The organism is Micromonospora sp. WMMC250, assembly GCF_027460215.1.
GTDB classification, from domain to species: domain Bacteria; phylum Actinomycetota; class Actinomycetes; order Mycobacteriales; family Micromonosporaceae; genus Micromonospora; species Micromonospora taraxaci.
This window is the reverse complement of the sequence record NZ_JAPZBJ010000002.1, coordinates 3,835,511-4,064,520: the sequence shown is the minus strand read 5'-3', so window position 1 is coordinate 4,064,520 and position 229,010 is coordinate 3,835,511. Positions and strand designations below refer to the sequence as shown.

The 229,010-nt window shown below is 71.1% G+C and carries 216 protein-coding genes, 1 tRNA gene and 1 other RNA gene (2 of these 218 running past the window's edge); 140 read left to right on the top strand and 78 right to left on the bottom strand.

What is annotated here, in order from left to right:
- The 4 genes in view from O3438_RS18100 to O3438_RS18085 are tightly spaced (at most 20 nt apart) and all read right to left on the bottom strand, a layout consistent with a single transcriptional unit that may run on beyond the window.
- Window positions 1–73 carry the 5' portion of a hypothetical protein gene (locus O3438_RS18100; RefSeq protein ID WP_269681072.1) on the bottom strand. It extends 1,319 nt beyond the left edge of the window, so 73 of the gene's 1,392 nt are visible here — the first part of the coding sequence; it begins with the start codon at window positions 71–73; its stop codon lies off the left edge, out of view.
- Window positions 70–870, bottom strand: a complete 801-nt coding sequence (locus O3438_RS18095) for an ABC transporter ATP-binding protein (protein WP_269683673.1) — start codon at window positions 868–870, stop codon at window positions 70–72. Before O3438_RS18095 ends, O3438_RS18100 begins: the two co-directional genes overlap by 4 nt.
- Window positions 871–890: 20 nt before the next feature.
- Entirely contained in the window at window positions 891–1,688 is a 798-nt protein-coding gene (locus O3438_RS18090) for a zf-HC2 domain-containing protein (RefSeq protein ID WP_269681071.1), read from the bottom strand.
- Window positions 1,685–2,239, bottom strand: coding sequence for an RNA polymerase sigma factor (locus tag O3438_RS18085; protein WP_269681070.1), 555 nt, complete (start codon window positions 2,237–2,239; stop codon window positions 1,685–1,687). The genes O3438_RS18090 and O3438_RS18085 overlap by 4 nt, the downstream gene beginning before the upstream one ends.
- Window positions 2,240–2,575: 336 nt before the next feature.
- Between O3438_RS18085 and O3438_RS18080 the strand changes: the two genes are divergently transcribed.
- A complete protein-coding gene (locus O3438_RS18080) occupies window positions 2,576–3,796 on the top strand; it encodes a multidrug effflux MFS transporter (RefSeq protein WP_269683672.1) in 1,221 nt (406 codons plus the stop codon).
- A gap of 58 nt (window positions 3,797–3,854) precedes the next feature.
- On the opposite strand, the gene O3438_RS18075 is transcribed toward O3438_RS18080, so the two are convergent.
- Complete coding sequence (locus O3438_RS18075) at window positions 3,855–4,526, bottom strand: hypothetical protein (protein ID WP_269681069.1); 672 nt, start codon at window positions 4,524–4,526, stop codon at window positions 3,855–3,857.
- Between the two features lie 23 nt (window positions 4,527–4,549).
- Here O3438_RS18075 and O3438_RS18070 point away from each other — a divergent pair, with 23 nt between their 5' ends.
- Together O3438_RS18070 and O3438_RS18065 are read left to right on the top strand one after the other, a co-directional pair.
- A complete protein-coding gene (locus O3438_RS18070; RefSeq protein ID WP_269681068.1) occupies window positions 4,550–5,068 on the top strand; it encodes an acyl-CoA thioesterase in 519 nt (172 codons plus the stop codon).
- A gap of 142 nt (window positions 5,069–5,210) precedes the next feature.
- Entirely contained in the window at window positions 5,211–7,181 is a 1,971-nt protein-coding gene (locus O3438_RS18065; RefSeq protein ID WP_269681067.1) for an acetoacetate--CoA ligase, read from the top strand.
- 126 nt (window positions 7,182–7,307) lie between these two features.
- On the opposite strand, the gene O3438_RS18060 is transcribed toward O3438_RS18065, so the two are convergent.
- A complete protein-coding gene (locus O3438_RS18060; RefSeq protein ID WP_269681066.1) occupies window positions 7,308–7,997 on the bottom strand; it encodes a TIGR03089 family protein in 690 nt (229 codons plus the stop codon).
- Between the two features lie 154 nt (window positions 7,998–8,151).
- Between O3438_RS18060 and O3438_RS18055 the strand changes: the two genes are divergently transcribed.
- The gene (locus O3438_RS18055; RefSeq protein WP_269681065.1) at window positions 8,152–9,297 is read left to right on the top strand and encodes a glycosyltransferase family 4 protein; all 1,146 of its coding nucleotides are present in this window, start codon (window positions 8,152–8,154) and stop codon (window positions 9,295–9,297) included.
- A gap of 61 nt (window positions 9,298–9,358) precedes the next feature.
- A complete protein-coding gene (locus O3438_RS18050) occupies window positions 9,359–10,450 on the top strand; it encodes a mannose-1-phosphate guanylyltransferase (RefSeq protein ID WP_269681064.1) in 1,092 nt (363 codons plus the stop codon).
- On the opposite strand, the gene O3438_RS18045 is transcribed toward O3438_RS18050, so the two are convergent.
- Entirely contained in the window at window positions 10,419–11,036 is a 618-nt protein-coding gene (locus tag O3438_RS18045) for an NUDIX hydrolase (RefSeq protein WP_269681063.1), read from the bottom strand. The genes O3438_RS18050 and O3438_RS18045 overlap by 32 nt on opposite strands.
- A 350-nt stretch (window positions 11,037–11,386) precedes the next feature.
- Here O3438_RS18045 and O3438_RS18040 point away from each other — a divergent pair, with 350 nt between their 5' ends.
- Window positions 11,387–12,385: an ArsR/SmtB family transcription factor gene (locus O3438_RS18040; RefSeq protein ID WP_269681062.1), complete on the top strand. Its 999-nt coding sequence runs from the start codon at window positions 11,387–11,389 to the stop codon at window positions 12,383–12,385.
- Window positions 12,386–12,441: 56 nt separating this feature from the next.
- Here the strand turns inward: O3438_RS18040 and O3438_RS18035 are convergent, their stop codons facing one another.
- Together O3438_RS18035 and cofD are read right to left on the bottom strand one after the other, a co-directional pair.
- Entirely contained in the window at window positions 12,442–13,527 is a 1,086-nt protein-coding gene (locus O3438_RS18035; protein WP_269681061.1) for a coenzyme F420-0:L-glutamate ligase, read from the bottom strand.
- Window positions 13,524–14,471 (bottom strand): 2-phospho-L-lactate transferase, encoded by a 948-nt coding sequence (gene cofD, locus O3438_RS18030; RefSeq protein ID WP_269681060.1) that lies wholly within the window; start codon window positions 14,469–14,471, stop codon window positions 13,524–13,526. Before cofD ends, O3438_RS18035 begins: the two co-directional genes overlap by 4 nt.
- Window positions 14,472–14,569: 98 nt before the next feature.
- On the opposite strand from cofD, the gene O3438_RS18025 reads away from it, so the two are divergent.
- The 6 genes from O3438_RS18025 to O3438_RS18000 all read left to right on the top strand — a co-directional run bounded on the left by O3438_RS18025 (window position 14,570) and on the right by O3438_RS18000 (window position 21,459).
- Window positions 14,570–15,592, top strand: coding sequence for a hypothetical protein (locus O3438_RS18025; protein WP_269681059.1), 1,023 nt, complete (start codon window positions 14,570–14,572; stop codon window positions 15,590–15,592).
- Window positions 15,593–15,875: 283 nt separating this feature from the next.
- Window positions 15,876–18,509: a bifunctional FO biosynthesis protein CofGH gene (locus O3438_RS18020; RefSeq protein WP_269681058.1), complete on the top strand. Its 2,634-nt coding sequence runs from the start codon at window positions 15,876–15,878 to the stop codon at window positions 18,507–18,509.
- Window positions 18,510–18,667: 158 nt separating this feature from the next.
- A complete protein-coding gene (locus O3438_RS18015; RefSeq protein WP_088986258.1) occupies window positions 18,668–18,946 on the top strand; it encodes a hypothetical protein in 279 nt (92 codons plus the stop codon).
- A gap of 51 nt (window positions 18,947–18,997) precedes the next feature.
- Complete coding sequence (locus tag O3438_RS18010) at window positions 18,998–20,392, top strand: DUF4331 domain-containing protein (RefSeq protein ID WP_269681057.1); 1,395 nt, start codon at window positions 18,998–19,000, stop codon at window positions 20,390–20,392.
- A 20-nt stretch (window positions 20,393–20,412) separates the two neighbouring features.
- Window positions 20,413–20,742, top strand: coding sequence for a phospholipase (locus tag O3438_RS18005; protein ID WP_269681056.1), 330 nt, complete (start codon window positions 20,413–20,415; stop codon window positions 20,740–20,742).
- 459 nt (window positions 20,743–21,201) lie between these two features.
- Window positions 21,202–21,459, top strand: a complete 258-nt coding sequence (locus O3438_RS18000) for a WhiB family transcriptional regulator (RefSeq protein ID WP_088986255.1) — start codon at window positions 21,202–21,204, stop codon at window positions 21,457–21,459.
- Between the two features lie 113 nt (window positions 21,460–21,572).
- On the opposite strand, the gene O3438_RS17995 is transcribed toward O3438_RS18000, so the two are convergent.
- The gene (locus O3438_RS17995) at window positions 21,573–22,022 is read right to left on the bottom strand and encodes a metallopeptidase family protein (protein ID WP_145786394.1); all 450 of its coding nucleotides are present in this window, start codon (window positions 22,020–22,022) and stop codon (window positions 21,573–21,575) included.
- A gap of 152 nt (window positions 22,023–22,174) precedes the next feature.
- On the opposite strand from O3438_RS17995, the gene O3438_RS17990 reads away from it, so the two are divergent.
- From O3438_RS17990 to O3438_RS17920, 15 genes are all read left to right on the top strand, one after another.
- Window positions 22,175–22,549 (top strand): DUF3499 domain-containing protein, encoded by a 375-nt coding sequence (locus O3438_RS17990; protein ID WP_088986253.1) that lies wholly within the window; start codon window positions 22,175–22,177, stop codon window positions 22,547–22,549.
- Window positions 22,550–23,096: 547 nt separating this feature from the next.
- A complete protein-coding gene (locus O3438_RS17985) occupies window positions 23,097–23,840 on the top strand; it encodes a DUF5753 domain-containing protein (protein WP_269683671.1) in 744 nt (247 codons plus the stop codon).
- Complete coding sequence (locus O3438_RS17980) at window positions 23,831–24,025, top strand: DUF397 domain-containing protein (protein ID WP_269681055.1); 195 nt, start codon at window positions 23,831–23,833, stop codon at window positions 24,023–24,025. The genes O3438_RS17985 and O3438_RS17980 overlap by 10 nt, the downstream gene beginning before the upstream one ends.
- A gap of 243 nt (window positions 24,026–24,268) precedes the next feature.
- A complete protein-coding gene (locus O3438_RS17975) occupies window positions 24,269–24,415 on the top strand; it encodes a hypothetical protein (protein ID WP_269681054.1) in 147 nt (48 codons plus the stop codon).
- Window positions 24,415–25,599 carry a polyamine ABC transporter substrate-binding protein gene (locus tag O3438_RS17970; protein ID WP_269681053.1) on the top strand — a complete coding sequence of 395 codons (1,185 nt, stop codon included), beginning with the start codon at window positions 24,415–24,417 and terminating at the stop codon, window positions 25,597–25,599. Before O3438_RS17975 ends, O3438_RS17970 begins: the two co-directional genes overlap by 1 nt.
- Before the next feature lie 5 nt (window positions 25,600–25,604).
- Complete coding sequence (locus tag O3438_RS17965) at window positions 25,605–26,702, top strand: ABC transporter ATP-binding protein (RefSeq protein WP_269681052.1); 1,098 nt, start codon at window positions 25,605–25,607, stop codon at window positions 26,700–26,702.
- A complete protein-coding gene (locus tag O3438_RS17960; protein WP_269681051.1) occupies window positions 26,699–27,556 on the top strand; it encodes an ABC transporter permease in 858 nt (285 codons plus the stop codon). The genes O3438_RS17965 and O3438_RS17960 overlap by 4 nt, the downstream gene beginning before the upstream one ends.
- Window positions 27,553–28,368 (top strand): ABC transporter permease, encoded by an 816-nt coding sequence (locus O3438_RS17955; RefSeq protein WP_269681050.1) that lies wholly within the window; start codon window positions 27,553–27,555, stop codon window positions 28,366–28,368. The genes O3438_RS17960 and O3438_RS17955 overlap by 4 nt, the downstream gene beginning before the upstream one ends.
- 269 nt (window positions 28,369–28,637) lie before the next feature.
- Complete coding sequence (locus tag O3438_RS17950; RefSeq protein WP_269683670.1) at window positions 28,638–29,420, top strand: G5 domain-containing protein; 783 nt, start codon at window positions 28,638–28,640, stop codon at window positions 29,418–29,420.
- A 372-nt stretch (window positions 29,421–29,792) separates the two neighbouring features.
- Window positions 29,793–30,458 (top strand): response regulator transcription factor, encoded by a 666-nt coding sequence (locus tag O3438_RS17945; protein ID WP_269681049.1) that lies wholly within the window; start codon window positions 29,793–29,795, stop codon window positions 30,456–30,458.
- Window positions 30,455–31,519 carry a sensor histidine kinase gene (locus O3438_RS17940; RefSeq protein WP_269681048.1) on the top strand — a complete coding sequence of 355 codons (1,065 nt, stop codon included), beginning with the start codon at window positions 30,455–30,457 and terminating at the stop codon, window positions 31,517–31,519. The genes O3438_RS17945 and O3438_RS17940 overlap by 4 nt, the downstream gene beginning before the upstream one ends.
- Window positions 31,520–31,589: 70 nt before the next feature.
- Entirely contained in the window at window positions 31,590–32,615 is a 1,026-nt protein-coding gene (locus O3438_RS17935) for a threonine ammonia-lyase (RefSeq protein ID WP_269681047.1), read from the top strand.
- Entirely contained in the window at window positions 32,612–33,742 is a 1,131-nt protein-coding gene (locus tag O3438_RS17930) for a D-alanine--D-alanine ligase family protein (RefSeq protein ID WP_269681046.1), read from the top strand. The genes O3438_RS17935 and O3438_RS17930 overlap by 4 nt, the downstream gene beginning before the upstream one ends.
- On the top strand, window positions 33,739–34,416 hold the full coding sequence (locus O3438_RS17925; protein WP_269681045.1) for a M15 family metallopeptidase: 678 nt from the start codon (window positions 33,739–33,741) through the stop codon (window positions 34,414–34,416). The genes O3438_RS17930 and O3438_RS17925 overlap by 4 nt, the downstream gene beginning before the upstream one ends.
- Window positions 34,417–34,472: 56 nt before the next feature.
- Complete coding sequence (locus O3438_RS17920) at window positions 34,473–35,147, top strand: hypothetical protein (RefSeq protein ID WP_269681044.1); 675 nt, start codon at window positions 34,473–34,475, stop codon at window positions 35,145–35,147.
- Window positions 35,148–35,207: 60 nt separating this feature from the next.
- Here O3438_RS17920 and O3438_RS17915 read toward each other — a convergent pair whose 3' ends face one another.
- Entirely contained in the window at window positions 35,208–36,464 is a 1,257-nt protein-coding gene (locus tag O3438_RS17915; RefSeq protein ID WP_269681043.1) for an SUKH-3 domain-containing protein, read from the bottom strand.
- 79 nt (window positions 36,465–36,543) lie between these two features.
- On the opposite strand from O3438_RS17915, the gene O3438_RS17910 reads away from it, so the two are divergent.
- The 14 genes from O3438_RS17910 (at window position 36,544) to ahcY (ending at window position 52,007) form a co-directional block, all read left to right on the top strand.
- Window positions 36,544–36,966: a YbaB/EbfC family nucleoid-associated protein gene (locus tag O3438_RS17910; RefSeq protein WP_269681042.1), complete on the top strand. Its 423-nt coding sequence runs from the start codon at window positions 36,544–36,546 to the stop codon at window positions 36,964–36,966.
- Window positions 36,963–37,295 (top strand): hypothetical protein, encoded by a 333-nt coding sequence (locus O3438_RS17905; RefSeq protein ID WP_269681041.1) that lies wholly within the window; start codon window positions 36,963–36,965, stop codon window positions 37,293–37,295. The genes O3438_RS17910 and O3438_RS17905 overlap by 4 nt, the downstream gene beginning before the upstream one ends.
- Window positions 37,296–37,311: 16 nt before the next feature.
- Entirely contained in the window at window positions 37,312–41,718 is a 4,407-nt protein-coding gene (locus tag O3438_RS17900) for a toxin glutamine deamidase domain-containing protein (protein ID WP_269681040.1), read from the top strand.
- On the top strand, window positions 41,718–42,152 hold the full coding sequence (locus O3438_RS17895; protein WP_269681039.1) for a hypothetical protein: 435 nt from the start codon (window positions 41,718–41,720) through the stop codon (window positions 42,150–42,152). The genes O3438_RS17900 and O3438_RS17895 overlap by 1 nt, the downstream gene beginning before the upstream one ends.
- A gap of 68 nt (window positions 42,153–42,220) precedes the next feature.
- On the top strand, window positions 42,221–42,388 hold the full coding sequence (locus O3438_RS17890) for a hypothetical protein (protein WP_269681038.1): 168 nt from the start codon (window positions 42,221–42,223) through the stop codon (window positions 42,386–42,388).
- Window positions 42,389–42,397: 9 nt separating this feature from the next.
- A complete protein-coding gene (locus O3438_RS17885; protein WP_269681037.1) occupies window positions 42,398–42,697 on the top strand; it encodes a hypothetical protein in 300 nt (99 codons plus the stop codon).
- 236 nt (window positions 42,698–42,933) lie between these two features.
- A complete protein-coding gene (gene nfi, locus O3438_RS17880) occupies window positions 42,934–43,623 on the top strand; it encodes a deoxyribonuclease V (RefSeq protein ID WP_442929728.1) in 690 nt (229 codons plus the stop codon).
- Between the two features lie 424 nt (window positions 43,624–44,047).
- Window positions 44,048–45,088, top strand: coding sequence for a hypothetical protein (locus O3438_RS17875; RefSeq protein ID WP_269681035.1), 1,041 nt, complete (start codon window positions 44,048–44,050; stop codon window positions 45,086–45,088).
- 70 nt (window positions 45,089–45,158) lie between these two features.
- Window positions 45,159–46,544 carry a phosphomannomutase/phosphoglucomutase gene (locus O3438_RS17870; protein ID WP_269681034.1) on the top strand — a complete coding sequence of 462 codons (1,386 nt, stop codon included), beginning with the start codon at window positions 45,159–45,161 and terminating at the stop codon, window positions 46,542–46,544.
- Window positions 46,545–46,605: 61 nt separating this feature from the next.
- Entirely contained in the window at window positions 46,606–46,794 is a 189-nt protein-coding gene (locus O3438_RS17865; RefSeq protein ID WP_088986235.1) for a Trm112 family protein, read from the top strand.
- Entirely contained in the window at window positions 46,791–47,987 is a 1,197-nt protein-coding gene (locus O3438_RS17860) for an SIS domain-containing protein (RefSeq protein ID WP_269681033.1), read from the top strand. The genes O3438_RS17865 and O3438_RS17860 overlap by 4 nt, the downstream gene beginning before the upstream one ends.
- Before the next feature lie 67 nt (window positions 47,988–48,054).
- On the top strand, window positions 48,055–49,062 hold the full coding sequence (locus tag O3438_RS17855) for a cation diffusion facilitator family transporter (RefSeq protein WP_269681032.1): 1,008 nt from the start codon (window positions 48,055–48,057) through the stop codon (window positions 49,060–49,062).
- A gap of 3 nt (window positions 49,063–49,065) precedes the next feature.
- A complete protein-coding gene (gene manA, locus O3438_RS17850) occupies window positions 49,066–50,229 on the top strand; it encodes a mannose-6-phosphate isomerase, class I (protein WP_269681031.1) in 1,164 nt (387 codons plus the stop codon).
- 278 nt (window positions 50,230–50,507) lie between these two features.
- The gene (ahcY, locus tag O3438_RS17845) at window positions 50,508–52,007 is read left to right on the top strand and encodes an adenosylhomocysteinase (protein ID WP_269681030.1); all 1,500 of its coding nucleotides are present in this window, start codon (window positions 50,508–50,510) and stop codon (window positions 52,005–52,007) included.
- 64 nt (window positions 52,008–52,071) lie between these two features.
- Here the strand turns inward: ahcY and O3438_RS17840 are convergent, their stop codons facing one another.
- Entirely contained in the window at window positions 52,072–52,230 is a 159-nt protein-coding gene (locus tag O3438_RS17840) for a hypothetical protein (protein ID WP_167524990.1), read from the bottom strand.
- A 168-nt stretch (window positions 52,231–52,398) separates the two neighbouring features.
- Between O3438_RS17840 and efeU the strand changes: the two genes are divergently transcribed.
- The 8 genes from efeU (at window position 52,399) to hpf (ending at window position 61,809) form a co-directional block, all read left to right on the top strand.
- Window positions 52,399–53,301 carry an iron uptake transporter permease EfeU gene (efeU, locus tag O3438_RS17835; RefSeq protein ID WP_269681029.1) on the top strand — a complete coding sequence of 301 codons (903 nt, stop codon included), beginning with the start codon at window positions 52,399–52,401 and terminating at the stop codon, window positions 53,299–53,301.
- A gap of 22 nt (window positions 53,302–53,323) precedes the next feature.
- Window positions 53,324–54,457: an iron uptake system protein EfeO gene (gene efeO, locus O3438_RS17830; RefSeq protein WP_269681028.1), complete on the top strand. Its 1,134-nt coding sequence runs from the start codon at window positions 53,324–53,326 to the stop codon at window positions 54,455–54,457.
- A 19-nt stretch (window positions 54,458–54,476) separates the two neighbouring features.
- A complete protein-coding gene (efeB, locus tag O3438_RS17825; RefSeq protein WP_269681027.1) occupies window positions 54,477–55,754 on the top strand; it encodes an iron uptake transporter deferrochelatase/peroxidase subunit in 1,278 nt (425 codons plus the stop codon).
- A 130-nt stretch (window positions 55,755–55,884) separates the two neighbouring features.
- Window positions 55,885–56,574 carry an MtrAB system response regulator MtrA gene (gene mtrA / locus O3438_RS17820; protein ID WP_088986230.1) on the top strand — a complete coding sequence of 230 codons (690 nt, stop codon included), beginning with the start codon at window positions 55,885–55,887 and terminating at the stop codon, window positions 56,572–56,574.
- A gap of 12 nt (window positions 56,575–56,586) precedes the next feature.
- Window positions 56,587–58,398, top strand: a complete 1,812-nt coding sequence (mtrB, locus tag O3438_RS17815) for an MtrAB system histidine kinase MtrB (protein WP_269681026.1) — start codon at window positions 56,587–56,589, stop codon at window positions 58,396–58,398.
- Complete coding sequence (locus O3438_RS17810) at window positions 58,395–60,212, top strand: LpqB family beta-propeller domain-containing protein (protein ID WP_269681025.1); 1,818 nt, start codon at window positions 58,395–58,397, stop codon at window positions 60,210–60,212. Before mtrB ends, O3438_RS17810 begins: the two co-directional genes overlap by 4 nt.
- Before the next feature lie 4 nt (window positions 60,213–60,216).
- Window positions 60,217–60,924, top strand: coding sequence for a ComF family protein (locus O3438_RS17805; protein WP_269681024.1), 708 nt, complete (start codon window positions 60,217–60,219; stop codon window positions 60,922–60,924).
- Between the two features lie 246 nt (window positions 60,925–61,170).
- The gene (gene hpf, locus O3438_RS17800; RefSeq protein WP_145786423.1) at window positions 61,171–61,809 is read left to right on the top strand and encodes a ribosome hibernation-promoting factor, HPF/YfiA family; all 639 of its coding nucleotides are present in this window, start codon (window positions 61,171–61,173) and stop codon (window positions 61,807–61,809) included.
- A 69-nt stretch (window positions 61,810–61,878) separates the two neighbouring features.
- On the opposite strand, the gene O3438_RS17795 is transcribed toward hpf, so the two are convergent.
- Window positions 61,879–62,991, bottom strand: coding sequence for a GNAT family N-acetyltransferase (locus O3438_RS17795; RefSeq protein ID WP_269681023.1), 1,113 nt, complete (start codon window positions 62,989–62,991; stop codon window positions 61,879–61,881).
- Window positions 62,988–64,139 (bottom strand): GNAT family N-acetyltransferase, encoded by a 1,152-nt coding sequence (locus O3438_RS17790; RefSeq protein WP_269681022.1) that lies wholly within the window; start codon window positions 64,137–64,139, stop codon window positions 62,988–62,990. The genes O3438_RS17795 and O3438_RS17790 overlap by 4 nt, the downstream gene beginning before the upstream one ends.
- Window positions 64,140–64,307: 168 nt before the next feature.
- Here O3438_RS17790 and secA point away from each other — a divergent pair, with 168 nt between their 5' ends.
- Window positions 64,308–67,235 carry a preprotein translocase subunit SecA gene (gene secA, locus O3438_RS17785; RefSeq protein WP_269681021.1) on the top strand — a complete coding sequence of 976 codons (2,928 nt, stop codon included), beginning with the start codon at window positions 64,308–64,310 and terminating at the stop codon, window positions 67,233–67,235.
- Between the two features lie 620 nt (window positions 67,236–67,855).
- On the opposite strand, the gene O3438_RS17780 is transcribed toward secA, so the two are convergent.
- Both O3438_RS17780 and O3438_RS17775 read right to left on the bottom strand, forming a co-directional pair.
- Complete coding sequence (locus O3438_RS17780) at window positions 67,856–68,449, bottom strand: Rv3235 family protein (RefSeq protein WP_269681020.1); 594 nt, start codon at window positions 68,447–68,449, stop codon at window positions 67,856–67,858.
- Window positions 68,450–68,738: 289 nt separating this feature from the next.
- A complete protein-coding gene (locus O3438_RS17775) occupies window positions 68,739–68,966 on the bottom strand; it encodes a helix-turn-helix domain-containing protein (RefSeq protein ID WP_088986222.1) in 228 nt (75 codons plus the stop codon).
- 215 nt (window positions 68,967–69,181) lie between these two features.
- Here O3438_RS17775 and O3438_RS17770 point away from each other — a divergent pair, with 215 nt between their 5' ends.
- Entirely contained in the window at window positions 69,182–69,691 is a 510-nt protein-coding gene (locus O3438_RS17770; protein WP_269681019.1) for a DUF6912 family protein, read from the top strand.
- A gap of 64 nt (window positions 69,692–69,755) precedes the next feature.
- Here the strand turns inward: O3438_RS17770 and O3438_RS17765 are convergent, their stop codons facing one another.
- Window positions 69,756–70,856 (bottom strand): hypothetical protein, encoded by a 1,101-nt coding sequence (locus tag O3438_RS17765; RefSeq protein WP_269681018.1) that lies wholly within the window; start codon window positions 70,854–70,856, stop codon window positions 69,756–69,758.
- 336 nt (window positions 70,857–71,192) lie between these two features.
- On the opposite strand from O3438_RS17765, the gene pruA reads away from it, so the two are divergent.
- The 10 genes from pruA (at window position 71,193) to O3438_RS17715 (ending at window position 79,986) form a co-directional block, all read left to right on the top strand.
- On the top strand, window positions 71,193–72,821 hold the full coding sequence (gene pruA / locus O3438_RS17760) for an L-glutamate gamma-semialdehyde dehydrogenase (protein WP_269681017.1): 1,629 nt from the start codon (window positions 71,193–71,195) through the stop codon (window positions 72,819–72,821).
- A gap of 173 nt (window positions 72,822–72,994) precedes the next feature.
- Entirely contained in the window at window positions 72,995–73,510 is a 516-nt protein-coding gene (locus O3438_RS17755) for a PadR family transcriptional regulator (RefSeq protein WP_269681016.1), read from the top strand.
- A 121-nt stretch (window positions 73,511–73,631) separates the two neighbouring features.
- Complete coding sequence (prfB, locus tag O3438_RS17750) at window positions 73,632–74,753, top strand: peptide chain release factor 2 (RefSeq protein ID WP_269681015.1); 1,122 nt, start codon at window positions 73,632–73,634, stop codon at window positions 74,751–74,753.
- 118 nt (window positions 74,754–74,871) lie between these two features.
- A complete protein-coding gene (ftsE, locus tag O3438_RS17745) occupies window positions 74,872–75,552 on the top strand; it encodes a cell division ATP-binding protein FtsE (protein WP_030331491.1) in 681 nt (226 codons plus the stop codon).
- Between the two features lie 67 nt (window positions 75,553–75,619).
- The gene (gene ftsX, locus O3438_RS17740; RefSeq protein WP_088986216.1) at window positions 75,620–76,495 is read left to right on the top strand and encodes a permease-like cell division protein FtsX; all 876 of its coding nucleotides are present in this window, start codon (window positions 75,620–75,622) and stop codon (window positions 76,493–76,495) included.
- Window positions 76,496–76,644: 149 nt separating this feature from the next.
- Complete coding sequence (gene smpB, locus O3438_RS17735) at window positions 76,645–77,124, top strand: SsrA-binding protein SmpB (protein ID WP_145786434.1); 480 nt, start codon at window positions 76,645–76,647, stop codon at window positions 77,122–77,124.
- A gap of 104 nt (window positions 77,125–77,228) precedes the next feature.
- Window positions 77,229–77,604, top strand: a transfer-messenger RNA (tmRNA) gene (gene ssrA / locus O3438_RS17730).
- A gap of 68 nt (window positions 77,605–77,672) precedes the next feature.
- On the top strand, window positions 77,673–78,347 hold the full coding sequence (locus O3438_RS17725) for a hypothetical protein (protein WP_269681014.1): 675 nt from the start codon (window positions 77,673–77,675) through the stop codon (window positions 78,345–78,347).
- A 150-nt stretch (window positions 78,348–78,497) separates the two neighbouring features.
- Complete coding sequence (locus O3438_RS17720) at window positions 78,498–78,995, top strand: hypothetical protein (RefSeq protein WP_269681013.1); 498 nt, start codon at window positions 78,498–78,500, stop codon at window positions 78,993–78,995.
- A 46-nt stretch (window positions 78,996–79,041) separates the two neighbouring features.
- On the top strand, window positions 79,042–79,986 hold the full coding sequence (locus tag O3438_RS17715) for a hypothetical protein (protein WP_269683669.1): 945 nt from the start codon (window positions 79,042–79,044) through the stop codon (window positions 79,984–79,986).
- Window positions 79,987–79,996: 10 nt separating this feature from the next.
- On the opposite strand, the gene mdlC is transcribed toward O3438_RS17715, so the two are convergent.
- Window positions 79,997–81,592 carry a benzoylformate decarboxylase gene (mdlC, locus tag O3438_RS17710; protein ID WP_269681012.1) on the bottom strand — a complete coding sequence of 532 codons (1,596 nt, stop codon included), beginning with the start codon at window positions 81,590–81,592 and terminating at the stop codon, window positions 79,997–79,999.
- Window positions 81,593–81,913: 321 nt separating this feature from the next.
- Here mdlC and O3438_RS17705 point away from each other — a divergent pair, with 321 nt between their 5' ends.
- Window positions 81,914–82,504, top strand: a complete 591-nt coding sequence (locus O3438_RS17705; protein ID WP_088986211.1) for a YqgE/AlgH family protein — start codon at window positions 81,914–81,916, stop codon at window positions 82,502–82,504.
- An 89-nt stretch (window positions 82,505–82,593) separates the two neighbouring features.
- Window positions 82,594–82,666: transfer RNA gene (locus O3438_RS17700), tRNA-Ala, on the top strand.
- Window positions 82,667–82,726: 60 nt separating this feature from the next.
- Here the strand turns inward: O3438_RS17700 and O3438_RS17695 are convergent.
- From O3438_RS17695 to O3438_RS17665, 7 genes are all read right to left on the bottom strand, one after another.
- Window positions 82,727–83,935, bottom strand: a complete 1,209-nt coding sequence (locus O3438_RS17695; RefSeq protein WP_269681011.1) for a sensor histidine kinase — start codon at window positions 83,933–83,935, stop codon at window positions 82,727–82,729.
- Window positions 83,932–84,588, bottom strand: a complete 657-nt coding sequence (locus tag O3438_RS17690) for a response regulator transcription factor (protein WP_269681010.1) — start codon at window positions 84,586–84,588, stop codon at window positions 83,932–83,934. Before O3438_RS17690 ends, O3438_RS17695 begins: the two co-directional genes overlap by 4 nt.
- A gap of 63 nt (window positions 84,589–84,651) precedes the next feature.
- Window positions 84,652–85,911, bottom strand: coding sequence for a cation:proton antiporter (locus O3438_RS17685; protein ID WP_269681009.1), 1,260 nt, complete (start codon window positions 85,909–85,911; stop codon window positions 84,652–84,654).
- Window positions 85,908–87,161 carry a cytochrome P450 gene (locus tag O3438_RS17680; protein ID WP_269681008.1) on the bottom strand — a complete coding sequence of 418 codons (1,254 nt, stop codon included), beginning with the start codon at window positions 87,159–87,161 and terminating at the stop codon, window positions 85,908–85,910. Before O3438_RS17680 ends, O3438_RS17685 begins: the two co-directional genes overlap by 4 nt.
- Window positions 87,158–88,147: an alpha-hydroxy acid oxidase gene (locus tag O3438_RS17675; protein ID WP_269681007.1), complete on the bottom strand. Its 990-nt coding sequence runs from the start codon at window positions 88,145–88,147 to the stop codon at window positions 87,158–87,160. Before O3438_RS17675 ends, O3438_RS17680 begins: the two co-directional genes overlap by 4 nt.
- A 1-nt stretch (window position 88,148) precedes the next feature.
- The gene (locus tag O3438_RS17670) at window positions 88,149–89,714 is read right to left on the bottom strand and encodes an NAD(P)-binding domain-containing protein (protein WP_269681006.1); all 1,566 of its coding nucleotides are present in this window, start codon (window positions 89,712–89,714) and stop codon (window positions 88,149–88,151) included.
- Entirely contained in the window at window positions 89,704–91,218 is a 1,515-nt protein-coding gene (locus tag O3438_RS17665; protein ID WP_269681005.1) for an aromatic amino acid ammonia-lyase, read from the bottom strand. The genes O3438_RS17670 and O3438_RS17665 overlap by 11 nt, the downstream gene beginning before the upstream one ends.
- 63 nt (window positions 91,219–91,281) lie before the next feature.
- Between O3438_RS17665 and O3438_RS17660 the strand changes: the two genes are divergently transcribed.
- Together O3438_RS17660 and O3438_RS17655 are read left to right on the top strand one after the other, a co-directional pair.
- The gene (locus O3438_RS17660; RefSeq protein WP_269681004.1) at window positions 91,282–92,820 is read left to right on the top strand and encodes an NAD(P)-binding domain-containing protein; all 1,539 of its coding nucleotides are present in this window, start codon (window positions 91,282–91,284) and stop codon (window positions 92,818–92,820) included.
- Window positions 92,810–94,201, top strand: a complete 1,392-nt coding sequence (locus O3438_RS17655) for a class I adenylate-forming enzyme family protein (protein ID WP_269681003.1) — start codon at window positions 92,810–92,812, stop codon at window positions 94,199–94,201. Before O3438_RS17660 ends, O3438_RS17655 begins: the two co-directional genes overlap by 11 nt.
- 81 nt (window positions 94,202–94,282) lie before the next feature.
- Here O3438_RS17655 and O3438_RS17650 read toward each other — a convergent pair whose 3' ends face one another.
- Window positions 94,283–94,405: a 50S ribosomal protein L36 gene (locus tag O3438_RS17650; protein WP_030331473.1), complete on the bottom strand. Its 123-nt coding sequence runs from the start codon at window positions 94,403–94,405 to the stop codon at window positions 94,283–94,285.
- Between the two features lie 124 nt (window positions 94,406–94,529).
- On the opposite strand from O3438_RS17650, the gene O3438_RS17645 reads away from it, so the two are divergent.
- Window positions 94,530–94,874 carry an SdpI family protein gene (locus O3438_RS17645; RefSeq protein ID WP_269681002.1) on the top strand — a complete coding sequence of 115 codons (345 nt, stop codon included), beginning with the start codon at window positions 94,530–94,532 and terminating at the stop codon, window positions 94,872–94,874.
- 58 nt (window positions 94,875–94,932) lie between these two features.
- Window positions 94,933–95,862: a lytic polysaccharide monooxygenase auxiliary activity family 9 protein gene (locus tag O3438_RS17640; protein WP_269681001.1), complete on the top strand. Its 930-nt coding sequence runs from the start codon at window positions 94,933–94,935 to the stop codon at window positions 95,860–95,862.
- A 27-nt stretch (window positions 95,863–95,889) separates the two neighbouring features.
- On the opposite strand, the gene mgrA is transcribed toward O3438_RS17640, so the two are convergent.
- Window positions 95,890–96,885 (bottom strand): L-glyceraldehyde 3-phosphate reductase, encoded by a 996-nt coding sequence (gene mgrA / locus O3438_RS17635; RefSeq protein ID WP_269681000.1) that lies wholly within the window; start codon window positions 96,883–96,885, stop codon window positions 95,890–95,892.
- Window positions 96,886–96,955: 70 nt separating this feature from the next.
- Here mgrA and O3438_RS17630 point away from each other — a divergent pair, with 70 nt between their 5' ends.
- From O3438_RS17630 to O3438_RS17595, 8 genes are all read left to right on the top strand, one after another.
- Entirely contained in the window at window positions 96,956–97,936 is a 981-nt protein-coding gene (locus O3438_RS17630) for an aldo/keto reductase (protein WP_269680999.1), read from the top strand.
- Between the two features lie 5 nt (window positions 97,937–97,941).
- Window positions 97,942–98,439: a hemerythrin domain-containing protein gene (locus O3438_RS17625; protein ID WP_167524992.1), complete on the top strand. Its 498-nt coding sequence runs from the start codon at window positions 97,942–97,944 to the stop codon at window positions 98,437–98,439.
- A gap of 55 nt (window positions 98,440–98,494) precedes the next feature.
- Entirely contained in the window at window positions 98,495–99,739 is a 1,245-nt protein-coding gene (locus tag O3438_RS17620) for a sensor histidine kinase (protein WP_269680998.1), read from the top strand.
- Window positions 99,736–100,386: a response regulator transcription factor gene (locus O3438_RS17615; protein WP_269680997.1), complete on the top strand. Its 651-nt coding sequence runs from the start codon at window positions 99,736–99,738 to the stop codon at window positions 100,384–100,386. The genes O3438_RS17620 and O3438_RS17615 overlap by 4 nt, the downstream gene beginning before the upstream one ends.
- A gap of 76 nt (window positions 100,387–100,462) precedes the next feature.
- Window positions 100,463–101,539, top strand: a complete 1,077-nt coding sequence (locus O3438_RS17610) for a hypothetical protein (protein ID WP_269680996.1) — start codon at window positions 100,463–100,465, stop codon at window positions 101,537–101,539.
- 275 nt (window positions 101,540–101,814) lie between these two features.
- Entirely contained in the window at window positions 101,815–101,985 is a 171-nt protein-coding gene (gene fxsA, locus O3438_RS17605; protein WP_269680995.1) for an FxSxx-COOH cyclophane-containing RiPP peptide, read from the top strand.
- Entirely contained in the window at window positions 101,967–103,187 is a 1,221-nt protein-coding gene (locus O3438_RS17600; protein ID WP_269680994.1) for an FxsB family cyclophane-forming radical SAM/SPASM peptide maturase, read from the top strand. The genes fxsA and O3438_RS17600 overlap by 19 nt, the downstream gene beginning before the upstream one ends.
- On the top strand, window positions 103,184–105,094 hold the full coding sequence (locus tag O3438_RS17595) for an HEXXH motif domain-containing protein (protein ID WP_269680993.1): 1,911 nt from the start codon (window positions 103,184–103,186) through the stop codon (window positions 105,092–105,094). The genes O3438_RS17600 and O3438_RS17595 overlap by 4 nt, the downstream gene beginning before the upstream one ends.
- Here O3438_RS17595 and fxsT read toward each other — a convergent pair.
- A complete protein-coding gene (gene fxsT, locus O3438_RS17590; RefSeq protein ID WP_269680992.1) occupies window positions 105,063–109,106 on the bottom strand; it encodes an FxSxx-COOH system tetratricopeptide repeat protein in 4,044 nt (1,347 codons plus the stop codon). The genes O3438_RS17595 and fxsT overlap by 32 nt on opposite strands.
- Window positions 109,090–110,370, bottom strand: coding sequence for a TIR-like protein FxsC (locus O3438_RS17585; protein ID WP_269680991.1), 1,281 nt, complete (start codon window positions 110,368–110,370; stop codon window positions 109,090–109,092). Before O3438_RS17585 ends, fxsT begins: the two co-directional genes overlap by 17 nt.
- Before the next feature lie 208 nt (window positions 110,371–110,578).
- On the opposite strand from O3438_RS17585, the gene O3438_RS17580 reads away from it, so the two are divergent.
- Genes O3438_RS17580 through O3438_RS17570 form a run of 3 tightly spaced genes read left to right on the top strand, consistent with a single transcriptional unit; the run spans window position 110,579 to window position 114,490 of the window.
- Entirely contained in the window at window positions 110,579–112,039 is a 1,461-nt protein-coding gene (locus O3438_RS17580; RefSeq protein ID WP_269680990.1) for a sigma 54-interacting transcriptional regulator, read from the top strand.
- 2 nt (window positions 112,040–112,041) lie between these two features.
- Window positions 112,042–113,994: a VWA domain-containing protein gene (locus O3438_RS17575; RefSeq protein WP_269680989.1), complete on the top strand. Its 1,953-nt coding sequence runs from the start codon at window positions 112,042–112,044 to the stop codon at window positions 113,992–113,994.
- Window positions 113,995–114,022: 28 nt separating this feature from the next.
- On the top strand, window positions 114,023–114,490 hold the full coding sequence (locus tag O3438_RS17570; protein ID WP_269680988.1) for a hypothetical protein: 468 nt from the start codon (window positions 114,023–114,025) through the stop codon (window positions 114,488–114,490).
- A gap of 185 nt (window positions 114,491–114,675) precedes the next feature.
- Here O3438_RS17570 and O3438_RS17565 read toward each other — a convergent pair whose 3' ends face one another.
- Complete coding sequence (locus O3438_RS17565) at window positions 114,676–115,683, bottom strand: GlxA family transcriptional regulator (protein WP_269680987.1); 1,008 nt, start codon at window positions 115,681–115,683, stop codon at window positions 114,676–114,678.
- Window position 115,684: 1 nt separating this feature from the next.
- On the opposite strand from O3438_RS17565, the gene O3438_RS17560 reads away from it, so the two are divergent.
- On the top strand, window positions 115,685–117,040 hold the full coding sequence (locus tag O3438_RS17560) for an MFS transporter (protein WP_442929615.1): 1,356 nt from the start codon (window positions 115,685–115,687) through the stop codon (window positions 117,038–117,040).
- Between the two features lie 10 nt (window positions 117,041–117,050).
- Here O3438_RS17560 and O3438_RS17555 read toward each other — a convergent pair whose 3' ends face one another.
- Both O3438_RS17555 and O3438_RS17550 read right to left on the bottom strand, forming a co-directional pair.
- Window positions 117,051–117,752, bottom strand: a complete 702-nt coding sequence (locus O3438_RS17555; protein WP_269680985.1) for an RICIN domain-containing protein — start codon at window positions 117,750–117,752, stop codon at window positions 117,051–117,053.
- Between the two features lie 59 nt (window positions 117,753–117,811).
- On the bottom strand, window positions 117,812–118,282 hold the full coding sequence (locus O3438_RS17550) for an aminoacyl-tRNA deacylase (RefSeq protein ID WP_269680984.1): 471 nt from the start codon (window positions 118,280–118,282) through the stop codon (window positions 117,812–117,814).
- A gap of 93 nt (window positions 118,283–118,375) precedes the next feature.
- On the opposite strand from O3438_RS17550, the gene O3438_RS17545 reads away from it, so the two are divergent.
- The 4 genes from O3438_RS17545 (at window position 118,376) to O3438_RS17530 (ending at window position 122,633) form a co-directional block, all read left to right on the top strand.
- Window positions 118,376–119,773 carry an FAD-binding oxidoreductase gene (locus O3438_RS17545; RefSeq protein ID WP_269680983.1) on the top strand — a complete coding sequence of 466 codons (1,398 nt, stop codon included), beginning with the start codon at window positions 118,376–118,378 and terminating at the stop codon, window positions 119,771–119,773.
- Complete coding sequence (locus O3438_RS17540; protein WP_269680982.1) at window positions 119,770–121,113, top strand: class I SAM-dependent methyltransferase; 1,344 nt, start codon at window positions 119,770–119,772, stop codon at window positions 121,111–121,113. Before O3438_RS17545 ends, O3438_RS17540 begins: the two co-directional genes overlap by 4 nt.
- A 100-nt stretch (window positions 121,114–121,213) precedes the next feature.
- Window positions 121,214–121,771 (top strand): winged helix-turn-helix domain-containing protein, encoded by a 558-nt coding sequence (locus O3438_RS17535; RefSeq protein ID WP_269680981.1) that lies wholly within the window; start codon window positions 121,214–121,216, stop codon window positions 121,769–121,771.
- Window positions 121,764–122,633: an SRPBCC family protein gene (locus O3438_RS17530; protein WP_269680980.1), complete on the top strand. Its 870-nt coding sequence runs from the start codon at window positions 121,764–121,766 to the stop codon at window positions 122,631–122,633. The genes O3438_RS17535 and O3438_RS17530 overlap by 8 nt, the downstream gene beginning before the upstream one ends.
- Window positions 122,634–122,743: 110 nt before the next feature.
- On the opposite strand, the gene O3438_RS17525 is transcribed toward O3438_RS17530, so the two are convergent.
- Complete coding sequence (locus tag O3438_RS17525) at window positions 122,744–123,061, bottom strand: helix-turn-helix domain-containing protein (protein WP_269680979.1); 318 nt, start codon at window positions 123,059–123,061, stop codon at window positions 122,744–122,746.
- Window positions 123,058–123,420: a type II toxin-antitoxin system RelE/ParE family toxin gene (locus O3438_RS17520; RefSeq protein WP_269680978.1), complete on the bottom strand. Its 363-nt coding sequence runs from the start codon at window positions 123,418–123,420 to the stop codon at window positions 123,058–123,060. The genes O3438_RS17525 and O3438_RS17520 overlap by 4 nt, the downstream gene beginning before the upstream one ends.
- Window positions 123,421–123,530: 110 nt before the next feature.
- Here O3438_RS17520 and O3438_RS17515 point away from each other — a divergent pair, with 110 nt between their 5' ends.
- From O3438_RS17515 to O3438_RS17495, 5 genes are all read left to right on the top strand, one after another.
- Window positions 123,531–123,764 carry a zinc-ribbon domain-containing protein gene (locus O3438_RS17515; protein WP_269680977.1) on the top strand — a complete coding sequence of 78 codons (234 nt, stop codon included), beginning with the start codon at window positions 123,531–123,533 and terminating at the stop codon, window positions 123,762–123,764.
- Between the two features lie 7 nt (window positions 123,765–123,771).
- Complete coding sequence (locus tag O3438_RS17510; protein WP_167524920.1) at window positions 123,772–123,948, top strand: hypothetical protein; 177 nt, start codon at window positions 123,772–123,774, stop codon at window positions 123,946–123,948.
- A gap of 167 nt (window positions 123,949–124,115) precedes the next feature.
- The gene (locus O3438_RS17505; RefSeq protein WP_269680976.1) at window positions 124,116–126,437 is read left to right on the top strand and encodes a putative bifunctional diguanylate cyclase/phosphodiesterase; all 2,322 of its coding nucleotides are present in this window, start codon (window positions 124,116–124,118) and stop codon (window positions 126,435–126,437) included.
- Between the two features lie 50 nt (window positions 126,438–126,487).
- Window positions 126,488–127,246 (top strand): MerR family transcriptional regulator, encoded by a 759-nt coding sequence (locus O3438_RS17500; RefSeq protein ID WP_269680975.1) that lies wholly within the window; start codon window positions 126,488–126,490, stop codon window positions 127,244–127,246.
- Window positions 127,247–127,300: 54 nt separating this feature from the next.
- On the top strand, window positions 127,301–128,074 hold the full coding sequence (locus O3438_RS17495; RefSeq protein WP_269680974.1) for a hypothetical protein: 774 nt from the start codon (window positions 127,301–127,303) through the stop codon (window positions 128,072–128,074).
- Between the two features lie 7 nt (window positions 128,075–128,081).
- Here O3438_RS17495 and O3438_RS17490 read toward each other — a convergent pair whose 3' ends face one another.
- Window positions 128,082–129,437 (bottom strand): serine hydrolase, encoded by a 1,356-nt coding sequence (locus O3438_RS17490; RefSeq protein WP_269680973.1) that lies wholly within the window; start codon window positions 129,435–129,437, stop codon window positions 128,082–128,084.
- 129 nt (window positions 129,438–129,566) lie between these two features.
- Window positions 129,567–131,120: a gluconokinase gene (locus O3438_RS17485; protein WP_269680972.1), complete on the bottom strand. Its 1,554-nt coding sequence runs from the start codon at window positions 131,118–131,120 to the stop codon at window positions 129,567–129,569.
- Between the two features lie 170 nt (window positions 131,121–131,290).
- Between O3438_RS17485 and O3438_RS17480 the strand changes: the two genes are divergently transcribed.
- The 3 genes from O3438_RS17480 (at window position 131,291) to O3438_RS17470 (ending at window position 134,506) form a co-directional block, all read left to right on the top strand.
- Window positions 131,291–132,436 carry a hypothetical protein gene (locus O3438_RS17480; RefSeq protein ID WP_269680971.1) on the top strand — a complete coding sequence of 382 codons (1,146 nt, stop codon included), beginning with the start codon at window positions 131,291–131,293 and terminating at the stop codon, window positions 132,434–132,436.
- A 45-nt stretch (window positions 132,437–132,481) separates the two neighbouring features.
- Window positions 132,482–133,015: a WapI family immunity protein gene (locus tag O3438_RS17475; RefSeq protein ID WP_269680970.1), complete on the top strand. Its 534-nt coding sequence runs from the start codon at window positions 132,482–132,484 to the stop codon at window positions 133,013–133,015.
- A gap of 282 nt (window positions 133,016–133,297) precedes the next feature.
- Window positions 133,298–134,506 (top strand): hypothetical protein, encoded by a 1,209-nt coding sequence (locus tag O3438_RS17470; RefSeq protein ID WP_269680969.1) that lies wholly within the window; start codon window positions 133,298–133,300, stop codon window positions 134,504–134,506.
- 22 nt (window positions 134,507–134,528) lie between these two features.
- Here the strand turns inward: O3438_RS17470 and O3438_RS17465 are convergent, their stop codons facing one another.
- Complete coding sequence (locus tag O3438_RS17465; protein ID WP_269680968.1) at window positions 134,529–134,966, bottom strand: VOC family protein; 438 nt, start codon at window positions 134,964–134,966, stop codon at window positions 134,529–134,531.
- Between the two features lie 84 nt (window positions 134,967–135,050).
- Here O3438_RS17465 and O3438_RS17460 point away from each other — a divergent pair, with 84 nt between their 5' ends.
- The 3 genes from O3438_RS17460 (at window position 135,051) to O3438_RS17450 (ending at window position 138,456) form a co-directional block, all read left to right on the top strand.
- Complete coding sequence (locus O3438_RS17460; RefSeq protein ID WP_269680967.1) at window positions 135,051–135,350, top strand: helix-turn-helix domain-containing protein; 300 nt, start codon at window positions 135,051–135,053, stop codon at window positions 135,348–135,350.
- 41 nt (window positions 135,351–135,391) lie between these two features.
- Window positions 135,392–136,156, top strand: a complete 765-nt coding sequence (locus O3438_RS17455) for an alpha/beta fold hydrolase (RefSeq protein WP_269680966.1) — start codon at window positions 135,392–135,394, stop codon at window positions 136,154–136,156.
- A gap of 179 nt (window positions 136,157–136,335) precedes the next feature.
- Window positions 136,336–138,456: an MMPL family transporter gene (locus O3438_RS17450; RefSeq protein ID WP_269680965.1), complete on the top strand. Its 2,121-nt coding sequence runs from the start codon at window positions 136,336–136,338 to the stop codon at window positions 138,454–138,456.
- A gap of 26 nt (window positions 138,457–138,482) precedes the next feature.
- Here O3438_RS17450 and O3438_RS17445 read toward each other — a convergent pair whose 3' ends face one another.
- Window positions 138,483–141,566: a DUF3427 domain-containing protein gene (locus tag O3438_RS17445; RefSeq protein WP_332367461.1), complete on the bottom strand. Its 3,084-nt coding sequence runs from the start codon at window positions 141,564–141,566 to the stop codon at window positions 138,483–138,485.
- A 317-nt stretch (window positions 141,567–141,883) separates the two neighbouring features.
- Here O3438_RS17445 and O3438_RS34330 point away from each other — a divergent pair, with 317 nt between their 5' ends.
- Window positions 141,884–142,414: a cell division protein SepF gene (locus O3438_RS34330; RefSeq protein WP_442929614.1), complete on the top strand. Its 531-nt coding sequence runs from the start codon at window positions 141,884–141,886 to the stop codon at window positions 142,412–142,414.
- 15 nt (window positions 142,415–142,429) lie between these two features.
- Window positions 142,430–143,269 carry an SLATT domain-containing protein gene (locus O3438_RS17435; RefSeq protein WP_269680962.1) on the top strand — a complete coding sequence of 280 codons (840 nt, stop codon included), beginning with the start codon at window positions 142,430–142,432 and terminating at the stop codon, window positions 143,267–143,269.
- A gap of 55 nt (window positions 143,270–143,324) precedes the next feature.
- On the opposite strand, the gene O3438_RS17430 is transcribed toward O3438_RS17435, so the two are convergent.
- Both O3438_RS17430 and O3438_RS17425 read right to left on the bottom strand, forming a co-directional pair.
- On the bottom strand, window positions 143,325–144,239 hold the full coding sequence (locus tag O3438_RS17430) for a phosphotransferase (RefSeq protein ID WP_269680961.1): 915 nt from the start codon (window positions 144,237–144,239) through the stop codon (window positions 143,325–143,327).
- Window positions 144,236–145,384: an XRE family transcriptional regulator gene (locus O3438_RS17425; RefSeq protein WP_269680960.1), complete on the bottom strand. Its 1,149-nt coding sequence runs from the start codon at window positions 145,382–145,384 to the stop codon at window positions 144,236–144,238. The genes O3438_RS17430 and O3438_RS17425 overlap by 4 nt, the downstream gene beginning before the upstream one ends.
- A gap of 473 nt (window positions 145,385–145,857) precedes the next feature.
- Between O3438_RS17425 and O3438_RS17420 the strand changes: the two genes are divergently transcribed.
- Both O3438_RS17420 and O3438_RS17415 read left to right on the top strand, forming a co-directional pair.
- Window positions 145,858–146,304 (top strand): glycine-rich domain-containing protein, encoded by a 447-nt coding sequence (locus O3438_RS17420; RefSeq protein ID WP_269680959.1) that lies wholly within the window; start codon window positions 145,858–145,860, stop codon window positions 146,302–146,304.
- Window positions 146,305–146,370: 66 nt separating this feature from the next.
- On the top strand, window positions 146,371–147,258 hold the full coding sequence (locus O3438_RS17415; RefSeq protein WP_269680958.1) for a hypothetical protein: 888 nt from the start codon (window positions 146,371–146,373) through the stop codon (window positions 147,256–147,258).
- Here O3438_RS17415 and O3438_RS17410 read toward each other — a convergent pair.
- On the bottom strand, window positions 147,224–147,742 hold the full coding sequence (locus tag O3438_RS17410; RefSeq protein ID WP_269680957.1) for a flavoprotein: 519 nt from the start codon (window positions 147,740–147,742) through the stop codon (window positions 147,224–147,226). The genes O3438_RS17415 and O3438_RS17410 overlap by 35 nt on opposite strands.
- Window positions 147,743–147,965: 223 nt before the next feature.
- On the opposite strand from O3438_RS17410, the gene O3438_RS17405 reads away from it, so the two are divergent.
- Window positions 147,966–149,039, top strand: a complete 1,074-nt coding sequence (locus O3438_RS17405) for an FAD-binding oxidoreductase (RefSeq protein WP_269680956.1) — start codon at window positions 147,966–147,968, stop codon at window positions 149,037–149,039.
- 62 nt (window positions 149,040–149,101) lie between these two features.
- Here the strand turns inward: O3438_RS17405 and O3438_RS17400 are convergent, their stop codons facing one another.
- A complete protein-coding gene (locus O3438_RS17400) occupies window positions 149,102–149,758 on the bottom strand; it encodes a TetR/AcrR family transcriptional regulator (RefSeq protein WP_269680955.1) in 657 nt (218 codons plus the stop codon).
- 96 nt (window positions 149,759–149,854) lie between these two features.
- On the opposite strand from O3438_RS17400, the gene O3438_RS17395 reads away from it, so the two are divergent.
- Window positions 149,855–150,085, top strand: coding sequence for a hypothetical protein (locus O3438_RS17395; protein ID WP_269680954.1), 231 nt, complete (start codon window positions 149,855–149,857; stop codon window positions 150,083–150,085).
- A 42-nt stretch (window positions 150,086–150,127) separates the two neighbouring features.
- Here the strand turns inward: O3438_RS17395 and O3438_RS17390 are convergent, their stop codons facing one another.
- A complete protein-coding gene (locus O3438_RS17390) occupies window positions 150,128–151,015 on the bottom strand; it encodes a fibronectin type III domain-containing protein (protein ID WP_269680953.1) in 888 nt (295 codons plus the stop codon).
- Between the two features lie 207 nt (window positions 151,016–151,222).
- Between O3438_RS17390 and O3438_RS17385 the strand changes: the two genes are divergently transcribed.
- Window positions 151,223–152,113, top strand: a complete 891-nt coding sequence (locus O3438_RS17385) for a hypothetical protein (protein ID WP_269680952.1) — start codon at window positions 151,223–151,225, stop codon at window positions 152,111–152,113.
- Between the two features lie 60 nt (window positions 152,114–152,173).
- On the opposite strand, the gene O3438_RS17380 is transcribed toward O3438_RS17385, so the two are convergent.
- Both O3438_RS17380 and O3438_RS17375 read right to left on the bottom strand, forming a co-directional pair.
- On the bottom strand, window positions 152,174–152,788 hold the full coding sequence (locus O3438_RS17380; protein ID WP_269680951.1) for a hypothetical protein: 615 nt from the start codon (window positions 152,786–152,788) through the stop codon (window positions 152,174–152,176).
- Complete coding sequence (locus O3438_RS17375; protein ID WP_269680950.1) at window positions 152,785–153,876, bottom strand: helix-turn-helix domain-containing protein; 1,092 nt, start codon at window positions 153,874–153,876, stop codon at window positions 152,785–152,787. The genes O3438_RS17380 and O3438_RS17375 overlap by 4 nt, the downstream gene beginning before the upstream one ends.
- Before the next feature lie 174 nt (window positions 153,877–154,050).
- Between O3438_RS17375 and O3438_RS17370 the strand changes: the two genes are divergently transcribed.
- Window positions 154,051–154,668, top strand: a complete 618-nt coding sequence (locus tag O3438_RS17370; RefSeq protein WP_269680949.1) for an 8-oxoguanine DNA glycosylase OGG fold protein — start codon at window positions 154,051–154,053, stop codon at window positions 154,666–154,668.
- Here O3438_RS17370 and O3438_RS17365 read toward each other — a convergent pair.
- Both O3438_RS17365 and O3438_RS17360 read right to left on the bottom strand, forming a co-directional pair.
- Window positions 154,651–155,019 (bottom strand): DUF4180 domain-containing protein, encoded by a 369-nt coding sequence (locus tag O3438_RS17365; RefSeq protein ID WP_269680948.1) that lies wholly within the window; start codon window positions 155,017–155,019, stop codon window positions 154,651–154,653. The two genes, O3438_RS17370 and O3438_RS17365, sit on opposite strands and share 18 nt — an antisense overlap.
- On the bottom strand, window positions 155,012–155,464 hold the full coding sequence (locus tag O3438_RS17360; RefSeq protein ID WP_269680947.1) for a helix-turn-helix domain-containing protein: 453 nt from the start codon (window positions 155,462–155,464) through the stop codon (window positions 155,012–155,014). Before O3438_RS17360 ends, O3438_RS17365 begins: the two co-directional genes overlap by 8 nt.
- Before the next feature lie 158 nt (window positions 155,465–155,622).
- Here O3438_RS17360 and O3438_RS17355 point away from each other — a divergent pair, with 158 nt between their 5' ends.
- Window positions 155,623–158,937: an ATP-binding protein gene (locus O3438_RS17355; RefSeq protein WP_269680946.1), complete on the top strand. Its 3,315-nt coding sequence runs from the start codon at window positions 155,623–155,625 to the stop codon at window positions 158,935–158,937.
- Between the two features lie 53 nt (window positions 158,938–158,990).
- Here the strand turns inward: O3438_RS17355 and O3438_RS17350 are convergent, their stop codons facing one another.
- The 3 genes from O3438_RS17350 to O3438_RS17340 are packed head-to-tail and all read right to left on the bottom strand — an operon-like array spanning window position 158,991 to window position 161,441.
- Window positions 158,991–159,851, bottom strand: coding sequence for an ABC transporter permease (locus tag O3438_RS17350; protein WP_269680945.1), 861 nt, complete (start codon window positions 159,849–159,851; stop codon window positions 158,991–158,993).
- Complete coding sequence (locus tag O3438_RS17345) at window positions 159,848–160,861, bottom strand: ATP-binding cassette domain-containing protein (protein WP_269680944.1); 1,014 nt, start codon at window positions 160,859–160,861, stop codon at window positions 159,848–159,850. The genes O3438_RS17350 and O3438_RS17345 overlap by 4 nt, the downstream gene beginning before the upstream one ends.
- Before the next feature lie 25 nt (window positions 160,862–160,886).
- Entirely contained in the window at window positions 160,887–161,441 is a 555-nt protein-coding gene (locus tag O3438_RS17340; RefSeq protein WP_269680943.1) for an NADPH-dependent FMN reductase, read from the bottom strand.
- 131 nt (window positions 161,442–161,572) lie between these two features.
- Here O3438_RS17340 and O3438_RS17335 point away from each other — a divergent pair, with 131 nt between their 5' ends.
- Window positions 161,573–162,088 carry a GNAT family N-acetyltransferase gene (locus tag O3438_RS17335; RefSeq protein ID WP_269680942.1) on the top strand — a complete coding sequence of 172 codons (516 nt, stop codon included), beginning with the start codon at window positions 161,573–161,575 and terminating at the stop codon, window positions 162,086–162,088.
- Window positions 162,089–162,113: 25 nt separating this feature from the next.
- Here O3438_RS17335 and O3438_RS17330 read toward each other — a convergent pair whose 3' ends face one another.
- Window positions 162,114–162,866, bottom strand: a complete 753-nt coding sequence (locus tag O3438_RS17330; protein ID WP_269680941.1) for an SDR family oxidoreductase — start codon at window positions 162,864–162,866, stop codon at window positions 162,114–162,116.
- A 103-nt stretch (window positions 162,867–162,969) separates the two neighbouring features.
- On the opposite strand from O3438_RS17330, the gene O3438_RS17325 reads away from it, so the two are divergent.
- Window positions 162,970–163,812, top strand: coding sequence for a helix-turn-helix transcriptional regulator (locus tag O3438_RS17325; RefSeq protein ID WP_269680940.1), 843 nt, complete (start codon window positions 162,970–162,972; stop codon window positions 163,810–163,812).
- A 159-nt stretch (window positions 163,813–163,971) separates the two neighbouring features.
- On the opposite strand, the gene O3438_RS17320 is transcribed toward O3438_RS17325, so the two are convergent.
- Entirely contained in the window at window positions 163,972–164,823 is an 852-nt protein-coding gene (locus O3438_RS17320) for an aldo/keto reductase (protein ID WP_269680939.1), read from the bottom strand.
- A gap of 100 nt (window positions 164,824–164,923) precedes the next feature.
- Entirely contained in the window at window positions 164,924–165,889 is a 966-nt protein-coding gene (locus O3438_RS17315; RefSeq protein ID WP_269680938.1) for a LysR family transcriptional regulator, read from the bottom strand.
- A 52-nt stretch (window positions 165,890–165,941) separates the two neighbouring features.
- On the opposite strand from O3438_RS17315, the gene O3438_RS17310 reads away from it, so the two are divergent.
- Both O3438_RS17310 and O3438_RS17305 read left to right on the top strand, forming a co-directional pair.
- Window positions 165,942–166,868, top strand: a complete 927-nt coding sequence (locus O3438_RS17310; protein WP_269680937.1) for a serine hydrolase — start codon at window positions 165,942–165,944, stop codon at window positions 166,866–166,868.
- Between the two features lie 153 nt (window positions 166,869–167,021).
- Window positions 167,022–167,999, top strand: a complete 978-nt coding sequence (locus O3438_RS17305; protein WP_269680936.1) for an MBL fold metallo-hydrolase — start codon at window positions 167,022–167,024, stop codon at window positions 167,997–167,999.
- 41 nt (window positions 168,000–168,040) lie between these two features.
- On the opposite strand, the gene O3438_RS17300 is transcribed toward O3438_RS17305, so the two are convergent.
- The 3 genes from O3438_RS17300 to O3438_RS17290 are packed head-to-tail and all read right to left on the bottom strand — an operon-like array spanning window position 168,041 to window position 170,435.
- Window positions 168,041–168,583: a DUF1697 domain-containing protein gene (locus O3438_RS17300; protein WP_269680935.1), complete on the bottom strand. Its 543-nt coding sequence runs from the start codon at window positions 168,581–168,583 to the stop codon at window positions 168,041–168,043.
- Window positions 168,584–168,612: 29 nt separating this feature from the next.
- Complete coding sequence (locus O3438_RS17295; RefSeq protein WP_269680934.1) at window positions 168,613–169,281, bottom strand: response regulator; 669 nt, start codon at window positions 169,279–169,281, stop codon at window positions 168,613–168,615.
- The gene (locus O3438_RS17290; protein ID WP_269680933.1) at window positions 169,278–170,435 is read right to left on the bottom strand and encodes a sensor histidine kinase; all 1,158 of its coding nucleotides are present in this window, start codon (window positions 170,433–170,435) and stop codon (window positions 169,278–169,280) included. Before O3438_RS17290 ends, O3438_RS17295 begins: the two co-directional genes overlap by 4 nt.
- Window positions 170,436–170,604: 169 nt before the next feature.
- Between O3438_RS17290 and O3438_RS17285 the strand changes: the two genes are divergently transcribed.
- From O3438_RS17285 to O3438_RS17275, 3 genes are read left to right on the top strand one after another with little or no spacing between them, the layout of a single operon-like run.
- Window positions 170,605–171,354, top strand: coding sequence for an ABC transporter ATP-binding protein (locus tag O3438_RS17285; protein WP_269680932.1), 750 nt, complete (start codon window positions 170,605–170,607; stop codon window positions 171,352–171,354).
- Complete coding sequence (locus O3438_RS17280) at window positions 171,348–173,777, top strand: FtsX-like permease family protein (RefSeq protein WP_269680931.1); 2,430 nt, start codon at window positions 171,348–171,350, stop codon at window positions 173,775–173,777. The genes O3438_RS17285 and O3438_RS17280 overlap by 7 nt, the downstream gene beginning before the upstream one ends.
- A gap of 41 nt (window positions 173,778–173,818) precedes the next feature.
- Window positions 173,819–174,808, top strand: a complete 990-nt coding sequence (locus tag O3438_RS17275; RefSeq protein ID WP_269680930.1) for a hypothetical protein — start codon at window positions 173,819–173,821, stop codon at window positions 174,806–174,808.
- 6 nt (window positions 174,809–174,814) lie between these two features.
- Here O3438_RS17275 and O3438_RS17270 read toward each other — a convergent pair whose 3' ends face one another.
- The 4 genes from O3438_RS17270 to O3438_RS17255 are packed head-to-tail and all read right to left on the bottom strand — an operon-like array spanning window position 174,815 to window position 177,835.
- Window positions 174,815–175,378 (bottom strand): SOUL family heme-binding protein, encoded by a 564-nt coding sequence (locus O3438_RS17270; RefSeq protein ID WP_269680929.1) that lies wholly within the window; start codon window positions 175,376–175,378, stop codon window positions 174,815–174,817.
- A gap of 32 nt (window positions 175,379–175,410) precedes the next feature.
- On the bottom strand, window positions 175,411–176,148 hold the full coding sequence (locus O3438_RS17265; protein WP_269680928.1) for a YqeB family protein: 738 nt from the start codon (window positions 176,146–176,148) through the stop codon (window positions 175,411–175,413).
- Between the two features lie 2 nt (window positions 176,149–176,150).
- Complete coding sequence (locus O3438_RS17260) at window positions 176,151–176,942, bottom strand: ABC transporter permease (protein ID WP_269680927.1); 792 nt, start codon at window positions 176,940–176,942, stop codon at window positions 176,151–176,153.
- A complete protein-coding gene (locus tag O3438_RS17255; protein WP_269680926.1) occupies window positions 176,939–177,835 on the bottom strand; it encodes an ABC transporter ATP-binding protein in 897 nt (298 codons plus the stop codon). Before O3438_RS17255 ends, O3438_RS17260 begins: the two co-directional genes overlap by 4 nt.
- A gap of 132 nt (window positions 177,836–177,967) precedes the next feature.
- Between O3438_RS17255 and O3438_RS17250 the strand changes: the two genes are divergently transcribed.
- The 3 genes from O3438_RS17250 (at window position 177,968) to O3438_RS17240 (ending at window position 180,679) form a co-directional block, all read left to right on the top strand.
- Entirely contained in the window at window positions 177,968–179,218 is a 1,251-nt protein-coding gene (locus O3438_RS17250) for a sensor histidine kinase (RefSeq protein WP_269680925.1), read from the top strand.
- Window positions 179,197–180,006 carry a response regulator gene (locus O3438_RS17245; RefSeq protein WP_269683668.1) on the top strand — a complete coding sequence of 270 codons (810 nt, stop codon included), beginning with the start codon at window positions 179,197–179,199 and terminating at the stop codon, window positions 180,004–180,006. Before O3438_RS17250 ends, O3438_RS17245 begins: the two co-directional genes overlap by 22 nt.
- Window positions 180,007–180,247: 241 nt before the next feature.
- Window positions 180,248–180,679 carry a hypothetical protein gene (locus tag O3438_RS17240; RefSeq protein WP_269680924.1) on the top strand — a complete coding sequence of 144 codons (432 nt, stop codon included), beginning with the start codon at window positions 180,248–180,250 and terminating at the stop codon, window positions 180,677–180,679.
- 99 nt (window positions 180,680–180,778) lie between these two features.
- Here the strand turns inward: O3438_RS17240 and O3438_RS17235 are convergent, their stop codons facing one another.
- Window positions 180,779–181,567 (bottom strand): D-Ala-D-Ala carboxypeptidase family metallohydrolase, encoded by a 789-nt coding sequence (locus O3438_RS17235; RefSeq protein ID WP_269680923.1) that lies wholly within the window; start codon window positions 181,565–181,567, stop codon window positions 180,779–180,781.
- Window positions 181,568–181,871: 304 nt separating this feature from the next.
- On the opposite strand from O3438_RS17235, the gene O3438_RS17230 reads away from it, so the two are divergent.
- Both O3438_RS17230 and O3438_RS17225 read left to right on the top strand, forming a co-directional pair.
- Window positions 181,872–182,510 (top strand): DUF6642 family protein, encoded by a 639-nt coding sequence (locus O3438_RS17230; protein ID WP_238645255.1) that lies wholly within the window; start codon window positions 181,872–181,874, stop codon window positions 182,508–182,510.
- 42 nt (window positions 182,511–182,552) lie between these two features.
- Window positions 182,553–183,017: a PPOX class F420-dependent oxidoreductase gene (locus O3438_RS17225; protein ID WP_269680922.1), complete on the top strand. Its 465-nt coding sequence runs from the start codon at window positions 182,553–182,555 to the stop codon at window positions 183,015–183,017.
- A gap of 331 nt (window positions 183,018–183,348) precedes the next feature.
- On the opposite strand, the gene O3438_RS17220 is transcribed toward O3438_RS17225, so the two are convergent.
- A complete protein-coding gene (locus tag O3438_RS17220) occupies window positions 183,349–184,581 on the bottom strand; it encodes a serine hydrolase domain-containing protein (protein WP_269680921.1) in 1,233 nt (410 codons plus the stop codon).
- Between the two features lie 85 nt (window positions 184,582–184,666).
- On the opposite strand from O3438_RS17220, the gene O3438_RS17215 reads away from it, so the two are divergent.
- The 3 genes from O3438_RS17215 to O3438_RS17205 all read left to right on the top strand — a co-directional run bounded on the left by O3438_RS17215 (window position 184,667) and on the right by O3438_RS17205 (window position 186,852).
- Complete coding sequence (locus O3438_RS17215; RefSeq protein ID WP_269680920.1) at window positions 184,667–185,260, top strand: pentapeptide repeat-containing protein; 594 nt, start codon at window positions 184,667–184,669, stop codon at window positions 185,258–185,260.
- 198 nt (window positions 185,261–185,458) lie between these two features.
- Window positions 185,459–186,412, top strand: coding sequence for a hypothetical protein (locus O3438_RS17210; protein WP_269680919.1), 954 nt, complete (start codon window positions 185,459–185,461; stop codon window positions 186,410–186,412).
- A gap of 113 nt (window positions 186,413–186,525) precedes the next feature.
- Window positions 186,526–186,852, top strand: coding sequence for a hypothetical protein (locus O3438_RS17205; protein ID WP_269680918.1), 327 nt, complete (start codon window positions 186,526–186,528; stop codon window positions 186,850–186,852).
- A gap of 48 nt (window positions 186,853–186,900) precedes the next feature.
- Here O3438_RS17205 and dacB read toward each other — a convergent pair whose 3' ends face one another.
- Window positions 186,901–188,484 (bottom strand): D-alanyl-D-alanine carboxypeptidase/D-alanyl-D-alanine endopeptidase, encoded by a 1,584-nt coding sequence (gene dacB, locus O3438_RS17200; protein ID WP_269680917.1) that lies wholly within the window; start codon window positions 188,482–188,484, stop codon window positions 186,901–186,903.
- 66 nt (window positions 188,485–188,550) lie between these two features.
- On the bottom strand, window positions 188,551–189,267 hold the full coding sequence (locus O3438_RS17195; RefSeq protein ID WP_269680916.1) for an MIP/aquaporin family protein: 717 nt from the start codon (window positions 189,265–189,267) through the stop codon (window positions 188,551–188,553).
- 44 nt (window positions 189,268–189,311) lie between these two features.
- Here O3438_RS17195 and O3438_RS17190 point away from each other — a divergent pair, with 44 nt between their 5' ends.
- The gene (locus O3438_RS17190) at window positions 189,312–190,445 is read left to right on the top strand and encodes an NAD(P)-binding domain-containing protein (protein ID WP_269680915.1); all 1,134 of its coding nucleotides are present in this window, start codon (window positions 189,312–189,314) and stop codon (window positions 190,443–190,445) included.
- Window positions 190,446–190,641: 196 nt separating this feature from the next.
- Window positions 190,642–190,923 (top strand): adhesin, encoded by a 282-nt coding sequence (locus O3438_RS17185; protein WP_269680914.1) that lies wholly within the window; start codon window positions 190,642–190,644, stop codon window positions 190,921–190,923.
- 9 nt (window positions 190,924–190,932) lie between these two features.
- Here the strand turns inward: O3438_RS17185 and O3438_RS17180 are convergent, their stop codons facing one another.
- Window positions 190,933–192,000, bottom strand: a complete 1,068-nt coding sequence (locus O3438_RS17180; protein WP_269680913.1) for a beta family protein — start codon at window positions 191,998–192,000, stop codon at window positions 190,933–190,935.
- 91 nt (window positions 192,001–192,091) lie between these two features.
- Between O3438_RS17180 and O3438_RS17175 the strand changes: the two genes are divergently transcribed.
- The 3 genes from O3438_RS17175 (at window position 192,092) to O3438_RS17165 (ending at window position 195,519) form a co-directional block, all read left to right on the top strand.
- Window positions 192,092–192,970 carry a sulfotransferase domain-containing protein gene (locus O3438_RS17175; protein ID WP_269680912.1) on the top strand — a complete coding sequence of 293 codons (879 nt, stop codon included), beginning with the start codon at window positions 192,092–192,094 and terminating at the stop codon, window positions 192,968–192,970.
- A 308-nt stretch (window positions 192,971–193,278) separates the two neighbouring features.
- Complete coding sequence (locus tag O3438_RS17170) at window positions 193,279–193,671, top strand: cupin domain-containing protein (RefSeq protein ID WP_145785287.1); 393 nt, start codon at window positions 193,279–193,281, stop codon at window positions 193,669–193,671.
- Between the two features lie 48 nt (window positions 193,672–193,719).
- On the top strand, window positions 193,720–195,519 hold the full coding sequence (locus O3438_RS17165; RefSeq protein WP_269680911.1) for a glycoside hydrolase family 15 protein: 1,800 nt from the start codon (window positions 193,720–193,722) through the stop codon (window positions 195,517–195,519).
- A 10-nt stretch (window positions 195,520–195,529) separates the two neighbouring features.
- On the opposite strand, the gene O3438_RS17160 is transcribed toward O3438_RS17165, so the two are convergent.
- Window positions 195,530–196,720 (bottom strand): threonine synthase, encoded by a 1,191-nt coding sequence (locus O3438_RS17160; protein ID WP_269680910.1) that lies wholly within the window; start codon window positions 196,718–196,720, stop codon window positions 195,530–195,532.
- Between the two features lie 14 nt (window positions 196,721–196,734).
- Window positions 196,735–197,784 carry a DNA polymerase ligase N-terminal domain-containing protein gene (locus tag O3438_RS17155; protein WP_269680909.1) on the bottom strand — a complete coding sequence of 350 codons (1,050 nt, stop codon included), beginning with the start codon at window positions 197,782–197,784 and terminating at the stop codon, window positions 196,735–196,737.
- A gap of 95 nt (window positions 197,785–197,879) precedes the next feature.
- Here O3438_RS17155 and O3438_RS17150 point away from each other — a divergent pair, with 95 nt between their 5' ends.
- The 4 genes from O3438_RS17150 to O3438_RS17135 all read left to right on the top strand — a co-directional run bounded on the left by O3438_RS17150 (window position 197,880) and on the right by O3438_RS17135 (window position 200,590).
- The gene (locus tag O3438_RS17150; RefSeq protein WP_269680908.1) at window positions 197,880–198,668 is read left to right on the top strand and encodes an aldo/keto reductase; all 789 of its coding nucleotides are present in this window, start codon (window positions 197,880–197,882) and stop codon (window positions 198,666–198,668) included.
- A gap of 126 nt (window positions 198,669–198,794) precedes the next feature.
- Entirely contained in the window at window positions 198,795–198,947 is a 153-nt protein-coding gene (locus tag O3438_RS17145) for a hypothetical protein (RefSeq protein WP_269680907.1), read from the top strand.
- On the top strand, window positions 198,947–199,912 hold the full coding sequence (locus O3438_RS17140; RefSeq protein WP_269680906.1) for a golvesin C-terminal-like domain-containing protein: 966 nt from the start codon (window positions 198,947–198,949) through the stop codon (window positions 199,910–199,912). The genes O3438_RS17145 and O3438_RS17140 overlap by 1 nt, the downstream gene beginning before the upstream one ends.
- A gap of 84 nt (window positions 199,913–199,996) precedes the next feature.
- Window positions 199,997–200,590, top strand: a complete 594-nt coding sequence (locus O3438_RS17135) for a hypothetical protein (RefSeq protein WP_269680905.1) — start codon at window positions 199,997–199,999, stop codon at window positions 200,588–200,590.
- 80 nt (window positions 200,591–200,670) lie between these two features.
- Here O3438_RS17135 and O3438_RS17130 read toward each other — a convergent pair whose 3' ends face one another.
- Together O3438_RS17130 and O3438_RS17125 are read right to left on the bottom strand one after the other, a co-directional pair.
- The gene (locus O3438_RS17130) at window positions 200,671–202,236 is read right to left on the bottom strand and encodes a SulP family inorganic anion transporter (RefSeq protein WP_269680904.1); all 1,566 of its coding nucleotides are present in this window, start codon (window positions 202,234–202,236) and stop codon (window positions 200,671–200,673) included.
- Between the two features lie 176 nt (window positions 202,237–202,412).
- Window positions 202,413–203,537: a GH12 family glycosyl hydrolase domain-containing protein gene (locus O3438_RS17125; RefSeq protein ID WP_269680903.1), complete on the bottom strand. Its 1,125-nt coding sequence runs from the start codon at window positions 203,535–203,537 to the stop codon at window positions 202,413–202,415.
- A gap of 317 nt (window positions 203,538–203,854) precedes the next feature.
- Here O3438_RS17125 and O3438_RS17120 point away from each other — a divergent pair, with 317 nt between their 5' ends.
- Complete coding sequence (locus O3438_RS17120) at window positions 203,855–204,961, top strand: FAD-dependent monooxygenase (RefSeq protein ID WP_269680902.1); 1,107 nt, start codon at window positions 203,855–203,857, stop codon at window positions 204,959–204,961.
- 130 nt (window positions 204,962–205,091) lie between these two features.
- Window positions 205,092–206,852 carry an aa3-type cytochrome oxidase subunit I gene (gene ctaD, locus O3438_RS17115; protein WP_269680901.1) on the top strand — a complete coding sequence of 587 codons (1,761 nt, stop codon included), beginning with the start codon at window positions 205,092–205,094 and terminating at the stop codon, window positions 206,850–206,852.
- Window positions 206,853–207,378: 526 nt separating this feature from the next.
- On the opposite strand, the gene O3438_RS17110 is transcribed toward ctaD, so the two are convergent.
- From O3438_RS17110 to O3438_RS17095, 4 genes are read right to left on the bottom strand one after another with little or no spacing between them, the layout of a single operon-like run.
- The gene (locus O3438_RS17110; protein ID WP_269680900.1) at window positions 207,379–208,629 is read right to left on the bottom strand and encodes an MFS transporter; all 1,251 of its coding nucleotides are present in this window, start codon (window positions 208,627–208,629) and stop codon (window positions 207,379–207,381) included.
- Window positions 208,630–208,669: 40 nt separating this feature from the next.
- Window positions 208,670–209,251, bottom strand: a complete 582-nt coding sequence (locus O3438_RS17105) for an isochorismatase family protein (RefSeq protein ID WP_269680899.1) — start codon at window positions 209,249–209,251, stop codon at window positions 208,670–208,672.
- A gap of 36 nt (window positions 209,252–209,287) precedes the next feature.
- On the bottom strand, window positions 209,288–210,574 hold the full coding sequence (locus O3438_RS17100) for a nicotinate phosphoribosyltransferase (protein ID WP_269680898.1): 1,287 nt from the start codon (window positions 210,572–210,574) through the stop codon (window positions 209,288–209,290).
- A 16-nt stretch (window positions 210,575–210,590) separates the two neighbouring features.
- Window positions 210,591–213,269 (bottom strand): LuxR C-terminal-related transcriptional regulator, encoded by a 2,679-nt coding sequence (locus O3438_RS17095; protein WP_269680897.1) that lies wholly within the window; start codon window positions 213,267–213,269, stop codon window positions 210,591–210,593.
- A gap of 196 nt (window positions 213,270–213,465) precedes the next feature.
- Here O3438_RS17095 and O3438_RS17090 point away from each other — a divergent pair, with 196 nt between their 5' ends.
- The 11 genes from O3438_RS17090 to rdgB all read left to right on the top strand — a co-directional run bounded on the left by O3438_RS17090 (window position 213,466) and on the right by rdgB (window position 222,660).
- Window positions 213,466–215,016, top strand: coding sequence for a hypothetical protein (locus tag O3438_RS17090; RefSeq protein ID WP_269680896.1), 1,551 nt, complete (start codon window positions 213,466–213,468; stop codon window positions 215,014–215,016).
- Between the two features lie 148 nt (window positions 215,017–215,164).
- A complete protein-coding gene (gene clpS / locus O3438_RS17085) occupies window positions 215,165–215,455 on the top strand; it encodes an ATP-dependent Clp protease adapter ClpS (RefSeq protein WP_030487198.1) in 291 nt (96 codons plus the stop codon).
- A 2-nt stretch (window positions 215,456–215,457) separates the two neighbouring features.
- Window positions 215,458–215,952: a DUF2017 domain-containing protein gene (locus tag O3438_RS17080; protein ID WP_197699390.1), complete on the top strand. Its 495-nt coding sequence runs from the start codon at window positions 215,458–215,460 to the stop codon at window positions 215,950–215,952.
- A 52-nt stretch (window positions 215,953–216,004) separates the two neighbouring features.
- Window positions 216,005–216,493, top strand: coding sequence for a Mov34/MPN/PAD-1 family protein (locus O3438_RS17075; RefSeq protein WP_145785271.1), 489 nt, complete (start codon window positions 216,005–216,007; stop codon window positions 216,491–216,493).
- 65 nt (window positions 216,494–216,558) lie between these two features.
- On the top strand, window positions 216,559–216,939 hold the full coding sequence (locus O3438_RS17070) for a MoaD family protein (RefSeq protein WP_269680895.1): 381 nt from the start codon (window positions 216,559–216,561) through the stop codon (window positions 216,937–216,939).
- 11 nt (window positions 216,940–216,950) lie between these two features.
- Window positions 216,951–217,916, top strand: coding sequence for a PLP-dependent cysteine synthase family protein (locus tag O3438_RS17065; protein WP_269680894.1), 966 nt, complete (start codon window positions 216,951–216,953; stop codon window positions 217,914–217,916).
- 228 nt (window positions 217,917–218,144) lie between these two features.
- Window positions 218,145–218,888, top strand: coding sequence for an MBL fold metallo-hydrolase (locus O3438_RS17060; protein WP_088986111.1), 744 nt, complete (start codon window positions 218,145–218,147; stop codon window positions 218,886–218,888).
- Between the two features lie 111 nt (window positions 218,889–218,999).
- Complete coding sequence (locus tag O3438_RS17055) at window positions 219,000–220,145, top strand: glycosyltransferase family 4 protein (RefSeq protein WP_269680893.1); 1,146 nt, start codon at window positions 219,000–219,002, stop codon at window positions 220,143–220,145.
- Entirely contained in the window at window positions 220,142–221,311 is a 1,170-nt protein-coding gene (locus O3438_RS17050; protein WP_269680892.1) for a glycosyltransferase, read from the top strand. Before O3438_RS17055 ends, O3438_RS17050 begins: the two co-directional genes overlap by 4 nt.
- Window positions 221,312–221,320: 9 nt before the next feature.
- Window positions 221,321–222,046, top strand: coding sequence for a ribonuclease PH (gene rph, locus O3438_RS17045; protein WP_269680891.1), 726 nt, complete (start codon window positions 221,321–221,323; stop codon window positions 222,044–222,046).
- On the top strand, window positions 222,043–222,660 hold the full coding sequence (gene rdgB / locus O3438_RS17040; RefSeq protein ID WP_269680890.1) for an RdgB/HAM1 family non-canonical purine NTP pyrophosphatase: 618 nt from the start codon (window positions 222,043–222,045) through the stop codon (window positions 222,658–222,660). The genes rph and rdgB overlap by 4 nt, the downstream gene beginning before the upstream one ends.
- Window positions 222,661–222,722: 62 nt before the next feature.
- Here rdgB and hutH read toward each other — a convergent pair whose 3' ends face one another.
- The 5 genes in view from hutH to hutU are tightly spaced (at most 58 nt apart) and all read right to left on the bottom strand, a layout consistent with a single transcriptional unit that may run on beyond the window.
- Window positions 222,723–224,261 carry a histidine ammonia-lyase gene (gene hutH, locus O3438_RS17035; protein WP_269680889.1) on the bottom strand — a complete coding sequence of 513 codons (1,539 nt, stop codon included), beginning with the start codon at window positions 224,259–224,261 and terminating at the stop codon, window positions 222,723–222,725.
- Window positions 224,258–225,442, bottom strand: a complete 1,185-nt coding sequence (gene hutI / locus O3438_RS17030) for an imidazolonepropionase (RefSeq protein ID WP_269680888.1) — start codon at window positions 225,440–225,442, stop codon at window positions 224,258–224,260. Before hutI ends, hutH begins: the two co-directional genes overlap by 4 nt.
- Before the next feature lie 58 nt (window positions 225,443–225,500).
- Window positions 225,501–226,868, bottom strand: coding sequence for a formimidoylglutamate deiminase (locus tag O3438_RS17025; RefSeq protein WP_269680887.1), 1,368 nt, complete (start codon window positions 226,866–226,868; stop codon window positions 225,501–225,503).
- The gene (locus O3438_RS17020) at window positions 226,859–228,061 is read right to left on the bottom strand and encodes an allantoate amidohydrolase (protein WP_269680886.1); all 1,203 of its coding nucleotides are present in this window, start codon (window positions 228,059–228,061) and stop codon (window positions 226,859–226,861) included. The genes O3438_RS17025 and O3438_RS17020 overlap by 10 nt, the downstream gene beginning before the upstream one ends.
- A protein-coding gene (hutU, locus tag O3438_RS17015; protein WP_269680885.1) for a urocanate hydratase crosses the window boundary here: on the bottom strand, window positions 228,058–229,010 show its 3' portion. Its footprint extends 706 nt past the window's final position; the window shows 953 of its 1,659 coding nt (coding positions 707–1,659); its start codon lies off the right edge, out of view; its stop codon occupies window positions 228,058–228,060. Before hutU ends, O3438_RS17020 begins: the two co-directional genes overlap by 4 nt.

Sequence of the window (229,010 nt, the reverse complement as noted above, 5' to 3'; positions counted from 1 at the left end):
TCACCAGCATCAGCAGGGCGATCGCCACCGCCGCCGAGCGGCGTAGTTCGATGCGCAGAATTCGTCCGGTCACGCCGACACCCGCCCACGGTAGGCGCGCAGCACCGACGAGTAGCCGCGTTCGGTGGCGCTGTCGCCGGCGTCGTCGGCGCCGCCCTGCTCGGCCAGCTCACCGGTGCTGCCCTGCCACACCAACCGGCCCTCGCTGACCAGCACCACGTCGGTGCAGGCCACAGCGACGTCCTCGACCAGGTGGGTGGAGACGAGTACGCAGCTGTCCAGGCCGATCTCACGCAGCAGCTCACGGAAGTCCAGGCGTTGCTCCGGGTCCAGACCGACCGTCGGCTCGTCGAGCAGCAGCACCGCCGGGTCGTTGACGATCGCCTGGGCGATGCCGGCGCGGCGCAGCATCCCGCCGGACAGCGTCTTCATCCGGGAGTCGGCGCGGTCGGCCAGACCCACCCGTTCGATGGCCCGTTGCACCGCACCGGGGATGACCGATTTCGGCATCTCCTTGAGCCAGGCCAGGTACTCGACGAACTCCCGGACCGTGAAACGCGGATAGAAGCCGAAGTGCTGCGGCAGGTAGCCCAGGCCACGTCGTACCCGGCGCAGGTCCGCGCCGGAGGTGACGTCCTCGCCGAGCAGTGTGAGTCGACCGGCGGACGGCTTCACCACGGTGGCCAGGGCCCGCATCAACGTCGTCTTGCCGGCGCCGTTGGGGCCGAGCAGCCCGTGTACGCCGATGCCCAACGCCAGGTCCAGACCGTTGACCGCCAGGTGTCGGCCGGCCTTCACCTGCAACGTCTCGGCGTGCACCGCCCACGGGTAGGTGGACGGCGCGGTCTCCGCCACGCTGACCGTACGCATCATCATGTCTCCGTATCTCGTCATCGGAACGTGCTGGTGGGTAGCTGCGACCGCCATCGGGCCTGGACGAGGACCACGGCCAGCAACAGCACCGTGGTGAGCGCCCAACCGGTCAGGCTGCTGCCCGCGAGGACGGCCGGGAGTCGCCCGCCGACCAGGCTCGGGGCCACCACACCCACGGACCAGGTGAGCGCCAACGTGAGTGCGGCCCGGTCGATCCCGACCACGGTGCCGAGCGCCAACGCCCCGGCGGTGAAGCCCAGGGCCGGCAGCAACCAGAGACCGGGGGAGTGCCCGGTGCCCCAGCCGGCCACCGCCAGCACCGGCAGGACCGTGAGCAGCACCCCCAACGTGCGGCGCATGAGGAGCGGCAGGCCGGTACGAGGTGTGGTGGCCGCCAACTCCCAGGCCGGGTCGACGCGCCGGCTCCAGACGGCGGCCACCGGCAGCAGCGGCGCGACCGGCGCGACAAGCAGCACCAGTGACGGCAGGGTGGCGAAGGTCTTCTCGAACAGGACCGCGGCCAGCATCAGCCCGGCGGCGGTGGCGAGCCACGGCAGGATCCGGGCGGCGACCCCGGTGCGCCGTAGCCGCCGCCGTCGCACCGGCCCCGGACCGTTGGCGATCCCGGCGGCGACGGTGCCGGCGACCCGGTCCAGCAGGTCACGTGTGCCGGGGTCGACAGCAGTCGTCAGCAGCGCCCGGCAGTCGGCGCAGGTCTCCAGGTGCGCCTCCACCGCCCAGATGGTCGCGTCGTCGACGCCCACACCGCCCGAGGCGTAGTGGGAGATGAGCGCGGGTGCGGGGTGAGTGATCATGACAGCGCCTCCCGGAGTGCGATTCGGGCCCGTCGCGCGCGGGTTTTCACGGTCCCCTCCGGCATGCCGAGCAGCAGCGACGTCTCCCGGGCGGTCAGCCCGTCGAGGACCATCGCGCGGAGTACCTGTCGTAGCTCCGGGGGCAGCGCGTGTAGGGCCTTTTCGAGGTTGGCGTCCAGCCCACCGGCCAGCGCCTCCTCCTCGGCGGCCGGGGCCACCGTCTCGAAGGTCTGTACCGTCGGGATCCGCTCGCGTCGAGCCCGGTGGCGGAACGCGTCGACCAGCCGGTGGGCGGCGATCGTCCACAGCCAGCCCACGGCGCTGCCGGACGCGGAGGACGACTGCGCCTGACTGCCGGCCGACCGCCACACCGCCAGGTACGTCTCCTGCAACACCTCGGCCACCACGTCCTCGTCGGCGCAGCGCCGACGCAGGCGTGCGGTCAACCAGGGGGCGGTACGCCGGTACAGCGCGTCGAACGCGCGTCGGTCGCCCCGAGCGACCCGGCGGAGCAGTTCGCCCTCGTCGAGCCCGTCCAGACTTCGTCTCACGAAAGGCAAGACGACGCGTACCCCCGCTTCGGTTCTCGTTCTGCCGTGACCGCCGTCACATCCGGCATTCGTCGATGTCGAACTGTCAGGGCGTGACACCCCACACACTGGGAACGCTGTACGCCTTCCGGGCGTTCACCTCCACCACGACCCCTGCTCGTCATGTCCGTCACCATGCCCGCTGCTCCCGCGGGTGCGGGGACGCCCCGCACCGCGTGTGACGACACCCGCTTCCGCAGAGAGATCGAGATGATGAAGCAGTCCGTGGAAGAGGCCGGAGCGGGCACCCGCACGGCAGAGCCGACGATCACCGAGGGCGTCCTGCCCGGCGATCTGATGACCAACCGTCAGCGGGTGCAACTCGTCCTCGTGCTGGGCGCGTTGATCGCGATCGGGCCGCTGACCATCGACATGTACCTTCCCGCGCTGCCCGCCATCACGGCAGGTCTCCAGACCACCGAGACCGCTGTGCAGCTGACGCTGACCGGCACGCTCGTCGGTCTCGCCCTGGGCCAGCTGCTGATCGGTCCGCTCTCCGATGTGGTCGGACGGCGGATTCCGCTGCTGGCCGGGCTGGCCGCGCACATCGTTGCCTCCGTGCTGTGCGTCTTCGCGCCCACCATCGCGGTGCTCGGCACACTGCGGGTGCTCCAGGGGCTCGGCGTCGCGGCCGCCACAGTGGTCGCCACGGCCGTCGTCCGCGACCTGTTCAGCGGGGCGTCCTTCGCCCGGATCTTCTCGCGGTTGATGCTCGTCATGGGTCTCGCGCCGATCCTCGCGCCGACGCTGGGCAGCGGCCTGCTGCGCTGGACCGAGTGGCGGGGCGTCTTCGCGGCGCTGGCGGTGCTCGGCGCGCTGCTGATCGTCGTTGCCGCGCTCCGGCTCCAGGAGACCCTTCCGGTGACGCGTCGGCGGCACGGAGGGGTGGCCGCGACCCTGCGCGACTACCGGGGGCTGTTCAACGACCGGGCGTTCGTCGGCCTGGTGCTGGTCGCCGGGCTGGCGATGGCAGCCCTGTTCGCGTACGTCTCCGGGTCGTCCTTCGTCCTTCAGCAGGAGTACGGCCTCGACGAGCAGGAGTTCGGCGTGGCCTTCGGGGCCGGTGCGGTGGGCCTGATCGCGGCCACCCAGTTCAACGTTCGGCTGCTGCGCCGCTACACCCCGCAGCAGATCCTGGTCAGCGCCCTGATCGCCGGCACGGCGGCCGGGTTGCTGCTGGTCCTGTTCGCGGCGACCGGCTTCGGTGGTCTGGGCACCCTGCTCGCCGCGCTGTGGCTCGTGTTGGCCGCCGCCGGGCTGGCCCTACCGAACGCCCCGGCGTTGGCCATGAGCCGGCACAGCGAGGCGGCGGGCACCGCCGCGGCGCTGCTCGGCGCCGTGCAGTTCGGCATCGGCGCGTTGTCCGCGCCGCTGGCCGGTCTGTTCGGCACCGGAAGCGTGCCGATGGCGATCGTCATCGCGGGCGGCATGGCCGCCGCCCTGGTGGTCATGCTCGTCGTCGTCCCCCGTGCCAGCCTCGGCACCGTCGACCCGGACCTCGCGGTCGTTGTGCACTAGGGCCGGGTTTCTCCGTGGGAGACAGCGGGCGGGCCGGGTGACCGGCCCGCCCGACGATTCAGCGGATCTCGGTGGTGTCCTCCGGGCGCGGTTGACCGCGCGGCGGAGCGGACCAGGGCGACTCGCCACCGACCCGCCGCGGCAGCGGCTCGGTCGGCGTCGAATCAGCCGGGTAACCCAGAGTGAGGGGCGCGGTGTCCCGATCCGCCGGCGTGGTCGGCGGCCAGTCGGTGAGGGTGAAGTCGTCGTTGCGGGGGCCTCCGTCCGGCACGGGGGCCGGAGTCGCGGCCGGCTCGGTCGCCGGGTGGGGCCACTGCCGCCACCGCTGCATGCTGAAGGTCGCCATCAGCAGCAGCAGGCCGACCAGGAAGAGTGTGCCGTTCTCCACGGGCAGTCGCAGCGGCAGCGGATCGCCGAACACCTTCCACTCGTGCGGGATCGCGTCCCGCACCGTGAAGGGCGCCACGAACATCCCGATGTACGGGGTGACCAGCAGCAACCCGGCCACCAGCGGGCCCAGCGGTGAGAAACGCAGCGTGCCGAGCAGGCCCAACAGGACACCGCCGACAGCGAGGTACACGGCCGGCTCGATCAGGTTGGCGGTGTTGAACGTGCCGATCTCCACCCAGCGGTCGACCGTCCGGCTCGACCCGTCCTGCCCCAGTGTGACCAGCACCCAGGTGATGGGCGCCACCACCAGCCCGGCGAGGAAGCTCCAGAGATGTCGCATCCGCGCACCGTACCGTTTTCGACATGACTGAGCACCTCTCCGCCGCACCGGTCGGCAAGCCGACGTCGTACTCGCGCGTCACGCTGAGCAAGATCATGACCGCCGTGGACGTGAACCTCTACGGCACCGTGCACGGCGGGGTCCTGATGAAGTTCGCCGATGACGTGGCGGGTGCCGCAGCGGCCCGGCACAGCGGAGGCACGGCGGTGACCGCCGCGATCGACGAGATCGTCTTCTCCGAGGCGGTCCGGGTCGGTGACCTGGTGCACGCGCACGCGCAGGTGAACTGGACCGGCCAGACCTCGATGGAGGTCGGCGTGCGGGTCGTCGCCGAACGGTGGGACTCGGCCGAGGACGCGGCGGTCCGGGTGGCCACCGCGTACCTGGTCTTCGTCGGCGTCGACGTCGGCGGGGCGCCGCGGGCGGTCCGCCCGGTGCTGCCGGAGACCGCGGAGGACGAGCGCCGGTACAAGGAGGCGGAGATCCGCCGGGCGCACCGGCTCGCCCGCCGTCGCGCCATCCAGGCCCACCGCGCGGGCTGACCCACATGGGTCGGCGGGGTGGAGTGTGGGACGGGCACGCATCGGTCGGCGTACCCGGTGCGCAGAATGGCGCTTCGAGGTAGGGCAAGATGGCGCCACGGCCCAAACACAACGTCGTGCCGGGCCAGGGGAGGGTGGACCAGTGGGTGACATGCTGTGGGCGCCGCCGGCGGACGTACGCGAGCGGTCCCGGATCGGCGGCTACCTGCGCTGGCTGCGGGAGCACCGAGGGCTGGACTTCGCCGACTACGACGCGCTGTGGCGTTGGTCCACCACCGATCTGGACGCGTTCTGGCGCTCGGTCTGGGATCACTTCGAGGTGATCGCGCACACCCCGCCGACCGCCACCCTGGCCGAGCGGGGGATGCCCGGGGCCCGCTGGTTCCCCGGGGCCACTCTCAACTACGCGGAGAACGTGCTGCGGATGCCGGGGCGGGTCGACGACGACCCGGTGGTGATCGCACACGGGCAGACCCGACCGCCGGTCACGCTGACCGCCGGGGAGCTGCGTGAGCAGGTACGCCGGGTGTCGGCAGGGCTGCGCCGGCTCGGCATCACCGCCGGTGACCGGGTGGCGGCCTACGCCCCCAACATCCCGGAGACGTACGTCCTCCTGCTGGCCACCGCCAGCCTGGGCGCGGTCTTCTCGTCCTGCGCGCCCGAGTTCGGCACCCGCAGCGTCACCGACCGGTGGCAGCAGATCGAGCCGACAGTGCTGGTCGCCGTGGACGGTTACCGCTACGGCGACAAGCCGGTGGACCGGCGCGCCGAGGTGGCAGCGATCCGGGCCGCCCTGCCGTCGCTGCGGCACACCGTCAGCATCCCCTACCTCGACCCGCTGGCCACGCCGCCGGACGGCGCGCTGGGTTGGGCCGAGCTGGCCGCGCCGACCGACGAGCCGTCGACGTTCACGCCGGTGCCGTTCGACCACCCGCTGTACGTTCTCTACTCCTCGGGCACCACCGGGCTGCCCAAGCCGATCGTGCACGGCCACGGCGGCATCCTGCTGGAACACCTGAAGATGCTCGCCCTGCACCACGACCTGGGCCCGGCGGACCGCTTCTTCTGGTTCACCACCACCGGCTGGATGATGTGGAACTTCCTGGTCTCCGGCCCGGCGGTGGGCGCGACCATCGTGCTCTTCGACGGCAACCCCGGCCACCCCGACCTCGGTGGGCTGTGGCGGCTGGCGGCGGAGACCGGCACCACGTACTTCGGCACCTCCGCCCCCTTCCTGCTGGCCTGCCGCAAGGCCGGGCTGGTCCCCCGGGAGATCGCCGACCTGTCCGCGCTGCGCGGGGTGGGTTCGACGGGTGCGCCGCTGCCCGCCGAGGGCTTCCACTGGGTGTACGACACCGTCGGCGACCACCTCCAGCTCCAGTCGCTCTCCGGTGGCACCGACGTGTGCACGGGTTTCGTCGGTGGGGTGCCGCTGCTGCCGGTGTACGCGGGGGAGATCGCCTGCCGTGCGCTGGGCGCGAAGGTGGAGGCCCGCTCCGCCGACGGCACCCCGGTCATCGGTGAACTGGGCGAGTTGGTGATCACCGAGCCGATGCCGAGCATGCCGGTGGGCTTCTGGAACGACACTGACGGCGTCCGCTACGCCGAGGCGTACTTCGACGTCTACCCCGGGGTGTGGCGGCACGGCGACTGGATCACCATCAACGAGCGGGGCGGCTGCGTGATCACCGGACGCTCCGACGCCACGCTCAACCGTGGTGGGGTGCGGCTGGGCACCGCCGAGTTCTACTCGGTGGTCGAAGGGCTGGACGAGGTGCTCGACTCCGTCGTCGTGCACCTGGAGGACGACGAGGGTGGTGCTGGTGAGCTGCTGCTCTTCGTGGTGCTCGCCGAGGGTCTGACCCTTGACGACGCGATGCGCGCGACGATCTGTCGCGAACTGCGTACCGCCCTCTCGCCCCGACACGTGCCCGACGAGATCCACCAGGTGCGTGCGGTGCCCCGCACCCTGTCGGCGAAGAAGCTGGAGGTGCCGGTCAAGAAGATCCTCACCGGCACCCCGGTCGACCAGGCCGCGGCCAAGGGCGCGCTGGCCAACCCGGAGTCCCTGACCGCGTTCGCCACCTTCGCCCAGTCGAGGACCTCCGCCTAGGTCGGCTGCCCGTCGTCGATGACGCTCGCCCCACACTCCGGTCGATCATGGAATTGTGGTGCTCGTAAAGGGGCATAGCCGCAGGAGTTCCCCACCACCACTCCATGATCGACCGCAGAGGTGGGGTTACGGGAGGGGGTGGGTGACTTTTTCCGTTGTTACTCGGGCGTCCAGGCGGGCTGGGTCCTGGTTGGCGCAGAGGACCACTGTGGCGGCCCGGCTCAGCGGGGCCAGGAGCCAGTCCACCGGGTCCGGGTAGCGGGCGGCGTCGACCAGGACACGCGCCCCACGCTCGATGCCCAGTTCGTCGGCGCGGGCCTCCGCCCGGGTCAGCAGACGTTCGTCGGCGGGGCCCGGACCGGGCTGCGGCGTGAAGTGGTCGCCGTGCCGGCGTACCTCCACCACGTAGTCGGCGAACCCGGGCGGCACCTGCCGTAGTGGGGCGGCGAGCGGGGCCAACCCGAGGGCGTACCGCTCGTCGGCCGCCCAGGACTGCGCCTCGTCGAACCGGTCGACGGCGGCGAACAGCACGTCCACGTCTCCCGGCGTGTCGACGACGTTCAACTTGGCCGACCAGCAACCCAGCAGCACCGCGGCGGCCTGCCAGTGTGGCGGCAGCAACACGCCGGCCGGGGTGCCCGGGGCGAGGCCGACCTCGTCGACGAGAAGATTGGCGGTCTTCGCCACCCAGTTCGCCAGGGTGGCGCCGGACAGTTCGGTGCGGTCCCCGCTGGCGTCGTCGTACCAGGTGAGCAACGGTCTGGTCGGGTCGGTAGCGATCGCATCGGCGAAGACCCGGGCAATATTGTCGGCCATCGGCGCGAACGATACGCCCCTGCCGGCCGTACTCGATGGCGATGACAAGTCGGCGTACCGTCGGGTCGCAGTCAGCGCCGCCCCCGCGCTCCGGCGTAGGCTTGGCCCCCGGAGTGTTTTTCCCCACAGACCCGCCAGTGCAAGGAGTCGCCCCGTGACCGCCGGTCGCCCGCCCCGCGTGCTCATCGACGCCACGAGTGTCCCCGCCGACCGTGGTGGTGTCGGTCGCTACGTCGACGGTCTGCTCGGTGCCCTCGGCAAGGTGTGCGGGTCGGGGGTGGAGCTGGCGGTGGTCAGCCTCCGCACCGACCTGGAGCGCTACACCCGCATGCTGCCCGGTGCGGAGATCATCCCCGCCCCGGCCGCCGTGGCCCACCGCCCGGCCCGGCTCGCCTGGGAGCAGACCGGCCTGCCGCTGCTCGCCCAGCAGGTCGGTGCGGAGGTGCTGCACTCGCCGTTCTACACCTGCCCGCTGCGGGCCGGCTGCCCGGTCACCGTCACCGTGCACGACGCGACGTTCTTCACCGAGCCGGAGCACTACGACAAGTCCCGCCGCACGTTCTTCCGCAGCGCCATCAAGACCTCGCTGCGCCGCGCCGACCGGGTGATCGTGCCCAGCAAGGCCACCCGGGACGAGCTGATCCGCCTGCTCGACGCCGACCCGACCCGGATCGACGTGGCCTACCACGGCGTCGACCAGGCTGCCTTCCACGCTCCCACCGAGGAGGAGAAGGCCCGCGTCCGCGCTCGGCTGGGGCTCGGCAACAGCAGCTACGTCGCGTTCCTCGGGGCCAAGGAGCCGCGGAAGAACGTACCCAACCTGATCCGTGGTTGGGCGCGCGCGGTGGCCGAGCGGTCCGACCCGCCGGCCCTGGTGATCGCCGGCGGGCAGGGGCACGACGACGACATCGACCGGGCCGTCGCCGAGGTCCCGTCGCACCTGCGCCTGCTGCGCCCCGGCTACCTGCGCTACGGCGACCTCCCGGGCTTCCTCGGTGGCGCCCTGGTCGCCGCCTATCCCTCCTACGGCGAGGGGTTCGGCCTGCCGATCCTGGAGGCGATGGCGTGTGCCGCCCCGGTGCTGACCACTCCCCGGCTGTCGCTGCCCGAGGTCGGTGGCGACGCTGTCGCGTACACCTCGGAGGACCCGGAGCAGATCGGCACCGACCTGGCCGCCCTCCTCGACGACGAGCAGCGACGGTTGTCGCTGGCGAAGGCGGGCTTCGACCGGGCGAAGGAGTTCACCTGGGCGACCAGCGCCGAGGTGCACATCGCCGCCTGGAGCAGGGCCCGATCCTGACTCTCCGACCCAAGTGGTGACCCGTGCCACTCCGGGCAGGCTCGTCGGGCATGATGTGCGGATGCTTTATGCGGTCATTCCTGCAGGTGGCAGCGGCACAAGGTTGTGGCCGTTGTCTCGTGCCGGCCACCCCAAGTTCCTCCATCCGCTGACCGGCACCAGCGCCTCGCTGCTGCAGGCGACCGTGGAACGGCTCGCGCCGCTGACCACACCGGACCGCACCCTTGTGGTCACCGGTGCCGCGCACGTCGCGGCGGTGGCCCGGCAGCTGACCGGTCTGCCCGAGGAGAACATTCTGGTCGAGCCGTCCCCTCGGGACTCCTGCGCGGCGATCGCGTTGGCGGCGGCGGTGATCGCGGTACGCGACCCGAACGCGGTGATGGGCAGCTTCGCGGCCGACCACCTGATCCGCGACCCGGACAGCTGGGTCCGTACGGTCCAGGAGGCGGTCCGCGGGGCCGAGCAGGGCATGCTGATGACCGTCGGAATCACCCCGACCCGGCCGGAGACCGGCTACGGCTACCTGGAGACCGGCGAGGAGACCGACGGCTCGCCGTGGCGGCAGGTGGCCGAGTTCAAGGAGAAGCCGGGCGCCGAGGTCGCCGAGGCGTACGTCCGTTCGGGCCGGCACCTGTGGAACGCGAGCATGTTCGTGTGGCGGGTGGACGTCTTCCTCGCCGAGTTGGCCCGTCAGCAGCCGGCGTTGCACGCGGGCGTCGTCGCGATCGCCGCCGCCTGGGGCACCCCGGAGCAGGACGAGGTTCTCGGCGCGATCTGGCCGACGCTGCCGAAGATCTCGGTGGACTACGCGGTGATGGAGGGCGCGGCCACCGCGGGTCGGGTGGCGACGGTGCCGGGCGACTTCGGTTGGAACGACGTCGGCGACTTCCACACCCTGGGCGACGTGCTGCCGGCCGACGACGCGGGCAACGTGGTGCTCGGCACCGACGCGAAGCCCGGTGTGCTGCTGCGGGACAGCAGCAACCTGGTCGTCGTGCCGCAGTCGGGACGATTGGTGGCGGTCCTCGGGTTGCAGGACCTGATCGTGGTGGACACCCCGGACGCGGTGCTGGTCTGCCCGCGTGACCGGGCGCAGGACGTCAAGGCCCTGGTCGACGAGCTCAAGGAGCGAGGCGAAGAGGGTTACGTCTGAGGGCGGCGAGGGCCGGCGCGACCAGTTGCACGGTCCCGCCGGCCAGCGGCTCGGGCAGGTTGTCCGGCGGGAACCAGCCCAGCTCTTCGGCCTCGTCACTGACCTCCTCCACCGCCCCGGGCGGGGCGAGCACGGCGAACCGGACGTCGTGGTGCAGGGAGCCACCCTGGCACTGCACCGGGTGCACGTCCACGTCGATCGGCACCGGGTCGATGCGCAGGTCGGCGATCCCGGACTCCTCGGTGGCCTCGCGGAGCGCTGCGGCCACCAGAGTCTGGTCGACCGGCTCGCAGTGCCCGCCGAGTTGCACCCACCGCCCGAACTTGCCGTGCAGGCAGAGCAGCACGCGCGAGCCGGTGGCGTCGAGGACCAGCGCGCTAGCGGTGATGTGCCCGGGGCGGTGTTGCCTGCTCATCGCGATCGGGCCGGCGTCGAGCAGACGGAGGGTGCGGTCCCGTGCGCGGGCCGCGTCCGGGCTGGTGGGCTGCCAGTCGCCGAGCAACGCGGTGGCGTCGGCGTGCAACGCCGTGAACGTCGCGGCATCGGTCGGGTGAGCGGTCGGTCCGGGGATCGCGGTGTCAGGCACCCCGACACTGTACGAGCGTGTGCTCCATAGGCTGGCTCGGTGACGCCGCGACTCGTCGAATTCGGCTGGCCGGGTGATGTGTGCGGTGGGTGACCGGGCGGCACCTCTGCGGAGCAAGGGCCGCAGACCCTCGTGGTGCCGCCCGATCACCGGGGCCTCCCCGGTCCCGGTGCCCTGGGGGCGGGATGTCGAGGACACGCCGGCACCCTGTTCGAGCACTGGAAGCATGCCTAACCGGCCCCCAGGACGTCGAGGTTTTTCAGCTCAGGCTTAAAGATGGAGATTAGTGCCGTCCAGGTAGAGTCGAACGGTCTACCGGCACCCCCCTGCCGGCGACACGGGAGCGCACCATGCTGAAGATCCATTTTTCTGGGGAGGACATCCTCCGGACCCGGGTGGCACCGGCTGCGGACCCGATCTGGGAGCTGGTCCTCAGCCTGCACGTGCTCCAGGGCCGAAACCGCGATCCGTTGACGGCACACTGGCGGCGCTCCGTGTCCCGGGGGCTGCGTCAGGACGTCGCCTCCGAGCAGCTCCGGTTGCTGTTCGCGCTCAACCCGCCACGCGGCTACTTCCCCGACTTCCTCACTCCGTACGCCAGCGTCGACGGTTTCGAGTCCGGGCTGGACGCGCTCCGCCGAACCCCCACCTCGCTCCTGCATCGGGACCTGAGCGTGCTGGCCGCCGAGAACCAGCTGCCCTCCTCGGCCGCCGCGCTGGCCCGAGGCGAGGTGGCGGTGCTGCATCACCTCGCCGAGTCGATGAAGCAGTACCAGTCGTTGGCGATCAGCCCGTACTGGAACCGGATCCAGGCCGCGGTGGCGGCGGACCGGGCCCGCCGGGCCCGAGCGCTGCTCGACGGCGGTGTCGAGGGTCTGCTCACCAGCCTCCGGCCGGCCATGCGCTGGGAGGGCGGGGTGCTCGAGGTCCGGGACTACCCGCACAGCCGGGAGATGCACCTGGACGGTCGAGGGCTGCTGCTGGTGCCGTCGTTCTTCTGCGCGAGCACCCCTGTCGCGCTACTCGACCCGGCGTTGCCGCCGGTGCTGGTCTACCCGGTCGACCGGCTGGGCGGGCTGGCACCGGCCGACGGCATCGGGGCCGCCCCGTCCGGTGCTACCCGCGACTCACTCGCCGCGCTGCTCGGCCGCACCCGCGCGGCGGTGTTGCAGGCCAGCGACGAGGGCTGCACCACCGGCGAGGTAGCCCGCCAGCTCAACATCTCGCCCGCCGCGGCGAGCCAGCACGCCACAGTCCTGCGCAACGCCGGCCTGCTGGTCAGCCACCGGGAACGCAACAGTGTGCTGCACACGTTGACGCCGCTCGGCCGGGCCATGCTGGACGCCTGACCCGGCCCGTCTCGTACAGAGCGAGCGCGGCGCTCGCCGGGCTGCCCGGCCGTTTCTCACAGAGCGAGCGCGGCGCTCGCCGGGCTGCCCGGCGGTGGCGGCAACAGAGTGGACTCGACACCCTCGGCGGCCAGGGCGACGCGCAGCCGGTGCAGGTCGGCGCCGAAGCGGACCAGACCGATCGGCTCGACCGGCGTCGGGGCCGAGCCCAGCAGCAGAGCCGCTCCCTCTGGCCATCCCGGCATCTCGGCGACCAGTCCGGCGCGTACCTCCGCCTCGTCGACCAGCGTGAAGACCGTGCCGGGGGCGACGACATCGGCGATCGCTTCGATCGCCCGTCGCACCGCGCCCAGGTCCGCGGGCGTCGAGCCGAGCGCGTCGCTCAGGGTGGCGGCGTCGGCGAGCCCGGCGGCCCGGGCCTCGGCGGTGCCGAGCGAGAAGAGGTCCTGTGCGGCGTCGCGGACCAGCGCCCGTGCACCGGCGGTGTCCTCCGGGTCGGTGCCGGACAGATAGCCCCGAACCACAGCGACCGGAACCTGGTCGCACTTCCCCTTGATCAGCTCACCGGCGCCCGCCAGCTCGTCCACCACGGCCATCTGGGTCAACTGCAGCTCGTTGCCGTACGGGTCGATTTCGCCCCGGTGGTCACGGATGGCGGGCATCCCGGCCACGCCGAGCGCCACATCGGTGAGCCCGTTGCGCCAGGGTCGCCCCATGGTGTCGCTGATGATCACCGCGACATCCAGCTCGTAGCGTTCCCGCAGCGCCTCGCGCAACGCCCGCGCCGAGGCGTCCGGGTCGACCGGCAGCAGCACCAGTTGGGTCTTGTCCACGTTCGACGCGTCGATGCCGGCCGAGGCCATCACGAAGCCGTGGTGGGTCTGCACGATCCGGGTCGGCCCGCGACTGGCGACCACCCGTACGGTCTCACCGGCCAGCACCTCGTCGCGTGCGGCCAGCCGCTCCGGCCCGTCCGCCGGGACGTCGACCAGCCGCCCCTCCGCCTTCGAGACGATCTTGCTGGTCACCACCAGCACGTCGCCGTCACGAAGCCACGGTGCCGCAGTCGCGATCACCGCCGGCAGATCATCACCCTCGGTCACGTGGCCGATGCCGAGCACCGGCAGGATTTCCAGCCTCACGTCAACTCCACCGCGGCGCGGACCATCGCCGCCGTCGCCGCCTCGTCGGTCATCCGCAGCGGCACCGCGCGGACGGTCACATCGGGCACCAGCGTGCCGGCGTCCTCCTCGGCCACCAGCCACCCGTCCAGCAGGCCGCCGTCCGGCCGGCCTCCGTACAGGCGACCCACCCCGGCGGCGCTGCACTCGACGCCGAGCACGTCGAGGCACCGGTCGGCCATCCCGCGTACCGGAGCGCCGCCGATGATCGGCGAGACACCCACCACCGGCGCCGGGCCGTCCACGACCGCCTCGCGCAGCCCCGGTACGGCCAGCACCGGCGCCACGCTCACCACGGGGTTGCTCGGCGCGACGAGCACCAGGTCGGCCGAGCCGATCGCCTCCAGCACCCCGGGTGCCGGCTTCGCGGTCTCCGCGCCGACGAACACGAAGCGCTGGGTCGGGATGTCAGCCCGGTACCTGACCCACCACTCCTGGAAGTGGATCGCCCGCTGCCCCTGCTCGTCCTCGACGACAGCGTGGGTTTCGAGCCGGTCGTCGGTGGCCGGCAACAGGCGTACCCCCGGCTCCCAGCGGGTGGACAGCGCCTCGGTGACCGCGCTCAACGGGTAACCACCGTTGAGCATGGTGGACCGCACGAGGTGCGTGGCGATGTCCTTGTCGCCGAGGCCGAACCAGGTCGGCTGTGCCCCGTACGCGGCCAACTCGTCCTTGACCGTCCAACTCTCACCAACCCGACCCCAGCCCCGTTCCGGGTCGGCGCCGCCGCCGAGCGTGTACATGACGCTGTCCAGGTCAGGGCAGATCTTCAACCCGTGCAGCCACAGGTCGTCGCCGACGTTGACCACGGCGGTCACCTCCGCGCCGACGTCCCGGGCGTACGCCCGGACGCCGAGCAGGAACCGGGCGCCACCAATGCCGCCGGCCAGAACCACGATGCGCATGTCGACCATCCTCGCTCACGTGACGCCTCCGGTCGGCCGGTGGCCGTAGAGACTAGGCTCACGTGCGCCCTGTTCGTTCCTGCCCCGAGGGGGAGCTCGTGACCAGCCCCGCCGAGCCCGCGTCGACCGACGCGAAGCAGGCCCGTCAGCTGACCAAGCCACTACGCGAGCTCGCTGCGCTCGCGCTGCTCGGCGCCAACGCCGTGTTCCTCTTCGTGGGCCTGCTCCGCCTGATCGCCCCGAACGACTACAGCACCTTCACCGACCGGGCGGGCAGCGCGTTCTACTCGTTCGTCGGGGTGGAGGCGGTGGGTCTGCCGCTGCTGGCCGTGTTGCTGGCCACGCACATCTCGCCGGTGCTGCCGAAAGCGAAGCTGATCACGCAGGTGGCCCTCGTCGAGTACGCGGTCAGCGCCTTCTTCGGCACGTTGACCATGCTGATCTGGACGGTCGGACGCCTGGCCCAGGCCGAGATCCTCGACGCGCTCCTCGGGGTGCTCACCCGGTTCGCCTGGATGGTCGTCTTCGCGGTCGCCGCGTGGGTGGTCTACACGGTCTGGCGTGCCCACTACTACGTGCCGCGTCCCAAGCCGCAGCCCGGCGTCTACGGTCAGCCGCAGCCGGGTCAGCCGCATCCTGGTTGGCCGCAGCAGCAGGGTGGTTGGCCGGCGCCGGGGCAGCCCGGTGGTCAGCCGCAGGGTGGATGGCCCTCCGCCGGGCAGCCGGGCGGATACCCGCCGGCGCAGTACCCGGGCCAGTTCGGTCAGCCGTCGCCGCCGTTCCAGGCGCCCCAGTCGGCACCGCCGCACCCGCAGTCCGCGCCCCCGTTCCAGGCTGCTCCCCAGTCGTCGCCGCCGTTCCCGCAGTCCGCGCCGCCGGTCAACCCCGCGCCGCCGTCCCCTGCCGCGCCGCCGTTCGGGCAGCCACCGTCGGCAGATCCCACGCAGACCATCCCGCGTCAGCCCGCCGACTCGGCTGCCGCCGACCGGACGCAGGCCATCGCGCACCCCGCCGACTCGGCCCCCGCAGACCCGACCCAGGCGATCACCCGTCCCACCGACCCGGACGACGACCGCACCCAGCACATCAAGCCTGGAGAGCACCCCGACCAGCCCCGCTGAATCGGACTCCATGATCAGGTGATGAAAAGTAGTTCCACAGCCGCTCTCGCAGCTACTTTTCATCACCTGATCATCACGTTGACGGATCGCCAGCGCCCGGCACGGCGAGATCAGCGCGCACTGTCACCACGCCGGTGGGTCGCCGACGTGCTGGCGCAGCGGGATGACTGCGGGCACTGTCGCCCCCGCTGGTGCTGAGCCAGGCGCGAGGCGAGGTGGGCCGTTTCTCACGGTGCGGGCACTGGTCGGTCGAACGGGCTCGCGCTGCGCATAGGCTGAGCGAATGGTTGATCGCATCCACTCCGGGCCGAGCGGCAACTCTGGCCCGGGCGGCGACGTCGGGCCGAGCGGCGACTCCGGCCTGAGCGGCGACGTCGGCCCGAGCCACCGCTCCGGCCCGAGCGACGCGAGCGTGCGGCGGGCCCTGGGCCGGGCCGCTACCGGGCGGGCGTTGGATGTCGACGAGGCGACCGCGCTGCTGTCCGCCCGCGGTGACGCGCTCGACGAGCTGCTCCGGGTGGCCGGGGGGATCCGGGACGCCGGGCTGCGCGACGCCGGGCGGCCGGGCGTGGTCACGTACTCGAAGAAGGTCTTCATCCCGCTGACCCGGCTCTGCCGGGACCGCTGCCACTACTGCACGTTCGCGACGGTGCCGCACCGGCTGCCGGCGCCGTTCCTGGACCGCGACGAGGTGCTGGCCATCGCCCGGGAGGGTGCCGCGCAGGGCTGCAAGGAGGCTCTGTTCACCCTGGGTGACCGGCCGGAGGAGCGGTGGCCGGCGGCCCGGACGTGGTTGGACGAGCGCGGCTACGACTCCACACTGGACTTCCTGCGTGCCTGCGCGGTAGCGGTGCTGGAGGAGACCGGGTTGTTGCCGCACCTCAATCCGGGGGTGCTGTCCTGGTCGGAGCTGCAACGGCTGAAGCCGGTCGCGCCGAGCATGGGCATGATGTTGGAGACGACGGCGACGCGGCTGTGGTCCGAGCCGGGTGGGCCGCACTTCGGCTCGCCGGACAAGGAGCCGGCGGTCCGGTTGCGGGTGCTGGACGACGCCGGCCGGGTGGGGGTGCCGTTCACCACGGGCATCCTGATCGGCATCGGGGAGACCCCGGCGGAGCGGGTGGACGCGCTCTTCGCGATCCGCCGCGCGCAGCGGGAGTACGGGCACCTCCAGGAGGTGATCGTGCAGAACTTCCGCGCCAAGCCGGACACGGCGATGCGCGGCATGCCCGACGCGGAGTTGCACGACCTGGCCGCCACTGTGGCGGTGGCCCGGCTGCTGCTCGGCCCGAAGGCCCGGATCCAGGCCCCGCCGAACCTCATCGCCGGCGAGTACGACCTGCTGTTGCGGGCCGGCATCGACGACTGGGGTGGCGTCTCCCCGCTCACCCCGGACCACGTCAACCCGGAGCGCCCGTGGCCGCAGATCGAGGAGTTGGCGAAGCACACCGAGCTGGCCGGGTTCACGCTGCGGGAGCGCCTGACGATCTACCCGGAGTACGTGCGCGCGGGTGACCCGTGGCTCGATCCTCGGCTGCTGCCGCACGTGAGTGCGCTCGCCGATCCGGCGACGGGCATGGCTGTCGAGTCGGCGGTGCCGCGGGGGCGCCCCTGGCAGGAGCCGGAGGAGACGTTCGGCGGGCGGGTCGACCTGCACGCCACCATCGACACCACCGGTCGGACCGACGACCGGCGGGGTGACTTCGACAGCGTCTACGGGGACTGGGCCGAGGTGGCCGGCAAGGTCGCCCCCGAGGCGGTCGCGCGTCGCGCGGGCGTACCCCCGACGCCGGCGGGGAGCGGCGCGGACCATGACCTGGCGGCCGGGCTGCGGCTCGCCGCCGACGATCCGGCGGCGCTGCTCGACCCCCGGCACACCGACGCGGCGTTGGCGTTGTTCGGCGCGGACGGGCGGGCGCTCGACGAGCTGTGCCGTCTGGCGGACGACGTGCGCCGTGACGTGGTCGGCGACGACGTGACCTACGTGGTCAATCGCAACATCAACTTCAGCAACGTCTGCTACGTGGGTTGCCGGTTCTGTGCCTTCGCGCAACGTGAACGGGACGCCGACGCGTACCGGCTCTCCGTCGACCAGGTCGCCGACCGGGCCGAGGAGGCGTGGGCGGCCGGCGCCAGCGAGGTGTGCCTCCAGGGCGGGATCGATCCGAAGATGCCGGTCACCGGGTACGCCGACATCGTGCGCGCGATCAAGGCCCGGGTGCCCGAGATGCACGTGCACGCGTTCTCGCCCATGGAGATCGTCACCGCCGCCGCGAAGGCCGGCGTGCCGGTCCGCGAGTGGCTGACCCAGCTGCGGGAGGCCGGGCTGGACAGCATCCCGGGGACCGCCGCCGAGATCCTCGACGACGACGTGCGGTGGGTGTTGACCAAGGGCAAACTCCCGGCCGCCGCCTGGGTCGACGTGGTCAGCACGGCTCACGAGCTGGGCATCCGGTCCAGCTCCACGATGATGTACGGGCACGTCGACCATCCCGGGCAGTGGCTGGCGCACTTCCGGGTGCTGGCCGGGGTGCAGGACCGTACCGGCGGGTTCACCGAGTTCGTGGCGCTGCCGTTCGTGCACACCAACGCCCCGATCTACCTGGCCGGGATCGCCCGACCCGGGCCGACCTGGCGGGAGAACCGGGTGGTGCACGCGATGTCCCGGCTGCTGTTGCACGGCCGGATCGACAACATTCAGTGTTCCTGGGTGAAGTTGGGCGACGAGGGCACAGTGGCGATGCTCCAGGGTGGCTGCAACGACCTGGGCGGCACGCTGATGGAGGAGACCATCTCCCGGATGGCCGGCTCCGGTAACGGTTCGGCGCGTACCGAGGAGCAGTTGCGGGCCATCGCGACGGCGGCCGGACGTCCGGCACGTAAGCGTACGACCGCGTACGGTCACGCCAGATCCTGACGTCGAACCTTTCCCCGCCTCCGGCCGTACCACGCGATGCCGGCGGCGGTCGCGGCGAGGACCGCCGCCGGTGTCCCTTCGGGGCCCGGCGTCGCTGGACGGCACCGGACCCGACCGTCTGAGCGGGCGCGTTCGCGCCGCCGCCGGAAAGGTTGCCCATGACCAGTGATCAGCGGAAGCGGCAGTGGCCGCGACTGACCCGCCGGCAGACGTTGACCGCCGCGGCCAGCGCCACCCTCGGGGCCGCCGCGCTCACCGTGCCGGGCCTGTCGGCCGCGCAGAACGCCCCCGGCGCGGCCGGGCGGGCCGACGAGCCGATCGTCGTGCATCTGCGGGACGCGAGCTCCGGAACGATGGACGTCTTCGTCGGTGAGACCCGGATCGAGGTACGCGACCGCGGCCTGGCGGATCGACTGCGGCGCGCCGCCCGGCGCTGACCCGACATCCCGCCCTGCCACCCTGTTCCCGCCCAGTGAGGTTGGTCCGCCATGTCTTCCCACCGCGAGGCCCCGGAGATAGCCAAGGATCCGGTCGCCGACAGCTCCGACCTGTACGCGTTCGTCAGCCCCGACAAGCGCGACACGGTCACGTTGATCGCCAACTACGTACCGTTGCAGCTTCCCTCCGGGGGCCCGAACTTCTTCGAGTTCGGCGACGACGTGCGCTACGAGATCCATATTGACAACGACGGTGACGGCCGCCCGGATGTCACCTACCGGTTCGAGTTCACCACCGAGATCACCAATCCGAACAGCTTTCTGTACAACACCGGCCCGATCGATTCGCTTGACAGCGAGACGTGGAACCGGCGGCAGTTCTACAGCCTGACCCGGGTGGCCGACGGTCGGGAGCACCGGCTGGCACACAAGTTGCAGTGCCCGCCGTGCAACGTCGGCCCACTGTCCACCCCGAAGTACGCCGAGCTGGTGCGGCAGGCGACCTACTCGCTGTCCACCGGGGAACGGGTCTTCGCCGGGCAGCGCGCGGACGGTTTCTTCGTCGACCTGGGGGCGATCTTCGACTTGGGCACGCTGCGGCCGTTCCAGCAGCTGCACGTCGCCGGCAAGAAGGTCTTCAAGGCCGAGGGGGAGCCGGTCAACGCCACTGACCGGATGAACGTGCACAGCATCGCCGTCCAGGTGCCGCTGGACCGGGTGCGTCGGCGCGCCAACCGGTACGGCGTCGGTGACCGGGCGTCGGTGATCGGGGTGTGGACGTCGGCGTCGCGCCGGCAGGTGCGGGTGCTCGGCGACCGGGGTGCGGCGGACACCGCAACCGGCCCGTTCACGCAGGTCTCCCGGTTGGGCAATCCGCTGTTCAACGAGGTCATCGTGCCGATGTCCAGGAAGGACCAGTGGAACTCACTGCCGCCGTCGGAGGACAAGCGGTTCGCGCAGTTCGTCGAGCAGCCGGAGCTGGCCGCGTTGCTGCCGGCGCTCTATCCGGACGTCTTCCCGAACCTGGACAAGCTCACCAAGGCCAAGAAGGCCCGCGCCGACCTGGTGGCGATCCTGCTCACGGGCGTACCGGCCGGGCTGATCGACGGCTTCACCAACGCGACCGGCGACGTGCAGGCGGACATGCTGCGGCTGAACACCGCGATCCCGCCGACCAAGCGGCCGGACCGGTTCGGGGTGCTCGGTGGTGACCTGGCCGGGTTCCCGAACGGGCGGCGGGTCGGTGACGACGTGGTGAGCATCGCGTTGCGGGCGATCGCCGGGCTGACCGTCCCGCTGGTGGACAAGACGTTCCGCCCGGACGCGGCGGCCGCCGCGGTCACCCCGGGGCTGAGCGCCGCGGATGTGACGGCGCCGTTCCTCGGGAACTTCCCCTACCTGGGTACGCCGTACGACGGGTTCAACAACCCGCCGGCGGGGTCCTGATCGGCGCGGGGGAGAAGCGGATGCATGATCACGCGTACGGGCCGTCGGAGACCGGGAGTGTCGTCCTCGATCTGGGCGGCGACACCGGTGCGTTGATCGTCTACACCAGTCCGGATCTGCACGGTCGGGAGATTGAGATCAGTCGGGAGGAGGACGGGCGGGTCCACTCGGCGGTGCGTGAGCGCCGGGTGCGGGACGGCTCGTTCCACAGTGCGGTCTACCCCGACCTGCCGGCCGGAATTTATACCGTCTGGTGGGACGAGAAGACCTCTGCGGGGACGGTTTCTGTCCATGGTGGAGGGATAGCCGAGTTCGTGTGGCCCAGCAGCGGTTTCGGGGTCGCCAGCTGACGTTTCGACACCGATCTGCACGTCGCGCCCCGTCCACATTGTGGACGGGGCGTATGTGCTGTCCACTGCTCGACGGGCAGTCTGTGCCGCGCCGCGTTAACCTGTCCCCCACCAAGATCAGCTTGGCGGTGGAGGTGTCTCGTGCTGTCCCGGGGGGCGGCCCGTCGGGGGAGCGCCACGGCAGAAAAGTCGAGCGACTCGCCGGAGAGGGCGTTACTCGGCCGGGGTCTGAATCGATAGGGCAGGTTGCGAGGCTGGACGGCCTGGACGGCCGGCCGGGGGTGTCGGGAGGGCGACTCCATTATCAAGTTTGGCTTGACGGCGCACGTATTACACGCGTGTAATTTGAATGGGGTTGTTCGCACGGAACGCAACAAAACGGGACCGGACGGACAAGCACGCCTTTCGCGTGGGGGGTTGCAGCGGCGATGACGCCGGTGCGCGACAAGGAGGCATTTGATGGACGGCCAGCTTGAGGTGGCCGACCTGCTCGGAAACGCGCCGGAGTGGCAGGAGCGAGCACTGTGCTCGCAGACCGACCCCGAGGCGTTCTTCCCCGAGAAGGGCGGTTCCACCCGTGAGGCGAAGAGGATCTGTGGGCGCTGCGAGGTCAAGACCGAATGCCTTGAATACGCTCTGGGTCACGACGAGCGGTTCGGCATCTGGGGTGGGCTCTCCGAGCGGGAGCGGCGCAAGTTGAAGCGGCGGGCCGCCTGAGCGGTGCGAGGTCGGGGCGGTGGGGGCCGCCCGACAGCACCCGGGATGGCAGCTCTACCGGAGCAGGGTCCGGCCCGCGGGGGGTCGCTCAGCGCGGCGCACGGCCGGCCTGCTCAGGCCAACTCTTCGGGGTCCACCCCGAGGAGGTTGGCCACCTGCTCGATGATCACGTCGTGGACGAGATCGGCGAGGTCCTCACGGTCCATCGCCCGGAACTCCAGGGGCCGCCGATACAGCACGATCCTCGGCGGCACCTCCTGCCGGCCCGGGCGACCGGGCAGCAGTCGGGCCAACGGGACCTCGCCGTCCTCCAGGACGTCGGAGTCGTAGACGTTCAGGTCCGGTGGGACGTCCTCGACCGCGAACTCGACACCGGCCAACTCCTTGGCGAACCGACGCTCCAGCGTCTCCACCGTGTCCAGGACCAGGTCGTCGAAGACCTCGGCCTTGGTCCGCGCCAGCGGCACGGTGGCCGGCACCAACCGCCCGCGCAGGCCGCGCCCGTGCCGGTCGCGGTGCGCACGCCGGCCGGAGCCGGGGCGGCGGTGTTCCGGACTCGTCATGAGGCAAAGGGTAGCGCCCACGGTGGGCTGGTCAGCGGCAGCGCCGCTCCCGTGGCGCGGCGCGCCCGCAACGGTCAACTGTGATCACCATGACGGGCGTGTCGCAACGCGAAGCGATGCGCCGGACCCGGTAATGGAGATACCCTGCCGCCGTGAGGTCACCACGGCGCTGCTCCCGTAACGGCTGCCCCCGGCAAGCGGTCGCCACATTGACCTATGTCTACAACGAGTCGACAGCGGTGGTGGGGCCGCTGGCGGCGTTCGCCGAGCCGCACACGTACGACCTGTGTGAGCCGCACGCCCGCAGCCTGACCGCGCCGCGGGGCTGGGACGTGGTCCGGCACGAGGGCGAGTTCGAACCGCCGCCGCCCACCACCGACGACCTGGTCGCACTCGCCGAAGCGGTCCGCGAAGCCGCCCGCCCGGCCCCCCGTCCGCCGGAGGAGCCCCACGACCGGTCGCACTCCGACCAGTCCCACTCCACCGGCCGCCGAGGCCACCTCCGCGTAATCCCCCCCAACCACTAACCGCGCCCCCTTCGGGCTGCCCCCTTCGGCCGCGCGCCTCCTTCGGGCTGCGCGCGCCTCCTTCGGTGTTGATCAAGAGGTTTGCGTCAAGAACGCGCCGGTCTTTGACGCAAACCTCTTGATCAACAGGCGTGGGCGGGGTGAGGGCGGGGCGGGGTGAGGTTGGGCGGGGTGATCCACACCTGATCGGCGATGTGGCGGTGTCGGGGACGGTTGATACCGCCTTGTCGGCGACGCGGAGTTGATCAAGCGCCACGGGCGGCGGTGACGTGAGTGTGGGTCGGTCGCCACGGACGGCGGTGACGTGAGTGGGGGTCGGTCGCCACGGGCGGAGGCGGGCCTGGTCGGGGACGTTGGTGGGGCACCTTCGGGGCGTTCAGCGGGCGTTCTGAGAGTGCGCCGACATGTCTGACCGCCACACGCCGGGAGACCGCAGACATCGTCACGCAGCGTCGCTAACATGCGCCGCAACGTACATCGAGCCAAGTCACGGTGTGCGTCTGGCGGGCGGGAGGCTCCAGTGGCGAACGAGGCGTTGCGGGTGGCGATGGCCGAGGCGGGGGAGACTGTCGAATCGCTGGCGGAGAAGGTTCGCGTCCACCCGAAGACGACAGCGCGGTGGCTTGCCGTGGGGCACATCCCGCATCCGCGTACCCGGGTCGCGGTGGCCAGGATCCTGTGCCGGGACGCGGCCGACCTCTGGCCGGAGCCGTTCCGTCGCCGTGACCTGCCGTGGTTCCGACCGTGGGCCGAGCTTGAGCAGGACGCCATCTCGATCCGGTCCTATCAGCCGTTGCTGGTGCCGGGTCTGCTGCAAACCGAGGGGTACGCCCGCGCGGTGCTGGGCACCGGTGGGCTGGTCCCACCGTCCGAGGTGGATCTGATCGTCGCGAGTCGTCTCGAACGGCAGGCGGTCCTCGGCCGAGATGCCCCGCCGCAGCTCGTTGCGGTGATCGACGAGGTGGTGCTGCGTCGCCTGGTCGGCGACCCCGCCGTGATGTCCGGGCAGTTGGCCCATCTGGCGGCGGCAGCCGAGTGGGAGCACGTGCAGGTTCGGGTCATCCCGGCCGACAGTCCGTGGCACACCGGCCTGGCTGGCCCCTTCGTGCTGGGTCGCCTGCCGGACGGGACGGAATTGGCGTATCTCGACAACCAGCTCCGCGGTCAGATCGTGACCGATCCCGTCGACGTCGCTAGCCTGGGACGCAGGTGGGAGAGCGTCACCGGTGAGGCGTTACCCCAACGCCGGTCGATCGAGCTGATCAGGGAAGTGGCCACGACATGGACATGACCGACGCCCGCTGGCGCACCGCTACCCGCAGCAGCAACAACGGGGGCGACTGCGTCGAGGTGGCCGACAACCTGCCCGGTCGGGTGCTGGTGCGCGACAGCAAGGACCGCGACGGCGGCACCCTGGCCTTCGCGCCGGCCGCCTGGTCGTCCTTCGTCAAGAATGTCCGTGGGCGCGACCGCTGAGCCCTGACCGCCGGCCCGGCCGCTGAACCTCAAGCCGCCGAGTCCAGGCGGCTGGGCCCAGGCCGCCGAGTCCAGGCCGCCGAGCCCGGGCGGCTGACCCCGAGCCGCCGAGCCCCAAGCCGCTGATCGACTCGCCTTCATGAAAAGCGCGGTGTCACGGCGCGCGGATGCCACGGTTTCCCGGAAGGCGAGTCGATCAAGCCCGCGGGAGGCGGATGGACCAAGCCCGCCCGGGAAGGTGAGTTGATCAAGCCTTCCGACGTCGCGTGGACCACGCTGAGCGTGATGGACGGCTGCACGGGCGGTGATTCGCTGGCCCCGATGCTCTTCTGGCGCTGCGGGTTTGTCATCGTGTCAGGCGTCCACGGCACCGACCCTGAGGAAAACTGATGCGCGCGCCCCTCCGGCCCCTCTCCCGGCGTGGACTACTCACCGGCACGTTGGGCACGGTTGCCCTGCTCACCACGGGCGGCAGCCTCGCCGGCTGCGGCACCAAGGGCGCCCAGCAGACCGAGGCCGGTTGCGTCAGCGAGGACCTGTCCGGCGCGGAGAGGAAGCTCGCCTTCTCCAACTGGCCGCAGTACCTGGACGTGGACGAGGCCGACGAATCAAAGCGGCCGAGCCTGGACGAGTTCGTCGCGAAGACCGGCATCGAGGTCACCTACACCGAGGACATCAACGACAACAACGAGTTCTTCGGCAAGGTACGGAACCAGCTCGCCGCCTGTCAGAGCATCGACCGGGACATCATCGTGCTGAGCGACTGGATGGCGGCCCGGATGGTCCGGCTCGGCTGGGTCCAAAAGCTCGACCCGGCGAGGATCCCGAACGTGCGGGCCAACCTGCTGCCGTCGCTGCTCGACCGCTCCTTCGACACCGAGAACCGGATCTCGATCCCCTGGCAGTCCGGCCTCGCCGGGTTGGCGTACAACGGCAACGTCACCAGGGAACTGCGGACCGTCGACGAGCTGCTCACCCGCCCCGACCTCAAGGGCCGGGTGACGGCGCTCAGCGAGATGCGCGACACCATGGGCCTCCTGCTCTCCTCGAACGGGCACGACCCGGCCAACTTCACGCCCGCCCAGTTCGACGGCGCGTTGAACAAGCTCAGGAAGGCCGTCGAATCCGGGCAGATCCGCAGGTTCACCGGCAACGACTACGCGCCCGAGCTGGCCAAGGGTGACATCGCCGCGTGTATCGGCTGGTCCGGCGACGTCATCCAGCTCGCCGGCGCGGACGAGAAGGTCAGGTTCGTCGCGCCCGACTCCGGCGTGATGCTCTACAGCGACGACATGTTGGTGCCCAACAAGGCCACCCACAAGGCCAACGCCGAGCAGCTGGTCAACTACTACTACGAGCCGGCGGTGGCCGCGAAGCTCGCGGCGTACGTCAACTACATCTGCCCGGTCCGGGGCGCCCAGGCCGAGATGGAGAAGATCGACCCCGAGTTGGCGGCCAACCCGCTGATCTTCCCCGACGAGGCGCTGCTGTCGAGGTCCACGGTGTTCATGACCCTGGACGAGAAGCAGGAGAAGGAGTACGAGGGCAAGTTCCAGCAGGTCATCGGAGCGTGACGAGGATGGCGCGGGAGATACCGGCCGGCGACCTGCGCCTGGCCGACCTGACCAAGCGGTTCGGCACCCGTACCGCTGTCGACGCCCTCGACCTGACGATTCCCCAGGGCTCCTTCTTCGCGCTGCTCGGTCCCTCCGGCTGCGGCAAGACCACCACCCTGCGGATGATCGCCGGTCTGGAGGAGCCGACCAGCGGTCAGGTGCTGCTCGGCGACCGGGACATCGGCCGGCTGCGGCCGCACCAGCGGCCGGTCAACACCGTCTTCCAGAGCTACGCGCTCTTCCCGCACCTCGACGTCTTCGAGAACGTGGCCTTCGGGCTGCGTCGGCGCGGCATCCGCTCCGTGGGCGACGAGGTCAACCGAATGCTGTCGCTGGTGCAGCTCGACGGTTACGGCAACCGCCGCCCCGCCGAGCTGTCCGGCGGTCAGCAGCAACGGGTCGCGCTGGTCCGTGCGCTGGTCAACCGGCCGCAGGTGCTGCTCCTGGACGAGCCGCTGGGCGCGCTCGACCTGAAGCTGCGGCGGCAGATGCAGATCGAGCTGAAGCGCATCCAGACCGAGGTCGGCATCACCTTCGTGCACGTCACCCACGACCAGGAGGAGGCCATGACCATGGCGGACACGGTCGCGGTGATGAACGCCGGCCGGATCGAGCAGCTCGGCGCACCCGCCGACCTGTACGAGTTCCCCGCCACCGCGTTCGTCGCGAACTTCCTCGGCCAGTCCAACCTGCTCGCCGGCGAGGCCGCCGGCGTCAGCGGCGGCGACGTCGCGGTGACGGCGCACGGCGCGCGCTTCTCGGTGCCCGTCGGCCGCTCACGGGCTGACCACGGGCCGGTCCAGCTGGGGGTACGTCCGGAGAAACTGCACCTGGTCGGCTCCGCCGCCCAGGTGCCAGTGGGTCATCAGCACGTCGCCGGGGTGGTCACCGACGCCTCCTACGTGGGGGTCAGCACGCAGTACCTGTTGCGTACCGGCTGGGGCGCCGAGCTGTCGGTGTTCGTCGCGAACAGTGGAACGTCGACGCGGGTGGCGGTCGGCGGGGCGGCGGTGGCGCACTGGGATCCACGGCACGCGTTCCTGCTGCCCGCGTCGTCGTGACCCGGCTGACGCGGCGGCGGCTCCTGCCGTACCTCCTGTTGCTGCCCGGTGTGGCCTGGCTGCTGGTGTTCTTCGCTGTGCCGCTGGCGCAGCTCGCGGCGGCCAGCCTCTACGACCCCAGCGGCTCGCTCACCACCGGCTACGCGATGACCTGGGCTTTCGGCAACTACTCGGACGTGGTGCAGGCCTACTGGCCGCAGTTCCTCCGCTCGTTCGGTTACGCCGGGTTGGCCCTGGTGCTGGCGTTGCTGCTGGGCTACCCGCTGGCGTACGCGATAGCGGTGAAGGCCGGCCGGTGGAGGAACCTGCTGCTGGTGTGCGTGGTCGCACCGATGTTCACCAGCTTCCTGGTCCGCACGCTGGCCTGGAAGACGATCCTGTCGGACAACGGGACGCTCGTCGGTCTGCTGCGTGACGCGCACCTGCTCGCACCGGACGGACGGCTGCTGGCGACCCCGGTCGCTGTGGTGCTCGGCCTGACGTACACCTTTCTGCCGTTCCTGGTGCTGCCGCTGTACGCGAGCCTGGAGCGGTTGGATCCCCGAATGCTGGAGGCGGCCGGCGACCTGTACGCGAGCCCGGCGCAGGCGTTCCGTCGGGTGACACTGCCGCTGTCCATGCCCGGTCTGGTCGCCGGGACGCTGTTGTTCTTCATTCCGGCCAGCGGCGACTACATCAACGCGGAGCTGCTCGGCACCCCGAACGAGTACATGATCGGCAACGTCGTCGACTCGGCGTTCCTGGTCCGGCTGGACTATCCGCAGGGCGCCGCGCTGTCGGTCCTCCTGATGGCGGCGATCCTCGCCGTGGTTGTCGGATATCTCCGCGGGGCAGGCAGGGAGGAGGTGCGGTGAGGATCGCGCGGTGGCTGGCCGACCGTTGGGTGCTGATCGTGGCGCTGCTGGTGCTCGGTTACCTGGCGCTGCCGAACCTGGTGGTCGCGGCGCTCTCGTTCAACCGCCCGTCGAACCGGCTGTCCTACGACTTCGACGAGTTCACTCTGGACAACTGGCGTCGGCCGTGTGCCACCTCGGACATGTGCGACGCGGTGGTCCGCAGCGTGCAGATCGGGTTCCTCGCCACTGTCCTCGCCACGGTGCTCGGCACCCTGATGGCGTTCGCGTTGGTCCGGCACCGCTTCCGAGGTCGGGCCGGGGTCAATGTGCTGGTCTTCCTGTCGTTGGCCACCCCGGAGCTGGTGATGGGCACGTCGCTCCTGGCGTTGTTCGTGTCCGCCGGAGTGCCACAGGGCTTCTGGACCGTCGTGATCTCGCACGTGGTGTTCTGCGTGTCGTTCGTGGTGGTCACCGTGAAGGCGCGGCTGGCCGGGATGGACCGGCGGCTGGAGGAGGCAGCGATGGACCTCTACGCCAGCGAGTGGCAGACCTTCCGGAGAATCACCCTGCCGTTGGTGCTGCCCGGCATCGTGGCCGCCGCGCTGTTGGCCTTCTCGTTGAGCTTCGACGACTTCATCGTCACGAACTTCAACGCCGGCACCACAGTCACCTTCCCGATGTACGTGTGGGGCGCTGCCCAGCGGGGCATCCCACCGCAGGTCAACGTCATCGGCACCGCGATGTTCGCGATCGCGCTGCTGCTGGTGGGGCTCACGTCGCTGCGCGGCCGGCGGGCGCCGCGGGTCGCTCGGACGCCGACGCCGCGCTGACCCCCCGCTGACGGCATCTCGACACCTTCCCGCACGTCCGTCGACTGTCGAGCGTGTGAAGGTGCGGCGGACGCCGGATTTGCGAGGCTTGTTGGCAGATGCAGCCGCACGATCGGCCCTGGCCGACCGGCCTGGAGGTTTGCCGCAGGTGACGTCTCGTCGCCCGGGAAAGCGCCCACGGATCATCGGTGCGACGCGAACGGCGCAGGTGACGAGCGCGACGGATGATATTGCGGACGGTGTTTGCGACGACACTCATCGCCGTGACTATGCAACCACCACAGAACCCGGGTCCGCCGTACCCGTCGTCGTTCGGTCAGGCGCCCCGCCCGAACTGGTTCCGTCGGGCCAGCCCTGCCCGCCGAACCGCCGTGATCCTCGGCTCGGTGACCCTGTCGATCCTGCTGCTCTGCTGCACCGGCACCGCCATCATCGGCGCGCTGGCCGGCGAGCCGGAGCCGACCAAGACCGGCACGGCCGCCGAGCAGGCGCAGCAGCCCATCGTGGCGGCGCCCGCCGACCCGACCGAGGAGTCTCCCGCCCCGGCCGCCGAGTCGGCCGCCTCGCCAACTGCCGCTCCGGACGCCGTCGTACCCCCGGTGACGGTCTCACCGACCCCGTCGGATGCCGCGACAGCGCCGGTCGTGAAGGTGACGACCGAGACGGAGCAGGCCACCGTCCGGTACGCCGAGAAGACCGTCAAGGTCGCCTCACTGGCCGAGGGCAAGCGGGTCGTGCGGACCAAGGGCGTCAACGGGGTACGAACCCTGACGTACGAGGTGACCACCACGAACGGGGTGCGGACGTCCAGGAAGCTGGTCAAGTCGACAGTGACGAAGCAGCCGGTGACCCAGGTCGTCGCCGTCGGCACCAAGAAGCCGCAGTCGTCGAACTGCGACCCGAACTACAGCGGCTGTGTCCCGATCGCCAGCGACGTCGACTGCCTTCCCGGCACTGGCGACGGGCCCGGTTACGTTCGTGGTCCTGTCAAGGTCATCGGTAAGGACATCTACCGTCTCGACAACGACAAGGACGGCTACGGCTGCGACTGAGCCGTGCGGCGGCCCGCGACCTGGGTCGCGTGGTGGTCCGTGCTCACGCGGCGTCACCTCCCAGCGGGAGGCCACGGCAGACAGCGGTATACCTCTGAGTCATATTTATGACCCAGAGGTATACCGCTCATCAGGCTGAGTGCCCCCGACTCCCCGGTGACGCGGCTCACTCCCGACCATCAACCGCCCGGCCGTTCGGGACTACCGACGCAGGCGGCCCGGTACGGGCACGAATCCGACGGCCCCGCAGGTCACGATGACTTGTCCCTGGGGCAATGCCGTGGACGATGGCTGTCGGCGGGTGCTTACAGAACCCTTAACCCGGGCCTGCCACGGTATGCCGGGTAAGCGGAACTCGGGGGAGCGGACGACGTGCGGGTGCTGGTGGCAGACGACGAGCGGTTGTTGGCGGACACGGTGGCCCAAGGGCTGCGACGCCTGTCGATGGCCGTTGACGTCTGCTACGACGGTGACGGTGCGTTGGAGCGGATCGGGGTGAACCGGTACGACGTCGCGGTGCTGGACCGGGACATGCCCGGGCACACCGGCGACGAGGTGTGCCGCAGCATCACCGACGCCCAGGTCGGCACGCGGGTGCTGCTGCTGACCGCGGCGGCCGGCATCCGGGACCGGGTGGAGGGTCTCGGCCTCGGCGCGGACGACTACCTCACCAAGCCATTCGCCTTCGCCGAACTGGTCGCCCGCGTACAGGCCCTCGGCCGCCGGTCCACGCCGGCGCTGCCACCGGTGCTCGCCCAGGAGGGCCTGGTGCTCGACGTGGGTCGGCACACGGCCACCCGGGACGGCCGCCCGCTCGCGCTCAGCCCGAAGGAGTTCGCGGTGCTGCACGTGCTGCTGCGCGCGGACGGCCAGGTCGTCAGTGCCGAGGAGCTGCTGGAGCAGGCCTGGGACGAGTTCGCCGACCCGTTCACCAACGCGGTACGGGTCACCGTGATGACCCTGCGCAAGAAGCTCGGCGACCCGGCGGTCATCCACACCGTTCCGAAGGCCGGCTACCGCATCGGTGGGTCGGCGTGACCTGGACGCCCCGACGTCGGGTGTTGCTCGTGGGTTTGCTGGCCCTGTTGGCCGGGCCCGCGCTGCCGACGGCGGGCAAGTTGCTGACGGGGATGACCTGGACCTGGGGGCAGCAGTTCTGCGATCTGCCGATACCCGGGCTGTACACGGTCTGCGCGGACGTGCGCCCGGGGGCGTTCGTGCTGCCCCTGGTGGCCGTCCTGCTCGTGACGGTGGCCGCGCTCGTGGCGGTCTGGCTCGGCGCGGTGTGGTGCCTGCGTCCCGTCCGTGACCTGACCGGGCCCATCGAGCATCTCGGCCCGCAGAACCTCGGTCACCGGATCCGAGCGCGGGGGCACGACGAGCTGGCCCAGCTGTCCCGGGCGATCGACGCGATGATGGAACGCATCTCCGCCGGGTACGACGGGCAGCGGCGGTTCGCCGCCAACGCGTCGCACGAGTTGCGTACGCCCCTCGCCGTGCAGCGGACGCTCATCGAGGTCGGCATGGCCCAAGCGCTCAGCGGCGAGCAGTTGGAGTTGTTGACCAGCCAACTGCTGGAGACCAACGAGCGCAACGAGCGGCTGATCGAAGGTCTGCTCGCGCTCAGCGAGAGCGACCAGGGCCTGCGGTCGCGGATACCGCAGCGGCTCGACACGATCGTCGAGGCGGTGCTCGCCGGCTACCAGGACCGTGCCCTCGAGGCCGACGTCACCATCGACACCTACCTCGCGCCCCGGGTCGTCGTCGGCGAACGGGTGCTGCTGGAGCGCCTGGTCACCAACCTGGTGGAGAACGGGATCAAGTACAACCGGCGCGGCGGCTCGCTCACCGTCTCGGTGGGTGGCGAACCCGCGCTGTCCGTGGTCAACACCGGTCAGCCCGTGCCGGCCGAAGCGGTGGCCGGTCTCTTCGAGCCGTTCCGCCGGCTGGCCCGGGACCGCACCTCGCGGGGCGGGGGCGCCGGCCTGGGCCTGGCCATCGCCCGCTCGATCACCCAGGCGCACGACGGCATCATCGCGGCCCGGCCCGCCGAGCACGGCGGCCTGAGAGTCGACGTCCGACTACCCAACCCGCACTAACGCTTCCACCACACCGCCGGGGTCCGCGTACCGCTGGACCCCACCTGCGGCGTGCCCGAAAGGAGAAACGATGTCACGCACCGTTGGCCAGGTCCCTGTCGATGTCGAGGAGGCCGCGGCCTGGCTCGCCGGTCGGGTGGTCCGCACTCCCGTGCTGCGGTCCCCGGTGATCGACGATCTGGCCGGGGCGCGAATCCTGTTGAAGGCGGAGAACCTGCAGAACGGCGGCTCGTACAAGATGCGGGGCGCGCTGCGGGCGGTCGGCCGGCTCGCCGCGGCCGGCCACACCGGTGTGATCGCACAGAGCACCGGCAATCACGCGATCGCCGTGGCGTTGGCGGCCCGGGAGCACGGGCTCGCGGCGACAGTGGTGTTGCCGGTCGACGCGGCACCGACGAAGGTCGACCGGGCCCGTGCGGCGGGGGCACGTGTGGTGCTCGCCGGCACCGACGTCGAGGAACGGGTGGCGACGGCCAACGGGCTCAGCGACGAAAGCGGTCACCCCGTCGTCGACGCGTACGACCACCCGGACGTCATCGCCGGGCAGGGCACGGCCAGCCTGGAACTGATCGAGGATGCCGAGCGGGCGGGCACACCGCTGGACGCGCTTGTCGTACCCGTCGGTGGTGGCGGTGGGGTGGCCGGTGCGTGCCTGGCCGCGGCCGGCAGGGGCATCGAGGTGTACGGCGTGGAGCCGGTGGGTTGTGACTCGCTCGCCCGCAGCCTGGCGGCCGGTGTGCGCGTGCCGGTCGCGCCGGCGCCCACGATCGCGGACGGGCTGCGGCCGTCCTGCGTGGGCGAGCTGCCGTTCGACATCGTGCGCGACGCGCTGCGCGGGGTGGTCCGGGTCGACGACGACGAGATCAGCGCTGCGTTCCGGCTGATCCTGATGGAGTTCAAGGTGCTCGCCGAGCCGTCCGGTGCGGCCGGCCTGGCCGGTGCGCTCCGGCTCTCCGGCGACGCGGGCATGGGCTTCGGCCGGCGACGGACGGTCGGCGTGGTGCTGACCGGCGGGAACGTCGAGGCGTCGCTCCTGGCGCGGTTGGTGGTCCAGCGGCCCATCGCCGTGACGGCGGCGGAAGGGGTGGCGGCGTGAGCGCGCCCATTCGGATCGGCATCCTGTTCGGTGGTCCGTCGGCGGAGCACGAGGTGTCCTGCGCGTCCGCGCTCGGGGTGGCCCGGGCGCTCGCCGGCGGCGGTTACCGCACTGTCGCCATCGGCGTCACCCGTAGCGGCGGGTTCCGGTTGATGCCCGACTCGGTGCTGGCCGAGTTGCGCGACCGGCCGGCCGGCGAGCGGGCCATCGACGATCAACTGGTGGTGACCGGCCCGGCCGTCGAGCTCCGAAGTGGTCCGTGCCCGGGAGTCGTGCAGGTGGCCGCCGGCAACGCACCCGGCGCCGTACACGCCGAGCTGGACGTGGTCTTCCCGGTGCTGCACGGGCCGTTCGGTGAGGACGGTGTGGTGCAGGGGCTGTTGGAGTCGCTGAACGTGCCGTACGTCGGGTGCGGCATCCTCGCCTCCGCGGTGGGCATGAACAAGGTGGCGATGAAGCGGGCGCTGCGGGCCGAGGGCATCCCGGTCACCCCGTACGTCGCCTTCGACTCGCACACCTACCGGGCCGCCGAGGACCCGGAGGACCTGGTCGTCGGGCTGCGCCGGCCACTCTTCGTCAAACCGGCCAGCATGGGTTCCTCGATCGGCATCACCCGGGTCGACGAGGGGGACGACCTGGCCGCCGCCGTGGAGGAGGCGCTCCGCCACGACCAGCTCGTCATGGTCGAGCAGGGAGTCACCGGCCGTGAACTGGAGTGCGCGGTGCTCGGCGGCTCGCGCCCCGAAGCGTCGGCGGTCGGTGAGGTGCGGGTCGCCGGGGGCTGGTTCGACTACCGGCAGAAGTACTTCGGCGACGCCGACCCGATGATCGTTCCCGCTGTCCTGCCGGACGACGTGACCGAGTGGATCCGTGACCTGTCACTGCGCGCCTTCGCCGCGATCGGTGGTTGGGGCCTGGCCCGCGTCGACTTCTTCTACGACGAGACGACCGGTTCGGTGTACGTCAACGAACTGAACACCATGCCTGGTTTCACCGCGCACTCGATGTACCCGAAGGTGTGGGCCGCTGTCGGTGTCGGGTACCGGGAGGTGGTGGACCGACTCGTGGAGCTGGCCCGCATCCGGCACGCCGGGCGGCCCGTCACGACGGCGGGGAGCGTCCGATGATCCTGCTCTCCGATCCCCGGGTGGCCGCCGTACCCAGCTCCGACGACGGCGACCCCCTGCTCGACCTACGGGCGCTGCCCGAGTTGCGCCTCGACGGCCGCGCGGCCGACCCCGCCGGGGCGTACGCCCGGCTGCGCGCCGAGGTCGTGGACCGCCTGCTGGCCGCGCAGCGCTCCCTGCCCGCCGGGCTGCGTCTGCTGGTGGTCGAGGGTTACCGGCCGTACCAGTCGCAGCTGGCGATCTTCACCGGTTACCGCGACGAGCTGCGTCGCCGGCACCCGGACTGGTCCCCGGAGCGACTGCACCGCGAGACCACCAAGTTCGTCTCACCGGTCGAGGTGGCCCCGCACAGCACGGGCGGGGCCGTCGACCTGACACTGTGCACCGATGACGGCGTGGAACTGGACCTGGGCACGGCCATCGACGCGACCCCGGAGGACAGCGCCGACGCCTGCTTCACCGACGCGCCCACCATCAGCGCTACCGCGCGTCGAAACCGGCAGATCATGGTGGACGCCCTCGGCGGTGCCGGGATGGTGAACTACCCGACCGAGTGGTGGCACTGGTCGTACGGGGACCGTTACTGGGCGCTGATCACCGGGGCGCCGCACACCCGGTACGGGCCGGTGGACCTGACCGTCGCCAGATCGATTCCCGTGCCGGCTGAACGGTAGGCCCGTCCCGTCCGTACCAGGCGGTGACGGAAACACCGAGGACGGGAGTGACGGCGATGAGGGTGCAGCGCAAGCACGTGCTGGCGGCGAGCGTGGCGGTGCTCGCCGCAGCGGGTGTGGCGGTCGGTACCAACCTGGGGTTCGCCGGCACCTCCCCGACGCGGTCGTCCGTCTGCTCCGGCTCGGTCACCTTCTCCGCGGAGGGCGGGGCGCCCGCGGCGACCAGCGACCGATTCCCGGTGGGGACCCGGCTGCGGGTGACGAATCTGGACAACAACCGGGCGGCCACCGTGACGGTGACCGGCCCGTCGGGCAGTTGTGTGCTGCTCAACGCCGCCGCCATGGAGCTGGTCCGGGAGCCCGGGAAGAACGTCATCCGCCGCAACGTCGTGGAGCGTCTCGACGGTGCCGCGCCGCCGGCCGCCGCGCCGGCACCCGGAACGGTACGCCCCGGTGCCGCGTCGCCCGCCGCATCCGGCCCGGCACCCCGGTCGGCGTGCTCGGGTGCGATCACCTTCTTCGAGGAGGCCGCCGGACCGGGGGCCACCAGCGGGCAGTTCCCGGTGGGTACCCGGCTGCGGGTGACCAACCTGGACAACAACCGGGCGACCACCGTGACGGTGACCGGCCCGTCGGGCAGTTGCGTGCTGCTCAACTCGGCCGCCATGGAGCAGATCCGCGAGCCGGGCAAGAACCTGGTGCGGCGCAACACTGTCGAGGTGCTTCGCTGATTTCGGAGGCGGGGCCCGTGCACCGGGCCCCGCCCTAAGGCCTGTTTCATAAGGGCGTTCCTATGAAACAGGCCTTTCGTCCGCCTGCCAGGTGCCGTCGTCGCGGAGGCGAGCCGGGGCACGCCCGAGCAGCAGAGTGGTCAGTGCGGCGTCGATGGTGTCGCCGAGGAACCATTCGCCGGCCTGGTCGAGCGCGAAGACCCGCCCCCGCTCGTCGACGGCCAGGATGCTGTCCTGCTGCTCGGTGCCGATCGGGAAGAGGCGTACGCCGAGCACCGCGCCGAAGTCCGCGAGCGTGTCGGCGGTGTGCGCGATCATGTGCGGCCGGATGTCGAACCGCGAGATCCACACCTGTTCGCCCCGGCCGCGCCGAGCGCCGACCAGGCTGGGAAACGCGGTCAGCGCCTCCACTGCCGCCGGAAAGACCGTGTGCTGGTGGGTCGCCCCCGGCACCGCTGTCACGTCCCGCACGGCTGCGGCGGCCATGATCTGGTCTCCGATATGCGGTCGCCAGCCGGCTGCGACCAGCGCGTTGGCGACCTCCGCCGGGAAGCGACCGGGGTCGGGATCGGTCGCCGCCGGAGCACGCCAGGTCTCGGTGTACGCCCGAGCCGACTCCGGCAGGACGTTGGCGCGGATCAGGAAGGTGATGCACGATTCGCAGGGCAGCTCGGCGGGGCCACCAGCTGGATCGCCGGGCTCCCGGATCCGGAAGATCTCGAACCGGGCCGCCTCCAACAGTGCCGCCGCCTCGGCCCGACCCATCGGCGCGATGCCTTCGGCGGCCCTGCGGTGGTCGTACTCGTGCAGCACGTCGGAGACGACGATCAGCTCGGCGTGAGCCTCCCCGCCCCGGACCAGATCGCCCGGGGGCAGCTCGTCCAGATAGCTGCGGACCAGCGGGTGATGATTCAGCGGGACGTCGCCCTTCGCGCCCTCCGCCGTCCAGATCCGTCCGTCGATGGTCAGGTGCGCGGACGTGTTCGGGGTGGCCACCCGGTGGATCTCCCGGACCAGCAGGCTCGACGGGTCGACGGTGCGGGGAGCGGTCGGGCCGGACGGCTGGCTGCGCCGGTACAACTCCGCCACCACGTCGCTCGGCACCCGTGGCCAGGTGGTCACGGTGCCGGTCTGCTTGTCGATGACCGTCGTCGGCAGGTCCCCGGGGACCGTCCGCACCTCGGTGGCCACAACGGACGTGATGACGTAGCCGAGGTCGAACTCGTCCACCATCGCTGTGCACTCGTGGCCCAGGCGCCGCGAGTCGCGGCGTGCCCAGGTGGCGGCGAGCTGTTCGGCCTGCTGGCGGTCGATCACGCTCTGAAACTACCGGACTACACGGATCGATGGCAGCCGGTATGGTGCGGTTCTACCGACGGTGACGGGAGGAGTGGCGGTGAGCGAACAGGTGGACCGGCACACCAACCGCGAGCTACGAGCCCGATTCGACGACGTGTACGGGCAATACCAGCAGCTCAGGTCCGGTTTGGACAACCTGCAGACACGGCTCGCCGAGCTTCGGGTGACCCGACGGTCGGCCGACGGTCAGGTCACCGCCACAGTGGGCGCTCGCGGCGAGTTGGTCCAGGTTGAGCTGGCGTCGACCGTCTACCGCGAGCGCGACGCCGCGGCACTCGGCCGAAAAATCACCGAAACGGTCCGCGCTGCCGCGACCGCCGCCGCCGACGCCACCCGCGACCTCGTCGCCGAGAGCATGCCGGCCGGATCGGGCTCGGTGGAGTTCCTCCGCACCGGTGACTACGCGGCCCTGCTCGGCCGCGCCGACGCGGTGCTCGGCAGGCGTGAGGTGAAGGAATGACCGACGGTCAGCTCTGGCTCGATCCGTCCCGGGCGCGTCGGGGTGGTGCCGACCTGGGGCTCGCCGGCGAGGCGGTGACGGCCCGCCGAGCGGCCGAGGGTGGGGCGATCGAGACCGCCAGCGGTGCGAGACCGTGGGGCCGCGACGACATCGGTGCCGCGTTCGAGCGCAACTACCGCGAGATCGAGCAGACCGTCATGCGGGCCTGGGCGGGTGTCGGGCACCGGCTCACCGAGCTGGGTGGCGACGTGGTGCGCGCGGTCGACGCGAGCGTGCAGACCGACGGGGCCAACGCCGCCCGCCTCGGCCGGCTCACCGACCAGCCCTGACGGCCTGGGAGACCCGATGAGCGTGCTGCCCAGCCCGATTCCGCACCCACTGGACCTCGCACTCTGGGACGTTCCAGGCTGGATCTACGAGGCCCTCGACTGGGTGGTCGGTGTGCAGTGGCCGGAGGGCGACGAGCGGGCCGTCTGGGACGTCGCCGACCGGTGGTACGACGTCGCGTCCGTGCTCGCCGGCCCGCAGACCGACGCCGCCGCGGCCGCCGTCGAGGTGCGCAACGGCTACGGCGGGGTCGGGGCCGTCGACGCCGCATTCGAGGCTGCCTGGCGAGGCATCGCCGAGAACCCCGACGCCCCACTGCCCGTGCTGCTCGCGGTCGCCGCCGACCTCGGCCGGCTGGTCGAGGAATGCGGGTGCGACATCGAGGGCGCCAAGCTCGAAGTCTGGATCGAACTGGGCATCCTGGTCATCGAGCTGCTCTCGGTGGCGGTAGTGGCGGTGCTGACCGCCGGTGCCGCCACCCCGGCCGCTGGCGCGGCGATCGGCGCGACGCGGCTGCTGGTCCAACAGATCATCAAGCGGCTGATGAGTCAACTGGCCAGCAAGTCCCTCAAACACGGGCTCCGGGAGGCCGGCGAGCGAGCCGCCAAGGAGGTCACCCGGGACGGGGTGCGAGGGCTCGCCAAGCGGGCCGCCCGCGAAGGGCTGGAAGAGGCCGCGGAGGAGAGCGGCGTCACGCTGGCCACCCAGGCGTACCAAAACTCCACCGGGCGGGCGCACGGCCTGGACCTGACCGACCTCGGTGCGTCGGCGGTCGGCGGGCTCGCCGGCGGGGCGGTCGCGCCGCTCGCCGGGCTCGGCCGGCACGCGACGGGGCGAGCGGCCCGAGTCGGTGAACACCTGGGGCGGGAGATGACCGGCGAGGTGCTCGCCGACAGCGCTGCCAGCCTGGCCACCGGCCAGGGTCTGACGTCGGTGGAGGACGTGGCACGCGCCGCCGCGTCCGGAGCCACCGGTTCGGTGACCGGCCAGACCGACCACGCGCTACGCGCCCGGCTCGACGCACAGACCAACGCCCTCGCCGGGGCCTCAATCGTCGGCCCGTCACTGCCGTCCGTGGCGGCGCTCGGGTCCCCTTCTTCCGGGGCGAGTTCGGCTGGAATGTCTGCGGTCGTTCCGGTGCAGGCCACACCGGCGAACGACGTGGCCCCGCTACGCGCCGACCCGCAGGCTGTCGCCGACGTGCACGTCTCGGCGTCCCCGACGGTGGATGCCAGTTCCGGCGTGGACGCCGTCGACGGTCCGCTGCGCGCACCCGAACCGATGTCGTCGACGAACGCACCTTCCCTGACGGACGCGGCCATCGCAGAACCGGTCGCGGCCGGTCAGACACTGCCTACGGTGGCTGCTGATCCGGCGCTGCCTACGGTGGCTGCTGACTCGGTGCTGTCGTCGGTGGACGCCGCCCGAGCGCCGCAGGTAGCAGCCGATCCGTCGCTGTCCCCGATGGACGCCGGCTCGAAACTGCCGCAGGTGGTAACCGACCCGGCGCTGCCGCCGGTGGCCGCTGATCCGACGCTGTCGTCGGTGGCAACCGATCCGAGGCTGTCGTCGGTGGCAACCGATCCGACGCTGTCGTCGGTGGCAACCGATCCGAGGCTGTCGTCGGTGGCCGGTGATTCGAGGCTGTCGTCGGTTGCCGCGCCCGTGGCGGGCACCGTCGAGCCGGTCGGTGGGCCGGCCACCGGTGTCACGCCGAGCCAGCCCGCGAGCCCACCGCACACCGCCGGACCGGTCGCCTGGTCCCCGTCGACCGGCGCGCCCACACCGACCACCACCCCCGGCGCGATGCTGCCGGGCGCCACCGCTGCCCCACTGGTCGGAACGACTCCGACAGTGATGGGCCGTTCCGCCGTACCGTCCCGCGCGACCACACCGGCCCCAGCACCCGAGCATCCGGCCCGGGGCAGGGCGTCGATCCCCCTCGACCTGGTCTTCGGCGACCCGGTCGTGTCGGCGACGGAGACCGACGACTTCTACGCCGCGCAGTGGGCAGCCGAGGCCGAAGCCGCCGAGCGGCGGCGGTACCAGGGCCACTACGAGTCGCAGCGGACCGGCTACGAGCACAACCGCCGCCAGGCAGAGGCAACCCGGCTGCGCGCCCGGGCCGCGGAGCACGATCGCAGGGCAATCGAGTACGCCACCTACGCCCGACAGTTGCACCAGGCAGGTCACCGGCAGTGGGCCGACGGCTGGCAGCGGGCCGCGAACGACGAAGCACGCGCGTACGCGCAATGGCGTGACCTGGCAGACGCGGTGCTCGCCGGCACCACGGCACCGCCGGTCGTGGACATCGACGCCGCCACCTTCGAACACGCCAACCGGGACGTGGGCGCGCTCGCGCTCGGCGCGGTGGAGACCTCCGGCCCGTCCCGGCTCACCGGCGACGACAATCCTCCACCGATCGACGACTCCCGGCCGTACGGGCAGCCCGGAGGGCTTCGCCCGCCGCTCGCCCTGCACCAGGTCGACGTCGAACGGCAAATGCCCCGCGAGTCGGACGGCACCATCACCCGCACCGCCGACCCCCGTCGGGGCGGTTGGTTCCGGCTCCTCAACGACGGAGGTCCCGCCGCCGACGCCACCCGGGGCATCAACTGCCTGGACTGCACGCTGTCGTTGTTCGAGACCTGGGTCCACGGGCGGCCCCGGGTGTCCGCGCCCCGCACCTTCGACGGCTACCTGGACGGTGACATCCGTCGACCCATCCGCGGCGAGGCCGGCGGCCCAGGCCGGGTCGAGGACATCACCGGAGGGCGCTTCCAGCAACTCCTCGCCCCGGCCGACCAGCGCACGTACGCCGAGCAGGCACGGCAGGCGGCCGACCGCGGGTACCGCAACCTGCGGGACCAACTGCTCCTCGGCGGCCACGGCAGTTACGCGTTCCTGGTCACCGAGTGGGCGCACGGCGGTTCGCACGCCTGGGTGGCGCTCAACCAGAACGGCACGGTCCTCTACGTCGACCCGCAGACCGGCGTGGTCCGGGACCGGCCGTTGTACCCCGACGTGGTCGGCATCGACGCGCTGGTGCTGGGCGGCGACGGCCGACCAATGCCGCTCGGCGGGCTGCCCCGGGGCCGCTTCAGCGAGCGGCCGGACCTCCCGGACCACCCGCCGACGTACGACAGCGGCGGCCACGGCGACCCGTACGTCAATCGGATGTACCTGCTCCTGGACGGCCCTGGCTCAGCGTCGCCCTCGCCGGGCGGGGAGCCCATCGACGCCTCGTCCAGCACTGACCGGGGCCAACCCTCCCCGAGCGTTGGCCCGACCGGCGTCATCTTGGCGGCCGGCAGCCTGGATGAGATCTTCGCGGCTGGAGTGAGTCCGGCCGAGTTCGCGACAGCGGCCGACCCATCGGCGCTCCGTCGTCTACAGCCGGATCTGGACGAGGCGTCGGCTCGGGATGTTGCGCGGCTCTTTGCCGACAGCCGGGTCCGCGACATGCTCGACCGCGCCTACCGGCAGCCACCCGCGAACGAACCGGACCTTGCCAGGCACCTGACCAGGCAGTTGATGCGGCGCCCGGATCTGGCACGGTTGATCCTGTCGACACCCGAACTGGCGAACTCCCTGACCGCGCGCCCGATGACCCTCTACCACCTGGCCGATCATCAACAGGCCATCGACGTCCTCGCGGAGGTGGTGGACGACGTCGCCCAGCAGAGTGCTGTGGGGCTGGAGGCGGCGACCGACAACGAAGCGGACCAGCCACAGCCGACACCGCTCACAGATGAGCAGCGGCGGATCAGCGCGAGCATCCAACTGCCGGATGATCCGGTGACCCAGCCGGGATTCGACAAGCGTCGTCAGGCTGACCCCTCTTATCGCGAGCATTACCTGAACGGCCTCTACGCGGCAGCCGTCGTTGCGCAGGCGGAGCTGAACCAGTTGGCAGTGTCCCTGGCCCAGGTGGGTGATCACCGTGTCGGTGAGCCCGGCTGGCGTTCGCAACCAAAGGACCGCCGTCGAGCCGAGGACAAGGTGGACAAGCACCAGGGCGATTCGTCCAAGTTGCTCGACCTGGCGGCGGCCAAAGTCGAGTTCCGGAGCCTTCAAGACCTCTACGCGGCGCTCGAACGGCTGCGTGACCACCCTGCTGCGGTGATCAGAGGCTATGACGATCGCTTCATCTCGCCGCGGGACAGCGGTTACCGCGATGTGCAGCTAGTGCTCCAGATGAGCAACGGGCATCTAGCTGAGTTCCGACTGCACCTGGAGGCCCTCGACGCGGTTGCCGTTTGGGAGCATGTGCTTTACGAGGTGCGTCGCGACGTGGAAGCCCTCGCTGGGATCGGGGGCCGAACCTTGACGGCAAGCGAGCGAGCAATCACAGCGGGCATCCGTCGTCGCGAGCAGCAACTGTTCTGGCAGGCACTGCAGTCAACTTTCGAGGGGAATGCCTGATGGCCGAGGGTCTTTCGCTTCCCTCCTATTACCTCTATTACCAGTCTCCTGTGAAGATCGTGGCAACGCCGGATGGGGGCGCCAGAGTGTGGCGTGTATCTATTGACACGGGGGGCTGGCAGGAGGAGAACGAAATCTTCACCGAGATCACCCTCGGTGTGGGCGGCGAAGTTTTTCGTCGTAGCTCTGATGAGTTCGTGCAGGAGGTGGAGCGTTTTCGGGCTCACTACCTCGAAGGTGACGGCCCGATCTTCGCGCTTTACGAGACGGTGCAGGCGGTCAGGGATGTGGCGAAGGCCGAAGACCGACACCTCACGACAAAGGAGCGAGCACTTATTCACGGGATCCGGAAGCGGACGTTCGTGATGTTCGAGGAGCAGCTCCGCGCGGCCGGTGACCTCGGCGCGGACCCGGATATCGCGAGAGTGGAGTAGGCGTTGCTCCGCGAGTGCATCTATGAGAGGCAGGGCCGGTGACGGCCGAAGGGTCGGATGCTCGCTTGGTGCGGGCGGGGGAGCGTTACGAGCAGGCGGTCTTCGGCGGTGACGCGAAGTCGTTGGACGAGGCGGCCGGGCTCGCGGCCGGTAGCGGTGCCTACGGGGTCGGCCGGTGGATCGAGGCGGCCCGGTCAGTGGGCAGGGTGGGCGTGGAATTTGGTCTGTCGGAATAAGATCGACGCATGGCGAGATCCGGCTCAAAGAGCACCTGGTCCACTCTCTGGGCATGGCCGGTTGGCATAGCGATCGGTTTGGCGATCGGCATCCCCGTGTTCGGCGCGAAGGGCGGGGTGGCGTTCGGCGTCGCCCTGGGGGTTGCCTTCGCGGTCGGCCTCGGCGTGATCAGAAATCGCCGGAAGCCCTCCGTCGAGGATGCCCCGGCAGATCCATCCACCCAGGACAACCCCGGCAATCAGTCAATCAAGGGTGAAACGGGCGGTAGCGCCTCTGCCGTCGGCACCGACGGCTGGCACCGACCGTGATCGACTCCGGTTCTCCGAAAACGGGGTATCCACGGCTGCGGGATACCCCGGTTTCGGCGAAACGGAGTCGATCACGGTCGGCGGGGGCCGCAGGGCCGGCAGGGTCGGAGGGGGACGCAGGGCCGGCAGGGTCGGAGGGGGCCGCAGGGCCGGCACGGTCGGAAGGGGGCGCACTGCCGGCAGGGTCGGAGGGGGGCGCAGGGCCGGCACGCCCGGCGACGGCCGGGGGACAGGAGATCGGCACTCAGCCGGTGGGGCCGGGCAGTGTGGCGGAGGCGGTGGCCGTACAGGAGGAGTTGCGGCCGCTGGTCGACCTGGTCGGGCCGGGGCCGAGCGCACCTGCGACGGTGGCCGGCCTGGATGTCGCGTACTCCCAGGGTGGTGACCTTCTGGCGGCGGCCGTGACGGTGCTGGACGCCCGGACGTTGGAGGTGGTTGATTCCGCGGTCAGCGTGGGACGGCCCGCGTTCGACTATGTGCCGGGGTTGTTCGCGTTCCGTGAGTTGCCCGCGCTGCTCGCCGCGCTGGACCGCCTGACCGTGGTGCCGGACCTGTTGGTCTGCGACGGGCACGGTCTCGCCCATCCGCGTCGGTTCGGTCTCGCCTGTCACCTCGGGGTGGTCACCGGGCTGCCCGCGATCGGGGTGGGGAAGACGCCACTGGTCGGGACGTGGGATCCGCCGGCCGACCAGCGGGGTGCCTGGTCGCCGCTCCGCGACGGCGGCGACGTCGTCGGCCGGGTGCTGCGGACCCAGGACGGCGTGAAGCCGGTCTTCGTCAGCGTCGGGCATCGGATGAGCCTGGAGAACGCGACCGCGCAGGTGCTCGCGTTGACCCCGCGCTACCGGCTGCCGGAGACCACCCGCACCGCCGACCGCCTCAGCCGCGACGCCCTCGCCGAGGCCCAGGCCCGACAAGTCGACTGACCCTGCCCGAACGCCCGCGCGGGCTGAACCGAGCGCCAGCGTGCGGCAGGCCCCCGACCGCGCCCGAGCGCGCACAGCGCAGGCCGACCCACCCTGCCCGAGCGCGCACAGCGCGGGGCGACCCACCCTGCCCGAGCGCGCACAGCGCGGGGCGACCCGCCCGCGCCCGAGCGCGCACAGCGCAGGCCGACCTACCCTGCCCGAGCGCGCACAGCGCAGGCCGACCCACCCTGCCCGAGCGTGCCCTCCACATGCGGCGAACTGCGGCGATGCTGATCCTCTCCGCAGGTCGACGGGCCGGGTCGCAAACGGGGTCGTAAACCGTAACGCCGCGCACATCCGGGCCGCTCTATGACCGGCGGCCCTGATGGGCCGGTAGTAGCCTGTCCCGCGGACCCCACCCGGGGAGAACGGCGAGGTGATCATGACGGTGCGTCGACGCACGACGCGACTCGCGGCGGTCTGCGCTCTGGTGGGCGGCCTGGTGCTGCTCGGCGCGTCGCCGGCGTCTGCCGACAGCGACGTGGTCCGGGTCGGTGCGGCCAGCAGCTTCGCCGCCGGTGGTTCGCCGCAGGGGGTGAACGTCGCGGTCCGCAAGCGCACCGACGGGTGCGTTCTGCTGCGTACGGCGTTGGGTCTGCGTCTCGAAGGTCTTCAGCCGGACCAGGTGACTGTCGAGGTCGCTGCGGACGGGCGCTGGCTTCCGGTGGGCGTGTCGGGCAGCAGTGGCACGGTGCAGACCGCGCAGACGTCGCCCGCGAAGCCGAGGCTGTGCAAGGGCAAGGGGATCACGGTGCGGTACCGGGTGGCGATCGCCGCGGGCGCCCCCGGGGGGCGGCTCGTCGTGACCGGCGTCGGCCTCAGCGCCGAGGGGCAGACGTTGGGTAGCCACAGCGACGCGGCCCGGGTGACCGGTGCGCGGGTGACCCCGTCGCCGACGCCGTCGAAGACGGCATCCCCCACCCCGACTCCCACCGACGTCGCGACGGTCGACGAGGCGGTGGATCCGGCAGCCCTGGTGTCCAACGCGCCGGACACCAAGCCGGTTGCCGCGGAGTCGTCCGGCGGAGGGTCACCGGTGATGTTCTTCGGCATCGTGATGGTGGCTGTCGGTCTGCTGCTCGTCGTGTTGCTGTTGCGTCGGTCGCGGCAGGACCGCAAGCCGTCCGACGAGTCGCCGGCCGCGCTGCCGGGCAACCCCGGCGGCACCACCTACCGCGCCGGTGGTGGGCTCCTGGCCGCGCCCGGTCGCCCAGGTCAGGTGTACGGCCAGCAGCCTCCAGCTCCGAGCTGGGGGGCGGTGCCGTCGCCGCGACCCGCCACCGGTGGGGTCTACGGTGCACCGTCGGCCGGTGCCGGTGCGGTGCCGGATGCGACGCAGCCGATGCCTGGCGGGCCGCAAACCGGGAAGCCGCCCACCGACGAGGGCGGCCACACGGTCTTCATTCCTCGGCTCCCCAGCTGAGCGAGGCACGAACCGGTGCCTCCGTTAGGCTCAGGATCGGTGTCTTATTTGCGGCCAAGGAGTGGAACACGTGTCTGATCTGTCCCAGATCGTTAAGGCGTACGACGTTCGAGGGACGGTACCGGACCAGTGGGACGAACGAGCCGCCGAGGCGCTCGGGGCGGCGTTCACCCAACTGCTCGACTCCACCGACGAGCCGGGCCACGCTGTTGTCGTCGGGTACGACATGCGGGCCACCTCGCCCGGGCTGGCCGCCGCGTTCGCCGCCGGCGTACGGGCCGAGGGGCGCTCGGTGATCGAGATCGGACTCGCCTCCACCGACCTGCTCTACTTCGCCTCCGGCTCGCTCGACCTTCCCGGCGCGATGTTCACGGCCAGCCACAACCCCGCGCAGTACAACGGCATCAAGATGTGCCGTTCCGGTGCCCGTCCAATCGGGCAGGAGAGCGGTCTGGCGGAGATCCGGGACCGGGCCCAGGCCCTTCTGGACTCCGGCGAAGCGCGTCCGGCCGGTGAGCCGACCCGGCCGGCCGAGCGGCGTGACCTGCTCCCCGAGTACGCCGGTTACCTGCGCAAGCTGGTGGACCTCTCGGGCATCCGGCCGTTGAAGGTGGTCGTCGACGCCGGTAACGGGATGGGTGGCTTCACCGTCCCGACCGTGCTGGGTGACGCCGCCCTGTCACCGCTGCCGCTGGAGATCGTGCCGCTCTACTTCGAGTTGGACGGCAGCTTCCCCAACCACGAGGCCAACCCGTTGGACCCGGCGAACCTGGTCGACCTCCAGCGCGCGGTCGTGGAGCACGGAGCCGACATCGGGCTGGCGTTCGACGGCGACGCCGACCGGTGCTTCGTGGTGGACGAGCGGGGTGAGCCGGTCTCACCGTCGGCGATCACCGCGCTGGTCGCCGCGCGTGAGCTGGCCAAGCACCCGGGTTCCACGGTGATCCACGGCCTGATCACCTCCAGCGCGGTCGCGGAGATCATCCGTGAGCACGGCGGGCAGCCGGTGGTCGCCCGGGTCGGGCACTCCTTCATCAAGGCGGAGATGGCCCGCACCAACGCCGTCTTCGGCGGCGAGCACTCCGCGCACTACTACTTCCGCGACTTCTGGTTCGCCGACACCGGCATGCTCGCGGCGATGCACACCCTGGCGGCGTTGGGCGAGCAGTCGCTGCCGCTGTCCGTGTTCGCCGGCGAGTACGAGCGCTACATCGCCTCCGGCGAGATCAACTCGACGGTGACCGACCAGGCGGCGGCGGTGGCCGAGGTGCGGGCCGCGTACCCCGACGCGGTGGCCGACGAGATGGACGGGCTCACCCTGCGCTTCCCCGACGGCGCCTGGTTCAACCTGCGTGCGTCCAACACGGAGCCGCTGCTGCGTCTCAACGTCGAGGCGCCCTCCCGTGATCGGATGGTCTCGCTCCGGGACGACGTGCTCGACCGCGTTCGCCGATAAGATCGCCTGCGCCGGTCGGCACCGCCGTCGGTGAAGCCGCACACGTGGAAGGAGCCGTGCCATGGCCCTGGATCCGCAGTTGCTCGAGATTCTCGCCTGTCCGGACACGCACCACGCCCCGCTCACCTACGATGCCGAGGCGCAGACGTTGACCTGCACGGAGTGCGGCCGGATCTTCGAGGTCCGTGACGACGTGCCGGTGCTGCTGCTCGACGAGGCGCGCGGCGGCCCTGGAGGGCAGCCCTCATGATCGACGGTACGGCCGGGGTCAGCGGACGTCGCGACGCCGACGAGGCCCTGCTCGACAACCCGGAGGCGCTGGCCGAGCACGATCCGGGCGGGATGCTCCGGCACACGGCGTCGGCCGGCGCGCAGGTGCGCGAGAGCGCCGCCCTGGCCGCCGAGGCGAACCTGTCGGTGCTCGCCGACGACGGGCGGCCCCGGGCCGTGGTCATCGCCGGCATCGGCACGGCGGGGCGTACCGGTGACGTGCTGGCCACTGTCGCCGGACCTCGCTGCCCGGTCCCGGTCATCGCGCACCGCAGCGCGGGCGTGCCCGGCTGGGTGGGCGCGGCCGACGTGGTGATCGCGGTGAGCGCGTCGGGCCGCAGCCCGGAGGCCCTCGGCGCGGCGGAGGCCGCGCACCGGCGCGGTGCCCGACTGGTCGCCGTGGGCGCCCCCGACTCGCAGTTGCAGTCGATCGCCGAGCAGGCCCGGGCGCCGTTCATCCCGGTGCCCCGGCGTGCGCCGGCGCGGGCCAGCCTCTGGGCGCTCACCGTGCCGGTCCTGCTCGCCGCCCGTTCCCTCGGGCTCGTGAAGGTCAACGAGGCGGACCTGGCGGAGACCGCGGCCCGACTGGACGCGGACGCCGACCGCTGTCGGTCCGCCGCGGAGTCGTTCGTCAACCCGGCCAAGTCGCTGGCCCTGGGGCTGGCCGGGTCGATTCCGATCGTCTGGGGTTCGTCCCCGCTGGCGACGGTGGCCGCCCGCCGGTTCGGCGACACCCTGTCCGCCAACGCCCGCTACCCGGTGGTCACCGGGGCGCTGGGTGAGGCCGGTCGGGGCCGGGTCGGGCTGCTCGACGGTGTCTTCGGCGGCCTGGCCGAGGGGGAGCGCGACATCTTCGCCGACCCGACCGACGACGACGGCGACGGCACCCGGCTGCGGTTGGTGCTGCTGCGTGACGGCGGGCTCAACGCCGAGGACGACACCGACGAACCCTTCGCCGTCGAGGAGCGCCGCGCGGACGCGGTGCAGACCCTCGCCGAGCGTCGCGGTGTGCGGTGCGACGTGGTGACCGCCGAGGGTGGCTCCGCCCTGGAGCGGTTGGCCTCGCTGGTCGCGGTCCCGGATTTCGCCTCGATCTACCTCGCTCTGGCACACGGGTTGGACCCGATGGCCGTTCCGGCCATCACCGAAATGAAGGAGCTGTCGAACCAGTGAACGGACCTCGGGGGCGGCGCGTCATGCGCGGACCGGTCGGCTTCGTGCGGCGAAGCGGAGCGGCGGCATGAGCGCCAACGGTGGGACGAAGGCGATCGTCGCCGCCCTCCTGGCCAACGTCGGCATCGCCGTCACCAAGTTCATTGCGTTCCTGCTTTCCGGCTCTTCGTCGATGTTGGCCGAGGCGGTCCACTCGGTCGCCGACTCCGGCAACCAGGGCCTGCTGCTGCTCGGCGGTAAGCGGGCGAAGCGGGCAGCCACCCCGGAGCATCCGTTCGGGTACGGCCGGGAGCGCTACATCTACGCGTTCATCGTGTCCATCGTGCTGTTCAGCATCGGTGGCCTGTTCGCCCTGTACGAGGCGTACCACAAGTGGCACGACCCGCACGGCATCGAGTCCTGGCACTGGCTGCCGGTGGTGGTGCTCGTGGTGGCGATCGCCATGGAGTCGTTCTCCTTCCGGACCGCCATCAAGGAGTCCAACCACACCCGAGGCAACCAGTCGTGGGTGCGGTTCATCCGCCGGGCCAAGGCGCCGGAGCTGCCGGTGGTGCTGCTGGAGGACTTCGGCGCGCTTGTCGGTCTGGTGTTCGCGCTCTTCGGCGTCGGCATGACGCTGATCACCGGCAACGGCCGCTGGGACGCCGCCGGCACCGCGATGATCGGCATCCTGCTGGTCGTCATCGCCGTCGTGCTGGCCATCGAGACGAAGAGCCTGCTGCTCGGTGAGGGTGCCGAGGCGTCCGAGCTGGCCGCCATCGAGCGGGCCGTCACCGACGGCCCGGAGGTGGAGCGGATCATCCACATGAAGACGCTCTACCTGGGTCCGGAAGAGCTGATGGTGGCTGCCAAGATCGCTGTGCCGGAGTGGGAGAGCGCCCACGACCTGGCGCGCGGGATCAACGCCGTCGAGGCGCGCATCCGCGCGGCGGTGCCGATCGCCCGGGTGATCTACCTGGAGCCGGACGTCTACAGCGTCGCCGCGGCCAACGCCGGCACCGGCGCTGCGGCCGACACCGCCGTGCCGCAGGTCGACGGTGCGTCCGGCGAGGCGGCCGGGCGGGCCGGGGGCTGACACGTGGAGCCGCTGTACGGACCGATCCGCGACTACGCCTGGGGTTCCCGTTCCGCCATCGCGCTCCTTCAGGGGCGGCCGGTACCCAGCGAGGGGCCGGAGGCCGAGCTGTGGTTGGGCGCCCACCCGGGCGCCCCGGCCAGCGTGGCCCGTGCCGGCCTGCGGGTGAGCCTCTGTGACCTGGTGCGGGACGAGCCGGGGCAGTGGCTCGGCCAGCGGGTGTCCGAGCGGTTCGGCAGCCGGTTGCCGTTCCTGCTCAAGGTCCTCGCGGCCGACGCGCCGTTGAGCCTCCAGGCACACCCGGACGCCGAACAGGCCCGGGCCGGTTATGCGGCGGAGGAGGGGCGCCCCGAGGGGGAACGCAACTACTCCGACCCGCACCACAAGCCGGAGTTGCTGGTCGCGCTCACCCCGTTCGAGGCGCTGTGCGGTTTCCGGGACCCGGCGGAGTCGGCCGAGGCGCTCGCCGCGTTCGGCGTACCGGAGTTGACGCCGGTGGTCGCCGCGTTGCGTACCGGGCCGGCGGGTCTGCGCACGGCGGTGCGGACGCTGCTCGGCTGGCCGGTCGCCGACCGCGCCGCGTTGTTGGGTTCCGTGCTGGCCTCGCCGTCCGACGGCCCGGACGCGGAGCTGGTCCACCGGTTGGCCAAGGCGTACCCGGCGGACCCGGGCGCGCTGGTGGCGCTGTTGTTGCACCACGTGCGTCTGGTGCCGGGGGAGGGGATCTGGATGCCGGCCGGCAACCTGCACGCCTACCTGAGTGGCTGTGGTGTGGAGATCATGGCGGCCAGCGACAACGTGTTGCGTGGTGGTCTGACCCCGAAGCGGGTGGACGTCGACGAGTTGCTGCGGGTGCTGCGCTTCGAGGTGCTCGACGATCCGGTGCGCGCCGCGCAGCCGGTGGCCCCGGGTGTGGCCTGGTGGCCCGTGCCGGTGGACGACTTCGCGCTGCACCACGTACGTGTCGACGCGGCTGTGCCCACTGTCACGCTGCCGCTGCCCGGTCCTCGGGTGGTGCTCTGCGGTGGTGGTTCGATCACGGTGGACGATGGCGCCGGGGCGGTGGCGCTCGTGTCCGGCCAGGCGGCGATCGGCACGGCGGCCGGCGAGCCGCTGCGGATCGGCGGCGTCGGGGAGGCGTACGTGGCGACGTCGGGGCTGAGCTGACACCGCAGGGGCACGACACAAGTCCGACTTTTCCGGAATAGCTTGACGTCGCCCTGCCTGAGTGTGACTCTATGAGTACGCAGCGTTATCGCGACGACGGTCCGAGAACGTGCGGGGGAACCAAACCGGGGGGATGCACGGGGCGGGCGGGACGTGGGCGGCTTGGTCTGTCCACCACCGACCGTCCCGTGCGCTGTCCGCGGCCGGTCCCCCGGATGCCCGTCGCCAACGCGCGTAAGGTGGAGGGTCGGCGCAGACATCGTTCGACAGGAGCTTTCATGACCAGCACCCTCCCGGCGGCCGCCAGCGGTACGCCGTCCGAGGCCCGGCCGAGCACGCTCGCCGACGGCGACTTCAAGGTGGCGGATCTGTCGCTCGCGGAGTTCGGGCGCAAGGAGATCCAGCTCGCCGAGCACGAGATGCCCGGCCTGATGGCGATTCGCCGAGAGTTCGCCGAGGCGCAGCCGCTCGCCGGTGCGCGGATCACCGGCTCGCTGCACATGACCATCCAGACCGCCGTCCTGATCGAGACGCTCGTCGCGCTCGGCGCGCAGGTGCGCTGGGCGTCGTGCAACATCTTCTCCACCCAGGACCACGCCGCCGCGGCGATCGTCGTCGGCCCGGACGGCACGCCCGAGGCTCCGGCCGGCGTCCCGGTGTACGCGTGGAAGGGCGAGACCCTCCCGGAGTACTGGTGGTGCACCGAGCAGGTGCTCGCCTGGCCGGACGGGCAGGGCCCGAACATGATCCTCGACGACGGCGGTGACGCCACCCTGCTGGTGCACAAGGGCACCGAGTTCGAGAAGGCCGGGGCGGTCCCGCCGGTCGAGTCGGCCGACTCCGAGGAGTACGCCGTCATCCTCGAGCTGCTGCACCGCTCGCTCGCCGAGGACGGCCAGCGTTGGACCCGGATCTCCGCCGGCATCAAGGGTGTGACCGAGGAGACCACCACCGGCGTGCACCGGCTCTACGAGATGCACCGGGCGGGCACCCTGCTCTTCCCGGCCATCAACGTCAACGACTCGGTGACCAAGAGCAAGTTCGACAACAAGTACGGCTGCCGGCACTCGCTGATCGACGGCATCAACCGCGCCACCGACGTGCTGATCGGCGGCAAGATGGCAGTGGTCATGGGCTACGGCGACGTGGGCAAGGGTTGCGCCGAGTCGCTGCGCGGTCAGGGCGCCCGGGTCGTGGTGACCGAGGTCGACCCGATCTGCGCGTTGCAGGCCGCGATGGACGGTTACCAGGTCGCCACCCTGGACGACGTTGTCGAGCAGGCGGACATCTTCATCACCGCCACCGGCTGCTTCGACGTCATCACCAACGAGCACATGGCCCGGATGAAGCACCAGGCCATCGTCGGCAACATCGGCCACTTCGACAACGAGATCGACATGGCCGGTCTGGCCAAGCGTTCCGACGTGGAGCGGATCAACATCAAGCCGCAGGTCGACCTGTGGCGCTTCGCCGACGGCCACGCCGTCATCGTGCTCTCCGAGGGGCGTCTGCTGAACCTGGGCAACGCGACCGGCCACCCGAGCTTCGTGATGTCGAACTCGTTCGCCAACCAGACGATCGCCCAGATCGAGCTGTTCACGAAGACCGAGGACTACCCGATCGGCGTCTACGTGCTGCCCAAGCACCTGGACGAGAAGGTGGCCCGGCTGCACCTGGGCGCGCTCGGCGCCAAGCTGAGCACGCTGACCAAGGAGCAGGCGGCCTACCTGGGTGTTTCCACGGAGGGTCCGTTCAAGCCGGATCACTACCGCTACTGATCGACGGTTCTCCGACCGGGTCGGCTGTTCGCAGCCGGCCCGGTTCGTCGTATCCGCCGCCCGTTCAGCCGGAGCGGGGGTCGCGCCGGGTGGGGCGGAACCACGTCCAGACGCACCAGACCAGCCACCCGACCGACACGATGGTGGCGAGCGCCCGCATGCGTAGCGCGCTGAGCAGCAGCACCACGGCCAGCACCGTCAGCCACGGCAGGAATCCCTTCACGGCGGGATCCTCCCACAGCCGGCTGTGGGCGATCTGCCTCCCGAAGGGCGAACAGGCTGGTCACGGGGTGAGTGAGCTTGTCGTGAACGACTTGACGCGAGCCGTGAGCGAGAGGAAGGTATGCCTGCCCTAAGTTAGTTGAGGCGTGCCTAATCACTCGGAGCCCGGATGTTCGCCACCTACCTGATCGGCCTGCGGGAAGGCCTGGAAGCCACCCTGGTGGTCAGCATCCTCGTCGCCTTCCTGGTGAAATCGCAGCGCCGGGACCGGTTGCCCCAGGTCTGGGCGGGCGTCGGCCTGGCCGTGGCGCTCTCGGTGCTCTTCGGCTGGCTGATCGAGTACACGTCGACCTCGCTGCTGGCCCGTTCCGAGGACCGGGAGCTGTTCGAGGCGATCACCTCCGTCGCCGCCGTGGTCTTCGTCACCTGGATGATCTTCTGGATGCGTCGGGCCGCCCGGACCATCGCGGGCGAACTGCGGGGCAAGCTCACCGACGCGCTGGCCGTCGGGTCCCTGGCGGTCGCCGGCATGGCCTTCCTCGCGGTGGTCCGCGAAGGGCTGGAGACGGCGTTGATCTTCTACTCGGCAGCCCAGGGAGCCGCCGGCGACAGTGGCCCGCTGCTCGCGTTGATCGGCGGCGTCGTCACCGCCGTGGTCCTCGGCGTGCTGCTCTACGCCAGCGCCGTACGCATCAACCTCAGCACGTTCTTCACCTGGACCGGCGCCCTGTTGATCCTGGTCGCCGCCGGCATCCTCAAGTACGGCGTCCACGACTTCCAGGAGGCCGACGTCCTGCCCGGCCTGAACGACCTGGCCTTCGACATCACCAGCGTGCTCGACCCGACCACCTGGTACGCCCACCTGCTCGCCGGCATGTTCAACGTGACTCCCGCCCCCACGGTGCTGGAGACGATCGCCTGGGTCGCGTACGCCGTACCGGTCCTCCTGCTCTTCCTGCGACCGGCCCGGCGTAAGCCGGTACCCGCCGCCACCACCACCGTCACCGAGCGCGGGGCCGACACCGGCACCGAGGCCGAGGCCGAGGCGGCGTCCACGTCGCCGCGGGCCTGACCCACGAGGAGAGACAGTTCAGATGCGTACCACCCAGTTCTTCGCGCTGGCCGCCGCCGGCGTGCTGGCAACGGCCGGTCTGGCCGCCTGTTCCGACTCCGACAAGGGTGACCCGGCCGCGGCCGGCAGTGCGATCGTGGTCAAGGCCAGCGACACCGCCTGTGAGGTCGGCACGACCGACCTGGACGCCGGCACCGCCACCTTCAAGATCACCAATTCGGGCGCGAAGGTGACCGAGTTCTACGTATACGCCGACGGCGACCGGGTGATGGGCGAGGTGGAGAACATCGCCCCCGGGCTCAGCCGTGAGCTGCACGTCGAGCTGCCGGCCGGCACGTACCAGACGGCCTGCAAGCCGGGGATGAGCGGCAAGGGCATCCGGGGAGCGCTCAAGGTCAGCGGGTCCGCCCAGCCGCTCACCGCCGACGCCGCGTTGGGTGACGCCAGCGCCAACTACCAGCGCTACGTCAAGAGCCAGACCACAGCGCTTCTCGCCAAGACCGAAGAGTTCGTCGCCGCGGTGAAGGCCGGTGACGTCGCGAAGTCCAAGGCGCTCTACCCGGTCGCCCGCACCTACTGGGAGCGGATCGAGCCGGTGGCCGAGATCTTCGGCGACCTCGACCCCAAGATCGATGGCCGCGAGGAGGTCGTCGAGGAGGGGATGGAGTTCACCGGCTTCCACCGCATCGAGAGGGACCTCTGGCAGTCCGGCGACATCAGCAAGGACGGCCCGATCGCCGACCGGCTGCTGGTCGACGTGAAGGAGATCGTGGCCAAGGCCAACGCCGAGAAGCTCTCCCCGCTCCAGCTCGCCAACGGGGCCAAGGAACTGCTCGACGAGGTGGCCAGCGGCAAGATCACCGGTGAGGAGGACCGCTACTCGCACACCGACCTGTGGGACTTCGCCGCCAACCTGGAGGGTTCGAAGGCCGCCGTGTCCGCCCTCCGGCCCGCGTTGCAACAGCGTTCGCCGGAGCTGGTCACGCAGCTCGACACCGAGTTCGCCAACGTGGAGGCGCTGCTCGGCAAGCACCGCGACGGCGACGGGTGGAAGCTGCACACCGCGTTGAGCAAGCCCGAGCTCAAGGAGCTCTCCGACGGGATCAACGCGCTCGCCGAGCCGATCAGCAAGGTCGCCGCGGCCGTCGCGAAGTGACCGGATCTCAGGGGGACAGATGAGCGGGAGCGGGTTGACCCGCCGGCGGGCGATCACGCTCGCCGGCGCCGGGGTGGCCGGGGTCGCCGGTGCGGCGGTCGGCGTGGGGGCGATGGTGAACGGCTCCCACGGCCCGGCCGCAGCGAGCGACCACCCGGCCGGGGCCGTGCCGTTTCACGGTGAGCACCAGGCCGGCATCGTCACCCCGGCGCAGGACCGGCTGCACTTCGTCGCCTTCGACGTGATCACCAAGGACCCGGCCCGGCTGGTCGAGCTGCTCGAAGAGTGGACGGCCGCCGCCGCCCGGATGACGGCCGGCCAGGACGCCGGGGTTCTCGGCGCGGTCGGGGGGATGCCGGAGGCCCCACCGGACGACACCGGTGAGGCGCTCGGTCTGCCTCCCTCGCAGCTCACCCTGACCATCGGCTTCGGCCCGACGCTGTTCCGCGACGCCGACGGTCGGGACCGCTTCGGCATCGCCGACCGGCGGCCCGCCGCCCTCGCCGAGCTGCCGAAGTTCCCGGGCGACGCGTTGCAGCCACAGCTCTCCGGAGGCGACCTCTGCGTGCAGGCCTGCGCCAACGACCCGCAGGTGGCCGTGCACGCGATCCGTAACCTGGCCCGACTCGGCATGGGAGTGGTCAGCGTCCGCTGGTCGCAGCTCGGCTTCGGCCGTACCTCGTCGACCTCCCGGGAGCAGGCCACCGCGCGCAACCTGTTCGGCTTCAAGGACGGGACGGCCAACCTCAAGGCCGAGGACACCGACCTGCTACGCGACCAGTTGTGGGTGCAGCCGGGCGACGGGCCGGACTGGATGGCCGGGGGCTCGTACCTGGTCACCCGCAAGATCCGGATGTTGGTGGAGACCTGGGACCGTACCCCGCTGGCCGAGCAGGAGGAGATCGTCGGGCGGAGCAAGGGCAGCGGTGCTCCGCTCGGCCGGACCGACGAGTTCGACGAGCCGGACTTCGCGGCGCGCGGCGCGGACGGCAAGCCGGTGATCGCCGAGCACGCCCACGTCACGTTGGCCCATCCGAGCCGGAACGGTGGCGCCCAGTTGCTCCGTCGCGGCTACAACTTCGTCGACGGCTCCGACGGCCTCGGACGGCTCGACGCGGGTCTGTTCTTCATCGCCTACCAGCGCGATCCGCGTCGCCAGTTCGTGCCGATCCAGACGCAGTTGGCGCGGCACGACGTGATGAACGAATATCTGCGGCACGTCTCCAGCGGTGTGTTCGCCTGCCCGCCCGGGGTACGTGACGGCGGAGACCACTGGGGGCGGGCGCTCTTCGGCTGACCGCCGTCCGGTTGGCGACAGCGGAAACGGCCGGGGCTGCGGTGGCGCCGGGCGGCGTCGAAGGGGGATCATGTGACAGGCAGGCAGACGCCGGTCCCACCGAACTGAATGAGGATGCAATATTAATCCCATGAGAGCCCGCGTACTGGTGGTCGACGACGACCCCGCGCTCGCCGAGATGCTCGGCATCGTGCTGCGTAGTGAGGGCTTCCTGCCCTCGTTCGTGGCGGACGGCGAGCGGGCGTTGGCCGCATTTCGTGACAGTCGTCCCGATATCGTGCTGCTTGACCTGATGTTGCCCGGAATGAGCGGTATCGACGTTGCCCGGTCGATCCGGGGTGAATCCGGCGTGCCGATCGTCATGCTCACCGCCAAGAGCGACACCGTGGACGTCGTTCTCGGCCTGGAGTCCGGTGCCGACGACTACGTGGTCAAGCCGTTCAAGCCCAAGGAGCTGGTCGCCCGGATGCGGGCCCGCCTGCGCCGAGGCGAGGACGTGGCCCCGGAGATGTTGACCATCGGGCCACCCGACAACCAGATCTCCATCGACGTGCCGGCGCACACCGTCAGTCGCAACGACGAGGAGGTGAAGCTCACGCCGCTGGAGTTCGACCTGCTGGTCGCGCTCGCCCGCAAGCCCCGGCAGGTCTTCACCCGTGAGGTGCTGCTGGAGCAGGTCTGGGGTTACCGGCACGCTGCCGACACCCGGCTGGTCAACGTTCACGTGCAACGGTTGCGCGCCAAGATCGAACCGGACCCGGAGCGCCCGGAAATCATCCTCACCGTGCGGGGCGTGGGCTACAAGGCGGGGACCGGATAGCCTGGTCGCACTGTGTCGACCTCACCGCCCACACCCTCCCCGAGCACGGCTGCCCGCCGGCCCAGCGCCGGCGGTGAGGTCTGGCGTGCGGTGAGCGGTCGGGTCGCCCGGTTGGTGGCCCGGGTGCACCAGACCTGGCGCCGCTCGCTACAGGTCCGGGTCGTCACCATCACACTCGTCGCGTCCAGTCTGCTGGTCGGCGGTTTCGCGTTCCTGATCGCTGACAAGATCACCACCATCCTGCTGGACAACGCCCGCAGCGACGTCCGGCAACGGGTGACCAGCGGCGCCAGCTACGCCACCAAGCAGGTCTCGCTCTACGGCCAGCCGCAGGAGGCGCAGCTCCAGGAGACCATCGACGACACTGTCAACTACCTCGCCGGAGGCGACCCGCAGCAGACCAGCGGGGTGGTGGTGGCGATCACGGCCAACAGCTACCCCGACCAGATCCAGACGCGCACCGCGCCCGCCGCGAACGTCCGACCGTTGATCAGCCCGGAGCTGCGGGCCGCGATCGCCGACGGCAAGGTGGCCAGCCAGATCCGCACCGGGCGGCTCACCGGCGAGACGACCAAATATCTGGTGTACGGCTCACCGGTGCCCACCCGCTTCGGGCAGATCGAGATCTACTACCTGGTGCCGTTGACGCGGCAGGACGTCACCGCCGCCGACGCCCGCGCCACGGTGGTGGCCACCGGGGTCGCCCTGGTGATCCTGCTCGGGCTGCTCGCGGCGCTGGTCACTCGCCTGGTGGTCAACCCGGTCCGGGTCGCCGCGCGCACCGCCCAGCGGCTCTCCGCCGGCCTGCTCGACCAGCGGATGGTGGTCAACGGCGAGGACGACCTCGCCCTGCTGGCCGCCTCGTTCAACCAGATGGCCACCAACCTGCAACGGCAGATTCTGCGCCTGGAGGAGATGTCCCGGTTGCAGCGCCGCTTCACCTCCGACGTGTCGCACGAGCTGCGTACGCCGCTGACCACCGTCCGGATGGCCGCCGACCTGATCTTCGCCGAGCGCGACGAGTTCGACCCGGCGGTGGCCCGCAGCGCGGAGCTGCTCCAGGCCGAGTTGGACCGGTTCGAGGAGCTGCTCACCGACCTGTTGGAGATCAGTCGGTTCGACGCGGGCTTCGCCATGCTGGATTCCGAGCCGACCGACCTGGTGCCGGTGGTGCACCGGGTGGTCGACCGGCTGGCTGGTCTGGCCGAGCGGGTGGGCGTCCCGATCGAACTCGACCTGCCGAGCGCACCGGTGATCGCCGAGGTCGACCCGCGCCGGGTCGAGCGGGTCCTGCGCAACCTGGTCGGCAACGCGGTCGAGCACGGCGAGGCCCGTCCGGTGCTGATCACCCTCGGCGTCGACGAGACCGCCGTGGCGATCACCGTCCGCGACCGTGGGGTGGGGCTCAAGGTGGGCGAGGAGAAGTTGGTGTTCAACCGGTTCTGGCGGGCGGACCCGTCCCGGGCCCGGCAGACCGGTGGCACCGGGCTGGGCCTGTCGATCAGCCTGGAGGACGCCCGCCTGCACGGCGGCTGGCTGGAGGCGTGGGGTGCTCCCGGGCAGGGCGCACAGTTCCGGCTCACCCTGCCGGCCCGCGCCGGTGACCGGCTGACCACCTCGCCGCTGCGACTGGTGCCGGCCGACGCCGCGCTGCCCTTCGGCGGCCCCCGCGACGGTGGCCCGCTGGCCATCGGCCCCGGCACCGGTGGTGCCCTGGCGATCGGCCCCGGCAGCGGCGGGACGTCGGCGGGCGGCCCGGGTGGAGGGTCGGCCGGCGGCCCCACCCAGACCGGGGACGAGCAACGGGCGGAGGTGCGATCGTGAAACGACAGTCTCTGCTCGGAGCACTCGGAGCGGTGGTGCTGCTGGGTGCCGGCTGTGGCATCCCGGCCGGCTCCGACGTGCGGGTGGACGGCAAGGGCGGTGCCGCGACCGGGGCCGGCGTGGTCGACCTGCGCAGCGGCGAGCCGCCGAAGCGGACGTCCAGCGGCAGCGACAACGAGATGTTCGTACGCAACTTCCTGTCCGCCGCCGCGGGTGAGCCGGACCGGGCCTACGAGCGGGTCAAGGCGTTCGTCGCCCCGGAGTCCAAGTCCCGCCTACAGGACAAGAAGGGCAGCGAGGTCGCGCTGAACGTGGTCCGGCTGGGTGAGGCGGTCTACACCCTGAACAGCGACAACACGACCACCGTGAAGATCACCGTGCAGCAGATCGGTGTGCTGCGGGCCAACGGCGTCCTCGCCCCACCTGTCGCGACCGAGACCGAGTACGAGTTCCGGCTTCGGAGCGCTGCGCTCGACGGCGGTGCCAACGACGAGCGTGCCGGCCTCTACGTCGTCGACCCGCCGAACGTGCTGCTGCTCAGCGACGTCGCTCTCAAGCAGTACTACCAGGACGAGTCGATCTACTTCTGGAGTTCCGACCGCAGCCGCCTCGTGCCGGACCAGCGCTACCGGCCGCTGGCGGTGCCCAGCGAGCGCCGGGTCAACGAGGTGGTGAAGTGGCTGGTCGGGGGGCCCTCCGACTGGTTGCGTCCGGGTGTCGTCGGGCTGCCCGACCGCACCGAGCTGATCAACAACGCCACCGGCGCGGACAGCCGGTGGGAGGTCAACCTCGACATGTCCGGTGACGACCGGAACGGGATCGACCAGCTGATCACCCAACTCGCCTGGTCGCTCGGTGACCTGACCGGCGAGCTGGAGCTGAAGATCCGCAACAACCCGCAGCCCGTGCAGGACCTGGACGAGCGACGAACCGCCCAGCAGCTCTACCCGAACGCCGACATCCCGCAGCGGTTCGGCGTGTACGAGGGCGCCATCCACCCGCTCGACTTCCAGGGCGAACTCAGCGGGACCGTGCCGCTGGCGCCCGAGGCCAACCGCAACATCGTCTCCGCCGACCTCGCCGTGGCCAAGGACCGGCGGATCCTCGCCGCGATGATCACCACCGGCAGCAGCAACGGTCGGTACCGTCTGTCGGTCGGCTCGGGTGCCGCGCCGGTCACCGGCGTCAGCCGCAGCGACACTGAGCACACCTCGATGAGCCGCCCGGTCTGGCTGCGTACCGCCGACACCCGGGCCGGCCGCGGCCTGGTGGTGGCCGACGGGCAGCTCTACCGGTTCGACGAGGCGGCCCGCATGTACCAGGTGCCCCTCAACCTGCCCTCCGGCAACGTCACAGCGGTGGCCGCCGCGCTGGACGGCCAGCGCGTCGCGCTGATCGCGGGCGGGCGGCTCTACGTCGCCGCGGTCAACCTCGACGGCGGCGGGGTCTCGATCGGGCCGCCCCGGCAGCTGGCCACCTCGCTGACCGGCCTCACGGCTGTCGACTGGGGCCGGGAGGACCGGCTGGTGGTGGCCGGGTCGGCGGGCCAGCAGGCGATCTACGAGATCAGCGTCGACGGCGCCCTGGAGACACCGCTGCGGACCGACGTGGGGGCCAAGGTCAACCACCTGACGGCGTACCCGACCAACCGGACCGTGCGGGCACCCAGCGGGGCCTACATGTACGAGGCGAACGGGGTGGCCTACCGGAGCGGCCCGTTCGAGCGGATCGAGCCCGAGCGCGTGCGGGACATCGCCCCGGTGCCGGCCGGTGTCCGCCCGAGCAACCCGTCGGCCCCGTTCTTCCTCTACTGACACGGTGAGCGGGCTCTGGGCGGACCTCGCCGACCTGGTTCTGCCCACCACCTGCGCGGGCTGTCGGGAGCGGCGGCCCAGCCTGCGGCACGGGGTCTGCCCGGCGTGCGTCACCGCGCTGGAGGCGCTGCGGCCACTGTCGGTCCGGCCCACACCCGCCCCACCGGGCCTGCCGCCCTGCGTCGCGCTCGGCCCGTACGCCGGCCCGCTGCGCGAGGCGCTGCTGGCGTACAAGGAACACGGTCGGCACGGGCTGGCCCGTCCGCTCGGCGCGCTGCTCGCGGAGGTCGTCGCGGCGGCGGTCGGCGAGTCCAGGCCGCTGTCACTGGTCCCGGTCCCGGACACGGCGGCAGCGGCCCGGTCCCGGTACGGGGACCACCTGGACCGGCTGGCCCGGCACTGCGCTGCCCGTCTCACCCGGAGCGGCTGGGCGGTGCGGGTGCGCCGCCCGCTGCGCGCGCTGCCCCGACCCGACTCGGTCACCCTGGACAGCACCGGTCGGGCCGCGGCGGCCGAAGCGGCGTTCCGGCCGCGCTCCACAGCACCGGACCGGGGCCGACCCGCGAGCGGGGAACCCGTCGTGGTGCTGCTCGACGACATCGTCACCACCGGCGTCACCCTGGCCGCCGCAGCCCGGGTGCTGACCGCCACCGGGTGGGCACCGAGTGTGGCCGCGGTGCTCGCGGCGACCGAGAAAAGACACCAGTCGTAACCGATCGTGTTTCCGTTTCACCCATTGGTGTACGAGCTGCGAAAAATCCTGGGCTGTCTCGGCAACATGGGGTGACTGTCGAGCAAACAGGAGTTAGCGTTTCGCTGTCGGGGGTAGGAGGTCTTTCCACCCGCCCCTGGCGGTGAGAGGAGGCGTAGCCGTACCAACCGGTCGACGCCAGCGGGTCTCCCCACGGCGCGCGACCGGGCTAACCGGATCGAAGACCGTCCGAACAAGGGAGGTCACGTGGACATCGTGGTCAAGGGCCGAAACGTCGAAGTGCCGGACCATTACCGGGTGCACGTAGCCGAGAAACTCGCAAAGATCGAACGCTACGACCACAAGCTTATTCGTGTCGATGTCGAGCTGTTTCACGAGCGCAATCCGCGCCAGGCCGACCACTGCCAGCGGGTGGAGATCACCTGCGTTTCCCGGGGCCCGGTCATTCGGGCCGAGGCCTGCACGAACGACTTCTACAGCGCGCTCGACGCGGCCATCGCCAAGCTCGACACCCGGCTGCGTCGCGCGGCCGACCGTCGCCGCGTACACCGGGGCCGGCACGCGCCGATCTCCGTCGCCGAGGCCACCGCGGGCCTGCCCGTCGCGGACCTCGTGGCCCCCGCCCTGAGCGCGCCGGCCGACGGTGCTCGCGCCGGCACCGCCGTCGCGGAGCGGGTCGAGGAGGAGTACGACGACCAGCAGCCGTGGCACATCGCCCGGGAGAAGGTGCACCCGGCGGAGCCGATGACGATCGACGACGCGCTGTTCGAGATGGAACTGGTCGGGCACGACTTCTACCTGTTCCAGGACAAGGAGTCCGGCCGTCCCAGCGTCGTCTACCGGCGACACGCCTACGACTACGGCATCATCTCCCTCGCCACCTGACCGGCCCCTGACCGCGTCGATCAGGGAGTTGTGGTGGGGCGAGTCCCGCCACAACTCCCTGATCCGGTCTCAGCGCAGATTGCCGGGCAGCAGCGCGAACGTCAGATCGTCCAGACGGGTGCCGTCGAGGCCCGGCAGGCGACCACGCTGTAGGCCCTCACCGTGGAACCCGACCCGCTCCAGCACCCGGTGCGACGCGATGTTGTCCGGCACCGTACCGGCGCTCAGCCGAGCGACGCCGACCTCGCCGAACGCCCAGGCCGCGAGCAGCCGGACGGCCCGCGTCGCGTACCCCCGGCCGCGCCAGTCGGGCAACAGGGCGTAACCCACCGACGCCTCGCCGCCGGCCACATCGGTGTACGACAGCCCGCAACTGCCCACCGGCTCCCCGCTGGACACGTCGGTGATCAGCAGCCGGGCGATCTCGCCGGTCAGCCACCCGCTCTCCGCGAGACGGCAGCGCCGCTCGATCGCCTCGCGCGTCGGCGGCACGGGCGGCGCCTGGTTCGCCACCACCTCGGGTCGACTGTGCAGCCGGTACATCAGCTCCGCATCGCCCGGCGCGAGTCGCCGCAGCGCCACCACCTGATCGGTGAGCACCCCGTCGGGCAGGTCGGGCAGCAGCCGGGCGACCGGGCCGGGGGGATCGCCGGCGAGGCGTACCCAGGCCAGCAGATCGTGCCGACCCCCGTCGCGGGCGCTACCGGCGGACCGGCGGGAACCCTCGTGGCGGAAACCGGCGGCCAGCGCGACCCGCTGGCTCGCGCCGTTCTCCACGGCGGTGAGCAGCTCCAGCCGAGCCGTCCCGGAGGCGAACGCGTGCTCGGCGAGCGCACGGGTCGCCGCCGTGGCCACGCCTCGTCCGCGCGCCGCGGGCCGCAGCCAGTAGCCGATCTCGGCCTGCCCCCGCGCGGGCACCGGGTTGGACAGGCCCACGGTGCCGAGCAGGCGGTCCGTCGCCGGGTCCGCGACGGCGTACGCCGCGCCGCCGCCGGTCCAGGCCGCCGGGGCGCCCGCGTCGATCCACCACCGCGCGTCGACCTCGGTGTACGGCGATGGCAGGCCGGTCATGAACCGCTGGCTGACGTGGTCGGCCAAGCCGTCGACCACATCGGGGACGTCCTCGTCGCGGAACGGTCGCAGCCGCACCCCGTGCGCCTCCACGACCTGTTCGAAGCTCACGTCAGGTCCTTGGCGAGCAGCGCCCCCACCCACACGTCGACGCGCTCGCCCCGGTGCTGCACCCCGGCCCGGGCGGTCCCCTCCATGGTGAAGCCCGCCTTCTCCGCCGCCCGGCGGGAGGAGGTGTTGCCGACGTTCGCCCGCCACTCGATGCGGGCCAGGCCCAACGTGCTGAACCCCCAGGCGCTGAGAGCGACGAGCGCGGCCGGCAGGTATCCCCGGCCACGGGCCTCCGGGGCGGTCATGAACCCCACATCCGCCAGCAGCGGGTCACCGGAGGAGAGTCGAAGGTCGATAGTGCCGACATACCGGTCGTCGGGGTCGGCGATCACGAAACAGGCGGCGTCCCCCCGAGCCCAGGCGTCCCGGCCGTAGGCCAGGTAACCCTGCGCGTCGGCGCGGTCATACGGGTCCGGCACCGTGGTCCAGCGGATGCTCTCCGGGTCCTGGCAGGTCCGCACCACGGCGTCCAGGTCCTGTTCCTCCATGGGCCGTAGCCGCAGCTCGCCGGATGCCGCAGAGGCGAACAGGACAGGCTGCGGGCGGCCGAAGACGGCGGCCCGCCGAGCGGCCAGGGTGCCCGGACCGGCCGGCCCGGTCGACCCGGGCGCGGGCACCTCACCGGGCAGCAGAGAGCCGATCCAGCCGTCCGCAGCGCCGTGCAGCGGCGAGTGGGCCAGCCGCAGCCGGCCGTCGACCCGGAAGCCGGCCCGCAGCGCGACCAGCCGGGAGGCGTGGTTGCCCACCTCGGCCTGCCAGATCAACCGGCGCAGCCCCAGGCCGTCGAAGGACCAGCGGGCCACCGCCCGGGTGGCCCGGACCATCACCCCCCGGCCCCGCGCCCAGGGGGCGGTCCAGTAGCCGATCTCACCGTTGCCGTCCGGGTCGATGGAGATCAAACCGCAGGAGCCGAGCAGGTCACCGGTCGCCGGGTCGCAGACCGCGAACGGAGCGCCGCTGCCCTCCGCCCAGGCTCGTCCGGTCACCTCGGTGACGAAACCGAGCGCATGTTCCGGCCGATACGGACGCGGCACTGTCGTCCAGCGCTGAATGTCCGGGTCCTGGCAGGCTCGGTGCACGGCCTCGGCGTCCGCCTCCCGCCAGGGCCGCAGCAGCACGCCGTCCTCGATGATCTCTACGGGCTCCACCCGTGCATCGTGCCGCAACGTTCGCCGACGGCGTAACCGGATAACGTTTGGGGCATGTGCAGGACGCGACTTATGTCGGGTTCGGCGGGGTCGAGCACCGCCACCAGTGACCATCGAGCCGATGGAGCGCCTACGATGGTTCGAGACTGTCTAGGGGAGCGTTGATCCGTGTCGATTCTGGAAAAGGTCCTTAACGCCGGCGAGGGCCGCATGGTGCGCCGGCTCAAGGCCATCGCTGCCGCCGTCAGCTCGATCGAGGACGACTACGTCAACCTCACCGACGAGGAACTGGCCGGCATGACCGAGCAGTTCCGGGAGCGGCTCGACGAGGGCGAGACCCTCGACGACCTGCTGCCGGAGGCGTTCGCGGTGGCCCGCGAGGCGGCCGCCAGGGTGCTGGGCCAGCGGCCGTACGACGTCCAGGTGATGGGCGGTGCGGCGCTGCACTTCGGCAACATCGCCGAGATGAAGACCGGTGAGGGCAAGACGCTGACCTCGGTCATGGCCGTCTACCTCAACGCGCTCTCCGGCAAGGGCGTCCACGTGATCACGGTCAACGACTACCTCGCCCAGCGTGACGCGGCGTGGATGGGTCGGGTGCACGAGTTCCTCGGGCTGACCGTCGGCGTGGTCCTGCCCAACCGCCCGGCCAGCGAGCACAAGGCCGCCTACGACTGCGACATCACCTACGGCACCAACAACGAGTTCGGCTTCGACTACCTGCGCGACAACATGGCCTGGTCGAAGGACGAGCTGGTCCAGCGCGGCCACAACTTCGCGGTGGTCGACGAGGTCGACTCGATCCTCATCGACGAGGCCCGCACCCCGCTGATCATCTCGGGTCCGGCCGAGCACTCCGCCCGCTGGTACGGCGAGTTCGCCGGCGTGGTGGCCCGGCTCCAGCCCGGCACCGACGGCGAGGGCGACTACGAGGTCGACCACTCCAAGCGCACCATCGCCGTGACCGAGCGCGGTGTCGCCAAGGTCGAGGACCGGCTCGGCATCGACAACCTCTACGAGTCGGTCAACACCCCTCTGGTCGGCTACCTCAACAACGCCATCAAGGCCAAGGAGCTCTACAAGCGCGACAAGGACTACATCGTCAGCGACGGTGAGGTCCTGATCGTCGACGAGTTCACCGGTCGCATCCTGCACGGCCGTCGCTACAACGAGGGCATGCACCAGGCGATCGAGGCCAAGGAGGGGGTGGAGATCAAGCAGGAGAACCAGACCCTGGCCACCATCACCCTCCAGAACTACTTCCGCCTCTACACGAAGCTGTCCGGCATGACCGGTACGGCGCAGACCGAGGCGAGCGAGTTCAACAAGGTCTACAAGGTCGGCGTCGTGACCATCCCGACGCACCGCCCGATGGTCCGCGAGGACCGGCCCGACGTCATCTACAAGACGGAGAAGGCCAAGTTCAACGCCGTCATCGAGGACATCGCCGAGCGGCACCAGATGGGTCAGCCGGTGCTGGTCGGCACCGTCTCGGTGGAAAACTCCGAGATCCTCTCCCAGCTGCTGCGCCGACGCGGCATCCCGCACAACGTGCTGAACGCCAAGTTCCACGCCCGGGAGGCCGAGATCGTCGCCCAGGCCGGGCGTAAGGGCGCCGTCACCGTCGCCACCAACATGGCCGGCCGTGGCACCGACATCCTCCTCGGCGGCAACGCCGAGTTCCTCGCCGCGAACGAGCTGCGCCAGCGCGGCCTCGACCCGTTGGAGAACGAGGAAGAGTACGCCAAGGCGATGGAGGAGGTCCTCCCCACCTGGAAGCAGGCCTGTGACGCCGAGGCGGAAGAGGTCTCCGCCGCCGGTGGCCTGTACGTGCTGGGCACCGAGCGGCACGAGTCCCGCCGGATCGACAACCAGCTGCGCGGTCGTGCCGGCCGGCAGGGCGACCCGGGCGAGTCCCGCTTCTACCTGTCCCTCCAGGACGAGCTGATGCGACGCTTCCGGGCCGGTGCGGTCGAGGCCGTGATGGAGCGTTTCAACATCCCGGAGGACGTGCCCATCGAGTCGAAGATGGTCACCCGGCAGATCAAGAGCGCCCAGGCCCAGATCGAGGGCCAGAACGCCGAGATCCGCAAGAACGTCCTCAAGTACGACGAGGTGCTCAACAAGCAGCGCCAGGTCGTCTACGCCGAGCGACTCCGGGTGCTCAACGGCGAAGACCTCTCCGACCAGGTCCGCAACATGATCGACGACACCGTCGAGGCGTACGTGCGGGGCGCCACCTCCGAGGGCTACGGCGAAGACTGGGACCTCGAACAGCTCTGGTCCAGCCTGAAGCAGCTCTACCCGGTCGGCGTGACGATCGAGGAGCTGGAGGAGGAAGCCGGCGGCTCGCGGGCCGGCATGGACGCCGACTTCCTGGTCGCCCGCCTCAAGGAGGACGCGAACGCCGCGTACGACCGGCGCGAGGAGCAGCTCGGCACCGAGGGTGTGCGCCAGCTCGAACGGATGGTGCTGCTCCAGGTCATCGACCGGAAGTGGCGCGAGCACCTCTACGAGATGGACTACCTCCAGGAGGGCATCAACCTCCGGGCGTACGCCCAGCGCGACCCGGTGGTGGAATACCAGCGCGAGGGCTTCGACATGTTCGCCACCATGATGGACGGCATCAAGGAAGAGACTGTCGGCTTCCTCTACAACATCGACGTCCAGGTGACCGAACCGGAGCCGGAGGAGGGGGCCGACGAGGTCACCCTGCTCGACAAGCCGGTGGAGATTCGTGCCAAGGGCCTCGACCAGCCACCTCGGCGGCAGGGCCTGCAATACTCCGCTCCCACCATCGACGGTGAGGCCAGCCCGGGCGCGGTCGCCGTCGAGCAGGCCGAGCAGCAGGCTCCTGCGCTCGGTGTGGGCCGACCGTCCCCGAATGTTCCGGCGGCACCGGGGCAGACCGCCCCGTCCGCGCCGCAGCGACCCGCGTCCGGACTTCGTGGCCCGGCGCTCCCGACGGCCGGCTCCCGTCGCCCGGCGCCGAACCAGGCGGAGGCGAGCAACGGTCCGTCCCGCAACGCGCCGTGCCCGTGCGGCTCGGGTCGTAAGTACAAGCGCTGCCACGGTGCCCCCAACGGCGGCAACTGATCAACAGCACCTGACGAACGGGTCCCGGCCGCCAGGCCGGGACCCGTTCGTCGTCCACGGCCCTTCTCGTGCCGATTCCGTTCGCGGCCTGCGGCCTGCGGCCTGCCGCCCGCCGCTCGCCGCTCGCCGCTCGCCGCTCGCCGCTCGCCGCCTGCCGCCATCGCTCGCCGCCGTCGCCCAGGGCTCGTCGTCCGTCGCCTGCTGCTGGCCGTCGTCGCCCGGGGCTCGTTGCCGTCCGCGGTTCGCCGTCCGTCGCTCGCGGCTCGCCCCTGCCGCCGCGGCTCGCCCCTGCCGCCGTCGCTCGCGGCTCGCCGCCGTCGCCCGGGACCCGCCGTCTGCGGCTCAGGGCGCGCCGCCCGCCGCCTGCGGCTCGCCCTCTGCGTCTTTGCCGTCTGCGACCCGCGCTCCTGATGATCGACTCGGTTTGCAGGAAGTCGGAGTGTCGTCGGCAGGTTGATGGCCCGACTTCCCAGAACCCGAGTCGATCAAGCCCGGCCGGCATGGCTCGACCTGGAGTGGGACGATCTGGCGGTCCTGGCCGGGTCTCACTCTGGCCTGGCCGTGCCTCGTCCTGGCCGTGCCTCGTCCCGGCCCGACCGGCCTTGGCTCGGCCGCTTTTGTCAGAGGACGTGCAGGGCGGTGCAGAGCCAGCGGCCCCGACGGTGTTCCAGACGGAGCGCCATCGCCCAACTTCGACCGGCCGCGCCGGTGAGGACGGCAGCCGCCTCCACGGCCGTTTCCCGAGGCTCGCAGACACGGAGGCGTAGTAGTCGGACCGCCGGTCGGGATGCGCGGCGGCGAGGTGCCCCGGTGCGCGTTGATGCGCGGGCCAGCTCGGCCAGCAGGTCAGCCGCTCGGGGTGGGTCGAGCAACGCGCGCACCTGTGCCGGTGACCGGTAGCCGTTGATCACTTCCAGGCAGGTGCCGACGAAACGGTGCGCAGCTCGGGCGGACTCCGGAGCGGTCGCTCCGGGTAGCGAGGCGGCCGGGTGAGCGGTGGGCCGAGTGGGCACCGGGCGGAGGGCAGCCCGGCGTTCGGGTGGTCGGACCGGGTCCCGCCGTGTCGAGGCGAACAGGTCGAGGGCGAGCTGACCGTGGGTGGGTGCCGGCCAGTACGACCCGTCGGTCTCGTCGACGTACGGAGGATCGACCGGTGGGACGGGGCGCAGCCGCACGGGTGGTCGGGAGGGGCCGGGTCGCGCCTCGCTCATCATGCCCCCTTGATCTTGCGTTTGCTTTCGTTTGCCTCCGACCAGCCCAATTTTGACCGACGAAACGGCCCCGGTCAATGCCCCACGGGCGAGCTGGACATGGGGCGAAGCATGATCCACTCCACTTCGCCGAAGTTGCGGTATCGCTGCGGCCCGATACCCCCACTTCGCCGATATGGATTGGATCAACCGGTTTCGGCGTCCTCAGGGGAGTGGCGCTCGCGGGTTAGGCGCAGAATGCCGTATTCGACCGACTCGGCCATGTTGAGGTCCGACACGGCCGATGGAGCAGCTACTCCGGGTCGCGGTCGATCAAGGGGTTGCTCTGTACCCATTCTGCTGTCTCATGGTATTTGCGCGCTATGTAGTCCTCCAGCCGCGCACGTTCGACGCGCCACTGTCCGCGTCCGCCGATCTTGATCGCGGGCAGTTCGCCGCTGCGCACCATGTGGTAGACCTGCGAGTCCGACACGTTCAGCTCGGCGGCGACGTCGGAGAGCAGCAGGAACCTCGGCTCCACAGGAACTCCCGGTGTTGATGACGTTTGGCTCAGTTTGCCACCGACAGCTCCCGCCGCCCAGCATCCGGCTACCTGCGGTAGGTCGGACCGTGCGAGGACACACCGGCCGGAAACTTCCACCGGCCGGAGGCGGGGTGTATGACGGTCACGGCGTGCGGCATGATCTGCGCCCGTGCCGGCGGCCGCCGGCGGTGGACGAAGCGGGGAGACGACCGGTGACCGACGAGCTTGTCCGGGTGTACGTGCCGGCGACCGTACCGATGCTGGCCCGGCTGCGCGCCGAGGGCCTGGCCGCCGACGAGGCCCATGCCGTGACCCCGGCGCTGCGCGAGTGGTACGCCGAGGGCGACGAGGAGGAGTTGGAGTACGTCGCGTTCACCCGGGCCGCCCAGGACGCGCTGCACCTGCTCCGGGCCGACCCGGACGCTCCCCGTCGCCGTGTCGTCGTCTCGGTGGACCTGCCGGCGCGCGCGGTCGGGCGGGGCGACGGTGAGCTGGGTTCCAGCACGGTGACGTTGGCTGACGCCGTGCCGGTCGGTGCCATCGCGGCCATCCACGTGGATGGCGCGGACGCGGTCGAGGACGTCACCGCGGCGGCTGACGTGGTGGCTGAGGCGGCAGCTAGCGACCCCGACGCCCAGTTCGCCGTCGACGGCGCTGAGGACCACGAACTGGAGTGGTACGACGTGACGGAGCTGGACCAGCTGCTGCGCGCGGCAAGCTGAGCCGAAGACCGCAACAGCGCCGCGAGGTACGACCCGACCGCGCCGAGCCGGACGCCGACCGACGTCAGCGGGCCGGATCGGCCTTGGCCGGGCCCGTGTCGAGCCTGTCGAACGCCTCGGCCGGGTCCGTCTCGGCAATGTCCCGGTCCGCGGCGACCGGGTCCGTGGTGCCCTGCGGCTTGTCGGCCGGTTCGTCGTCGTCGTTCTGCGAGGGGCCGAGCGTGCGGCCGAACGCGATGAGCGCGGTCAGGGCCCCGACGAACAGCACCCAGATGCCGTTGTCCACCCGGGAGGTGCCCAGCGACGTCTGCGCCACAGCGTCCGCCTCGCTGAGCGCGCTGGCCAGATCGAGCAGCGATCGGCCACCGACCCGGATGATCACCTCGGCGAGCAGCAGGAACAGCCCTGGTCCGGCGCCCGCGAGCAGGTACGCCGGCCAGCGCAGTGCCGGCGCCTCGGGGTCGTGGCGGAGGGTTCGCCGTCGCGACCAGGTCAGGTAGCCGTAGGCGAGCAGTCCGGCGAGCAGCCCGGCGACGAGCGACTCGGTGCGGGACACCCACTTGGCCGCGTCGACGACCGACTGTTGGCTGTCGCCGGCCCCGAAGAGGTCGAACAGCGGGTCCCGGGCCTGGCTGAACGCGACCACGAAGAGGAGCGTGCCCAGCGCGGCGGCCACCACCGCGCCGACCGCCGGGGCGGTCCGCGCAGCGGCCACGGCACCGCCGATGATCGCGGCGGCGGCCGTGGTGCCGGCGATCACGTTGGTGGTCGAGGTGTCGAAGTAGGTGAGGTTGATCGCCAGCGCGGCGCCCAGACCGACGAGCATGCCGCCGCCGATCGCCCCGGTGAAGCGCAGGGTGGCCCAGTCGCCGTACCGGCGGGACAGCAGGTTGGCCGCCGCCAGCGCGACGGCCGCCCCGGCCACCAGCGCGGCCGAGATCACGCCGGGCAGGGCGAAGGCGGAGAGGCTGATCGCGGTGACGCCGGCCGCCGCCGAGGTGATGGCCTCCCGCGTGGACCAGAGCATGGCGGTCAGCCACGCGAGCGCCAGCAGCGCGAGGACCGCCGCACCGGGCGCGGGCAGCGGCCCGCTGCGGGGGCTGGCGGCGTCGGCAGCCGGGTCGTCCGACTCCGCGGCCGGGACGCGGCCGGGCTGCTTGGTCATCGTCTCCCCTTCGAGGCGGCAGGTCACCGACCATTCAGGGTACGCGGGCCCGCTGGGTCGCCCGCCGCCCCGGGAGGTCCGCAGGGGGGTACGCGTCGGGCGGGCGGCCGGCCCAGCGGTCGCGGCACCGGATCGAGCCCGATCGGTAAGGGGAGAAGGGGTGCGCCGGTCCTTGGCCGAAGACGGTGGCGGAGGTGGGGCACGCAGCTCTCCATGGGAGAATCACGGGAGGTCCCGCCGCTGCTCGGCCCCCCGGGTGGCGTCCGGTGTCCGACCGTCCGGTCGGTGCCTGCGGGTCCGGTTTCGCCACTGCTGTCGAGATCGCCAGGAGCCTTGATGGATGCCGTGTTCTCCGTTCCCGAGCCGCGCAACGAGCCGGTTCGCAACTACGAGCCGGGCAGCCCCGACCGGGACCGGCTCCAGCGGCGGCTGACCGAGCTCGCCGCCGAGCGCATCGACCTGCCGATGACCATCGGTGGTGAGCAGCGGATGGCTGCCGGTGACTCGATCGACGTGGTGCAGCCGCACAAGCACGCGCACGTTCTGGGCGTGACGGGTCACGCGACCCACGACGACGCCAGCGCCGCGATCAAGGCGGCCAAGGAAGCTGCCCCGATGTGGCGGGCGCTGCCCTTCGAGGAGCGCGCCGCGATCTTCCTGCGCGCCGCCGAACTGCTCGCCGGCCCCTGGCGCGACACCCTCAACGCCGCCACGATGCTGGGCCAGTCGAAGACCACGATCCAGGCGGAGATCGACTCGGCGTGTGAGTTCATCGACTTCCTCCGGTTCAACGTGCACTTCGCCCGCCGCCTGCTCGAGGAGCAGCCGGCGTCCGCCCCGGGTGTCTGGAACCGTTTCGACCACCGCCCGCTGGAGGGCTTCGTCTACGCGGTCACCCCGTTCAACTTCACGGCCATCGCCGGCAACCTGCCGTCGGCGCCCGCGTTGCTGGGCAACACGGTGATCTGGAAGCCGGGCCCGACCCAGCAGTTCGCCGCGCACTTCACGATGCGGCTGTTCGAGGCCGCCGGCCTGCCGCCCGGCGTGATCAACATGGTCACCGGCCGGGGCGAGGAGGTCTCCGACGTCGTGCTGGCCGACCCGGATCTGGCCGGCATCCACTTCACCGGTTCCACCAAGGTCTTCCAGCAGTTGTGGCGGACCGTCGGCGACAACATCTCCCGTTACCGGGGCTACCCGCGACTGGTCGGCGAGACCGGCGGCAAGGACTTCGTGGTCGCGCACACCAGCGCCGACGTGGACGCCCTGCACACCGCGCTGATCCGCGGCGCGTACGAGTACCAGGGTCAGAAGTGCTCGGCGGCCTCGCGGGCGTACGTGCCACGGTCGATCTGGGAGGGTGGGCTGCGCGACCGGCTGGCCGCCACCACCGACTCGTTGACCTACGGCGACGTGGCCGACTTCGGCAACTTCGGCGGCGCGGTGATCGACGACAAGGCGTTTGCCCGGCACACCGCGGCGCTGGAGCTGATCAACGGTGACGACTCCTGCCGGGTGCTGGCCGGTGGCACGGCGGACGACTCGGTCGGCTACTTCGTCCGGCCGACCCTGTTCGAGTGCTCCGACGCCGCCCACGAGACCTTCACCACCGAGTACTTCGGGCCGATCCTGGGCGTGCACGTGTTCGACGACGCCCGCTTCGACGACGTTGTCGCGCAGGCCGAGTCGATCGCCCCGTACGCGTTGACCGGCTCGGTGTTCGCCAACGACCGCCGGGTGGTGGACGCGGTCGCCGAGCGCATGCGGTACGCGGCCGGCAACTTCTACATCAACGACAAGCCGACCGGCGCGGTGGTCGGGCAGCAGCCCTTCGGTGGTGCCCGGGCCAGTGGCACCAACGACAAGGCGGGCTCCTGGTTGAACCTGGTCCGTTGGCTGTCGCCGCGGACGATCAAGGAGACCTTCGTGCCGCCGACGGACCACACGTACCCCCACATGGGCTGACCGGCGACGACCGCCGGCGGCGCGTGGCGCTGCCGGCGGTCGGACGTCCTGCCGCAATCCATCGATAGTCCTCAACGGACAGTCTGCCGCCGACAGTGCACTTAGGAAGTCCTGTTGGGTGGCAAACTGGCAAATCCTGGACGCCGGGTGCGCAAAGTGGCAGCGTAGTGGGCATGGCGGAATCCGGAGTCAACCCTACGGCGGCGGCCCTGCTCGGCCTCCTCCACGAGGGCCCGATGACAGGCGGTCAGTTGATGGCCGCCGCTGAGCGCCGTCTGGCGCCGTACTGGTCGATGACCCGCAGTCAGGTCTACCGCGAGTTGCCGGTGCTGGCCGAGCGGGGTTACGTGCGTCTCGGTAAGCCGGGGCCGCGGATGAGCCAGCCGTACGCACTCACGGCCAGTGGGAAGCGGACGTTCTCCCGCTGGCTCGCGGAGAACCCGGGGCGGGACACCATCCGCAACCCGATCGCGCTGCGGATGGCCTTCGGCAACCTGCACTCGGCGAGCCAGTTGAAGGGCCTGTACGCCTCGGCCAACGAGTACCACACCGAGGCCCTCGCCCAGGTCCGGGAACAGGTCAAGAACGCCAAACGGGACGGGGAGACGTACGACGCCAGCGCGCTGGAATTCGCCGTCGCGTACCACAAGGCCGCCCTGTCCTGGCTGAAGTCCGCCCCCGTCGGGTGACCTCCGGCAGATTCGCCGAGAGCAAACGCGCTGCTCCGGCAGCCTGGGCGCAGGGCCGATTTGGCGCGGAACTGCGGGGCTCGCAAGCTCACTCCTCGTCCGCGCAGTACGCTTGTCTGTCGTGACCGCTGCCGATTACGCCGAACAGCTCAAGGAACTCGACGCGACCCTGCGAAACATCGAGGCCGTCCTCAACATCGACCGGCTCCACGAGGACAAGGCCCGCCTCGAGCAGGAGGCCTCCGCCCCCGATCTCTGGGACGACCAGGCCAAGGCTCAGCAGGTGACCTCGCAGCTGTCGTACGTCAACGGCGAGATCAGCAAGCTGGGCACCCTCCGCTCCAGCCTCGACGACGCCCAGGTGCTGCTGGAGCTCGCCGAGGCCGAGTCCGACCCGGGCGTGCTGACCGAGGTCGAGTCGGAGATCACCGGGTTGACCAAGGCCATCCAGGAGATGGAGGTCCGCACCCTGCTCTCCGGTGAGTACGACTCCCGGGAGGCGCTGGTCGCCATCCGCGCCGGTGCCGGTGGCGTGGACGCCGCCGACTTCGCCGAGATGCTGCTGCGGATGTACCTGCGCTGGGCGGAGCGGCACGGTTACCCGACCGAGGTCTACGAGACCTCGTACGCCGAGGAGGCGGGCCTGAAGTCGGCCACCTTCGCGGTGAAGGTGCCGTACGCGTTCGGCACGCTCAGTGTCGAGTCGGGCACCCACCGCCTGGTCCGGATCAGCCCGTTCGACAACCAGGGCCGCCGGCAGACCAGCTTCGCGGGCGTCGAGGTCCTGCCGGTCACCGAGCAGACCGACCACATCGACATCCCGGAGAACGAGGTACGCGTCGACGTCTACCGTTCCTCCGGTCCTGGTGGGCAGAGCGTCAACACCACCGACTCTGCGGTCCGGCTGACCCACATCCCGACCGGCATCGTGGTGACCTGCCAGAACGAGAAGTCGCAGCTGCAGAACAAGGCCTCCGCGCTGCGGGTGTTGCAGGCCCGGCTGCTGGAGCGCAAGCGCCAGGAGGAGCAGGCCAAGCTCGAAGGTCTCAAGGAGAACGCCGCCGGCTCCTGGGGTGACCAGATGCGCTCCTACGTCCTGCACCCATATCAGATGGTGAAGGATCTCCGAACCGAGCAGGAGACCGGCAATCCGAGCGCCGTCTTCGACGGTGAGTTGGACGGTTTCATCGAGGCGGGCATCCGTTGGCGCAAGCAGCGGCAACTCGCCGACGACGGTGCGTAACCGCGTGTAGGCGCAGCGCGTCATCGATCTCCAGGTGGGAGCCTGATTCGGCGACTCGCGGCGGATCGGCGGGGCGTGGGGCTTGGCTCAGTTGTTACACCGCGTAGACTCACCACCCGTGATTCAGCTTGAGCAAGTGACGAAGACGTACCCGAAGGCGTCCCGGCCTTCGCTCGACAACGTGTCCGTCTCGATCGAGAAGGGCGAGTTCGTCTTCTTCATCGGTCCATCCGGCTCCGGCAAGTCCACGATCATCAAGATGCTGCTGCACGAGGTGGCCCCCAACAAGGGACGCGTCGTCGTCAACGGCAAGGACGTCACGTCGATGCGTTCCTGGAAGCGACCCCACTTCCGGCGCTCGATCGGCTGTGTCTTCCAGGACTTCCGGCTGCTGCCGAACCGCACCGCCTACGAGAACGTGGCGTTCGCCCTCGAGGTGATCGGCAAGACGAAGGCGGTCGCCCGCCGGGTCGTGCCGGAGGTTCTGGAGCTGGTCGGGCTCGGTGGCAAGGAGCACCGTTACCCGCATGAGCTCTCCGGTGGTGAGCAGCAGCGTGTCGCGGTCGCCCGGGCGTTCGTGAACCGTCCGCTGATCCTGCTGGCGGACGAGCCCACCGGAAACCTGGACCCGGACACCTCAATCGAGATCATGCGTCTGCTGGACCGGATCAACCGCACCGGCACGACCGTCGTGATGGTCACCCACGACTCCAACATCGTGAACCAGATGCGCCGCCGCGTCGTCGAGATCGAGAGCGGTCGCATCGTGCGTGACCAGGCCCGCGGCGTCTACGGGTGAGCCGACGCTCCACCCTTGCCCAGCCTGACGACGAACACCTCATGCCGGAGACCCGGAGGAAATCCCGATGCGCGTGAAATACGTCCTGTCCGAGGTACTGGTCGGACTGTGGCGCAACGTGACCATGTCCATCGCGATGATCATCACGATGGCGGTCTCGCTGACCATGCTCGGCGCCAGCGGTCTCATGTACCGCCAGGTCGACGACATGAAGGACCTCTACTTCAAGAACATCCAGGTCGCGATCTTCCTGAACCAGGAGGTGAGCGAGCAGGAGCGCACCGATCTGCGGACCAAGCTCGACGGTGACCCCCTGGTGAAGGAGGTCATCTACGTCGACAAGGCCCAGGCGTACGAGCGCTTCAAGACGATGTACCAGGACGCTCCGGATCTGGTGAACGCGGTCAAGCCGGACCAGCTGCCGGAGTCCTTCCGGATCACGTTGAACAACCCGGAGCAGTACAAGAACATCTACGACCAGTACAAGGAGACCGGGGGCGTCGACGAGATCGTCGACCAGAGCAAACTGCTCGACAAGATCTTCAACATCCTCACGTCGATCCAGAACATCGCCCTGGCCGCCGCCATCGTGATGGCGATCGCCGCCCTGCTGCTTGTCGCGAACACCATTCAGGTGGCCGCGTACAGCAAGCGGCGTGAGGTCGCGGTCATGAAGCTGGTCGGCGCGTCCAACTGGTTCATCCAGGCGCCGTTCGTGCTGGAGGCCGTGGTGGCCGGCCTGATCGGCTCGCTGCTCGGTCTGGTCGCCCTGATCGCGGCGAAGTATCTGCTCTTCGACGGCTCGTTGAGCGCGTTGCAGGGTCTGCTCTCGCCGATCACCTGGGGCGACATCCTGTTCATCTTCCCGCTGATGGCCGGTGTCGGTGGTCTGGTCAGTGCGGGCACCGCCTGGATCACCCTGCGCTTCTACCTGCGGGTCTAGGCACCGTACGGGTCGTCCCGTCGTCTCCTTAAGGACCCTCCCGCAGCCGGAAATAAACGGCGCGGGAGGGTCCTTGTGCTTCGGGTAGCATGATCGGTTGTCCGGCCGGGGTGAGCCCGGCCACGGACGCCGGAGAGGGGGTGGCACCGATGCCACGGGAAAAGGGGCGCAAGGTGGTCGCCTCCAACAAGAAGGCGCGCCACGACTACGCCATCCTGGACACCTACGAGGCGGGCATGGCGCTGACCGGCACCGAGGTCAAATCGCTGCGGGCTGGTCGCGCGTCGCTCGTCGACGCCTTCGCGCAGGAGCGCGACGGCGAGTTGTACCTGCACGCCATGCACATCCCGGAGTACACCCAGGGCACCTGGACCAACCACGAGCCCCGGCGTACGCGCAAGCTGCTGCTCAACCGGGGTGAGATCGACAAGCTCGTCGGCAAGACCCGCGAGGGTGGTCTGACGATCGTCCCGTTGCAGGTCTACTTCTCCGACGGCTGGGCCAAGGTCGAGATCGCCCTGGCCAAGGGCAAGAAGGCGTACGACAAGCGTCAGGACCTCGCCAAGCGGGACGCGGACCGGGAGATCGCCCGGGTGTCCGGTCGCCGGGGCAAGGGCATGGACGACTGATTCATCCTGTTTGTCCGGGTCGGCGCGCCGGCCCAGGGCTCGGGATGAAAGCTGTTGCGGCAGGCGTTAGTCTTGTCAGTGCCGCCACATCGGTGGCCTGTCGAGGGGGTGACTGGTTTCGACTTCGTACGCAGCGACAGGGGAAGCGAGCCGAGGAAGCCGACGTCGTCTCGAGAATCGATCGTCGGAAACTTATAAGCGCCGATAACACTCGCGCTGACTTCGCTCTCGCCGCCTGAGGCGAGTAGCTAAGTCTGTCGGCCTGGGAACGCCTTCGTCCCAGTAGCCGGCATCAGCTAGAAGGCTGGCCAATCGGACCCGGTCGCGGGGTCCGTGCGGCGAGATCAATCAGCGACTGGGCCCGTCACACCAACTTGCTCGCGTGAGCGGTGGGGCCGAGTAGAGGCACAGCGAGCTGCGCTCGGAGAAGCCCTGACAAACCGGCGAAGGACCCGGGTTCGATTCCCGGCACCTCCACCACCTCGAGCGAAGCGCCCCGGCCCACCAGCCGGGGCGCTTCGTCGTGTCGAGGTCTTACGCTGCCTGCTGTGACCCACCAGGAGCTGCGCCTGTCGGTAGGCGCGTCACCCGCCCAGCGCACCGTGGCGGTGCTGTCCGGCGTCTTCGTCGCGACCCTCGGCGTGGCGTTCGTGGCGCTGCCCCTGCTCGCCGGCGGACTGCTGCGTCGGCTGACCGGCCCGGGGGACGCGTTCGCCTCCTACGAGGAGGCCCGCGACCTGCCGCCGGGAATGCTGCCGCCCGCGCTGAGGGACTCCGCCGGCGGCGCGGACCAGTCCGGTCAGGTCCCGGTGCTCGGGCTGTGCGGCCTGCCGTTCGTCCTGCTCGGCGTCTACCTCGTGCTGCGGGTGCTCCGCACCGCCGCGTGGCTGGACGGCAGCCGGGTACGGGTCCGGAGCGCGTTCCGTACCCGTTCCGTCGACCTCGCCACCGCCCGGATCGACGCCGACGGGGTGTCGCATCGCGGGGACGATGCCCCGATGGTCGGGCAGCGGCTGCGCTCCGCCGCCGTCGTCGCCGTCGACCGGTCGGGCGCGCCGCGCGTCGTCATCCCGCTGCGCGGTATGGGTCTGGACAGCCTGCCCCCGTCCGAGCTGCGCGCGTTGGCGGACGCGATCACGACCGGCCGACCGGCCGACGGGCGCGACGACGCCGCGCACGCCGTCGCCGACCACCTGAACCGCCTGGCGACGCACCCTCGCTAGGCCGCCTCCGCCTCGTGACCAGTGACCCCTGGTACGGGTGGGGCTGCTGTGGTGAACGGGGCAGATGAGCCACCGGGCGACCCTGGACAGAGCCCTCCGGTCAGCCTCACCATCGCGATATGGGATAGCAGCTTTCGCGCGGGAGGTGCCATGGTCACCGGTCCGGTCCAGCAGCCGTCACTCGTCGCCCGTCCGCGTGCCGCGCATCCCGTCGATCCCCATCCCATCGGACTACCCGGTGAGCCGCGCCCGGCCGGGCTCGCCGGAGACGTCCACGCGTTCGGCCGGGCCGTCGCCGTCGCCACCACCGAGCCGCGTTGGCGGGAGGAGGTCCTGCTGCGGTTGCGTCCGGTGCGGCAGGGCTTCGCCGAGCACGTCCGGGTCACCGAGGGGCCCGCGGGCCTCTACCGGGAGCTGCTCACCCAGTCGCCGCGGCTGGAGCACGGGGTGCGGTTGCTGACCCGGGAGCACGCGGCGATCGTGGCCGCGCTCCTCGCGGTGCAGCGGATCGCCGAGCAGGCCGAGGTGTCGCCGGACGAGCTACGGCATCGAGCCGGGCACCTGCTGCGGAAGCTGGCCCGGCATCGGCGACGCGGCTCCGACCTGCTCTGGGAGGCCTACCAGACGGATCTGGGTGGCGAAACCTGAACCCCTGCCGGGGAACCGGGTCGTCGGTGGCCGCGTCGAACCGTTCATGCGTCGACCGGCCCTGCTGCTCGTACTCCCGTTGCTTCTGGTGGCGGGCTGTGCCGCGACCGGTGCCGACCCGGCGGGCGACCCGACGCGACCCGCGGAGGCCTTCGACCAGAGGGCGGCCCAGGTCGCCGAGGCGTGGCAGCCCGGAACGGCGTGGCGCACGGGGTACGTGCCGCTGGAGGGGCCGACGGTGCTCACCGGTGACCCGCGCTTCACCCCCGACACCGAGGCGGCGTTCCGGGCTGGCTGGTACCGGACGCAGGTTCCGATGTACCCCACCAGGGTCGGCGGCGAGATCCGGTTCCCGGACGGTCGGCTGACGCTGCCGTTGGTCAGCGCCGCCGAGGCGTACCGCCAGCTCGACCAGGGTGACCCGTTGCCGTGCCCGGGGCGACCGAAGCGGCCCGGCCTGCCGACCCCCGGCGGCCCCACCGTCGAGCCCGGCCCGGACGGTTGGACCACCAGCTCGACGCAGACCGCCTGCCTGTCGCTCACCGTCACCGGGGTCACCCTCGGCGCCGTGCCGGTCCGCACGAGCCGGGGTGAGGCGCAGGTCCCGGCCTGGCTGTTCGACGTCGAGGAGCTGGCCACCCCGGTGGCCCAGCTCGCCGTCGCGCCCACTGCGGTGGGTCGGGTGCCCGAGCCCACCGCGCCGACCGGGCCGCTGCCGGCCGGGCTGGTGGCCGCCCAGAATCTCGCGGCGGTCGACGGCGCCCGCGTGACAGTGCGGCTCGGCGTCGGTGCCTGCGACACCGGGATCACCCCGCTGGTGTGGGAACGGCCGGACGTCGTGGTGGTCGGTGGCCGCGTCACCCGGGCCGCCGGCGAGTGCATCGACGTGTTGAAGGTGGAGCCGGTCACTGTCACCCTCGCGACGCCGCTGGGCGCCCGGCCGGTGCTCGACGTGTCCACCGGCGCTCCACTGTCGATGGCGCCGCGCTGAGCGGCCGGGCTCAGAGGATGCTGGGCACGTCGGTGCTGATCGGTACGGGCAGCACTGTGGGTCGGTCGGCGCGCAGTCCGGTGGTGAGCGCGACGCCGAGCTGCTCGGGGGTCTCCACCACCTCCGTCGCGCAGCCGTAGCCGGCCGCGATCGCCACGATGTCCAACCCCGGCAGATCCAGGCCGGGCACCCCGGGAGTGTCCTTCAGCTCGGCGAACGCCTTGAGGATCGCGTACTGCTGGTTGACCGGGACGACGACCACCACCGGCAGCGCGAGGCGCGCGGCGGTCCACAGCGCCTGCACCGAGTAGTGGAACGAGCCGTCGCCGATCACCGCGACCACCGGTCGCTGACGCCCGGCGTCCCGTTCGGCGAGGGCCACGCCGATCGCGGCCGGCAGGCCGTAGCCGAGGCCTCCGCTGGCCATCGTGAAGTACGACGCCGGGCGGTTGACCTTCAGTTGGCGGCGCAGCGCGGACAGGTTGGAGGGTGACTCCTGGACCAGTACGCCGTCCGCCGGCCAGTGCGCCGCCAGCGCGGCGAACAGGGCGTCGGCGCTCAGCGGGACGGTGATCTCGGGCGCTGCCGGCGCTTCCCGGGGCGCGGGCGGTGGCCGGTCGGCCAGGGGCACCCGTTCGGTCAACGCGGCCAGGGTCAACCCCGGATCGCCGAGGAGGCTGTCCCCGACCGGGGCGCGCGCGGCCTCGTCCGGGTCGTCAGTGACGTGTAGCAGCCGCGCCCCGTCGGGCAGGTGCCCGCCCGGTACGTACGGGTAGTAGCGGAACACCGGAGCGCCGACGACCAGCACGGTGTCGTGCCCACGTAGGGCCTCGGCCAGCGGGCCGATCGCGTACGGCAGCACGCCACGAAAGTGGCTGTGGTCCTCGGGGAACACGGCCCGCTCGGTGGCGGGAGCCGACCAGACCGGTGCGGCCAACCGCTCGGCCAGCGCGACGGCTGTCGACCAGCTTCCGGAGCGGTCCACGCCGGGCCCGAACACCAGCACCGGGTTCTGGCTGTCGGCGAGGACCCGGGCGAAGTCGTCCAACCGATCCGGGTCCGGTGCGAACCGGGTGGCCACCGAACGCGGCGCGGGCGGTGGGTCGGCCGGCTGGGCCCAGTCGTCCATCGGTAGCGAGAGGTAGACCGGCCCGGCGGGTGGTTGCACCGCCGTCGCGTACGCCCGCAGGAACGCAGCGGGGATGTCCTGCGCCCGGGCCGGCTCGTAGGCCCACTTGACGTACGGCTGGGGAAGCTCGGTGGGTCGCCGGTTGGCCAGCCGGGGTTCGAGCAGAAGCATCTCCCGGGTCTGCTGGCCGGCGCTGACGATCAGGGGGGTCTTGTTGTGCCAGGCGGTGACCAGGTTGCCCATGCCGTTGCCGGTGCCCGGGCCGGTGTGCAGGTTGACGTGTGCCGGGATGCCGCTGGCCTGGGCGTACCCGTCGGCCATTGCCACAGCGGTCGCCTCGTGCAGCGCGTGGACGTAGTGGAAGTCGGCGGGGAAGTCGCGGAGGAACGGCTCCTCGGTGGAGCCGGGGTTGCCGAAGACCGTGGTCATGCCGAGGGTGCGAAGCACGTCGTATGTCGCATCCCGGACCGTTGCCATCGCCACCCGCCTCCGTGTCGCGGGCACAGACGACCACTGTCACCCTCCCGATCAGCCGAATCTATCGGGATGTGACGGACCTTTCGGGCGTTTCTGCACCGACGGTGGCCAAGAGCATCGATCACCAGGAAGTTCGTCGTCGGAGCTGTCGAATCTCCGTCTCAACTGTCCGATCACCTGCCGGTCAGACCTTAGCCAGCACCGGGGACGCAGGCTATGGTGCCAGGCATGGCGTTGACAGCGCGGCCGATCCCGGCGCACCGGTCGGATCCGGCAGATGACCGATCCCCGGCGCGGGCTCACGGTTGATGGGTGTGTGGGATGCAGGGAGAGGGCCAGGCGATCGGCGGACGAGCGATGGAGTCGATGACCGGGCGACTGCTGGTCGCGACTCCGGCGCTCAAGGACCCGAACTTCGACCGTACGGTGGTGCTGCTGGTCGCCCACGAGCCGGGCGGTGCGCTCGGCGTGGTGCTGAACCGCGCCACTGAGGTGCCGGTGGCCGACGTGCTCGGTGACTGGAGTGACCTGGCACGCCATCCGGCGGTGCTGTTCGAGGGTGGCCCGGTGCAGCCCGACTCGGCCATCTGTCTCGCCCGCATGCGACACCCGATGCGTCGGCTCAAGGGCTTCCACCAGGTCTCCGGAGCGGTTGGCACGATCGACCTCTCGGTCGATCCGGAGCGGCTGCGGGAGGGCATCGGCGGCATCCGGGTCTTCGCCGGCTACTCGGGCTGGGGTGGGGGCCAGTTGGAGCAGGAGATCGCCGACGGGTCCTGGTTCGTGCTGGACGCGCTCCCGGGCGACGCCTTCGTCGACCGACCCGACGACCTGTGGCCGATGGTGCTACGCCGGCAGGGCGGAATGATGGCTGCCGTCGCCCACTTCCCCCCGGACGTGGCGCTCAACTGACCCGGCACGGCGGGGGTACCCCGCGAGATGACCATGCCGGCCGGTCTGTGTATAGTTTCCCAGTGCCCGGGCGACCGGGACGACAGCAAGGGGCCGTGGCGCAGCTGGTAGCGCACCACACTGGCAGTGTGGGGGTCAGGGGTTCGAGTCCCCTCGGCTCCACCCTTGTTTTTGCAGGTCAGCGGCCTGGTCGGATCACCGACCAGGCCGCTGTCTGTTTTCCTAAGCGGCGACCCGAGGCGGGATCGTCGGTAGGCGGACGGTGAAGGTCGCCCCGGCGCCCGGTCGGCTGTCGGTGGAGATCGTCCCGCCGTGGCTGGTCACCACCTCGCGCAGGAGGGCCAGGCCCAGACCGAAGCGCCGGTCTTTGGCCCCGGCGCCGCGGTGGAAGCGGTCGAAGAGGCGTGTCGCGTCGGCGGGGTCGAAGCCGGCTCCGCTGTCCGTGACCACCAGGTCCGCGTCGCGGCGGGAGGTGCGCAGGGTGACGTCGATGCGGCCGCCGGACGGGGTGTGGGTGAGGGCGTTGGCGAGCAGTTCGCCGACCACGCGGCGCAGGGCCGAGGCGACGCCGGGGACCAGGACCGGGGTGTCCGGGACGGTCAGGTGTACCTGGACGCCCTGCTCGGCGGCGCGGTCGGCCTCGCAGTCGACGGCCTCGGCAGCGAGGCGGGCCAGGTTGACGGGCTCGGAGGGTTGCTGTTCGGCCGGGGTGGCGGCGAGGCGGGCGGAGAGCAGCAGTTCGTCGACGATCTCGCCGAGGCGTCGGGTGGTCTCGATCAGCCGGTCGTAGTCGGCGCGGTCGGTGCCGGCGCGGCGGGCCAGGATCTGGGCGCGGGTGTGGACGTGAGCGATGGGGGTGCGCAACTCGTGGCTGGCGTCGGCGACGAAGCGGCGTTGCCGGCTGAGCGCCTCGGCGAGCGGTGCCACCGCTCGGCGGCCCACGACGACGCCCGTGAGTACCGCCGCCGCGAGGCCGACCATCGCGGCGAGGAGGAAGGCGGCGAGCAGGTGACGTCGGTCGGAGAGCTGGAAGCGGGCGTCGAACACCGCTTGCACCACGCCAGTGCCGCGCGGCTGGGTGCGGACGTAGTAGGTGGTGCCGTTGCGGTCGACCCGGTCGCTGCGAGCCTGGCGGTCGAGGGCCACCGCGTCGATGGCGGACCGCAGTGGGAAACCGGGGGGTGGCGGGTTGCGGCCCGAGTCGATGGTGCCGCCGTCGTACAGGATGATCCAGTTGCAGCCCGGCGGGCCGTCGATGGTGCCGTGGACCGCCCCGTAGCTGAGCTCTCGTTCGATCTGTCCGTGCTGACTGTGCAGCAGTGCGACGTAGGAGATGGCGGCACCCAGGGCGAGCAAAGCCGTGACGGTGAGCCCGACGAGCATGCTGACCCGCACCCGGGCCCGGCGCAGCATGGTGTCCTCGAAGCTCACAGCGTCCCCAGCCGGTAGCCGAGGCCGTGCACGGTCCGGATCACCGAGCGACCGAGCTTGCGCCGCAGGTAGTAGACGTACGTGTCGACCAGGGACGCCGCGGCCGCCTCGTCGAAGACCCGGCTGCGTAGCTCAGTTCGGGAGTGGACGGTGTGGGGTCGGGCCGCGAGTACGCGCAGCAGCTCGAACTCGCGTGCGGACAGGGCGATCCGGGTGCCGTCGGGCAGGACGACGTCGCGCACGGAGAGGTCGAGCTGGCCGGCCCCGAGCCGCAGCACCTCGGTCGACTCGGAGGTCCGGCGGCAGAGTGCCCGGATACGGGCGCTCAGCTCGTCCAGGTCGAAGGGTTTCGTCAGGTAGTCGTCGGCGCCCGCGTCGAGGCCGGCGATCCGGTCCTGGACGGTACCGAGCGCGGTCAGCAGCAGCGCCCGGGCGACCACCGCCCGGGAGCGCAGCCGGACGACCAGGTCCAGCCCGTCGAGGGCGGGGAGCAGCCGGTCGATCACCATCACGTCGTACGGCCGGGTGAGCCCCAGGTGGAGGCCGCGCTGGCCGTCGGGGGCCTGGTCGACGACGTATCCCTCGTCGGCCAGGGCCTCAGCCACCATCCCGCGTAGCTCCGAGTCGTCCTCGACGAGCAGGAGTCGAGTCATACAAGGATGGTGACATAGATAACACTCTATGTGTTGTGAAACTTGTCTCCTCAAACAATAAATCTACGGGGTTCCGGCGGGAACGAGCGGCGGCGTAGAAGCGGGAGCGCGTGCCTCGCGCCGCTCGATCCAACTGATCAGCGGTGTCGTCATGAGGGTCGTGACGAGCGCGACCAGCACCAGCACGGTGAAGAGCGACGAGTTCACGACGCCGGCCTCCAACCCCACGTTCAACGCGATCAGCTGCATCAGGCCGCGGGCGTTCATGAGGGCGCCGACGCGCAGCGCGACGGGGTTCGGCTCGCCCATCAGGCGGGCCGCACCCCAGCAGGCGCCGAACTTGCCGACGATCGCCACTGCCACGCACGCGATGGCGAAGAGGAGCACGGCCGGGTTGCCCAGCAACGCGAACTCGGTGCGCAGCCCGGAGAAGGTGAAGAACAGCGGCAGGAACACCGTCGCGGCGATCGGCGTCAGCGTGTCCACCACCTTGTCGGTCTGGGCGGAGTGCGGCATCACCACACCGACCGCGAAGGCGCCGAAGACCGCGTAGAGCCCGATCTCGTCGGTGTACCAGGCGACCAGGAAGAGCAGCGCCACGGTGCCGAGCAGCCGCGCCCGGTCGCCCGGAAGCCCCATGACATAACCGGTCACCCGCCGCCCACCGAGCCACAACGCCAGCGCGAACAGCACCGCGCCACCCGCGGTGACGAAGGCCGGACCGGCGGCGCCCGAGGCGAACGCCAGCACCACGGCCAGCATGATCCACGCGACCGCGTCGTCGATCGCGCCGCTGGCCAGGGCGAGCAGCCCGAAGCGGGTGCCCGCGAGGCCACGCTCGGTGATGATGCGGGCGAGCATGGGGAAGGCCGTGATGGCCAGCGCCACACCGACGAACGCCGCTGACACACCGAGCGACACGCCCTCCGCGTGGATCGGGACGAACCCCGCCATGCCCAGGACCAGCAGGACCCCCAGCAGCAGCGGGACGGTGACTCCCGCCAGCGACACCGCCCCCGCGGTGCCCGCGAGTCTGGTCACCCGGTGCGAGGTGAAGGCGTACCCGGCCTGGAACATGAACAGCACCAGACCGACCTGGCCCACCACGTACAGGATCGGCAGCAGCGGCGCGGGGAACAGCGCGGCCTGCGCGCCCGGCCACAGCAGGCCCAGCAGCGACGGGCCGAGCAGCACCCCGGCGAGCATCTCGCTCACCACGGGGGGCTGACCCACCCTGCCGAGAAGCCAGGAGACCAGCTTGCAGAAGAGCAGAATGACCGCGACCGCGATGAAGAACCGCGGGGCGAGTTCGGTGGGGGTCACGCGCCTGCCTCCTCGAAGAATCGGGTGCACAACTTCTGTCGCCGGGCGTCGACGACCATCCAGGTGCCGCAGACGAGCTGCTTGACCGACCGCCCCACGTCGAAGACCCGGTCGCGCTGCCGCATGAGGGCGAGCCGCTCGCGGCCGGGACCGGCGAGACCCCGCGGCGTCAGGTACGCGGGACCGCGACTCGGCAGCGAGCGGGTGTGCGCCGCGGACGAGCTGACCGAGAACCGCCGCAGCACCTCCCGTGTCGCCGCCCGCAGTTGGACGGGGGCTGTGCCACGCGCCGGGCAGGCCCGGTTGGCGGTGACGCCGTACGGGATGAAGTGCGCGTCCTGCCGACGCAGCGACAGCCAGCGGTCCGGGTCGAACTCGTCGTCGGCTGCGGGACCGGTGCGCTGGTAGGCCAGGTAGTTGAAGAGCAGCACCGATCCGGTGGGGAGGACGTGATCGCCCACGGAGATGGGCCCGGAGGTGATCCGGTGCGCGATACCGAACAGCGGGTACACCCGGAGCGTCTCGTCGATGACCCGGTCGAGAGAGCCGTCCGACGTGTCCTCGACGGACCGGGCGCACAGCAGGATGTGCGTCATGGCCTCCGACATCTGCACCACGGCCGTGTTGAAGAACGCGCCCTGGAGGTACCAGGCGGTCTCCAGGGCGGTGAAGGGCGGCGGCAGCACGACCGGGCAGGTCCCCGCGTCGATCCGGTCCAGCAGGTAGCGCGTCAGGCGGTCCCGTCGGGACATGTGCCGCAGACTCATCCCCTTCAGCGCGGTGACCACGTCGTCCGCGTTCGCGACGATGAGCTCCCGCACGTCGCGCGGGCAGGATCCGCCGAACACCAGCTCGTACGAGACCTCGGCCCAGATCGGCATCATCAGGTCCCGTAGCCGCACATGACTGGTCCGGCGGGTGGGGAGCGTGTCGAGGATCCGCCGGGTCGCGGCAGTCGCCAGTTCGTCGGAGCGCGCGTGCGGGACGGCCAGCACCTGACGTGTCGTCCGCGCGACCGTTCGGTAGGACTCACCGGGCTCCAGGTGCTCCTGGTGCATCTGCGGACCGGGGGCGAGCCAGTACCAGAACAGGTCCGACAGCCCGGCCCCGCGGCTGCGTCCGTCGGCGGCCGGATCGCTGTACACCCGCTCGAAGTCCTCCGGCCCCACCAGCGGCCCGGGGACGGGAATGCCCTCGGTACCGTTCACCCGCTCGAAGATCCACTCGCGGAGGGCGACCACCGTCCTCACCGGGTCACCACCTGGTCGGGCGTCAGATCGGCCGGCCGCCGCGCTCCGGTCAGGGCGAGGGCCTGATCCAGCTCGGTGGTGAGTCGTTCGAGCGCTTCCCGTACGCCCACCGCCCCGCCCGCCGCGAGCCCTCGCACCACCGGACGCCCCACCAGCACCGCCCGCGCCCCGAGAGCAAGCGCGATCACCACGTCGGTGCCGCGGCGCACACCCCCGTCGAGCAGTACCGGGATCTGCCCATCCACTGCCGCCACGACCGTGGGCAGCGCGTCGAGCGTGGGAATCGCCCCGTCGAGCTGACGTCCGCCGTGATTGGACACGACCACACCGGCGGCACCGTGCTCCACCGCGAGGCGGGCATCCGCGGGATGCAGGATGCCCTTGAGCAGGATCGGCAGCCCCGTGACGCCGCGCAGCCAGGCGATCCGGTCCCACCCCGCCGTCGCGTCCATCGCGATCGGGCGCACCCGGCCCGTCGCGTCGCGCATGTTCTCGCAGGCGTAGCCGGGCGGCAGGTCCGTGAAGCCGTTGCGCAGGTCACGCTCGCGCCGTCCGAACACCGGGGAGTCGACTGTCACCACGAGCGCCCGGCAGCCCGCCGACTCGGCGCGCTTGACCACGTACTCGGTGAAGTCGAGGTCGGGTTGCGGGTACAGCTGGAACCACAGCGTCCCGCCCGCCGCCGCGATCTCCTCGACCGGCTGGGTGGCGGCCATGCTCACCACCAGCGCGGTGCCGGCCGCCGCGGCCCCCCGGGCGGTGGCCGTCTCGCCGTCGGGGTGCGCGAGTCGATGGAAGGCCGTCGGTGCGACCAGGACCGGGGCCGCGAGCGACGTGCCGGCCACCGTGGTCCGCAGGTCCCGCTCACCGGTCGCCCGCAGCACCCGTGGCACGATCCACCGCCGCTCGAAGGCCTGCTCGTTGGCGGCCATGGTGCGTTCCCGCCCGGCGCCGCCCTCGAAGAAGTCCTGGTGGACCGGGTCCATCTCAGCCCTCGACGCCAGAGAGGCAGCGCCCCAGGAACTCCTGTAGCGGCCGCACGTGGACCTCGGGCCGGTCCCACCGGTTCTCCAGGTTCTCGGCGAGGTGGTGCGTACTGATCACCCGGCCCGCGCTGTGGAAACGGACGACCGGGTGCAGGTACGCCGCATCGTGCGCCTGCCCCACGACGTCCTGGGCCACGCGGGACACGGTGATGTCGAACGGGTCTACCTGGTCGTGGTCGGGGCCGTACTCCAGGGTGATCACGAATGCCCGGTCGTAGTCGTGCTCGGCGGTGCGCAGGCCGGTCGACACGAAGTAGTCCACCGGCACCTCCTCGTGATAGCGGGCCTCTCCTCCGGCGACGGTGAGCACGTCGGCGAGGAACCCGAACTGCTGCCACAGCGCGGAGGTGCGGTTGACCCGCTCGATGACCGCCGCGGCCATGGCCGCCGGATCGGCGGCGAGCCTGGTGGACGGCCAGTCCGTGGCGTCGTACCGGCGGGAGAGGACCCTGTGCAGCGCGCGCACCGCGTAGCGGAAGCCGTGCACGAAACCGCTGGTGGACTTCTTGAAGTCGCGCACCTGCGAGATCGTCCCGGCGAAGAACAGGCCGGGCACGTTCACCGACTCCCACTCCTCGGTCTGTGCCGGGAAGCGGTCGGAGATGGTGAGCTGTGGCCGCGCCGAGGCGTCGAAGATCGAGTCGTCGAAACGGAATCCCGTGCACGCCAACACCCGGTCGTAGTGCAGTTCCTTCACGACCTCGTTGGCCCTGGAGAAGCTGAACGCGACCTTGTAGCCCGTACCGTCGCGCTCGATGCTCTTGATCGTGCCGTCGAGGATCGCGTTTGCCGACTTGAGCTGATAGGTGTCGAGGAAGTTGTTGTTGACCGCGCGCAGGTGTCCGACGTAATGGGTGCGCCACGCCATCCGGACGGAGCTGGGCCCCGCCACGTGGATCAGCGTCGTGGTTTCCATGAGGTTCTCGGCGGTCTCGAAGGCGGAGTTGCCCTTGCCGATGATCAGCACCTTCTGGTCGAGATAGTCACGTGGCTCGACGCTCATCACGTCGTACCCCTCGGCCAGCTCGAATCCCGGGATGTCCGGCGAGTAGGTCTTCGAGACGCCGGTGGCGACGATCACCGCGCGGGCCTCCCAGCGCCGGTCGCCGGCCTCGACCGTGAACACGTCGTCGTGTTTGGACACGCGGGTCACCCGGGTGCCGTAACTGACATTGACCCCCGTCTTCGCCGCGAAGTCCGCGAGGTAGCGCACCATCACCTCGGCGTCGGGGAAGTACCGCTCGGTGTACTGCGTGAACAGCAGCGCCGGATCGTCGGTGAGCAGTGAGTTCCAGTCGAGCCGCAGATTCAGCTCGGGGTCGTCGGTGCCCGTGTGCGGCTTGTTGATCGAGATGAGTTGGCGGTGCCGCGGATAGGTGGCGAAGAACGCCCCCGGCCCGTCAGCCCCCTCCAACACCACATAGTCACGCGTGCCGTCGGCCTCGAGCAGGGCGGCGAGCTGAAGACCGGCCGGACCGGCCCCGATGATCAGGTAATCAAGCGTCACGGCGCTCACCGTACGAGCCGGAAATCAGAGAGATTTCAAGCTCTTCCAGAATCGCGACCGCCCTTCGTACGTCTCCGTCGAGCGGTCGGTCCGGGTCGACCGCGGGTATCTCCTCCAAGGCTCGAAGGATCCGGTCACAGCCCACCGCCGTGGGCCGGCGCGCCCCCACGTGCACCGCCTGGCGCAGCCCGAGCCCGAGCGAACCGGTGATCAGGCGCAGCAGCTCCGCCTGGTCCAGGGCGCGGAGAGCGGCTTGCGTGCCGAGCGGGATGACGTCCTGGTTGTGCAGGTTGGTGGGGAGGCTCTGCAGGCTCGCGGGCGCGGTGTCCCGCCTGATCTCGGTGATGAGCGCCGTCGACGCGAGCTGGACGCCCTGCAGCCCGTGCTGTTGCCCCGGCCCCGCCGCGAGCATCGGCGGCAGTCCGCCGTTGCGCCCCGGGTCCACGAGTAGGTCGAGCTGGCGTTCCGCGAGGTTGCCGACCTGGGCGATCACCATGGACAGGACGTCGGCGGCGAACGCAGCGGGTTGGCCGAAGAAGTTGCCGCCGTGCACGACCTTGTCGTCGGCCGGGAAGAACAGCGGGTTGTCGCTCACCCCGCCGAGGTCCGCCGTCACGACACCGTCGACGTAGCGCAGGGCATCCTCGGCCGCTCCGAGTAACTGTGGCGCGCAGCGGATGCTGTAGGGCTCCTGCAACGGTCTGGTGCCGGACCTCTCCAGCCCGGCGGCTGTCGTTCGCATCGCGGCCCCCACCTCGAGGGCACCCCGGTGGCCGTACGCCGCGAGGAGGGCGGGATCGAGGAACTGCGGATCGCAGCCGAGCAGGTCGGCGAGCAGGCAGCTCAGCGTCTGCACCACGCGGTGCGAGGTGCGGACCCGGCCCAGGGCGAGGGCCAGCGCCGCAGTGGTGAGCGAGGTGCCGTTCACCAGCGCCAGCGCGTCCCTGCCGTCGAGCGGCAGCGGCTCCAGGCCGGCCTTCGCCAGGGCCTCGCCGGCGGGCATCCGTACACCGTCCACGTAGGCGTACCCGCGACCGCGCAGCGCCTGAGCGGCGGCACCGAGCGGGATCAGGTCGCCGCTGGCCCCGACCGAGCCGAACCGCGGCATGGCCGGTGTGAACGTCGTGCCGAGCATGGCCGCGAGCGCGTCGATCACGTGCGGCGAGACCCCCGACGCGCCCCGGGCCAGGGACCAGGCGCGGACCAGCAGCGTCGCGCGCACGACATCCGGTGCGAGATCCGGGCCCTGCCCCGCCCCGAGGTGGGCGAGGGTGTTGTCGGCCTGGTCGCGCTGGTCGGCTCGGCCCGCGTACCCGACGAGCGCACCGAACCCGGTGGTGGCACCGTAGATCGCCCGGTCGTCGCCGAGTGCCTTCCCGAGGAATGTGCGGCCGGTCGCCACCCGGTCGCGCACCTCTTCGCCGATCACGACAGTGACCGGGCCCGCTGCGGCGCGCAGGTCGGCGGGGCGCAGCGGTGCTGCCAGATCCACCTCAATCGTCATGGAAGCGGATGCTAGAGACAGCTTCTCAGAGCGTTCTGAAATCGCCTCAGTAAATTGCGCCGTATGACGCACGATTGCCTGATCATCGGAGCCGGGCCGGCAGGTCTACAGCTCGCGGCCCTGCTCGAGCGCGACGGTCACGACTACCTGGTGCTGGAGCGCGGCCCGCGGCCGGGCACATTCTTCGAGACCTATCCCCGGCATCGCCAGCTGATTTCGATCAACAAGGTTTGGACCGGATCGGAGGACCCGGAGTTCAATTTACGGTCGGACTGGAACTCGTTGCTGACCGACGATCCGGTGTTGCTCTTCAAGAACTACAGCACGCGCTACTTTCCGGCCGCGGACGATCTGGTGCGTTATCTCGCCGACTTCGCGCAGGGCCTGCGCGTCCGTTACGACACCCCGGTGACCTCCGTGTCGAAGACCGGTGACGTGTTCACGGTGCGGGCCGGCGACGACGAGTGGACGGCACGGAGACTCGTCGTCGCCACCGGCGTCTCCCAGCTCCACGTGCCGCCGATCGAGGGCGCGGACCTGGCCGAGCGTTACGACACGGTGAGCGTCGACCCCGCCGACTTCGTCAATCAACGCGTGCTGATCATCGGTAAGGGCAACTCGGCCTTCGAGACCGCGGACGCGCTCGTCGAGACCGCCGCGACGATTCACGTCGCCGGGCCGCACTCCATCAAGCTGGCCTGGCAGTCCCATTACGTCGGGCACCTGCGCGCCGTGAACAACAACTTCCTGGACACCTATCAGCTGAAGTCGCAGAACGCCGTCCTGGACGGCACTGTGGAGCAGATCAGCCGGCGGGAGGGCGGTGGGTTCCGGGTGCTCTTCCGGTACGCCCGGACGGTCGAGAATCTGCGCGAGCTCGAGTACGACCGGATCATCCTGTGCACCGGATTCCGCTTCGACGCGTCCATCTTCGCCGAGTCCGCGCGGCCGGAGCTGGTCATCAACGATCGATTCCCGGCGCAGACGCCGGCCTTCGAGTCGGTGAACGTCAGCGGTCTCTACTTCGCCGGCACCCTCAGCCAGCAGCGTGACTTCAAGAAATCCACCAACGGCTTCATCCACGGCTTCCGCTACGCCACCCGCGCCCTGCACCACATCCTGCGCGAGCGGCACCACGGGCAGCCCTGGCCGTCCCGGCAGATCGCCCTGACGCCGGAGGCGATCGCCGACTCGATAATCGCCCGGATCAACGTGACCTCGGCGCTGTGGCAGCAGTTCGCGGTGCTCGGCGACGTCATCACTGTCGAGGGCGACGCCGCCGGCTACCGCGAGGAGATGCCGGTCGCCTACCTGCGGGAAGCGCTGCCGGACGTGTTCGCGTTCCTGGTCACCCTTGAGTACGGCCCCGACCACGACCAGGTCGACCCGTTCGACATCACGGTGCCGCGCCCGGCCGAGAACGACGCGAACGCCGCGCACGACGCCAGCTATCTCCACCCAGTGGTGCGGGTGCTGCGCGACGGGCAGGTCGTCGCCGAGCACCACCTGGCGGAGAACCTGGAGAACACCTGGGACCTGCCGACAGTGCACCGGCAGCCCCTCGAGGTCTTCGTCAAGGGCGTCCTCGCCGATGCCCGCTGACGTCTGGCCGCAGCCCATCCTCGACCTCCTGGCAACCGGCGGGGACCGGCCGGTCTTCGAGGACGGGCCGGTCGTCACGACCGCCTCGGAGATGGCGGGTCTGATCCGGCGCATCACGGCCGGGCTGCGCTCGGCCGGTGCGGGGCCCGGAGTTGGTGTCACGCTCGATCTGCCGGTCACCGCCGCCGCCTTCGCCGCCACCATGGCCGCCTTCGCCGTCGGGGCGCGGGTGTCCGGGTGGCGTGCCGACCTGAGCCCGGCACAACTGTCCGGATCCCTCATCGTCGACGCGGCCCAGCTGGCCTCGCTCGCCGAGCACCCCGACGACGGGCGGCCACTCGTCGCGGCGGGACGGGCCGACGATCCCGCGCGGATCACCTGGACCAGTGGCAGCACGGGAACGCCGAAGGGCGTGGTCCAGACCTATGCGGCCATGTCGGGGGCCTGGGTTCCGTACCCGGAGCGGTGGCCCCCGGCCATCGTCGAACTGGCCACCCGGATGCGGCGCTACCTGGTCTTCGGCTCGCTGGCCAGTCAGGTGATGCTGGAGTACGGCGTCCTCGCCCTCGCGGCGGGCGGCACCCTCGTCGTGGCACCCCGGCCGGTCTTCCCGGACGCCCTGGTCGAACACCGGGCCACGGCGAGCGTGATCACCGTCGGCAAGCTGCACCAGCTGATCCGGGACCAGCGCGCCAACAGGGTGGACCTGCGTCACCTGGGGGCGCTGATGGTCTCCGGGTCGCCGCTCGCGCCGGGCCGACTCGCGGAGGCCCTCGACGTGCTGGGCCCGGTGATCTTCCACGGCTACGGGCAGACCGAAACGTCGATGATCGCCATGGTGACCCCCGCCGAGATGCTGACCAACCCGGCCACGCTCGCCACTGTCGGCCGTCCGGCAGTGGACGTCTCCATCCGCCAGGGCGAGATCTACGTCCGCACACCCACGCAGGCGTCCTCGTACTGGCAGGACCCGGACGAGTCGGCCGAGGTGTTCGTGGACGGTTGGGTGCGTACCCGTGACCTGGGCGAGCTCGACGCGGACGGATACCTGCGGCTGCTCGGGCGCGCCCGGGACGTGATCATCGTCAACGCGCAGCTGGTCCATGCCGGACCGGTGGAGCGGGCGCTCGCCGCCGACGCCGCGGTCGGCGAGGCGTACGTCGTCGGGTGCCCGGACGAGATGACCGGCGAGGCCGTACACGCCTTCGTGGTGCCGGTGGCCGGGAGGACGCCCGATCCGGACGTGTTGCGCAAGCTCGTGGCGGCACAGGTGAACGACCTCGCGGTGCCCCGGACCGTCACCGTCGTCGACCGGGTTCCGCTCGCGCCGAGCGGCAAACCGGACAAGAGGCGACTCGCGCAGCTCCGTGGCGAGCCGTGACGTCCGGTCGACATGCGAACCGCCCTGACCGGAAGACCCGGTCAGGGCGGTTGTCGACTGTATGTCCGGTGCGGGCCGGGGTCAGCCCTGGCGGCTCTTCCACTGCGGGTTGGCGCGGTTCACCACGACCGTCCGGCCGCGACGGCGGACCACCACCGAACCCGGCTTCTGCTTCAGCGCACGCAACGAGCTACGTACCTTCATCTCTGCCTCCTCGGTGCAAGCGGTTCCGAGTATCGAAACGCCACGCCCACCCCGGGGATTCCCGCCCTCTACGCTGATGGCTGACGATGCGTGGGGAGGTGCCAGAGTGTGGCCCGGGGCCTTTGTGACTGTGGTCTACGCGTTCCTCGGTTGGCTCGTGGCGTTCACCGCCCGGGCCGCGCTGCGACCGACGGTGAACAGAGACCGCAGCCCCGGTGTACGGACGCCGGCGACGATGCGCTCCGCGGAGCACTGGCAAGCGGCGCACCAACGGGTCGCCCGCCCCCTGCGCCGCACCGGCATCCTGCTGGCGGTCGTCTCGCCGCTGCCGCTGCTGCTCGGGGCCGCCTTCGGTGATCCGCCGGTGATCGCGGCAGTGCTGGTGCTCGCCCTGCTCGTCGTGCCCTACCTGCTCTATCTGGCCTACCTCGCCGATCGCGCCGCAGCGTCCGTCGACGGGAAACGGTGACCGGAGCCGTCGAACCTTTGCCCCGTGCCGGCCGTACCAGTGGGCGGAGGTCGTCCTCATGTCCGTACGCCGGCTCTTCGCCCTGATGCTCGTCGTCGCCGCGACCGTGCCCCTGACAGCCACGCCCGCCGTCGCCCACGGCGCCCCCACCGACCCGGTCAGCCGGGCGGCGGCCTGCGGACCCGAAGGCCGGTACGCGGCCACCAGCGCCTGCCGGGCGGCCGTGAAGGCGGGCGCGGCGGTGCGCGAATGGGACAACGTGCGCGTCGCCGCCATCAACGGCCGGGACCGGGAACGGATCCCGGACGGTGAGTTGTGCAGCGGTGGGCTGTCCGCGTACCGAGGGCTTGACCTGCCCCGCACCGACTGGCCCAGCACCGAGGTGACCAGCGGCGCGACGTTCACCTTCCGGTACCGGACCACCATCGAGCACCGGGGCACCTTCCGGCTCTACGTCACCACACCGGAATACGACCCCAAGGCCCCGCTGACCTGGTCGGACCTGGAGGTTCGCCCGTTTCTGACGCTGACCGACCCGCCGGTGCGGGCCGGGGCGTACCAGTTGGCGGGCCGACTGCCGGCGGGTCGTACGGGCCGGCACCTGATCTACACGATTTGGCAGAACTCCAGCACCCCGGACACCTACTACTCCTGCTCCGACGTGGTGTTCCGTGGCGCCAAGGCCACCGCCACCCCGTCGAAGGTCACCCCGGCCAAGGTCGCCGCCACGACGAGCGCGCCGCGTACCGCCGCGAGTGAACCGGCGGCCAGCGGCTCGGCGGTGGCGGCAGTGGCGGCCGACCCGGGCGTGCCGGTGGCGTCGGTGACCGATCTCGGCAGCCGATGGCCGGTGCTGGCCGGCGCCGCGGTCGTGCTGGTCCTGCTGCTGCTGTTCGGTGCGAGCCGGCGACGTCGCGGTGCCGCCGCGCCCGCGGGGAGCCGTTGCGAGGTCCGTAATCACCGGGCCGGGCGGCGTCGGATCTGGTGATCCGAGCCGCCCGGAACCTGGCGGTGCTCAGCCCAGGTGCTGCTCGATCTCGGCCAACTCGTCGGCGGTGAAGTCGAGGTTGTCGAGCGCGGCGATGTTCGTCTCCAACTGCTCGACGCTGCTCGCCCCGATGATCAGGCTGGTCATCCGCGGGTCACGCAGCGCCCAGGCCAACGCGAGCTGCGCGAGCGACTGGCCGCGCCGCTCGGCGACCGCGCCGAGCCCACGGATGGTGGCCATCTTCTCGTCGCTCAGGTCGCTCTCGTTGAGGAAGACGCTGGTGCGCACCCGCGAGTCGGCCGGGATGCCACCCAGGTAGCGGTCGGTCAGCAGACCCTGGGCCAGCGGGCTGTACGCGATGCACCCCGCGCCGACCTGCTCCAGCGTGTCGAGTAGGCCGTCGGACTCGGTCCAACGGTTGAGCATGGAGTACGACGGCTGGTTGATCAGCAGCGGCGTACCCAGGTCACGCAGGATCGCGGCGGCCCGCGTGGTCTGCTCGGAGTTGTAGTTCGAGATGCCGACGTAGAGCGCCTTGCCGGAGCGGACGACGGCGTCGAGCGCGCCCATCGTCTCCTCCAGCGGGGTGTCCGGGTCGAACCGGTGCGAGTAGAAGATGTCGACGTAGTCCAACCCCATGCGGCCCAGCGACTGGTCCAACGACGAGATCAGGTTCTTGCGCGAACCCCACTCGCCGTACGGGCCGGGCCACATGAGGTATCCGGCCTTGCTGGAGATGACCAGCTCGTCCCGGTACGACTTCAGGTCGGTGGCGAGCATCCGACCGAAGTTCTCCTCGGCGGAGCCGGGCGGTGGGCCATAGTTGTTGGCCAGGTCGAAGTGGGTCACACCCAGGTCGAAGGCGCGTCGGACGATGTCGCGCTGCCGTTCGAACGGGCGGTCCGGGCCGAAGTTGTGCCAGAGGCCGAGGGACACGGCGGGCAGACGCAGGCCACTACGCCCGCTGCGCCGGTAGGTCATGGAGTCGTAGCGGTCATCCGCGGCGAGGTAGGTCACGATCATGAGCCTAGCTCCGGCAGGTGCTGGCGGGGATAGCGCGTGCGAACCAGGACATCGGGGTAGTTTCGACGCCATGCGTTTCATTGCGCTCGACACTCCCAAACCGCTGTCCAAGATCGGGCTGGGCACCTGGCAGTTCGGTTCGCGCGAATGGGGCTACGGCCGGGAGTTCGAGCAGCAGGCGGCGCAGATCGTCCGGCGGGCCGTGGAACTGGGCGTGACGGTCTTCGACAGCGCGGAGATCTACGGCTTCGGGCGCAGCGAGCGCATCCTCGGCGCGGCCCTCGGCGACGACCGGCCGAAGGTGGTGATCGCGTCCAAGATCCTGCCCGTGCTGCCGGTGGCCGCCGTGGTGCAGCAACGGGCTGTCGCGTCGGCGGCCCGGCTCGGCGTCACCAGCATCGACCTCTACCAGGTGCACTCGCCCAACCCGCTCGTCGCCGACCACACCACCATGCGTGGCATGCGCGTCCTCCAGGACGTCGGGCTGGTCGGCGAGGTCGGCGTGAGCAACTACGGGCTGCGCCGATGGCAGGTCGCCGAGGCGGCGCTCGGCCGCCGGGTGCTCAGCAACCAGGTCCGCTACAGCATGCTGGACCGCGCGCCCGAGCAGGACCTGCTGCCGTACGCGCGGCAGGCCGGCCGGGTGGTCGTCGCGTACAGCCCGCTGGCGCAGGGCTTCCTCTCCGGCCGATACGACGCGAAGAACCCGCCGAACGGCGCGGTCCGGCGGGCCAACCCGTACTTCCTGCCGGAAAACCTGGAACGCGGCGCGGTCCTGATCGACACAGTGCGCCAGGTGGCCGACGCGCACGACGCCACCCCCAGTCAAATCGCGCTGGCCTACCTCCTGCGCCATCCGAACGTGCTGGCCATTCCCGGTGCGTCCGGGGTGGAGCAGATGGAACGCAACGCCGCCGCCGCGGACATCGACCTCGCCGACGACGAGTACGCCGCACTGGTCGAGGCCGCGAAACGCTTCCGCCCCGTCACCGGCCTCGCCGCGATGCCGGCGATGGTGCGTGCCCGGATCGCCAGCCCAACGCGAAAGTGAGCACAGTGGACGACATCACCGCACTGATCCTGGACGACCACGCCGCCTTCCGGCGTGGCTTCGCCCGCCTCGACGACGCCCGCGACGAGCAGGAGATGCTCGCCGTCTGGGACGCCCTCGCCCTGCACCTGGACATCCACGCCGAGGCGGAGGAGGCGATCCTCTACCCGCACCTGGTCAAGCACGGCGACGACGGCGAGGACGAGACCGCCGACGCGATCGGCGACCACAACAAGATCCGGGACGCCATCGCCGAGGCGAAGCTGCACCCCGTCGGCTCGGACGAATGGTGGGCGGCGGTCGGCACGGCCCGCCGAGAGAACAGCGAGCACCTCGCCGAGGAAGAGGACGAGGCGCTGCCCGACTTCCGCCGGCACGCCAGCTTCGAACTCCGCGCCGAGCTGGGGCAACGCTGGCTCACCTTCTACGGCGAGCACAAAAACGGCCGCAACCTGCCGTTCCGCGACAAGGACCCGCAGCAGTACGTCGCCGACCACCGCTGAGATCTCCCCGGCACGGGGGAGTCGCCCAGGCCCACCCCGGCAGCAGAATGACGAGGTGACAGTCCGCTCGGCGCTGACCCCGCTGGTCGCCGGCACGACCTGGCGACGCGGCGTCTTCCTGCTGCTCGGCGGAGTGCTGGCACTGCCGTACGGGGTCCTCGCGGTGACCTTCGCGCAGCTGTTCGCCGACTCGGCGATCCCCCGACCACTGGTCTACGCCCTGCTGGTGATCGCGGCGCTGATCGCCGGGACGCCGTTGCTGCTGGACGGCAGTCGGGCGCTGGAGATCGCCGCCGTGCGGGCTCTGCTCGGCGTGGACCTCCCCGAACCGGTGCCCGGGCACCCAGGCGACCGGGAGACCCGGCTGCGCAGCGCACTCTGGATCGCCACCCACCTCGTCGTCGGCGCGCTGGTGATGATCGCGCTGTTCAGCGCCCTGCCGATGGCGCTCGCGTTCATCGCCCAGCAGTTCGGCATCGGCACCGAACTGATCAGCCGCGAACGGTTCGGGCCGCTGGACGGGCGCGACAGCGGCTGGCTGACAGTGAGCGGGGTGGCCCTGCTGGTCGCACTCGGCTATGCGGTCGCCGGGCTCGGCGCGCTCGCCGGCTCGATGGCGCCGGTGCTGCTCGGGCCGGCCCCGGCGGAGCGGATCGCCGCCCTGGAGAGAGAGGCCCTCCAGCTCGCCGAACGCAACCGGCTGGCCCGGGAGCTGCACGACTCCATCGGCCACGCGTTGACAGTCGCCACCATCCAGGCCGGAGCCGCCCGCGAGGTCCTGCACACCGACCCCGAGTTCGTCCGACGGGCGCTCACCGCCATCGAGGAGACCGGGCGGACCGCCATGGACGAACTGGACCACGTGCTCGGGCTGCTCCGGGAGAGCGGCAACGAACGCCCGGTGGTGGCGCCGCAGCGTACCCTCGCCGACCTGGACCGGTTGGTCACCGACGCCCGCGCTGCCGGGCTGGCGGTGCACGCGCATCGCGTCGGCGACGTGGCGCGAGTCCCTGCGGCCGTCTCCCGGGAGGGTTACCGCATCGTCCAGGAGGGACTGACCAACGCCGCCCGGTACGGCGACGGGCCGGTGACGCTGCGGCTGGACCTGCACCCGGAGGCGCTGGAGTTGGAGCTGGTCAACGCGATGAGCCGACCCGTGTGGACCCCGCTGGGCCACGGCGGTCGCGGTCTGGACGGCATGCGGGAGCGGGTGCTGCTGCTCGGTGGCCGGATCACCGTGGGACCGGACGGCGACCGGTGGCTGATCCGGGCCCGACTGCCCTACGAGGAGACCCGATGACCACCGGCGTGCTCATCGTCGACGACGACGAACTGATCCGGATCGGGCTGCGGGCCATTCTCGACGCGCAGCCCGACCTGAGCGTCCTCGCCGAAGCCGCCGACGGCGCCGAGGTGCCGCCGCTGGTGGCCCGGCACCGGCCCGACGTGGTGCTGATGGACGTGCGGATGCCCGGCATCGACGGCATCCAGGCCACCCGACACCTGCTGGCCACCTCCGCCGACCCGCCCCGGGTGCTGGTCGTCACCACGTTCGCCAACGACGAGTACGTCTACGAGGCGCTGCGTGCCGGTGCCTCCGGCTTCCTGCTCAAACGAGCCCGGCCATCCGAGGTGGTGGAGGCCGTCCGGGTGGTCGCGGCGGGGGAGTCGCTGCTCTTCCCGGCCGCGATCCGCCAGTTGGTCGGCGCGTACGGGCCGGCGGGCGGCGACCGGCTGCGCGCCGCGCGGCTCACCGAACGGGAGGCCGAGGTGCTCCGGTTGATGACCACCGGCAGGTCCAACCCGGAGATCGCCGCGCACCTGGTGGTGGGCGTGGAGACGGTCAAGACGCACGTCGGCAACGTGCTGGCCAAGCTGGGCGCCCGCGACCGCACCCAGGCGGTGATCGCCGCCTACGAGTCCGGCTTCGTCACCCCGTCCGGCTGACGGTTCCCTCGCCCGGGGGAGCGGGTTCACCGCTTGCCGGGAGGGAAACCGGCGGCTGTCCGTCGACGCTGGGAGCATGACGAAAACCGATGTCTTCACGTCCCGGGCCGGCTCCCGCTGGCCGGACCGGCTCGCCCCACTGGCCGCCGGTTGGCTCGGCCTGTGGGGCGTGCTGGCCCTGGTCAGCATGCTCACCGACGCCGGCTACCCGCTCGGCCCGAACGACAGCAACGGCGGCGACGTCAGCCTGCTGCGCCTGGTGCCGGTCGAGGTGGCCACCCCGCTCTTCGCCGGCGTGCTGCTCACCGCCGCGGTGGCCGCCCTGGCGATGAGCCGCCCGGCGGCGCGCCCGCCCGGCCCGCTGCGGGCGCTGCTCACCGGCTACGGCTGGGCGGTAGCGTTCGCGCTCGTCCTGGTCGTGCCGGACGTCCGAGTACTGATCGTCCTCGGCTACCTGCCGATACTGATCGTCGGAGCGCCGTTCGGCTGGCCGCCGGTCGACTACGCCGACGTCTTCAACTGGGCGCTGCTCGCCCGGTTCGCGGCGCTGGCCGGCGGGCTGCTGCTGGCCGGTGCGGTGCTCGCCTGGCAGCGCCGTACCACCGGGGCCTGCGTCGGCTGCGGTCGCGCCGACACCGGCCGGCGGTGGACCACCCCGGCCGCCGCCACCCGCTGGGGTCGGTGGGCCGCGGGCATCGCCGCGACCATCCCGCTGACGTACGCGTTGACCCGGTTCGCCTGGGCGGCCGGCATCCCGCTCGGCATCTCCCGCGAGTTCCTCACCGAGATGCAGGACACCGGCCTGGTCTGGGCCGGGTTCGGGCTGGCCGCGTTCGCCACCGTCGGCGCGATCCTCACCCTTGGGCTGGTGCAGCGCTGGGGCGAGCGGTTCCCACGCTGGATGATCGGCCTCGCCGGCCGGCGGGTGCCGGTGAAGCTGGCCGTGCTGCCCGCCACAGTGGTCGCCATCTCCGTGACCGCGGCCTCGCTGGGGCTGCTCAGCAACCCGAAGTTCTGGGAACTCACCGGCGGGCTCAGCCTCACCGGGGCCCCGATGCTCCTCTGGCCACTCTGGGGCGTGGCGCTCGGCGCAGCCACCTACGCGTACCACCTGCGCCGGCGTGGAACCTGCCGGCGCTGCGGTCGGAGCTGACCACACGTGTCGCCGTAGCCAGCTACCGGATCGATGGTCCTTCCCGTCCGGACGCCGGATTTTCCATGGACGGATGGCCGAGAACAATGTCTGCTGGCCGCACTCTGGCGTTGAACCGGATGACCCGCCCGACCCACCGCGCAAACAGCGTGCGGCCGCTAGGATGACCCGGTTCGTCGGCGGGGTCGGCGTTGTGACGGGTCTCGGCCCGGCGGCTTCCGCACAATTCATTGCTCACTCGGGCGCGAGTCCTTTTCGCGGGTGGACGGATCATGATGGATACGACCGATGGCGCACCTCAGGGCACCCTCGTGGATCTCAGCGAGGTGAGCCTCGCCGACCTCCAGGAGCTGGACCAGTCGGTGCTCGCCCACTCGCTACGCCGAATTCTCGACGAGATCGATCGCCCGCAGGAGGCGGTCGCCGGGTGGAATTCGGCGATGTGACGATGCCGGGTGGCGGGCGCGGCTCGATGGGGGCCGCCACGGTAGCCGAGGGCGGCGCGTCCACCCGCCCACGGCCCGTCCCGTTCTCGGAGTTCATCCTCAAGGTCCACAGCCGGTGCAACCTGGCCTGCGACTACTGCTACATGTACGAACTGGCGGACCGCAGCGCCCTCGCCGACCCGCTGCTGATGGCCCCGGACGTCTTCGACAACGCCTGCGAGCGGATACGCGAACACGTTCACGCCCACCGACAGACCGCCGTACGGATCGTCCTGCACGGCGGCGAACCACTCCTGGTCGGCGCTCCCAACCTGGTCCGGATGGCGAGCCGACTCCGGGAGGCGATCGCCCCGTCGCAGGCTCAGATCACCGTGCAGACCAACGGCACACTCCTGACCCGACACGCCCTCACCCTGCTCGCCGACGCCCGGGTGCGGATCGGCGTGAGCCTCGACGGCGACCGGACGGCGAACGACAGGCACCGGCGGTACGCGTCGGGCCGCAGCAGCTACGACGAGGTCGACCGGGCACTGCGCCTGCTCGCCGAGCGGCCCGACGCGTACGCCGGCGTGCTCTGCGTCGTCGACCTCGCCGCCGACCCCCGACAGACCTACGAGGCGTTGCTGTCGTACCGGCCGCCGATGGTGGACTTCCTGCTCCCGCACGCCAACTGGGAGGCGCCGCCGCCACGGCGAGGTGCCGACCCGAGCCCCTACGGCACCTGGTTGGCGGCAGCCTTCGACGCCTGGTACGACACCTCGCCCCGGCTGACCCGGGTCCGACTCTTCGAGGAACTCATCAACCTGCTGTTCGGCGGGCGCAGCCGAACGGAGTCCCTCGGGCTGAGCCCCGTGGCCGCCGTGGTGATTAACACCGATGGGGCGTACGAGCAGGTCGACACGTTGCGCTCCACCTACCCCGGCGCGGTCGACACCGACCTGACCGTCTTCACCGACACCTTCGACGACGTGCTGCACCACCCCGCCGTCATCGCCCGCCAGATCGGGGTGGACGCGCTCGCCGCCACCTGCCGTACGTGCCCGGTGCACCGGGTCTGCGGTGCCGGCAACTACCCGCACCGGTACCGGGCGGGAAGCTTCACCAACCCGTCCGTCTACTGTCCCGACCTTCTGCACCTCATCGCCCACGTCGAGGGACGCCTTCGAGCGGATCTGGCAACCATGCCCCGGGGGCGCTCGTGACGGGATACCACCGGCTCACCCCCGACGACCTCGCGGCGCTCGCGGCCGGCCTCGGTGACCAGCGGACCATCCGACTGCTGCGCGACGGCCAGGTGAGCAAACGCATGCTCCAGTTGCGCGTCCTGCTCGACACGGTGGATTCGGCGGAGACCCGCCGGCACTTCGGGCTGTGGGCGACGGCGGCGGGCCGGTCACCCGAGGCGGGGCCGGCGGTGTTGGCCCTGCCGCACACCGGCGCCTGGTTGGCCGGCGCGCTCCGGCGACTGCGCACGCCCATGCCCTCAGCTGCGGCGTCCGACGCGGCAGCCGGCCGTACGACCGGCGGGCTGGTGGTGCGGGCGGTGACCGAATCGCCAGTCGAAGCCGAGTTGACGGCGCTCGGGTCGCTCGCCGCGGTGGCGGCCCTCCGGGCCGGAATGGACTTCGAGATCAGCGTCGTGCCGCGCGACGGCGCCGTCTACCTGCCCACGCTCGGGCTGGCGCGGGTCGGGGACGCGCAGCGGGTGACCATCTCGCGGGTGGGGCCGCGACTCCTGATCGGGCCGGTCGAGGTGTCACCGGCTTCGCCGTCGGACCCGGGACCGGGCGCGGAGAGCGCCGGCTGGTCCGGCCTGCACCGACTGCGCAGCACCGCCGACGGGCTGACGCTGCGGATCACCCTCGACGACCTCGACCCGTACCGGGACCGGCACCGGCTCTGCGCCGCCGAGCGGCTCACACCCGCCGAGGTCGCCGAGTGGCAACAGCTGCTGGACGACGCGTGGCCGATCCTGGTACGCCACCACCGCCGGCACGCCGAGGCGATCGCCGAGGGACTGGGCTGGCTCGTGCCGCTGGTGGCCGACTCGGTCAGCGCCGGGGTCAACGTCACCAGCATGGACGCGTTCGGTTCGGTCTCGATGACCCGTCCGATCGACGGGCAGGCGTTCGCGCTCGGCCTGCTGCACGAGTTCCAGCACGCCAAACTCGGTGCGACGCTCGACGTCGAACCCCTCTACGAGCGCGACGACAGTCGGTACTACTACGCCCCCTGGCGCGACGACCCGCGCCCCCTCGGGGCCGCCCTCCAGGGCGTGTACGCGTTCATCGCGGTGACTGAGTTCTGGCGGGGGCGTCGCGCGCTGCTCACCGGCGGCCCGGCCCGGATGGCCGAGGTGGAGTTCGCACGTTGGCGCGACCGTGTCTCTCGCACCTGCGCGGACATCGAGTCGTTCGGCCGCCTGACCGCCGCCGGCCGCGAATTCGTCGCCGGCCTGCGGCGGGTCATCGACGACTGGCGGGACCCGGTGGATCAGGGAGCTGCCGAACTCGCCCGGGAGGCCGCCGAGGACCACTGGACGGTCTGGCGGCTGCGGAACCGCCGACCGGACCCACACGTCGTACACCAGCTCGCCGCCGCCCGCGCGGCCGGACTGCCCTGCCCCGCCGTCACCGTCGTGCTGCGGGTGGAGCCGGCCGACGGCCGGTGGCTGAGCCTCAGCCCGCGGCTCGACCTGGTCCGGCTGCGGCTGACCGATCCGGAGCGGTTCATGCGGCTGCGTACCGGCGCGGAACCCCTCGTGGACGCACTGCCCACGGCGTCCGACGGGGACCTCGCCCTCGCCGCCGGGGATGACCTCGCCGCACGCGAGAGCTATCGCCGGCAGGTGTGCGCCGACCCGGAACTGCTGTCCGCCTGGGTCGGACTGGCCCTCGCCGAGCAGCGGTTGACGGCGGCGCAAAAGATCGGCGGGGCCGACCCGGAGCTGTGCCGCGCGGTATACCGGCAGCTGGCTACGGACGGGCACCCGGAGGACCCGTTGGAGCTGTCCCGCTGGCTCTCGCCGGTGACCTGCGTGGCGGCACCGGGCATCGAACCAGACGGAGGACCGTCGGTCACGTCGGTGGCGGTTCCAGATCGCAGTTGAGGCGGTTCGCCTCGACCAGAGCGATGGTGTTCGGGTGGTGCTCACCCAGGACACGGCGGAAGAGAGGCATCACCGAGTCGCGCAGGGCGCGGGCGCCCCGGTGGTCGCCGGCGACACTCAAACTCGTGGCCAGGTTGTTCGCCACCGCCAGAGTGTCCGGGTGCGACGGGCCGAGGATGCGCTGGGCCCGCTCGTAGCAGTCCTGGTCGGTGGCGAGGGCCGCCGCGAACTCCCGGCGCCCGTACCAACAGTTGGCGAGGTTGATGTTCGCCGCCAGCGTGTACGGGTGGTCGGCGCCGATCTGTTCGGTGAACCGGTTGACGACCTCGTCGGACAACGCGAACGCCGCGTCCAGGTCCCCGGCCTTCCGCAGGAAGATGGCCAGGTTGTTGCCGTAGGCCAGGGTGAACAGATGGTCCTCACCCATCGCGTCCCGATACCAGCGGTACACCGGGCGCGCCCGGCGGAGCGCGCCCGCGTCGTCCTCCAGGGCGGACTCGTCACAGGCCAGATTCATCGCGGCGGCCTGCACGTCCGGATGATCGGGACCGTGCCGGCGGCGGGAACGGACCAGCACGTCAGCGCTCAACGTGTGGGCCCGCTCGAACTCGCCCAGCTTCCGCAGGGTCACCGCGTAGCTCTTGCTCACCCGTAGGGTCTCGCTGTCCTCCTCCCCGAGCACCTGCCGGTCCGCCTGCACGGCCGCCTCCAGGACCCGTCGGGACTCGGTGAGGTCGCCGGTGTCGCGGAGGTCCCTGCCGTACTGCCCCTCGGAGAAGAGAGTGAACGGGTGCATCGGCCCGAGGGTGTCGCGGCGGCGCGTCAACGTGCGCTCGTTGAGCCGCAACGCCCCGCGCAGGTCACCGACCAGACGCAGCGACAGGGCCAGGTTGTGCGCGGCGATCAGCGCCCGCGAGTGCTCCTCGCCGAACACCTCACGGGCCAACTCCTCCGTCCGGGTGTCCAACTCGCGCGCCCGTTCGAAGAACCCCAACGCGCGCAGGTCCGCGGCGAGACTGCCGGCCACGATCACCGTGTACTCGTGGTTCTCGCCGAGAGTGTCGGAGAGCCGCTGGTACACGTCCCGATCGATCTCGTACGCGGCCTTGTACTGCGCTTCGAGGCGCAGCGCGTTGGCGAGGTGGAAGCGCATCATCTGGGTCGGCGGGTCGTCCGCGCCGTGCTCCACCCGCCACGCCTCGATCGCCTTCTCGGCCAGCTCCGAGCAGGTGGCGAAGTCGACCCGGGTCCACATGTAACGGGCCACGTCCAGCAGCAGTTGCCGAACCTCCGGCTGCGGTGAGTTGAGGGTCTTCGACGGCAGCAGGTGGGGCCAGAGATCGGCGTAGACCGACCAGTTGCGGGGCTGGTCGGGGTCCTTCGGGTTGGCGGCGGCGAGGATCGCGTGCACGTGCCGCCGGTTCTCCGCCTTGGCCTCGTCGGACAGAGATTCCCGGATCAGCTCCTGCACCAGCGGGTGCATGCGCAGGCTGGCCTGGTTGCCGTCGTCACCGCCGTCCGGGGTGCGTCCGCGGACGTTGTCGATGCGGGCCAGCGAGTATCGGCCGACATCCCGCAACGCGCGACCCATGAGCAGCGGATCGCGTACCGAGGGATCGTAGGGGAGCAGCACGTTGACGAAGCTGTCGTCGTAGAGCAGCGACATCGGGATCGGCTCGGCGGCGAAGAACGCGCAGACCTCCAGCAGCTTCGCCGCCGCCGGGTTGCGCTCCCGCAGGCTCTCCAGCGAGACGAGCCACGGCTCCGCGCCGGTCTGCCGATAGTCGGTGGGCAACTCGTCGGAGAGCATGCCGGGCAGGTAGCGGCGTAGCCGCCGCAGGTACTGTGTGGCCGACTCGCCGGTGGTCGCCAGCCACGCCCCGGCCTGTTCCACGGCGAGCGGCAGGTCGCCGAGGCGCGCGGCGACCATCTCCGCGTCGGCCAGGGACAGGCGGGGGATTCGCCGACGGAGCAACGTGGTGCTCTCCAACCGGTCGAAGGCGCCCACCTCGAAGTTGCGGGCATGCCGCGCCCAGACATGGTTGCGCGTGGTGACGAGGACGTGCCCGGGGCCCTGCGGCATGAGGTCGTGCAACTCGGCCGGGTCGTCGGCGTTGTCCAGCACCAACAGCCACCGCCGGTACGGGTCGCCCCGCCGCAGGGCGTCCAGCACCCACTGGACCCGCTCGGTGACGTTGCCACCGAGTGGCGTGTCCGCCTTGGCGGCCAGCCGGTCGGCGAGCGAGGCCAGGGCGAGCCGCATCACGCTCGGCTGCTGCGCGGAGATCCACCAGACGACGTCGTACTCGGCGCGGAAGCGGTAGGCGTATTCCAAGGCGATCTGGCTCTTGCCGACGCCGCCCAGACCGTGCAGCGCCAGCGGGGTGTGCCGGGCCTCGGCCGACGACAGCCAGTCGCGCATCTCCTCCAGGAGCGAGCTGCGGCCGACGAACTGGACGTTACGCGGCAACGGCACCCGCCAGACCGGCGGTTCGTTGCCCGGGAACCGTCGACGTTGCCCGGCGCCCTCCGGGTCGGTCGCCGGGCAGGCGGGGTGGTCCAGTGCTTCGAGCAAACGGCTGGCGGCCTCCTCCTCGGTGGCGCCCACCAGGTCCACCGGGACCCGCTCCAGGAACACCGCCGGCGCGCGGGAATTGTCCAGCCGGACGGGCACCAGGAAGGTGCCGCCGCTGCCCGCCTCGAAGGTGGTGGCCTGGGACCACAACTCGCCGGCGTTCGGCGACTGCATGTATTCCTGGGACAGCAGCACCACCAGCCGGGCGGCGTCCTTGAAACCGACGGCCGTCGCCGCCCCGCCACCGGGGCTGGCCGGGAAGTCGACCTCCCGCATCACCGTGTGCAGGCCCGCCGACCGGAGTTCGTCGCGGACCCACTCGGCCCAGGACCGGTCGAGGGAGACGTAGCTGACGAACACGTCGGGTGTCGCACCGGAGATGCGCTGCCGCTCGAACTTCGCCAACCACTGGCGGCGCAGCCGATCCTCCATCGGCGGGAGGCTGTCGACGGCGTTCTCGGTGATCGCCCTGGCGAGTCGCTCGTAGGCGGCGAGCAGGGTGCCCTCGTGGTGGGCCCGGTCGCCGAACCCGGCCAGGATCTCCTCGTACGCGTAGTAGGGCTGGTAGGGGATCTCGATCTCGCCCCAGTATTTGTCGCTCTCCTCGGGCGAGGTGCGCGGCAGCAGCGGCGCGAAGCGGCGGCGCGCGTGGTCGCGTCCCGCCTCCAACTTGAGCTGCTCGGCGTTGTCGACCCGCATCGGCACCGGCAGGATCCGGACCGGTCGGTCGCCGCGTTGCCGGATGATGGAGCGGGTGACGCCGGCAGCTCCGTCGATGCTCTGGTCGTTGAGCGTGAACGACGTCACCACGGCATCGGGCAGTCGCACGGTGCAGATGCCGGCGCCGTCGCTGACACCGGTACGGCTGTCGATCAGCACGTAGTCGTAGTGCTCCCGCATGCTGGCGGCCAACGCGTCGAGGAAGCTGTTGCCGCCCAACTTCTCGAAGAACGCCTGCCAGTCGAACGTGCTCACGGCCTTCGTGTACGCCGTGTCCTGTCTGCCGGCCGGCAGGAGGTCCAGACTGCCCCGTGCGACCGGACCCGCGGAGGGTCGAACGGCAGCGGCGGGAGCGAGGAAGTCCCAGTGCAGCGAGACGGCGTGGTGCAAGACGTCGGCCGCGCTGCCCAGCCAGTCCTCGTCCTCCGTCTCCTCCAATGGTCGAACGACAGCCTCGGCGTAGTCGCGGACCATGTCGATGACCCCGGTCGAGGTCCGCAGGTCCTTGTCGAGGAGGAACGGGTGGAAATACTTGTGCAGACCGGGGGATTCCAGGTCCCAGTCGACGGCGAGCACCCGGTACCCGTTGGACGCCAGGATCCAGGCCACGTTGGCGAGCGCCATGGTGCGACCGGTGCCGCCCTTGTACGAGTAGAACGTGATGATTCGACCCTCGACACCGTCGCCGGTGATGCCCGGTTCAGCGCTCGTCGTCACGGCCGTCCTCCGCTGCGGTGTCGTCGCCTTCCGCCCCCCAGGGCCCGTCGATGCGTGGTGGTCGGGAGTCGGTGGCGGGGCCCGGAGGCCGGTGCACCGCTCCTCGGCTGAACACCCGGTTACGGGCGACCTCCAGCACCTCCGGCAACTCCTCCTGGAAGGCGCGGTGGGTGAGGATGTTGGATCGGTACAGCTCGTCGTCCGAGGCCAACTCGTCGAAGATCTCCCGGCAGGCGCGGGACAGCGACTGCCAGTGCTCTCGGGTCTCGGTGTCGTCACGACTGCTCGGGATCAGCACCGCCGTGGTGCCACCGTCGCGCAGGGCGGCGGCGGCATGGACGGTCAGCGACTGCCGCTGCTCGGGCAGGCGGGTCAGCCAGGCGTCGACGATCAGCACCATGATCTGGTTGTAACGGGCCGCCTGCTCGGCGCGGCGGGCCAGCTCGGTCAGGTCCACGACCGTCGACCGGTAGCTGTGGTCGGCGGCGATCTCACGCGCGTAGTCGACGACCGGGTCGGGGAACGGCGGTCCGTACGGTGCCCAGGCCAACGCGCGGTCGCCGTAGGTGGTCACGTGCTGGCGTACCGTGCTCATCTCGTCCCGGTGTGACGCCGCGACGATGAAGTGGACCAGCATCGGCGCGAACTGGTCGACGTCGGCGGTGAGCGGCCCGGCGCCGGCGGGGCGGTGGAAGGCGCTGACGACGGACCGGAGATCGATGGAACGTTGGACGTCCGGCAGGGGATGTTCCTCCACACTGGACACGATCTGGCTGGCCAGCTCGAAGAGGAACGTGCGGTAGTCGTCGCTGTGCCGCTGGAGCCGCATCAACTGCCGGACCCCCAGCCGCTGATAGAGGTCACCGAGGCTGTGGGAGGAATATTGCAGGGGGGACGCGACCGGATGGATGCGGCCGGGTCGGGCCGGAATCCACATCAGCGGCTTGAGGAGCGAGCTGTCCACGCCGTTCTGCTGGTCGAAGCGGGCAGTGCGGTCGGCGAAGATCTGCCATTCCTGACCGCAGGCCTCACTCTGGAAATACCTCGGGGTCATCAGAGCGAGGAACGACCGGCACGTGCTCAGCGCCTCGACCAGCCGCTGCGGCCACCGCTCGCCCAGCAGGATGGTCCGATCCACGAAACCGACCCGCTCGTCGCGGGGTAGACCCGCGATCAGCCGTACCTCTGCGCTGAGATCCTCGTAAAGACGTTGGACCAGTGCGTCCTCGTCGCCCCTCGCGTAACTGAGGAAGAAGTACAGCACCGCACCTCCGCGCCGGGAGAGGTTGACCATCGGATGGCCGGGCCGTGACCCCGTCGGTCACGACCATTGTGCGGCGGCCGTGGCGGCGAAGCTAACCGTGAGTATAGGGGCGGAGACCACGCGCCACAGCCCACCGATCGGCGTATCCAGAGGGCGTCTCGGATATCACTTTCCGTATCGGCGTGGGTCGACTCCGGCGTGAGCTAGCGTGGGTCGGGTGACTGCGCCTAACCAGGTAATCCCGGTTCCACCGGCCGACCTGCCCAGCACGCTCGGCGCGCTACGGGCGGCCGGTCACCAATATCGCACCGTCAAGCAGGAACTCCGCGACAACCTCCTCGCCCGGATGCGCTCCGGCGACGCCCGTTTCCCCGGCATCGTCGGGTACGACGACAGCGTGCTGCCCGAGGTCGAACGGGCACTGCTCGCCGGGCACGACATGGTGCTGCTCGGCGAGCGCGGTCAGGGCAAGACCCGACTGATCCGCTCGCTCGGCGCGCTCCTCGACGAGTGGACGCCGGTCATCCCCGGCTCGGTGCTCAACGAGCACCCGATGCACCCGCTCACGCCGGCGTCGCGCGCCCAGGTCGCCGAGGCCGGTGACGACCAGCCGGTCGGCTGGCTGCACCGCTCGATGCGGTACGGCGAGAAGCTCGCCACCCCGGACACCAGCGTCGGCGACCTGATCGGTGACGTCGACCCGATCCGGATCGCCCAGGGCCGCACCCTCGGCGACCCGGAAACCATTCACTTCGGGTTGGTGCCCCGCACCAACCGGGGTATCTTCGCCGTCAACGAGCTGCCCGACCTGGCCGAGCGGATCCAGGTGGCCCTCCTCAACGTGCTGGAGGAACGGGACATCCAGGTCCGCGGCTACCAGCTGCGGCTTCCGCTCGACCTGCTCCTGGTCGCCAGCGCCAACCCGGAGGACTACACCAACCGGGGTCGGATCATCACTCCGCTCAAGGACCGGTTCGGCGCGGAGATCCGCACCCACTACCCGGTCGACCTGGACCTCGAGCTGGCGTTGATCCGGCAGGAGGGCGACCTGGTCGCCGAGGTGCCGGAGCACGTGCTGGAGGTCCTGGCCCGCTTCGCTCGGGCGGTACGGGAGTCGCCGTCGGTGGACCCGCGCTCCGGCGTCTCCGCCCGGTTCGCGATCGCCGCCGCCGAGACCGTCGCCGGTGCCGCGCTGCGCCGCTCCGGCCTGCTCGCCGCCATCGGTGACCAGGACGACCGCCCCGAGGCGGCGGTGGCCCGGGTCGGCGACGCCGTGTCGGTGACCAGCACCCTGCGCGGCAAGGTGGAGTTCGAGAGCGGCGAGGAGGGGCGGGAGATCGAGATCCTCGCGCACCTGCTGCGTACCGCGACCGCCGAGACGTTCCGGGCACACCTGTCCGGGCTGGACCTGTCCGGTTTCACGGCGCTCGTCGGAGACGGGGCGGCGATCGAGACCGGCGAGCTGGTCGGCGCCGCCGAACTGCTGCGGCAGGTCGGCACGGTGCCCGGTCTGGCGAAGGTCCTCGACCGGCTCGGCCTGGGCGACGCGCCCACCCCGGAGGAGGCAGCGGCTGCCGTCGAGTTCGTGCTGGAAGGGCTGCACCTGACCCGCCGGCTCGGCAAGGACGTCACCGACTCCGGGCGCACCGTCTACGGCGGCCGGGGCTGACAGTGGCCGGCAACCGGTTCCGGTACGGGCAGTGGACCGGCGGGCCCGACCCGCTGGCACCCCCGTACGACGTGCGGGAGGCAGTGGACGCCGTCGGCGCCGAGGTGCTGGCTGGCGGCAGCCTGCGAGAGGCGTTGCGTGATCTGCTGCGGCGTGGCCCCCAGGGGCGGGGTGGGCTGGACGACCTGGCGGCGCGGGCTCGGCGGCTGCGCCGGGAGGCGCTGCGTCGCGGTGACCTGGACGGCGCGGTGACCAGGGCCCAGGCCCTGCTCGACCAGGCTCTCGCCGCCGAGCGGGACGAGCTTCGGGGCCGTGCCGACGACGCCGCGCGGTTCGCCGAGTCGGTGCTGGACAACCTGCCCCGCTCGACGGCGCGGGCGGTGGAGGAGCTGTCCGGCTACCAGTGGGCCAGCGACGACGCCCGCCGTTCGTACCAGCGGATTCTCGACCAACTCCGCGACGACGTGCTCGGTCAGCGCTTCGCCGGGCTGCGCGACGCCGTGCGGGCGTCCGCCGACCCGGCCGCCCAGCAGCGGCTCGCCGAGATGATGGGTGACCTGAACGACCTGCTGGCCCGGCACGGTCGCGCGGAGGACACCACCGACGCGTTCGCCGAGTTCATGCGTCGACACGGCGACTTCTTCCCGGAGAAGCCGGAGACCGTCGACGAGTTGATCGACGTGTTGGCCCGCCGTTCGGCGGCGGGCGAGCGCTTGATGAACTCGCTGTCCGACCGGCAGCGCGCCGAGTTGGCCGGTCTGATGCAGCAGTCGCTCGGCGACCGCCTCGCGGGGGAGTTGTCAGCGCTCGACGAGAATCTGCGGGCGCTGCGCCCTGACCTGCGGTGGGGGCGCGGTGAGCGGGTCCGGGGCGAGCAACCGCTGGGCTACGCCGACGCGGCCGGGGCGTTGGGTGAGATCGGCGAGCTGGACGACCTGTTGGACCAGCTCGACCAGGAGCATCCCGGGGCGACCCTGGACGACGTGGACGTGGAAGCGGTGGCCCGCACGCTGGGGCGGGACGCGGCCGACGACGTCCGCCGGTTGCGCGATCTGGAGCGGGAGCTACGCCGGCAGGGCTGGGTGAGTCGGGACGCGGAAGGGCTCACGCTGAGCCCGAAGGCGCTGCGCAGGCTCGGTGGAACGGCGCTGCGACGGGTCTTCGCCGACCTGACCGCCGGGCCGCGAGGCCAGCACGACCTGCGCTCCGCGGGGGCCGCCGGCGAGGTCAGCGGCGCGTCCAGACCCTGGGAGTACGGCGACGAGCAGCCGTTGGACGTGGTCCGGACGTTGACCCGTGCGGTCAGTCGGGGCGGGCCGACGGTCCCGGTGCAGCTCGCGGTGGACGACTTCGAGGTGGTGGAGACCGAGAGGCGGGCTTCGGCGGCGGTGGTGCTCTGCGTCGACCTGTCGTACTCGATGATCTCCCAGGGTCGTTGGGGCCCGATGAAGCAGACGGCGTTGGCGCTGGCGCACCTGATGGAGACGCGCTTCCCGCAGGACGCCCTGCAGATCGTGGGTTTCGGCCGGGAGGCGATGACGCTCACCCAGCAGGAGCTGGCCGCCGTCGAGCCGGACATGGAGCAGGGCACCAACCTCCAGCACGCGTTGCGGCTGGCGGGACGACACCTGCGTCGGCACCCGGACGCCGAGCCGGTGGTGCTGGTGGTCACCGACGGGGAACCCACCGCGCACCTGGACCCGGACGAAGGGGAGGCACTGTTCCACTGGCCGCCGCTCCCGGAGACGATCGAGGCGACGGTCCGTGAGGTGGACCGGCTGAGTCGGTACGGCGCCACGCTCAACCTGTTCATGCTCGGCGACGACCCGGGTCTGCGGCGCTTCGTCGACGCGGTGGCCCGCCGTAGCCGGGGCCGCATGTTCACGCCGGACACCGATGACCTCGGCGAGTACGTGGTCTCCGACTACCTCCGCTCCCGCCAATCCCGCCGCTAAGTCCCCGGTGGGCGGGTTGACTGGGGGGATGGCGGAGAGCGGGGGGTTGCGGCGGGCCTACGGGGCATTGTTGGCCGAGGTGGATGCCGGTGGGTTCGGTCCGGCACCGGAGGGGCAGCTCAGCGCGGAGCAGATCGTCGCCCATCTGGTCGCCAACGACGAGCTGATGATCCAGGCCACCGAGGCGTTGCTGGCCGGGTCGCCGTTCGCCTACTACGAGCTGGAGGAGGACATCCACCGTCCGCAGCTCGACGCGCTGGCCGCCGAGCAGGGGGGCCTGCGTGGCCTGACCGCCCTGCTGCACACCACCAGTGACCGCCTGTGCGGGCTCGTCGACCAGCTCGGCCTGGCGGCGGAGACCCCGGTCGAGACGCACCTCCGTGAGGGCTTCGACCTCGTCGTGGACGAGTCGCTGCCCTGGTCCCGCACCCTGGACCTGCACGCCCGGGTCCACCTGCCCAAACACCAGGCGCAACTCCAGATGCTCCGCGCCTAGGCCGCTGGCCTACTGGCCTTGACCCTGCCCCGGGCATTCTTCCCCTCTGACCCTCAGATCCTCGGCCGGCTGGTCCTGGCCCGCTGGTTCTCGGGGCTCATCGCTGCAAGGCCTCCGTCGTCGGCTGTCGGAGCCGGCAGCAATGCCGACGGTGCGCCAGCGCGGCGGGGCGCCGGGGCAGCGGGTCAGCTCTCCACCAGCTCAGGGCGGGGGTGGAAGGTGCGGCGGTAGGTCGACGGCGCCACGCCGATGCGTTGGTGGAGTTGCTGGCGCAGGGCGGCGGTGGTGCCGAAACCGGACCGGTGGGCGACCTGGTCGACGGTGAGGTCGGTCGTCTCCAGCAGCAGCCTCGCGTGGTCGGTGCGTTGTTGCAGCAGCCACTGCGCGGGGCTCAGGCCGGTCTCCGACCGGAAACGCCTGGTGAAGGTGCGCACGCTCATCCGTGCCTGCTCGGCCAGGTCGCGGAGGGCGATCGGCTCGTGCAGTCGCTGCCGCGCCCACTCCCGCGCGCCCGCGGTGCTGGTGTCGGTGACCTTCGGCACCGGTCGTTCGATGTACTGCGCCTGACCGCCGTCGCGCCAGGGAGGCATCACGCAGCGGCGGGCCGCTCGGTTGGCCACCTCGCTTCCGTGGTCGAGGCGGATGACGTGCAGGCAGAGGTCGATCCCGGCGGCGACCCCGGCCGAGGTGAGCACCGGGCCGTCGGCGATGAAGAGCACACCCGGGTCGAGGTCCACCCGGGGGTGCAGGCGGCGGAACTGCTCGGCGTACGCCCAGTGGGTGGTCGCCCGACGACCGTCGAGCAGCCCGGCGGCGGCCAGCACGAACGCTCCCGTGCAGATCGACACGATCCGGACACCGCGCTCGTGCGCGGCGCGCAGCGCCCCGGTCACCTCCGGTTCGACGGTGCCCATGGTCAGGGCGTTGCCGGCGTGGATGCCCGGAACGATCACCGTGTCGGCGGTGTCGAGCAGCTCCAGGCCATGGTCGGGGACCACCTGGAAGCCGGCGGTGCTGCGGACCGGTCGTCCACCCGGGGTGCACACCCGCACGTCGTAGAAGTGCGTCTGGTCGGCGGACCGGGCGGTGCTGAAGACCTGCGACGGGGTGCCGAGGTCCAGGCCGACGACCTGGTCCAGGGCGAGTACGGCGATCCGGTGCGGGCGAACGGTCATGGCCCGATTATTGCGCATGATGGCTTTCCGGCCACTCGTCGTTGCGGTGAACCCCGCACAGACTGGTCCGGTGACCAAGAACCGCCGTCTGCATCCCGCCTGGCTGGTCGCCGCCGTCGCCTTCGTGGCGCTGGTCGGCGCGGCCGGCTTCCGTGCCACACCCTCGGTGCTGCTGCACCCGCTGCACGAGGAGTTCGGGTGGCCACTGGCCACGATCTCGGCGGCCGTCTCGGTCAACCTGCTGCTCTACGGGCTGACCGCGCCGTTCGCCGCCGCCCTGATGGACCGGTTCGGCATCCGCCGGGTGGTGTCGGTGGCGTTGCTGCTGGTCGCCGCCGGCAGCGGGCTGACCGTCTTCATGAACGCCAGCTGGCAGCTCCTGCTCTGCTGGGGGGTGCTCGTCGGGTTGGGCACCGGTTCGATGGCGTTGGCGTTCGTGGCCACCATCACCGGGCGCTGGTTCGTCCACCGTAGGGGCCTGGTCACCGGGGTGCTGACCGCCGGCGGGGCCGCCGGGCAGTTGGTGTTCCTGCCGCTGATCGCCATCCTGGTACGCGACCACGGCTGGCGCACGGCGGCGCTCGTCGTGGCCGGGGCAGCGCTCGCGGTCGTACCCCTGGTGGTGTGGTTCCTGCGCGAGCACCCGGCGGACCTCGGTCTGCCCGCCTACGGCGCGACCGAAGTCGTTGCCGCACCGCCGGCGACCGGTGGCGCGGCCACCCGCGCGGTCGGCGCGCTGGCGACCGCCGCCCGGACCCGGCCGTTCTGGCTGCTGGCCGGCGGTTTCGCGATCTGCGGGGCGACGACCAACGGCCTCGTCGGTACGCACTTCGTGCCGGCCGCGCACGACCACGGCATGCCGCAGACCACGGCGGCCGGGCTGCTCGCCCTGGTGGGGCTCTTCGACATCGTCGGCACCATCGCGTCGGGCTGGCTCACCGACCGGGTGGACAGTCGGTTGCTGCTCGGCCTGTACTACGCGCTGCGCGGACTGTCCCTGCTCGTGCTGCCGAGCCTGTTCTCCGGCACCGCCGAGCCGAGCATGCTGGTGTTCATCGTCTTCTACGGCCTGGACTGGGTGGCCACCGTGCCGCCGACGGTGGCGTTGTGCCGGGAGTACTTCGGTGGGGCCGGAGCTGTCGTGTTCGGTTGGGTGTTCGCGGCGCACCAGTTCGGCGCGGCGCTCGCCGCGACCGGCGCGGGGCTGGTGCGGGACCGGCTCGGCGACTACGCGATGGCCTGGTACGTGGCGGGCGCGCTGTCGATCGGCGCTGCCGGCCTGTCGTTGCTGCTGCGTCGGCGACCCGGTCGGCCGGTGCCGGAGGCCGTGCTCGCCGCCGCGACCGCGCCCAGGGCGTGGAGCTTCCGAGGCTGAGACCGGGCCGTCAGCTGAGGGTCCACTGCTGGGCCGGTCGGCCGTCGCACTGCCGCTGCCGGACCTCGTCACCCGCCTCGATGCCGTCGTCGTCGGCCTGCGCGCACCTGCCGCTGTGCACAGCGACCAGCAGCACCGGGCCGGTACCGGTCGCGGAGAGCCGCCACTGCTGGTTGGCCTCGCCGTGGCAGGGGAACTGCAGGATCTGCGCGCCGTCGTCCCGACTGCCGCCCTCGACGTCCAGGCACTGCCCGTGGGCGGCGTTGGTCAACGTCACCACGTCCGCGCCGATCGGGTTGACCACCCACTGCTGTTCCGGGCCGGCACTGCACGCCGCCAACTGGGCCTCGGCCTCCTTGCCGTCGCCGTCGAGCCCGAGGCAGAGCCCGGAGGCGACCCGGAACACCTTCGGCCCGGTGGGCGGCCCGGCCGGGGTGGTGGGTGACGGTTCAGCGGGTGCGGTCGGGCTCGGCTCGGCCGCCGGTTCGGTCGGCTCCGCTGCGGTGGAGGGCGTACCGACCGCCGCCGGGACAGGCTGCTCGGCGTCCCCGCCGAACACGCCGGTCGCGAAGACCACCCCCAGGAGCGCGCCGACGACCCCGACCGCCAACGCGACCCGCAGCAGCGGATCGGACAGCGGCCCGGGGCGCGGCGCCGGTCGCCCGCCGTAGACGGTGCCGGCGGGGTCGGGGCGTTCCTGGGGGGCGGACATACGCGCCATCCTCGCCCACGGCGGCGCGCCGGAGCCAGTCCGGCGGGGCCGTGCAGCGCTCAGCGGGCGGGCTGCGGGTCGGTGACGTCGGCGACGGTGGCATCGAGGGCGACGATCGCGGCGTCGGCGTCGACCGCGACGGCGAGGCCACGTTCGCCCGCCCCCAGACTGATCTCCCGGCCGCGCAGCCGCTCGTCGGCGATCACCGGCCAGGCGGTGCTCGCGCCGAACGGGGTGATGGTGCCGCGTTCGTAGCCGGTGGCGGCCCGTGCGCCCGCCGCGTCGGGCATGGAGAGCCGCTGCACCCCGAGCAGTGCGCGCAGCTTGGGCCAGGAGACGACCCGGTCGCCGGGGGTGAGCACGAACAGGTGATCGTCGGCGCCGCGACGGACCACGATGGTCTTCACCACATCGGAGACGGCCACGCCCTGGGCCGCGGCGGCCTCCGCGAGACTGCGGACCTCACCGTGGCTGACCAGCCGATACGGGAGTCCGACGGCGTCCAGGGCGGTGATCGCGGGCGATGGCATGCCCGCCACGGTAACCGTCGGACACCCTGCCGGACGGGAAACTGCCATCGTCGACATCCCACGGTTTTTGAAACGCGAGCGTAAGGTGATCACATGCGCGCTGAGCGTGTGGATCACCCCATTGACCATGATCAAGCGGTGGACACGCTGCGACGGTCGTACGCCGCGGTGCCCACGGGCGAGCCTGTCCGGCTGGCCAAACGCACCTCCAACCTGTTCCGCCCCCGGTCCGCTCCACGGACCCCGGGCCTCGACGTGAGTGCCCTGAACGGGGTGCTGTCGGTCGACCCGACCGGCCGCACCGCCGACGTGCAGGGCATGTGTACGTACGAGGACCTGGTCGACGCGACGCTGCCGCACGGGCTGATGCCGCTGGTGGTGCCGCAGCTGCGCACCATCACGCTGGGCGGCGCGGTGACCGGCCTCGGGATCGAGTCGACCTCGTTCCGCAACGGCCTGCCGCACGAGTCGGTACGCGAGTTGGACATCCTCACCGGCTCCGGCGAGATCGTCACCGCTCGACCCGACGGGGAGCACGCGGACCTGTTCACCGCGTTCCCCAACTCGCTGGGCAGCCTCGGCTACGCCACCCGGCTGCGCATCGAGCTGCAACCGGTCGGCCGGTACGTGGCGTTGCGCAACGTCCGGTTCACCCGGCTGGAGGCGCTCACCGACGCGATAGCGGAGGTGACCGCGACCCGCTCCTGGGCCGGCGAGCCGGTCGACGCGATGGACGGGGTGATGTTCAGCCCCGGCGAGGCGTACCTGGTGCTCGCCACGTTCACCGACGCCGCCGATCCGCCCAGCGACTACACCGGCCAGGCAATCTACTACCGGTCGTTGCGCCAGCGCACCCGTGACGTGCTCACCGCGTACGACTATCTGTGGCGCTGGGACACCGACTGGTTCTGGTGCTCGGCGGCGTTCGGCGCGCAGCACCCGGTCGTCCGCCGGCTCTGGCCGGCCCGTTACCGGCGTAGCGACTTCTACCACCGGCTCGTGCGACTCGAACACCGACACCAGGTGGCGGCCCGGATCGACCGGCTGCGTGGCCAGCCGGCCCGGGAGCGGGTCGTGCAGGACGTGGAGATCCCGTTGAGCGAGACGGCGGACTTCCTGCGCTGGTTCGCCAGCACAGTGGGGATGAACCCGGTGTGGCTGTGTCCGTTGCGACTGCGTGAGCCGGCGGGGCCCGGTTCGGCGCGGTCCTGGCCGCTGTATCCACTCCGGCCGGGGCAGGACTACGTCAACATCGGGTTCTGGGGGAGCGTGCCGATCGCGCCGGGCGCCGCCGACGGCGACGTCAACCGCACGATCGAACGCAGGGTGTCGGAGTCGGGCGGCCACAAGTCGCTCTACTCGGACGCGTACTACGACCGGGACGCCTTCGACCGCCTGTACGGCGGCGACACGTGGCGGGCGGTGAAAGACCGCTACGACCCGGACCACCGGCTGACGGGACTGTACGAAAAGGCGGTAGCACGAGCATGAGCCTGACCGACAGAGATCAAGGGGCGGCGAGCGTTCCCGCCACCCCGCCGGCGGGGGGCCGGCACACGGGTCCGACCGTGGCGGATGTCGTCCGCGCGGTCACCACGGGACCACTGCCGGTGCGGATCACCGGGTACGACGGCAGCGCCGTCGGCCCGTCCGACGCCGGCATCACCCTGGCGATCCGTTCCGAGCGTGGCCTGTCGTACCTGCTCACCGCACCTGGCGACCTGGGCATGGCCCGGGCCTACGTCAGTGGCGACCTGGCGTTGCAGGGGGTGCACCCGGGCGACCCGTACGAGGCGTTGCGGGTGCTCAAGGACGAGTTGCGGTTACGCCCACCGTCGCTGACCGAAGGGCTGGCGCTGGTCCGTGGGCTGGGCTGGGAGCGGCTAATGCCGCCACCGGCGCCGCCGCAGGAGGCGCTGCCACGGTGGAAGCGGGTGATGAACGGGCTGCGGCACTCCCGGGTTCGGGACAGCACGGCGATCTCGCACCACTACGACGTCTCCAACGCCTTCTACGAGAAGGTGCTCGGCCCGTCGATGACGTACACCTGTGCGGTCTACCGGTCTCCGGACGACACGCTGGAGCAGGCCCAGGCGGCGAAGTACGACCTGGTCGCCGGCAAGCTGGCGTTGAAGAAGGGGATGCGACTGCTGGATGTGGGCTGTGGCTGGGGCGGCATGGTGCGGCACGCCGCGCGCGAGTACGGCGTCAAGGCGCTCGGGGTGACCCTGTCGAAGGCGCAGGCGCAGTGGGCGCAGGCGGCGATCGAGCGGGAGGGGTTGACGGGGCTGGCCGAGGTGCGGCACATGGACTATCGGGACGCGCCGGCGGAGCAGTTCGACGCCGTCTCGTCGATCGGGTTGACCGAGCACATCGGGGTGCGCAACTACCCGACCTACTTCGGGGCGTTGCGCAGTCGGCTGCGGCAGGGTGGGCGGCTGCTCAACCACTGCATCACCCGCGCGGACAACCGGGCGCCGCACCGCTCCGGCGCGTTCATCGACAGGTACGTCTTCCCGGACGGTGAGTTGGCCGGCCCGGGCCGGTTGGTCAGCGAGATCCACGACGCCGGCTTCGAGGTGCACCACGAGGAGAACCTGCGCCAGCACTACGCGCTGACGTTGGCCGCCTGGTGTCGCAACCTGGTCGAGCACTGGGACTTCTGCGTGTCCGAGGTGGGCGCGGGGACCGCCCGGGTGTGGGGGCTGTACATGGCGGGGTCGCGGATGGCGTTCGAGCGTAACGGCATCCAGCTGCACCAGGTGCTGGCCACGCACAACGGCCCGGACGGTGTGAACGGCTACCCGCTGCGACCCGACTGGTTGCCCTGACCATCCGCTGAGTGCTGCGGGAAGCCGCGTCGAGAACGTCGGCGCGGCTTTTCGCGAACCGATTGACAAACAAGTTTTGTACGTACAAACTGATTTTGCCATGAGAGACGTCCTGTACCTGGAGCAGATCGAGCAGGCCGAAGTCCTGCTCAAGCCGCAACGCGTCGAGGTGCTGCGGCAACTGGCCGAACCGCGCACCTGCACCGAGGTCGCGGCCCGACTCGACCAGACGCCACAGCGCGTCTACTACCACGTCAAGCAGCTCGTCGCGGCCGGCCTGGTCGAGCTGGTCAACGAGCGCAAGGTCCGCGGGATCACCGAGGGCATCTACCAGGCCGCCGCCCGGTCCTACTGGCTGTCCCCACGGCTCGTCGGCCGGATCGGGCTGCGCCGGGCCCGCGACGAGCTGAGCCTGGGCTACCTGCTGGACCTGATGGAGGAGGTCCAGGCCGACGTCGCGGCCCTGGACCGGGCCGCACCCGAGCTGCCCTCGATCGGCGTCTCCGGCGAGATCCGGGTGCCGGCCGAGCTCCGCCCGCAGTTCCTGCACGACCTGCAAACCGCACTTCAGGACCTGTTCACCCGCTACGGCGGCAGCGAGGGAGATGCCTTCAAGCTGGCCGTCGCCTGCTATCCGAAAGGGAACGACAATGAGTGAGCCGATGAAGGTTAAGGCCCGTCTCTCCGCGCCGGTCGGGCGCGTCCGCGAGGCCCTGACCAACCCGGCCGAGCTGCGTCTCTGGCTGGCCGAGCACGCCGAGGTCGAGCTGCCCGAGCGGTACGAGTTCTGGGGCCGCTACACGCCCGAGGGTGACGCCCCGCACCAGCGGCTGCTGCACGCCGACGACGACACGCTGCGTTTCGGCTGGCTGCTCGACGGGGTGGAGACCACCACCGAGTTCCAGTTGACCGCCGAGGGCACCGACAGCACAGTGCTGACGCTGACCCAGAGCCACTTCGACTTCGCCGAGGCGATGAGCGGCTCCACCATCCGGGGCGTGCTCCAGACCTACTGGGCGCTGTCCATCGCCAACCTGGCCGCCCACGTGGAGGGCAAGCCACTGCTGCCCCGCACCGACTTCACCTCCGCCGACCTGCGGGGCGAGCTGGTCATCGCCGCCCCCGCCGACAAGGTGTGGGAGTCGCTGACCGACTCCGAGCAGGCCAGCGCCTGGTTCGGCTACCCGATCGGCATCGAGCCCTGGGTCGGCGGCCGGTACGCCATGGGCGGCTTCGAGACCGGCTACGCGGCCAAGATCGTCGACCTGGAGCCCGGCCGACGGATGTCTGTCGACTGGGGGCCGACCGGCGTCACGAACTGGGAGCTGGCCGAGTCCGACGGCCGGACCACGCTGACCTTCGTGCAGAGCGGCTTCGACGAGGCCAACCCCCCGTACGGGGCCTGGAGCGGCTCGGTTGCCGGGCTGTTCGAGCTGCGCCGCTTCCACGAGGTGCCGAACTGGCAGCCGATCTGGATCTCCGAGGAGATCCCCGGCCTGGAGCCCCAGCCAACCAACTGAGCCGCCCGCCGTGCTTGATCGTGCTCGATCAGGGATCCAGGGGTCTCGTTGGCTTCGCGAGGGCTGCATCCTGGATCGAGCACGATCATGCGTTCAGCGACTGGGCGGGCTTACGCGATGGCGGCGATGTCGCCGTCGTCGAAGTAGATCGCCTGGTGTAGCCGGCCACCGAGGGCGACGGCGTAGCGAGCGACCACCTCCTGGCCGGAAATCCGGCCCTGCTCGATCTGGGAGACCCGCCCCTTGGTCACGCCCATCCGGTCGGCGATCTGTTGCTGGGTGAAGCCGCGGGAGCGTCGTACCTCCGCGAGGCGGTGCCCGACCACCTGTGCGAGCAACTCCTGCTTGCCCTCTTCGACAGCCGCCTCGCCGCCAGCGCGCTGCACGTACTCCGCCCGGATGTCTGACCACCGCACGTGACCACTCACTGCCGTCCCCCCTCCTGCTGTGCACGTTCCTTCAAGTAGATCTCGTACCGTTGTTCAGCTAACGGGATGGCCTGTCGGTACCAACTCGTCCACTGGCCCGCCTTGTCGCCGGCGACCAGCAGAATGCTTGCGCGCCACGGGTCGAAGACGAAGAGGATGCGGACCGTGCCGGGACGCAGCTCTTTCAGGTTCGCGATCGACGACCCACTGATCGTGTCGACGAGGGGGCGTCCCAGCCCAGGCCCGGCTTCGGCGAGCGCGTCGATCGCCTGCACGACCCGGGCAAGGGTCTCCTGGTCGAGGCTGTCGATCCAGGCGCGGACCTCATCGACGACGAAGACGTCCCACTCCTCCTGCACGGAAGTAGTATATCGTTCGCTATACCTTCATGGGGCTTGCCGGACCTTCCGGTTCTGATCCAGCGGTGGGATCTGGTGACTTTTCGCGGTTGAGTGGGTACTGGCGGGCGATGTTCTTCATCTTTGGTCTGCGTACCAAGGTCGACCGGTCCGGTGTGGTGCAGCAGGTGTGCCGACACTGCGGCAACCACGCCGCGCAGGTGATCACCCGACGAGCGACGAAATTCACCCTCTTCTTCATTCCGCTCATCCCCGTCCGCACCCGGTACGCGCAGCAGTGCACGTTCTGCGGGGCGGAGTACGAGATCGCCAAGGCCGATGCCCAGCGCCTCCCGGTCGGCTGATCCGTCGATGGAACGCTTCCTCTGCTGGCTGATCGGTCGACCGACGCCCCCGGTCGACGTGGCGGTGCACACCGTGGCCCGTCCGCCCTGCACCCCCGGCCGGCGCAAACGCCGTCGCGCACGCCGCCCCCTGGCCGGCACCACACTGCCCCGCTCACCCTGGAACCGCTCCGCCGGCCGCTGACCGGGGAACGTCGCATGTGGCCGGAGGGTTGCCGCACCTTCGGTCATCAACAGGCCTGCCGTTCGGCCCTGGCGGGCCATCCGGCCGCTGGCTAGGCTTTGCGAGGTTTGCCGGGACCGGTCCTCAGCGTCGAGGGTGCACCACGAGAGAGAGCCGGAGCGTTCGCCGTGTCACCACAGGACGTGAGCCAGGCCGTCGTGGTGTCGACCGCGTCGGCACCGCCCGCGCGTCCCGACCCCGCTGACCGGCGTGCGTCGACCAGCCCTCGGGCGGGCCGTTTCGGTCTGCTGGTCGCCGGCACGGTCCTGGCCGTGGAGGCAGCCTGGTTGGTCGCCGCCCTGCCCGCAGCCGCGCTGGTCAGTGACGTCGGCGCGTTGTTGGTCGCCGGTTGGGCGACGCTCGCGTGCATCGGCGTGGCCCGTCGGCATCCGGTGCCGCTGCGCAGGTTCTGGGCTCTGCTCGCCGTCACCATGGCGCTCGCCGCTGTGGGCCGGGCGATCTGGACGGTGCAGCGGCTCGTCGGCGGCGACCTGCCGCACACGCCGGTGGTCGGGGTGGTCTTCACCGCCGGCATCCTCACCGGTACGGCCGCGCTGCTCAGCTCACCGTCGGCGCCCCGCTCGGCGGTGGGGCGGGCCCGCACCCTGCTGGACGGGATCATCGTCGCCCTGGCCCTGGTGCCGATCGCCTGGGTGCTGGTCTACCGCGGGGTCGCCGCCGCCGAGTTGGCCGACACGGCGCGCACGTTGGGGCTGCTCTACCCGATGTTCGACCTGATGCAGCTCACCATCCTGGTCGCGGTGTCCGGCCCGGCCCGGCCGATGTGGCAGCCGATGAGCCTGCTCGCGGGGAGCCTCACCCTGCGGGTCGTCGCCGACGTCGTCTACGTGTCGCTGGTCGCCCGCGCCGACTACGCCGCCGGTCACCCGATCGACCTGTGCTGGCCGCTGAGCTACCTGCTGATCGGCCTGGCCACCCGGAAGCCACCGCCGCCGGACTGCGACGGCACCGACGACACCGCCGAGTCACCACTGCCGCCCTGGTGGCGCGGGGCGTTGCCGTACCTGCCGGTGGGCGGGGCGATCATCGCGGTGGTGCTGGCCCGTCGGCCCACCGGGCAGACCCCGCAGCTGGTCTTCGTGACGATGATGGTGCTGCTGGCGGCGCTGGCCGTACGGCAGGGGTTGGCCGCCAACGAGAACCTGCGGCTGGTGGCCCGGCTGCGCCGACTCGCGTACGGCGACCAGCTCACCGGGCTGCCCAACCGGCTGCTGTTCAACAGGCGACTGCGCCTGGCCTTGCGCGATGACCGGCCGGTGGCCGTGCTGCTGCTCGACCTGGACGGGTTCAAGCAGGTCAACGACCGGTTCGGGCATGCCACCGGGGACACCCTGTTGACCGGGTTGGCGGCCCGGATGCGGGATGCGGTGGACGGCGACGGGACGATCGCCCGGCTGGGCGGAGACGAGTTCGCCGTGCTGGTCGACGGCGACCGTCCCGTCTCACCGGAGCGGCTCGCCGAACGGCTGCTGGACGCGCTGCGGCCCTCCGACGACGAGGAGGACGTCGGGGTGCACCCGTCCGCGAGCATCGGCATCGCGGAGTTCGGTCCGCAGCACGCCTCCCACACCGACCTGCTGCGCGACGCCGACATCGCCATGTACGCGGCGAAGGCGGCCGGGAAGTCCGCGTACCGGACGTGCACCCCGGCGCTGCGCGAGTCGGCCGTGTCCCGCGCCGAGCTGATCGCCGACCTGCGCCGGGTGGTGGACGAGGACCAGCTGCACCTGGAGTTCCAGCCGATAGTGGACCTGGGCACCGGCGCGATCCGCAGCGCCGAGGCGTTGGTGCGGTGGCGGCATCCTCGCCTGGGGATGCTGCCGCCGTCGAAGTTCCTGCCGTTGGCCGAGGAGACCGGGTTGATCCTGCCGATCGACAGGTGGGTGATCCACGAGGCGTGCCGGGCCGCCGCCACCTGGCGGGGCCGTGCGCCGGAGGCGACCGTCGCCGTGAACATCGCCGCGGCGCACCTGCGCCGCCCGGATCTGATCGCCACTGTCACCTCGGCGGTCAGCGCTGCCGGGCTGGCCCCGCGGGCGTTGACCCTGGAGTTGACCGAGTCGGCGTTGATCGAGGGCACCGAGACGGTGCTGGAGCGGCTGCACCAGCTCCGCGAGCTGGGCATCAAGATCGCGATCGACGACTTCGGCACCGGCTACTCGTCGCTGAGCTACCTGCACCGGATCCCGGCCACCGAGCTGAAGATCGACCGTTCGTTCGTGGCGCGCCTGGGGTCGGACGACCGCGCGTACGCCACGGTGGAGATGGTTACCCGGCTGGCCGGCGCGTTCGACCTCGCGGTGGTCGCCGAGGGGGTGGAGACCGAACGGCAGCACGAGGCGGTCGCCGCCATCGGCTGCCCGCGCGGTCAGGGCTATCTGTACGGGCGGCCGGACAGCCCCGGGATGGTGGGTCAGAATCGGGCTTGACCCTGACGTAGCGGCAGGCGGCAGCCTGGTTCCCGGAAGGGAGGGGAACCATGGCGTACACGGTGGGTCAGGTGGCGAAGCTGGCCGGCGTGACGGTTCGGACGTTGCACCACTACGACGAGGTCGGGCTGCTCTCGCCGAGCGGGCGGACCTCGGCCGGTTACCGCCGCTACGACGACGCGGACCTGCAACGGCTGCAACTCGTCCTGTACTACCGGGAGCTGGGTTTCCCGCTTGAGGAGATCACCGCGATCATCGACGACCCGGCGGCCGACCCGGCCGCGCACCTGCGCCGCCAGCACGAGCTGCTGACGGTACGGATCAAACGGTTGCAGGAGATGGTCACGGCGATCGAGTTCGCGATGGAGGCGAGCAAGGTGAACATCCAACTCACCCCGGAAGAGCGGTTCGAGGTCTTCGGTGACTTCACGCCGGAGGAGCACGAGGCCGAGGCGGAGCAACGCTGGGGCGACACCGACGCGTACCGGGAGTCGAACCGGCGGGCCTCGCGCTACACCAAGGAAGACTGGCTGCGGATCAAGGCGGAGAACGAGGACTGGGGTCGGCGGATCGTCGCGCTGATGGGCTCGGGCGCACCGGCGGACGGCCCGGAGGCGATGGAGTTGGCCGAGGAGCACCGGCAGATCATCAGCCGCTGGTTCTACGAGTGCTCGTACGAGATCCACACCGGGCTGGCCGACATGTACCTGGCCGACGAGCGGTTCACCGCGCACTACGAGAACGTCGCCCCGGGATTGGCCGGATATCTGCACGAGGCGATCCACGCCAACGCGATCAGCCGGGCGTGACCCGGTGCGGTCCGGCTAGTCTGGCCGGACCGCACCGCCCCGGGGGAGATGAGAGTGCAGAAGCCGAAGCTGATCGCCGCTGGTGTCATCCTCGCGGTGGCCGTCGCCGCCGGGGTGTGGGCACTTCTGGCCACCGGGGATGAGCCCGACGCGGGTCGCCCGGTGGCGTCGGCGGCTCCGACCGACCCGGTCGGTGTGCTCAGGACCGCCGCTGGGAAGGTCGACCAGCAGACCTACAAGCTGACGTTGAGCAGCGGCGGGGCGGAGGGCGGGGACGGCACCGTGGTGCTCTGGGACCCGAAGGCGAAGCGTGGTCTGGAGACCACCTCCCTGAAGGTGCCCACCGGCGAGGTGAAGATCGAACGGCTCACCACCGGGCCGGACGTCTACGTGCGGGTCAGCGCCCCGGACCGGCGCGTTCCGGTCTGGGACGGCAAGACCTGGTGGCATGTCGGTGCTCCGGGCGCACCCCCCGCCAACAAGGGGCTGGACAACACCAGGCTGGCCGGCACGCTCAGCACGGCGACCGCCGCCCGACAGACCGCCACCCGGGAGTACGCCGGGACGCTGGACCTGCGCGAGAGCAGCGCGGTGCTGGGCGAAGGGGTCGGCAACGTGCTCGGTGACCGGGCCGGGGCGGTGCCGTTCACCGCTGCCGTCGACGAGCAGGGGCGATTGGTCCGCTACCGCATCGAGTTGGCCAGCAAGGAGTCGCAGACCGCCCAGCTCGACCTGACGTACTCGGACTTCGGGCTGGCGGTGTCGGCGGACCCGCCGGCGGCCGACCTGGTCGGCGAGGACCCGCCGGCGAACATCCCGGGCGCCTGACGCCTGCTCATTCCTCGACCGCCCCGTCGACGGGGGTGACCAGGAAGTCGTAGACGGTTCGGGCCATCCGGCGGACGGTCTCGTCGCCGCTGGCCATCGGTCCGGCGGTGAGGAACGCGACGGCGGTCTCGGTGCCGGGGATCAGGTAGTAGCCGACGTCGTGGGAGGCGTCCGGCAGGTCACCGGTCTTGTGGGCCACCGGTACCCCGGGTGGCAACGCGGCCGGGATCTTGGTGTTCAGGGTCTGTTCCCGCATGAATCCGATCATCAGGTCGCGGGAGGCGGGGGTGAGGATCTCGCCGTCCCAGACCGCGCCGAGCAGGGACACCACGTCGTCCGGGCTGGTGTAGTTCTCCTCGCCGCGCTGGGCCGCCGCGCTGTCGAGCATCCGGCGGGCCAGGATGGTGGACCGCTGGTTCATCGAGTCGATCAGCGCGTTGACCGGGGCGAACCCGCCCAGGTAGGTGATCAGCACGTTCGCGGCGACGTTGTCGCTGTACTTGATCAGGTACTGGGCGAGCCGGTGCAGGGTCACCACCTGCGGAAACGTCTCGAACTGCAACTGGCCGGTGCCGCCCACGATGTCCTCCGGGGTGACCAGCACCCCGTCGTCGAGGGACACCTGTCCACAGTCGACCCGGCGGAGCAGTTCGACGAGGATCCACAGTTTGATCACGCTGGCGGCCTTGGGTCGGAGCGAGCCGTTGACGGCGATCTGCTGGTCGCCGTACCGACCGGACAGGTCCCGGACGGTGACGCCGGCCGGGTTGAGGCTCGCGTCCGCGACCACCCGGGCGAGCTGCCCACTGAGCGGGAACAGCCGGGCTCCCGCGACCGGGTCGGTGGGCGGCTGCGGGCTGGTGACCACCACACCGGTCAGCTCCACCGGCGGGCGGTGCGGGGGGATCACCTCAAGGGTGCCCTCGCTGCGCCCGACCAGCGGCACCCGGTAGCGGTAGGCGACGCCCCCGACCACCACCGCGCCGCTGGCCACCCCTGCGGCTACCCGCATGGTCGGGTCGGCGACCCGGCCGGTGTCGCCGTCGCAGGCGCGGTAGCGCACCGTGTGCCCGAGCGAGTCCACGGCGAACACCCCGCCGGGAAACGACAACCAGGACACCTCGCTGGTCGGCGCCCGCTCCGGCGCCGGGTCCAGGCCGGGCTCGTGACCCTCGCTGTCCGCGTACCCCGGCTCGGTCTGCTGCGCCGGGTCCGCGACGGGCCCGTGGTCCGGGCCGTCCGCGGTGGCCGGCCCGGTCGTCGCGACCACGGCGAGCGCGACCGCCGCCGCCAGCCCTTTCAGGGGTACGCGGACAGAGCCCGACAGCAGGGAAGATGAGCGCCTCTTGTCGCTTTTTCTCACGTTCGCACGATATGAACCGGTGGGGGCGGGTGGGGTCGCTGGGACGGGGTGTCATCCGTCCGGGCGGCAATGTCCTCGTGAGCGTGATGCCACAGCGGAATCAGTGTCAGTGGTGACACCGCCCCGATGTCACCTCGGCTTCCCGTCGGACGGTTCGGGTTCGGCGGGCAGGCCGGGCGCCATCCGGCGGATCGAGGTGAAGGCGGGCACCAGGGCGTCGTACAGTTCGGCGAAGAGCGGCAGCAGCGACGCGTAGGTGGCCGACGCGGCCGGGTCGGGGCGGATGGTCTCCTCGATCCGCACCAGGTCGGCGGCGACGTCGATGCTGGGGATCAGTCCGAGCGCCTCCATGCCGAGCAGCGCCGCCCCGAAGCTCGACCCCTCGTGCGCCGCCGGGAAGCTCACCGGCATGCCGAGCACGTCGGCGAGCATCTGCCGCCACAGGCCGCTGCGGGCGAACCCGCCGCCGGCCCGGATCTCCCGGACCTCGTTGCCGGCGGCCCGCACCGAGCTGAGCACCAACGCGAGCTGCTGGCAGACCCCCTCCAGGGCAGCTCGGACCAGATGTTCACGACGGTGCCCGTGGGTCAGCCCCACGTACGCCCCGCGCGGCAGGGCGCTCCAGTGTGGTGCCCGTTCGCTGTGCAGGTACGGCAGCATGAGGAGCCCGCCCGAACCGGCCGGCGCGCGGGCGGCGAGGGCCACCAGGTCCTCCTCGGAGTGCTCGCCCAGGTCCGGGGCGAGCGCCGCACCGGCCCACTTGAGCACGATGCCGCCGTTGTTGATGGCACCCCCGACCGCCCAGCGTTGCTCGGTCAGCGCGTAGCAGAACACCCCACCGAGCGGGTCCACGCCGGGCCGTTCGACCATCACCCGCATCGCGCCGCTGGTGCCGATCGAGCAGGCCACCATGCCGGGGTGCACCGCGCCCAGACCCAGGTTCGCCAGCGGTCCGTCGCCGGCGCCGACCACCACCGGCGTGCGCTGCGGCAGGCCGGTCTCGGAGGCGGCCTGCGGTGTGAGGTCGGGCAGCACGGCGGTGGTGGCGACCAGTCGGGGGAGTTTGTCAGCGGTGATGCCGGCGATGCTCAGCGCCTCGCTGTCCCACTCCAACCGGTGGATGTCCAGCAGGCCGGTGGCCGACGCGATCGAGTGGTCGGTGACCAGCGTGCCGCAGAGTCGCAGCAGCACCCAGTCCTTGATGCCCACCCAGTGCGTGACCTTCTCGAAGAGCTTCGGCTCCTGCTCGGCGAACCAGAGCAGCTTGGGCAACGGTGACATCGGGTGCATCGGCGTACCGGTGCGCCGGTGCAGGGCCAGCCCGGACGGCACTGCCCGCAACCGCTCGGCCTGCCGCGTCGAGCGTGAGTCGGCCCAGGTCACCGACGGGGTGATCGGGTTGCCGTTCGAATCCAGCCCGATCAGGCTGTGCATGGCGGAGCTGAACGACAGCCCGGCCACCGGCTGGACCAGCTCGGCCACGACGATGCTGATCGACCTGAGCACCGCGTCGAGGATGAGTCGCGGGTCCTGCTCGGCGTAACCGGGTTGCGGGTTGTCCAGCGGGTAGCCGAGCGAGTGGCTGCCCAGCTGCCTCCCGTCGGTGTCGTACGCGACAGCCTTGGTGCTGGTGGTGCCGATGTCGACCCCGATCACGACCCCGGGCGCGGTGACTGGCGGCACGACCGTCACCCCCTCGGAGAACGTGAACGCCGGCAACCAGTATCGCCCTATCGTGCCGGATGCTCCGCCGATCGGGTATTTTGCCTGTTTCGACGTGTCCGAGTGCTGTGCCGCTGCCGTTAGACCCCGTGACAACCCAGATTGGTGGTCTGCGCGGCGAAGGAGTCGGCGTGGCAAAAACTGATTCGACGGGTTCCACCTGGCGGTACCGGTGGGCGCACCGGCAGAACGTGCGGCGGGTCAGCACGTACCGCGGTGCCGAGGCGGCGTGGCGGCGGCGTGCCGACGAGTTACGGCGACTACGCGCCCTGGCCGCCGACTTCCAGGGTTCGGCAGCGGCCGGTGCCGGCCTGCCACTGGAGTTGGCCGCCGACGAGGTGGTGCTCTGGGCGCTGCCCGCCGCGCAACTGATCGAGGTACGCCACACCACTGTCCTTCCCGCGCCGGACCTCACGATCGCCCGACCGGCCGGGCCACTACGCCCGCGCCGCCCCGACGGTGTACGCGTCACCGACGCCGGCATGGCCGTGATCACCAGCCGTCGACTGGTGCTGCTCGGCGGACGCGGTCGGCGCGACTGGGCGTACGGCCGGATGACCGGCCTGGCCCACGACCCGGCGGCGCCCGTCACCCTGATCCAGGTGCTCGACCGGCGGCACACCTCCGGGTTGCTGTTGCCCGTCGACGCCGCGGCGGACTTCCGGTTCAAGCTGACCCTGGCCTTCGCCGACGCGATCGAACAACGCGCGGCGGTGCTCGCCCAGCTCGACGAGCTGATCGCCGAGCACGCCCAGCTCAAGCCGTTCCGCCCGGCGGCGGCCACGCCCGGGCAGGCCCGGCTGTCGTCGTTCGTGCCCGGCGGCCGGCGGACCCTCGCCGTGGCGGCGGCCATCGCGTTGCTGGTGCCGGCCGCGCTGATCGAGTCGGACCCGTCCGACCCGGCGGAGGTGGCCGTCGCCGCCACCCCCGCGCCCACGGCCAGCGTGACGCCTGCACCGAAGCGCCCGGCGACTCCGGGGCTCGCGCTCAAGCCCCCGTCGCCGAAGCCGACGAAGTCACCACGCCCGTCGCCCAGCACCACCCCTCGGGGGCCGCGCTGCGGGGCACCGGAAAACCCGCTGGGGTACGACTTCTGCGGCGGTACGCGGATTCGCAAACCGGCAGCCGAGGTGTGCGACTGGTTCGACTGCGTACCGCAGTTCTGGGCCGGTCGGGGTTACCTGGTGCAGTGCCGCGACGGGTCGGTCAGCCTGGCCGGCGGTCGGCCGAAGGCCTGCGCGGAGCACCAGGGCGTACGGCGGACCGTCACCAAATGACCTGTTTGTCGCCCGGAATCCTCTTCGGTCGGCCAGAATGATCGAGTGGAGATCCGGTCTGACGATGGTGCCCGGGTGCGGATACGCCCCGTCGGCTACCAGCCCGGCATCGACCCGCCCGACGACCCCGAAGGCGCCACGCCCGGCTGGCACGACTGGCTGCTCGTCGAGGTGGACGCCCGCACCTCCGACGGTCAGACCTGGTCCCACCACTACCCGAGCCTGATGGTCGAGGAGGCCCGCGCGCTCGGCGGCTGGCTGCACGGCCAGGCCACCGCCGCCCTCGGGCTGAGCGCGCCACCGGCGCTGGTCCGCTTCACCGAGCCCAACCTGGCCCTACGCACCCGGGTGCTCCGCCGCCGCCGGCTGGAACTCATCGTGGAGTTCTCCGCCGAGTCACTGCCCCCGTGGATGCGCCGCCCCTCCAGCGCTGTCTACCCGCTGATCCTCACCGTCTCCGCGGACGCCCTGGCCACCGCCGCCGAACACTGGTCCGAGCACTGCGAGGCGTACCCGCCGAGGGCCCGATCGCGGTTCCCGGCCCGCGACCCGATGACGGACCGACGGCGGGCCGGCTGATCGGTGGGGCCGTGAGCGTGCGCGGCCGGGTGCGTTCGGCCAGGTGGCTCCGGCCTCGGATGGTCGGATGAGCATTATGACTGTGGGTCATATTCATACCTCAGAGTCATAACGCTCGAACGGCACCGCGACGCCGGCCAGCCTGGCTGTGCGTCCAGCGATGCGGTGGCGGCGCCCTCACAACGTCTTCTCCGTCAATTCTCTCCTTTCGGGCGCAACGGGATGCATCGATCCCGGTCGCGTTGCCTGTCACGTACGTGAGCGGTTGTAACGCATGTGACCGTGACCTCTGTGGCCTGCGCCCCCTGGCGGATCGCCTGGGCCGAGCGCGAGAACGAGCGCCGGCAGCGCGCGTACCGCGACGCCACCGACGCCTGGCAGCGCCGCGACGACCACCTGGCCCGGCTCCGCGTCGAAGCCGCCAGCTTCCTCGGGTGTACGCAGCCCCGCACCGGTCTTCCGGTGGACCTCGCCGACGACGAACTCGTCTTCCGCGTCCTCCCCGTCGCCACGCTGGTCGAGGCCGAGGCGCGGCACGTCCCCGGCCTACCCACCCCGGGCGGCTCGTGTTCCTTCGCCGAGGCCTCTTCCGAGGCGCTGCCGCCGGGCCTGCGGGCCGTCGACACCGGCATGGCCGTCGTGACCAGTCACCGGGTCGCCTTCGGCGGGCCTGAGGACCGGCGCGAGTGGCGGTACGCGGACCTGGTCGGCCCCGCCCACCATCCCGACGTCCCGTTCACCCTGCTGCCCGACCACAGTCGACTCTCCGGTCTGCTCGTCCCCGCCAACGCCGTGGTGAACTTCCGCTTCTACCTCACCCTCGCCGTTGCGACGGATCGCGCCGCCGTCCTGGCGCAGGTCGACGCGCTGCTCGCCGCACACCGGGCGGCCCGACCTGCGCCTGTCATGCCCGCGGAACCCGACGACGCACCCCTGACGGCGGTACGCCCCGACCGGCGGGCGCTCGGTGCCGCCGCCATCGCCGCTGTGGTGTTCGCGACTGTCGGGCCCGGCGCACTCGGCCCGAACCCGCATCTGTCGGGGTCCGAGCCCGTGCCGCAGGCGCAGACCGTCGCCCTGGACGTGCCGAGGGCCGGAGCGACCCTCGTGCCGACCGTTCCCGTCGGGCCGGTGGCACCCCGGTCGCGGGTCGGTTCGGCCGACAGTGCCGTCTGGAGCCCGCCACACGCCCCGGCTGTTCGGCTGTCGACTGTGGCAGCCGCCGCCGCAGTGGTGTCACCTGCCGTCACGGTGGCTGTAGCGCCGGCCGCCACCCCGTCGGTCGTCCCTGCTCCGTCGCCCACCTCGGTGCCGACCCCCGGGCCGGTCCCCGCCACGTCCCCGGCCACCCCAGCCGTCCCGACGCCGCCCGTCGCGTCCGCCTCCCCGACGCCGACTCCCACCGCGACGCCTTCGCTGCTGGCGGTCTGCCTGGATCCGCTGCAACTGCCGCTGCTGGACCCGCTGCTCTGCCCGCCTCCGACGCCCTGACCCGTGTGCGTGCCTGCGCGGCTCAGCCCATGGCGCTGAAGTCGGGGACGGTGAGGGTGCCGTCGTCGGCGAGGGCGAAGCCGGGATTCCACGCGATCTCCCAGACGTGCCCGTCCAGGTCGGCGAAGTAGCCCGCGTAGCCGCCGTAGAAGGTCTCCCGTGCCGGCTTGGTCACCGTGGCACCAGCCTTGGTCGCCGTCGCGATCACCTCGTCCACCTCTTCGCGGGATCGGACGTTCTGCGCGAGGGTCATCCCGCCGAAGCCGTCCGTGCCCGGGTCGGCGATGCCGGCGTCGTCGGCGAGCTTGTCGCGGCCCCAGAGGACGACGGCCAGGCCGCCGGCCTGGATGAAGACCGTCTCCTCGACCTCCTGACCCCGCCAGCCGAGCTGCTCGTAGAACGCCTTCGCGCGGGCTACGTCCGCGACTCCCAGGGTGACGAGACTGATCCGCTGCTCCATGGTCCTCAACGTAACGCGTCAGGGGTCTCTCGCAGCGGAGGCTCGATCCCATAGCGTCGATGCTATGACGGTGGAGGACGTGTGATGGCTGATCGTCTGGACTGGAACGACCTGCGTGAGCGCCGGATGGCGGAGCCGGGGGCGGCCGATACCTACGAGGCCACCCGGATCGCCTTCGAGCTTGGGCAGGAGGTGCGCCACCTGCGCGAAGGGCATGGCTGGAGTCAGAGCCAGTTGGCCCAAGCGGCCGGCATGACTCAATCAGCGGTGGCTCGTTTCGAGGCTGGCGGGACGGTGCCGACCCTGCCGGTGCTGGAGCGCCTGGCCCGTGCCTTGGACCGGAGGCTGGACGTCAGGTTCAGTTCCAACGCGGACGCCGCCTGACTGACCGCTACGAAGCGGTCGTTGATCTAGCATTCCAGTTCATGCGTGGGTTCTTCACGGTCGACGGTTTGAAGCTCTCGTACCTGGACTTTGGCGGTCCGGGCACTCCGCTCCTGGCTCTGCACGGGCACTACAACGAAGCGTCAACCTTCGCGCCGCTGGCGGAGGCGTTGGCGCCGCGGTGGCGGGTGATCGCGCTCGATCAGCGTGGGCATGGTGAATCCGACCGAGCCGAGAGCTATGAGCGGGACGACTACGTCGCCGACGTCGACGCCTTCCACAGGCATCTGGGAGTCGGCCCGGTGGCGGTGCTGGGCCACTCGCTCGGCGGGGTGAACGCCTACCAGTACGCCGGCCGGCACCCGGATCGGGTCACCGCACTGATTGTCGAGGACATCGGCGCGGTCGTGGAGTGCGACTGGTCGTTCACCACCCGCCTCCCTCGCCGGTCACCAACCCGCGAGGCGTTGGCCTCGGCCCTGGGCGCGGCTGCTCCCTATTTGGAGTGCTCCTTCCGCCAGTCGAAGGACGGCTGGGGCTTCTCGTTCGACATCGGAGACACGGTGGCGTCCCAGAAAGCGCTCAACGGCGACCACTGGACGGACTGGGTAGCGGTGTCCTGCCCCACCCTGCTGATCCGCGGAACGCGCAGTGACGAGCTGACGGCCGCACACGCGCGCGAGATGATCACCCGTAGCGACGATCAAGCGACGCTTGTCGAGCTGCCAGCAGGTCACGTCGTGCATCACGATGCCCAAGCGGAGTTCGCCGCCCTGGTCAGCGCCTTTCTGTTGGACACCGAGTGAATCCTTAGGCGGCGATCGTTCGGGCGGTGGCGTACACGTCGGCGGGGAGGGCGTGACGGTACGCTGCACATCGGTAGCGCAGGGTGGTGACCGGGGCGTTCGTGGGCGCCTCGGCCACCAGACGTCGGTTGTGCCGGACACACGGGGGAACGATGTTCGAGCGGCTGGGCAGATTCGTCGTGGGCAGAGCGTGGTGGGTGATCGCCGGGTGGGTGGTCGCGGCAGCCGCCATCATCCTCACCACACCATCCCTGAGCGACATCACCTCCGCCGACCAGGAAAGCTTCCTGCCTCGCTCGTACGAGTCGGTGCAGGCCACCGAGCTGGGGCAGAAGGCATTCCCGCAGCAGGCCACCGCGACGGCGACCATCGTGGTCAAGCGCGCCGACGGGCAGAAACTCACGTCGGCGGACGAGGCGAAGGTGGGCCAGCTCGCCCAGTCGCTCAAGGCCAAGAACATCCCGCACACGTCCGGCTACCTGACCGGCCCGCCCGCGGTCGCGCCGGACAAGTCTGTGCAGATCATCAACGTGGGGCTCGACGCCCCCACCCCCGACGACCCGGCACTGCTCGACGCCGTGCGCGACCTGCGCGCGGACATCGGCCCGGAGTTGGCGAACAGTGGGCTGACCGCGGGCGTGGCCGGTGACGTGGCGAGCTTCGTCGACAACGAGGACACCTTCAACAGCGCCTTCGCCGTGGTCGGCGTCGCGACGATCATCCTGATCATCGGACTGATCCTCGTCATCTTCCGCAGCCCCATCGCGGCGCTGCTGCCCGTGGTGGTCGTCGGCGTCGTCCTGAGCATCACGACGGGTCTCGTCGCCGCCGCAGGCAAGGCATTCGACCTCAGTGTCAGCCAGGACCTGCAGACGATCCTGCTGATCGTGCTTTTCGGCATCGGCACCGACTACATCCTGTTCCTGCTCTTCCGCTACCGGGAGCGGCTGCGCGCAGGCGACGACAAGCGCACCGCGATGATCGTCACCGTCCAGCGGGTCGGCGAGGTCATCACCTCGGCCGCCGGAGCGGTCATCGTCGCGTTCCTCGTGCTGCTCCTCGCCTCGCTGGGCTTCTTCGGCTCCCTCGGTCCGGCGCTCGCGATCGCGGTCGGCGTCATGCTGGTCACCTCGCTCACCCTCATCCCGGCGGTCGTCTCCCTGCTCGGCCGGTACGTCTTCTGGCCCTCGAAGGCGTGGCAGCGTGCGCCCAAGGCCACCGTCTGGCACCGGCTCGGCAACACCGTCGGGCGCCGCCCGGCGCTTGTCGCGGCGGCCTCCGGCGTCCTCCTGATCGCGCTCGCCGCAGGTGTGCTCGGCTACAAGGCCGACTACGACTTCAGCGCCGGCTTCCCGCAGGACACCGAGTCGGCGAAGGCCGCACAGGACCTACAGCGCGGGTTCGCCGCCGGTGCGCTCGCCCCTACCGAGGTCTACCTGACCACCAGCAACGGGTCGCCGTTGAACGAGCAGCAGGTCAACGACTTCGCGGCGGCCGTGGCGAAAGCCCCGGGTGTGGGCCAGGCGCAGCCTCCGGAGCGCAGCACCGACCCGAGTGTGGCCCGGGTCAACCTGCTGCTCAACGAGAACCCGGTCTCCAACGAGGCGATCACCCTCGTCCGCGACGACCTGCGCGGTGCCGTGCACGCTGCGGCCCCGCCGGGCACCCGGGCGCTGGTCGGCGGGACCACCGCGATCTTCGCGGACATCAACTCGGCCAACAACCGCGACCTGTCGGTGATCCTGCCGGTCGCGGCCGGCCTGATCGCGCTCATCCTCGCGCTGCTGCTGCGCAGTCTGGTCGCGCCGATCTACCTCGTGATAGCGGTGCTGCTCAACTTCGCCGCCACGCTGGGCGCCACTGTCTACCTCTTCCAAGGGCTGCAGGGCGAGCCCGGCGTCACCTTCCAGCTGCCGATCATCCTCTACCTCTTCGTGGTGGCGATCGGGACTGACTACAACATCCTGATGATCGCCCGACTGCGCGAGGAGGCGCGGGAGGGCAACGAGCCGCACCAGGCCGCCGCCATCGGGGTCGAACACGCCGGCCCGACGGTCGCGGCAGCAGGCTTGATCCTGGCCGGGACGTTCGCGGTGCTGCTGCTTGCTCCGATCTCGTTCCTGCAGCAGATGGGTTTCGCGGTGGCGATCGGCATCGTGCTGTCGGCGTTCGTCATGTCGATGTTCTTCGTGCCAGCGCTGACCGCGCTGATCGGGCACAAGGCGTGGTGGCCGGGCCACGGCGACGAGCGACCGGCCGGCGGGCCGCACGTCCCGCCGGAGGCCGTAGCGAAGGGGTAGCCGGGCGAGCGGACGGACGACCGATATCAGGCGGCGATGGCCCGAGCCGCGGCGTACATGTCGGCGGGCAGCGCGTGGTGCAGCTTCCAGAGGATGCGCATGGGCCGGTCGCCGGTGTGCGACTCGTAGGTCATGGTGCCCGCGTAGAGGTACGGCGGCGCGCCCAGGTCACGGTCGGGAATACGGGTCTCCCGGACGAAGAGGTGCACTGTCGAGCCGCCCGACGTGTAGCGCTGCCCGGTCCCGGACGCCGCCGAGGTGGTGCTCTGCGACTCCCACTGGAACAGGGTGTCGGTGATGGCCCGGTCGGCGTACATCGTGGTGGGGGAGTAGTGCGCCTCCGACTTGACCAGGGTGACGAAGAACAGGTCGGCCTGGGCGTCGGGCAGCCACTTCACCCCCTCGCGCAGCGACCCCGGGTTGGTCATCCCGAAGGCGGCGCACGCCTCGTTGCGGCTGTACCGGGCGTGCACCCGCAACGGCACCGCCCCGCGCGTGAGGGTGGGTGTGACCCGGTGGATGCGGTCGCGCAGCACCTCGGCGACCTGCCGCAACTCGGCACACCGCGCCGGGTCCGTCCACAGCCGGTTCAGTCGCTCGTCGCGCGAGGCCAGCGCCGCGTTCGGCCCCCAGAGGCTGAAGTGCAACATATCGAGCAGTCGAACGCTGCCCGCGTACACCTGCTGACCTGGCGCGGGCGGTCCGGCCGCGACCCGGGTCAGCAGCTCCAGCCGGTCCACGTCGTCGGTGTGCAGCATGCGACCGATGGCCCGGCCCAACTCCCGGTCGTCCGGGCCGGGCACGGACGTCTCGATGCCGGCGAGCCGGCGCAGGCCGGTCCAGCCGCCGATGCTGGCCGATCGGTACACGTCCTCGATCTCCAGGCCGGTCTCGCGGAGGAACGTGGCCAGGCTGACGTCGCCGAGCTGCCGCAGCTCGGACACCAGGCCGACCTTCGAGGTCGGCAGCGCGGTCTTGAGGTTGGTGAGCACGACCTCCTTCGCCACCCGGTCCAGCTCGACGTGGCAGCCGCTGGGCAGGCTCGGGAAGTCGTCCCGGACCGCCTCGGTGATCGCCCGCCGGCTCACCCCGGTCAGCGCACGCCATCGCAGGTCAAAGCGGAAGTTGGCGTTCTGCCCGCCGATGAAGTCGAGCACAGTGAGACAGGGCTTGTCGTCGTCCAGGCGCAGACCACGGCCGAGCTGTTGCAGGAAGATCGTGGCGCTCTCGGTGGGCCGCAGCATCAGGATCGTGTCGACCATCGGCAGGTCGACGCCTTCGTTGAACAGGTCCACTGTGAAGAGGACCCGCAGCTTGCCGGCCTTGAAGTCCCGCAACAGCCCGGCCCGGTCGGTGCCGGCTCGCGAGGTCACCGCCGCAGACGGTACGCCGTGGTCGTTGAACCACCTGGCCATGAACTCGGCGTGCCCGATGCTCACGCAGAACCCGAGCGCCCGCATCCGGGCGACGTCGACCTTGTCGCTGACCGCGCGCAACACCGACCGCGCCCGGGCGTGGTTACCGGTGTAGACGACGTCCAGCTCCGCCGGGTCGTAGCCCTGGCCGCGCTTCCAGGCGAGGTGCGACAGGTCCACGTCGTCGTGCAGCCCGAAGTACTGGAACGGCGACAACAACTGCCGCTCCAACGCGTCCCACAGGTGCAGCTCAACCGCCGCGCGGCCGTCGAACCACCGGCGCACGTCGCCGCCGTCCGCCCGGTCGGGGGTCGCCGTCAGTCCCAGGAGTACGCGGGGACGCAGCCGCTCCAACAGCCGCGTGTACGTCGGTGCCTCGGCGTGGTGGAACTCGTCAACGATCACCATGTCGTACGCCTCGGGGTCGACCTCCCGGCGGTGCAGTGACTGAATGGAGGCGAAGACGTGCTTCCAGCCGTTCGGCTTCTCGCCCGCGACAAGCATCTCGCCGAAGCTGCCGTCGCCCATGACCTGCCGAAACGTCGACAGGCTCTGCCGCAGGATCTGCTCCTGGTGAGCAATGAAGAGGAGCGAGTCTGTTCGCCCCGCCTTGTGCAGCCGGCGGTAGTCCAGCGCGGCGACGACGGTCTTGCCGGTGCCGGTCGCCATCACCACGAGATTGCGCCAACGTCCGTGCACCAGCCGTTCGGCGTCCAGGTCGGCCAGGATCTCGGCCTGATACGGGTACGGGCGCACGTCCAGGTTCGAGATCTCGGTCGGTGCCTGGTCGCGGCGCTCCCCGGTGAGTGCCTGCCGTAGCCGCTCGGCGTCCCTGGCCGCGTCGTACGTCTCGAACGCCGGATCGTTCCAGTAATCCTCGAACGTCGCCGTGAACGTGTCGATGACGTGCGGCTGCTCGATGTTCGAGATGCGCACGTTCCACTCCACGCCGTCGACCAGCGCGGTCTTCGACAGGTTGGACGAGCCGACGTACGCGGTAGTGGTGCCGTTGTTGCGGCGGAAGAGCCACGCCTTGGCGTGCAGGCGGGTGGTCCGCGTCTCGTACGACACCTTGACCTCCGCGCCGAGCTCCTTGAGCCGGTCGAGCGCTCGCTGATCGGTCGCGCCGAGGTAGGTCGTGGTGATGACCCGGACCTTGCCACCCCGGACGATCAGCTCGCGGATGGCCGGCTCGACGATGCGGAGGCCGTACCACTTGATGAACGCGCAGAGCAGGTCGACGCTCTCGGCTGAGGCCATCTCGTGGTTGACCTCGTGGCCGATGCGGGGCTGGTGGCGGCCGTTCACCAGTAGCGCGCCGGTGGAGAGCGGGGTGCTCGGACGGTCTGGGAACGCTGGCAGCGCGGGCGGGATTGGCGGTGCGGCGATGGCGTGGAGCAGGTGCTTCGCGTCGGTCACCTGGTCTTGATCCGTTGCGGCCTTCGGGCTCAGCTCGGCGATGGCATCGGCGATCCGGTTAGCCATCTCGACCTGGTGGCGAAGTTTGTCGTCGCCGCCCGGGACGGACTGAAGGGCACGTGCAGCCAAGGCGGCGATGTGCCGGGCGAGGGTCGTGTGCGCGTCGGCGGGGTCGAGCCTGTGGTGCTGGACCAGAGCGGGATCGACTTGCTGAAGACGATCGGCCAGCTCACGAGTGATCAGATGCTCGTAGAGCCCTCGCTCAAGATCCGTCATTCGAGCAAGATAGCTGCAGCATCGAGTTATAAGCGTTCCTGATCTGGTGGAAGGGCTGTAGGTGTCGCCTATTGGACAGTCGTATTTGCCGACCGGGCAGACTCCGCAATCGCCCCTCACAGTAAGTCTCAGGTCGAACGGCGATCGCGGTTACTAGATGCCGCAGCTCTTGGCAACAGGCTGCAACATTGCGCCAGCTCCTGGTGCGAGGGTGATGCGCCGGTAATGACCTTTATGTACGGATCGGTCACCCAGGACAGTAATACTTGCCTCTAACCGTTAGCCTCGCGGGGTGCCGGGGTGCTGAGTGAAACCGCATGCTCGCCTGGAGAGGCTGGGCGACGGTTCACTCTGGAAGACGGCTAAGAGAATTTCCGGTCGGCGGATGGTCGAAGTTGAAGCTTGTGGAAGAGTTGTCGCTAGGGATCCTCGTTGTTGCGGCGATAGTTGCTTTTGCCTTTGCAACGCACCTCGTGGAAATTCGTCGTTCGGCAGTCCGGGTGAGGCGCGCAGATGTAACCCCCGTGTGTCGCCGGGATCATGGTCTCGATCTAGAGCGATCCTTGGACGCGGCAGTTCGTGCAAACTCATACAGAGTTGATCGGAAATCGGCGCCCGGAGTGCGATTGGAATCTGCAGTTCGTGTTACACCCGGTGAATTTGCCGTCGCTGCACCGGAAATAGCTGGCATTCTTCAAGCGGGCAGGGTTGCTTCCGTCGACCTGTCCCGCATGGAAATGCACGAGGCAGCCCGGCTGGTGGATTACTGTCGCGGACTGACCGTTATGGCGAATGGTTGGATCTATCAGTTGGCCCGTAGTGTGATCGTCATTACGCCCGAATCTTAATTAGGGGTTTTTAAATTGCCCGAAAATGGTCATCAGCAAGAGCAGTTGCTGGTGTTGAACCATGAAATCCGTCAAACTGAGCATGAGCTGCGGTATGCGCAGAATCGCCGACGGTGGTCGAACTTATCGATGGCTTTCGGTCCGGCGCTGCTCGCTGTCCTATACGCGTTGTACTGGTTGCCCTGGTTAAGCATTTTTGCGAAGAGGGTCATTCTCATACCCGCAGCCATAATTGCCTTGCTGTTTGGGGCGGCTGCGTTTTGGCTCAAGCGCTATCCTGGCGGCCATTTGCGGGACGAGGCGATCAGTCAAGATCAGCGCCACTCGGAAAGTGATCTCGAACTCAAGCTTGCACGTCTGCGTGACGAACGCAAGCTTCTGGTTGCCAATTTAGAGGGGGACCTAAAGGTTCGGCGAGTTGCCTATAAAGAGGATGCCTACTCGGACATTGATCAACTGCGAGGTGAAAGTAGGCGCTACCGGCTGGTCAATAATATGTTTCAGGGTTTCCTGATTATCGGCTCCTTGGCTGCAACTGGAATTGCCGGCATTTCCGACAAGATGACTTGGGATCGCTGGACCATTCTCGGTCTTACTTTCCTCGTTGGTACAGCAAGCGGCTTCATGGGCTATTACAAGTACAAAGAGAGAAGCTTCTACTTGCAGCAGACGGCCGATGCGATCGAAGCGGAGTGGGAGGCCGTCGAGGTTGGGGTCGGAAGGTATAAGAGGATTTCCTCCGAAGCTGAGCAGCTTGCGGAGTTTGTCGAAGAGGTTCATCGCCTCAAGTCGGAGCAGAAGAAGCGCCAGCAGAATCTGGAACAACCGCCCGAATCGCGCCACCAGGGGGACTAGATGGTTGTCCCTTTGTGAGTGGGTTCTCGACCTGCGTTCGGCAAAAGGTAAGGAGTCAGTTGCGGTGCGGAAGTCTGAGCGCCGAAAAAGGTTTCCATGGGGCCTTGAGGTCTTTTTCGCGAATAGAAAGAATACGTCTATTGAACTCGTTGGCCACGTCCTCAGAGGTTGCAAGGATTGGAACGGCTGCGACGATCATTTTGAGTTCGCGAGCCTCGCGAAGTGTTCCCCAGTTGGGATCGTGCGTGACGTCAAAGTCGTATGATAGTGCCAACGCGCGCTGTGTGCCGGTAGTTCCGAACCGGCGCTCGCCAACTGCAACTGCTGCCAAATCAACCTGCCATGGTCCAACGCATGTAGCGTCGAAGTCGCACATGATTGCCCGGCCAGAAGGCTCTCGTAGAAGATTGCCGACGTGGGCGTCTCCGTGGATGAGTGTCTGCACCTCGCGCTCGCTGAGTGAGGCGATTTCCGGCTCCAGGTGGTTGCACCAGTCGACAAGGAATTCATAGTCTGATTTATTGAGCCCGTCGGCGTCGGCAAGTCGACGCCTTGCGTCGCCAATAGGGTCCCAAAGGGGCAGCGGAAATGGAGGTGTGCCGAGGGTATGAAATTCGCGCAGCACCATGCCAAGGTCCTCGGCTTTCAAGGCAGGTAAGTGCCGTGGAATGTATCGCCATAGCGAAGCGGCCAAACCTCTGACTTGAATTGGCTGCTCAATATAAGGTGCCAGCCGGGTCGTGGGTGCGTTGACATCGGCGAACCAGTTCCCAAGCCGGACGACCTTGGTCACCCGATCCAGTAGCTGATGCGTTCGGGCGATCCGGATGACGATTCCAGCTTCCGGCAGAGCGAAGACCGCGTTATTGGTCATTTGGAGCAACTGGGCGTCCTCGGCAGAGACGCCCAGGGTTGTGGCGATGTCCCGCATCGCTGCCGTCATCGTCTCCTCCGAGAACCGCCCGCTCATGCGGCCATCACAGCCCATGCCGTCACGGTCCGCTCGAACTCGGCGACCTCCGGCAACTCCCGGTGCCGAACGAAGTCGCGACGCAGATTGACAACCCGATCAATAACCCGCCTGGAACTCATTGCCTGTACCTGCTCAAGCACACGGCCTCCGACGGCGAGCGCCTGCTCGGGTTCATCGGCCAAGAACAGGGCGCTGCACAGCCCGACCCCGTTGAGTACGGTGCTGCGCACGTTCGCCGCCCCGAACGCCGCAATGGCATCTCTGCCCCAACGCACTGCCTCGGACGCGTGCTTACGGTCTCGCCGCGCCATGTCCCGGTACACCCGCCCGTACTGCGCCAACAACTCACCGCGGTCGTAGAAGCCCATACCGTCCGGTTCGCGCTCCTTGTCGATGCGCTCGAACTGGTCGCTCGCTTCGCCGAGGGTCTTCACCGCAGTCTGGTGGTCGCCGAGCGCCGCGAGTGAGGCTGCCTCCGCGCCCCAGAGCAGGGCTTTGGCTGCCGGAGTCGAGTGTGAACCGAGTTGCGCGTGCGTAAGTTGCAGTGTCGCGAGGGCATCCCTGTTGTGTCTGAGATGTTGGAGCTGCTTGGCCTGCGCGTACCTAATCAACGCGACGAGCGGTGCGTTGTCAGCAGCCAGCGCGGCGCGCTCCCCAGCGACGAAGTGCCGCTGTGCGTCGTCGTGTCTTCCTGCATCGAGCGCTGTCCAGCCCGCCAGTTGTCGAGCTGTTGCCACCGCTGCGATGAGCGGCGGTGTGAGCCCTGACGGATGTCCCCAATCAAGCATCCTGTATACCGACTCAGCGAACCGGGCCACCTCTCCATATAGGAGACCGCCGCCAGATTCTCGGTCCACCGACCGGTACAGCTCCAGCACTGCGTTCAGCCGGGCGACGTCCGACGTGCCGATCCGCCGAGGCTGGACGAGTTCGTCACCACCAAGTAGGCCCGCCCCAGCAGCAACAGCAGCGATCCCGGCCAACAACGCCCGCCGGCTCTGGTCCGGCCCAGCGTCCTGGCGACCAGTTGAGGAGGCGGCTGCCCCGACCGGTCGGTGAGGCTGTCCGGGAAGGGCGAACCAGAGACACGCAGCGGGTATGGCGAGCAGCTTGGCCCAGTGCGCCAGTCGGTCCAGGTGCACGAGCGCTGGCCCATTCTCCACACGACTCAGCTGCGCCTGTGTTATCCCCAGCCACCCCGCCACGACGGTCTGCGGCAAGGCGAGCCGCCCGTGGTACGGATGGCAGCGGTAGGCCCGGATCACCCGTCCGAGATGCCGCTCAGCGAGGGCCTGTCGCACAGGTTCGTGGTCCCAGAAACTCGCCGGCACCACCGGCGGCGCGCTTAACCGGTCCCGTTCGGCGGCCTGGCATGGCGTGCATCGTCCGCTGGCGTTGTCCCGGGCCATCCGTCCGCCGCAGCGGGGGCAGTTCGAGTGGGTCACCGGGCAGCTCCGTCCATCCAGCTTCATCGAGCCTATCCATTGAACCCGCTGGGTGGGGGCGCGGTATACGCAGCGCGCATATCGCTGATGCCCGCGCTGTCATCCGCCGCCGGGCTGCTGAGCCGCACGGTCGGTGAAACGCCATCGAGAGGAGCACCATGCTGCTGGCCATGTCTCCACCGAGCACGGGGAGAGCACTCGTCTCCGACGAACTCTTCGCCCAGCTGTCCGCCCGCATCGCCCACGATCACCCCGAGCTGGATGCCGACCTGCCGCCCCGGATCCTGGACCAGGCGCTCGCCTTCCTCGCCGCTTGTGCCGTCACGGCCGCGCCGATCGGTCCAAGCACCCTGGTCGACATCGGCTGGCACACGTTCATCCTGCACACCCACGACTACGCCGAGTTCTGCAACAGCGTCGCTGGCCGCTTCATCCACCACGAGCCTGAGCCCACACCCGACGACGACATCCCGCAGCCAATCGGCGCTCCGATCTCGCGGACGGTCGATGCGATCCGAGCGGCCGGTTTCGTTGTCGACGCTTCGCTCTGGGCGGGTGAGGGCGCGGCCGAGTGCACCCAGTGCCATGCCGGGTGCACCGACAGCCCGACCGGATAGAGCGGCTGACCAGCGGTCCCGGACATAGACTGCCTGGGACCGCTCGTCGTTCCTAGGGGCCGCCGCATGTCACGCCGTCGCCACTGGCACGAGCTGCCCGAGTCGGTACGGACAGAGATCGAGCGGCACACCGGCAAGGTCAATTCGGTCGCGACGATCCCCACCGGGGCCTCCTGCGACGTGGCAGTCACCCTCGACACGGCCGCCGGTCGAGTCTTCTGCAAGGGCGGAAACGCGGACAGCCCTTCCGCATGGCTCTATCGCAACGAGGCTCGCGTCAACCCGTGGCTGCCAGAGGTGGCTCCTCGCCTGCTTTGGACCGTTGAGCGCGACGGATGGCTGCTCCTGGGCTTCGAGCATGTCGCGGGCCGGCACCCCGATCTGGCTCCCGGATCACCCGATCTGCCGTTGCTGGCGGCATTGCTCTCCGAGCTGAGCGGGCAACTCACGCCGTGCCCGCCGCCGGCTGTGCGACCTTTCGCCGGTCGGTGGCATTCCCTCATCGCCCCTTCGTTGGTCGACGGTGACACTCTCCTGCACACCGACATGACGCCCCGGAACTTCCTGGTCCCTGAGGAGGGGACAGGATCCGCGGCGAGGATCCGACTGGTCGACTGGTCCAGCCCTGCTCATGGGGCCGCCTGGATCGATACCGCGTTCCTGCTGCTCCGACTTGTTCGCGCTGGCCACACGCCGTCCGCCGCCGAGGCTTGGGCGGTACAGATCCCCGCTTACGCCTCCGCGCCCGAGCATGCCGTGACCGGGTTCGCGGACGCGCTCGTGCAGCTGTGGCGGCGTAAGCAGCTCACCGCGCCTGCGCTCCATCACGGCCCGCTTCTCGATGCAGCCCAGCGATGGGCCGCCCACCGAGGACGCCCGAAGCGTGTCGTCGGCCTGGCAACGTCGAGAGACAAAGCCGTCAAGACGATCGAGTCGAGCGCAGTGCCTCGATGACCACGTCCCATCGCTCCGGCCCGTTCATCGAGTTCAGCGGCTTTCCGTCAGCGACGACCACCCCGGCAGCGCGCAGCACCTCCAGGTGAGCGGCGTACGCCGGGTGTGCCGCCAGCTCCTCCTTGGTGTGCGGGAACGCGATGATCGTCAAGCCCGCGCCGAGTGACTCGTTGAGGACGCCGAGCGCCAGCGTGTCGTTGATGCCCAGCGCCCACTTCGTCACCGTGTTGAACGTGACCGGCGCGGCCACCACCACATCAGCTGGCGGATGCGGTTCCGGGTCGCCGGGCATCCGCCACTCCACGCGTACCAGATAGCCGGTCTTGTCTTGCAACGCCGCCCGGTCGATCCACGGCGCGGCGGTCGGGCTGACGATCATGCACACCTGCCACCCGTCGGCGATCAGCAGATCGACCAGCTCGTGGATGTGTTCCGCTGGACCCGCGGCGCAGACGACCAGATACAGCACCGGACGTTCCGTCATGCCCGCAGTCTGCCCGACTCGGCCGAACCTTCATCGGGCGCATACCGATCCTGCATGCCGCCAACGATCACCGTGACATGCCGTATCGCCTGGTCAACCGCCAGGGTCGACGCATGGCCCGGGGCGGGTGCTCGCGTCCCCAGGGCTGGGCCGGCCCCCATCGGCGCAGCCTCGTCCCCGCCCGCCCCGGCGCTATTCGACTCGTCGACATCCTGGAGCCGCCATGCCCACCCTGACCGCCGCCTGGGCTTCGGTCGACGACCGGGCCGCCGGCGACTTCTGGTGCGTACTCGAAGACCGCTGCTCCGGCCTGCTCCCACACCGCGACGCGCTGCTCTTCTTCGCCGCGCTGGGCCGCCTCGTGGTCGGCGGCGACGATCCGGCGAACCGGGCGGCACTGCTCAGGGTGCTCGGCCGCGCGTACCGTCACTTCGGCCTGCTCCCGCACGCCACCACCATCGGCGACGCGCTGCTCGCGACAGTCGCCCGCCACGCCCACCCACTGTGGACGCCGCAGCTGGCCACCACCGCCGAGCGCTCCCTGCGCCACGCCACAGACGCTGTGCGCCACGCCGCCGGGCAGGCCGGCGACGGCCGGGCCTGGTGGCACGTCCAGGTGATCGGCCACGACCGGCCGTCTCCCGACATCGCCATCCTGACGGTACGTCCCTGGCGGCGACTGCCCTTCCAGCCAGGTCAGGCCGTGCCGGTCTGCACACCCCGGCGGCCTGGGCACTGGCGCTGGCTCTCACCGGCCAACGCCCTACGCGCCGACGGCACCGTCGAGCTGCACATCCGCGCCGTGCCCGGCGGCACCGTCTCCCACGACCTGGTCCATCGGGTACGCCCCGGCGAGCTGCTCTGGCTCGGCCCATCCGGCGATGCTGGCCTGCGCCTCGACCCGGCGCGTGCCGGCGATCTGTTGCTCGTCGCCGGTGGCACTGGCCTGGCCCCACTGCGCGCCCTGGTCGAGCAGGTCGCCGCCGCACCGGACGGTCGACGGGTGACGCTGGTCGTCGGCGCGCGCACCTTCACCGACCTGTACGACGCGATCGCCCTCGACAAGCTGCAATGCGCGCACGACTGGCTGACCATCGTGCCGGCCTTCTCCGCCGACAGCTGCGCGGAGCCGGCCGAACAGGGCGACGCCCTGACCATCGCCCTGCGCCATTACGAGCCGGGCCAGGAGGTCTACCTGTGCGGCCCGTCCGCGATGCTGGCCGCCGCGCGGCCACGGCTGCGCGCGCTCGGCATCCCCGCCGCCCGCATCCACGTGGCCGGGAGCTTCGCTCGGTGACGGCTGTCCCCCGCGGCCGAAACGGCACCTGCTGTCCGCACCACGCCAACCGAGCGGCGCCGTCATTCCAACGTCGCGGTGCGGAGAATGCCGTTGAGGCCCTCCTCGAACAGCAGGTCGTCGTCCCATTGGGCACCGTCGAGGTGGCCCGAGGCGTGGAGAGTCGGGTAGGCGGCGACGTGGGCGCGGGCTGCTGCTCTCGCGTCGGGGTCCGCGGTCTGGTGCCATGTGGCTTCGGTGAGCGCGGCGCCGATGACGTAGTTGGCCAGCGTTCGCGTGGCCACCGCCAGCTGGAGTCCGGAGCAGCCGCCGCGCACCAGCGCCGATTGCAGGAACTCGGTACGGGCCAGGACGTTGGGTCCGAGCATCGGGCGTCCGATCAGCCTCGGTGCCCAGGGGTGGCACAGCATTGCGGCGCGCCAGCCTCGGACGAGGACGCGGATGTCCTCCAGCCAGTTGTCGCTCACGTCCGGAATCGGTACGTCGCCGAAGATCCGGTCGACGGCCAGGTCCAGGACGTCGTCCTTCGTCCGCACGTGCCAGTACAACGCCGTCGCTGTCACGTCGAGTTGTTGGGCGAGGCTGCGCATCGTCAGACCTTCGACGCTGTGCTCGTCCAGCACTGTCACCGCGGTGTCCACGATGCGTTCGAGGGTGAGCGGTTGCTTGCGTCGTGGTCGCGAGGGCTCCGCACGTAGCCAGATGGGCGGTGAGCTCATGGGAGCCAACTCTAAGCCAGTGGACAGGTAACTTAACGTCGGTAAACTAGTGGAACGAGGGAAAGTTGGCCTTACGGTTGGTGAGGAGGGCAGCCCATGCCTCTGCTGCGAGTCCACCTGGACAGCGACCGGAGCACGTCCCGTCGCGTCCTCCAACTGCATCAGGAGGGCAAGATCCATCACGAGTCGCGGGAAGCCGCTCGCGACCAGGTGTGGCGTCGGGGCCACACCCCGGCCGGTGACCCGATCTTCGTCGGCATCACGAACGGCCGCCATGACGTGCAGCTGCTCTACGACGTCGAGGTCTACTCCGACACGGTTTCTTGAGCACCCGTCGAGCCGGCTCGCACTCGCCGGTCAGGGGTGAGGTCAGGTGTTCGTGTCGCCGAACTCGCGTACCCCGTCGACGTCCAGCGTGATCCGCCCGTTCTCGGTCCACTGACCGGTGGCGGCCAGCCAGCTCGGGTCGTCGCGTTCGTCGATGGTGCTCCAACTGTGCCGGTGGTGCCGTAGCTGGATCGGCCCTGTCGACTGGCCCGGCGCGAGCGTCCCACCGGTGAAGGTCAGCTCCACCCAACCGGGGACGGGCGTGCCCGGCGGGGGATTCGGCGGTGCCGGCGTCGACAGCGCGGACGGTGGCCCGCCCGGTGGGACGAAGAACTGCACGGCCTGGCGGATCCGGGCGCAGCCCAGCGCCGCCCAGTCGCAGTTCGGCACCAGCGAGGTGTTGCCGCCCTCGAAGCGCAGGTGGTAGCGCACCTGCACAGTGCTCAGGTCGAGCGGCCCGGTGCCCGTGTTGGTGACCCGCAGGAGGTACTGGATCTGGTTGTTCGTCGCGGACCAGTCAAGATTGAGGTAGCTGACCGTCGCGCGACCGCTGGCCGTGCGCACAGTGGTGGCGGCCGAGGAGTCGGAGTAGCCGCCGAGCGCGCGGGCGGCAACCGCGATCCGGTACGTCGTGCCGGGCGCCAGGTCCGTCAACGTGATCGTGGTGTCCTCTGTGGTGCCGAGCCAGCGGTACGTGTTGGGGCCCAGCGGCACCTGCACCTCGTAGTTGATGGGCTGCCCGGTGCCCTGCCCGTCGACCCAGGTGGACGGCGTCCAGGTGAGTGTGAGCTGGTGAGGTTCGTTGACCACCACCGTCGGGCTGCCGGGGGTGCTGATCGCCGGGCCGTCGTCGGCATGGGCGACGTTGACGGCGAGCAGGCTCGCCAGCGCGGCGACGGCTACGACGGCGATGGCGCGGCGAGGGGACATGAGGCGAATGCTAGGGCCGTACTCGCAGAACTGATAGTTAACAGTCAATATGTGGGCTCAGGTTCGCGGTCCTGGTCCGCTACGCGACGTAGTCAGTTTGGGGATAATGCCTGGTCAGGCAGCTACCTAACGTCAACCCGTCATCACGAACGGCCTTGATGTCGGCGGTACGACACCCGCTGATCGGGCCTCGGACGGGAGAAACATATGCGTACCCAGAAACAAGCCCGCGCTGTCGTACTCGTGCTGGGTCTCATCGTGGTCGCGGCGGTGGTCGCCCCGGCGAGCCCGGCGTCCGCCGCGGTCCCCGGCCTGGTGCGGATCGCCGCGACCAGCGTCAGCGACTCGGCCGACTTCCACAGCGCCACGGCGACCTGCCCGGCCGGCAAGGTGCTCACCGGCACCGGCTACGAATTGAACGGCGTCACCGGCGAAGGCGTCGTCGACGACCTGCGCCCCAACGGCGGCCCGGCCACCGCACCGACAGCCGTCACCGTCGGCGCGTACGAGACGGAGGCGTTCGCCGGGAACTGGTCAGTCACGGCGTACGCGATCTGCGCCAACCCGGTGCCCGGCCTGGTGCGGGTCTCCACGGTCGGCGCGAGCAGCTCGGCCGACTACCACTCCACCACGGCGACCTGCCCGGCCGGCAAGGTGCTGACCGGCACCGGCTACGAACTGAACGGCGTCACCGGTGAAGGGGTCGTCGACGACTTCCGCCCCAACGGTGGCGTGGCCGCCGTGCCGACCACCGTCACCGTGGGCGCGTACGAGTCGGACGCGACGACCCTCAACTGGTCGGTGACCGCGTACGCCATCTGCGCCAACCCGCTCCTCGGCCTGGTGCGGGCGTCCACGGTGGGGGCGAGCAACTCCCTCGACTTCCGCAGCGTCACGGCCACCTGCCCGGCCGGGAAGGTACTGACCGGTGCCGGCTACGAGCTGAACGGAGTGACCGGCGAGGGCATCGTGGACGACTTCCGCCCCAACGGCGGCCCCGCCACCGCGCCGACATCCGTCGCCTCCGGCGCGTACGAGGAGGACACCTTCGCGGGCAACTGGTCCGACACGGCGTACGCCATCTGCGCCACGGCGTAGCAACGCGCGATGCGTGTGGCCGCCCCGCGACCGCGTGGGGCGGCCACACCGTTGGAGGTATTAATCCTGCACACGAACGGACGCAGCGTTCGGCGGCCGCGTCGGGCCTGGTATGTGTGCGGATGGGAGTGGGAGGATGCCAGCCTTCCGGGCGTACGAGGAGAATTCAGCCCCGGTGCAGGGGAGCCGATGCTGCGTCTCTCCTAGGGCGTCGATGATTGCGCCGGCGTTGACCTCGGTGAGCCTGCCGGACCGGCATCTCTCCGCCAACAGCCAGATCGTGCCGTGCACCTCAAGACCGTATCGGCGACCGACCTTGGTTGCCGTGCGGTCGTCGGTGACGGCCGTGCCCCGGTAGATTTCCGCCGCTGCGAACACGGACGCCTCGCCCAGGTCCCGTCTGCCAGCGCCAATCCGACGAACCCAGGCGGCGAAGCAACTGAGCTCGGTGATCGTGTCGAGCGGGATGACGTTGACCCAGTCAAGTTCCAGTGCCGCGGTCAGAGCGCGCTCCCGCTCCGAGTTCGTGCGAAGCTCGTCCAGCACCACAGCCGTCGTCGCCACGCGCTGTCCCGCAACCAGGTCGGCCAGCACATCGAGCCGGTCAGCCAGGGTGAAGTGGTGAAGCACTGTCGTGTCGAAGACGAGAAGCGCGTCGTGAGCTGTGGCAGTCACGGTGCGAGATCTGTCTCGTCGCGTGTTGGTAGGTCGTCCAGGCCGATCTGGCCATGGAGCAGTTCGACAGCGCGGGCATCCGATATGAGATAGCGGCGCCATGACTCCATGACCGCGTGCGAATAACCCGGCGGTACGCGAATCGCGTCCAGGTCGGGTTGCGGCGCCCAGCCCACCGCATCCATGATCTCCGCCCGGGTTGGCGTGGTTCGGTACCAGCGGACCGACGACACGTCGAGCCAGCCAGCACGCTCAGCCTGGCGTACCGCAAGCGACCACGACGTGCGGTAGCGCGCCGTGAGGCGGATCAGTTCTTCCCGAGACGCCGGGCGGCCGATGACGTCGTTGAACGCGGCGACCGGGAGGAGTAACTCGGCGGCAAAAGCGTTGATCAGGCTTTCCCGATCCGCGCGGGACACGTGTACCGCCAGATCGCTGGAATATTCGTCGCCCAACACCATGTGGCCCAGCTCGTGCGCGGCGGTGGCTCGCCGTCGGCCGGGGTCTCCCTCGACGCTGACGACCGACACCGCCAGGTCACCGTCCACCATCGACGCGCCTTCGCCTGGCAGGTCGCTGATCAGGACGTACTGGCCGCTGCGCTCGCAGAACTCCATCAGAGTGTCGATCGGCTCGGTGCCGATGCCCCGCCCGTCGCGCAACCAGCGCGCAGCAGCGCGGGCGTCATCGTCGGAGGTAACAGCGCCTTGGTAGCGGACAGGAGAAACGAGAGTGAGCGTGCCGATGTCCAGGAGTTGGCGGACGTCCCTGAGCCATGAGGCAAGCGCGATCTCCAGGCGTTGAGAACGTCTTGCCGCGTCTGTGTCGTTGTCCTCGGCGATGACCTCCGCGCGGTGCGAGATCACTGCTGGTCGGCGGTGCAGCAGATGATCGATGGGTACGTCGAGCGCCGTCGCGAGCCGGATCAGTTCCAGCGCATCCACGCGTCGAACACCTGACTCGATCTTTGCGATCATCGTGCGATCGAGGCCGAGTTGCGCCCCCAGCTCGGCCTGAGAAAGTCCAGCCCCGAGCCGCGTCTGGCGTACCTGCTCGCCGACTGTCGTCCAGTCGCCGGTTTCGGTCATGGTGCGATAATCGCACGCTCTCCTGCCGTACGTCTCGACCAGAGCGGATCGGCATGACGAATTCGATGATTGGTTTCTGCTCGTCGATACCCCGACATGGCGGTACCGGGGCAGTCGCGGAAAGCCCTCGGCCATAACGTCCGGACGAAGGACGCGATACGAGGGGAGCTGACCATGCGCGGAGCGGCGGTGGGTGAGCAGTGTCCGGTGATCGTCAACGTCGACCGGTGGCGGGCGGGGCTCCCACCGGACGCGTGGCCCGACATGCTCCCGGTGAGCGGCGAGATGTGGCGGCGGGACGTCTTCGCTGTCGCCGACGCCCACCGGGCCGGCGATGCGAGTCCACGGCAACTGCTGGCCGCCGTCCTGGCCTGGGCTTACGGGCCCATCGGGTACGGCCCGTGGCGTGCGACCAGGTCGCTGCACGCCGATCCGGACGGAAAGCGCCTGGCGTACGCGCTGGAGGAGATGTCGGCACCCGACGAGGCCCAGCTGCGGTCGGCGTACCGCCGCTTCCTCGACCCCGACCAGGCGCGGCTGCCGTGGTTGGGGCCGGGCCTGTTCACGAAGGTGCTCTACTTCGCCGGCTACCGGCGTGGTGTGGCTGGCGTCCAGCCGTTGATCCTGGACCGCGTGGTGGCCGGCGGGCTGCCCGCCGAGGCCGGGGTCGCCCGTCGGAGCGGGTGGTCGTGCGAGGAGTGGCTGGCCTACCTACGGTGGGCGGCGGAGCAGGCACAGGTCAGAGGGGTCGAGCCGGATGCGGTGGAGATGGCGCTACCGCGCGGCGCGTAGCCGGGTGTCGAGCGCGTCGAGGTCGGGGACGAACCAGATCTGCCCGCCCTGATTGGCCTCGTGCACCAGGGCGCGGAGCGCCGAGCTCTCCGCGAGGTGCGCCGAGATGTCACCGACGACGGCCAGGCGCAACCGGTAGTTGACGAACTTCTGCATGACCTCGCCGGCGAAGCGGGTGTCGAGCGAGAAGAAGCGTGGGTCGAGTCGGCTGGCGGGCACGGCCACCACCTGGGCCCCGAGGAACGCCGCGCCGACCAGGTCCAGCGCGTCCTGCTCGGTGACCACCGGCGGGCCGGCCGGGTCGCAGACCAGCACCGGCACTCCGGCGCGTTGCTGGATCTCGTCAGGCATCGGGGCCCTCCCGGTCGAGCAGGCCGTTGTCGGCGTTGAGGACGGCGTCGAGCAGGTGCAGCAGTTCGGCGGTAGCGGCCGGATCACCCAGGATGATGATCTTCAGGCGGTGACGTTCCTCGTCGTGCACGGTCTGCACCCGCAGCGGGTGGGCCCGGTCGTGACCGGTGTTGGCGCCAGCGAGCACGAGCGTGCCGAGCCGGTCGGCGGCGGCCCGGTCGACGCCGTCGACCTGCACGATGCTCGACACCTCAGCGTGCCCGCTCACGTGGGTGGCGGCCGGAGCCTGACCGGTGAGCGCGTCCAGATCGCCGGCGGTGATCCGGTACTGCTTGCCGATCCGCACCGCCCGCAACCGGCCGGAGCGGATGTAGCCCCGCACGGTGCGCACGTGCAGCCCCAGCCGGTCGGCGACCTGCTCCACCGAATACATGTCTTCCCTCATCACTCCCTAATCTACCCTCAACAGGTCGGTGAGGTAACAATGCGGCCTGATTCGTTTACGGCATCAGCTCCAAAGGACCCCCGACCCGGGTGCCTTACCTGCGGCTGCTCGGATAACCCGCCCGCCTTGTCGGAGGGTTCCAGTACCGTCTGGAAACCATGGACGCGCGGCGCGGCGACGCGATCATCGGGCGGGACCACCCCGTGGGTCTGCTGCGCGCCGAGATGGACCGGGCGACCACCAGCCACGGCGGCCTCGTCCTGGTCACCGGTGAGCCGGGCATCGGCAAGACGACACTCGTCACGGCGGCGGCACGAGAGGCTCGGCAGCGCGGCGCGCTGGTGCTCGGCGCGGCCTGCTGGGATTCCGACAGCGCCCCCGGCTACTGGCCGTGGGTGCAGGTGCTTCGCGGCCTGCGGCGCTCCGCCGACGACTGGGCGGTGGCCCGCCCCACGGCCGACCCAGCTCTCGCGGCCCTGCTCGGCGAGGCCGACACCACCGGCGAGCAGGCCGGCCGCACTGCCAGTTGGGCCGGCGTCGACACCGGCGGAGACGCCGCCGACCGCGAGGCGTTCGCGTTGTTCGACGCGGTGACCGCCGCGCTGGTCGCCGTCTCCGAGCACCGACCGGTCATGGTGGTCCTCGACGACCTGCACTGGGCCGACCCGGCCTCACTACGGCTGCTGAGCTTCGCCGCCCAGCACACCTGGTTCGAACGGTTACTGCTGATCGGCACCTACCGGGACGCCGAGGTCGAGTCGGGCGAGCACCCGCTGCGCCCCCTGCTGATGCCACTCGTCGCGAAGGCCACCAGCATCACCCTCACCGGCCTCTCCCGCGACGAGGTCGCCGCGTTGATGGCACGGACCGCCGGGCGGCAACCCGACGCCGGTCTCGTCGACGAGGTGCACCGCCGCACCGGTGGCAACCCGTTCTTCATCGAGCAGACCGCGCGACTGTGGCACGCCGACGACGCGGCCGGCACCATCGCCCCCGGCGTACGGGAAGCGGTGCGACGACGCCTGGCCCAACTGCCTCCGGCCGTGGTCGAGGCGCTCACCGTCGCCGCCGTGCTCGGGCGTGAACTGCACCGTCAGGTCCTGGCGGCCTGCGTGGCGGCCCCGGCGGCACAGGTCGACCGGTTGCTCGACCGGGCGGTGACGGCGCGGCTGATGGTCGCCGGGGGCGGCGGCCGGTTCGCCTTCGCCCACGACCTGGTCCGCGAAACCCTCTACGACGGGTTGTCCGACGACGACCGGCAGGCCCGGCACGCCGCGGTCGTCCGGGCGGTCGACCACCTGCGGGAGCTCAGTGACCAGTTGGTCCCCGCCGACCTGGCCCGCCACGCCTACCTGGCCGGCCACGCGCTCGACCGGGCCCGGGCGGCCACGTTGCTGGTCGCCGCCGGCCGGGACGCGTTCATCCGGCTGGCCGCCGACGAGGCGGCGGTGCACTTCCGTCGGGCGCTGGAGGTGGTCGAAGACCCGGTGCAGCGAGTGCGGATCCTCGTCGAGTTCGGCGAGGCGCAATACCATCACGCCGGCCGGGACGAGGCCACCAAACTGCTCACCGAGGCGGGTGCGCTGGCCCGCACACTCGACGATCCGGTCCTGCTGGCACGGGTCGCCCTCATCGTGAACCGCGCCCGGCAGGTGGAGACCGTCCACTCGGTCGAGGCCGCCGAGTTGGTCCGCGAGGCGTACCGGCGGCTGATCGGCGAACCGGCCGCCGACGCGTCGGTCGGCACGCTGGTCGCCGACCTGATCACCGCCACCGAGACCATCGCCCGTCGAGGGCAGGACGACGAGGCGCTCACCTTCAGCCTCTGGGCCCGCCACGACACCACCTGGGGCCTCGGCACCGCGACGGCCCGCGTCGCACTGACCGCCGAGATCCGGGACGTGGCCCGCCGCACGGGAGACCGGGAAACCGAGCTGTGGGCCACCGCACTGCGCTGGGTGGCGCTGCTGGAGTTGGGCGACCCGCGCTTCAACGAGGAGTTCACGACCTTCGTCGGCGCGGACCGGCAGGGCGACGACCGCAGCCGACACCAGATGGCAGCAGCCGTCGACAGCGGGATCATCGCCGCCTTCCGGGGCGACTTCGCCGAGGCCGACGCGCGGTACGCCGACATCATCGACGTCACCGACCCGAGCCACGCCGAGTTCGGCTTCATGGGCCACCACCTGCGCTGGTCCCGGCTGCTGCTCCAGGGTCGGTGCGCGGAAGCCGACACCCTGCTGGACGGACTGGCCCCGGTCGACTACCCCTACCAGGAGTTGCTGCGGGCGATCACCGCCGCCGAGCGGGGCGACGGCGAGACGGCGACCCGGTTGACCGCCGGCATCGAAGCCGCCGCCATCCGGTACCCGCGTCCGGTGTCGCCGCTCTGGCTGCGGTTACGCGCGCAGGTAGCGGCCGCGTCCGCCGACCCGCAGCGCTGCGACGCGGCGCGAGCCGCGCTCGCCCCGCATCGTGGCGAATGGATGGTCGGGCTCTTCGGCTGTGACATCAGCGGCCCCGTCGACCACTGGTTGGCGCTCGTCGACTGCGCGCAGGAACGGTGGGACGACGCCATCGCCGGCTTCACGGCCGCCATTACCTCCGCCGAGCGGCTGGGCTCCCGCCCCTGGTCGCTCATCGCCCGCGCCGGGCTGGTGAACGCTCTGGCCGGCCGAGGCCACCCGGGCGACGCCGCGGCGGCCGCCGCGCTGCACGCGACCACCGCGTCGGAGGCGACCGCCCTCGGTATGACGCAGGTGCTCCACCAGCTTCCCGGCAGCGCGGGAACCGTCGTGGACGTGGCCGAGTCCGGGCACACCGTCACGGCCGGTCAGGCTGTCGGGCTGGCCGAAGCCGTCGGCGCAGGTCAGGCCGTCGGGGCAGGCCAGGCCGGTGCGTCGGTCCAGGTCGCACCGGCCATCGAGGGGTACGAGTTTCGGCGCGACGGGCCGGTCTGGCAACTCGCGTACGCGGGTGTCGTGGTGCACCTGCCCGACGCCAAGGGCCTGCACGACCTGCACCTGCTGCTGAGTCGACCGGGCAGCGACGTACCCGCCGTGGAGCTGCTGGATCCGGCCGCCGGGCCGGAGTTGGTAGCGGCCCGTCAGTTGGGTGCCGACCCGGTCCTCGACGACGAGGCGAAGGCCCGCTACCGACGGCACCTGGCCCGCCTCGACGAGGAGATCGACCGGGCCGCCGCGCGCGACGACGACCGGAAGGTGGCCGCGCTGGACGCGGAGCGGGGCGCGTTGCTCGACGAGCTGCGGGCGGCTGCGGGGTTGGCCGGTCGGAGCCGCCGGCTGGGCGACGAGGCCGAGCGGGCCCGCAAGACGGTGACCGCCCGGATCCGGGACACACTGCGCAAGCTCGACGGGCGGCACCCAGCCCTCGCCGGCCACCTGCGCGACTCCGTCTCGACCGGCAGCACGTGCCGCTACCTGCCGCCCGAGCCGCTGCGCTGGCGGCTCTGACACGACGACGGGCGCCGCCGCAGCCCTGGCGACGCCCGTCGTTTCGATCACTGTCAGCGGCGGTTGTACCGGTACATGGTCAGGGTGCCGAAGACGAGCAGGAAGCCGGCGCTCCACACCAGCAACCACATGGTCGCCGACGGGTCCGAATCGCCGCTCATCGCCCCGCGGATCGCCGCGACCAACTGCGTCACCGGGTTGACCTTCACGAACGCCTGGAGCCAGCCGGGCATGGTGCTCGGGTCGACGAAGACGTTGCTGAGGAACGTCAGCGGGAACAGCACCATCATGCTGACCCCCATCACCGACTTCTCGCTGCGCAGGATCAGCCCGAAGAAGGTCCACACCCAGGAGAACGCGAACGAGAAGACCACCAGCAGGCCGATCCCGGCGGCGACGCCGACCACACCGCCGTGCGGGCGGAAACCGAGCACCAGCCCCAGGCCCAGGATCACCAGGGCGGCGAGGACGTAGCGCAGCACGTCGCCGAAGATCATGCCGACCAGGGCGGACGGACGCCAGACGGGCAGCGTCCGGAACCTGTCGAAGATGCCCTTCTCGATGTCGGTGTTCAGGCCGATACCGGTGTACATGGTGATCATCACGACGCTGGTCACCATGATGCCGGGCAGGAAGAACTGCAGGTATTCGCGCGGGCTGCCGGCGAGTGCGCCACCGAACAGGTACGTGAACATCAGCACCATGATGATCGGGAACGCGGTCACGTCGAAGAGCTGCTCCGGCACGTGCTTGATCTTCAGCATGGCGCGCCAACCGAAGGTGAGCGACGCGCCCAACGCGCTGGGCCGGGGCGGTCGGGCACCGGGCGCGAGCACCGTCGCCAGCGCCTCGGCGGACGGGACGTAGACGGACGGCGCCCGTTCGGTGGCGGTAGTGGTGGTGGTGTCGCTCATCGGGCTGCCTCCAGCTCGTCGTCGCGGTCGTCGGTCGGCACGGCGGGATGGTCGGTCAGGGCCAGGAAGACCTCGTCCAGGCTCGGCTGGCCGAGCGAGAAGTTGTCCACGACGATGCCGGCGCGGGCCAGGTCGCTCAGCACCCGGGCGGCCTGGGCGCTGGCGTCGAGGTCGGTGCCGGCCTCACCGACGCGGGCCGTCAACGCCACCGGGTCGGCGGCGAGCTGCACCGGCACGTCGAGCGCCTCCCGGAGCACCCGCTCCGCCTCGGGGCGCTGCCCGGGATCGCGCAGTCGCAGGTGGACGGTGCCCGAGCCGATTGACGACTTCAACTCGCCCGGGGTGCCCTCCGCGATCACCCGGCCGTGGTCGACGACCGCGATGCGCCCGGCGAGCTGGTCGGCCTCGTCCAGGTACTGGGTGGTCAGCAGGACCGTCGTGCCGTGCGACACCACCGCCCGGACGATCTCCCACACCTGGTTGCGGCTGCGCGGGTCGAGGCCGGTCGTCGGCTCGTCGAGGAACAGCAGGTCGGGGGTGTTGAGGATGCTCGCGGCGATGTCGATGCGCCGCCGCATCCCACCTGAGTACTTCTTCACCTGGCGGTCGCTCGCGTCGGTCAGACCGAACGCGGCGAGCAGGGCCGCCACGCGTTCCCGGGCGGCCGGCTTGCGCAGGCCGAGTAGGCGGGCGAGGAGAACCAGGTTCTCCGTGCCGGTCAGGTCCTCGTCGACCGAGGCGTACTGGCCGGTGAGGCTGACCCGCGAGCGGACCTTGTCGGCCTCGGTGACCACGTTGTGGCCGAAGACCCGGGCCGACCCGCCGTCGGGACGTAGCAACGTCGCGAGGACCCGGACCGCTGTGGTCTTGCCCGCCCCGTTCGGCCCGAGCAGACCGTAGACGGTGCCGGCGGGCACCTGTAGGTCGATCCCGGCCAGCGCCCGGATGTCCCCGAACGAGCGGGTCAACCCCTCGGCCTCGATGGCCAGTCCGGTGGTGCGTTTACTCATGATTCTTACCTTCCGTCGGACGTGTTCAGGAGACGTAGGGCCGAGCCGCCCGGCCGTCGCGCAGGGCCAGACCCCACCAGCGGAGCTGGTCGAGCAGGACGCTGGCGTCGCGGCGCAGCTCGTCGGTGCACTGCGGGGTCGGCTCTCCGGCGAGCAGGTCGATCCCGACGACGTCGCGCACCGTCATCGCGTGCAGCGCGGTGAAGACAGTGCGCAACTGGTCGACGGCGTGCAGGCCGGTGGACCGACAGCCGTACGACACGAAGCCGACCGGTTTCGCCTGCCACTCGTCGTACGCGTAGTCGATTGCCTGCTTCAAGGGTGCCGGAAAACTGTGGTTGTACTCGGGGGTGACCACGACGAACGCGTCCGCCCGGCCCACCTCGCTGACGAACGCCCGGATGGACGCTGTCGGTTCGGTGGGATAGCTGGCCGGGAAGTCGTAGTCGGTCAGGTCAACGACAGTGACCGCCAGGTCGTCGTGCCGCGCGGCCTGGTCGACGAACCAACCGGCGACCCGGTCGCCGGCCCGCCCCTCCCGGGTGCTGCCGACGATCACGGCGATCCGTAACTGTGTCATCGCCACCCCCTTCCACTCTGAAGGCGCGAGGTGACGGCCAGCCGCCCGCTAGATCCGATCTAGCGGGCGGCGTTTCGGAGCGGGATGTCGTACGGGTCGGCTTGACTGGTGCCGACGAACAGGGGATCGGAATGGCACAGGCACACCTCGAACCGTGGCACGAGCGCGACCTCGACCTGCTGCGACAGCTCAACTCGCCGGAGACGCGCAAGCACACCGGCGGTCCGGAGACCGACGAGCAGGTGCTCGCCCGGCACGACCGGTACGTGCACTTCGCCGACACCGGGCAGGGCTGCATGTTCACTGTGGTGCTGCCGGACGGCGCGCGGGCCGGCAGCGTCGGCTACTGGGCCCGCGAGTGGCGCGAGCACCAGGTGTACGAGTTGGGCTGGGCGGTGCTGCCCGCGTACCGGGGAAAGGGCCTGGCCACCGTCGCGGTGCTCGCGGCCCTCGACGTGGCCCGCGCGCGACGGGACCGGCGCTTCGCGCACGCCTATCCGTCGGTCGACAATCCCGCCTCCAACGCGGTCTGCCGAAAGGCCGGGTTCACGCTGTTGGGCGAGACGGGGTTCGAATACCCGCCGGGGCAGATGATGCGGGCCAACGACTGGCAGCTCGACCTGGCCGCCCCGCCGTCCGGGAGCTGAGGTTGGCGGGGCGGCTGGTGACAGGTCACCAGGGGAGCACTCCGTAGCCGCCGCCGGCGTCCATCTGGAAGCCCCAGAGCACGCCGCTCGGCCCGTCGGCGGGCAGCGTCGCCAGGTGCACGCTCACCTCGGCACCCTGCTCGGCGGAGCGGAAGCCGCTGTTGCCGTTCAGGTCGGTGGCGCAGTAGCCCGGGTTCGCCGCGTTGACCTTGATCGGGGTGTCCCGCAACTCCTTGGCGTACATGGCGGTGAGCATGTTCAGCGCGGCCTTCGACGACGGGTACGGCACCGAGGTCAGCTCGAACAGCGCGCCGTCCGGGTCGGTCATCACGGTGATCGAGCCGACCTCGCTGGAGACGTTCACGATCCGTGCCGCCGGTGCCCGGCGAAGCAACGGCAGTAGCGTGTTTGTCACCGTCACCACTCCGAAGACGTTGGTCTCGTACAGCCTGCGCAGCGTCGCCACTGTCGTCTCGCTGGGCACCCCTCGCGCGCCGTCGGCGAGGATGATGCCGGCGTTGTTGACCAGTACGTCGAGCCGGCCGTACTCCGCCTCGACCAGCTTCGCGACGGCGGCCACCGATTCGACGTCGGTCACGTCCAGCGGCACGAACCGGGCGTCCGCGCCGCCGTCGCGCAGCTCCCGCTCCGCTGTCCGGCCCCGCTCGGCGTCCCGCGCGCCGATCAGCACGGTCATCCCGAGACCGCCGAGTTGGCGGGCGGTGGCCAGGCCGATTCCCTTGTTGGCCCCGGTGATCAGGGCGATCGTGTTCGTCATGCCGTCGAGCCTGTCCCGGCCGGTGAGGTGCCAGGAGAGACGGGCTGGGGCTGGGATCGGCGGTACCACCCTCGCCGGCCCCGCCCGGGGCATGCTGGAGGGCATGACGAGCAGCGGCCTGCGCCGTGAGGAACTGGCGGCCTTCCTGCGCACCCGCCGGGCCCGGCTGCGTCCCGCCGAGGTCGGGCTCCCCGAGGGCGAGCGCCGACGCACCCCCGGGCTGCGCCGGCAGGAGGTGGCCCAGCTCGCCGGGATGTCGATCGACTACTACATCCGGCTGGAGCAGGGCCGGGGGCCACACCCGTCCCGGCAGGTGCTCGCGTCGATGGCCCGGGCGCTGCTGTTGAGCCGGGACGAGCGCGAGTATCTGTTCCGACTCGCCGGGGAGAACCCGCCGCCGACCCGTGGTCCGAGCCGGGAGGTGCCGTCAGGTCTGCGGCACCTGCTCGACGCGATGACCGAGACCCCGGCGTACCTCGTCGACGCCGCATACCACGTACTGGCCTGGAACCGTCTGGCCACGTACTTCGTCGGGGATCTCTCGACGGTGCCCGACGCGGACCGCAACATGATCCGCTGGACGTTCCGGCAGCCGGTGACCAGCGGCCACTGGAATGACGCCGAGATACTCCGGTTCGTCCGCGGCACGGTCGCGGACCTGCGGGCCGCGTACGGCCGCTACCCGGCCGACCCGGCGATCCGTGAGCTGGTCACCGAGCTGCTCGGCACCTCACCCAGGTTCGCCCAGCTCTGGGCCGAGCACGACGTGGCCGAACGTCGTCCCATCGTGAAGCGGGTGCCGCACCCCGAGCTGGGGCCGTTGGAGTTCGAGTGCCGGGTGCTGCACGTGCAGGAGACCGACCAGCGGATGATCGTCTATGTCCCCGAGCCCGGCTCGCCGACCCAGGCGGCGTTTCACCGGATCGCGGAGCGCGTCGGCCCGTGACCTCCGCGGCCCGTGACCTCCGCGGCCCGTGACCTCCGCGGTCCGTGACCTCCGCGGCCGGAGGGCGCAACTGCCGCGAGCGCTATACCTCAGAGTCATAACTATGACTCTGAGGTATAGCGCTCGTTGGAACATGACCCGCCGGACGGCGGGCCCGGGTCAGTTGGGCAGGTAGGCGAAGGTGTCCGGGTTCGGGCCCTGCCGCCCGGCCTCGTCCCGGTTCAGCCCGGTGATCCGCTCCATGGCGGTGTCGTCCAGCTCGAAGTCGAAGATCTTGGTGTTCTCCTCGATCCGCTTCGGGGTGGTCGACTTCGGGAAGATGATGTCGCCGCGCTGTACGTGCCAGCGGAGCACCACCTGCGCCGGGGTCCGGCCGACCTGCTCGGCGAGGTCGACCACCGTCGGGTCGTCCAGCACCTTGCCCTGCGCGATCGGCGACCAGGCCTCGGTGAGGATGTTGTGCGCGCGCCCGTAGGCGCGGACCTCGTCGTTGGTGAAGTACGGGTGCGCCTCGATCTGGTTCACCGCCGGCACGACGTTCGCCTCGTCGGCCAGCCGCTCCAGGTGCGCGACCTGGAAGTTCGACACGCCGATCGAGCGGGCCCGGCCGTCGCGCTGGAACTCCTCCAGCGTCTTCCACGTCGACACGTAGTCGCCGTCGTACAGGGTCGGCAGCGGCCAGTGGATGAGGAACAGGTCGATGTAGTCCATCTTCAGCGCCGCGAGCGTCGAGTCGAACGCCCGGCGGGCGTCGTCGGGGCGGTGGAAGGCATTGCTCAGCTTGCTGGTCACGTAGACCGCGCTGCGGTCGAGGCCGGACATGCGTACCGCCTCGCCGACCTCGGCTTCGTTGCCGTACATCTCGGCGGTGTCGATGTGCCGGTAGCCCGTCTCCAGGGCGGTGGTCACCGCGGCGACGGTGTCCTTCGGCTCGATCTGGAACACCCCGAAGCCGAGCTGCGGAATGGTGGTGCCGTCGTTCAGGCTGATGTCGGGAATGGTGTTGGCCACTACGGCTCCTTCGCGTCATCGTCGTTGCCTGTCATCCATACCCGGGTGGCCTGTCGAATCACCGCACAACGCGAGGTGACGAGCGCAACGTCGGAATGGTTCACCCGGTCGTGTCGAAGAGCACCGGCCAGGGCCGTGCGGCCGGCGCCGACGTCCCGGCCGACGCGGGCGGCCCGGGCTCGGCGTCGGCCACCACATCGGCGGCGAGCTGCCCGAACATCGAGGCCGCCGGGTGCGCCGACCGGTCCGGCCAGGCCGCCGAGGTCCGCTTCGCCAGCGGCGCGTCGACGATCGGCCGCCAGGCGATCCGGGGCTCGCGGCGCGCCACCGTCGCCGGTTCCACTGCCACCCCGCCCCCGGCCAGCACCAACCCGAACAGGAACTCCGGGTTGCGGGCCGGGCGTACCCGGGTCGGCCGCCAACCGTGCTGTCGGCACACCGCCAACAGGTGGTCGTGCCAGCCGGGCGCGGTGGCCCGGGGCGCGGCCACCAGATCCAGACCGGCCAGCGACGCGAGCGTCACCTCCCGGCCGCGGGCCAGCGGCGAGGTGCGCGGCAGCAACACCCCCAGGGGTACGTCCACCGGGGCGCCGAAGCGCAGCCCGTCCGCCGCGACCGGGTGGTGCAGGAGCCCCACGTCCAGGGTCCGCTCGGCGAGCATGCGTACCTGCTCGGCGGTGGTCAGCTCGTGCAGCTCCACGTCGAGGCCGGGTGCCCGGGTGGTGAGCCCGTCCAGCAGCGCCCGCAGCGTCACAGCGGGTGTCTCCGGCGGCACCCCGGCCCGGAGTACGCCCAGCTCACCGGCGCGGATCTGTCCCATCAGGTTGCGCAGCCGACCCTCGCCGGCGAGTAACTCCTCCGCCTCGCCGAGCAGCAGCTCACCGGCGGTGGTGAGGCGTACCTGGCGGCGGGACCTGTCGAACAACTCGACCGTCAGCTCCCGTTCGAGCCGCTGGATCGACTGGCTCAGGGGCGGCTGGGCCATCCCGAGCAGGTCGGCGGCCCGGCCGAAGTGCAACTCGTGTGCGACGACCACGAAGTGCCGCAGGTGCCGGAGCAGATCCACTGTCCCGACCCTACGCCAGCCCCGACCCCGGCCCGCTGGATAGCGTGCTGGCGTGGACGTGGACGTGGACGAACGCATCGAGGTGATCTTCGCCGCCGCCGGGGTGACCGCCAGCCTGCACGCCGTCGACCTGGACGCCGTCGACCTGCACGCCGAGGACCTGCACGCGGCCGGCGCTGCCCGGGAGGTCGGGGTGCGGGCCGACGAGCAGGTGGTGATCGCCTCCATCTTCAAGATCCTGCTGGTGCTGGAGTTCGCCCGGCAGGTCGAGGCCGGTCAACTCGACCCGACCGAACGGGTACTGGTCACCGCCGCCGACCGGCTCGGCGGCTGGGGTCTGGCCGGCTGCGTCGACGACGCCGAGGTGTCCCTGCGCGACCTCGCGTACTTCGCCATGTCCGTCAGTGACAACACGGCCGCCGACCTGCTGCTGCGTCGGGTCGGCCCGGACCTGCTCCCGATGCTCGCCGCCGAGCTGGGGTTGACCCGTACCCGCATCCGGGGTGGTCCCCGGGAGTTGGTCGAGCTGATGCTCGCCGACGTGGGCGCGCGTACCGAGGCGGACTTCGCCCGGATCTTCCCCACGTTGCCGGCGGACCGGATCCGGGCGATGCGGGTGTTCGACCCGGCGCACACCACCTCCAGCACCGCCCGGGAGATCACCCGGTTGCTCACCATGATCTGGCGGGACGAGGCCGGACCGGCGGCCGCCTGCGCGATGGTCCGTACCTGGATGGCTCGGCAACTCTTCTGGACGCGGCTGGCCGCCGGCTTCCCGCCCGGCGTGCGGGTCGCCGGGAAAACCGGCACCCTGCCCGGGCTGCACCTGGAGGCCGGGGTCGCGGAATACCCCGACGGCGGCCGGTACGCGATCGCCGTCTTCGCCAGCGCCGACCAGTTGGCGTCGCGGCGGATCGACGTGGACCTGGCCATGGGGGAGGCCGCCCGCGCGGCCGTGGAGGCGCTGCGCGGCGACTGATTTCGTGCCCGTCGGCACGCTGGCGCACGACCGTTGAGCAGGCCCGATATGCGGAGGCGTATCGGAGCTGACCGCCTCTGATCTTGGACCGGAGCCCTGTCGCGCTGGTTGGCTCGTGCCGACCAATCGCCCGACCACGGGGAGTAGACCCGCATGCCCAGCCTCGACCGCCGCCGCTTCCTGCGCGACACCGCCGCCACCACCGCCCTGGTCACCACCGCCGGGCTCGCCGCCGGCCCGATCACCCCGGCCCAGGCCGCGCCGGCAGCCGCCACACCCACCCCGTCCGCCCGCCGCAAGGGAGCTGTCAGCTTCCGCTGGTGGGGTACGGCCGGCTGGCGCGTCGACATCGGAGACCGCACGGTCCTCGTCGACCCGTTCCTCAGCCGGATCGACACCGGCCTGTTCAAAGGCGCGTTCAACCCGGCCAAGGCCTTGACGGTGCGCACCGACGTGATCGACCCGCGCGTCGACCGGGCCATGACCGTCTTCGTCACGCACACCCACTGGGACCACTTCATGGACGTGCCGTACATCGCCAAGCGCACCGGCGCGCGGGTCTTCGGCACGCTGACCGCGTACCACCTGGGGTTGGCGTACGAACTGCCGTCGACGCAGCTCAGCGCCGTGAAGGGTGGGGAGGTGCTGGACTTCGGTGACCACTCCGTCGAGGTGGTCGGCTCGCTACACAGCCGCAACCCGTCGTACTCGGTGGCCTTTCCCGGGGTGCGGGTCAGCCAGCCCGCGCAGCCGGCCACCATCGCGGACCTGCCGGAGGGTGACACGCTCGGCTACCTGCTGCGGGTCGACGGCGGCCCGTCGGTCTACTTCACCGGGGCCAGCGACGTGGCCGAGCGGAACCTCACCGGGCTCGCGCCCGACGTGGCGATGGTGGCCATGCAGAACGCCACCACGACCGCCGACTACCTGCCCCGCCTGCTGGAGGGGCTGGACTACCCGAAGGTCGTGGTGCCGGTGCACTACGACAACTTCGAGACGGAGCTGCGGAACCCGCCGCCGGTCGCCGAGACCGACCGTGCCCGGCTGAACGACATGATCGCGGCGATCCGCCGGATCTCGCCGCGCAGCCGCGTGTTGGTGCCCGAGTACGAGACCGCGTACCACTTCTGACCGGCACCGGTGGGGGTCGCCGAGCAGCGGCCCCCACCGGATCAGTCGGCGGCCATCTCGGCCAGAGCCCGCACCGACTTCCAGTTGCGGGTGGTCGCCACTACGCCGAGTTTCTTCTCCAGGTACGCGTTGGTGAACTTCGACCGCCCGTAACCGCCGTCGACGTAGTGCAGGAAGACCTCCCGGCCGGTCACCGTGAACGACACGTTCTCCCCACCGGGCACGCTCAGCGCATCCGCCGTGGACTTCTTCGGCGGGGTCGCCAGGAAGGCGACCATCAGCCTCGTCGGGTCGTCCTCCCGGTCGGCGTACGGGTTGCCGCCGGCGATCGCCGCCAACTCCCGACCACTGCGCACCAGCACCGGCACTGTCAACGCCACCTCGTCGGTGAGCGCACGCTTGATTCCGGCCGCCAGCTTCTCCGCGTCGCGCACCGTGCTGCCGAAGGCGACGTTGCCGCTCTGCAGGTACGTCTTGACGTCCTCGTGCCCGAGCTCGGTGACGATCCGGCGCAGGTCGGCCATCGCCAGCCGGGTGGCGCCGCCGACGTTGACCCCACGCAGCAGGGCGACGTACCGGGTCATTGCTCCTCCTCGGATGAGGGCCAACCGGCTCAGCGTAGGCCGCCCGGCCCCACCAGGCCCGTTTCGTAGGCGACGATGACCAGTTGCGCGCGGTCCCGGACTCCCAGCTTGGTCAGCAGCCGACCGACGTGGGTCTTGACGGTGGCCTGGCTGAGACTGAGGTGCGTGGCCAGCTCCGCGTTGGACAGACCCCGGGCGATCAACGCGAGCACCTCCCGTTCCCGTTCGGTCACCCCGTCCAGGTCACGGGGCAGTGGCCGGGCCGGCTCCGGTCGCCTGGCGAACTCGTCGATCAGCCGGCGGGTCACCGTCGGCGCGAGCAGCCCGTCACCGGCGGCGACCACCCGGATGCCGGTCAGCAGGTCCGCCGGTGGGGTGTCCTTGAGCAGGAAGCCGCTGGCGCCGGCGCGCAACGCGCCGTAGACGTACTCGTCCAGGTCGAACGTGGTCAGGATGATGACCCGGGTGCCGGCGGTCGCCGGGTCGGCGCAGATCCGTCGGGTCGCCTCGATGCCGTCCATCTCCGGCATCCGTACGTCCATCAGCACCACGTCCGGTCGGTGCTGCCCGGTCAACGCGACGGCCTCGACACCGGTGCCCGCCTCGCCGACAGTGGTGCAGTCCGGGGCGAGGTCGACCAGCAGCCGGAAGCTGCCGCGCAGCAACGCCTGGTCGTCGGCGATCAGCACGCGGATCACGCGGCCACCCGGTAGGGCAGGCTGGCCGTCACCGCGAAGCCGCCGTCCGAGCCTGGCCCGGCGTGGAACTCCCCGCCGTGCAACGCCACCCGTTCCCGCATGCCGACCAACCCGTGCCCCTCCCCGCCGGACAGGACCGGACGTCGACCGTCGTCGGTCACCTCCACCCGTACCTCACCAGGTGTGACGGTCACCGTAGCCTCGCAGGCGGCCGGGGCCGCGTGCTTCACCACGTTGGTCAGCGCCTCCTGCACGATGCGGTACACCGCCAGGCCCACCGACTCGGGGACCACGCTGCCCGGTGCCTCCCGTCGGACGTCGAGCCGTACGTCGACACCCCCGATCGCCGCCTGCCGCGCCAGCGCGGGCAACTCGTCCAGCCCGGGTGTCGGGGCGTACGAGGTGTCCTCGCGCAGTACGCCCAGCACCCGACGGACGTCGGCCAGGGCGTTGCGGCCGGTTTCCTCGATCACCCGGAGGGCGGCGCCCGCCTCGCGGGGATCCGCCTCGGCGACGTGGTTCGCGACGGACGCCTTCACCACGATGAGACTCAGTGTGTGGGCGACCACGTCGTGCAGCTCGCGCGCCACCCGCAGACGTTCCTCCGCCGTGGCCTGACGGACCAGGTGGTCACTCTGCCGGGCGGCGAGGGCACGTCGCTCCCGGACCAGCCACCCGATCACCCAGGCGGGCGCGATCATGACGACGGCGTAGACGACCCCACCCGCACGCGACCAGAGGTCGCCCGCCGTCAGCACCAGCGCGACGCTCACCAGCGCGAGACAACCCGCCGCGCAGAGGATCGAGCGGCGGGTGGCCGTCGACACCGCGACCGTGTAGAAGGACAGGCCGATGGCGAGCGCCGGCGCGGCGGCGGCGAAGTTCGGGATCACCCCGGTGACCAGGGCAACGGTGGTGACGGCGCTGATCACGGCGGCCACCGTCATCGGCCACCGGCGTCGTACGGCCAGCGGCAGCCCGATGGCCAGTCCGACGAGCACCGACACCCAGAGCGGTTCGCGTACGCCGCCGTGCAGCGGTGACTCCAACGCCGCGTACGGGCAGAGCAGCCCGCCGACAGCTACGGCCAGCAGGGCGTCCACGACGTACAGATCCACCGGCCGGAGCCGTCGGGTCAGCAGGGGAGGGGTCACCCGTCCGACCGTATCGGCCGGCTGGCCGGTCCGCGTCCACCCACGGGCGGTCATCCCCGAGGACGACGTACCGGCCGTTGCGGGTCTCCGGCTCCACCCGCAGGAGGGGCGGAAACTGCCCGCGCCGGCACGACGCGCGGCACCCGCCACAGCCGGCACTGTGTCGACCATGACCACACACACGGTGACCCTGACGGGGCTGCGCGCGGTGTACGGCACCGGAACCCGGCGGGTGACGGCGCTGGACGGCGTGACGACGAGCTTCGCGAGTGGGACGTTCACGGCGGTGATGGGCCCCTCCGGCTCGGGAAAGTCCACTTTGCTGCACTGCGCGGCGGGGTTGGACAGCCCGACCGAGGGGACCGTCACGATCGACGGCATCCGCCTCGACCAGCTCGGCGAGGACGAGGTGACCCGGCTGCGGCGCGACCGGATCGGGTTCGTGTTCCAGGCGTTCAACCTGGTGTCCACGCTGACCGCCGGGCAGAACGTCGAGTTGCCGTTGCGGCTGGCTGGCCGCCGCCCACCGGCCCGGGACGTCACCGCCGCCCTCGACGCGGTGGGACTGGCCGACCGGGCCGGACACCGGCCGAGCGAGTTGTCCGGCGGTGAGCAGCAGCGCGTCGCCGTGGCCCGAGCGTTGATCACCCGGCCGGCGGTGGTCTTCGCCGACGAGCCGACCGGAGCGTTGGACAGCGCGGCGTCCCGGCAGGTGCTCCGGCTGCTGCGGGCGCTCGTCGACGACCACGGCCAGACGGTGGTGATGGTGACCCACGATCCCCACGCCGCCGCGTACGCCGATCGGGTCCTCCTGCTCGCCGACGGCCGCGTGGTCGAGGAGTTGGACGGCGACATCTCGGCGGCGTCAGTCGCCGCGCGGATCGCCGAGCGGGAAACCCTCCGGGAGCGGTCATGTTGAGTATCCGCCGGTCGACGAGCGCGTTCGTGGCTGTCGCCATCGGGGTCGCGCTGGTCGCGATCGCCACGCTGCTGCTCGCCTCCGGCCCCCCGCAGGTGCCGGACCGACTGACCCGGGCGGCGGTCGTGGTGCAGAGCCCCGAGGCGGGCGCGTCGGCCGACCAGTTCGTGCCGACCCGACCGTGGTCCGCCACCACGGCGGCGGGACTCGTCGACCGGTTGGCCGGTCTGCCGGGTGTCGTCGCGGCGGTACCGGACCGGACCTTCTACGCCCAACCGCTCGTCGACGGCCGACCCTCCGCCGCCGACACCCGGCGGGAGGACGCGTACCAGGGGCACGGGTGGTCCAGCGCCCAGCTCGGCGGTCTGCGCCTCACCGCAGGTGAGCCGCCCAGCAGGCCCGGCGAGGTGGTGGTCGACAGTGCGCTCGGACTGCGTACCGGTGCGCCGGTCACAGTGCTGACGGCGGCGGGTCCGCAGGCGTACACCGTCACCGGTCTGGTGGACGGGCCCGGCGTGCATGTCGCGGACGAGGTCGCCGCCGCGCTCGCGCCCGGCGTCCGGGCCATCGGGTTGGTCCTCGCGCCGGAGGCCGACAGGGACCGGGTCGCCGCGTCGGCGCGCGGTGTCGTCGGCGGCGACGGACGGGTGCTGACCGGCGACGCGCGCAGCGCCCTGGAGCCGCGCAACGACGCCCGGATGCGGTGGATCGGCATGCAGGTGCTCACCGCCACGGCGGCCCTCGCCGGTTTCGTCACGGTGTTCGTGGTCTCCTCCACCTTCGCGTTCACCGTCGCGCAGCGCCGTCGCGAGGTGGGCCTGCTGCGCGCCGTCGGCGCCACCGGACGCCAGGTCCGCCGCATGGTGTACGCCGAGGCTCTCGTCGTCGGCGTCAGCGCCGGGCTGGTCGGCCTGCTGGTCGGTGCGGCGCTCACACCGGTGTTGGGTCGACTGCTCGTCGATGTCGGGTTCGAGCCGGCGACCTTCCGGGTCCACTACGCCCCCTGGCCGGTCGCCGTCTCGCTCGCGGCCGGGCCGGTGATCGCGTTGCTGGCGGTCTGGTCGGCGTCCCGTCGGGCCGCGCGGGTGCGCCCGTTGGAGGCGTTACGCGAGGCAGCGATCGAGCAGCGACCGATCGGACGTGCCCGGATCGCCACCGGGGCGCTGCTCGTCGCGTCAGGGATCGCGCTGAGCGTGGGAACGGCGACCGCGGACGAGGCACGGGTGGCGGCGTCCTACGCCCTGTACGCGGTGATGGCCCTGGTGGCCGGTGCCACGGTGCTCGCCCCGGTGGTGGTCGGGCCGGTGGTGCGGCTGCTGCGGTTCCCGGTGCGGCGGCCCGGCGGCGCGATCGGGATGCTGGTCCGGGGCGGCGCGTTGACAGCCACCCGGCGGACCGCCTCGATCGCCGCGCCAGTGCTGCTCACTGTCGCCTTCGCGGTGCTGGTGTCCGGGATGGTGCGGACGACCACCGCCGCGTACGCGGCGGGTCGGGCGGACAACGTGAACGCCGGTTGGATCGTCGTGCCGGACCGGGCGCCCGGTCTGTCGGACGCGGCCGTCGCTGCGACCGGAGGCACCGCCCTCCTGCCGACCACCGTCTTCCGCACCGACCCCGGGACGCTGCCGGAGAACCGGCCACTGACGGCGCTCGGTGTGGACCCGGCGGGCTTCGCCGCCGCGAACCGGGTGCTCACCGTCGTCGCCGGCTCCCTCGACGACCTGCGCGGCGACGACACGGTTGTGGTCACCGCCTCGGCGAACCTGGCGCCGTCCGCCCCGTACGAGTTGGTCTTCGCCGACGGGACGGCGGTGTCGTTGCGCGTCGTCGCGGTCGTCAGCGACAACTCGCTCCCCGGCGATCTGCTCGTGCCCCGGGCGGTGGTGCGGGCGCACGACCCGTCGGCGTTGACCTCCACGGTGTACGTGCGGGACCGGATCGCCCCACCGGTGGGCGCGCGGATCATCGACGTGGACACCTGGGCGGCCGAGGCGGACGCCGCCGAGGACCGTCTCGTCTGGCTGTTCACGCTGCTGCTGATCGGTGTGTCGGCCGGTTACGGAGCCATCGCCGTGGCCAACACGTTGCTGCTGGCCGCCGCCGGTCGGGTCGCGGACCTGCGGCTGATCCGGTTGGCCGGGGCGACGCGGCGGCAGGTCCTCTGGCTGGTCACCGCCGAGTCCGCCCTGGTGGTGCTGATCGGCGCGCTGCTCGGTGGCGCGGTCGCCTTCGTCGGCCTGCTCAGCATCCGTGCCGGCCTGGCCGAGCAGGTCGGCGCGTCCGTCGACCTGGTGGTGCCCTGGTCGGTGATCGCCGGCGTGGTGGGGCTGTGCCTGCTGCTCGCCGTGCTGTCCAGTGTGCTGCCGACGTGGCGGTCACTGCGTCACCGCCCCGCGCGGACCCCGGTCAGCGTCGTCGGATGATCGTGCCCCTTACCGGGCGCTCGGACCGCTACCGTCCACGGATGCGATTCGCGCGCCCGGTCGGGCTGCTCATCTCCGCCGCAGCTGTCGTGCTCTGGGCGATCGGCGCGACAGTGTGGCAACCGCTGACCGAGCCGCTCGGCCCGTGGTCGGAGCACCTACCGGGCAACAACACCTACTGGGCACGGGACCTCCGGTTCATGGCCGTCGTCGCGGTGACCCTCGGGCTGGTGGTGGCGGGCCGGGGTCAGGTGCGCTGGAGCGGCCCGGCGGTGGTGCTCGGTGGCCTCTGGATCGCCGCCGACGTGGCTGTCGACCGGGCCGACCCGGTCGGCGTGGAGGCGACAGTGCTGCTCGCCGTCGGCGGCTGCGCCGTGCTCGGAGTGTTCGCGGCGGTTCTGCTGTGGCTGGACCGCGGCACGCCCTCCGCCGCCGACCGGAGGGCGCTGACCGGCGCGGCCTGCGTGGCCGGGGTGCTGGTGGCGGTGGCCGCCGGTATCGAGTTACCTAGCGACCGGGAGCCGGAGCTGAATCAGGGCGGCCTGGCCACCGCGGCGCTGCTCGTCGTTCTGGCGGTGGGTGCCGCGCTGGCGGCGGCCCCCGAGCGTTCCCGGGCCCGCGTCGGGCTGGCGGCGGGTCTCACCGTGGCGTGCCTGCTCGGCGTCGGGCTGGTCCGCGCCGTCCCGCCGGGCTCGCGGCTCCTGCCGGAGATCGCCCTGTGGACAGTGCTGCTCACCGGGGTGACAGTGCTCGCCTGGGACTGGCCGGGTGGCCGTCCGGTCTGGCGGCACCACACACTGGCCGTGCTCGCGGCACTGGCGGGCCCGTTCGTCCTGTTGCTGATCACCGCCGTCGCCATGATGCTGCTGCCGATCGGGGCGACGTTCACCGCGCTGGCCGGCAACAGCCCGATCAACTCCGCCGACTCCGATGTGCTGGTCTCGCTGGCCGGGCTGCTGGCCGGGCTCGGGATGGCGCTACTGCTGGCGGGGCCGCCCGCGCTCGGCCACCGCCCCGGCGCACCAAGGTAGCGCCGCCTATTCGGCGACCGGCAGCACGACCTCGTTGCGGCGCAGGAACCACGGCTTCCACGGCAGGTCGAAGCGCGCGTACCGGACGGCGCCGGTGGGTTGCAGCCCGGCCGCGGTCACCGACCGGCCGAGCATGGTGGCCCGCTGGCTGAACGTCTGCTCCGTCCACCGCCCGGAGAAACGCATCGCCGCCGCCAGTTGTGCCCTGACCTCGCGGACGCGCACCCGGGCGTCCACCGGCTCGGGCGCGGTCGCCGCGGTGAGGGCCGACGGCAGAACGAACTGGATCAGGTACGCGCCCGGCCGCTCGCCCTCGATCTGAACCACCGGCACGGTCATGGCGATCTTCTCCGACCCGCCGGCCGCCGACGTCGTCGGCTCGGCCGCGCCAACCGGGTGTCGAGCCCGATTGGCGCCGCCGAGGTAGCCGGCCAGCGGTCGGAACGCCTCGATCAGCGCCCGGGTGAACGGGGCCTGGACCTGCATCTCGGCCACCAGGTGGGCCGGGTACCGACGCAGCTCGAACCCGGGGTGGCGGGACACCACCCGGTACGGCTGCTGTTCGGTCATCGCGCGGCTCCCAGGGTCTGCTGGAACAGACGCTACCGCCCGTCCGGCTCCCGCTCGGCCGAAGTCGACTGCTCGGGTCGTACGGTCACCGCCCGCCCGGTCTGCCGCTTGCCCTCGTCGCGCAGCACCACCCCGAGCAGGCCCAACTCCCTGCGCAACTCGCGGGCGTCGTCGCGGCGGTCCCGCTCGACCGCCCGCTCCCGGGCACGCAGCAGCGCGTCCGCGCCGGCCGGCAACCCGGGCAGGTCGGGCACCCACAGCCGGTACGCCGACCGGTGCGGGTCGTCGTCCGCCCAACCCCAGCCGTGCGCCCGGAACGCCGCCGCCAGTTGCCTGGCCGAATGGTCGGTTGGTTCCCGGACCAGTTCCGCGCCGTCGCCGTCGAGCAGCACCAGGTGCTTGTCGGCGAGGAAGACCACCCGGGTGTCGACCCGGGCGACGGTCCGGTCCTGGTCGGAGCGGTGTAGCCGGACCTGCGCCGGGTCGACGGTGACGATCAGCCGTTCGGCGGTGCCGATCCCGGCGACGACCAGGCCGGCCACGACACCCACGGTGATGGTGCCGGCGGTGGCCTGCGGTTCGGGCAGCCGGTCCAGCCACTCGATGAGGTCGCCGAACGGCACCCAGGGCAGCCGGTTGAGCCAGCCCGTCGCCGCCGCGAGGAGCCACCCGGCGCCCGCGCCGAGGAGCGGGAAACCGCCCCACAGGACCGCCAGCTCCAGCGGGCCGCCACTGACGACGGTGCGGGGACGGTTGCCGGCGACGTCCATGGTCAGGACACCTCGCGGCGCAGCGTCCGGAAAAGGCCGGCGGCCAGCGGGAGAACCATCCAGACGAGCAGCGACACCGCCAGCCGACCCCACTGCCCGGCAGTGACGTGGTTGGTGAACAGCGGCTCCATGGTCCGGCTGGTGTCCAGCCACTCGGCCGGACCGCGCAGGGGTCGGACCAGTTCGCCGAGCACCGACCAGAGGGTCGGCAGCAGCAGATAGCCGACGATGGCCAACGGCGGGTTGAGCAGCAGCAGGCCGAAGGCGGCACCCATCAGCACACCGGCGACCTGGACGATCGCCCCGTTCACGATCAGCGTCGCGTCGACCTGCCAGGTGCCCGCGCCGCCGGTGGCCGACGCCACGAGCGTCCCGATGCTGGCGACGGCCAGTGTGACCAGCAGGGAGGCGAGCGCGGCCAGCACCACAGCGATCAGCTTCGCGGCCACCACCCGCTCCCGTCGGGGCACCAACGCGTACGTGGTGAGGGCGGTGCGCTGGGACCACTCGCTGGTGATCGACAGGATGCCCAGCACCGGCAGGAGCACGTTGACGGGCAGCAGCGAGGTGACGAAGAAGGTGAAGAAGGTCTGTTCGGAATCCTCGGCGTAGATCAGCAGGAGGGTGACGATCGCGACGACGACCAGGCCGATGGTGATCAGTAGCCAACGGCCGGCCCGGGTGTCGACGAGCTTGCGCAGCTCCACACCGGTGAGCCGGAGCAGCGACGGGCGGCGTACCGACGCACGGTGCTGGGGTGCGACGGTGGTGGCGGGCGCGGTGGTGGTGGTCATCGGACGGCCTCCTTGGTGGATTCGCCGGCGGTCAGGGTGAGGAAGAGCTGTTCGAGACCACCGCCGCCGGCGGGGCGCAGCTCGGCCAGCGCGATGCCGGCGTCGGCGGCGGCCTGACCGACCGCCTCGGCGTCGGCCTGCACGAGCAGGCCGTCGGAGCTGTCGGTCGCGGTCAGGTTGGCGGCGTCCAGCGCCCGGCGCAGCGCCCTGTCGTCGCGGGCCCGGACCACAGTCCCGCCGCCGGCCAACAGCTCGTTCTTGTCGCCCTGGGCCACGATCCGGCCACCCCCGATCACCACCAGCCGGTCCGCGACCGCCTCCACCTCGCGCAGCAGGTGGGAGGAGAGCAGCACCGTGCCGCCCCGGTCGGCGAAGTCGCGCAGCAGCCCGCGCATCCAGAAGATGCCCTCCGGGTCCAGGCCGTTGGCCGGCTCGTCGAGGATCAACACCCGGGGGTCACCGAGCATCGCCTGCGCCAGGCCGAGCCGCTGCCGCATGCCCAACGAGTACGCCCGTACCCGCCGCTTCGCCGCCACCGCGTTCAACCCGACCAGGTCGAGCTTCGCGGCGACCTCGCGCTTGTCCAGACCCATGGTGTACGCGGACAGCGTCAACGCCTCGCGGCCGGTGCGCCCGGCGTGCTGGGCGGAGGCGTCCAGCAGCACGCCGACCTCCCGCCCCGGGTTGGGCAGCTCCCGGTACGGGTGCCCGGAGACGGTGGCGCGGCCGGCCGTCGGTGCGGTGAGCCCGCAGATCATCCGCATGGTGGTCGACTTGCCGGCGCCGTTGGGGCCGAGGAAGCCGGTGACGGTGCCCGGCTCGCACCGGAACGACACGTCGTCCACGGCCGGGTGTGGCCCGTATCGCTTGGTGAGGTTCTCTACGACGATCATGTCGCCGAGCGTGCCGGGGCCGCCCGGCCATCCGCTGCGGCCACTGGTCGGTGCCGCGTCGACCTTGGTCGGTCGGCGGGTCTCGACTTTGGTAGCTGGTTGTCGGCCCCCGATGCTGCCTAGCATGGGCGGGTGAGCACCCTCGCCGTCCCGGAGCACCCCTGGCTGCTGCCGGGGGAGCTGGTGGTGCCGGCCGAGCGTGTGCGGGCCCGGCCGCGCCGCACCACCCGGGACTGGGTGGTGGACAGCCTCGCCTTCCTGCTCGGGCTGCTCTGGGTGCTATTGACCCTCGGGGACGCCTTGTCGCCCACCCCGGAGATGACGATCCCGCTGCCGCACGACTGGATGCTCGGCGTCGACACGGTGCTCGGGCTGGTCTGCTGCGGGCTGCTCTGGCTGCGTCGGCGGTGGCCCCTCGGGTTGGCAGTGGCCACCCTGCCGCTGAGCATGTTCTCGATGGCCGCCGCCATCCCTTTGCTGATCATCTACTTCACAGTGGTGGTGCATCGACGGACCGCCGTAGCGGTCGCGGTCACCGGTGTCGGGCTCCTCACCAACCTGGTCTTCAGTTGGGCGCGTCCGGACCCGGTGATGCCCTACTGGCTCACCGTGACCTGGGGTGCGGTGATCACCCTGGCCGTGTTGGCCTGGGGGATGTTCGTCCGGGCCCGCCGGCAGTTGATCGTGTCGCTGCGCGAGCGGGCCGAACGGGCCGAGGCGGAGCAGCAGCTCCGGGTCGCCCAGGCCCGCCACCTCGAACGCACCCGGATCGCCCGGGAGATGCACGACGTGCTGGCCCACCGGATCTCGCTGCTCAGCCTGCACGCCGGTGCGCTGGAGTTCCGCCCGGACGCGCCGGCCGACGAGGTCGCCCGCGCCGCCGGGGTGATCCGGGGCAGCGCCCACGCCGCCCTTCAGGACCTGCGCGAGGTCATCGGGGTGCTCCGGGCCGAGGACGGTGGCGACGACGCCCCGGAGCCGCCCCAGCCGACCCTCGCCGACCTGCCGGCCCTGGTCGCCGAGTCGCGGTCGGCAGGGGTACGGGTCAACGTCAGCGACACGGTCGCCGAGGCGGAGGAGGTGCCGGCGGCGCTGGGCCGGGCCGCGTACCGGATCGTGCAGGAGGGGTTGACCAACGCCCGCAAGCACGCGGCCGGCGCGGCGGTGACAGTGGACGTGGCCGGCGGACCGGGCGACGGCCTGACCGTGGCGATCGCCAACCGGTGGCCGGTCGGCGCACCGGCCGGCGGCACCCTGCCGGGTGCGGGCACCGGTCTGGTCGGCATCAGTGAACGGGTCACCCTGGCAGGTGGCCGGCTCGCCTACGGCCGGGACGACACCGGTGACTTCCGGCTGGCGGCCTGGCTGCCGTGGCCGGCGTGACCGGCCCGGCCGGCTCTTCGGGCGTGACCGGGTCTTCCGGTGCGGCTGGCCCTGTCGACGCGGACCGGCCTTCCGAGGAGGTCGGCACTTCCGGTGCGGCGGGGCCGGAGTCGGTCGTGCCGTCGGTGCGCGTGCTGATCGTGGACGACGACGCGCTGGTCCGGGCCGGGCTCTCGATGATCCTCGGCGGTCTGCCGGACCTGACCGTGGTCGGCGAGGCGGCCGATGGTGGTGAGGTGCCCGCGGCCGTCGCCGCGTACGCCCCGGACGTGGTGCTGATGGACATCCGGATGCCCCGGGTGGACGGGCTGACGGCCACCGAGGCGCTGCGCGCCCAGCCGCACCCGCCGGAGGTGCTGGTGCTCACCACGTTCGACGCCGACGAGCAGGTGCTGCGGGCGCTGCGCGCGGGGGCGGCCGGCTTCCTGCTCAAGGACACCCCGCCGGCGGAGATCGTGCACGCCGTACGCCGGGTCGCGGCCGGCGAGGCGACGCTCTCCCCGACTGTCACCCGGACTCTGATCGCCCACGTGACCGCCGCTGTCCCCGGTGCGGTCGGGCCCGACCCACGCCGGGAGCGGGCGGTGCGGTTGCTCGCCGGTCTCAGCGAGCGGGAACGGCAGGTGGCTGTCGCGTTGGGGCGGGGGCACACCAACGCGGAGATCGCCGGGGAGTTGTTCATGAGTGTGGCGACGGTCAAGGCGTACGTCTCCCGGCTGTTGACCCGCCTGGACCTCAACAACCGGGTCCAGGTGGCCCTGCTCGTCCACGACGCCGGCCTCGTCTGACGCAGGCCGGTTGATCGACTCGGCTTCGTTGACGTCGCGGTGTCCCGCCGTGGAGGTGCCCCGACATCAAGAAATCCGATTCGGTACCGGAATTGAACTTTCGTCCGACGTCTCCCGTACCCATGGCCGAGGATGTCGGTGCGGTGAGTCCGCCGTACCGCTGCCGAGCTGCGGGAGGCCTGCCGTGCGAGTTGGTGAGCAGTCGACGGATCCCATCGACCAGGTACTGGGTGAGGTGCCAATGCCGGCACCACTGACCCCGGAGGATGTTCGGCTCGCGGTCCGGGCGGTGGTCGTGCACACCGCCGAGGAGTGGCCCACCGGGCCGCTGTGCCGCAACGACGGCGCCTCCTACCCGTGCCGCCTGCACCGTTGGGGGCGGCGCGTGTTGGAGGCACACGGGCTCAACGAACGACAGATCGAGGCGTTGATCCGGCACGGCAACCCGTTCGTGCACGTACCCTTCCCGTTCACGGCGACCGGGCCGTCTTCCGCGCGCACCGCCGGTGGTCGGCCGGCGACCACCGGATATCCGGCTCCGGCCGGGCGTACCGGCGGGTTGCCGGCGCGGCAGCAGGCCGCGCGGGCCGTGCCACCGGGTGTACGACCCACCGCTGCCGGCCGGCCGGTGACTGCCCCCGTCACCGCGCCGCGCTGGCCCCGGGCGAGCTGAGCGCGCTACCCCTCCGCCCGCGGACCCGGGGCCGACACGACGTCGGCCCGGCGCGGAGTTTCCTCTCCGCGTCGGGCCGACGTCGCTCCGACAGGTGGCTCAGTCGTTTGCGGCTCCGATGCCGCAGTCCGGCGCCGACCAGCTCGTCGTGTTCGAGCTGCTGTCGCTGTTGTTCTCCCGACGTGAGTCGACGTGCACGTGGTCGTCGTGGTCGGGGTAGCCCGGCCCGTAGATTCCGCTGAACCCGTTGTTACGGGCGGCACGGGCGACCTGGCACAGGGACGACGTCCGTGAGGTGACGTCGGCCGCGTTGCCGTAGAGGTGTTGGCTGTCCGACGCGCCGCCGACCTGGTTGTTGCAGGCCCGACTGCGGAAACCGCTGGACACGTAGAGCGGCTTGTCGCCGAGGTTCTTGCGCAGCGCCTCCAGCTTCCACATGGTGCGCAACGCGTTCTGCTTGGTCTGCGCCGCCGACAGCGGGCCGCCGCTCCACCCGCTGCCACCGCAGCCGTTGTCCAGCTCGCTGTAGCTGAAGTGCGCGGGTGTGCAGTCGTTGTCCTGGAGTTGGTACAGCTTGGCGTAGGTCTGCGGGCCGGCGATGCCGTCGGCGCGCAACCCGTACGCCTGCTGGAACCGTTTGACCGCGGCGGCGGTCTTGGGTCCGTAGCGGCCGTCGTTCTCCACGATGTCCCGGTTGCCGGCCCACCCGGCGACCCGGATCTGCAACTGGCGGACGTCGTCGCCGGAGCGTCCCTGGGTCAGGGTGCGGTTCCACGTGTAGCAGCCGTCCGCATGTGCCGCCGGCGCGGCGACCACCGCGGCGATCGCTGCCCCGGGCAGTGCCAGGGCGAATGCGATGGCAGCACGCTTCAAGGTGTTTACGCGCACAGAAGTCCTCCCGATAGGAGAGCGATTGGGGTGGCCACGGGACATCGACCAAGAAGTCCCGCGATTTCCACCCTGACACTGATCGGGGCGGTTGGAGGCGATTAACGAGAATCGTCCTCACAAACCGTCGCTCCTGGGTATTGACTGGGAATTCGACTGATTTGTGAAACAGCCAATTAATGCCGATCAGCCCTGTTCCGGTCAACCGCACCGAACGTCGCAATCAGCCACACCGAGGGTGATGTTCCCTGACCGACGTCGGCCGGTAACGTCAGCCCCGGGCTGTGGACTGGCGGAGGTGCGCGTGGCACGCGGTGGCGTCTTCTGTGTCGAGGGTCAATGGCACCGCGACCTCAACGAGCGGGGCTCCGTGCTGCCCACCCTGGAGCTGCTGGAGCGGCTCGGCAAGATCCGCTTCATCCACAAGGACGCGGCCACCCGCGACGAGCTGTTCTACTTCCTGGACCGCTGGCTGCTCAAGCAGTACGCCGACCACCGGGTGGGCTTCTTCGCCATGCACGGCGAGCCGAGCCGACTCTGCCTCACCGACTGGCAGTCGGTGGAGTTGAACGAGGTGGCCGACCTGATGGCCGGCCGCGCCGAGGGGCGACGACTCTATTTCGGCAGCTGCTCGGTCCTGCGGGCCTCCGACGCCGTGCTGCGCGAGTTCCTGGAGGTCACCGGAGCCGCTCTGATCTGCGGTTTCACCCGAGAAGTCGACTGGGTCGAATCGGCGGCCTTCGAAACCGTCCTCCTCGACGTACTCGCCAACGGCCAGCGACACAACGCCGCCGAGCTGCGGATGGGCTCGGCCCACTGGGCACCCCTCGCGTCGTACCTCGGCTTCCGGGTGATCTACGCCAACGGCCGAGCCTGGCGACCGTCCGGCCGCCCCCGGGTGCCCACCCAGGCGGTGCACCGCTCCACGGCCCGACCGCGCTGACCCGCCGCCGTCCCCGTACGTGCGCCCTGGTAGGAACGACGAATGGCGCGCAGCATCGCACGGAACACCCGGGTCGACCGGGACGACCTGCTCGACTTCCTCCGGACGCGGCACCGCGTCGTGCTGATGACCACCCGGGCCGACGGGCGACCGCAGTCCTCCCCGGTCTCCGCCGGCATCGACGGGCAGGGCCGGCTGGTCGTCTCGACCTACCCCGAGCGGGCCAAGGTGACCAACATCCGCCGGGACCCCCGGGTGTCGGCGTGCGTGCTCAGCGACGACTGGAACGGCCCCTGGGTGCAGATCGACGGCACCGCCGAGGTGCTCGACCTGCCCGAGGCGCTGGAGCCGCTGGTCGACTACTTCCGCAGCATCTCCGGCGAGCACCCGGACTGGGACGACTACCGGGCGGCGATGGTGCGTCAGGGCAAGTCGCTGATCCGGGTCACCATCGACGCGTGGGGCCCGATCGCCACCGGAGGCTTCCCCGCCCGCCTCGCCGACTGAGGTCGCTCGCACTCGGGAGGCCAGCGCGGCGTCGCGGCCACCTCGACCACCGGCGACTGCGGACACCCGAGGCGGAGGTCATGGGGTGCGGCAGCTGTGCTGTAGAGCTGCCCCGGATATGGGGCGGCCGAAGGCGGCAGGTCGCCGGCCGCCTTCGCGGCGCGTTCGGGGTGGGGTTCGTTTGCCGGGATACCTGTCGCCGCACTGCCCCATATCCGGGGCAGCTCTACAGCGGCGGCGACAGACGGGTGGGGTCGACAGCTCGGCTGTCCGGTGTCGCTGCCGCCAAATCCACGGAGGTCAGTGCCGAGCGGCCCGGCGGTCGTACCAGTCAGTCGGTCAGCGCCGCGTAGACCAGCTGGCGCAGCTGGGAGCGCAGCGGGTAGGTGCTCGACGGCATCAGCTGGGTGAACAGCAGCGCGGTGATCTCCTCGGCCGGGTCCACCCAGAACGCGGTGCTGGCCACCCCACCCCAGTAGTACTCGCCGACGCTGCTCGGCACCCGGCTGGGGACCGGGTCGTCGACGACCGCGAAGCCGAGGCCGAAGCCGATCCCGTCCAGCGTCGTCTCGGCGAAGCCGCCGGTGGAGAGGGCGCCCAGGTCCTGACCCCCGGGCAGGTGGTTGCGGGTCATGAACCGCACCGTGCGGGGCCCGAGAAGCCGGACGCCGTCCAGTTCGCCGCCGCGCAGCAACAGTTGGGTGAAGCGGTGGTAGTCGGCCGCACTGGAGATCAGACCGCCGCCACCGGACAGCAGGGCGGGCTTGCGGAACGCGAGTGCGCCGAGGCTGTCGTAACGGACGGCCTTCCCGCTGCGCGGCTCCGGTACGTAGAGGGCGGCCAACCTGTCGGCCTCGTCGCCGTCCACCCACCAACGCGTGTCGGTCATGCCCAGCGGGCCGAAGATCCGGTCGGCGAAGAACGCGTCCAGGCTCTGCCCGGAGACCACCTCGACGAGCCGGCCGAGCACGTCGGTGGCGACCGAGTAGCCCCAGGCGGAGCCGGGCTGGAACAGCAGCGGCAGCTCCCCGAAGACCGCGCAGGCCCCGGCCAGGTCGACGTCCGCCGGCGGGTACAGGTCGTAGCCGGCGGCCCGGTACAGGCCGTCGACCACCGAGGTCTGCATGAAGCCGTACGTCAGGCCGGCCGTGTGGGTGAGCAGGTGCCAGACGCGGATCGGCTCGGTCGCCGGCACCGTGTACGGCTTGAGCACCGACCCCTTGGAGTAGACCCGTAGGTCGGCGAACTCCGGCAGCCAGCGGCTGACCTCGTCGGTCAGCTCGAACCGGCCCTCCTCCCAGAGCATCATCGCCGCGACCGAGGTGACCGGCTTGGTCATCGAGTAGATCCGCCAGAGCGTGTCCGCCTCGACCGGAGCACCCGACTCCCGGTCCCGCAGCCCGTACGTCGAGGAGTGCGCCACCTCGCCGCGACGGGTGACCACCACCTGCCAGCCAGCCAGGCGGCCGTCGTCCACGTACCGGCCGAAGTGCTCGTCGATCCGCGCCAACCGTGCCGGGTCGAAGCCGATCTGATCCGGGTCCTTGCTCCGCGCCACACTCACGTCGCCGAACCTACTCGGCGGTATGCCGGCGCTGGAAGGGGGTCGCCTCGGCTCGGCTGTCACCGCTGCCCACTAACCTGACCGGATGCCGGAGCTGACCGAGGACGTGACCTTCCGCAACGAGGACTGGTACGGCGAGGAGCTGACCGACCGGCATTTCGTCAGTTGCGAGTTCTTCGACGTGGACCTGACCGAGGCGGCGAGTCGGGGAGCGGTCTTCACCGGGTGCACGTTCGGCAACGTCCGGTTCAACGCGTCCCGGCATGTCGACTCGGCCTTCACCCGGTGCGTCTTCCGCCGGTGCAACTTCTTCGAGGCCGAGTTCACCGGCTGCAAGCTGGTCGGCAGCACCTTCGTCGACTGCGACCTGCGCCCGTTGACAGTCGACGGCGGCGACTGGTCCTTCGTCGCGCTGCCCGGCGCCGATCTGCGGGGTGTCCGGCTGGCCGGGGTGCGGATGCGGGAGGTGGACCTGACCCGGGCCAACCTGACCGGCGCCACCGTCACCGGCGTCGACCTGTCCGGCGCGCAGCTGCTCAACGTCCGGCTCGGTGGCGCCGACCTGCGGGGCAGCGACCTCACCGCGCTCGATCCGACGGTAGTCGAGCGGGCCGGCGCGATCGTCGACGTCGGGCAGGCAGTGGTCATCGCGCAGTTGCTCGGGTTTCGGATCGGCTGACCCGAGCGGCGTTCGTGGCCTGCCGAAGTGCCCGCCGGCGCGGGCGGGACGTCGGGCCTCGTCCGACTGCGGGCTGGACACGTCCGGCAGTCCGGATCTAGCGTGTCGTCCACACCGGTACGAACGCGAAACGGCCCACAGTGGACGGTGTGATCCGCTGCGGTCGGCGGCGGCCGGGTGGTGGAGTTGGAGGGGTCGGTGGCGGACGAAGACCGCACGCGCACTGATTCGGGTGCCGAGGACGCATCGGCGAAGCACCGCTCGGGTGCCGTCACCTCCGGGCAGACCCGCGCCGCGCTGCGCCGGGTCGCCCGTGCCCGACGGCGTAGGCGTTGGGCGGTGGAGGGGGTCGCCGTCCTCGCCTGCCTGGCGGCGTTGATCTCGTACCTGAGCTTCCGGTCGGAGCCGGCGCCCGACGACGACCAGGCGGGTGGTGCGGGCGGCGTGACCGGGGTCGTCGCCCGTTCTCCCGGCTTCCCGGCCACCGACGGGCGCACCGGTGACGCGGGGCCGGCGGAGCCCGGCCTGCGTCCGCGCCAGCGCCCGCCCTCGCCCGACCCGACACCGTCCACGACCGCGCCGGCCCCGCCGCCAGCGTCACAGCAGTCTGCGGAGCTGTCGGTGACCCGGGGGGAGATGCCCGCCGAGGTCAACCTGACCGCCGTGGGTGCGCGGGACTGGATGCACTGGGGGCAGCGCGGGGGCAACTCGACGGTCCGCAAGCGGGCGGGTTCCGGGGAGATCGCCGACGAGGGTGGCGCCGGCACCCGCGTCGCCTGGGACGGCAACCAGGAGCACGTCCGATGGTCCGACGGCTCGTCGCAGCGGTCCGCACGGGACAGCTCAGAAGGCGTCTACACCTGCGGCGCCGGCAACGGGTTCTCCCTCGCCGTCGCCGGCAGCGGTGAGTCACGCACGGTCCAGCTCTACGGCGGCATCTGGATGGCCCGGGGGCGCCTGGAGGCTCGACTGTCCACCGGCGGGCCCGCCAGCAGCGTGGTGCTGGAGGACCCGTACACGAGTCAGAGCGCTCAGTTCACCATCACGTTCACGGTGCCGAAGGGCGCCCGACTGCTGCTGAGCTGGAAGGTCGAGAAGGTCTTCACCCCGCACTGCGGCAACGTCGGCCTCCAGGCAGTGGCGGTCCGCTGACCGGCAAACCGCCGCGCGGCCACACAGCGGGACAGTTTGTCCGTCGCCGACGGTCGAGGAGGTCGTAGCTTTCTGCTGTCCCCATCCGACGATCCAGTGTGGAGGCAGCGGAGATGAGTAGTGCCGCCCACCGCGTCCGTCGCGCCGCTTCGTCCGGTGCCGCTGAAGCGTCCGGGGAGGTGCTCCGAGACATCCCCCTGCCGCCGTACGTGACGGGCGAGGACACCCAGTTCGCGGTGCGGGCGGTGGTGGTACACGCCCCCCGGCGGTGGTCCGGGGGAGTGGTCTGCCGCAACGACGCCAGCCCGCACCCGTGTCGCCTGCACCGTTGGGGCACCCGGGTGCTGGCACTGCGCGGGCTGCGGGCCGCCGAGATCGCCGCCCTCATCGAGCGCGGCGACCCGACGGCGGTGGTCCCCCCACCGAAGCGTCCGGCCTGAGCGCGCGTCCGGCCGGGAGGCGACAGCCCGCGCCTCCCGGCCCCCCACTCAACAGGTGATCGGTTTGACCCAGGAGCACTCGACGCCCTCCGGTGTCCGGGGAGTCTCCGGCACCGCCGGCGGTGCCATCCGGGCGGTGCTCGCACCGTCCGCGCGGAAACCGGCCAGTGCCACGGCGATCTGGTCCTCCAACGGCTTGACCGACGCCGTCAGGTAGTTGTTTAGCAGGATGGCGAACGCCAGCAGTCGGCCGTCGGCGCTGGTGACGTAGCCGGAGAGTCCGGAGACACCGGTCAGGCTGCCGGTCTTCGCGTGCACGTTGCCGGCCGCGGGGGTGCCGGCCATCCGGCTCCGGAGAGTGCCGCCGACGAACCGTTCGGGTTGCCCGGCGATCGGCAGGGCCGCGTACCAGGTCTCGAACCACGGTTCCGCGCGGACGGCGTCGAGCAGGTCCACGAACTCCGCCGCCGGGACCAGGTTGCGCCGGGACAGCCCGGATCCGTCGCGTTGGCGTAGTCGCCCGGTGTCCATCCCGGTGTCGGCGACGTACTCGCTGATCGCGGTCATGCCGGCGGTCCAGGTGCCCGAACCGCTCAGCACCCGGCCGATCTCCTTGGTCAACACCTCGGCGTGCCCGTTGTTGGAGAGCTTGAGGAACGGTGTCATCAGCTCGCCGAGACTCATCGAGTCGTGCCGGGCCACCGGGTGGGCGGTCTCCGGGGTGGCCTGGCCCAGCACGGTCCGGCCGATCACCCGGACGCCGTGCCTGTGCAACGCCGCTCGGAACACGTCGGCCGCGTAGCCGGTGGGTTCCCAGACGGTCACCCAGTCGCTGGCGGGCTCGTCTCCGACGGCGATCTGGCCGGTCACCACCACTGTGTTGCCGCCGTGTTCGCGCTCGATCGAGATCGAGGTCTCGCCCTCGGCGACCGTCACGGCCCGGTTGTCGACGCGGACGTATGCGGTGGGCGGGGTCGTGTTGACCACCGGCGGGGCACCGGCCCGGCGGGCGGGTGCGGCCTGCACGATCACCGTCCCGGCGTCGTAGTCGGTGTCCGGGGCGACGGTCAACGCGGAGACCTGCGCGGCGTAGTAGTAGGGCTCGTCGTCCCAGGTCCAGTCGGGGCCGAGGCGGGTCTGGTCGTAGCGGGTGTCGTCGGCGACCAGGTTGCCGGTGACCACCCGTACCCCGTCGGCGGCGACCTGGGCGGCGAGCGCGTCGTAGTCGGCGGCGAGCATGGTCGGGTCACCGCCTCCGCGCAGGTAGAGGTTGCCGGTGAGCAGACCGGCGCGGCGTTTGCCGCTGGTGTGCACGTCGGTGGTGAAGCGGTGGCCCGGCCCGAGCAGCCCGAGGGCCGCTGTCGAGGTCATCAGCTTGGTGTTGGAGGCCGGGATGAGCCGGCGGTCGCCGTTGCGGTCGTAGAGCGTCTGCCCCGTGCTGGTGTCGACCACGACCACCGAGGCCTGCGCCCCGCCGAGGCGGGCGTCGGCGAGGATCGTGTCGATGGTGTCGTGCAGTCGGGTCGTCGCGGGGGTGGGCGACTCGGCCGTGGCGCCCGACGCGCCGGTGGTGGCTGCGGTGGCGGCCAGCGTGAGCAGCGCGAGGGCCCGGACGAAATGACGGCGATGCATGCGCTGATGCTGCCACGAAGATAATCGCCGGAAAAGAGCGCCACGCGAAAGTTACTGCCAATCGGGCTACGTCGGTCGTCCCACCGACTTCTCGTGTCCACCCCAGTAGTGCCGCTGCGCCCCCATGACCAACGGCGCGACCAGGGCGGCGAGCGCACCACCGAGCAGCGGGAAGACGATGAACACCCAGAGCTGCCGCAGGGCCACGCCGCCCTCGAAGACCGCCGGGCCGAACGCACGGGCCGGGTTGACCGCCGCGCCGGTCAGCGTCAGACCGACCAACTGGGTCGCGGCGAGGGCCAACCCGATGGCCACCCCGGCGGTACCCGGGTTCTCGCTCCGACTGGTCACCACCAGGACGACGAGGACGAACAGGAAGGTCAGCACGACCTCCAGAACCGCCGCGCCACCCCGGTTGATGTGGGCGCCGTAACCGTTCGTGCCCAGTGCCCCGGTCTGGTCCGCGACGTCGCCCCAGCGGGTCAGCGCCCAGAGCGCGAAGGCGGCCACCGTCGCACCCACGAACTGGGCGATCCAGTACGCCACCGCGCCGAGCACCGAGATCTTGCCGGAGAGCAGCACACCGAGTGTCACCGCCGGGTTGACGTGACTGCCGGACAGCGGGCCGATCGTGTAGACGAGAGCGAGCATCACGAACCCGAAGGACAATGCGACCACCACCACGCCGCCCTGAACCCGTGCCGCGACGGCGCTGCCCACTCCGAAGAAGACGAGCAGCAGGGTTCCGAGGAACTCGGCCGCATACCGCCGGAAGTCGCTCATCCACTCAGCGTAGGTGCAGGTCAGGGCGTCATTGGCGAAAGTCTGTGATCGGCGCGACGGCCGACTACGGGCACACCGGCGCCGACCGTGGTGTTGCACACCAGGTGGACACCCACTCAGCGGACGTCGTGGTGATCGGGGCCGGTCAGGCCGGCCTGAGCGCCGGCTACCACCTGCGCCGGACCGGCTTCCCGCCCGGCGGCGGCTTCGTCATCCTCGACGCCGACGACGGGCCGGGCGGAGCCTGGCAGCACCGCTGGCCGACGCTCGTCTTCGACCGGGTGCACGGCTTCCACGACCTGCCCGGGCTGCCCCTCCCGCCCGTGCAGCCCCACCGTCCGGCGGCCGAGCAGGTACGCGCCTACTTCGCCGCGTACGAGAGGACATTCGACCTGCCGGTACGACGTCCGGTGCGGGTCCGTGCGGTGCGTTCCCGCCCGGACGGGCGGCTGGACGTGCACACCGACCAGGGCCGGTGGATCGCCCGCGCTCTGATCAACGCGACCGGCACCTGGACCCGGCCGTTCTGGCCGCACTACCCGGGCCGGGAGTCGTTCCGGGGCCGGCAACTGCACACCGCCGACTACCGGGGGCCGGCCGAGTTCGCCGGCCTGCGGGTGGTGGTCGTCGGTGGGGGCACCTCCGCCGTGCAGTTGCTGGGGGAGGTCTCCACGGTCGCGGCGGCCACCACCTGGGTGACCCGCCGACCGCCGGAGTTCCGCGACGAGGAGTTCGGCCCGGAGTTGGGCCGCGCCGCGGTGGCCCGGGTGGACGAGGCGGTACGGCAGGGCCGCCCACCGGGCAGTGTGGTGGGCGTGACGGGGCTGCCGGTCACGCCGGAGGTACGCCGGCTGCGTGAGCGGGGCGTCCTGGACCGGCTACCCGTGTTCGACCGGATCACACCCGACGGGGTGGCCTGGGCGGACGGACGGTTCGTCCCGGCGGACGTGATCCTCTGGTGCACCGGTTTCCGCGCCGCCATCGACCACCTCGCCCCGCTGGGGCTGCGCGCCCCGGGCGGCGGTATCACGATGGACGGCACCCGGGTGGTCGCCGACGAGCGGATTCACCTGGTCGGTTACGGCCCCTCGGCCAGCACGATCGGCGCCAACCGGGCCGGTCGCGCGGCGGTCAGCGAGATTCGCGCCTGGCTGGCCCCGGCCCCCGCTCTCGACTGACCTGGCTCTATTTGACGGATCGGCGGTCAGCGGGCACGGTGGAGGTGGCGGGGCCCTCAGCTGCCCCCGATTCGATGCGACGGCGATGACCGTTCGCCCTTTCTGTCGCCTCCCCGATGCGTTCGTCCGCGGACCGATCAGCCGGTCTGCGAGAGCGTTTCGACCGGGAGCCGAGATTCCACGAGGAGTTCCACTCATGCTCACCATGACCGACAACGCCGTGCTCGTCATCCGTGACCTGGCCAACCAGCAGGACGTCGCCGAGGGCGGCGGAGTGCGTATCGCCGCCGACACCGAGGCCGGCTCGCTCTCGGTGGAGCTGGTGCCCGAGCCGGCGCAGGGCGATCGGGTGGTCGACAACCAGGGCGCCCGCATCTTCCTCGACGAGGACGCCGCCGAACTGCTCGGCGACGCCTCGGTGGACGCCACCGTGGACGACGAGGGCGTCATCCAGTTCGGCTTCACCGAGAAGCAGTAGCCACCCGTCTCACCGCAGCGAGCGTCCGCGCTGTGGCGGACCGGGCCGGGGATTCCACCTCGGCGCGATGTCGCCGTCCGGGCGCAACAGCGTGGCGAGTACGTACGCCAGGTGGTGTGAGGTGCTCCAGGCCGCCCAGTTGGCGGCCGAACCGGCGCCGGCGCCCCGGCGGGCCCGGCGGAGCAGCTCGTGGTCACCCCAGGAGAACGCCGCGCCGGTGCTCGGCCAGTGCGGCGCCGACACCAGCGTGCGGCACAGGTCGGCGAACCGCTCGTCGCCCCGGCCACCTCGCCGCGCCCAGCGGTAGATCCACCAGCTGCCGTCGTCCGTGTACCGCACCGTCGGCAGCCGATCACCAGGATCACCGTTGCCGGGCACGGCCGGGTGGACTCCGTAGTCGCCGTAGTCGACACCGGTGTCGGCCAGCCGTTGCCAGAGCTGCCAGTCCCAACGGTCCAACCGGATCGGCTCGTCGGTGGGCAGCCGGGACAACGTCGGTGGCATCCCACCCGCTGCCACGGTCACCGAGCGCCAGGCGTGCCGGCGCGCCCAGTCGAGCAGGCGGCGCACCCGCGGTTCGGCCGCCCGCACATCCGCCGGGCAGCACACGTCCCCCGCGTCCACCAGCAGGTCGCACTCCTCCGGAACGAGGTCGGTGGACCGCCAGACCCGTTCGGCGGCGGCGGTGCTGCCGTCCGGCCCGGCCCGGTCCTGGCCGGCCCGCAGGCGGACCAGCGCCCGCCGGCCGCACGCCCGTGCCGCCGCGCCGTGCGTGACCAGCCGGTGGTCGCTCTCCGTGAGACCGATGACCGGCACCAGGGGTACGCCCCAGCGGCTCAGCTCCGCTGCGCGGCTGTCGGGGAGGGCGCTGACGTCCACGGCCGGCAGGAGCCCGGCTGGCAGCCGGCGCAGAACGTCCACTGTGGTCCTGTCGACGGTGCCGATCTCCAGGACCGGGGCGACACGTGCGGTGGCCGTCTGGTCGAGGTGGCTGAGGGCATCCAGCTCACCGCGCCGGCAGGCGAGGATGGGGCGGTAGACCGGTTCCGCCGCCCGGCTCCCGGGGGCGGGCACCATACTTCAATCTAGCCAGGCATGCGCATATGTCACAGCTCGTGGAGTCGGAATTCGGCTGCTCGACTGTCGTCTCGGCGACTACGCTCCTCCGATGCCCGAGCCAGCGCACCGCTACCGTTCCGACGACGAGGACAGCGGCCGGTGGGCCGGATTCCGGTTCCGTGACGGCGACATCGTGATCAGCACCCGTTCCAAGAGCGGCACCACCTGGATGCAGATGATCTGCGCGCTGCTGGTGCTGGGCACTCCCGAGCTGCCGGCGCCGCTGAACGTGCTGTCGCCCTGGCTGGACTGGCTCGCCGAACCCCGTGACGCGGTGTTCGACAGGCTGGCCGCGCAGCCGCACCGGCGGTTCATCAAGACGCACACCCCGCTGGACGGGGTGCCTCTCGACCCCCGGGTGCACTACGTGGTGGTGGCCCGGCATCCGCTGGACATGGCTGTCTCGCTCTACCACCAGGCGGGCAACCTGGACCGGGCGCGCCTCGCGGAGCTGACCGGCCAGCCCGCCCCGTCCGGGCCGACCCGGGAGCGCGTGCCGGTGGAGCAGTGGCTGCGCAGCTGGGTCGACCAGGAGGTCGACCCGCGTGCCGAGCTGGATTCGCTGCCCGGGGTGATGCTGCACCTGACCGATGCCTGGGCGCGTCGACACGAGCCGAACGTCGAGCTGGTGCACTACGACGACCTGTTGGCCGACCTGGGCGGTGAGATGCGCCGGCTCGCCGACCGGTGGGAGCTTCCGCGTCCGGGGCCGGAGCTGGTGGAGGCGGCGACCTTCGGCCGGATGCGGGAGCGCGCCGACCGGCTCGCTCCGGACACGCTCGGTGTGCTGCGCGACCGCCGGGCCTTCTTCCGCCAGGGCGGCTCAGGCCAGGGCCGGAACATGCTGGACGCGACCGCGCAGGCCGGCTACGAGAAGCGTGTGGCGGCGCTGGCTCCGCCCGACCTGCTCACCTGGCTACACCGCTAGCCCTCACCCCCCACCCCCGGCTTTGTCACCACACAGCTCCATGATCGACACAGGTGGGGGTGGGGTGGGGTGGGGGAATGAGCGCGCGGCGCCGTTGGACCGTGGTCGCAACGTCGCCGCGCTCTGGCCGTCTCCCACCACCGCAGCCGTTCGGCGGTACGCCGGCGGGGACCTGGCTCGACCGGCCGTTCATGCCGGTCGGGTTGTCGATCCCCGGTAGGTTCGGATCCAAACCCGCCGAACGTGGGGAATTCCACCATCTGCGAGTCCCGGCGTGGTGCACCGCCGAACGGGGTATGAGCGGGGGCATGGAGCATTTCACGATCGCGACCGTCGCCGAGAAGAGCCCGGATTTCCGGCGGGTGCTGTGGACCGGTGAGCACACCCAGTTGGTCATCATGACCATCCCCGCCGGTGGTGAGATCGGCGAGGAGGTCCACGAGGGCATCGACCAGATCCTGACGTTCGTCAGCGGCGTCGGCGAGGCCCAGGTCGCCGGCGAGAAGAAGAAGGTCGCCGCGGGCGACCTGGTCGTGGTGCCGTCCGGCACCAAACACAACTTCGTCAACACCGGGCCCAACCCGCTGGTGCTGTACACCGTCTACGGCCCGCCGGAGCACGCCGACCAGGCGGTGCACCGAACCAAGGAGGAGGCCGACGCGGCGGAGGCGGCGGGCGAGGACGAGCCACCCACCGAGTGATCCGGCCGCCGGCTGCCTGATCCGACCCGATGTGGGTACCCGCGGCGGGTGGAGCAGCAGCCGGCGATCTCCGACTACGCATTCCTCTCGGACTCTCGTTCCGGCGCCCTCGTCGGCAAGGACGGGTCGGTCGACTGGTGGTGCCCGGACCGGTTCGACGGGGTGTCCGTTTTCGGACGGCTGCTCGACCCTGGCGCCGGGCACTTCAAACTGGCGCCGGTGGGCGTCGGCGGACCGGGTCATCGGACGGAGCGGGCGTACCTGCCGGACTCCCTGGTGCTCCGGACGGTGCATCACACGCCGGAAGGCAGTGTGTCCGTCACCGACGCCCTCGCCGCCGAGGCCGGAGCCCGTGCACACGAGCTGGGCAAGAACTCACCCGCCGTACTGATCCGAGTGGTGCACGGGCTGACCGGGCGGGTGCGGATGGCACTGGACTTCGCGCCCCGACCCGAGTACGGCCTGCTCACTCCGTACCTGCACGAGCAGCCCGACGGCGGTGTGCTGGCCGGCGCGGGCCCGGTGGTGCTGGTCTTGCGCGCCGACGATCTGGACCTGCGGGCGGACGTCGACCGGGTCACCCACGAGTTCGAGATCTCCGCCGGTCAGGTGATCGGGATGGACGCGGCGTTCGGTGAGACGTACGGCACCCCACCGGCCCGGATGGAGCCGTTGGCCGCCCTCGCCGAGACGACGCAGGCGTGGCAGGCGTTCCGCGACACGCACATCTACAAGGGTCGGTACCCCGAACTCGTCCGGCACAGCGCGACGGTCCTGACCGGCCTCACGTACTCCCGCAGCGGCGCGGTCGCCGCGGCACTGACCAGTTCGCTGCCCGAGCAGGTCGGTGGCGACCGCAACTACGACTACCGCTACTCCTGGCTGCGGGACTTCTCGTTGACGATGCGCGCGCTCTGGGTGGCGGCCTGTCCCGACGAGACGTCGCGGCTGTTCGCCTGGGCGACCCGCTCGATCGGCCGGTTCGGCGACGAACCCGTGCCGGTGCTCTTCGGGTTGGAGGGTGAGCGGGACCTCTCCGAGCACCACTGCAACCACCTGCGCGGATACCGCGACAGCCGGCCGGTCCGGGTCGGCAACGACGCCTGGCGGCAGCGGCAGCTCGACGTGCCCGGGGAGGTGATGTCGGCGGTGTGGCGGCTGCGCGACTACCTCGGGGCGAGGTTCGAGGGCGAGCTGCGGGAGATGGTGCTCGGGTTGACCGAACAGGTGGCCGCGACCTGGCGTCTGCCGGACCGGGGCATCTGGGAGACCCGGGACGAGGAGCGGCACTACGTCTCGTCGAAGGTGTCCTGCTGGCTGGCGCTGGACCGGGCGGTGGGGCTCGCCGACCGGCTCGGCGACCGGGCCGACCCGCACCGCTGGGCAGCGGTACGCGACGAGATCCGGGACACCGTGCTGCGCGAGGGGTGGAACGAGCGGATCGGGGCGTTCACCGGGGCGTTCGGGTCGCCGGAGCTGGACGCCTCGGTGCTCGCCATGCCGGTGGCGCGCTTCCTGCCGGCCACCGACCCGCGGATGCGCTCGACCATCGAGATGGTCGAGCGGGACCTGGGCACCGAGAGCGGACTGCTGCGCCGGTGGACGACCGACCCGGCCGGCTTCCTGCTGTGCTCGTTCTGGCTGGTGGAGTGCCTGGTGATGACGGGGGAGCCGAAGCGGGCCGAGGCGCTGTTCGAGCGGGTGATCGGGTTCTCCAACGACGTGGGACTGTTCAGCGAGCAGATCGACCTGACCACCGGGGTGCAGCTCGGCAACACCCCGCAGGCGCTCTCGCACATCGGGCTGATCAACGCAGCTTGGCGGTTGACGGAGCCGAACAGTTTCTGAGCCGCCCGGCTCAGCTCAGCACAGGTACGCCGGACACGTCGACAGTGTCCGGATACTTCAGTCCCGCGCCCGTGTTGAGCACCACCACCCGTTCGCCGGCCCGGATCCACCCGCCGGCGCGTAGTTGCCGCGCCGCCGTCAGACAGGCCGCGCCCTCCGGGCAGAGCAGCAACCCCTCCCGTCCGGCGAACTCCCGAAGGTCGGTCAGCAGGTCCGCGTCGTCGACCGCCACGGCGGTGCCGGACGACTCCCGCAACGCCGCCAGGATCAGCTCGTCGGCCAGCGGAGCCGGGACGGTGATGCCGAACGCCACTGTGTGCGCGTCCTCCCACGGCTCCGCCCGGTCCGCACCGGCGGCGAACGCCCGCACGATCGGCGCGCAGCCGGTCGACTGCACGGCCACCAGTCGGGGCAGCTTGTCGCCGACCCAGCCCAGCTCGCGCAGCTCGTGCATCGCCTTGTGGATGCCGATCAGGCCGACACCGCCGCCCGTCGGATAGATGATCACGTCGGGGACCTGCCAGCCGAGCTGCTCGACGATCTCGTACCCCATCGTCTTCTTGCCCTCCAGCCGGTAGGGCTCGCGCAGCGTGCCGGCGTCGAAGATCGTTCCGTTCGACTCCGCGATCAGCTCGGCCACCCGCCGACCGGCGTCGCTGATGAGCCCGTCGACCAGGCGTAGATCCGCGCCGGCGGCGACGCACTCGCGTCGGCAGATTCCCGGCGCGTCCAGCGGCATCACGATGGTCGCGCCGATCCCGGCCCGCGCGGCGTACGTGGCCCAGGCCGACCCGGCGTTGCCGTTGGTGGGCATGGCGATCCGTTCGACGCCCAGCTCACGGGCACGGCTCACCCCGACCGCCGCGCCCCGTGCCTTGAACGAGCCGGTCGGGATCAACCCCTCGTCCTTGACCATCAGGTCGGTGATGCCGATCTCGGCGCCGTACGCGGGGGCGCGCAGCAGCGGCGTCCAGCCCTCACCGAGCGTCGTGACGTGCCGTGGATCGCCGACCGGCAGCAGCTCCCGGTAGCGCCACAGGTCGGCCGGGCGCAGTGGGAAGCGTTCCGGGGTGACCGCCTTCGCCACCGCCGGCAGGTCGTAGCGGGCCAGCAACGGCGAGCCGCACTCGCAGAGGTTCTGCAGCTGGTCGGCGGTGTGCTCGCGTCCGCAGCGCGGGCAGTCCAGGTGGGTCAGGTACACGTCGCTCCTCGCCGTCAGACCGCGTCGACGCTCAGCCAGTGCCGACTGCGCAGCCCCGGCTCGTAGACCGAGTCCAGCCGCTTGGCGACCACGCCCGGCAGGCCTTGCTCCTGCCCGGCGCGCAGGGCCTCGTCGCCCGCGCCGGGGAACCACGGCGGAGTCTGCCAGTGCGTACCCGCCAAGGCCAGCCCATCGAGCAGCTCCCGGCGTTGCGCGTACGGCACGTCGACGCTGCTCACGCCCTCCAGCCAGAGCAGGTCGACCACCAGGTACTGGGCGCCGGCGGGAACCCGGCTGCCGGTGGACGGGCGGACCGGGCGCACCCGGCCGGCGCTGTCGATGCGCACCAGCACACCGTCGAGCACCGCCTCGGTGGGCGCGAGCGTCTCGGCGATCGCCCGCAGCCACTGATACCCGCCGGTGATCTCCTCGTCGGTCTCGGAGAGCAGCCGCAGCCGCCCACCGGAGACGTACGCCATCGCCCGGACCCCGTCCCACCGCAGCTCGTACCCCCAGGCGGTCCGGTCGCGGGGGAGCCTGGCGGCCGACGTGGCGTGCATCGGGCGGACCAGGTCGGGCATCGGCGTCCATCCCGGCGGCGACGCGTCGGTGCGTCGGATCATCCAGTCCCGGCCGCCGGTGGCGAAGAGGACGTATCGACCGGCGGTGCGGTCACCGGAGAGCGTCACGATCACCTCGTCGTCACGCCACTTCTCGCACCGGTAGGTGCCCCGGTCGTGGATCAGCATCCGGCCGCCGCCGTACTCGCCTGCGGGGATCTCGCCGGCGAAGTCGAGGTACTCCATCGGGTGGTCCTCGGTGTGCACGGCGAGGTGGTTGCGGCCCGGGTCGCGGGGGAGGCCACGCGGCACCGCCCAGGACGCGAGCACCCCGTCGTGTTCCAGGCGCAGGTCCCAGTGCAGGCTGCGGGCGTGGTGCTGCTGGATGACGAAGCGGGCGCTGTCGCCGTCCGGGCCGGCGGCCGTGGGGCTCCGCTCCGGCACGGGCTCCGGTGTCCGGGCCGCGTCCCGTCGTCGCCGGTACTCCTCCAACCGGTCCGTCACACCCCGCATTCTCCGGCACGGCGATCCGTCGCGCTGGACGCCGGAGTGTCCGGTTCACTCGGCGGCAGAGGGCTCGGCGGGGTAGAACGGACCTCATGGACCTCACCGACCAGCCCGCCGCCCTGCTCCCCGGTGACGTGCGGATGCCCCTGCTCGGCTTCGGCACCTGGCAGGCCACCGGCCAGGCCGGCTACGACGCGGTGCTGGCCGCGCTCGACACCGGCTACCGGCACATCGACACCGCCACCGTGTACGGCAACGAGCGGGAGGTCGGCCGGGCGGTGCGGGAGAGCGGGCTGCGCCGAGATGACATCTTCATCACCACCAAGCTCCCGCCCAACCGGGTGGGTCAGGAGCGCGCGACGTTGGAGGCCAGCCTGGAGGCGCTCGGCGTCGACCACCTGGACCTCTGGTTGATCCACTGGCCGCCGTCGTCGCCGACGGACAGCATCCCGCTGTGGCGCGAGTTGCTGGCCGCCCGCGACGAGAACCTGACCCGGGCGATCGGCGTCAGCAACTACAGCACCGGGCAGATCGACGAGTTGATCCAGTCGACCGAGGAGAACCCGGCGGTCAACCAGATCGAGTGGAGTCCGGCGCTGTACGACCGGCAGCGGCACGCCGAGCACCGGGACCGGGGAGTGGTGCTGGAGGGGTACAGCCCCTTCAAGACCAGTGACCTCAGCGACCCGGTGCTGACCAGGATCGCGGCGGCGCACGACGTCTCCCCGGCGCAGGTGGTGCTGCGCTGGCACATCGACCACGAGATCGTGGCGATCCCCAAGTCGGTGACGCCGGAGCGGATCACCGCCAACTTCGACGTCTTCCACTTCTCGCTGACGGCGGAGGAGATGCGCGACATCGACGCGCTCGGCGACGCCTGACGCGGCGGTTTCCTTCAATCATCGCCCTGGCGATGAAGGGCATCGACATCGACGTTCGTGACGGTATAGCGTGCCCGTCATCACGATCGTCGATCCGTTCGTGCCCGCCGTCGCTGGAGGATCGCCATGACCCGATCACCAACCATCCGTCTACGCCGCCGCGGGGTGCTCGGCATCCCCGCCCTGGTGGTCGCCGCGTTGACAGTCGTCGCCCGCCCCCGGCCGGCGACCGCCGCACCGCAGGCCGAGTGCCTCGCCGACCTGCTCCAGGACGCCTGATGGCGACCATTCCCTGGCTCGTCGACGTGCTGCGCGGCGCCGGGGTCCAGGTCGTCGTCGAGGGCGACTGGCTCAACCGGATGCGACCCGGCTCCTTCGACCCGATCGGTGTGCTCTGGCACCACACCGCCTCCACCAGCAGCGCCAGCAACCCGCACCCGGCGCTCGGCATCTGCATCAACGGCCGCTCCGACCTGCCCGGGCCGCTGTGTCAGGCGCTCGTCGACTACAACGGTGTCTTCCACGTCATCTCCGCCGGCCGTTGCAACCACGCCGGGGTCAGCGGTGGCAGCGGGCCGATCCCGTCCGGGGACGGCAACACCCTCATGATCGGGTGGGAGATCGACTACAACGGCGTCAACCAGGAGATGACCGCCGCGCAGTACAACGCGTCGATCGCCGCCACCGCCGCCGTGCTCACCCGCCTCGGCCGCGACAGCAGCTACGCCCGCGGGCACCGGGAGACCAGCACCACCGGCAAGATCGACCCCTCCTTCATCGACCTCACCGTGATGAGGGCCGACGTCGCGGCGAAGATGGCCGGCAGCGGTACGGCCTGGTCTTCCACAGTGGACAACACTACCGCCGGTCGGTTCACCGCCAGCGCCAGTTGGGGTGTCTCGACGTACTCCAGCCAGCGGTACGGCGCCGACTACCGGTACGCCGACCCGGTCGCCGCCAGCGACCCCGCCTGGTACCGGTTCAGCGTGCCGGCGGCCGGCAACTACCGGGTCGAGGCCTGGTGGCCGACGAACAGCGGCTACAACAGCGCCACCCCTTACATCGTCGCCACCAGCTCCGGCAACCGGACCGTCTACGTCGACCAGCGGGTGACCGGCGGGCAGTGGCGGGTCCTCGGCACGTTCGCACTGCCGGCCGGTGACGCCAACCGGGTGGCGGTGAGCCGGTGGAGCAACGCCACCGGTCTGGTCATCGCCGACGCCGTACGCCTCACCCGCGTCTGACCGGCATCCGCCGCCCGGCAGAGCCGGGCGGCGGATGCCGGTGCATTGATCTAAGGTCATCGCTCCACCCCACAAAGGAGCAACGTGATCCGCTTCCGCACCATCCTGGTGACCGGCATGACGGTCGCCGCGACGGTCACCGTGTTCGCCGGCCCCGCGCAGGCCGACACCGTCAGCCGCCACGCACACGCCCACTTCGACGGCGACGGCAGCATGTTCGTCGACGTGACCCGGCCCGCGACCGGCGACACCGTCGTCGACGTCGAGTGGCACAAGGGCGTCTGTGGCGTCACCGACGGCGTGTACGGCTGCGACATCGTCTCCCGCAGCGCGCACGACGTGCCGGTGACCCGCTTCTCGTTCTCGCTGACCGACGGCGCGAAGCTCACCGCCACCGTGCCCTACCGGGAGTCTCAGCAGCGCTGCGACATCGTCGACGGGGACGAGATCTGCGGCGAGCGGCGGGAGAGCACGGGCAGCACCGTCCTCAAGGTCACCTGGGTGCCCGACGGTGAGCCGCTCGCGCGCGAGCGGTGGACGGGTGAGGACGGCACCGTCCACGTGAGCACGTCCACCTGGACGACCGTCTCGGGCAGCGGGTTCGGCAGCGCGTACGACGACATCGCGTCCAGCTTCGGCAAGCTGTCCCGGTCGCGGAGCATCCCGCCGGCCGCCTGAGCGGATCGGGATCGAGACCATGGCTGTGCGGTGGTGACCAGCTGGTCACCACCGCACAGCCCCGGCTCATTGACCCGACGTCACGGGATCGGAGTGGATCGCGGCGGCGGCAACTCGTGACGCACCGACCCCTGCGCGCCCGGAGGCCGGCGGTCCCGAGTCACGCACGGGGAGGTGCGTTTGCCGGTGCCGAGCCCGTCGGTGCCCGCACGATGAAGCCACGAGCCGTGCACCTCGTTGACATGGACGGTGCCGCCGGCCCGGGTGTAGGACGCCTGCCAGTCGCGGATCGTCTCGTATGCGCCATGGTCGAGGTAGTCCAGGTGCAGCTCGAGTTCGACGTGCTGTCCTGGAGGCAGGGCCGCGAGTCGGCGGGTGAGGCGTCCGGAGGCAACGAAGGCGAGTGTTCCGATGATCGAGACAAGCCATGCGCCGGATCTCGGCTGGGCGACGTGGATCTCGCAGCGGGCCAACCGCCACAACATGAAGAGCACCGCCGTCGCCATGCCCAACCCGACCCCGATGAGCAGGTCCGTCGCGGCCACGCCGACCGCTGTGACGACATAGATGGGCAGCTCCCGGTGTCGGGCGTAGGTGCGGATCTGGGCGAGGCTCACCAGCCGTACGCCGACCACCACGAGGACGGCCGCGAGCGCGGCCATCGGGATCATCTCCAGCAGTACGGCGCCGGCCATCACGAACCCGGCAATCCAGATTCCGTGCAGGACCGCAGAGGCGCGGGTGCGTGCCCCAGCTGCGACGTTGGCCGAGCTGCGCACGATGACGCCGGTGACCGGGAGGCCGCCGAGCGTTCCGGACACGGCGTTCGCGGCGCCCTGGGCGATGAGTTCACGATCGAGGTTCGCCCGTGGGCCGTGGTGCATCCGGTCGACGGCCACAGCGGAAAGAAGAGATTCCACACTCGCCACCAGGGCGATGGTGAGGACTGCCGGGAGGATCTCCCACGGCGGTGAGTCGGGCCAGCGGGCGAAGGTGAGCGAGCCCAGGGGGTCGGCGGGCAGATCCACCAGCTCCACGTCGGCGTCGAGGGCCGTCGCGACCACAGTGGTGACCACCACCGCCACCAGGGTTGCCGGCAGCATCGTGGTCTTGACCAGACGCGACCAGACCAGCAGCAGGGTCATGGTCAGTGCGCCGAGCAGCACCGACACGCTGTGGTAGTCGGCGATCTGGCCGGGTAGGTCACGGAGGTTCGCCCACGCCGAGCTCTGGGGCGCGCCGCCGAGCGCGACGTGGACCTGGCTCAGCGCGATGACCAGGCCGATGCCGGCCAGCATCCCGTGTACGACTGTTGGCGACAGGGCGAGCGCAGCCCGCCCGAGGCGGGTGATTCCCAGCAGGATCTGTAGCAGGCCGGCGACGGTCACGATTGCGGCGGTGCCGGCGAAGCCGAACTCGGCGATGGTGCCCGCGACGATCACGGTGAGCCCAGCCGCTGGCCCGCTCACCTGGAGCGGCGCGCCACTGAGCGCGCCGGCGACTATTCCGCCCACGACGGCGGCGATCAACCCGGCCAGCAGCGGTGCTCCGGACGCGGCGGCGATGCCCAGGGACAACGGGATGGCGATCAGGAAGACAACGATCGACGAGGGAACATCGTGCCGAAATGACGCGAAAGTCGACATCTGCCGAAAGGTACTTAGGTAATATTAATGCATAGTTAAGCGTGATTCTTTCACCCTTGAAATGGCCCGAGATGCCACGCGGATTGTCGCGCCGTCGACCTCGTTAGGCGTGTGACCAGCGACGTGCGGGGGCGCGACCTGGACGGTCGCGCCCCCGCATGTGGTGGTGGGTCGGCTCAGTTGCGCGAGCAGGTCGCCCCGTTGAGCGAGAAGCTGCTCGGCGACGAGTACGCCCCGTTCAGCGTCCCCTGGTAGCCGAAGCTCGCCGTGCCACCGGGTGCGATGGACCCGTTGTGGCCGACGTTGCGGGCGGTCACCGCGGAGCCGCTCTGGCTGACCGTGGCGTTCCACGCGTTGGTGACGGTCTGCCCGCTGGGCAGGCTGTAGTTCAGCGTCCAGCCGTTGATCGCGCTGGACCCGGTGTTGGTCACCTGCACGTCGGCCGTGAAGCCGTTGCCCCACGAGTTGGCCGTGTACTTCACCGCGCAGCTCGCGCCACCGCTCGGCGGCGGGGTGGTCGGCGGCGGGTTGGTGGGGTTGCCGCCGCCGTTGACGTTGGCCGAGAACGAGGTCACCGCGAGGCCGACGCCACCCTGCCACGGCTCGAAGCCCGCCTGGATGCTGGTCAGGTACCAGGAGTTGGTGATCGCGCCCCGGTTGCGGGTGTCGTTGATGAAGTCCAGCACGCTGAAGTTCAGGCTGGAGATCGCCGACTGCGCGACGTAGGAGATGACGTTGTTGGAGCCGTTGCTGCCCCGCCAGACCTCCCAGGTGCGGCCGGCGAGGTTGGTGGTGCCGACCACCGAGCCGATGGGCTGGATCGAGCCCTGTCGGTTGAGCCAGATCATGATCTCCATCTGGTTCACCCCGTCCCGCTTGGGCGACGGGTCCAACCAGATGTCGTACGACGCGTTGTAGGTGGCGCCGCTGACGTACCGGTAGGAGATGCTGCTGGTGGCGCTGCTGATCTGACTCACCTGCATCGGCAGGTTCGTGCCGGGGGAGCAGTTGGTGTAATGACAACCGAAGAACACCGAGGGGTACGCCGTGGGAGCCCCGTTGGTGGGGCTGCTCCCGTTCAGCGTCCTGATCTCGAAGCCGTTGTTGGTGACGTTGATGCACTGCTGGGCGGTGGTGCCCCAGCGGTTGTTCTGCACCACGTAGCGACCCTGGATGGTGGTCGAGCCGTACTGCTCACAGATCAGGGTGTCGGCGGAGGCGGTGCCGCCGAGGGCCACGGCCACCAGTGAGCTGGTGAGGAGGAGCCCGGCGGCGGCCAGGGCCCGAAGTTGACGTTTCATGACGCTCCTTGACTCGGCGCGTGCCGGGCGCCGGATGTGGTGGGGTGGTGGGGTGGTGGGGTGGTGCGGGAGCGCTCCCACGCTCAACGACACATTTACATGCTTGAAACTAGGGCGCAACTGCATGCGTCAAACTGGCGAATTGTGAGGATTGCCACGCCCCCGCCGGACGGCTGTCACCCGACGGCCAGCTGAGCGCCGCGAACCGCCGACGGGAGTCGCCGAGACGGCCGATTGGGGCCTGGTGTGGGGCAATAGCTCCGAGTAGCGTGTTGCCTCCAACGCGTTCCGCTCCCCCTCCGGAGGCGTACACCACCATGGGTGGCTCCCCCCTGCGCATCCTCGTCGTCGGCGCGGGCATCGCTGGCCTCGCCGTGGCCCGGGCGCTGCGCCTGGCGGGCTTTCGGCCGGACGTCACCGACAAGCTGCCGCCGGGGGAGTCCACCGAAACCGGCCTCTACCTGCCCGGCAACGCCGCCCGCGCGCTGCACCGGCTCGACCTGCACGACCCGGTCCGCCCGCTCGGGCAGGTGATCCACCGGCAGCACTTCTTCGACGCCGCCGGCGCGCACCTCTGCGAAGTCGACCTCGACACCCTGTGGGCGGGGGTCGGGGAATGTCGCGCGTTGCCCCGGGCCGACCTGCACCGGGTGCTGCTCAGCGGCGCCGGCGGGGCCGTCCGGCACGGCGCCGAGGTCCGCACCCTGGAACTGCTGCCCGGCGCGGTCGGCGTCACCTTCACCGACGGCACCACAACTGAGTACGACCTGGTCATTGGCGCCGACGGGCCGCGCTCCTCGGTGCGGGCGCTGGCCGCGCTCGGAGGGCCGCCCCGGCCGGTCGGGCAGGTGGTCTACCGGGCGGTGCTGCGGGATGGCCCGCCGGTCGCCGAGTGGACCGCCCTGCTCGGCCAGCGCTCCGGTTTCCTGATGGTGCCGATCGGCGCCGGGCGACTGCACCTGTACGCCGACGAGGCCGGCACCGAGGAGCCCGCCGAGCCCCTCGCGCGGCTGCGGGAACTCTTCGCCGACTATCGGGGCCCGGTGCCCGAGGTGCTGGCCGCGCTCGACGAGGTGCACGTCGGGATCACCGACGAGGTGGAGTTGGGCCGCTGGCACCGGGGGCGGGTGCTGCTGGTCGGCGACGCCGCGCACGCCACCGCACCGACGCTCTCCCAGGGGGCGGCGATGGCCCTGGAGGACGCGGTGGTGCTGGCCGAGTCGCTGCGCGCCGCCAACAGTGTCGACGCGGCCCTGGTCGCGTACGAGAGTCGTCGCCGCCCGCGTACCCGATGGGTGCGGGACCGGACCCGGGACCGCAACCGGACCAGGGACGTGCCGCCGGCGCTGCGCGACCCCCTGCTGCGCGGCCGCGGCGACCGGATCTTCGGGGAGCACTACCGGTTGCTGCTCGGCCCGCTGTAGCCCCGTTGTAGATCGTGTCACGCCACCCCACGCGGCGCTGCGACCTGCCGGGGACTATCCTCCTTGCGGATGACGGCCCGCCGATAACCAGCGTGTGCCGAGCGGGACAACCGAGAACCGGAGGCCACTCGTGACCACCGTCGCACCCAAGCCGGTCGTGACCCGGCCCTGGCCGGTCCGGGAGCCGGTCAAGGGGTCGGCCATCGCGCGGCTGCTGCGAACCACGGACGCGAAGCAGATCGGGATCATGTACATGATCACCGCGTTCGTGTTCTTCATGATCGGTGGCCTGATGGCCCTGATCATGCGGGCTGAGCTGGCCCGACCCGGGCTGCAGTTCCTGTCGCCGGAGCAGTACAACCAGCTCTTCACGATGCACGGCACGATCATGTTGCTGTTCTTCGCGACGCCGATCGTGTTCGCCTTCGCGAACTACATCGTGCCGATCCAGATCGGCGCACCCGACGTCTCCTTCCCCCGGCTGAACAGCTTCGCCTACTGGCTGTACCTGTTCGGCGGCACGATGGCGACCGCCGGGTTCATCACCCCGGGTGGCGCCGCCGACTTCGGCTGGTTCGCGTACGCGCCGCTGAGCAGCGTCGAGCACTCGCCCGGCGTCGGCGCCAACATGTGGATCATGGGTCTGGCCATCTCCGGTCTGGGCACCATCCTCGGCGCGGTGAACATGATCACCACGGTGCTGACCCTGCGCGCGCCCGGCATGACCATGTTCCGGATGCCGATCTTCACGTGGAACATCCTGGTCACCAGCCTCCTGGTGATCCTGGTCTTCCCGCTGCTGGCCGCCGCGCTGTTCGCGCTGGCCGCGGACCGCATCCTCGGCGCCCACGTGTACGACCCGGCAACCGGCGGGCCGATGCTCTGGCAGCACCTGTTCTGGTTCTTCGGACACCCCGAGGTGTACATCGTCGCGCTGCCGTTCTTCGGCATCATCAGCGAGGTCATCCCGGTCTTCTCCCGTAAGCCGATCTTCGGTTACAAGGGTCTGGTCGCCGCGACCGTGGCGATCGCCGCGCTCTCGATGAGCGTCTGGGCGCACCACATGTTCGCCACCGGCCAGGTGCTGCTGCCGTTCTTCAGCTTCCTGAGCTACCTGATCGCCGTGCCGACCGGTATGAAGTTCTTCAACTGGATCGGCACCATGTGGCGGGGCCAGATCAGCTTCGAGACGCCCATGCTCTGGGCGGTCGGCTTCCTGGTCACCTTCCTCTTCGGTGGTCTGACCGGTGTGCTGCTGGCCAGCCCGCCGATCGACTTCCACGTGTCGGACTCGTACTTCGTGGTGGCGCACTTCCACTACGTGCTCTTCGGCACGATCGTGTTCGCGGTGTTCGCCGGCATCTACTTCTGGTTCCCGAAGATGTTCGGCCGGATGCTCGACGAGCGGCTGGGCAAGGTGCACTTCTGGCTCACCATGATCGGCTTCCACACCACGTTCCTGGTGCAGCACTGGCTCGGCAACGAGGGCATGCCCCGTCGGTACGCCGACTACCTGCCCGGTGACGGCTTCACCACGCTGAACATGATCTCCACGATCGGCGCGTTCATCACCGGTATCTCCACGCTGCCGTTCATCTACAACTGCTGGAAGTCGTACAAGACCGGCCCGGTGGTCGAGGTGAACGACCCCTGGGGTCACGGCAACTCGCTGGAGTGGGCGACCAGCAGCCCGCCGCCGCTGCGCAACTTCGACAAGATGCCCCGCATCCGCTCGGAGCGGCCGGCGTTCGACGCGAAGTTCCCGGAGCTGGCCGCCGGCGGTCAGAGCCTGGCCGGCCCGCCGGAGGGTGGCTCCAAGCCGCTCACCAGCGAGTCGGACGGCGGTGCGAGCTACCGCGAGGACACCGCCAGCGACATCGACAGGCACTGACGCTCGAACTCGGCAGTACGACGGGCGCCGCCCCCGGGACCATCCCGGGAGCGGCGCCCGTCGCCGTTGCCAGGCGCCATCCCGCTCGGCCTCCGCCCCGGCTCTCGGCTCTGGCGCCGGCCTTGGCCCGGCAGCGCCCTGGGCTCGGCCTCGGCGTGGGCTTGGCCTCGGCGTGGCTGGCTCGGTGCGACGCGGCGTGGCGCAGCCCGGGCCAGCCCTCGCCCTGCGCGGCGCGGCGCGGTCTTCTTCGCCCTGCCATATCCGGGCGGTGCTGCTTCTGAGCGATATACCTGTGAGTCATATTTATGACTCACAGGTATATCCGCTGTTCGCGCACATGCCTTCGTCCGGCCGCGAGGGGAGCAGTGGGCAGCGGCATCCCGGGGCGTTGGTCGCAACCGCGCCGGGAGGTTGCCGGCGGTGTTCGCGGTGCGGCCGTGCGGCCGTGCGGCGAAGGGCGAAGGGCGAAGGGCGAAGGGGTGGCCTTCGTCCGTCGAGGGACGCGCCGTCAGTGGCCGACGCGCCGTCAGTGGCTGACGGAGGTGAGGTCGGTTTCGATGGAGTGCGAGTTGGCCGTGGCGGCGTTGCGGCGGCGGCGCAGCTCGATCGGGAGCACCACCAGGGTGACCAACGCGCCGAGTGCTCCGGTGACCACGAAGCCCCAGACCGGCGAGCTGGCGTCGATCACCGCGCCGGCGAGCGGCGCGCCGATCGCGATGCCCACGGTGACCGCCGACCCGTGCAGCCCCATCGCCTCACCGCGTACCTGGGCCGGGACCAGGCGGCTCACCGCGTCGGAGCCGGCCGCGATGGTCGGCGCGCAGAGCGCGCCGGCCGGGATCAGCGCCAGGCTGAGCAGCCACCAGTGCGCACCACCCAACCCGACCGGGATGGTGCACAGGGCCAGAGCGGCGGTCAACGCCAGTGGGGAGAACGAGCGGTGCACAGCTCCGTAGGCGAACCCGCCGGCGAGTGAGGCGACCGCCCAGATGGCCAGCACCGCGCCGGTCCAGCCCACCTCGCCGCTGGCCCGCAGCACCGCGACCACCGCCACGTCCGTGCCGCCGAGCACCAGGGTCGCCGCGGCGCTGAGCGCCAGTACGGCGAGCAGTCGGGGAGTCAGCCACTCCCGGCGACGTACCGGCTGTGGTGGGCCGCTCGGCTCAGCGGTGGCCTCCCGGATCGGCGGGTTGACCACCCAGAGGGCGATCCCGGCGGCGACGATGCCCCCGCCGACCAGGTACATGGTGGTCTGCGCGGAGATCGCGGTCACCAGGGCGACGGCCAACGCCGGGCCGATCATGAACGACAGCTCCACCGACATGGAGTCCAACGCGTACGCCGGACGGCGTTGGTCCTCCGGGACCAGCGCGGCGATCGACTGACGGACCACGGAGAAGATCGGCAGTGCCAGCGAGCCGGCCACGAAGGCAAGCGGCAACAGCAGGGGGTACGACAGCGACGGCGCGATCGACCAGAAGATGGCCTCGGCGATGCCGGTGAGCACCAGCACCGGGCGTAGGCCCCGCCGGTCCACCAGTCGGCCGAGGATCGGCCCGCCGATCGCCGCGCCCACCGTGACGGCCGTGCCCACCAGGCCGGCGGCTCCGTAACCTCGACCGAGGTCGAACACCACGTGGAAGGTCAGCGTCACCCCGGTCGCGGTGAGCGGGATGCGGGCGAGGACGGCCACCACCAGCAGCGACCGCAGGCCGGGCAGTGCGAGCGCCTGCCGGTAAGGCTTCATGTTCACGTGGGTCCGTACCTCCGGCGACATCCTCGACGGAGGACGGCCCGATGGCCAACCATTTACGCCCTCATGCGGCAGTGATCACAGGATCCCCGTGCAGAGTCACCCCGGCGCCCTCCATCGCGCGCAGTGCCACGTCGGTGGTCGCCGGGGCGACGGCTGCGGTCAGCTCCAGCAGCACAGTGGTGGCGAACCCCTCCCGGGCGGCGTCCAGCGCGGTCGCCCGCACGCAGTGGTCGGTGGCGATGCCGACCACGTCGACCCGGTCCACGTCGTGCCGGCGCAGCCAGTCGGCCAGGCACTCGCCGTCGGCGGCGTGCCCCTCGAACCCGGAGTACGCCGCCGCGTGCTCGCCCTTGTGGAAGATCGCCTCGACCCGGGCGGCGTCCAGTTCCGGGTGGAACTCCGAGCCGCTGGTGCCGACCACGCAGTGCCGGGGCCAGGACTCCACGAAGTCCGGCGGATCGCCGAAGTGAGCGCCCGGGTCGACGTGGTAGTCCTTGGTGGCGACGACGTGTGTCCACCGGTCCGGCTCGTTGGCGAGCAGCCGGGAGATGCCCGCGGCCACCCCCGCGCCACCCGCGACGGCCAACGAGCCGCCCTCGCAGAAGTCGTTCTGCACGTCCACGATGATCAGCGCGTTGGCCATCGGGGTTCCCTTTCCAGATCGATTCGGTGGGAGGGCTCAGTCAGCGGGCACGACGGTGACCGGCACGGCGGGGTCGCCGGCCGACAGCTTCAACCCCTCCCACGGGATGGAGATCAGGCATTCACGCAGGTGCTCCCGCGACTGGTCGAGGGTGGGCAGCGACACGGGCTCGCCGTCAGCCACGTACGAGTGCTGGAGCATGCGGTCGTTCGGCTTCCGGTCCGGCACGCCCTGCGGGACGATGATCTCCTCGGTGGCGGTGCCGGTCGGCTTGTGCCGGCGGACCGCTACCTTCCGGCCGCCGATGGTGGCCTTGTGCTCGGAGCGCTTCACCACCGGCCGCCCCTCGACCTCGACGAGCTTGTAGACCAGCCCGGCGGTCGGTGCCCCGGAGCCGGTGACCACTGCCGTGCCGGCGCCGTACATGTCCACCGGTTCGGCGGCCAACGCGGCGATCGCGTACTCGTCGAGGTCACCACTAACGATGATCTTCGTTTCGGTGGCGCCCAGCGAGTCGAGCAGTTCGCGGGACTGCTGGGCGATCACCGCCAGGTCGCCCGAGTCGATCCGTACCGCCCGCAGGTCCGGCCCGGCCACCGCGATCGCGTTGCGGATGCCCTGACTGATGTCGTACGTGTCGACCAGCAGCGTGGTGTCCCTGCCCAGCGTGGCGACCTGCGAGGCGAACGCCGCCCGCTCGTCGTCGTGCAGCAGGGTGAACGCGTGCGCCGCCGTGCCGGCCGTCGGGATGCCGTAGCGCGCACCGGCGGCGAGGTTGGACGTGAACCGGAACCCGGCCAGGTACGCGGCACGCGCCGCCGCCACGGCGGCCTCCTCGTGCGCCCGACGTGACCCCATCTCGATGAGGGTCCGGCCCCGCGCGGCGGTCACCATGCGGGCCGCCGCCGCGGCGACAGCGCTGTCGTGGTTGAGGACGGAGAGCACGAGTGTCTCCAGCACCACGCACTCGGCGAATCCGCCGGAGACGGTGAGGATCGGTGAGCCCGGGAAGAACAGCTCACCCTCGGCGTACCCGTCGATGTCGCCGGTGAAGCGGTAGTCGGTGAGCCACCCGGCGGCCGACTCGTCGACCACCCCCGTCCGGCGGAGGAAGTCGACAGCGGTGGGGTCGAACTGGAAGTCGCGGATCAGATCGACCAGCCGACCGGTGCCGGCGACCACGCCGTACCGGCGACCACTGGGCAGTCGGCGGCTGAACACCTCGAAGACACACCGGCGGTCGGCGGTGCCGTCCCTCAGTGCCGCGCTGACCATGGTCAGCTCGTAGTGGTCGGTCAGCAGCGCGGGTCGGTGGTTGCTCACCGCCCCAGCCTAAGGTTCAGCCCGCGTCGCCGCCCTCGTGGCCCGGGATCGAGCGCAGCGCGGCCCACAGCTCGGCGCGGCCGGTCACACCGAGCTTGGTGTAGATCCGCTGGAGGTGGTTCTCCACGGTGCGTGCCGAGAGATACAACCGTTCGGCGATGGCCCGGCTGGGCGCGCCGTGCGCGGCGAGACGGGCCACCTGCCACTCCCGCTCGGTGAGCACCGGCGCGCCCGCCCGCAGCGCCGGCGTCCGGATCGAGTCACATCGCCCGAGCAGCCCGGCGAGGCGCTCCCGGGCGTCGTTGGCGGCCGCCGAGTGCTGCCGGCGCAACCGCTGCACGGCCTGGGCGGTGGCCTCGGCCGCGTATACGGTCAACTCCAGGGCGGCATAATCGTCGGCGACCGCGAGCAGGTCGGTGGCGGAGTCGGTCACCGCGGCGCGGGCGTGCCGGGCCAGCAGCGGCGGAAGCACCCCGTCGACCCGTTCGGACAGCTCGGCGAGGCGCTGGGCGACCGTCCGGCGGCCACCGTCGGAGCAGGTGGGACCGACCGGCATGCTCGCCTGGTCCAGTCGCACCAGGTCGTGCAGGACGTGCACCTCGTGCCCGGCGAAATCGTCAGCGCGCAGCCGGTCCACCAGGTCCTCGAGGTGCTTGACCGCGCCCGGCAGGTCGCCCGACGCGGCGAGGGCGGCGCCCCGAGCCTGCTCCAGCCACGGGTAGAGCACCGCCATGCCCGGCGCGTGGGTGCGGTCCGCCTCGGCCATCGCCGCCGTCGCCTGCGCGGCGTCACCGCGCAGCGCCGCCGACTGGGCGCGCTCCGCCTGCGCCAGGCCGGCGTAGACCCGGCTGGTGGCCAGCACCGCGCACGCGCCCAGGGCCGTCCGCATCGCCGCGTCGCTCTGCCCACGCATCCGGGCTGCGTACGCCTGGAGGATGGCGAGGTAGCCGGTGCCGAGCCGGAAGTCACCGGCACCGGCGAGGTCCGCGAACTCGTCGGCCACGATCGAGTCGATGCCGGCCAGGTCGCCGGTCAGCATGAGCTTGGTGCCCCGGGCCAGCTCCAGTGCCAACTGGAGGTACGGCATGTCGGTGCGCCAGTTGGCCGCCGCGGAGTGCACCTGGGCGATAGCCGTACCGCTGCGGTTGAGCTGGCCCTGCGCGGCCTGCACGTACGCGATGGTGGAACGCGCCAGCTCGCGGGCGGCGACGCCGGCGGCCGGCCGGTCCAGTACGCGTTGGCTGAGCCGCACGGCGGTTGCCGTGTCCATGCCGTGCAGGCGCATGATCGCCTCGAAGGCGTGCACCCGGGACCGGTCCGCGGAGTCGCTGAGTTGCTCGACGCGGCTCGCGATCTCCTCCACCGTGGACTCTCGGCTCAACCCCCAGTAGCTGACCATCCCGCGTACCGTCAGCCAGCGGCAGAGCCGCCGCTCGTCGCCGGGCTCGGGGGTGACCGTGTCGAGGACAGCGATCGCCTCCTCGGGCCGGTCGGCGAACATCAGGATGGTGGCCAGCAGTTCTGCCGCGTCGGAGCCGCCGTCGGCGTTGAGCGCGGCGCGTGCCAGGCGGGTGGCCAACGGCACGTCGTAGCGGGTGAACGCCTGGATCGCGGCATCGACCAGGAGCGAAGGGTCCTGTGCGGTGCCCGAGTCGAGTCGCCAGACCGCCACGCGCAGCAGGTCGTCGCGGCGACGCTTGCCCACCTGTTCGAGCAGTGCCGCGAGGTTCGCCTGGAGGCGGCGGGTGCGGCTGACCGGGCAGCGGCGGCGCATTACCTCGCCGTAGAGCGGGTGGGCCAGCCGGACGTCGGTCCGCCGGTCGTGCTGGATCACACTGATCAGGCCGCGTTCCTCGGCGGTCTCCACGTCCGCCTGGTCGGCGGCCTGTTTGAGCAGGTGCAGCCCGAGCGGCTCGCCGAAGGCCACCAGCTCGACGACCGCACGGACGCCGTCGGTGAGCTTGCCGACCCGGGTGTCGATCAGGTCGGTCAGGTTGGGCGCCAACTCCAGTCGCCCGGTCCACTTCCAGATCCCGTAGGTGCGCTTCAACTCCGCGCTGCCGCTCGCGGCGTGCACCAACTCGCGGAGCAGCAGCGGGTTGCCGGCCGACAGCTCCCCGAGCCGGTCGGCGGAGCCGGAGTCCACCGGACCACCCAGGATCGCCGCCAGCAGGCCCGCCGTCTCCTCCTGCGGCATCGGGCTCAGTTCGACGTGCTCGACCAGGTCGTCGGTCCAGAGTGCGCGGATCGGCAGCGGGATCTGCTCGCCGTCGCGCAGGGTGCCGAGCACTGTGGCGTTCTCCGCGCGGGCGACCAGGTGCACCAGCGCCGCCGAGGGCGGGTCGAGCAGGTGCGCGTCGTCGATGGCGAGGACGATGCGTCGGCCCGCCGCCTGCTGTTGCAGCACGTTGAGCGCCCAGCGCAGGATGCCGGCGGGGGAGAGGCCCTGCGGCTGCTCGGCGGGGAGGACCTGCACCAGACCGCCGAACGGCAACGCGGCGGTGGTGGCGCTGGCCGCGATGGACCAGATCGCGAACCGGTCGGTGGGCAACGCGTTGACGCCCTCGCGCAGCAATCGACTCTTGCCGATGCCCGCGCTGCCGCTGAAGAAGAGCCCGCGGCCGGCCTCGCCGGTCACCGCCGCCAGCAGGCGGTTCAGCTCATCTGTCCGGCCGACGAACTCCCACCGACTCATTCGCGCAGCATATCGACCGGAATCCGTCTGCGCCCGTACCGTCACCCAACGAAGTTGAGTAGTCGCACAATTACCGATGAGTATCCGATGTGTTCCGCCCGGTTGCTGGCCCGCACGTACTGTTCGGGCATCCGGGTTGTGCACCGGATCTTCCACGCGACCGGGCAGCCGGTCACCTGCCACGGGAGGTCACCTGATGAAGCAGGGCCCTCTCCCCTCGGTCGACTCGCCGGACGACATGGCCGGCCCAGCCGACCTGCCCACCTGCGGTCCGCTGCCCACCCGGGTCGGCGTGACCGGCCCTGCCCCGGAGGAGCCGCTCGGCGTGGTCGCCGTCGGCCCGGCCGGCGCCGACCGGCGTGCCGTGCTCGCCACCCTGCTCGGGCTCGACCCGGTCATGCTCACCGTGCCGACCGGCAGTTGGCTGGTGGTGCGCAACGCCAAGGTGCCCACTCGGGCCGCGTTCGTGCCCGGTTACCGCCAGCCGCACTCCTACGGTGCCGACCGCAACGCCGCCGGGCCCGCGTTGGCCCGTCCGCCCCGGCGTGTCGAGTTGAGCGTGCCCGAGCCGCTGCTGCGCCACTTCACCCTGATCGACAGTCCGGACACCGCCACGCTCGGCGTGGCCGGCACCCGGGTGCTGGTCGACGCGGTGGGCCGGGCCGGCGCGCTGCTCTTCGTGATCGCTGCCGACCAGGCGTTCACCGCCGCGGAGCTCAACCTGCTCACCGAGGTCGCCCCCACCTCGGTGGAGGTCGTCTTCGCGGTTACCCCTGGTGCGGCGGGTTGGGCCCCACCGGCAGACGGCGCGGCGACTACGGAGGGCGCGGGGGCGTCCGTCCCGCCGGCCGAGGGTGCGGCGACGGAGGTCGACTCGGCCTCGGTCACCGTGGCGGCACATCGCGCGGCGCTGCTGGCCGCAGTGCCCGCGCTGGCCGGCGCACGGTGGTTCCCGGTCGGTGACGCCGACGCCGCCGCCGATCTGCGGCGCGCGCTGGTGGGTTGGTCGTCCCGGGAGGGTCTGCAACGGGCCAGTGTCGACCCGCCCGTGTTGCCGGGTGGGCAGGGCCGCATCCCGGTGGCCGCCGACCCGGGCGACTGGTCCGAACGACTCGACCGCCACACCCGTTCGTGCGCCCAGCGGATCCGCCAGCACCTCGCCCTGGAGTTGGCGAACATCCACCTGCGGGCGGTCCAGGAGATCGTCTTCGGGGTCGGCTGCGCGGGCCTACCGGATCTACTGGACCGGGAGATGGCGGCGTTGTCGTTGTTGGCCACGGCGCAGTGCGACCAGGCGGTGCGCGGCATCATGGCCGACGTCGTGGGCCAGGTGCTCGCCGCGCCTCCCACCGAAGGCGTGCGGCGACGGATCGCCACTGCCGTGCAGTACGGCCTGGTCGACGACCAGCCCGGCCACGAGTTGGACAAGGTGCTGCTGATCACCAGCACGGCCGGGGTCGCGACGTTGACCGGCGCGGAGGCGATCGACGCCCTCGCCAGCTATCCGGCGGCGGCCCGCGCCGAGGTGCTCCCGCCGGTCGCGGTGGCGCTCTCCGGCGGGTGCTGGCAGCAGTGGCGTACGCCCGGCAACGACGACCACAGTGCGGCGCGGGCCTGGTCCCAGCGGGCGGTGCGGGAGGTCGAGCTGGGGTTGTCCCGGGAGGTCTCCCGGCGGTTCGAGGTGATCCGCCTCTCGCTGGGCGCGGTGCTCTCCGATGCAGTCGACCACGGCATCCTGCTCGCCTGACCGCGCGGTGGCACCTCGGTCCGGGTTCGTGTCACACCGCGCGTCAGACGGCGGGCGGGGTGCCTCAGGGGTGCCCGGGGTGGGCGATCCACGACGGGCCGGCGTTCCGGTTCCTCGGTTCCGGGAATCCGGTGGCACGATGGGGGGCATGGCGGCTCCGCAGGTTGCACCGGTCGAGACGCCGGCCACTGACGAGGTGCCGGCGTCCGACCGGCAGTGGGTGACGATCGTGTGGGACGACCCGGTCAATCTGATGACGTACGTGACCTGGGTCTTCCAGAAGCTTTTCGGCTACAGCCGGGAGAGGGCCGAGCAGCTGATGCTTGACGTGCACCACAAGGGCCGTGCCGTGGTCTCCACCGGTGCCCGGGAGCGGATGGAGCACGACGCGTCGCAGTTGCACGCGTACGGGCTGTGGGCGACGGTGGACAAGTCGTGAGCATGTTCCGTCGCCAGGCCGGCTGTTACGTCGCCACCTTCGCCGTGGACGAGGCGCGGGTGTTGCGCAAGGTCGCCTCCGAGGTGGTCGGCCTTCTCACCGATGGGTTCGACCACACCGACCCGGTCGTCGGTCGGCTCTTCCCGGCGGTCTATCCGCAGGATGCTTCGGGCACCGCCGAGTTCCGCCGCTACACCGAGGGCGACCTGAAGACCGCGAAGATCGACCAGGCCGGGGCGATCCTGGCCGCGCTCCCCGACGAGGCGGGCGGCGAGGTCCGGCTGGACGCCGAGGCGGCCGAGGCGTGGCTGCGGGCGCTCAACGACGCACGGCTCGCGATGGGTGTCCGGCTGGAGATCAAGGACGGCACGGATCTGGGCGAGGAGTTGGACGACGCGGTCGCGGAGGACCCGGCGTCCAGCCGGGTGTTCCAGCTTTCGGTCTACGCGTACCTCGGATATTTGCAGGAGTCGCTGCTCAACGCCTTGATCGACTAGGCGTGACCGGCACCACTTCGGCCCGTGCTCGTCAGGCGTTAGGCTGGTGCTCGTGCTGAGCATCGACCGGTCGATCATCGACGCGATCGTCGCCCACGCGCGCCGGGACCACCCCGACGAGGCGTGCGGCGTCGTCGCCGGGCCCGTCGGCAGCGACACCCCGACCCGGCACATCCCGATGGACAACGCCGCTCGGTCGATGACCTTCTACGAGTTCGACTCGATGGAGCACCTGCGGGTGTGGCGGGAGATGGACGACCGGGACGAGGAGCCCGTCGTCATCTACCACTCGCACACCGCCACCGAGGCGTACCCGTCGCGGACGGATGTCTCCTTCGCGGGCGAGCCCGGCGCGCACTACCTGCTCGTCTCGACCCGTGAGCCCGACTCGGAGGAGATCCGGTCGTTCCGGATCGTCGACGGCGTGATCACCGAGGAGCCGGTTCAGGTCGTGGAGGCCGGCGTCGACCCGCATGCCGTCCAGTCCTACATGTTCGGGCAGAGCCCGGCGACGGTCGACTACGAGTGTTCCGGCCGCTGATCCGTCAGCGTCCGACCCGTCTCGTCCCGTCACCGTAGGCACACCCGATCGAGGAGCTCGACATCATGGCCATTGAGGTTCGCATCCCCACCATCCTGCGTAGCTACACCGGCGGCGCCAAGGTCGTCGAAGGCGCCGGCGACACCCTCGCCGATCTGCTCAACGACCTGGACTCCCGGCACGGCGGTCTGCGCGGCCGGCTGATCACCGAGGCGGGCACCTTGCACCGCTTCGTCAACGTCTACGTCAACGACGAGGACGTCCGTTTCCTCGGCGCGCTGGACGCCAAGCTCTCCGACGGCGACAGCGTCACCATCCTGCCGGCCGTGGCCGGCGGCGCGTTCGGCTTCGCCGCCGCGGCGGCGATCAGCTCGCACAGCGCGGCGGCAGCGGCGATCAGCTCTCCCGCTGTGGCGATGGCCCGCGACGCCGTCGCGGTTCGCTGAGGTCGGCCGCCATGGCGCGGTACGACAGTCTGCTCGACGCGTGCGGGGGCACGCCGCTGGTCGGCCTGCCCCGGCTCTCCCCGACGGTGCCCGACGGGGCGCCGCCGGTGCGGCTCTGGGCCAAGCTGGAGGACCGGAACCCCACCGGCAGCATCAAGGACCGCGCGGCGCTGTTCATGGTGCGGGCGGCGGAGGAGGCCGGCCGGCTGCGGACGGGTGACACCATCCTCGAACCGACGAGCGGCAACACCGGCATCTCGTTGGCGATGGTGGCCAAGCTGCGCGGCTACCGGTTGGTCTGCGTGATGCCGGAGAACGTCTCCACCGAGCGGGTCCAACTGCTCCGGATGTACGGGGCCGAGATCATCTTCTCGCCGGCGGCGGGCGGTTCCAACCAGGCGGTCGCCACGGCCAAGCAGATCGCTGTGGAGCACCCCGACTGGGTGATGCTCTACCAGTACGGCAACGAGGCGAACGCCCGGGCGCACTACGAGACGACCGGGCCGGAGCTGCTGCACGACCTGCCCAGCATCACGCACTTCGTGGCCGGGCTGGGCACCACCGGCACGTTGATGGGCACCGGTCGTTACCTGCGGGAGAAGGTCGACGGCATCCAGGTCGTGGCCGCCGAGCCCCGGTACGGCGAGCTGGTCTACGGGCTGCGCAACATCGACGAGGGGTACGTGCCGGAGCTGTACGACGCCTCGGTGCTCTCCCGGCGGTTCTCGGTCGGCACCCGGGACGCGGTGCTGCGTACCCGGCAGCTCGTTGAGGTGGAGGGCATCTTCGCCGGCTTCTCCACCGGTGCCATCCTGCACGCCGCGCTCGCGGTGGCGCACGAGGCGGTCCGCGACGGCCGCCGTGCCGACGTGGCCTTCGTGGTCTGCGACGGCGGATGGAAGTACCTGTCCACCGGCGCGTACGGCGGCACGCTCGCCGACGCCGAGGACGCCCTGGAGGGGCAGCTCTGGGCCTGACCGGTTGGGGCTTTTCGTTTCGTTACGGGCCGTCGACGTGTGTCGGCGGCCCGTGCGTTGCCCGCCGCTCCGTGAGCAGGTGTCACGTTCGTGACAAGTTCCGTTGGATCATTCTTGCTGCCGGGTGCCCGGGCGTAGGCTGCGCAGCGTGACGCACGCGTCGGTAGAGATCACGGCTGGAGCGACGGCCGACATGAATGCTACTGACAGTGACAGCGAGACCACTCGATGCGACTGACGGTCCTTGGCTGCGCCGGCAGCTTCCCCGGCCCCGAGGCGCCCTGTTCGGCCTACCTCGTCGAGGCCGACGGTTTCCGGCTCCTGGTCGACTTCGGCTCAGGGTCACTGTCCAGCCTCCAGCGGTACGCGGGCCTGCACGCTCCGGACGCGATCCTGCTGACCCACCTGCACTGCGACCACATCCTCGACGCCGTGACCTACGTGGTGGTCCGCCGGTACGCCCCGGAGGGCCCCTACCCGGCGCTTCCCGTGTACGCGCCGTCCGGCGCACCGGACCGGCTCAGTGCCGCCTACGGCGACGACGGCACCGTCGAGGACGTGTACCAGTTCTACGCACTCCAGCCCGGCACCTTCCCGATCGGCCCGTTCACCGTCACCGTCGACCGGGTCAACCACCCCGTCGAGACGTACGGGGTGCGGCTGGAGCACGACGGCCGCTCGCTGTGTTACTCGTCGGACACCGCGCCCTGCGACGCGCTGCTGCGGCTGGCCCAGAACGCCGACGTCTTCCTCTGCGAGGCCAGCTACCTCGACGGGGTGGACAACCCACCGGACCTGCACCTCACCGGCCGGGAGGCCGGCGAGACGGCGACCAAGGCCGTGGTGGGTCGGTTGCTGCTCACCCACCTGGTCGCGGCCTGGGGCAGCGAGGCCCACACGTTGGAGTCGGCGGCCTCCGCGTACACCGGGCCGATCGACGTGGTCCGTCCCGGCGCCAGTTACGACGTCTGACCCACCCCGTCCCGGTTGGCGTCTACCGGGCAGCGGTGTTGTGCCGTACTGTTCGCCGGCCGGTCAGCGAACTGTCGTCTGCCGCACCCGTGGCACCCGCACGGTGTGGGCATGCGGATCGCCATCGTGACCGAGTCGTTCCCACCGGACGTGAACGGCGTCGCGCACTCAGTGGTGCGCACGGCGGAGCACCTGCTCGACCGGGGCCACGAGCCGGTCGTCATCGCACCCGCGCCGCCCGGAGCCAGTCGGCGGAACGTCGAACGGCTGCCGTACCCGGTGGTGCGCATCCCCAGCGTGCCGCTGCCCCGCTACCAGGGTTTCCGGTTGGGTGTGCCGACCACCACCCGGCTGACCGGGGCGTTGCTCTCGGCCGAGCCGGACGTGGTCCACCTGGCCAGTCCGTTCGTCCTCGGCGCACGGGCGGCCACCCTGGCCAGCCGACACGGGCTGCCGATGGTGGCGGTCTACCAGACCGATGTGGCCGCGTACGCGCGGGCGTACCGGGTGAGCTGGGGAGAGGCGGCGGCGTGGCGGCGGATCCGGGAGATCCACAACTCGGCGCAGCGCACCCTCGCCCCGTCCACCCGCGCCGCGGCCGACCTGATCGCGAACGGCGTACAGCGGATCTGGCTGTGGCGTCGCGGCGTGGACGCCGTGCGTTTCGACCCGGCCAAACGGTGTGCGGCGCTACGGGAGCGGCTGGCACCCAACGGCGAGCTGCTCGTCGGCTACGTCGGGCGGCTCGCCCCGGAGAAGCGGGTGGAGCTGCTGGCGGCGACGTCGCGGCTGCCCGGTGTGCGGGTGGTGGTGGCCGGTGACGGCCCGGCCCGCCGGCAGTTGGCCCGGGAGCTGCCCGGGGTGACCTTCCTGGGTGTGCAGCACGGCGAGGACCTGGCCCGGCTCTACGCCAGCCTGGACCTGTTCGTGCACACCGGACCGCACGAGACCTTCGGCCAGACCATCCAGGAGGCGTTGGCCTCCGGGGTGCCGGTGGTGGCCCCGGCCAGCGGCGGCCCGGTCGACCTGGTCGACCCGGGCGTGACCGGGTCGCTGGTGCCGCCGAACGACGGCGACGCGCTCGCCGCGGCGGTGGCCGACCTCGCCGGCGACGCCGACCGGCGGCGGGCCCACGGGCTGGCCGCCCGCGTCGCGGTCGGTCGCCGTAGCTGGTCGGCCGTCGGCGACGAGCTGATCGGGCACTACCACGCGGTACGCGCCGTGGCCGCCACCGTCGGCCTGCCGGCCGCCTCGTGACCGGGGCCACGGGCGGTCTGCGGATCGTGCGGCTCGCCAACTTCGTGACCGCACGATCCGGCGGTCTGCGTACCGCACTGCGACACCTGGGAGAGGGCTACCGGGCGGCGGGACACGATCCGGTGCTGGTGATCCCCGGCAGACGTGCCGCCGACGAGTCGTACCCGTGGGGGCGGGTGATCACAGTGCCCGGCCCGGAGATGCCGGGCAGCGGTGGGTACCGGCTGCTCGCCGGCCGGCGTCGGCTGGCCCGGCTCCTCGCCGACCTCGCCCCGGACCGGTTGGAGGTCTCCGACCGGTCGTCGCTGCGCTGGACGGGCGGGTGGGCCCGGGCGCACGGGGTGCCGTCGGTGATGGTCTCGCACGAGTCGCTGACCGGGCTGCTCGGCCAGTGGGGGGTGCCCCACACGTTGCGCAGATCGATCGCCGACCGGCTCAACCGGGCGACCAGCCAGGCGTACGACCGGATCGTCTGCACGACCCGGTGGGCCGCCGAGGAGTTCGACCGGATCGGTGCCGGCAACGTCGAGCTGGTGCCGCTCGGGGTGGACCTGGACACCTTCTCCCCGGACCGGGCCGACCAGCTGTTGCGCGCGCGGTACGCGGACCCGGGCGAGTTGCTGTTGGTGCACTGCGCGCGGCTGTCCCCGGAGAAGCGGCCGGAGTTGGCCGTGCAGGCCCTCGCCGAGCTGCGTCGGGTCGGCGTACCGGCGGTGCTGGTGATGGCCGGCGACGGCCCGCTGCGCGGCGCGCTCGCCCGCCGGGCGGAAGGACTGCCGGTCACGTTCGCCGGCTTCCTGCCGGACCGCGCCGCCGTGGCCGCGTTGCTCGCGAGCGCCGACGTCGTGCTCGCACCCGGCCCGGTGGAGACGTTCGGTCTGGCCGGGCTGGAGGCGTTGGCCTGCGGCACCCCGGTCGTCGTCAACGCGGCCAGCGCCCTGCCCGAGGTGATCGGAGCCGCCGGACTGGCCGCGTACGGCTCGGGGGAGTCGATGGCGGCGGCGGTGACCCGCCTGGCGGAACGGCCGCAGGCGCAGCGGCGACTCGCCGCCCGGGCGCGGGCCGAGGAGTTCGGGTGGCCGGCGGCCGTCGCCGGGTTCCTCCGCGTGCACGACGCGGACGCGCCCGTGGGCACCCCGAGTGAGGTGGATCCCCGCACCGCATAGGGTGCAGACATGGCGCGACCTGACGGGCGAGGGCCCTCTCAACTCCGACCGGTGACTCTGACCCGAGGCTGGAGCACCCATCCGGAGGGCTCGGTGCTCGTCGAGTTCGGCGGCACCCGGGTGCTCTGCACGGCGAGCGTCACCGAGGGGGTGCCCCGCTGGCGCAAGGGCTCCGGGCTCGGCTGGGTGACCGCCGAGTACGCGATGCTGCCCCGGGCCACCAACACCCGTTCCGACCGGGAGAGCGTCAAGGGTCGCGTCGGTGGACGCACCCACGAGATCTCCCGGCTGATCGGCCGTAGCCTGCGGGCCAGCATCGACCTCAAGGCGCTCGGCGAGAACTCGATCGTGCTCGACTGCGACGTGCTCCAGGCCGACGGCGGCACCCGCACCGCCGCGATCACCGGCGCGTACGTCGCCCTGCACGACGCCGTGGGCTGGCTCGCCGCCCGCAAGGCGTTGGCCGGCAAGCCGGAGAAGGTGATGCACCGGTCGGTGGCCGCGGTCAGCGTCGGGATCGTCGCCGGCGAGGCCCGTCTGGACCTCTGCTACGAGGAGGATGTCGCCGCCGAGGTCGACATGAACGTGGTGTGCACCGGTGCGGGCGACTTCGTCGAGGTGCAGGGCACCGGTGAGGCGGGCGTGTTCGCCCGGGACCAACTCGACAGTCTGCTCGACCTGGCCGTCGCGGGTTGCACCGAATTGGCCGAAGCCCAGCGGAAGGCACTCTCATGAACAAGGTCCTGCTCGCCACCCGCAACCGTAAGAAGCTGGTGGAGCTTCAGCGGATCCTGGACGGCGCGCTCGGCGCGCACCGGATCGCCCTGCTCGGCCTGGACGACGTCGAGCAGTACGCGGAGCTGCCGGAGACCGGCCTGACCTTCGGTGAGAACGCGCTGATCAAGGCACGGGAGGGGTGCCGGCAGACGGGTCTGCCGACCATCGCCGACGACTCCGGGATCGCTGTGGACGCGCTCAACGGGATGCCAGGGGTGTTCAGCGCCCGCTGGTCCGGCAAGCACGGCGATGACCAGGCCAACCTCCAGTTGGTGCTGGACCAGATCGCCGACGTGCCGGACGAGCAGCGGGCTGCCTCGTTCGTCTGCACCGTGGCGCTGGTGCTGCCCGGCGGCAAGGAGCACCTGGTCGACGGCCGGCAGTCCGGGCAGGTGCTGCGCGCTCCGCGCGGCGACGGCGGGTTCGGCTACGACCCGATCTTCCTCGGTGACGGACAGGACCGCACCAACGCGGAGCTGACGCCGGCGGAGAAGGACGCCATCAGCCACCGCGGCAAGGCGCTGCGCGAGCTGGCCAAGCTGGTCGCCAAGGTGCTGCCGCCCGCCAGCTGACGGGCGCGAGGTGCTGCCGCCCGCCACCTGACCCGCGGCGGACGACAGCGACCCGGCGGAGGTCAGCCCAGCGGGCCGACCTCCCGCTCGATGGCGGCGCGCAACTCCGGCCCGGCGACGACCGCGCGGGCCGCCTCCATCACCGGGGCGAGGAACACGTCCGGGCCGGGCTCGCCGGCCGCCGGACCGAGCGCGGTGACGGCGGCCCGGCCAGCCGGTGACGGCTCCAACGGCGCGCGCAGTTGCAGACCGCGTACGCCGGCCAGCAGCTCCACAGCGAGCAGGCTGGTGAGGTTGTCCAGCACGGTGCGCAGCTTCTTCGCCGCCGCCCAGCCCATCGACACGTGGTCCTCCTGCATGCCGCTGGTGGGCAGGGAGTCCACCGAGGCGGGGGCGGCCAGGCGACGGTTCTCCGCGACGATGCCCGCCGCCGTGTACTGGGCGATCATCAGCCCGGAGTTGACCCCGGCGTCGGGGGAGAGGAACGCCGGCAGTTCCCGGGAACGGGTGACGTCGAGCAGCCGGTCCACCCGCCGTTCGGCGATCGCGCCCACCTCGGCGGCGGCGATGGCGAGGAAGTCCGCGGCGAAGCCGAGCGGCGCGCCGTGGAAGTTGCCCGTCGACTCGACCCGACCGTCCGGCAGCACCACCGGGTTGTCCACCACCGACACCAGTTCCCGTGCGGCGACGGTGCGGACGAAGTCCAGGGTGTCGCGGGCCGCGCCGGCCACCTGCGGGGCGCAGCGCATCGAGTACGCGTCCTGCACGGCGTGCGCCAGGTCGTCGCGGTGCGAGTCCATCACCCGGGAGTCCTGCAACAGCCGGTGGATGTTCGCCGCCGAGGCGGCCTGACCGGGGTGCGGCCGGATCGCGTGCAGCTCGGGCAGGAACGGCCGCTCCGATCCGAGCATCGCCTCGATGGCCAGCGCGGCGGTCACGTCGGCCATGGCGAACAGGTGCGCCGCGTCGTCGATCGCCAGCAGCAGCATCCCGAGCATGCCGTCGGTGCCGTTGATCAGCGCCAGCCCCTCCTTGGCTGCCAACTCGATCGGCTTGAGCCCGGCGGCGGTCAGCGCGTCGGCGGCGTCCTGCCGCTCGCCGGCCGGCCCGAGGATCCAGCCCTCACCGAGCAGCGCCAGCGCGCAGTGCGCCAGCGGCGCCAGGTCACCGGAGGCGCCCAGCGAGCCGTGCTCCGGCACCCACGGGGTGATGTCGTTGTTGAGCAGGTCTACCAGGGCCTCGGCGACCAGCGGCCGGACCCCGGAGCGGCCCAGGGCGAGCGACCGGACCCGCAGCAGCATCATCGCCCGGACCACCTCGCGTGGCATCGGGGCGCCCACCCCGGCGGCGTGCGAACGGATCAACGCGTGTTGCAGCTCGGCCCGCCGCTCCGGCGCGATGAAGGTGTTGGCCAGTGCCCCGAACCCGGTGGACACCCCGTACACGGGACGGCCGGACGACTCGATGCCGTCCACGATGGCCCGACTGGTCGCCATCGCGTCGATGGTGGCCGGGTCGAGGACGACAGTGGCGGTGCCGCGGGCCACCGCGAGAACGTCGTCGGCGGAGATTCCGGTGGGCTGGATGGTCACTGTCGTCATGGCGTTACTCCGTTGCGCATTACCTGGCGGATCAAGGGGACACCGGGCCGGTAGGCCAGGTGGAGGTACGACGGCGCGTCCAGGACGACGAGGTCGGCCCGCGCGCCGGGGGTGAGGACGCCGATGTCGTCGCGGCGCAGCGCCCGCGCGCCCCCGGCGGTCGCGGCCCAGACCGCCTCCGCCGGGGTCATCCGCATCTCGCGGACCGCCAGCGCCACACAGAACGGCATCGAGGAGGTGTACGACGAGCCGGGGTTGCAGTCGGTGGCGAGCGCCACTGTCACACCCGCGTCGAGCAGTCGGCGGGCATCCGGGTACGGCGATCGGGTGGAGAACTCCGCTCCCGGCAGCAGTGTCGCCACCGTACGGGTCCCCGACCCGTCGCTGCGGGCCGTGCCGGCCAACGCGTCCACGTCGGCGTCGCTGAGGTGGGTGCAGTGGTCGACGCTGGCCGCGTCCAGCTCCACACCGAGCCGCACCCCCGCTCCGGGGCCGAGCTGGTTGGCGTGGATACGGACGCCCAGCCCGGCGGCCTGGCCGCAGGCCAGGATGGCGCGAGCGTGGTCGACGTCGAAGGCACCCCGTTCGCAGAACACGTCGACCCACTTCGCGTACGGCGTGGCGGCGGCGAGCATCGGGCCGCAGACCAGGCTCACGTAGTCGTCGGGGCGGTCGGCGTACTCGGCCGGCACCACGTGTGCGCCGAGGAAGGTGGTCTCGGTGCTGCTCTCGGCGGCGATCCGCAGCGAGCGGGCCTCGTCGGCGACGGTCAGCCCGTACCCACTCTTGATCTCCATGGTCGTGGTGCCCTGGCGCAGCGCCTCCCCGCGCAGCCGGCGCACCGTGATCCGGAGTTCGTTGTCGGTGGCGGCCCGGGTGGCGCCGACAGTGGTCCGGATGCCGCCGCCGGTGTAGGGCTGACCGGCCATCCGGGCGGCGAACTCGGCGGCACGGTCCCCGGCGAAGACCAGGTGGGCGTGGCTGTCCACGAAGCCGGGCAGCACCGCCGCCCCACCGGCGTCGAGCCGCCGGTCGGCGGCCGGCGCGTACGCGGACGGCCCGACCCAGACCACCCGGCCCTCTTCGACCAGCACGGCCGCGTTGCGGCGGATGCCCAGCGGACCCTCGCCGGCACCGTTGGTGACCAACTCACCGATGTTGTCGACGAGCAGACTGCTCATGCAGAGCCTTCTTTCGTTCGCGACTGCGGGGCTCGCAAACCCGGCTCACTCCTCGCGCTCACCGGGGAGTCACCGCCTCGATGGCCGCCGACAACTCGGCCGGCACGTCGACGCTCAGGTGCCGGCCCTCGGCCACCACCAGGCGACCGTCGACCACGACCTGCTCGACGTCGGCGGCGGTGGCGGCGAAGAACGCGCCCACCGGCGGCACCCCGGCGGTACGGGCGCTGTCCAGCCGTACCGTGACCAGGTCGGCGCGCGCGCCGACGGCGATCCTCCCGGCGTCGGCCCAGCCCAGCGCCGCGTGCCCGGCGGAGCTGGCCGCCGTCACCAGGTCCGCCGGTGTGAAGTGGCCGCGTCGACGGGTACGCAGCCGCTCGTCCAACTCCACCGCCCGGGCCTCCTCGAACAGGTCGATCACGGCGTGACTGTCGCTGCCGAGGCTCAACCGGATCCCCGCTTCGGCCATCAGCCGGGCCGGGCCGATGCCGTCGGCCAGGTCCCGCTCGGTGGTCGGGCAGAGGCAGACCCCCGTCCGACTGTCGGCGAGCAGGGTCAGGTCGGCGCTGGTCGGGTGGGTGGTGTGCACGGCCGTGGTGTTCGGCCCGAGCACGCCGTGCTCGGCGAGCAGCGCGGTGGGCGAGCGCCCGTGCACGGCCCGGCACTCGTCGTTCTCGGCCGGCTGTTCGGAGAGGTGCACGTGCAGCGGTGCCTGCCGCTCCCCGGCCCACTCGGCGACAGTGGAGAGCTGGTCGGCCGGGACCGCCCGCACCGAGTGCACGGCCGCGCCGACCCGGACGTGGGCGTCTGTCGGCTGGAACGCGCCCGCCCGCTGCGCCCAGCGGGAGGCGTCGCCGTCGCCGAAGCGCCGTTGCGGGCTGGCGAGGGCCTGACCGTCCACTGTGGAAGTCAGATAGCAGGTGTCCAGCAGTGTGAGCCGGATTCCGGCGTGCGCGGCCGCCTCGACCAGCGCCGCGCTCATCTCGTTCGGGTCGTCGTACGCGCCGCCGTCGGGTCGGTGGTGCAGGTAGTGGAACTCGCCCACGCAGGTGACCCCCGCGAGCGCCATCTCCGCGTACGCCGCGCGGGCCAGGGCCAGGTAGGTGTCCGGGTCCAGGCGGTCGGCGACGCCGTACATCTGGTCCCGCCAGGTCCAGAAGTCACCCCGGCCGCCGTGGGTGCGCCCGCGCAGCGCCCGGTGGAAGGCGTGCGAGTGCGCGTTGGCCAGGCCGGGCACTGTCAGCCCGGGCAGTGGCACGGCGTCGGCGTACACGTCGACCCCGGCGTCCGGTCCGTGCGCTCCCAGCAGCGGCGTCACCGCGGTGATCCGCCCGCCGTCGGTCTCAATCAGCACGTCGGGCGTGGGCTCGGCGTGCTCGGGCAGCCAGGCGTACTCCGCCAGCCAGCGGGTCGCGGTCACCGGCATGTCAGCTCCTCCAGCACCCGGGCCAGCGCCCGTACCCCGGCGGCGCAGTCGTCGTCGGTCGCGGTCTCGGCGGGGGAGTGCGACACCCCGGTCGGGTTGCGCACGAAGAGCATCGCGGTGGGCAGGTGCCCGGCGAGCACTCCGGCGTCGTGCCCCGCGCCGGTGGGCAACACCGGCGCGTCCAGCAGCGTGGCGAGGCGCTTGGCCAGCCCGCCGTCGAAGGCGACCAGCGGGGTGGCCGACTCCTCGGTGACAGTCACCGCCGTACCGTCGCGGCGGGCCCGTTCGGCGAGCTTGCCGCGTACCGCGTCGACCAGGCCGGCGAGCGTCTCCTGGTCGGCGGCCCGGGCGTCCAGCCAACCGGTCACCTTCGACGGGATCGCGTTGGTGGCGTTGGGTTCGACGGCGACGCGCCCCACCGTGGCGTGCGCACCGCGCAGCCGGGCCTCCTTGTTGGCCGCCAGCACCGTGAACGCGTAGGTCAGCATCGGGTCGCGGCGGTCGGCCATCCGGGTCGTACCCGCGTGGTTGCCCTCCCCGACCACGTCGAAGCGCCACCGGCCGTGCGGCCAGATCGCGCTGGCCACCGCGACCGGGGCGTCGGTGTCGACGAGGGCGCGGCCCTGCTCGACGTGCAACTCGACGAAGGCGCCGAACCGGCCCAGCACCTCCGGGCGGGCACCCGCCGGCCGGTCGCCAAGCGCCTCGGCGAAGCTCACCCCGGCCGCGTCGCGCAGGCCGGCCGCGCGGTCGGGCGACAGCGCCCCGGTGAGCAGCCGCGATCCCAGGCAGGGTACGCCGAAGCGGGCCCCCTCCTCCTCGACGAACGCGCCCAGCACCAGCGGCCGGTCCGGGGTGACCCCGGCGGCGCGTAGCTCGTCCACGGCGAGGAAGGCGCTGACGATGCCGAGTGGCCCGTCGTACGCCCCGCCGTGCGGTACCGAGTCGAAGTGGCTGCCGGTCAGCACGGCGTCCTCGCCCTCCGGGTCACCCCAGTGGGCGAAGAGGTTGCCGTTGCCGTCCTCGGTGACCGGCATGCCGCGACGCTCGGCCTGGGCACGGAACCAGGTCCGCAGCTCCAGCTCCGGCGCGGTCAGCGCGTACCGCAGGTAGCCGCCGCTGTCAGCGTCCCGCCCAATCGGCGCGATCTCGTCCCACAGGGCCCGGAATCGGGAGGAGAGGTCGCCGGTCACGAGTCGGCACCCTCGGTCATCGGGATGCGGACTCCGGTGCGGTCGGCGACCTCGCGGGCGCTGTCGTAGCCGGCGTCGACGTGCCGGATCACGCCCATCGCCGGGTCGTTGGTGAGCACCCGTTCGATCTTCTGACCGGCCAGGGCGGTGCCGTCGGCGACGCAGACCTGCCCGGCGTGGATCGACCGGCCGATGCCGACGCCACCGCCGTGGTGGATGGACACCCAGGACGCGCCGCTGGCGGTGTTGACCAGAGCATTGAGCAGCGGCCAGTCGGCGATCGCGTCGGAGCCGTCGGCCATGCCCTCGGTCTCCCGGTACGGGCTGGCGACGCTGCCGGTGTCCAGGTGGTCCCGGCCGATCACCACCGGCGCGGAGAGTTCACCGGAGGCGACCATGTCGTTGAACCGCACGCCCGCCTTATCCCGTTCGCCCTGGCCGAGCCAGCAGATCCGGGCCGGCAGGCCCTGGAAGGCGACCCGCTCACCGGCCAGCTTGATCCAACGGGCCAGCGACTCGTTCTCCGGGAACAGCTCCAGGATCGCGCGGTCGGTGGCCGCGATGTCGGCCGGGTCGCCGGAGAGCGCCGCCCACCGGAACGGACCCCTGCCCTCACAGAACAACGGTCGGATGTACGCCGGCACGAAGCCGGGGAAGTCGAAGGCCCGCTGGTAGCCGCCCAGCTGCGCCTCGCCCCGGATCGAGTTGCCGTAGTCGAACACCTCGGCGCCGGCGTCGAGGAAGCCGACCATCGCCTCGACGTGCTTCGCCATCGACGCACGGGCCCGGTCGGTGAACTCGGCCGGCTTCGCCGCGGCGTAGTCCCGGGCGTCGGCCAGCTCGACCCCCACCGGCAGGTACGCCAACGGGTCGTGCGCGCTGGTCTGGTCGGTCACGATGTCGATAGCGACGCCCCGACGGAGCAACTCCGGGAAGACCTCGGCGGCGT

Bases quoted from the DNA above. Each gene is read 5' to 3' on its own strand.
- O3438_RS18095 (WP_269683673.1), bottom strand. From the start codon at position 870: ATGCGTACGGTCAGCGTGGCGGAGACCGCGCCGTCCACCTACCCGTGG.
- O3438_RS18090 (WP_269681071.1), bottom strand. From the start codon at position 1,688: ATGATCACTCACCCCGCACCCGCGCTCATCTCCCACTACGCCTCGGGC.
- O3438_RS18080 (WP_269683672.1), top strand. From the start codon at position 2,576: ATGACCAACCGTCAGCGGGTGCAACTCGTCCTCGTGCTGGGCGCGTTG.
- O3438_RS18075 (WP_269681069.1), bottom strand. From the start codon at position 4,526: ATGCGACATCTCTGGAGCTTCCTCGCCGGGCTGGTGGTGGCGCCCATC.
- O3438_RS18070 (WP_269681068.1), top strand. From the start codon at position 4,550: ATGACTGAGCACCTCTCCGCCGCACCGGTCGGCAAGCCGACGTCGTAC.
- O3438_RS18060 (WP_269681066.1), bottom strand. From the start codon at position 7,997: ATGGCCGACAATATTGCCCGGGTCTTCGCCGATGCGATCGCTACCGAC.
- O3438_RS18050 (WP_269681064.1), top strand. From the start codon at position 9,359: ATGCTTTATGCGGTCATTCCTGCAGGTGGCAGCGGCACAAGGTTGTGG.
- O3438_RS18040 (WP_269681062.1), top strand. From the start codon at position 11,387: ATGCTGAAGATCCATTTTTCTGGGGAGGACATCCTCCGGACCCGGGTG.
- cofD (WP_269681060.1), bottom strand. From the start codon at position 14,471: ATGCGCATCGTGGTTCTGGCCGGCGGCATTGGTGGCGCCCGGTTCCTG.
- O3438_RS18020 (WP_269681058.1), top strand. From the start codon at position 15,876: ATGGTTGATCGCATCCACTCCGGGCCGAGCGGCAACTCTGGCCCGGGC.
- O3438_RS18015 (WP_088986258.1), top strand. From the start codon at position 18,668: ATGACCAGTGATCAGCGGAAGCGGCAGTGGCCGCGACTGACCCGCCGG.
- O3438_RS18010 (WP_269681057.1), top strand. From the start codon at position 18,998: ATGTCTTCCCACCGCGAGGCCCCGGAGATAGCCAAGGATCCGGTCGCC.
- O3438_RS18005 (WP_269681056.1), top strand. From the start codon at position 20,413: ATGCATGATCACGCGTACGGGCCGTCGGAGACCGGGAGTGTCGTCCTC.
- O3438_RS18000 (WP_088986255.1), top strand. From the start codon at position 21,202: ATGGACGGCCAGCTTGAGGTGGCCGACCTGCTCGGAAACGCGCCGGAG.
- O3438_RS17995 (WP_145786394.1), bottom strand. From the start codon at position 22,022: ATGACGAGTCCGGAACACCGCCGCCCCGGCTCCGGCCGGCGTGCGCAC.
- O3438_RS17985 (WP_269683671.1), top strand. From the start codon at position 23,097: ATGGCCGAGGCGGGGGAGACTGTCGAATCGCTGGCGGAGAAGGTTCGC.
- O3438_RS17980 (WP_269681055.1), top strand. From the start codon at position 23,831: ATGGACATGACCGACGCCCGCTGGCGCACCGCTACCCGCAGCAGCAAC.
- O3438_RS17970 (WP_269681053.1), top strand. From the start codon at position 24,415: ATGCGCGCGCCCCTCCGGCCCCTCTCCCGGCGTGGACTACTCACCGGC.
- O3438_RS17965 (WP_269681052.1), top strand. From the start codon at position 25,605: ATGGCGCGGGAGATACCGGCCGGCGACCTGCGCCTGGCCGACCTGACC.
- O3438_RS17950 (WP_269683670.1), top strand. From the start codon at position 28,638: ATGCAACCACCACAGAACCCGGGTCCGCCGTACCCGTCGTCGTTCGGT.
- O3438_RS17935 (WP_269681047.1), top strand. From the start codon at position 31,590: ATGTCACGCACCGTTGGCCAGGTCCCTGTCGATGTCGAGGAGGCCGCG.
- O3438_RS17925 (WP_269681045.1), top strand. From the start codon at position 33,739: ATGATCCTGCTCTCCGATCCCCGGGTGGCCGCCGTACCCAGCTCCGAC.
- O3438_RS17920 (WP_269681044.1), top strand. From the start codon at position 34,473: ATGAGGGTGCAGCGCAAGCACGTGCTGGCGGCGAGCGTGGCGGTGCTC.
- O3438_RS17905 (WP_269681041.1), top strand. From the start codon at position 36,963: ATGACCGACGGTCAGCTCTGGCTCGATCCGTCCCGGGCGCGTCGGGGT.
- O3438_RS17900 (WP_269681040.1), top strand. From the start codon at position 37,312: ATGAGCGTGCTGCCCAGCCCGATTCCGCACCCACTGGACCTCGCACTC.
- O3438_RS17895 (WP_269681039.1), top strand. From the start codon at position 41,718: ATGGCCGAGGGTCTTTCGCTTCCCTCCTATTACCTCTATTACCAGTCT.
- O3438_RS17885 (WP_269681037.1), top strand. From the start codon at position 42,398: ATGGCGAGATCCGGCTCAAAGAGCACCTGGTCCACTCTCTGGGCATGG.
- O3438_RS17875 (WP_269681035.1), top strand. From the start codon at position 44,048: ATGACGGTGCGTCGACGCACGACGCGACTCGCGGCGGTCTGCGCTCTG.
- O3438_RS17865 (WP_088986235.1), top strand. From the start codon at position 46,606: ATGGCCCTGGATCCGCAGTTGCTCGAGATTCTCGCCTGTCCGGACACG.
- O3438_RS17860 (WP_269681033.1), top strand. From the start codon at position 46,791: ATGATCGACGGTACGGCCGGGGTCAGCGGACGTCGCGACGCCGACGAG.
- O3438_RS17855 (WP_269681032.1), top strand. From the start codon at position 48,055: ATGAGCGCCAACGGTGGGACGAAGGCGATCGTCGCCGCCCTCCTGGCC.
- ahcY (WP_269681030.1), top strand. From the start codon at position 50,508: ATGACCAGCACCCTCCCGGCGGCCGCCAGCGGTACGCCGTCCGAGGCC.
- efeU (WP_269681029.1), top strand. From the start codon at position 52,399: ATGTTCGCCACCTACCTGATCGGCCTGCGGGAAGGCCTGGAAGCCACC.
- efeO (WP_269681028.1), top strand. From the start codon at position 53,324: ATGCGTACCACCCAGTTCTTCGCGCTGGCCGCCGCCGGCGTGCTGGCA.
- efeB (WP_269681027.1), top strand. From the start codon at position 54,477: ATGAGCGGGAGCGGGTTGACCCGCCGGCGGGCGATCACGCTCGCCGGC.
- mtrA (WP_088986230.1), top strand. From the start codon at position 55,885: ATGAGAGCCCGCGTACTGGTGGTCGACGACGACCCCGCGCTCGCCGAG.
- O3438_RS17780 (WP_269681020.1), bottom strand. From the start codon at position 68,449: ATGATGAGCGAGGCGCGACCCGGCCCCTCCCGACCACCCGTGCGGCTG.
- O3438_RS17765 (WP_269681018.1), bottom strand. From the start codon at position 70,856: ATGACCAAGCAGCCCGGCCGCGTCCCGGCCGCGGAGTCGGACGACCCG.
- pruA (WP_269681017.1), top strand. From the start codon at position 71,193: ATGGATGCCGTGTTCTCCGTTCCCGAGCCGCGCAACGAGCCGGTTCGC.
- O3438_RS17755 (WP_269681016.1), top strand. From the start codon at position 72,995: ATGGCGGAATCCGGAGTCAACCCTACGGCGGCGGCCCTGCTCGGCCTC.
- ftsX (WP_088986216.1), top strand. From the start codon at position 75,620: ATGCGCGTGAAATACGTCCTGTCCGAGGTACTGGTCGGACTGTGGCGC.
- smpB (WP_145786434.1), top strand. From the start codon at position 76,645: ATGCCACGGGAAAAGGGGCGCAAGGTGGTCGCCTCCAACAAGAAGGCG.
- O3438_RS17720 (WP_269681013.1), top strand. From the start codon at position 78,498: ATGGTCACCGGTCCGGTCCAGCAGCCGTCACTCGTCGCCCGTCCGCGT.
- O3438_RS17715 (WP_269683669.1), top strand. From the start codon at position 79,042: ATGCGTCGACCGGCCCTGCTGCTCGTACTCCCGTTGCTTCTGGTGGCG.
- mdlC (WP_269681012.1), bottom strand. From the start codon at position 81,592: ATGGCAACGGTCCGGGATGCGACATACGACGTGCTTCGCACCCTCGGC.
- O3438_RS17705 (WP_088986211.1), top strand. From the start codon at position 81,914: ATGCAGGGAGAGGGCCAGGCGATCGGCGGACGAGCGATGGAGTCGATG.
- O3438_RS17690 (WP_269681010.1), bottom strand. From the start codon at position 84,588: ATGACTCGACTCCTGCTCGTCGAGGACGACTCGGAGCTACGCGGGATG.
- O3438_RS17675 (WP_269681007.1), bottom strand. From the start codon at position 88,147: ATGGACCCGGTCCACCAGGACTTCTTCGAGGGCGGCGCCGGGCGGGAA.
- O3438_RS17665 (WP_269681005.1), bottom strand. From the start codon at position 91,218: ATGACGATTGAGGTGGATCTGGCAGCACCGCTGCGCCCCGCCGACCTG.
- O3438_RS17660 (WP_269681004.1), top strand. From the start codon at position 91,282: ATGACGCACGATTGCCTGATCATCGGAGCCGGGCCGGCAGGTCTACAG.
- O3438_RS17655 (WP_269681003.1), top strand. From the start codon at position 92,810: ATGCCCGCTGACGTCTGGCCGCAGCCCATCCTCGACCTCCTGGCAACC.
- O3438_RS17650 (WP_030331473.1), bottom strand. From the start codon at position 94,405: ATGAAGGTACGTAGCTCGTTGCGTGCGCTGAAGCAGAAGCCGGGTTCG.
- O3438_RS17640 (WP_269681001.1), top strand. From the start codon at position 94,933: ATGTCCGTACGCCGGCTCTTCGCCCTGATGCTCGTCGTCGCCGCGACC.
- mgrA (WP_269681000.1), bottom strand. From the start codon at position 96,885: ATGATCGTGACCTACCTCGCCGCGGATGACCGCTACGACTCCATGACC.
- O3438_RS17630 (WP_269680999.1), top strand. From the start codon at position 96,956: ATGCGTTTCATTGCGCTCGACACTCCCAAACCGCTGTCCAAGATCGGG.
- O3438_RS17615 (WP_269680997.1), top strand. From the start codon at position 99,736: ATGACCACCGGCGTGCTCATCGTCGACGACGACGAACTGATCCGGATC.
- O3438_RS17610 (WP_269680996.1), top strand. From the start codon at position 100,463: ATGACGAAAACCGATGTCTTCACGTCCCGGGCCGGCTCCCGCTGGCCG.
- fxsA (WP_269680995.1), top strand. From the start codon at position 101,815: ATGGATACGACCGATGGCGCACCTCAGGGCACCCTCGTGGATCTCAGC.
- O3438_RS17570 (WP_269680988.1), top strand. From the start codon at position 114,023: ATGGCGGAGAGCGGGGGGTTGCGGCGGGCCTACGGGGCATTGTTGGCC.
- O3438_RS17565 (WP_269680987.1), bottom strand. From the start codon at position 115,683: ATGCGCAATAATCGGGCCATGACCGTTCGCCCGCACCGGATCGCCGTA.
- O3438_RS17560 (WP_442929615.1), top strand. From the start codon at position 115,685: ATGGCTTTCCGGCCACTCGTCGTTGCGGTGAACCCCGCACAGACTGGT.
- O3438_RS17555 (WP_269680985.1), bottom strand. From the start codon at position 117,752: ATGTCCGCCCCCCAGGAACGCCCCGACCCCGCCGGCACCGTCTACGGC.
- O3438_RS17550 (WP_269680984.1), bottom strand. From the start codon at position 118,282: ATGCCATCGCCCGCGATCACCGCCCTGGACGCCGTCGGACTCCCGTAT.
- O3438_RS17545 (WP_269680983.1), top strand. From the start codon at position 118,376: ATGCGCGCTGAGCGTGTGGATCACCCCATTGACCATGATCAAGCGGTG.
- O3438_RS17540 (WP_269680982.1), top strand. From the start codon at position 119,770: ATGAGCCTGACCGACAGAGATCAAGGGGCGGCGAGCGTTCCCGCCACC.
- O3438_RS17535 (WP_269680981.1), top strand. From the start codon at position 121,214: ATGAGAGACGTCCTGTACCTGGAGCAGATCGAGCAGGCCGAAGTCCTG.
- O3438_RS17530 (WP_269680980.1), top strand. From the start codon at position 121,764: ATGAGTGAGCCGATGAAGGTTAAGGCCCGTCTCTCCGCGCCGGTCGGG.
- O3438_RS17515 (WP_269680977.1), top strand. From the start codon at position 123,531: ATGTTCTTCATCTTTGGTCTGCGTACCAAGGTCGACCGGTCCGGTGTG.
- O3438_RS17510 (WP_167524920.1), top strand. From the start codon at position 123,772: ATGGAACGCTTCCTCTGCTGGCTGATCGGTCGACCGACGCCCCCGGTC.
- O3438_RS17500 (WP_269680975.1), top strand. From the start codon at position 126,488: ATGGCGTACACGGTGGGTCAGGTGGCGAAGCTGGCCGGCGTGACGGTT.
- O3438_RS17465 (WP_269680968.1), bottom strand. From the start codon at position 134,966: ATGGAGCAGCGGATCAGTCTCGTCACCCTGGGAGTCGCGGACGTAGCC.
- O3438_RS17460 (WP_269680967.1), top strand. From the start codon at position 135,051: ATGGCTGATCGTCTGGACTGGAACGACCTGCGTGAGCGCCGGATGGCG.
- O3438_RS17455 (WP_269680966.1), top strand. From the start codon at position 135,392: ATGCGTGGGTTCTTCACGGTCGACGGTTTGAAGCTCTCGTACCTGGAC.
- O3438_RS17445 (WP_332367461.1), bottom strand. From the start codon at position 141,566: ATGACGGATCTTGAGCGAGGGCTCTACGAGCATCTGATCACTCGTGAG.
- O3438_RS34330 (WP_442929614.1), top strand. From the start codon at position 141,884: ATGCTCGCCTGGAGAGGCTGGGCGACGGTTCACTCTGGAAGACGGCTA.
- O3438_RS17430 (WP_269680961.1), bottom strand. From the start codon at position 144,239: ATGAGCGGGCGGTTCTCGGAGGAGACGATGACGGCAGCGATGCGGGAC.
- O3438_RS17420 (WP_269680959.1), top strand. From the start codon at position 145,858: ATGTCTCCACCGAGCACGGGGAGAGCACTCGTCTCCGACGAACTCTTC.
- O3438_RS17415 (WP_269680958.1), top strand. From the start codon at position 146,371: ATGTCACGCCGTCGCCACTGGCACGAGCTGCCCGAGTCGGTACGGACA.
- O3438_RS17410 (WP_269680957.1), bottom strand. From the start codon at position 147,742: ATGACGGAACGTCCGGTGCTGTATCTGGTCGTCTGCGCCGCGGGTCCA.
- O3438_RS17405 (WP_269680956.1), top strand. From the start codon at position 147,966: ATGCCCACCCTGACCGCCGCCTGGGCTTCGGTCGACGACCGGGCCGCC.
- O3438_RS17400 (WP_269680955.1), bottom strand. From the start codon at position 149,758: ATGAGCTCACCGCCCATCTGGCTACGTGCGGAGCCCTCGCGACCACGA.
- O3438_RS17395 (WP_269680954.1), top strand. From the start codon at position 149,855: ATGCCTCTGCTGCGAGTCCACCTGGACAGCGACCGGAGCACGTCCCGT.
- O3438_RS17390 (WP_269680953.1), bottom strand. From the start codon at position 151,015: ATGTCCCCTCGCCGCGCCATCGCCGTCGTAGCCGTCGCCGCGCTGGCG.
- O3438_RS17385 (WP_269680952.1), top strand. From the start codon at position 151,223: ATGCGTACCCAGAAACAAGCCCGCGCTGTCGTACTCGTGCTGGGTCTC.
- O3438_RS17375 (WP_269680950.1), bottom strand. From the start codon at position 153,876: ATGACCGAAACCGGCGACTGGACGACAGTCGGCGAGCAGGTACGCCAG.
- O3438_RS17370 (WP_269680949.1), top strand. From the start codon at position 154,051: ATGCGCGGAGCGGCGGTGGGTGAGCAGTGTCCGGTGATCGTCAACGTC.
- O3438_RS17365 (WP_269680948.1), bottom strand. From the start codon at position 155,019: ATGCCTGACGAGATCCAGCAACGCGCCGGAGTGCCGGTGCTGGTCTGC.
- O3438_RS17360 (WP_269680947.1), bottom strand. From the start codon at position 155,464: ATGAGGGAAGACATGTATTCGGTGGAGCAGGTCGCCGACCGGCTGGGG.
- O3438_RS17355 (WP_269680946.1), top strand. From the start codon at position 155,623: ATGGACGCGCGGCGCGGCGACGCGATCATCGGGCGGGACCACCCCGTG.
- O3438_RS17350 (WP_269680945.1), bottom strand. From the start codon at position 159,851: ATGAGCGACACCACCACCACTACCGCCACCGAACGGGCGCCGTCCGTC.
- O3438_RS17345 (WP_269680944.1), bottom strand. From the start codon at position 160,861: ATGAGTAAACGCACCACCGGACTGGCCATCGAGGCCGAGGGGTTGACC.
- O3438_RS17340 (WP_269680943.1), bottom strand. From the start codon at position 161,441: ATGACACAGTTACGGATCGCCGTGATCGTCGGCAGCACCCGGGAGGGG.
- O3438_RS17335 (WP_269680942.1), top strand. From the start codon at position 161,573: ATGGCACAGGCACACCTCGAACCGTGGCACGAGCGCGACCTCGACCTG.
- O3438_RS17330 (WP_269680941.1), bottom strand. From the start codon at position 162,866: ATGACGAACACGATCGCCCTGATCACCGGGGCCAACAAGGGAATCGGC.
- O3438_RS17325 (WP_269680940.1), top strand. From the start codon at position 162,970: ATGACGAGCAGCGGCCTGCGCCGTGAGGAACTGGCGGCCTTCCTGCGC.
- O3438_RS17305 (WP_269680936.1), top strand. From the start codon at position 167,022: ATGCCCAGCCTCGACCGCCGCCGCTTCCTGCGCGACACCGCCGCCACC.
- O3438_RS17300 (WP_269680935.1), bottom strand. From the start codon at position 168,583: ATGACCCGGTACGTCGCCCTGCTGCGTGGGGTCAACGTCGGCGGCGCC.
- O3438_RS17285 (WP_269680932.1), top strand. From the start codon at position 170,605: ATGACCACACACACGGTGACCCTGACGGGGCTGCGCGCGGTGTACGGC.
- O3438_RS17280 (WP_269680931.1), top strand. From the start codon at position 171,348: ATGTTGAGTATCCGCCGGTCGACGAGCGCGTTCGTGGCTGTCGCCATC.
- O3438_RS17275 (WP_269680930.1), top strand. From the start codon at position 173,819: ATGCGATTCGCGCGCCCGGTCGGGCTGCTCATCTCCGCCGCAGCTGTC.
- O3438_RS17270 (WP_269680929.1), bottom strand. From the start codon at position 175,378: ATGACCGAACAGCAGCCGTACCGGGTGGTGTCCCGCCACCCCGGGTTC.
- O3438_RS17265 (WP_269680928.1), bottom strand. From the start codon at position 176,148: ATGGACGTCGCCGGCAACCGTCCCCGCACCGTCGTCAGTGGCGGCCCG.
- O3438_RS17260 (WP_269680927.1), bottom strand. From the start codon at position 176,942: ATGACCACCACCACCGCGCCCGCCACCACCGTCGCACCCCAGCACCGT.
- O3438_RS17255 (WP_269680926.1), bottom strand. From the start codon at position 177,835: ATGATCGTCGTAGAGAACCTCACCAAGCGATACGGGCCACACCCGGCC.
- O3438_RS17240 (WP_269680924.1), top strand. From the start codon at position 180,248: ATGCCGGCACCACTGACCCCGGAGGATGTTCGGCTCGCGGTCCGGGCG.
- O3438_RS17225 (WP_269680922.1), top strand. From the start codon at position 182,553: ATGGCGCGCAGCATCGCACGGAACACCCGGGTCGACCGGGACGACCTG.
- O3438_RS17215 (WP_269680920.1), top strand. From the start codon at position 184,667: ATGCCGGAGCTGACCGAGGACGTGACCTTCCGCAACGAGGACTGGTAC.
- O3438_RS17205 (WP_269680918.1), top strand. From the start codon at position 186,526: ATGAGTAGTGCCGCCCACCGCGTCCGTCGCGCCGCTTCGTCCGGTGCC.
- dacB (WP_269680917.1), bottom strand. From the start codon at position 188,484: ATGCATCGCCGTCATTTCGTCCGGGCCCTCGCGCTGCTCACGCTGGCC.
- O3438_RS17195 (WP_269680916.1), bottom strand. From the start codon at position 189,267: ATGAGCGACTTCCGGCGGTATGCGGCCGAGTTCCTCGGAACCCTGCTG.
- O3438_RS17185 (WP_269680914.1), top strand. From the start codon at position 190,642: ATGCTCACCATGACCGACAACGCCGTGCTCGTCATCCGTGACCTGGCC.
- O3438_RS17180 (WP_269680913.1), bottom strand. From the start codon at position 192,000: ATGGTGCCCGCCCCCGGGAGCCGGGCGGCGGAACCGGTCTACCGCCCC.
- O3438_RS17175 (WP_269680912.1), top strand. From the start codon at position 192,092: ATGCCCGAGCCAGCGCACCGCTACCGTTCCGACGACGAGGACAGCGGC.
- O3438_RS17170 (WP_145785287.1), top strand. From the start codon at position 193,279: ATGGAGCATTTCACGATCGCGACCGTCGCCGAGAAGAGCCCGGATTTC.
- O3438_RS17150 (WP_269680908.1), top strand. From the start codon at position 197,880: ATGGACCTCACCGACCAGCCCGCCGCCCTGCTCCCCGGTGACGTGCGG.
- O3438_RS17145 (WP_269680907.1), top strand. From the start codon at position 198,795: ATGACCCGATCACCAACCATCCGTCTACGCCGCCGCGGGGTGCTCGGC.
- O3438_RS17140 (WP_269680906.1), top strand. From the start codon at position 198,947: ATGGCGACCATTCCCTGGCTCGTCGACGTGCTGCGCGGCGCCGGGGTC.
- O3438_RS17130 (WP_269680904.1), bottom strand. From the start codon at position 202,236: ATGTCGACTTTCGCGTCATTTCGGCACGATGTTCCCTCGTCGATCGTT.
- O3438_RS17125 (WP_269680903.1), bottom strand. From the start codon at position 203,537: ATGAAACGTCAACTTCGGGCCCTGGCCGCCGCCGGGCTCCTCCTCACC.
- O3438_RS17120 (WP_269680902.1), top strand. From the start codon at position 203,855: ATGGGTGGCTCCCCCCTGCGCATCCTCGTCGTCGGCGCGGGCATCGCT.
- O3438_RS17110 (WP_269680900.1), bottom strand. From the start codon at position 208,629: ATGTCGCCGGAGGTACGGACCCACGTGAACATGAAGCCTTACCGGCAG.
- O3438_RS17105 (WP_269680899.1), bottom strand. From the start codon at position 209,251: ATGGCCAACGCGCTGATCATCGTGGACGTGCAGAACGACTTCTGCGAG.
- O3438_RS17095 (WP_269680897.1), bottom strand. From the start codon at position 213,269: ATGAGTCGGTGGGAGTTCGTCGGCCGGACAGATGAGCTGAACCGCCTG.
- O3438_RS17090 (WP_269680896.1), top strand. From the start codon at position 213,466: ATGAAGCAGGGCCCTCTCCCCTCGGTCGACTCGCCGGACGACATGGCC.
- clpS (WP_030487198.1), top strand. From the start codon at position 215,165: ATGGCGGCTCCGCAGGTTGCACCGGTCGAGACGCCGGCCACTGACGAG.
- O3438_RS17080 (WP_197699390.1), top strand. From the start codon at position 215,458: ATGTTCCGTCGCCAGGCCGGCTGTTACGTCGCCACCTTCGCCGTGGAC.
- O3438_RS17070 (WP_269680895.1), top strand. From the start codon at position 216,559: ATGGCCATTGAGGTTCGCATCCCCACCATCCTGCGTAGCTACACCGGC.
- O3438_RS17065 (WP_269680894.1), top strand. From the start codon at position 216,951: ATGGCGCGGTACGACAGTCTGCTCGACGCGTGCGGGGGCACGCCGCTG.
- O3438_RS17060 (WP_088986111.1), top strand. From the start codon at position 218,145: ATGCGACTGACGGTCCTTGGCTGCGCCGGCAGCTTCCCCGGCCCCGAG.
- O3438_RS17055 (WP_269680893.1), top strand. From the start codon at position 219,000: ATGCGGATCGCCATCGTGACCGAGTCGTTCCCACCGGACGTGAACGGC.
- rph (WP_269680891.1), top strand. From the start codon at position 221,321: ATGGCGCGACCTGACGGGCGAGGGCCCTCTCAACTCCGACCGGTGACT.
- rdgB (WP_269680890.1), top strand. From the start codon at position 222,043: ATGAACAAGGTCCTGCTCGCCACCCGCAACCGTAAGAAGCTGGTGGAG.
- hutH (WP_269680889.1), bottom strand. From the start codon at position 224,261: ATGACGACAGTGACCATCCAGCCCACCGGAATCTCCGCCGACGACGTT.
- hutI (WP_269680888.1), bottom strand. From the start codon at position 225,442: ATGAGCAGTCTGCTCGTCGACAACATCGGTGAGTTGGTCACCAACGGT.
- O3438_RS17025 (WP_269680887.1), bottom strand. From the start codon at position 226,868: ATGCCGGTGACCGCGACCCGCTGGCTGGCGGAGTACGCCTGGCTGCCC.